The 163,799-nt window shown below is 40.2% G+C and carries 134 protein-coding genes, 1 rRNA gene and 1 pseudogene; 61 read left to right on the top strand and 75 right to left on the bottom strand.

From position 1 onward, the window contains the following. Positions 1 to 246, top strand: a pseudogene (locus JWQ54_RS14225) (hypothetical protein); the annotation flags it as partial. A 48-nt stretch (positions 247 to 294) separates the two neighbouring features. Here the strand turns inward: JWQ54_RS14225 and rodA are convergent. The 8 genes from rodA to JWQ54_RS14185 form a co-directional block, all read right to left on the bottom strand. Next, the gene (gene rodA / locus JWQ54_RS14220) at positions 295 to 1,560 is read right to left on the bottom strand and encodes a rod shape-determining protein RodA (RefSeq protein ID WP_299585782.1); all 1,266 of its coding nucleotides are present in this window, start codon (positions 1,558 to 1,560) and stop codon (positions 295 to 297) included. After that, positions 1,550 to 3,574 (bottom strand): penicillin-binding protein 2, encoded by a 2,025-nt coding sequence (gene mrdA / locus JWQ54_RS14215; protein WP_299585780.1) that lies wholly within the window; start codon positions 3,572 to 3,574, stop codon positions 1,550 to 1,552. The genes rodA and mrdA overlap by 11 nt, the downstream gene beginning before the upstream one ends. Continuing rightward, entirely contained in the window at positions 3,571 to 4,089 is a 519-nt protein-coding gene (locus tag JWQ54_RS14210; RefSeq protein ID WP_299585778.1) for a rod shape-determining protein MreD, read from the bottom strand. Before JWQ54_RS14210 ends, mrdA begins: the two co-directional genes overlap by 4 nt. After that, positions 4,082 to 4,915, bottom strand: a complete 834-nt coding sequence (gene mreC, locus JWQ54_RS14205) for a rod shape-determining protein MreC (RefSeq protein ID WP_299585776.1) — start codon at positions 4,913 to 4,915, stop codon at positions 4,082 to 4,084. The genes JWQ54_RS14210 and mreC overlap by 8 nt, the downstream gene beginning before the upstream one ends. A gap of 91 nt (positions 4,916 to 5,006) precedes the next feature. After that, entirely contained in the window at positions 5,007 to 6,029 is a 1,023-nt protein-coding gene (locus JWQ54_RS14200) for a rod shape-determining protein (RefSeq protein WP_073405201.1), read from the bottom strand. Positions 6,030 to 6,201: 172 nt separating this feature from the next. Then, positions 6,202 to 7,728, bottom strand: coding sequence for a bifunctional phosphoribosylaminoimidazolecarboxamide formyltransferase/IMP cyclohydrolase (purH, locus tag JWQ54_RS14195; RefSeq protein WP_299585774.1), 1,527 nt, complete (start codon positions 7,726 to 7,728; stop codon positions 6,202 to 6,204). A gap of 332 nt (positions 7,729 to 8,060) precedes the next feature. Beyond that, positions 8,061 to 8,639, bottom strand: a complete 579-nt coding sequence (purN, locus tag JWQ54_RS14190) for a phosphoribosylglycinamide formyltransferase (protein ID WP_299585772.1) — start codon at positions 8,637 to 8,639, stop codon at positions 8,061 to 8,063. Positions 8,640 to 8,852: 213 nt separating this feature from the next. After that, entirely contained in the window at positions 8,853 to 9,347 is a 495-nt protein-coding gene (locus JWQ54_RS14185) for a hypothetical protein (protein WP_299585770.1), read from the bottom strand. A 161-nt stretch (positions 9,348 to 9,508) separates the two neighbouring features. Between JWQ54_RS14185 and yiaK the strand changes: the two genes are divergently transcribed. The 3 genes from yiaK (at position 9,509) to JWQ54_RS14170 (ending at position 12,298) form a co-directional block, all read left to right on the top strand. Next, the gene (yiaK, locus tag JWQ54_RS14180) at positions 9,509 to 10,498 is read left to right on the top strand and encodes a 3-dehydro-L-gulonate 2-dehydrogenase (protein ID WP_299585768.1); all 990 of its coding nucleotides are present in this window, start codon (positions 9,509 to 9,511) and stop codon (positions 10,496 to 10,498) included. Positions 10,499 to 10,664: 166 nt separating this feature from the next. Beyond that, entirely contained in the window at positions 10,665 to 11,786 is a 1,122-nt protein-coding gene (locus JWQ54_RS14175) for a zinc-dependent alcohol dehydrogenase family protein (protein WP_299585766.1), read from the top strand. A gap of 116 nt (positions 11,787 to 11,902) precedes the next feature. Beyond that, positions 11,903 to 12,298: a hypothetical protein gene (locus tag JWQ54_RS14170; protein WP_299585763.1), complete on the top strand. Its 396-nt coding sequence runs from the start codon at positions 11,903 to 11,905 to the stop codon at positions 12,296 to 12,298. Positions 12,299 to 12,342: 44 nt separating this feature from the next. Here the strand turns inward: JWQ54_RS14170 and JWQ54_RS14165 are convergent, their stop codons facing one another. The 3 genes from JWQ54_RS14165 to JWQ54_RS14155 form a co-directional block, all read right to left on the bottom strand. Then, a complete protein-coding gene (locus JWQ54_RS14165) occupies positions 12,343 to 13,077 on the bottom strand; it encodes an RluA family pseudouridine synthase (protein ID WP_299585788.1) in 735 nt (244 codons plus the stop codon). Positions 13,078 to 13,285: 208 nt separating this feature from the next. Further along, a complete protein-coding gene (panB, locus tag JWQ54_RS14160; protein WP_299585761.1) occupies positions 13,286 to 14,101 on the bottom strand; it encodes a 3-methyl-2-oxobutanoate hydroxymethyltransferase in 816 nt (271 codons plus the stop codon). A gap of 133 nt (positions 14,102 to 14,234) precedes the next feature. Continuing rightward, positions 14,235 to 14,909, bottom strand: coding sequence for an ATP-binding cassette domain-containing protein (locus tag JWQ54_RS14155; RefSeq protein ID WP_299585759.1), 675 nt, complete (start codon positions 14,907 to 14,909; stop codon positions 14,235 to 14,237). 589 nt (positions 14,910 to 15,498) lie between these two features. Between JWQ54_RS14155 and carA the strand changes: the two genes are divergently transcribed. Beyond that, positions 15,499 to 16,599 carry a glutamine-hydrolyzing carbamoyl-phosphate synthase small subunit gene (gene carA, locus JWQ54_RS14150; protein WP_299585757.1) on the top strand — a complete coding sequence of 367 codons (1,101 nt, stop codon included), beginning with the start codon at positions 15,499 to 15,501 and terminating at the stop codon, positions 16,597 to 16,599. A gap of 107 nt (positions 16,600 to 16,706) precedes the next feature. Here carA and JWQ54_RS14145 read toward each other — a convergent pair whose 3' ends face one another. After that, positions 16,707 to 17,147: a hypothetical protein gene (locus JWQ54_RS14145; protein WP_299585755.1), complete on the bottom strand. Its 441-nt coding sequence runs from the start codon at positions 17,145 to 17,147 to the stop codon at positions 16,707 to 16,709. Between the two features lie 732 nt (positions 17,148 to 17,879). On the opposite strand from JWQ54_RS14145, the gene JWQ54_RS14140 reads away from it, so the two are divergent. Both JWQ54_RS14140 and JWQ54_RS14135 read left to right on the top strand, forming a co-directional pair. After that, positions 17,880 to 18,644: an ABC transporter ATP-binding protein gene (locus tag JWQ54_RS14140; protein ID WP_299585753.1), complete on the top strand. Its 765-nt coding sequence runs from the start codon at positions 17,880 to 17,882 to the stop codon at positions 18,642 to 18,644. A gap of 100 nt (positions 18,645 to 18,744) precedes the next feature. Further along, positions 18,745 to 19,836, top strand: a complete 1,092-nt coding sequence (locus JWQ54_RS14135) for an ABC transporter permease (protein WP_299585751.1) — start codon at positions 18,745 to 18,747, stop codon at positions 19,834 to 19,836. A 167-nt stretch (positions 19,837 to 20,003) separates the two neighbouring features. Here JWQ54_RS14135 and JWQ54_RS14130 read toward each other — a convergent pair whose 3' ends face one another. Next, positions 20,004 to 22,244, bottom strand: coding sequence for a sodium-translocating pyrophosphatase (locus tag JWQ54_RS14130; RefSeq protein WP_299585749.1), 2,241 nt, complete (start codon positions 22,242 to 22,244; stop codon positions 20,004 to 20,006). Positions 22,245 to 22,391: 147 nt separating this feature from the next. On the opposite strand from JWQ54_RS14130, the gene JWQ54_RS14125 reads away from it, so the two are divergent. The 4 genes from JWQ54_RS14125 (at position 22,392) to JWQ54_RS14110 (ending at position 26,496) form a co-directional block, all read left to right on the top strand. After that, positions 22,392 to 23,840 (top strand): APC family permease, encoded by a 1,449-nt coding sequence (locus tag JWQ54_RS14125; protein ID WP_299585748.1) that lies wholly within the window; start codon positions 22,392 to 22,394, stop codon positions 23,838 to 23,840. Further along, positions 23,812 to 25,224 carry a D-alanyl-D-alanine carboxypeptidase/D-alanyl-D-alanine-endopeptidase gene (dacB, locus tag JWQ54_RS14120; RefSeq protein ID WP_299585746.1) on the top strand — a complete coding sequence of 471 codons (1,413 nt, stop codon included), beginning with the start codon at positions 23,812 to 23,814 and terminating at the stop codon, positions 25,222 to 25,224. The genes JWQ54_RS14125 and dacB overlap by 29 nt, the downstream gene beginning before the upstream one ends. A gap of 370 nt (positions 25,225 to 25,594) precedes the next feature. Then, positions 25,595 to 25,825: a hypothetical protein gene (locus JWQ54_RS14115; RefSeq protein ID WP_299585744.1), complete on the top strand. Its 231-nt coding sequence runs from the start codon at positions 25,595 to 25,597 to the stop codon at positions 25,823 to 25,825. A gap of 98 nt (positions 25,826 to 25,923) precedes the next feature. Continuing rightward, a complete protein-coding gene (locus JWQ54_RS14110; RefSeq protein WP_299585741.1) occupies positions 25,924 to 26,496 on the top strand; it encodes an NUDIX hydrolase in 573 nt (190 codons plus the stop codon). 155 nt (positions 26,497 to 26,651) lie between these two features. Here JWQ54_RS14110 and JWQ54_RS14105 read toward each other — a convergent pair whose 3' ends face one another. From JWQ54_RS14105 to JWQ54_RS14095, 3 genes are all read right to left on the bottom strand, one after another. After that, positions 26,652 to 27,353 carry a hypothetical protein gene (locus JWQ54_RS14105; RefSeq protein ID WP_299585739.1) on the bottom strand — a complete coding sequence of 234 codons (702 nt, stop codon included), beginning with the start codon at positions 27,351 to 27,353 and terminating at the stop codon, positions 26,652 to 26,654. A 72-nt stretch (positions 27,354 to 27,425) separates the two neighbouring features. Further along, positions 27,426 to 29,387 carry a gliding motility-associated C-terminal domain-containing protein gene (locus JWQ54_RS14100; protein ID WP_299585737.1) on the bottom strand — a complete coding sequence of 654 codons (1,962 nt, stop codon included), beginning with the start codon at positions 29,385 to 29,387 and terminating at the stop codon, positions 27,426 to 27,428. 324 nt (positions 29,388 to 29,711) lie between these two features. Next, complete coding sequence (locus JWQ54_RS14095) at positions 29,712 to 31,550, bottom strand: UbiD family decarboxylase (protein WP_299585735.1); 1,839 nt, start codon at positions 31,548 to 31,550, stop codon at positions 29,712 to 29,714. Positions 31,551 to 31,705: 155 nt separating this feature from the next. Between JWQ54_RS14095 and JWQ54_RS14090 the strand changes: the two genes are divergently transcribed. The 4 genes from JWQ54_RS14090 to JWQ54_RS14080 all read left to right on the top strand — a co-directional run bounded on the left by JWQ54_RS14090 (position 31,706) and on the right by JWQ54_RS14080 (position 33,767). Next, positions 31,706 to 32,017: a nucleotidyltransferase domain-containing protein gene (locus JWQ54_RS14090; protein ID WP_299585733.1), complete on the top strand. Its 312-nt coding sequence runs from the start codon at positions 31,706 to 31,708 to the stop codon at positions 32,015 to 32,017. 65 nt (positions 32,018 to 32,082) lie between these two features. Beyond that, on the top strand, positions 32,083 to 32,355 hold the full coding sequence (locus JWQ54_RS29175; protein WP_367187099.1) for a DUF86 domain-containing protein: 273 nt from the start codon (positions 32,083 to 32,085) through the stop codon (positions 32,353 to 32,355). A 110-nt stretch (positions 32,356 to 32,465) separates the two neighbouring features. Then, positions 32,466 to 33,302, top strand: coding sequence for a sulfite exporter TauE/SafE family protein (locus JWQ54_RS14085; RefSeq protein ID WP_299585731.1), 837 nt, complete (start codon positions 32,466 to 32,468; stop codon positions 33,300 to 33,302). An 84-nt stretch (positions 33,303 to 33,386) separates the two neighbouring features. Beyond that, entirely contained in the window at positions 33,387 to 33,767 is a 381-nt protein-coding gene (locus JWQ54_RS14080) for a DUF1634 domain-containing protein (RefSeq protein ID WP_299585729.1), read from the top strand. 18 nt (positions 33,768 to 33,785) lie between these two features. On the opposite strand, the gene JWQ54_RS14075 is transcribed toward JWQ54_RS14080, so the two are convergent. Then, positions 33,786 to 36,233, bottom strand: a complete 2,448-nt coding sequence (locus tag JWQ54_RS14075) for a TonB-dependent receptor (RefSeq protein WP_299585727.1) — start codon at positions 36,231 to 36,233, stop codon at positions 33,786 to 33,788. A gap of 353 nt (positions 36,234 to 36,586) precedes the next feature. Between JWQ54_RS14075 and JWQ54_RS14070 the strand changes: the two genes are divergently transcribed. Continuing rightward, on the top strand, positions 36,587 to 37,384 hold the full coding sequence (locus tag JWQ54_RS14070) for a HipA family kinase (RefSeq protein WP_299585725.1): 798 nt from the start codon (positions 36,587 to 36,589) through the stop codon (positions 37,382 to 37,384). Continuing rightward, entirely contained in the window at positions 37,362 to 37,745 is a 384-nt protein-coding gene (locus JWQ54_RS14065) for a DUF3037 domain-containing protein (protein WP_299585723.1), read from the top strand. The genes JWQ54_RS14070 and JWQ54_RS14065 overlap by 23 nt, the downstream gene beginning before the upstream one ends. A 72-nt stretch (positions 37,746 to 37,817) precedes the next feature. Here the strand turns inward: JWQ54_RS14065 and JWQ54_RS14060 are convergent, their stop codons facing one another. After that, positions 37,818 to 38,990, bottom strand: a complete 1,173-nt coding sequence (locus JWQ54_RS14060; protein WP_299585721.1) for a GAF domain-containing sensor histidine kinase — start codon at positions 38,988 to 38,990, stop codon at positions 37,818 to 37,820. A gap of 115 nt (positions 38,991 to 39,105) precedes the next feature. Continuing rightward, a complete protein-coding gene (locus tag JWQ54_RS14055; protein WP_299585719.1) occupies positions 39,106 to 39,483 on the bottom strand; it encodes a hypothetical protein in 378 nt (125 codons plus the stop codon). A 321-nt stretch (positions 39,484 to 39,804) separates the two neighbouring features. Between JWQ54_RS14055 and JWQ54_RS14050 the strand changes: the two genes are divergently transcribed. After that, the gene (locus tag JWQ54_RS14050) at positions 39,805 to 41,094 is read left to right on the top strand and encodes an alpha/beta hydrolase (protein WP_299585717.1); all 1,290 of its coding nucleotides are present in this window, start codon (positions 39,805 to 39,807) and stop codon (positions 41,092 to 41,094) included. Positions 41,095 to 41,132: 38 nt separating this feature from the next. On the opposite strand, the gene JWQ54_RS14045 is transcribed toward JWQ54_RS14050, so the two are convergent. Next, a complete protein-coding gene (locus tag JWQ54_RS14045) occupies positions 41,133 to 41,606 on the bottom strand; it encodes a DinB family protein (protein ID WP_299585715.1) in 474 nt (157 codons plus the stop codon). Positions 41,607 to 41,807: 201 nt separating this feature from the next. On the opposite strand from JWQ54_RS14045, the gene JWQ54_RS14040 reads away from it, so the two are divergent. The 3 genes from JWQ54_RS14040 to JWQ54_RS14030 all read left to right on the top strand — a co-directional run bounded on the left by JWQ54_RS14040 (position 41,808) and on the right by JWQ54_RS14030 (position 45,915). Continuing rightward, the gene (locus JWQ54_RS14040) at positions 41,808 to 43,571 is read left to right on the top strand and encodes a DUF885 domain-containing protein (RefSeq protein WP_299585713.1); all 1,764 of its coding nucleotides are present in this window, start codon (positions 41,808 to 41,810) and stop codon (positions 43,569 to 43,571) included. A gap of 827 nt (positions 43,572 to 44,398) precedes the next feature. After that, positions 44,399 to 45,319 carry a DUF6263 family protein gene (locus tag JWQ54_RS14035; protein ID WP_299585711.1) on the top strand — a complete coding sequence of 307 codons (921 nt, stop codon included), beginning with the start codon at positions 44,399 to 44,401 and terminating at the stop codon, positions 45,317 to 45,319. Between the two features lie 215 nt (positions 45,320 to 45,534). Beyond that, the gene (locus JWQ54_RS14030) at positions 45,535 to 45,915 is read left to right on the top strand and encodes a hypothetical protein (RefSeq protein WP_299585709.1); all 381 of its coding nucleotides are present in this window, start codon (positions 45,535 to 45,537) and stop codon (positions 45,913 to 45,915) included. A gap of 747 nt (positions 45,916 to 46,662) precedes the next feature. Here JWQ54_RS14030 and JWQ54_RS14025 read toward each other — a convergent pair. Further along, positions 46,663 to 46,968 (bottom strand): hypothetical protein, encoded by a 306-nt coding sequence (locus JWQ54_RS14025; RefSeq protein ID WP_299585707.1) that lies wholly within the window; start codon positions 46,966 to 46,968, stop codon positions 46,663 to 46,665. A 134-nt stretch (positions 46,969 to 47,102) separates the two neighbouring features. Here JWQ54_RS14025 and ligA point away from each other — a divergent pair, with 134 nt between their 5' ends. From ligA to dapA, 5 genes are all read left to right on the top strand, one after another. Then, the gene (ligA, locus tag JWQ54_RS14020) at positions 47,103 to 49,118 is read left to right on the top strand and encodes an NAD-dependent DNA ligase LigA (RefSeq protein WP_299585705.1); all 2,016 of its coding nucleotides are present in this window, start codon (positions 47,103 to 47,105) and stop codon (positions 49,116 to 49,118) included. A 422-nt stretch (positions 49,119 to 49,540) separates the two neighbouring features. Then, on the top strand, positions 49,541 to 51,994 hold the full coding sequence (locus JWQ54_RS14015) for a DUF5686 and carboxypeptidase regulatory-like domain-containing protein (RefSeq protein WP_299585703.1): 2,454 nt from the start codon (positions 49,541 to 49,543) through the stop codon (positions 51,992 to 51,994). Between the two features lie 167 nt (positions 51,995 to 52,161). Next, a complete protein-coding gene (locus JWQ54_RS14010; protein ID WP_299585701.1) occupies positions 52,162 to 52,527 on the top strand; it encodes a chromate transporter in 366 nt (121 codons plus the stop codon). A 2-nt stretch (positions 52,528 to 52,529) separates the two neighbouring features. Beyond that, positions 52,530 to 53,282 (top strand): chromate transporter, encoded by a 753-nt coding sequence (locus JWQ54_RS14005; RefSeq protein ID WP_299585699.1) that lies wholly within the window; start codon positions 52,530 to 52,532, stop codon positions 53,280 to 53,282. A 109-nt stretch (positions 53,283 to 53,391) separates the two neighbouring features. Further along, positions 53,392 to 54,273 (top strand): 4-hydroxy-tetrahydrodipicolinate synthase, encoded by an 882-nt coding sequence (gene dapA / locus JWQ54_RS14000; RefSeq protein WP_299585697.1) that lies wholly within the window; start codon positions 53,392 to 53,394, stop codon positions 54,271 to 54,273. A gap of 108 nt (positions 54,274 to 54,381) precedes the next feature. Here the strand turns inward: dapA and JWQ54_RS13995 are convergent, their stop codons facing one another. The 16 genes from JWQ54_RS13995 to mraZ form a co-directional block, all read right to left on the bottom strand. Further along, on the bottom strand, positions 54,382 to 54,558 hold the full coding sequence (locus JWQ54_RS13995; protein WP_299585696.1) for a histone H1: 177 nt from the start codon (positions 54,556 to 54,558) through the stop codon (positions 54,382 to 54,384). A 338-nt stretch (positions 54,559 to 54,896) separates the two neighbouring features. After that, positions 54,897 to 56,312: a glycoside hydrolase family 125 protein gene (locus JWQ54_RS13990; RefSeq protein ID WP_299585694.1), complete on the bottom strand. Its 1,416-nt coding sequence runs from the start codon at positions 56,310 to 56,312 to the stop codon at positions 54,897 to 54,899. 915 nt (positions 56,313 to 57,227) lie between these two features. Next, on the bottom strand, positions 57,228 to 58,472 hold the full coding sequence (locus JWQ54_RS13985; protein WP_299585692.1) for an aminotransferase class I/II-fold pyridoxal phosphate-dependent enzyme: 1,245 nt from the start codon (positions 58,470 to 58,472) through the stop codon (positions 57,228 to 57,230). A gap of 332 nt (positions 58,473 to 58,804) precedes the next feature. Continuing rightward, positions 58,805 to 60,415, bottom strand: coding sequence for a cell division protein FtsZ (ftsZ, locus tag JWQ54_RS13980; protein ID WP_299585690.1), 1,611 nt, complete (start codon positions 60,413 to 60,415; stop codon positions 58,805 to 58,807). Positions 60,416 to 60,541: 126 nt separating this feature from the next. Beyond that, positions 60,542 to 61,885 (bottom strand): cell division protein FtsA, encoded by a 1,344-nt coding sequence (ftsA, locus tag JWQ54_RS13975; protein WP_299585688.1) that lies wholly within the window; start codon positions 61,883 to 61,885, stop codon positions 60,542 to 60,544. A gap of 1 nt (position 61,886) precedes the next feature. Next, positions 61,887 to 62,747 carry a cell division protein FtsQ gene (locus JWQ54_RS13970; RefSeq protein ID WP_299585686.1) on the bottom strand — a complete coding sequence of 287 codons (861 nt, stop codon included), beginning with the start codon at positions 62,745 to 62,747 and terminating at the stop codon, positions 61,887 to 61,889. Beyond that, entirely contained in the window at positions 62,740 to 64,095 is a 1,356-nt protein-coding gene (gene murC / locus JWQ54_RS13965; protein WP_299585684.1) for a UDP-N-acetylmuramate--L-alanine ligase, read from the bottom strand. The genes JWQ54_RS13970 and murC overlap by 8 nt, the downstream gene beginning before the upstream one ends. Before the next feature lie 115 nt (positions 64,096 to 64,210). Continuing rightward, on the bottom strand, positions 64,211 to 65,320 hold the full coding sequence (gene murG, locus JWQ54_RS13960; protein WP_299585786.1) for an undecaprenyldiphospho-muramoylpentapeptide beta-N-acetylglucosaminyltransferase: 1,110 nt from the start codon (positions 65,318 to 65,320) through the stop codon (positions 64,211 to 64,213). Positions 65,321 to 65,487: 167 nt separating this feature from the next. After that, positions 65,488 to 66,633, bottom strand: coding sequence for an FtsW/RodA/SpoVE family cell cycle protein (locus JWQ54_RS13955; protein ID WP_299585682.1), 1,146 nt, complete (start codon positions 66,631 to 66,633; stop codon positions 65,488 to 65,490). A gap of 83 nt (positions 66,634 to 66,716) precedes the next feature. Next, positions 66,717 to 68,060 carry a UDP-N-acetylmuramoyl-L-alanine--D-glutamate ligase gene (gene murD / locus JWQ54_RS13950; protein WP_299585680.1) on the bottom strand — a complete coding sequence of 448 codons (1,344 nt, stop codon included), beginning with the start codon at positions 68,058 to 68,060 and terminating at the stop codon, positions 66,717 to 66,719. A 98-nt stretch (positions 68,061 to 68,158) separates the two neighbouring features. Continuing rightward, complete coding sequence (mraY, locus tag JWQ54_RS13945) at positions 68,159 to 69,400, bottom strand: phospho-N-acetylmuramoyl-pentapeptide-transferase (protein WP_299585678.1); 1,242 nt, start codon at positions 69,398 to 69,400, stop codon at positions 68,159 to 68,161. A gap of 86 nt (positions 69,401 to 69,486) precedes the next feature. After that, the gene (locus JWQ54_RS13940) at positions 69,487 to 70,947 is read right to left on the bottom strand and encodes a UDP-N-acetylmuramoyl-L-alanyl-D-glutamate--2,6-diaminopimelate ligase (protein WP_299585676.1); all 1,461 of its coding nucleotides are present in this window, start codon (positions 70,945 to 70,947) and stop codon (positions 69,487 to 69,489) included. After that, positions 70,944 to 73,058, bottom strand: a complete 2,115-nt coding sequence (locus tag JWQ54_RS13935; RefSeq protein ID WP_299585674.1) for a penicillin-binding protein — start codon at positions 73,056 to 73,058, stop codon at positions 70,944 to 70,946. Before JWQ54_RS13935 ends, JWQ54_RS13940 begins: the two co-directional genes overlap by 4 nt. Next, complete coding sequence (locus JWQ54_RS13930) at positions 73,048 to 73,461, bottom strand: FtsL-like putative cell division protein (protein ID WP_299585672.1); 414 nt, start codon at positions 73,459 to 73,461, stop codon at positions 73,048 to 73,050. Before JWQ54_RS13930 ends, JWQ54_RS13935 begins: the two co-directional genes overlap by 11 nt. Further along, positions 73,458 to 74,366, bottom strand: a complete 909-nt coding sequence (rsmH, locus tag JWQ54_RS13925; RefSeq protein ID WP_299585670.1) for a 16S rRNA (cytosine(1402)-N(4))-methyltransferase RsmH — start codon at positions 74,364 to 74,366, stop codon at positions 73,458 to 73,460. Before rsmH ends, JWQ54_RS13930 begins: the two co-directional genes overlap by 4 nt. Continuing rightward, entirely contained in the window at positions 74,363 to 74,827 is a 465-nt protein-coding gene (gene mraZ, locus JWQ54_RS13920; protein WP_299585668.1) for a division/cell wall cluster transcriptional repressor MraZ, read from the bottom strand. Before mraZ ends, rsmH begins: the two co-directional genes overlap by 4 nt. 200 nt (positions 74,828 to 75,027) lie before the next feature. Between mraZ and JWQ54_RS13915 the strand changes: the two genes are divergently transcribed. Continuing rightward, on the top strand, positions 75,028 to 75,315 hold the full coding sequence (locus JWQ54_RS13915) for a hypothetical protein (RefSeq protein WP_299585666.1): 288 nt from the start codon (positions 75,028 to 75,030) through the stop codon (positions 75,313 to 75,315). 12 nt (positions 75,316 to 75,327) lie between these two features. Further along, the gene (locus tag JWQ54_RS13910) at positions 75,328 to 76,044 is read left to right on the top strand and encodes a hypothetical protein (protein ID WP_299585664.1); all 717 of its coding nucleotides are present in this window, start codon (positions 75,328 to 75,330) and stop codon (positions 76,042 to 76,044) included. A gap of 110 nt (positions 76,045 to 76,154) precedes the next feature. Here the strand turns inward: JWQ54_RS13910 and JWQ54_RS13905 are convergent, their stop codons facing one another. Together JWQ54_RS13905 and JWQ54_RS13900 are read right to left on the bottom strand one after the other, a co-directional pair. Continuing rightward, entirely contained in the window at positions 76,155 to 76,913 is a 759-nt protein-coding gene (locus tag JWQ54_RS13905) for a DUF4846 domain-containing protein (RefSeq protein WP_299585662.1), read from the bottom strand. Between the two features lie 3 nt (positions 76,914 to 76,916). Then, the gene (locus JWQ54_RS13900) at positions 76,917 to 77,726 is read right to left on the bottom strand and encodes a M15 family metallopeptidase (RefSeq protein WP_299585660.1); all 810 of its coding nucleotides are present in this window, start codon (positions 77,724 to 77,726) and stop codon (positions 76,917 to 76,919) included. A gap of 156 nt (positions 77,727 to 77,882) precedes the next feature. Between JWQ54_RS13900 and JWQ54_RS13895 the strand changes: the two genes are divergently transcribed. After that, entirely contained in the window at positions 77,883 to 79,658 is a 1,776-nt protein-coding gene (locus tag JWQ54_RS13895; RefSeq protein WP_299585658.1) for a DUF885 domain-containing protein, read from the top strand. A gap of 51 nt (positions 79,659 to 79,709) precedes the next feature. On the opposite strand, the gene JWQ54_RS13890 is transcribed toward JWQ54_RS13895, so the two are convergent. From JWQ54_RS13890 to tcmP, 6 genes are all read right to left on the bottom strand, one after another. Continuing rightward, positions 79,710 to 79,886 carry a hypothetical protein gene (locus JWQ54_RS13890; RefSeq protein WP_299585656.1) on the bottom strand — a complete coding sequence of 59 codons (177 nt, stop codon included), beginning with the start codon at positions 79,884 to 79,886 and terminating at the stop codon, positions 79,710 to 79,712. Next, positions 79,876 to 80,454: a zeta toxin family protein gene (locus JWQ54_RS13885; RefSeq protein WP_299585654.1), complete on the bottom strand. Its 579-nt coding sequence runs from the start codon at positions 80,452 to 80,454 to the stop codon at positions 79,876 to 79,878. The genes JWQ54_RS13890 and JWQ54_RS13885 overlap by 11 nt, the downstream gene beginning before the upstream one ends. Before the next feature lie 100 nt (positions 80,455 to 80,554). Next, entirely contained in the window at positions 80,555 to 83,977 is a 3,423-nt protein-coding gene (locus tag JWQ54_RS13880; RefSeq protein ID WP_299585652.1) for a methylmalonyl-CoA mutase family protein, read from the bottom strand. Between the two features lie 162 nt (positions 83,978 to 84,139). Further along, positions 84,140 to 84,634, bottom strand: a complete 495-nt coding sequence (locus JWQ54_RS13875; protein ID WP_299585650.1) for a VOC family protein — start codon at positions 84,632 to 84,634, stop codon at positions 84,140 to 84,142. A 151-nt stretch (positions 84,635 to 84,785) separates the two neighbouring features. Beyond that, complete coding sequence (locus JWQ54_RS13870) at positions 84,786 to 85,547, bottom strand: DUF5131 family protein (RefSeq protein WP_299585648.1); 762 nt, start codon at positions 85,545 to 85,547, stop codon at positions 84,786 to 84,788. Continuing rightward, a complete protein-coding gene (gene tcmP, locus JWQ54_RS13865) occupies positions 85,547 to 86,395 on the bottom strand; it encodes a three-Cys-motif partner protein TcmP (protein ID WP_299585646.1) in 849 nt (282 codons plus the stop codon). Before tcmP ends, JWQ54_RS13870 begins: the two co-directional genes overlap by 1 nt. Positions 86,396 to 86,651: 256 nt before the next feature. Between tcmP and JWQ54_RS13860 the strand changes: the two genes are divergently transcribed. Beyond that, positions 86,652 to 87,605 (top strand): TIGR01212 family radical SAM protein, encoded by a 954-nt coding sequence (locus JWQ54_RS13860; protein WP_299585644.1) that lies wholly within the window; start codon positions 86,652 to 86,654, stop codon positions 87,603 to 87,605. A gap of 60 nt (positions 87,606 to 87,665) precedes the next feature. Here the strand turns inward: JWQ54_RS13860 and JWQ54_RS13855 are convergent, their stop codons facing one another. Continuing rightward, entirely contained in the window at positions 87,666 to 88,691 is a 1,026-nt protein-coding gene (locus JWQ54_RS13855) for a hypothetical protein (protein ID WP_299585642.1), read from the bottom strand. A 12-nt stretch (positions 88,692 to 88,703) separates the two neighbouring features. Next, positions 88,704 to 90,422 carry a glycosyltransferase family 39 protein gene (locus JWQ54_RS13850; protein ID WP_299585640.1) on the bottom strand — a complete coding sequence of 573 codons (1,719 nt, stop codon included), beginning with the start codon at positions 90,420 to 90,422 and terminating at the stop codon, positions 88,704 to 88,706. A gap of 116 nt (positions 90,423 to 90,538) precedes the next feature. Here JWQ54_RS13850 and JWQ54_RS13845 point away from each other — a divergent pair, with 116 nt between their 5' ends. Continuing rightward, complete coding sequence (locus JWQ54_RS13845; protein ID WP_299585638.1) at positions 90,539 to 90,994, top strand: DinB family protein; 456 nt, start codon at positions 90,539 to 90,541, stop codon at positions 90,992 to 90,994. A 133-nt stretch (positions 90,995 to 91,127) separates the two neighbouring features. Here JWQ54_RS13845 and odhB read toward each other — a convergent pair whose 3' ends face one another. The 4 genes from odhB to JWQ54_RS13825 form a co-directional block, all read right to left on the bottom strand. Continuing rightward, positions 91,128 to 92,720, bottom strand: a complete 1,593-nt coding sequence (odhB, locus tag JWQ54_RS13840; protein ID WP_299585636.1) for a 2-oxoglutarate dehydrogenase complex dihydrolipoyllysine-residue succinyltransferase — start codon at positions 92,718 to 92,720, stop codon at positions 91,128 to 91,130. Between the two features lie 181 nt (positions 92,721 to 92,901). Further along, positions 92,902 to 95,709, bottom strand: coding sequence for a 2-oxoglutarate dehydrogenase E1 component (locus JWQ54_RS13835; RefSeq protein WP_299585634.1), 2,808 nt, complete (start codon positions 95,707 to 95,709; stop codon positions 92,902 to 92,904). A 159-nt stretch (positions 95,710 to 95,868) separates the two neighbouring features. After that, positions 95,869 to 96,285 (bottom strand): hypothetical protein, encoded by a 417-nt coding sequence (locus JWQ54_RS13830; protein ID WP_299585632.1) that lies wholly within the window; start codon positions 96,283 to 96,285, stop codon positions 95,869 to 95,871. 249 nt (positions 96,286 to 96,534) lie between these two features. Then, positions 96,535 to 97,848 (bottom strand): DASH family cryptochrome, encoded by a 1,314-nt coding sequence (locus tag JWQ54_RS13825; protein WP_299585630.1) that lies wholly within the window; start codon positions 97,846 to 97,848, stop codon positions 96,535 to 96,537. A 259-nt stretch (positions 97,849 to 98,107) separates the two neighbouring features. Here JWQ54_RS13825 and JWQ54_RS13820 point away from each other — a divergent pair, with 259 nt between their 5' ends. From JWQ54_RS13820 to JWQ54_RS13780, 9 genes are all read left to right on the top strand, one after another. Further along, complete coding sequence (locus JWQ54_RS13820; RefSeq protein ID WP_299585628.1) at positions 98,108 to 98,770, top strand: TetR family transcriptional regulator C-terminal domain-containing protein; 663 nt, start codon at positions 98,108 to 98,110, stop codon at positions 98,768 to 98,770. Continuing rightward, the gene (locus tag JWQ54_RS13815) at positions 98,757 to 99,428 is read left to right on the top strand and encodes an HAD family phosphatase (RefSeq protein ID WP_299585626.1); all 672 of its coding nucleotides are present in this window, start codon (positions 98,757 to 98,759) and stop codon (positions 99,426 to 99,428) included. Before JWQ54_RS13820 ends, JWQ54_RS13815 begins: the two co-directional genes overlap by 14 nt. Before the next feature lie 4 nt (positions 99,429 to 99,432). Continuing rightward, the gene (locus JWQ54_RS13810; RefSeq protein WP_299585624.1) at positions 99,433 to 100,761 is read left to right on the top strand and encodes an AarF/UbiB family protein; all 1,329 of its coding nucleotides are present in this window, start codon (positions 99,433 to 99,435) and stop codon (positions 100,759 to 100,761) included. A 109-nt stretch (positions 100,762 to 100,870) separates the two neighbouring features. Then, positions 100,871 to 101,344, top strand: coding sequence for a hypothetical protein (locus tag JWQ54_RS13805; RefSeq protein ID WP_299585623.1), 474 nt, complete (start codon positions 100,871 to 100,873; stop codon positions 101,342 to 101,344). A gap of 74 nt (positions 101,345 to 101,418) precedes the next feature. Then, a complete protein-coding gene (locus JWQ54_RS13800; RefSeq protein WP_299585621.1) occupies positions 101,419 to 101,826 on the top strand; it encodes a DUF6855 family protein in 408 nt (135 codons plus the stop codon). A gap of 41 nt (positions 101,827 to 101,867) precedes the next feature. Further along, complete coding sequence (locus tag JWQ54_RS13795; RefSeq protein WP_299585619.1) at positions 101,868 to 102,434, top strand: hypothetical protein; 567 nt, start codon at positions 101,868 to 101,870, stop codon at positions 102,432 to 102,434. A 44-nt stretch (positions 102,435 to 102,478) separates the two neighbouring features. Then, a complete protein-coding gene (locus tag JWQ54_RS13790) occupies positions 102,479 to 102,790 on the top strand; it encodes a Dabb family protein (RefSeq protein WP_299585617.1) in 312 nt (103 codons plus the stop codon). Between the two features lie 111 nt (positions 102,791 to 102,901). Then, on the top strand, positions 102,902 to 103,807 hold the full coding sequence (locus tag JWQ54_RS13785) for a TIGR01777 family oxidoreductase (RefSeq protein ID WP_299585615.1): 906 nt from the start codon (positions 102,902 to 102,904) through the stop codon (positions 103,805 to 103,807). Continuing rightward, positions 103,800 to 105,113 (top strand): deoxyribodipyrimidine photo-lyase, encoded by a 1,314-nt coding sequence (locus JWQ54_RS13780; protein WP_299585614.1) that lies wholly within the window; start codon positions 103,800 to 103,802, stop codon positions 105,111 to 105,113. Before JWQ54_RS13785 ends, JWQ54_RS13780 begins: the two co-directional genes overlap by 8 nt. Position 105,114: 1 nt before the next feature. On the opposite strand, the gene JWQ54_RS13775 is transcribed toward JWQ54_RS13780, so the two are convergent. The 4 genes from JWQ54_RS13775 to ggt all read right to left on the bottom strand — a co-directional run bounded on the left by JWQ54_RS13775 (position 105,115) and on the right by ggt (position 109,171). Beyond that, positions 105,115 to 106,056 carry an FKBP-type peptidyl-prolyl cis-trans isomerase gene (locus JWQ54_RS13775; RefSeq protein WP_299585612.1) on the bottom strand — a complete coding sequence of 314 codons (942 nt, stop codon included), beginning with the start codon at positions 106,054 to 106,056 and terminating at the stop codon, positions 105,115 to 105,117. Positions 106,057 to 106,131: 75 nt separating this feature from the next. Continuing rightward, entirely contained in the window at positions 106,132 to 106,563 is a 432-nt protein-coding gene (locus JWQ54_RS13770) for an FKBP-type peptidyl-prolyl cis-trans isomerase (RefSeq protein ID WP_299585610.1), read from the bottom strand. Between the two features lie 351 nt (positions 106,564 to 106,914). Next, on the bottom strand, positions 106,915 to 107,364 hold the full coding sequence (locus JWQ54_RS13765) for a MarR family transcriptional regulator (RefSeq protein WP_299585608.1): 450 nt from the start codon (positions 107,362 to 107,364) through the stop codon (positions 106,915 to 106,917). Positions 107,365 to 107,461: 97 nt separating this feature from the next. Continuing rightward, positions 107,462 to 109,171 (bottom strand): gamma-glutamyltransferase, encoded by a 1,710-nt coding sequence (gene ggt, locus JWQ54_RS13760; RefSeq protein ID WP_299585606.1) that lies wholly within the window; start codon positions 109,169 to 109,171, stop codon positions 107,462 to 107,464. A 332-nt stretch (positions 109,172 to 109,503) separates the two neighbouring features. On the opposite strand from ggt, the gene JWQ54_RS13755 reads away from it, so the two are divergent. Further along, positions 109,504 to 109,998 carry a hypothetical protein gene (locus JWQ54_RS13755; RefSeq protein WP_299585604.1) on the top strand — a complete coding sequence of 165 codons (495 nt, stop codon included), beginning with the start codon at positions 109,504 to 109,506 and terminating at the stop codon, positions 109,996 to 109,998. Positions 109,999 to 110,073: 75 nt separating this feature from the next. Here JWQ54_RS13755 and JWQ54_RS13750 read toward each other — a convergent pair whose 3' ends face one another. Continuing rightward, positions 110,074 to 113,811 (bottom strand): S8 family serine peptidase, encoded by a 3,738-nt coding sequence (locus JWQ54_RS13750; protein WP_299585602.1) that lies wholly within the window; start codon positions 113,809 to 113,811, stop codon positions 110,074 to 110,076. A 455-nt stretch (positions 113,812 to 114,266) separates the two neighbouring features. Between JWQ54_RS13750 and JWQ54_RS13745 the strand changes: the two genes are divergently transcribed. Then, positions 114,267 to 117,431, top strand: a complete 3,165-nt coding sequence (locus tag JWQ54_RS13745; RefSeq protein ID WP_299585600.1) for a T9SS type A sorting domain-containing protein — start codon at positions 114,267 to 114,269, stop codon at positions 117,429 to 117,431. A gap of 421 nt (positions 117,432 to 117,852) precedes the next feature. Here JWQ54_RS13745 and JWQ54_RS13740 read toward each other — a convergent pair whose 3' ends face one another. Together JWQ54_RS13740 and JWQ54_RS13735 are read right to left on the bottom strand one after the other, a co-directional pair. Beyond that, a complete protein-coding gene (locus tag JWQ54_RS13740) occupies positions 117,853 to 119,259 on the bottom strand; it encodes a Gfo/Idh/MocA family oxidoreductase (RefSeq protein WP_299585598.1) in 1,407 nt (468 codons plus the stop codon). Positions 119,260 to 119,498: 239 nt separating this feature from the next. After that, positions 119,499 to 121,064, bottom strand: a complete 1,566-nt coding sequence (locus JWQ54_RS13735) for a carboxylesterase family protein (protein ID WP_299585596.1) — start codon at positions 121,062 to 121,064, stop codon at positions 119,499 to 119,501. Between the two features lie 235 nt (positions 121,065 to 121,299). On the opposite strand from JWQ54_RS13735, the gene JWQ54_RS13730 reads away from it, so the two are divergent. Both JWQ54_RS13730 and JWQ54_RS13725 read left to right on the top strand, forming a co-directional pair. Beyond that, positions 121,300 to 123,216 carry a family 20 glycosylhydrolase gene (locus JWQ54_RS13730; protein WP_299585594.1) on the top strand — a complete coding sequence of 639 codons (1,917 nt, stop codon included), beginning with the start codon at positions 121,300 to 121,302 and terminating at the stop codon, positions 123,214 to 123,216. A gap of 154 nt (positions 123,217 to 123,370) precedes the next feature. Then, complete coding sequence (locus JWQ54_RS13725) at positions 123,371 to 124,669, top strand: hypothetical protein (protein ID WP_299585592.1); 1,299 nt, start codon at positions 123,371 to 123,373, stop codon at positions 124,667 to 124,669. Between the two features lie 83 nt (positions 124,670 to 124,752). Here JWQ54_RS13725 and JWQ54_RS13720 read toward each other — a convergent pair whose 3' ends face one another. From JWQ54_RS13720 to JWQ54_RS13710, 3 genes are all read right to left on the bottom strand, one after another. After that, the gene (locus JWQ54_RS13720) at positions 124,753 to 125,511 is read right to left on the bottom strand and encodes a hypothetical protein (protein ID WP_299585590.1); all 759 of its coding nucleotides are present in this window, start codon (positions 125,509 to 125,511) and stop codon (positions 124,753 to 124,755) included. Between the two features lie 50 nt (positions 125,512 to 125,561). Beyond that, entirely contained in the window at positions 125,562 to 126,056 is a 495-nt protein-coding gene (locus tag JWQ54_RS13715; RefSeq protein WP_299585588.1) for a CHAP domain-containing protein, read from the bottom strand. A 70-nt stretch (positions 126,057 to 126,126) separates the two neighbouring features. Further along, on the bottom strand, positions 126,127 to 126,336 hold the full coding sequence (locus JWQ54_RS13710; RefSeq protein WP_299585586.1) for a hypothetical protein: 210 nt from the start codon (positions 126,334 to 126,336) through the stop codon (positions 126,127 to 126,129). Between the two features lie 211 nt (positions 126,337 to 126,547). Between JWQ54_RS13710 and JWQ54_RS13705 the strand changes: the two genes are divergently transcribed. The 8 genes from JWQ54_RS13705 to JWQ54_RS13670 all read left to right on the top strand — a co-directional run bounded on the left by JWQ54_RS13705 (position 126,548) and on the right by JWQ54_RS13670 (position 135,691). Next, positions 126,548 to 127,519, top strand: a complete 972-nt coding sequence (locus tag JWQ54_RS13705) for a hypothetical protein (protein ID WP_299585584.1) — start codon at positions 126,548 to 126,550, stop codon at positions 127,517 to 127,519. 771 nt (positions 127,520 to 128,290) lie between these two features. Then, complete coding sequence (locus tag JWQ54_RS13700; protein ID WP_299585582.1) at positions 128,291 to 128,968, top strand: ATP-binding protein; 678 nt, start codon at positions 128,291 to 128,293, stop codon at positions 128,966 to 128,968. A 2-nt stretch (positions 128,969 to 128,970) separates the two neighbouring features. After that, complete coding sequence (locus JWQ54_RS13695) at positions 128,971 to 129,609, top strand: response regulator transcription factor (protein WP_299585580.1); 639 nt, start codon at positions 128,971 to 128,973, stop codon at positions 129,607 to 129,609. A gap of 222 nt (positions 129,610 to 129,831) precedes the next feature. Beyond that, positions 129,832 to 131,052, top strand: a complete 1,221-nt coding sequence (locus JWQ54_RS13690) for an acyltransferase (protein ID WP_299585578.1) — start codon at positions 129,832 to 129,834, stop codon at positions 131,050 to 131,052. Positions 131,053 to 131,081: 29 nt separating this feature from the next. Next, positions 131,082 to 131,924, top strand: a complete 843-nt coding sequence (locus tag JWQ54_RS13685; RefSeq protein ID WP_299585576.1) for a hypothetical protein — start codon at positions 131,082 to 131,084, stop codon at positions 131,922 to 131,924. Positions 131,925 to 131,926: 2 nt separating this feature from the next. Then, a complete protein-coding gene (locus tag JWQ54_RS13680; RefSeq protein ID WP_299585574.1) occupies positions 131,927 to 133,261 on the top strand; it encodes an acetylxylan esterase in 1,335 nt (444 codons plus the stop codon). Positions 133,262 to 133,504: 243 nt separating this feature from the next. Then, positions 133,505 to 134,818: an acetylxylan esterase gene (locus JWQ54_RS13675; protein WP_299585572.1), complete on the top strand. Its 1,314-nt coding sequence runs from the start codon at positions 133,505 to 133,507 to the stop codon at positions 134,816 to 134,818. Positions 134,819 to 134,833: 15 nt separating this feature from the next. Beyond that, complete coding sequence (locus tag JWQ54_RS13670; protein WP_299585570.1) at positions 134,834 to 135,691, top strand: hypothetical protein; 858 nt, start codon at positions 134,834 to 134,836, stop codon at positions 135,689 to 135,691. Between the two features lie 88 nt (positions 135,692 to 135,779). Here JWQ54_RS13670 and JWQ54_RS13665 read toward each other — a convergent pair whose 3' ends face one another. The 5 genes from JWQ54_RS13665 to JWQ54_RS13645 all read right to left on the bottom strand — a co-directional run bounded on the left by JWQ54_RS13665 (position 135,780) and on the right by JWQ54_RS13645 (position 138,495). Next, positions 135,780 to 136,088 carry an SRPBCC family protein gene (locus tag JWQ54_RS13665; RefSeq protein WP_299585568.1) on the bottom strand — a complete coding sequence of 103 codons (309 nt, stop codon included), beginning with the start codon at positions 136,086 to 136,088 and terminating at the stop codon, positions 135,780 to 135,782. Further along, complete coding sequence (locus JWQ54_RS13660) at positions 136,085 to 136,249, bottom strand: hypothetical protein (RefSeq protein ID WP_299585566.1); 165 nt, start codon at positions 136,247 to 136,249, stop codon at positions 136,085 to 136,087. The genes JWQ54_RS13665 and JWQ54_RS13660 overlap by 4 nt, the downstream gene beginning before the upstream one ends. Before the next feature lie 183 nt (positions 136,250 to 136,432). Beyond that, positions 136,433 to 136,900, bottom strand: coding sequence for a GNAT family N-acetyltransferase (locus tag JWQ54_RS13655; RefSeq protein ID WP_299585564.1), 468 nt, complete (start codon positions 136,898 to 136,900; stop codon positions 136,433 to 136,435). A gap of 114 nt (positions 136,901 to 137,014) precedes the next feature. Next, positions 137,015 to 137,854 (bottom strand): sulfurtransferase, encoded by an 840-nt coding sequence (locus tag JWQ54_RS13650; RefSeq protein WP_299585562.1) that lies wholly within the window; start codon positions 137,852 to 137,854, stop codon positions 137,015 to 137,017. Between the two features lie 167 nt (positions 137,855 to 138,021). Then, positions 138,022 to 138,495: a ribonuclease H-like YkuK family protein gene (locus tag JWQ54_RS13645; RefSeq protein WP_299585560.1), complete on the bottom strand. Its 474-nt coding sequence runs from the start codon at positions 138,493 to 138,495 to the stop codon at positions 138,022 to 138,024. A 309-nt stretch (positions 138,496 to 138,804) separates the two neighbouring features. Here JWQ54_RS13645 and JWQ54_RS13640 point away from each other — a divergent pair, with 309 nt between their 5' ends. Further along, a complete protein-coding gene (locus tag JWQ54_RS13640) occupies positions 138,805 to 140,853 on the top strand; it encodes a M13 family metallopeptidase (protein ID WP_299585558.1) in 2,049 nt (682 codons plus the stop codon). 150 nt (positions 140,854 to 141,003) lie between these two features. Continuing rightward, a complete protein-coding gene (locus JWQ54_RS13635; protein WP_299585556.1) occupies positions 141,004 to 142,980 on the top strand; it encodes a glycoside hydrolase family 97 protein in 1,977 nt (658 codons plus the stop codon). Positions 142,981 to 143,155: 175 nt separating this feature from the next. On the opposite strand, the gene JWQ54_RS13630 is transcribed toward JWQ54_RS13635, so the two are convergent. The 3 genes from JWQ54_RS13630 to ettA all read right to left on the bottom strand — a co-directional run bounded on the left by JWQ54_RS13630 (position 143,156) and on the right by ettA (position 146,337). Beyond that, entirely contained in the window at positions 143,156 to 143,869 is a 714-nt protein-coding gene (locus tag JWQ54_RS13630) for a hypothetical protein (protein WP_299585554.1), read from the bottom strand. A gap of 136 nt (positions 143,870 to 144,005) precedes the next feature. After that, positions 144,006 to 144,377, bottom strand: a complete 372-nt coding sequence (locus JWQ54_RS13625) for a hypothetical protein (protein ID WP_299585552.1) — start codon at positions 144,375 to 144,377, stop codon at positions 144,006 to 144,008. Positions 144,378 to 144,654: 277 nt separating this feature from the next. Beyond that, the gene (gene ettA / locus JWQ54_RS13620; RefSeq protein ID WP_299585550.1) at positions 144,655 to 146,337 is read right to left on the bottom strand and encodes an energy-dependent translational throttle protein EttA; all 1,683 of its coding nucleotides are present in this window, start codon (positions 146,335 to 146,337) and stop codon (positions 144,655 to 144,657) included. Positions 146,338 to 147,310: 973 nt separating this feature from the next. On the opposite strand from ettA, the gene JWQ54_RS13615 reads away from it, so the two are divergent. Continuing rightward, the gene (locus JWQ54_RS13615; protein ID WP_299585548.1) at positions 147,311 to 149,851 is read left to right on the top strand and encodes an ATP-dependent Clp protease ATP-binding subunit; all 2,541 of its coding nucleotides are present in this window, start codon (positions 147,311 to 147,313) and stop codon (positions 149,849 to 149,851) included. A gap of 337 nt (positions 149,852 to 150,188) precedes the next feature. Here JWQ54_RS13615 and JWQ54_RS13610 read toward each other — a convergent pair whose 3' ends face one another. After that, on the bottom strand, positions 150,189 to 151,211 hold the full coding sequence (locus JWQ54_RS13610) for an aldo/keto reductase (protein ID WP_299585546.1): 1,023 nt from the start codon (positions 151,209 to 151,211) through the stop codon (positions 150,189 to 150,191). A gap of 94 nt (positions 151,212 to 151,305) precedes the next feature. On the opposite strand from JWQ54_RS13610, the gene JWQ54_RS13605 reads away from it, so the two are divergent. Both JWQ54_RS13605 and JWQ54_RS13600 read left to right on the top strand, forming a co-directional pair. Then, positions 151,306 to 151,683: a hypothetical protein gene (locus JWQ54_RS13605; protein ID WP_299585544.1), complete on the top strand. Its 378-nt coding sequence runs from the start codon at positions 151,306 to 151,308 to the stop codon at positions 151,681 to 151,683. Positions 151,684 to 151,718: 35 nt separating this feature from the next. Then, positions 151,719 to 153,329, top strand: a complete 1,611-nt coding sequence (locus tag JWQ54_RS13600; protein WP_299585542.1) for a mechanosensitive ion channel family protein — start codon at positions 151,719 to 151,721, stop codon at positions 153,327 to 153,329. Between the two features lie 55 nt (positions 153,330 to 153,384). Here JWQ54_RS13600 and JWQ54_RS13595 read toward each other — a convergent pair whose 3' ends face one another. From JWQ54_RS13595 to JWQ54_RS13585, 3 genes are all read right to left on the bottom strand, one after another. Further along, entirely contained in the window at positions 153,385 to 154,365 is a 981-nt protein-coding gene (locus tag JWQ54_RS13595; protein WP_299585540.1) for an acyl-ACP desaturase, read from the bottom strand. Positions 154,366 to 154,414: 49 nt separating this feature from the next. Next, the gene (locus JWQ54_RS13590) at positions 154,415 to 154,597 is read right to left on the bottom strand and encodes a hypothetical protein (protein WP_299585538.1); all 183 of its coding nucleotides are present in this window, start codon (positions 154,595 to 154,597) and stop codon (positions 154,415 to 154,417) included. A gap of 229 nt (positions 154,598 to 154,826) precedes the next feature. Then, a complete protein-coding gene (locus JWQ54_RS13585) occupies positions 154,827 to 155,177 on the bottom strand; it encodes a cellulase family glycosylhydrolase (protein WP_299585784.1) in 351 nt (116 codons plus the stop codon). 480 nt (positions 155,178 to 155,657) lie between these two features. On the opposite strand from JWQ54_RS13585, the gene JWQ54_RS13580 reads away from it, so the two are divergent. From JWQ54_RS13580 to JWQ54_RS13565, 4 genes are all read left to right on the top strand, one after another. After that, positions 155,658 to 157,004, top strand: coding sequence for an ATP-binding protein (locus JWQ54_RS13580; protein WP_299585536.1), 1,347 nt, complete (start codon positions 155,658 to 155,660; stop codon positions 157,002 to 157,004). A 13-nt stretch (positions 157,005 to 157,017) separates the two neighbouring features. After that, positions 157,018 to 159,099 carry a cellulose biosynthesis cyclic di-GMP-binding regulatory protein BcsB gene (locus tag JWQ54_RS13575; protein ID WP_299585534.1) on the top strand — a complete coding sequence of 694 codons (2,082 nt, stop codon included), beginning with the start codon at positions 157,018 to 157,020 and terminating at the stop codon, positions 159,097 to 159,099. Between the two features lie 96 nt (positions 159,100 to 159,195). Then, the gene (locus tag JWQ54_RS13570; protein ID WP_299585532.1) at positions 159,196 to 161,034 is read left to right on the top strand and encodes a glycosyltransferase; all 1,839 of its coding nucleotides are present in this window, start codon (positions 159,196 to 159,198) and stop codon (positions 161,032 to 161,034) included. Next, positions 161,031 to 162,587, top strand: coding sequence for a hypothetical protein (locus tag JWQ54_RS13565; RefSeq protein ID WP_299585530.1), 1,557 nt, complete (start codon positions 161,031 to 161,033; stop codon positions 162,585 to 162,587). The genes JWQ54_RS13570 and JWQ54_RS13565 overlap by 4 nt, the downstream gene beginning before the upstream one ends. 155 nt (positions 162,588 to 162,742) lie before the next feature. Here JWQ54_RS13565 and JWQ54_RS13560 read toward each other — a convergent pair whose 3' ends face one another. Both JWQ54_RS13560 and rrf read right to left on the bottom strand, forming a co-directional pair. Then, positions 162,743 to 163,111 (bottom strand): transmembrane 220 family protein, encoded by a 369-nt coding sequence (locus tag JWQ54_RS13560; protein WP_299585529.1) that lies wholly within the window; start codon positions 163,109 to 163,111, stop codon positions 162,743 to 162,745. Positions 163,112 to 163,679: 568 nt separating this feature from the next. Beyond that, positions 163,680 to 163,791: ribosomal RNA gene (gene rrf, locus JWQ54_RS13555) — 5S ribosomal RNA — on the bottom strand. Positions 163,792 to 163,799 lie beyond the last annotated feature (8 nt).

The raw sequence follows: 163,799 nt of genomic DNA, 5'->3' as shown, positions 1-163,799 counted from the left end.
AAAACCATGTACGATAGCAGTATGAAATATAAATGGGACAATAAAAATGTATTGGACTATGCAATAAAAGAAGGCTTTGAACAGGGTCTTGAAAAAGGTCTTGAAAAAGGCATTGAAAAAGGCATTGAAAAAGGCAAACTTGAAGAAGCAAGAGAAATTGCCCGCGAACTTAAAAAAGAAGGGTTGGCAATTGAATTTATTGCAAAAACAACTAAGCTACCTGTTGAAGAAATAGAAAAGCTTTAACTTTTTTTACCACCTTCTGAAATTTTCGGCAGCAAACTGCAAACCTATTTAAACAATTCCCATCCTGTTTGAATCTAATTTAAGGAGGACAAACAACAGTATAGTAAAGCTTAATAGTGATGATCCGCCATAGCTGATAAATGGCAAAGGGATACCAATTACGGGCACCAGACCAATAGTCATGCCGATGTTTATCATTACATGGAAAAATATAACTGAAGCTACGCCATAACCGTAGATCCGTGAAAATGGCGATCGCTGTCGTTCGGCTATCAGTATAAGTCTCAGCACCAGGAATAAATACAGACCAATTACGGTTAATGAGCCGGCAAAGCCCCACTCCTCGCCTACCGTACAGAAAATAAAATCGGTACTTTGCTCTGGCACAAATGAATATTTGGTTTGTGTGCCCTTTAAATAGCCCTTACCCCACAATTTACCTGAACCAATAGCAATTTTAGATTGATTAAGGTTGTAGCCTTTCCCCCGTAAATCACTCTTTATTCCTAATATAATATCTATTCTTACCTTCTGATGCGGCTTTAGCACATTGTTGTAAATGAACTTTACACTAAAAACAAATACAATACAAATAGCCAGGCCAGCCAGCATGGTGTATACAACCCGCCTATTTCGGCGGAATAATAATATTACCAAGGTTACAAGTAACACTATAATAGTAATTACCCATAGTGGATTGTACAAAATAGCAGTAACAAACAGGGCTATAAACAATGCGCCTATAATTAAAAAGTACGGCGAAAGCCCTTCGCGGTATAAAACAAAAACAAGGGATAAAAAAACCAGCGTCGAACCCATATCAGGCTGCAGCATGATCAGGAACATAGGGATCCCAATAATAACCAATGCTATACCAAATGATTTGAACTCGGTAACCCTTATGTTAGGTCCGCTTAAATACCTGGCTAAAATTAAACAAGTAGTAAACTTCGCAAACTCCGAAGGCTGCAATCTGAATCCGCCGCCCAGCGAGATCCAGGCCTGGTTGCCGCCTACATTGCGGCCATGCACCAAAACAAGCAGCAGCAGTAGTAATGTTATAACATAAAAAGCGGGCGCAAGGGCCGTAAGAAACCGGCCCTCGAGCAGTAATATAATAATACCGACAACCAGCGATATTATTATAAACATAAACTGTTTACCGTAGTTGGTCTCAAAATCAATTATACTGGGATGCCTTTCATCAAACACAGCGGCATGAATGTTAAACAAGCCAATAGTGCATAACGCCAGGTAGATGAATACAGTTATCCAATCAACATTAAAAAAGAAGCTGCGCTGGTTATTTATCATCTTTCTTTGCTGGCTGTATGGCTAAAAACCTTGTTGACGAATCTTTTTTATTTTGACGGGATGCGCCTTTCAATCCCTTCATCTTCCTGTTTAATGAATCCTGCTTTTTTAATGAATCCTGCTTTTGTTTTTTAAGCAGATCTGCGGGTGAAACCTTCTTCCTGAAACGACTAAAATACAAAGCTGAATCAGGTAAGCGGTTGGCATTTGCATAATATTCAACAGTTATTCCCGATTCACGCGCCGAAATACTCCCTTTCAAATATTTTTCAACTATAAAACTGGCTATCGGGGCTGCCCAGTGGGCACCTTCACCTGAATTCTCAACCACCACTGCAATAGCAATTTTAGGGTTTTCCCTCGGTGCAAAAGCAACGAACACGGAATGCGCCTCGCCACCAGGGTTTTGCGCGGTTCCCGTTTTTCCGCACATGATGATGCCGGGAATTTTCGATCGTATCCCGGTACCCCGTTCAACCACCGCCTGCATCCCGTTTATAACCGGTTCAAAATACCCCGAATCTATCCCCACATAATTTCTTACGGTATATTCTTTCTTTATAACATTTTGCGCTCCAATAGCCTTTACTAAATGTGGCTTGTAGTAATAGCCATGATTAGCAATGGTGCACTCCAGGTTAGCCATTTGCAAAGGCGTAGCCAATAGCTCTCCCTGCCCAATGGCAAGCGAAATAATAGTACTTGCACGCCAGCCACCTTTCCGGTAGGTATTATCATAATATAATGGCGTAGGTACGTTGCCCCTGCTCTCGCCCGGAACGTCGAGGTCAAGCCTGCTTCCCAGGCCAAATTTCTTCACATTATTACGCCAGTCGGCATAGCTTGCTTCTGTTTGTTTGATGCCGTTATGATCGATGATCTTTTGAAAAACCATTGAAAAATACCCATTACATGATTCGGCCACGGCGCTGGTCATATTTACTAAACCGTGCGCTTCGCCGTTATTACACTTTATCCTTCTGTTGCCTGCCTGGTAATAACCCGGGCAATAATAAGTAGTTTGAGGCGTGATGATCCCCTCCTCTAAAGCAATAAGTGCGCTTAATGGCTTAAAAGACGAACCTGGCGGATACTTGGCCTGTACCGGCCGTATAAAAAACGGGTTGTAAACATCGGCATACATTTTTGCAGCATTATTACCTCGTTCACGCCCTACCATAAGGTTAGGATCGTAAGTGGGGCTGCTTACATAAGCCAGTATTTCACCCGTTGAGGGCTCAATAGCCACAATGCTGCCTACTTTATCTTGCATCAGCCTTTCGCCGAGCTTTTGTATGGTGATATCTAATGATGAGGTTAACCGCTGCCCGGCTACAGCTGCAGTATCAAACATGCCGTTGGCATACCTCCCTTTTGGCCTTCCGCGTGAGTCAACCATTTGATTTTCGACACCACGCTGTCCGCGCAGCACACTCTCATACGATTTTTCAACCCCTGTAATGCCAATAAAATCACCGGGATGATAGTATCCGTTAGATCGCTTAATATCATTATCCTGTACCTCTCCAATGTAACCCAAAAACTGGGCGGCTGCAGAATCGGGATAAATACGCAAATATCTTGGCGTTGAGTAAAAACCAAAAAACTCCGATAATCTTTCTGACACAGAAGCATATTTTGTTGCAGTCAACTGTTTTTCAAAAACAGATGCCAGGTTAGGCGAATATTTCCAGGCCTTGATCCATCTTTTATTAAATTCATCCCTGTCAATACCTAATATCCTGCAAAATTCAACGGTATCAAACGGCTTAACCTGGCGCGGTGTTACCATTATATCATAAAACGGTTCATTTTGTACAAGTACTTTTCCGTTGCGGTCAAGAATAGGGCCGCGAGCCGGGTATTTTATGACCTGCCTTAAAACGTTTTTGCTCGCGTAAATAGCATACTTATTGTCAATTATCTGGATATAGAACAGCCGGGCAAGCAGTATAAAAATTATTGTAATAAAAATTCCGGCTATAACGTACCGCCGCTCAAAAAAACTGTTCATTTACGCTCTTTTCTCTTAAAAAATAACAACCCTGAAATTAACATTAAAAACACTGTAAATAACGAACTCAATAAAACCCTGCTTATTGTAAGTTCTAATTGCGACAGGCTGAAAACTTCAAGGTTGATAAGAAAAAAATGATGAACAAGGGTAAGGATAACAGCATAGGTAAAAAACCATCTGAACCCCATAATGCTTAGCGTAGGCTCTGGCTCGTTATCAAATCCATCTTTTTGAACCGTGATGCTTATAAACAAAATACGTACAAAGGCCAATAAAACGCATGCAGCTGCATGCAGGCCGGGTGTATCATAAAAAGCATCAATTGTTATACCCAATATAAATGCCAGTGCGAACAATAAAATATTAGGCACTTCAAACGGCAGTAATAATATGAACAGGATATATAAATACGGTGTGGAGAGCCCATATAAGTTTATATTCTTCAGCAGAAAAACCTGTATAAAAACTAATACTATAAACCTTATAAGGTTAACTATAATTGTTTTACTCATCCTTTTTTTGCTGAGCCTCCAATCCCTCTTGTTCTTTGGCAAATTTGTTATCCACTATATCAACATATTGCAGTTTGCTAAAATCAACAGCAAGGGTAACTTCCATATTAAGGGCATAACCACCTGATTTTGTGTGCAGGTTGCTGATCTTACCGATTGGGATTCCCTCCGGAAAAAGCGAGTAGCCCGAGGTTACAACAGCTTCTCCTATTTTTGGCTGTGCATTGTTTGACACATCTTTAAGCACCCCTTTATGCGGGTTAAATTCATCGCCCCACTCAATGTAGCCTATTTCTTTATTGTTAGCAAGCATTGCGCTAAACTGTGAATCCTTGTGCAATAATGACTGAATAACCGAAAAATGGTCAGACACAATGATAACTTTACCAACTAGACCCAAATTGCAGATAACCCCCATGCCTTTTGCAATACCCTGCTTGCTGCCCTTATTAATAGTGAGGTAATTACTGCTTCTGTTAATTGAGTTATTAATTACCCTTGCAACAATATATTCATACTGCTGTTTGTATACGGTATCATTTACTTTATGCTTGCTTACCGTATCAACATAAAACGATGATTTAAGCTGGTTGCGTAAACGGGCATTTTCATGGGCCAGGCTGTCATTATAATCTTTTAAAGCAAGATATCCCTTAAACTCGCTCAATTTGGCAAATAGGTTACCTGTAACCGTATTTGACGAATTAATAAAGGTAGCCTTTTGAAAAGAGTTGTATTTTATGTAGATAAGCAGTGCCGAAACCTCAAAAATGATGAACAAAAAGAATGCGTTATACTTAGTGATAAATATCAGGAGGTTACGCATGGGTTAGTGAGATTTGAGATATGAGATATGAGATGTGAGATAGAAAACTTCATATTGTCTCATATCTCATATCTCACTTCTCATATCTGGATTACTGCATTAAAAATTTAAAATTACCAATATTTTTCAGGGCTGTGCCTGTTCCGCGTACTACTGCGCGCAATGGATCTTCGGCAACATGGACCGGCAATTTGGTTTTTGCGGCTATACGTTTATCAAGGCCACGCAGTAAAGCGCCGCCACCGGTTAAATAAATGCCGGTTTGATAAATATCTGCCGAAAGCTCCGGCGGGGTGATCTCTAACGCCTTCAGGATAGCTTCCTCAATTTTCGAAATGGATTTGTCAAGGCAATGCGCAATTTCAGAATAGGAAACCATTATTTGTTTTGGTACCCCTGTCATCAGGTCGCGGCCCTGTACTGCAAAATCCGTTGGTGGATCGGCCAGTTCCGGTAATGCAGCACCAACCTCTATTTTAATCTTCTCCGCGGTTCTGTCGCCTATCATAATGTTATGCTGACGACGGATATATTGTACAATATCTGAGTCAAAGTTATCACCGGCAACCCGGATAGACTGATCACAAACGATACCTGACAAGGCAATAACCGCAATCTCGGTTGTACCACCGCCAATATCAATGATCATATTGCCCATCGGCTCTTCCACGTCAATACCAATACCTACCGCAGCAGCCATTGGCTCATGGATCAGGTAAACTTCTTTCGCTCCTGCAATTTCGGCCGAGTCACGCACGGCACGTTTTTCAACTTCGGTAATACCTGATGGAATACAAATAACCATCCGTAATGATGGAAAGAACCAGCCTTTACCCTGGTTTATCATTTTTATCATCCCGCGGATCATGTGCTCAGCAGCGTTAAAATCGGCAATTACTCCGTCTTTAAGTGGTCTGACAGTACGAATATTATCATGTGTTTTGCCTTCCATCTGCATGGCCTGGCGGCCAATGGCAATTACTTTATTGGTTGTACGGTCAAAAGCTACAATTGATGGTTCATCAACAACAACTTTATCATTATGTATTATGAGGGTATTTGCGGTACCTAAATCAATAGCGATTTCTTGTGTAAAAAAATTAAATAGACCCATTTAGTGTTATTTCAAAAATAAGCGTCAAAATTAAATATTTAATAGCACGAATTTCACGAATGTAAGCTAATTAAAACGAATTAACCTATGCCTTTTCAGTTAGTTAACTAATATTATACAATTCGTGTAATTCGTATTTTATTCGTGTAATTAGTGTTACTTGGTTTTATTATTAATGTTTAAAATGGCGTATGCCGGTAGTAACCATCGAAATGTTTTTCAGATCACACATTTCAATAGAAAGCTTGTCGTTTATTGAACCTCCGGGTTGTAAAACAGCCAAAATTCCGGCTTCAGCTGCTAATTCAACGCAATCAGGAAAAGGAAAAAAAGCATCAGATGCCATAACCGCCCCTCTCAGATCAAACCCAAAGCTTTCGGCTTTAATAACTGCCTGCCTCAGTGAATCAACCCTTGAAGTTTGCCCTACACCACTTGCCATTAGCTGACCGTTTTTTGCAAACACAATAGTGTTTGATTTGGTGTGTTTTACTACTTTATTGGCAAAAAACAGGTCACGCTTTTCGTGTTCTGTAGGTTGTCTTTTTGTAACAGTTGTCATTTGTTCCGGTCCCTCAATCACCGCGTCTTTATCTTGTTCAATTACACCGTTCAGTAATGTTTTAAACAATTTAGCAGGTAATTCAACCACCTGGCGGATGAGTATAATACGGTTCTTTTTCCCTTTTAGTATTTCTACGGCCTCATCAGTATAAGCGGGAGCTATTAATACCTCGTAAAAGATCTTGCTGATCTCGGCAGCTGTTTCTGCATCAATTTCATCATTGGCAATTATAACACCACCAAATGCGGAAACCGGGTCGCAGGCCAGGGCATCTATCCAGGCTTCCTTTATAAAACTGCGAGAAGCAATACCGCATGCATTGGTATGTTTTAAAATAGCTACTGTAGGCTCGGTAAACTCATCAATTAAAGCAACTGCTGCATCAACATCAACAAGGTTGTTGTATGACAGCTCTTTCCCATGCAGTTTGGTGAACATCCTGTCCAGATCGCCATAAAAAACACCTTTTTGGTGTGGGTTCTCGCCATAGCGCAATACCTGGCTGGTTTGTATGCTTTCTTTAAATACCGGAAGCGGGTCTTCCTGGTTAAAATATTTAAAAATGGCGGTATCGTAGTTTGATGAAATATTAAATGCTTTATGGGCAAATGACCGGCGCTGGTCAAGAGTGGTTGTTCCGCCCTGCGTTTTTAACAGATCTTCAAGTACAGGGTAGTCTGCTTTTGATGCAACTATCACCACATCCTTAAAGTTTTTAGCGGCTGCGCGGATCAAAGAGATCCCGCCAATATCAATTTTTTCAATGATCTCATCTTCTTCAGCATTTGACCTCACGGTTTCTTCAAAAGGGTAAAGATCAACTATCACCAAATCAATCTCAGGTATTTCAAATTGTGCCAGTTGCTGCTCATCACCTTCAAAATTTCTACGCGCTAAAATCCCGCCAAACACTTTGGGGTGCAGCGTTTTAACACGGCCGCCTAATATTGACGGGTATGAGGTAAGCTCCTCAACAGGTATTACATTAACACCTAAATTACGGATAAAAGTTTCCGTTCCACCGGTAGAATATATATTAACGCCAAGGCGGTTTAACTCATTAATTATTGGCTCTAAATTATCTTTGTAGTAAACAGAAATTAAAGCATTCTTTATTTGCACTGACTCGCTCATTTACAGGAAGTTTTTTGAGCCGCAAAGGTAGGAATTAGAGATTAGAGATTTGGGATTGGAGGTTAGTTTTTTTAAACTTTTTTATCATTAGGTTTTTATACCCAAAAAATCTGCTAAGCTTTGAAAACTTCGTAAGTTTAAGGACGTTTATCAACCGATATTATGACTGAAAAAATAAATAACTATGAAGATCTCGATGCAAATGCAATGGCGAAGGCGTCAGAAGAAAAGCTACAGATGAAGAATTAATAGATTTTCTAAATATTTACATATAAAATAAAATAGCATTGGCTGTTACTTCCTGACTAATCTCCAGCCTCTAATCACTACCCTCAACTCTTCATTTTCTTTAACAAACTCTCAATTACTCTTGGGAAGTGCTGATGCTCCAATTGCTGGCCTTTAAATTTCACAACCTCCAGGTTATCGTCAGGCTCAATTTTAAATTTAGACTGATGGATGATCTCACCCTCATCAAACTGATCGCTTACAAAATGTATGGTTATGCCTGATTCTTCATCTTTGGCAGCAAGTACAGCTTTATGCACATGATCGCCATACATACCTTTACCGCCATACTTGGGGAGCAATGCAGGATGCAGGTTTATTATTTTATTGGGGAATGCATTTAATAATGATGCAGGTACAAGCCATAAAAATCCGGCAAGCACAATCAAATCAACCTGCAGGTTTTTTAATAACCTGATAACATCATCAGTATCATAAAATTCATGCCGGGTAAAAATGTGCGAGGGAATCTCAAAATTGTCAGATCGCTGTAATACGTAAGCCTGCGGGTTGTTGGTTAACACTAATACAACTTCGGCTTCGGCATTGCGTTTAAAATGCTCCATAATTTTTTGAGCATTTGATCCTGAACCTGAAGCAAAAATGGCAATTCTTTTTTTCATTAAAATCGTGTGCTTTTTAATGGTAATGAAGCTATTTGTACAATTTACTTCCTCACCGGTATTGGCGAAAGCAATATTTTTATTACAAATTCAACTTTACAACAGCCCAAATATAACGTTTTAACCACAATAATTGTTCGCTTGAATAGGAATTAAGCCCTTTTTAAATTTTCAAGCATTTGCGTTGCTTAACAGGAAAGTTGTGAGATAAGTTTAGTTGGTTCCTGACAGCTTTTGGCGTATAAATCCATACTTAACAATTTTCCTTGGCTGTGTTAAGGAGTAATTTGGTGCTATATCCCCCGTGTTAAGCACCATGGAATACTGCCCCAGGTTTATTATCTGGGAATTTATAAATGGCTTTGTAGTTATGGTGGCAGTACTATCACAAACCATATTGGCAATTAAAAAAAGCTTATTGGGCGTAAGGGACCATTTACCGGATGCAAGTGGCTGCGTTACGCAGTTAAAATTTGCATAGGTACAGGTAAAGTCCGTTTTAAAAGTAAAAAACTGTGAACAGGTATCATTTATAGTAGTATCTGATATTTGGGTATTACCGGTATATTGAGTTATTTCTATAGATGCCAGTTGCCAGGTACCACCAGTAAAAAGTGTTTCAATAGGGTTCTGACCCGTTTTTTTACAAGAATTAACGATCAGCCCTGTAATTAAAATCAATAAAAGCAACAAGTATCTTTTTTTCATCAGGAATATATCCGCAAAAATAAAAATTCCGGCTGTATAAATAGCACAGGAATAATTATAACTGCTTTCAATCGCACATTATTGTTTGGAAGTCCGAAAGATGCTTTTAAAGGGATAAAGGTTAGCATTCTGAAATTCTTTTTTCCTTTTAACTTTGTGACATGCGCATTCCATTTAATAAACTCCGGGCCGAATTTAAACGTGTATTGCTTTCAATAAATTTTACAGAAGAAAAGGCTGAGCTATGCGCAACCATTTTTGCGGAGAACAGCCGTGACGGTGTTTATACGCATGGCTTAAACCGCTTTCCTGTTTTTGTTGAATATGTAAAGGAAGGGTTGGTGAAACCTGATGCTGAGCCCACAAAAGACGGTGCATTTGGATCGTTAGAACAATGGAACGGTAATTTAGGGGCCGGGATATTAAATGCCGGTTTTTGCATGGGCAGGGCTATTGAACTTGCAAAGAAGAACGGGATTGGCTGTGTGTCCCTTAAAAACACAAATCATTGGATGCGTGCCGGCGCTTATGGCTGGCAGGCTGCCGAAGCCGGGCTGTTAGGGATTTGCTTTACCAATACCATTGCCAACCTGCCACCCTGGGGCGGAATAGACCCGCGTTTAGGCAACAATCCGCTGGTTATTGCCATCCCCCGAAAGGGCGGACATGTGGTGCTGGATATGGCTGTCTCTCAATATTCCGTTGGTAAGTTAAATCAATATAAAAACAATAATGAGGCGCTGCCATTACCCGGCGGTTATGATGATGAAGGAAACTTAAGCACCAATGCTGCGGAAATACTGGAATCAAAAAGGTTATTGCCGGTAGGTTTCTGGAAAGGTTCCGGCCTTTCATTAGTGCTCGATCTGCTGGCGACCGTACTTAGCCAAGGCAACTCAACAGCGAAGATCACCCAAAGTGAAAAAGAATTTAGCATATCGCAGGTATTTATCTGCATTAAGCCTGAAAATAACACCTACACTGAGCAAGCTATTGAAGAGATCATCAGCTATACCAAAACCAGCAGGCCCGAATACGAAGGCGGCTCCATTTCCTATCCCGGCGAAAACACTTTAAGAACAAGAGAAAAAAGTTTGAAGGAGGGCGTTTTGGTGGATGAGAAGATTTGGGAGAAGGTTCTGGAGCTGTAAGATCGCCTGAACCCGGATTTATTGAATTTGGAAGTTAATTTAAGCAAGGCAGCTACCAAAACCACTTTAATATACTTGATCACGTACAATAGTGACGACCATCATTAATTAATGCCCGTTATTAGTGTAAATTTGTCTTATCATCACATATCTTAAAAATAAAATTATGGAAACATTAATTCAAAAAGGGGATGTGAATAAAACTGAACCTAAAGTAAATTCAATATCGGATGATTCAGGAAAAACCATGAAGGCGTTGGTTTATCATGGACCAGGGAAAAAAGCATGGGAAGATAAACCTGTACCTGTAATAGAAAAAACCACAGACGCCATAGTTAAAATTCTGAAAACAACCATATGCGGAACTGACCTCCACATAATGAAGGGTGATGTTCCGGAAGTTACAGATGGCAGGATAATAGGCCATGAAGGCGTTGGAATAATTGACGAGGTTGGAAATTCGGTAAGTAGTTTCAAAAAAGGTGACCATGTATTGATCTCGTGCATAACATCATGTGGTAAATGTGAATATTGTAAAAAAGGCATGTATTCACATTGTGAGGATGGCGGATGGATCTTAGGTCACCTTATTGACGGTACCCAGGCAGAATACGTAAGGATCCCGCATGCAGATAACAGTCTTTACCCGATTCCGGCAGGTGCTGATGAAGAAGCTTTGGTTATGCTGAGCGATATTTTACCTACAGGTTTTGAATGCGGCGTATTAAACGGACAGGTAAAACCCGGCGATACAATAGCTATTGTAGGTTCGGGGCCAATAGGCATAGCTGCGTTATTGACTGCCCAGTTTTATACGCCTGCTGAAATTATTATGATTGACCAGGATGACAACCGCCTTAGTGTTGCTAAAACTTTCGGGGCAACCCAAACAATTAACAGTGCGAATGAAGATGCAGTTAAAAAGATCATGAGCCTTACAGGTGGAAAAGGGGTTGATGTGGCTATTGAAGCCGTTGGCATACCTGAAACTTTTGAATTATGCCAGGAAATAATAGCGCCCGGCGGCCGGATTGCAAATATTGGTGTACATGGTAAAAGTGCAACCCTTCACCTGGAGACTTTGTGGTCGAAAAATATAACCATTACTACCAGGCTGGTTGATACCGTTACTACACCAATGCTTTTAAAAACTGTTCAGTCAAAAAAACTACAGCCTAATCAACTAATCACTCACCATTTCAGGTTAAACCAGGTTATGGAGGCATACGATACATTTGGCAACGCTGCAAAAGAAAAAGCTTTGAAGGTTATATTGACAAATGAATAAGTTTCTGAGTCAGATAGATTTGTCAACTTTTAAAAAGTTGACAAATCTAAATTATTGGTAAAGTGCTAAATAACTGGCATTACCTTTATTATATTCGAAGAACCCAATATCTTCAAATGTATATCCGTTTTATTACTCAATTTATTAACGATGATAATGAATATGAAACGGGTGTTTTCCATGCACTTCGACACATATGCGAGCATTCATTAACAAGCAAGGAGGATGTTAATGAACTAAAAGCGTTAAACGGGTGGTTCAATGCCAATTTAGATAAACCAACCAAATTTTCTAACGCAACAAATAAAAACCCCGCTTCAATATCCCTCTCGTGGTTTAAGGATACAGCAAAAGAGCATTTGCTTAAAACAAATGATATTATCAAAATATTGGAAAGATATGATTTGATTATAGAAAGGTTAACTTCTAAAAGCCCTGGATATATTGTTTATGAAGACGATCACCAGGTATCAGCTATACCTTTTAAAAGTGACAGAACTAAAGTTTTATAATCCTATCAATCTTGACTTTTGACTCCGGACTAATGGCTCAAGACTCAATCACTACCTCCCATCATCATTCCTTCAAACCGCTCCCAAAAACCATCTTGGGGTACAGGGGCAATAATACATATAGGTTCTTTTTTTATGGGGTGGATAAATTCCAGCTTGCGGGCATGCAGGCTGATGCTTTTACGCAGGCTGCCACGTGGATAGCCGTATTTATTATCACCAACAATGGGGCAACCGAGGGTTGAAAGCTGCACCCTGATCTGGTGCGGACGGCCGGTTATCGGGTCTACTTCAATTAAATAATAACCGTTAAGCTCGCCTACTAATTTATAGCTTAGTTCTGCCCGCTGACTGCCTATTACTTCGCGGTCATGTGCTTTGGTAACATTTTTCTGTGGATTTTTAACCAGCCAGTGTATCAGCGTACCGGCTTCGGGTTGTGGCCTGTTACGTACAACCGCATAATAGGTTTTATGCATTTCGCGGCCTTTAAACATGGCGTTTACCCGCTCCAAAGCCTTGCTGGTTTTGGCAAACAGGATAACGCCGCTTACAGGCCTGTCAAGCCGGTGTACCACACCCAGGAAAGCGCCATTTGGTTTATTATATTTAGTGGCGATGTATTTCTTCACCTTATCATCCAGCGATTCATCACCCGTATCATCCACTTGCACAATATCGCCCGCGCGCTTATTAACCGCAATCAAATGATTATCCTCATAAAGGATATCACTGTCAGTAATTTCGTGGTTGATATATTTTATATTGACTTTGGACATATTTGTTTGTTTGTAGTCGATGGACCATGGTCGATGGTCGATGGTCCATGGTCGATAGTCCATGGTCCATGGTCCATAGTAATAATTTCTTACCATAGTCTATGGACTATCGACTATAGACTTTCTCTCTTACCATGGTCTATGGACTATCGACTATGGACTTTCTCTCCTACCATGGTCTATGGACTATCGACCATGGACTCCATAACTAATACTCCTCCTTTTCGTTCGGGAAGCTTTTAGTTTTTATATCGCTAACATAATTTTGGATAGCATTGTTCATCACTTCATGCAGATCGGCATACTTACGTAAAAATCGGGGCGAAAAGCCTTTGTTTATCCCGAGCATATCATGGATCACCAGTACCTGTCCGTCACAACTTTGACCGGCGCCTATGCCAACGGTAGGGATACTTAAACTCTCGCTCACCTGTTTGGCCAATAAAGCGGGAATCTTTTCGAGCACTATTCCAAAGCAGCCCAGTTCCTGCAGCTTTATGGCATCTTCCCTTAGCTTTTGTGCCTCAGCTTCCTCTTTAGCCCTTACTGTATAAGTACCGAATTTATAAATAGACTGCGGTGTTAAACCCAAATGCCCCATAACCGGGATGCCGGCTGTAAGGATGCGGCTTACTGATTCAGCTATTTCAACTCCTCCTTCAATTTTTACGCCATGTGCGCCTGATTCCTTCATAATGCGGATGGCAGAATTAAGCGCCTCCTTTGAGTTGCCCTGGTATGAACCAAAAGGCAGATCGACAATAACCAGGGCTCTTTTTGCAGCCCGTACTACCGATGATGCATGATAGATCATCTGATCAAGAGTTATTGGCAACGTAGTTTCATGCCCGGCCATTACGTTTGATGCTGAATCGCCCACCAGTATAATATCCACCCCGGCTTCATCAACAATAGCAGCCATTGAATAATCATAGGCAGTAAGCATGGCAATCTTCTCGCCATGGTTTTTCATTTCCTGCAAAATATGCGTGGTAATTCTTTTAACCTCTTTATGTATTGACATGGATAATGTTTTAGTGGGTACAAATGTAAAAATTGAAAAACACTAATTGCACGAATTAATTCGAATTACACGAATTGAGGGTAATTTCGGATTTCAGATGTTCGATTTCGGAATTATTTTTTGGCGTTAAATATTAGTACACGATAGATTGATCAGAAAGATATTCGAGTGCCCTTAATTCCTCAACATTGGAAATAGAAATGATTTGTCCATTTTTGATCAGATTAATTTTATCAGCAACTTCTAAAACATCCAAGTAATAATGATCAGTAATTATAAAGCCTTTATATAATTTGTACTCAATTAATTTTTCTTTGATCAAATCTCTATACAAGGGCTCAACCATTGAAAAGGGTTCATCAAGTAAAATAAAATGATGGTCGAGGTTTAATAATAGAATGAATTGTAAGTAGCGTTGCTGTCCCGGCGATAAAGTCCTGACTTCTTTATTTAGCATCCCATTAATTCCCTGGGCGTAAAATACTTTATCCTGATTTCCGGCATTTGTGATGTAAACAGAAATTAAATTTCTAACCTTTAATCCTTTTGGCAGCATAACTTCCTGCGGATGATATCCAACTGTAGTTAAATCACCATTCTTCGCCCAGGGCTGATTGTTTAAATAGGCCTCAATATGATCAGGCTTTAATGTGCCGAAAAGTATTTTAAAGAGAGTAGATTTGCCTGAGCCATTTCTGCCCAGGATGCCAATTACTTCCCCGGTTTTACACTCAAATGCGCATTCTGAAAGTATATTTTTTTTACCGAAACTATGCGTAACGGATTTTACCTGTAGCTTATGCTCCATATTAATAAAATAAATGATGAAGCTGCGAGATTGATGATGAAAGTTTTTAATTGTAAATATCTAATGGACAAGCCCGCATTTATATAAAAGCAATATTCTATACTTTGAAAGTATTTATAAGCCATAAAAGATATAAGTACCCCAAATGTTCCAAAAAGTATAATGGCTTCTGTTATATCAGCCCACAAGTTCGTAGTTAAAGATCTTACAATGGCAAAAAAAATACAGAAGAGGAGGTTGTATTTTGTAACACTGAAATAATAATTAAAAAATAACCTGGCCATTTGGTAACACTGAAGTTATAGAACAACAAACAAACATGTTTATTATCGTTTGGTAAACATAATGATAACTTCTTTAACCTATATCCAAAAAATCCGAAATCGAACGTCCGAACGGCGCGCTCTCTTGAACACCTTAAAAAACAAAACGCATCCAAAAAAATCCGAAATCGAAATTCCGAATTCCGAAATAAAACCTTACCTTTGCGGCGTGAATCAGGAAGTAACTCACTTCAATATTTCGGGCTGTTTTCACGGAGCGCTGCACCAGGCAAACCGGCTTTTTAACCATTCAATTTTTTTGATCAATGACTTATTTCACCAAATTACCTGCGGTATTATTACTGGCTGACGGAACTGTTTTTTATGGTAAAGCTGCCGGAAAAATGGGAACAACCACCGGCGAGATCTGCTTTAATACAGGGATGACCGGCTACCAGGAAATTTTTACCGACCCTTCTTACTTCGGGCAAATAATGGTTACTACCAATGCTCACATTGGCAATTATGGCATAGCTGATAATGAAGTTGAATCGGGACAGATCCAGATTGCGGGCCTTGTTTGTAAAAATTACAACATTGCTTACAGCCGCAAGCAGGCCAATGAATCAATCCAGGATTATTTCCAGGAGCAAAACATTGTTGGGATCTCTGATATTGACACCCGCCAGCTGGTTAGGCATATCCGCGATAAAGGTGCAATGAACGCCATTATCTCATCAGAGGTGCTGGATCTTGAAGAACTGAAAGCAAAACTTGCCGAAGTACCTTCAATGGACGGACTTGAATTGTCATCAAAAGTATCAACTACTGAAACCTATACCTTCGGCGATGAAAATGCGGCTTACCGTGTTGCAGTACTTGATCTGGGTGTAAAGAAAAACATCCTTCGCAATTTTGACGACAGGGATGTATACGCAAAAGTATTCCCGGCAAAAACCACGTTTGAGGAAATGGAGAAGGATTTTGATCCTACAGGTTACTTTATCTCTAACGGTCCCGGCGATCCGTCTGCCATGCCTTATGCTGTTGACACGGTAAAAAAAGTACTGGCCTCTGATAAACCAATGTTCGGGATTTGCCTTGGTCACCAGCTGCTTGCATTGGCGAATGACATCCCAACCATAAAAATGTTTAACGGTCACCGCGGCTTAAATCACCCGGTAAAAAATATAATTATTAACCATTGTGAGGTTACTTCACAAAACCATGGCTTTGGCGTGGTGCCTGAAGCCGTAAGGGCGTCAGACAAGGTGGAGATCACCCACGTAAACCTTAACGATCAATCAATCGAGGGCATTCGCGTAAAAGGTAAAAAAGCATTCTCGGTACAATATCACCCTGAATCATCTCCCGGCCCGCATGACAGCAGGTATTTGTTTGATGATTTTATTGAGCTGATGAAATAAAAGGAGATAATTTCGTAGAGACGCGACGCATCGCGTCTCCCGCCTGCTAATTATACGTCAGAAATTTGAAATGCAAAGTTTAAGACGCGAAGCATGCGTCTCTACGATCATTTTTTCAAATAATACTCCGGCACCTTTAACGCAGGCTTTTCCACATCCCAAATAATGCTCGATACTTTCCAGCCGGCTTTGGTTTTTATCAGCTGGAAACTGTTTACCCCTCGTTCCATAGCTGTATCACGCTTGTTTAAATAAGTTACATAAGTGCTGATGCGATGTGCAACCCGGCCAAATTGTTCGGTACGGCCAAAAATCTCCTCTTCATAAAACAAATGGATATGGTTGCCTTCAATAAAGTTTTTGTATAAGGGGTCAATAAAATGCTTAATATCTACTACCTGAGCGGTATCCGTGCGGAAATTTATCAATTGTGCCTCCGGGATAAAGTAGTTTTGAATTTCATTATACCTTGGCTTCTCCCCTTCTTTAAAACTGATGGCTGCATAGGCATCATGTACGGCTTTGGTAATAGCGCTATCATCCGGCACGGTATAAGCTTTGTTAGTTGTTGAATCATCACCAATTGCTTTTTTGGCAGATGTGTGGCAGGATGATAAAACTATCGCGCAAGCAAAAAGAGTTAAAAGGGTTTTCGTGACGGGCTTATTTTAAGGTAATTACAGGTTGAAAAATATCGTTTCCTAAAGATATAAATATTCTACCGACAGTTTTAATCCTCACCCAAATTTGCCCCATATTCATCGACTGGCGGCAACAATTCACCGACATTTTACCGCACTTCGCCTAATATCCCTATGCAAAAACGTGTTCTGTTTGCAATTTTGAACCATAAATCAATCCTTGTTATGAAAACGTTACTCGTAATACAACTTATCCACCTGGCAGTAAAAGCTGCCGAACATTTAGCATCCATTCTGCATTCTATCGGTCATTTGATCAGTTAATAGTTTTTAAGTGCCTTAAATAAGGATAGGAAGCAGATAAGTTTTATTCATCAACTCCCTCTAAATGGCACAACCCTCATGAACACCTTACACAAATAACACTGTAAATAAACCACACCCGGTTGGGAAGACTTAAAAAGCGCGAAGCTGAAGTTTTCCCTGCCGGGGAGTATTATTCACATTTTAATTTTAATATGTTCATGAAGGCTTCGCCATTTAAGCAGGCTTTACCAGGGTCTAAATGCTACGGTAATATTTCTGCCATTTACTTAAAAACTCATTGATATTTCATTAAATCCGTTGCATTTTTACACCATGGCAGAAAAACCTATTATAACCGTAAAAAACCTGGTAAAAAACTACGGCGATTTTAACGCTGTAAAGGGTATAAGTTTTGAAGTTTATGAGGGTGAGATCTTTGGTTTGCTGGGTCCTAACGGCGCCGGCAAGACTACTACGCTCGAAATAATTGAAACACTGCGTGATAAAACATCCGGTGAGATCAATGTTGATGGTTTTAACATTGAAACCGATGCTGATGATATTAAACAGCTAATAGGTGTTCAGCTGCAATCTGCGGGTTATTACCCAAACTTAAACCTTTCAGAGCTGATCAGGCTTTTCTGCGGCTTATACGGTATTGATAAAACGCCCATGGAAATGCTTGAAAAAGTAGCATTGACTGATAAGGCTAAAGCAAAATATAAAGACTTGTCGGGCGGGCAAAAACAGCGTTTTTCAATAGCCACAACGCTTATTAATAATCCGAGGATAATATTTTTGGACGAACCCACCACCGGCCTCGATCCGCAGGCACGCCGTAATTTGTGGGACCTGATCCGCGAGATCCGCAATAGCGGCACCACCGTTGTTATTACCACCCACTACATGGACGAAGCCGAAGAGCTGTGCGACCGGGTTGCCTTTATTGATGGCGGTCACATCATTGGTATTGACACGCCAAACCATTTTATTGACGAACTTGTAGCATCAGGCTTTGAGCGTAAAAAACAAGTTAAGCTGGCCAACCTTGAAGATGTTTTTATAAACATGACCGGCAAGGAATGGCGGGAGGGGTAGGTGGCCCCCCAGCCCCCTAAAAGGGAAGCAAAAGTTTGCAGTTGCCAGTGGGCAGTTTGCAGTAAAACACTAATGACTAATTACCAATGACTATTGACTAATGAAAAAATACAGCAACTTTAATGCAACCATGGCTATTGCCAAAGCCAGTTTCCGCTCAATCATCCGCAGTCCTTCGGCGGTGGTGTTTAGTTTGGCTTTCCCGCTAATATTTATTATTGTGTTTGCCAATATTGGCGGCGGCGGTGTTACTATTGATGTGGGGGTTGCTAAAACTACTGATACGCTTAGTCCGGTTTACCAGGCTTTAAAAAGAGCCAGAGTGGTGCATTTAATAACTGACCAAAGTGCCGATGATATGACCAAAAGTCTGTCAAAAGGAAATATTGATGCTATAATAGACGTGCAGAAAAATAATGCTATGCCACCATATACGCTTCATGTACAATACACCGAGGCATCACAGCAAAAGGGCGGAATCTTAAGGTCATTGTTGCAAAGCATTTTCTTCCAGATAAACAGCAGGGGCAACACCATTCCTCAGCCAATTGCCGAAATAAAAGAAACCACCGTTAAGGGCCGCGAATACAAATACATTGATTTTATATTACCCGGCATGCTGGGTTTTTCGTTATTAAGCAGCGGCGTTTTTGGTACTGCGTTTGTATTTTTAAGCTTGAGGTTAACACTGGTTATTAAACGTTTTTTTGCAACACCTGTAAAAAAATACAGCATTGTTTTGGGCGAGGCCCTTGCACGTTTGGTATTCTCGTTACTGGGTGCCTTGTTTATAATATTGGTTGGGCATTACATGTTTGGCTTTACCCTGGTACATGGCATTGTAACCGTATTAAATATGCTGGTACTTGCAGCTTTAGGCCTTATTATATTTATGGGCTTCGGTTTCACCATATCGGGCATCGCCAAAAATGAAAGTACGGTGCCACCGCTTTCAAATATTATTACCCTGCCCCAATTCTTACTATCAGGAACGTTCTTTGCCACCACAGCCTTCCCAACCTGGCTGCAATCAATAAGCAAGATACTGCCGCTCACTTATTTAAATGATGCCATGCGCAAAGTGGCTTTTGAAGGTGCCGGCCTAAACGAGGTAACCCACCAGTTATTAATATTGGGGGTCTGGTTTATTATTATTTACGCGGTAGCTGTTAAAACCTTTAAATGGGAGTAGATTTTTGATGTGCAGATGTCGGATTTTCGATTTCGGAATTTGAATCATTAATTTCATTTAAAGATTAAGGGATTGTGATTGGCATCCTTAATCTTTTGATCCTATAAATCTTAGTTCAAAAAAAAGGGACGCCTCGCAGCATCCCTTTTTTTATTATCCTTTTTCAATTATGCTTTTTTATCCACTTTAATAACATGTGTTACTATTGAATGCCGCTGCAATTCCTTTTGAATGCGCTCACTGTGGCTTACCTGCTTGTGCAGGTGAGGTGCTATTACCAGTGACACGATAGACATCAGCTTGATCAAAATATTCATTGACGGGCCTGAAGTATCCTTAAACGGGTCCCCTACGGTATCGCCTGTTACAGAGGCCTTGTGTGGTTCTGATTTTTTGTAATGCATTTCACCGTTGATCATACAACCTTTTTCGAATGATTTTTTAGCATTGTCCCATGCACCACCTGCGTTGCTCTGGAAAATTCCCATCAGCACGCCTGATACGGTAACACCTGCCAGCAATCCGCCTAAAACCTCCGGACCGAATGCAAAACCGATAATTATTGGAGTGATCAAAGCGATAAGGCCCGGTGCAACCATCTCGCGGATGGATGCTTTGGTTGAGATAGCCACACATTTTTCGTACTCAGGCTTAGCCTTGTACTCCATAATGCCCGGGATCTCGCGAAACTGGCGCCTTACTTCTTCTACCATCGCCATAGCCGCCCGGCCTACTGCCGAGATACACAATGCCGAGAAGATAAAAGGGATCATACCACCTACAAATAAGCCGGCCAATACATCTGCCTTATAAATATCAATGTGCTCAATACCTGCAACACCAACAAATGCCGCAAACAAAGCCAGCGAGGTTAACGCTGCTGATGCTATTGCGAAACCTTTGCCGGTAGCTGCTGTAGTATTACCTACGGCATCAAGGTTATCCGTACGGTGACGTACTTCTTCGGGCAAGCGGCTCATTTCGGCAATCCCGCCTGCGTTATCGGCAATTGGACCAAATGCATCGATAGCCAGCTGCATAGCTGTTGTTGCCATCATACCTGCTGCTGCAATTGCTACGCCATATAAACCCGCAAAATGATAAGAGCCATAAATTCCTGATGCTAAAACCAAAATTGGCAATACGGTTGATTCCATACCAATAGCCAAACCGCCGATAATATTGGTTGCATGCCCTGTTGATGACTGGCGGATAATGCTCAATACCGGGCGTTTACCCATTGCAGTATAATATTCTGTAATTATCGACATTAAAGTACCTACTATCAGGCCAACTACTATCGACATAAAAACACCATTTTTAGTAAACACCAATGCTCCGGCTTTTATACCTCCGGCTGCGTCCTCATCACGTACCATGTGGAAAGCATCATTTGGCAGCATCCACTGCACTACAAAATAAGTGGCAATAGCTGTTAATATAATAGATGTCCAGTTACCAATGTTCAGGGCTTTTTGCACACTATCAGTTTCATTTTTAATTTTCACCATAGCTGCACCAACAATAGAGAAGATCAAACCTAAACCGGCTATCACCATTGGTAACAATATAGGCGCAATGCCTCCAAAAGCATCATGCGATACAATTTCGCGGCCCAATACCATGGTTGCAAGCATAGTCGCTACGTACGATCCGAACAAATCCGCACCCATACCGGCAACGTCACCTACGTTATCGCCTACGTTATCGGCAATAGTTGCAGGGTTGCGCACATCATCCTCAGGAATGCCTGCTTCAACTTTACCTACAAGGTCAGCGCCAACATCAGCAGCTTTGGTATAGATCCCGCCGCCTACACGCGCGAATAAGGCGATAGACTCGGCACCCAATGAGAACCCGGCTAAAACGTCAAGGGCTTTGGCCATATGCTCGCCATTAACAGTTGCGCCCAGCACGTTTTTAACATAAACGGTATAAAATACGATGAATAAGGATCCTAAACCTATAATTGCAAGTCCGGCTACACCTAAACCCATAACGGTACCGCCTGTAAAAGAAACTTTTAATGCTTTGGCAAGGCTTGTACGTGCAGCTTGTGTAGTACGAACGTTTGCTTTAGTGGCAATGCGCATCCCCAAAAAGCCCGCAAATGCCGAAAGAAATGCACCGCATACAAATGATATGGCAATAACCGGGCTTGAAGTTACTACAGTTGTACCTGACCATGCCAATAGCAAACCAGCCACTACCACAAAGTAGCTTAGCACCTTCCACTCTGCACGCAAAAATGCCATTGCGCCGTCGGCAATATAACCGGCTAAAGTTACCATATCGCCATCTCCGGCATCTTGTTTGGTAACCCATGAGGCTTTTATTGCCATGGCGATAATCCCGATGAGCCCTAAGACAGGAATTAAATAAATTAAGTAATTGTTCAATAGATCCATATTTTAAATTTTGTTATAAGTATTCTGGTTTTATAATTCAGCCCGCAAATATAATTGGTTGCGCAAAATAGCAAATTAATTTCTTTACAATAGCGTGAGAATTATAAACTTTTTTGAATAGTTTAGAACTTTCAACTTAAACTATTGATGACAACAAAATCAAAACAACCAAAACTAAAACATGAACTGGGTTTGCTTGACGGCACCATGCTGGTAGCAGGCTCAATGATAGGTTCAGGGATCTTTATAGTAAGCGCCGATATTACCCGCAACGTAGGCTCAGCAGGCTGGCTTATAGCCGTTTGGCTGATAACAGGCTTTATGACGCTTACCGCCGCAGTAAGTTACGGCGAGCTAAGCGCCATGTTTCCCAAAGCAGGCGGCCAATATGTTTATTTAAAAGAAGCTTATAACAAGCTTATTGCATTTTTATACGGCTGGAGCTTTTTTGCGGTGATCCAAACCGGCACTATTGCTGCGGTGGGTGTTGCTTTCTCAAAATTTACGGCTTATTTAATACCGGCAGTAAGTGAGGATAATATATTATTTGGCACGATGATAGGCAGCTGGCACTTTACCATAAGCGCCGCGCAGTGCGTTTCAATAGTGGTTATATTGCTGCTTACCTATATTAATACTAAGGGCGTTAAAAGCGGTAAACTTATTCAAAATACATTTACCATTACCAAGCTGCTCAGTTTATTTGGGTTGATCATATTTGGTTTTGTTGCTTTTAAGGGCGACGTATGGCACGCCAACTGGAGCAATGCCTGGGATATGCATAAGCTAAATGCCGACGGCAGCATTGGTACCTTAACCATTGCAGCGGCCCTTGGTGCCATTGCAGCATCAATGGTGGGTTCGATATTCAGCAGCGACAGTTGGAATAACGTAACTTTTATTGCCGGCGAAATGAGCAACCCAAAACGCAACATTGGTTTAAGCTTGTTTTTAGGTACGCTGATAGTTACCATTATTTATGTATCGGCAAACGTGATGTATACGGGCGTATTATCGCTGCATGATATTGCAACTGCTGATAAGGACCGCGTTGCCGTGGCGGCATCGCACGTGATATTCGGGAATGCAGGTACTATAGTTATTGCGGTGATGATCATGATCTCCACCTTTGGCTGTAACAATGGATTGATTATGGCCGGTGCCAGAGTTTATTATACCATGGCTAAAGATGGTTTGTTTTTTAAGAAAACCGGAACGCTGAACAAATTTGCCGTACCTGAGTTTGGTTTATGGATCCAGGCAATTGTGGCTTCAATACTTTGTATGAGCGGTAAATATGGCGATCTGTTGGATATGATCTCATTTGTGGTGGTTATATTTTATGTGCTCACCATTTTGGGGATCTATAAACTAAGGATTACCCGCCCGGATGCTGAAAGGCCTTATAAGGCATTCGGATACCCTATTTTACCGGCCATTTATATTATTATGGGTATTGCTTTTTGTATTTTACTGATCATATACAAACCAAACTTTACCTGGCCGGGTTTAATTATTGTATTATTGGGTATACCTATTTATTATATCGCGCAAAGGAACTCAACAAATGAGGATACAGAAGAGCTGGCTGATTAGTTTTCTTTTTGTTGCCGGGCACACTGTTGCCCAACCACTGGATCAAAAGCTGCAATCGGCATTTAACAGGTTGCAGGCTGATAGCCAGTGCAGGTATGCTTCGGTATCGCTAACCGTATTGGATGCTAAAACGGGTGAAAAGGTTTTTACCGCCAACCCTAATATGGGCATGGCTGCGGCATCAACCTTAAAAACTATAACCACTATTACCGCCTTCAATTTATTGGGCAAGGATTTTCAATACCAAACCCAATTTGGCTATAACGGCACTATTGGAGCCGATGGCACATTGAATGGCGACATCATTATTAAAGGCGCAGGCGACCCAACCTTAGGCAGCTGGCGCTATGAAAATACGCACGAGGGGCATGTCCTTAGCTTAATGGTTGATGCTTTGCAAAAGGCAGGCATTAAAAAAATTAACGGAAGGGTTATTGGCGATGATTCTATTTTCGGCTCACAGTCTGTCCCCGAGGGATGGATCTGGATGGATGTAGGCAACTATTATGGCGCAGGCACATCCGGACTTTGCTGGCGCGAAAACCAGTTTGATATAAAACTAAGAACCGGCAGGGTTGACAGTGCAATTGGCATATTGCGCGAAGTTCCGGAAATGCCATATCTCAATTTTAAAAGTGAGCTGGTTAATGCAACACCAGGTACCGGCGATAACGCATATGCCTTTTTACCTGTTGGCGGCAAGTTGATGTATCTGCGCGGCACCTATGCCCAGGATCAAACAAAAAAAAGTATTTCTGCTGCCCTGCCTGATCCGGCTTATGACGCTGCCTTCCGTTTGATGGATACTTTGAAGCGTTTGGGGATTATGGTAAGTAATGAAGCTGAATCTACCAATTCTTTAACTGCTAAAGGGTTATTGACACCGCAGATAGGTACTAATTTAACTACCCTCCTGTCGCCGCGCTTAAGCCAGATCATTTACTGGCTCAATCATAAAAGCATTAACCTGTATGCTGAGCAATTGCTGAAAACCATTGCCTGGAAAGCCGGAAAACAGCCATCAACCATGAATGGCGTTGAGGTTGAGCAAGCCTTTTGGAAAGCTCGTGGCATCGACCCAAACTCTTTAAACATTGTTGACGGCAGCGGCCTGTCACCCGGCGACAGGGTAACAACTTTAACCTTAGCCACTATCCTGCAATCAGCAAAAAAAGAAACCTGGTTCCCTGATTTTTACGACAGTTTGCCAACTTATAATGATATGCGGATGAAAAGCGGCAGTATTCTTAACGTGCTTACCTATGCAGGATATCATACTTACAAAGGCCGCGAGCTTTGTTTCTCTATTATGGTAAATAACTATAGCGGATCAGGCAAAGGGATAAAGGAGAAGATGTTTAGGGTACTGGACGAGATGAAGTAAGCCCCTGGCCCTCTAAAGGCTGCAGTTTACCCGCATCTGTCTTAGCTGTACATATTCCCCTTGACCTATAGGGTCTACCTCTTTGTAGCTAATCGAAAGAAAGGTTTTTTTGGCCCATGGGGCCTACCCTATATCGCCATTGCCGACGTGAGGGTGAATGCCTGTTATACACATGGCGGATGGGTAGCTTCTACGAAGCACAAATTCTATTCGTTATTTTTCTACAAAGAGGAGACCCCATAGGTCATTGTCTTTCCCGGGCTTTAAAACTTGTGGGTACACGATAGCCCTAAAGGAAATGATTAGAATACCTTTTTAAAAATCAATTTCGAATTTGACTATCCTTAAATTTTTAGTAATATTTGATATTATGAACTTACAGGCCGCAAAACTTGAGGTAATAGGAATGATACTTGATACTGATGATGAAGATATTATCAGTGAGGTAAAATCTTTATTGAATCTTCGTAAGGTGACTAAAAAGGAAGCCAATCCAGAAGAATTTTATGAAGGGTTTAAAGCGGGTATTCGTGAAGTAAAATTATCGTTAAATAGGAATACCGAATTAAAGGACGCTAAAACCTGGCTAACTGAAATCTAACTATAATCATAATCGTTACCTTTCATTTAAGAGTGTCATTCTTTTAATTTCCTAAAACATATCCCTTCCAAAAAAGTATTTATAAAAAAGGAAGAACTATGTCAAACATCCAGATCTTAAAAAAGGAAACTTTATCTGATAAAAAATACCCTCTTAAGTATATCAGCTTTGAAAAGCCTGGTGAGGACGGCGTGTTTCATAACGTGGAGAAAGAGGTATACTTCAGACCGGATGCTGTTGCCGTGCTGCTGGTTGATGATGAGCGTAAAAAGATCTTGCTTGGCAAACAGTTCCGTTTGCCTGCATTTTTAAATGGAAGCGAAAGCGGCTACCTGGTTGAAGTTTGCGCGGGAATTATTGATGAGGTAGAAAACCCGGAAGATACTGCCCACCGTGAGGTTGGTGAAGAACTGGGTTATAAAATTCACGATTTGGAACGGGTTGCCGGAGCTTACTCATCATCAGGCGGCTTAACAGAATTTGTATATTACTTTATTGCCAGGTACGATGAGAAAAGCAAAACAGGTGAGGGCGGCGGATTAAAAGAAGAAGGCGAAAGTATTGAACCTGTTGAAATGAGCTTTGATGAAGCAAAGGAAAAGTTAAAGCAAGGCGAGTTCAGGGATGCGAAGACGATTATTTTACTGCAATATTTTTTTATGAATTTGTAATAAAACATGACAAGAGGGATGTCATGCTGAGGCACAAGCCTGCCCTGAGTTTATCGAAGGGAAGCACGCGGGCAAAGGCCTAAGCACCATGCTTAGCAAGCGGACAAGCCTCTGCGCTCATCCTTCCCTTCGAATCCGGGCAGGATGCGTACTTTTTAAATTCCCGATTTTATACTGTTAAACGGCACTCCCAAGCCATCCGCTGCATATTGGGTAAGTACGCTGTCCTTCAATATCATATAATCACCATGCTGGGTAACCAGCCATTTTTCAATATTGCCCTCTTTAGCTTTTACAGGAATTGTGGCCGATACTACTTTTGAGGCCGAATCAAGCTCGATGACGTATACTTCCTTCTTCTCATCAAGCGGATCATCAAAAGGAATAATAACCGTATGGTTATAGTCATCAATAAAACGACCCATTACATTTTTATTGGCAATCTCTTTAGGCTGTAATGATAACAAATGCTTAGCCTGGGTTTCATTTAAGCCAAATATTTTTAAGCGGATCACATTGCCTTCATCATCTTTCAAAGTATCATATGAAGCTACCTGGTTTTTATTTACAAATTTAGCAGCCGCATAATAGCTGTTTTCACCGGCACTGGTTTCGGTATTGCCGGGTAGCAGGAAGCTAATCTTCAAGTTTTGGATCTGTGTGCTGTCTTTTTTCAGCTTACCGGCTATCAGCAATAGTTGTGCAGTTGTCATCCGGTTAGCGATGTGCACATTTACGGTTGTAGCGGTATCTGTTTTAAAAACTTTGGAAACGGTAAAATGAGGTATGTCCTGCGGTTTTTTGCAGGCGAAAAAACTTAATAATAAACAACCGATAATTATTCTCTTTATAGACATGCTCTTAAAATTGCTTGAGGGGCAAAAATATAAACAATTTTATTGAGTGGGGTCACTTTTTATAAACAGGCTTTACTTTATGAGGGTTACATAGCCACTTTGGGCGACATCTTTCCCATCAATCGTGATATAGCTTGCTACCCAGTAAAATACGCCGAATGGCACCGGCTTTCCGTTAAAGGTTCCATCCCAGCCGTTGAAAATGCTTTGTGATTTGAAAATAAGTGCGCCCCATCGGTTGTATATCAACAACTGAAACTTAAGGGGATCGGCGTCCTGGTTTGATCTGAAAATATCGTTTACGCCATCGCCGTTAGGAGTAAATGCATTGGGGAAAACAATGGGCTTGCATGGGTCTAGCGCCACATCTACATTAATTATATCAATTACGCAGCCCTGCTGGTTAAGTACGCTGAAAGAGTTTGCGCCGGGTGGCAAAGTTTTGATAGCCTGATCAATTGGATACACCTGCGATCCGTATCTTATCGACGTTGCGCCTTTGGTATCGCCGTTTATCTTAAATTTTATTTCGCCGAACAGGGTGCAATCGGCATTTTTTACGGCATAGGTTATGTTGGGTATGTCGAGAGTATAGTCGGGTACAGTTACCGGGCGTACAACCCTGTCACCTCCCGATGATATGATTACGAGATTATACGCGCCTGGTGGAACAAGATCGAATATCCCGGTGGCATTGCTTGTATTATTAAGCGTGTAAATATAGTTATCAGGGTGCGCCTGAGTAGTTATCGTCACTTTGGCCTTGCCGAACACGTCGCATTCACGCGCAACCTGTACATCGTTTACTGTTATTGGCGGGCAAATATCCTGTTGCAAAGCGTAGTCTTTTTCGTTGACGATGCAATCTTGGGCGTTTAGAATAATAAAATGGTAGGTGCCCGCGGCTAAGCCGCTAAAGGCGTGATCGAAGGAAAACGAATTACCATTATATTTTATGGTGTAAGTTGAATTATTAACGCCCGCATCCAGCTTAATTTCGCCCAATATATCACATATCGGATTTTTAAGCGAGGGCGTAATAAGGGGAGCAGTGAGCGTGAAGTCGGGTACAGTGAAGGAGGTGTGTTTGGGAAATTCTTCTCCGTCGGATGTGATGGTTAACGGGTGAACGCCTGGTGCGAGGTTATCGAAGATGCCCGTTAAATTAGTTTGCCCGTTATCAAGCGTAAATGTGTATTTGCTGGTGTGCTGCTTAGTTATAATTTCTACCCGGGCCTTGTTAAAAACGTCGCATTCTTGTGTAATGCGGGTATCGGTTATCTCGATCGATGGAACCTCTCCCGCTTCGGTTACGCTTCCTGCATCATAGACATTATATGGTAAGGAGCCTGCGTTTCCTTTTACTATTTTATTTTGCATGTCCAGCTCAATCAGATTGGTACTGTTACCTGATAAACTCAATGCAAAAAGGACATCGTTACCATTCACAGCAACATTGGTAAGGCCATAAATGTACTGGGCTGTGTAGGGAATATAAAGTGTGCTTTTGGAGGGGTCCTTTAACTTAACCTGTACAATCCCGCGGTCTGAAGCCATATATAATTCATTCTGAAAAAAGGCCAGATCACCGGTGGCAGAATACGACATCGACCCTAAAAATACCGGGGCCGGAGACGGGCTGTTAGGATCAATCATATATAGCTGATTATATATTGCATAATATATAACACCCTGCTTATCAACAGTCATAGAATTTGCGTACACACCCGTTGATATTAATTGGCAATTGGTAACTGAAACCGGACTCCCGGTTAAATTACCTGAAAACAGGTTCCCATTTGCATCAGAGAAATAAATTTTATTGGTGAATATGGCAATCGAGAAATAGCTATAACATCCCGGGACTGTTACAGACACCAGGCCGTTAGCGGTAAGGGTTACCAGCTGCAACTGACCGGAACTGGTAGCAGCATAAAACTGTTGGGAATAAGTTTTTGTATGAAGAAAAAGAAACAGGATAAAAAGGAGTAGCTTTCCCCCTGATTTACTGTGTTTAAATATTTGCGTGAACACTATATCGGGTGATAAGATTTAACGTGTTAAATTAAGGCAATATTTTTGACAAGTTGGTTAAACCGCCATATTAAATTATCCGGTGTAGCGCCGTTACAATATCCTATCCATGGTTTTCTCCTATTGTATTTTAGTTATCAACGGGGTCTTGATAGCAATCAATTTCAGAGTGATAAGATGACCATTGAACCAGGGTTGCTTTTTTCAGATCCTATAAAAACTGAATGTGCCAACTCCGGGAGCGACAATTGGTACGACCGGTGAAATGCAAAAGTATGTAATTGCGAGACAGGAAATGTAATCGCGCTCTTACATTTCCGGCACTCAAATTACTCCATACAAAACTCCGCCCTTCTCCCCCATCTTATCAACCAGTTTTTCAACTTCCGGATCTTTTTCCAGTACAGGCGCATGGTGTGGTTTTATGCGGGCATCTATTATCAGCGGGCCATTGCAGCCCCAATGTTTATGTTCGGTAAAGCTCTTAATCCCATAAATATCATGCGATGGGTTGCTGCGGGTAAACGTTACCCAAACAAAATTATTGATGTTTTGGGCAGTAAATTCAGCATCGTCGCAAAATACCATCAGGGGTAAACTATCCAATTCTGCATCCTGCAAATGTTCATCCAAAATTTCCAGCATTAAAGGCATATCACTGCTTCTGATGTTTTTTGGTACTTCAACAGCCAGGATGCCGGGCATCACCATTCTATATTTTTCAAACGGACGGGGCAAAGTAAAGCTTGCAGGCAACTCATTCCAAAGTTCTCTTTTTATCTCCCCTGCTGCTGCTACTGCCACTTTACTGCCCGAGTTTAACCCGCTACCGCTGTAATCAAGCGTATCAATGGTGGTGTTGGTATAAAAATGTAAGTCGCGGGTTAGGTCGATTCTTTGCAGGATGTGTTTTAAAAAACCGCCAATATCATTTACATTTAATTTAGGATCATCTTCCTGCGCAGCTATAAATAAATATTTGGCGAGGCTTAACTGACCTTTCCCTAATATATGATTGGCTATGGTTAAGATCTCCTGTGGCCTTCTTTCATTGCTGTAAGGTGTATAACGCTCGCTGCCTATGGCAAACAATAAAGGGTGCACACCCGCTGCATCAACAGCATTTACGGCATGTAAACCTGGAATCTCCTTCGGGATAGCTGAGCCGGTGATCTCGTGGATCAAAGCGCCAAAGCTGGTATCCTCCTGTGGTGGCCTGCCAACTACCGTGAACGACCAGATAGGATCTTTACGGTGATAAACGTTATGAACCTTTAAAAGCGGGAAAGGGTGCTCTAAGCTGTAATAACCCAAATGATCTCCAAATGGGCCTTCGGGTTTATTGTCATGCGGCATAACCGTACCCGTTATCACAAAATCAGCGTCAGCCGAAATACAGAAACCTTCCGCGTCATAAAAATAACGGAAACGGCGGTTGCCTAATGCTCCGGCAAATGTCATCTCGGATAATCCTTCGGGCAATGGCATTACCGCAGCAACAGGGTGCGACGGGGGGCCACCTACAAATATACTCACCTTTAAAGGCTGTCCTTTTACGTTTGCTTTGGTTTGATGAACGCCGATGCCACGATGAAGCTGATAATGCAGCCCAATCTCGTCATTTATTATGTAATCATTCCCTCCCATCTGGATGCGGTACATCCCCAGGTTAGCATTCATAATGCCTGGTTTATCGGCATCTTCTGTATAAACCTGCGGCATGGTTACAAACGCACCGCCGTCCTTTGGCCAGTTCACAATCTGCGGCAGGTCACTGATATGGCATTTTGCAAAGTTGATGGGCGCATTACGGCCCGTTTTCATGGGCAGGGCGGATAATGCGGTAAGCCCCACATTGGCATATTTAAACGGATGTTTTATTGCTTTTAAAGGATCGGATTTTAAATCGACCAGTATTTTGATCTTATCAAGGGTGTCCCTGAAAATAAACCTCGATCTGTCCAGCGTCCCGAAAAGGTTGGATACTGCCGGGAACTTGCTGCCCTTCACATTTTCGAACAGAATAGCCGGGCCCTCATGTTCAAATACGCGCAAGTGAATTGCGGCCATTTGCAGGTAAGGATCAACTTCTTCCTTTATCCGGATCAATCGGCCATGCTTTTCAAGATCGGCAACACAGGCTTGTAAACTTGAGTAACTCATATTTGCTGGGCAAATGTACAAAATGCAGGGTTGCTTTATACCAATATTTTGTTTAGATGGAGCGATTCAAATAGTTTATTGGATGGCTGCTGTGGTTTTGCTATACTTAACTAAAACTTTCAGTCAGTTTAATTTATTATATTTAACTTTATATTATGGTTATTAATGAGATAAACTTTGAATCAAAAGAATTTATTGATTTGTGCAGGGTGCATAAGGTTAAAGAACTGTATGCTTTCGGTTCGGTTTTAACCAATAATTTTACAGATAAAAGCGACATTGATCTTATAGTTGAAATTGATGAACCTAATCCAATATTTAAAGGCAAATTGATACTTAGTTTATATAATAAGTTTGAAACGCTATTCAACAAAAAGGTTGATTTACTTACATTTAATTCAATCAGGAACCCGATTCTTGAAGAGTACATTGGCACCAGGAAAAAGTTAATATATCCTTTACAGTAACCAACAATGGATAGAAAAATAAAACTATTCACTGATATAATTAATAGCATTTATCTTATTGATGAATTTTAGGTCCAATTAATCTATTTGAAGAATATACAGTTGACCTAAAAATCAAAAGTGCCATTGAAAGGCAACTGGGAATAGTTGGAGAAGCAATTAAAAAGATTAAAGAAACAGACCCAAAAGAATTACTCAAATATCAAAAAGATATTATTGGTTTTAGAAATATCTTAATACATAATTATGACACCATCGATGATGCTGTTGTATGGTCAGTTATTAAGGATGATTTAATTACTTTAAAAGTAGAAGTTTTAGAAAAGTTAGAATCATAATAAACTTACATCGCCCCAAAAATTTCCCAACTAAATCTATAGACAAACATTAAAGTAAGTGCTTAAAAAAAGTTATTATTACTTTAGCGGCGCCCTATTTTGTTTGTAGCATGTCGGTAATATTTTTTACGCTTATTATACTTATTGGTTCGTACTTTGCGGGTTTATTGGGTTCATTAACCGGTTTGGGCGGGGGTGTTGTAATTATCCCGCTGCTTACTTTATTGCTTAATGTTGATATCCATTATGCCATTGGTGCATCGCTGGTATCGGTTATAGCAACTTCCTCCGGCTCGGCTGCGGCTTATGTAAAAGAAGGGATCACCAACATGCGGCTTGGCATGTTTTTAGAGATAGCAACCACTGCCGGGGCCATGTGTGGCGCCATGCTCGCCATTTATATCCCAACACATTATATAGCCATTTTATTTGGAGTGATATTAACCGCATCGGCATTGCTATCCTTAAGAAAAAAAGCAGAACATGTAACTTCTGAAAGAAGCTATCTTGCCGAAAAATTAAAGCTTAACAGCAGCTACCCTACTGCCGGTGGCACAGTTGAATACAGCGTGCGCAAGGTAGGCGGCGGTTTTGTTATGATGATTTTTGCCGGCACTATTTCTGGGCTGCTGGGCATTGGCTCGGGCGCGTTAAAAGTAATAGCGATGGATACCATTATGCGGATCCCTTTTAAGGTATCAACCACTACCAGCAACTTTATGATAGGTGTTACCGCATCGGCAAGTGCAGTGGTTTATTTGCAGCGCGGTTATATAAGTCCGGGCTTGGTTATGCCGGTTGTCATCGGGGTATTATTTGGCGCCTTTACAGGGTCGAAGATCCTGGTTCATACCCAATCGTCCGGGTGGTTAAGATGGGTTTTTGCCATTGTAGTATCCTTTTTAGCCGGGCAGATGATCTATAACGGAATAACGGGGAAAATTTAATTTAGTCCATGGACCATGGTCTATAGTCCATGGGTGTAAGAAAAAACCATGGTCCATGGACTATAGACCATTGACTAAACAAACATGAGCAAATTTAAAGATACAGACATACAATCACTTATCGGGCGGGTGCTGCGGGGCGGCATGATCGTATCGATCAGTATTGTTTTTTTCGGCGGAATTATTTTTATGTACAGGCATGGACATTCCATTCCTGATTATAAGAAGTTCGTCAGAATTCCTTCTTTTCTTCAAAGCCCGGGCAGCCTGGTAAATGCAGCATTTAACTTTAAGGGACAGGCAATTATTCAATTGGGCATTATACTATTAATTGCTACACCTATTTTAAGGGTAATATTTTCAACTATAGGCTTTGTGCTTGAAAAGGACTATTTGTACGTTGGCATCAGCTTGCTGGTACTGCTTATAATTTTTACAAGCATGATGAGCGGTCATGCAGGATAATTTCACAAAATACAGGTCTTAATTTCCACCACCTGTGCCTATTCGCTTTATCTCCTCTTCGTTACCGGTACGATGGGTTTCCGTTGCTTTTACCGAGGTTTTTCCAAAACGATAGCTAAAGGTAAGCCTTGCTACCCGGCTCTCTACTTTATCAGTTATAGTAAAATTAAGGTTCTGATAATTAATGCTGCCTCTATCCTGAAGTGTATTAAATATATCACTAACATTTAATCTTAAACTCCCCCGTTTATTAAACATTTGTTTGCCAATGCCAGCATCTACCCGGTATCGGGCCATATTTTGATTAATGCCATAAAAATTAGGCGATTCATATTCACCTGAAAGTACAGCTGTTATGGTTTCACTTATTTTAAAGCTTTGAATGCTGTTAAAAATTATGTCCTGCGTACCTTTATTAAGGTTGCCGTGTTGAGGGTAAGCAATATACCGCTGATAGGATGCATCAACACGAAAGTAAGCATTCCACCAAGCGGTAAATACCACAGGGGCCGAAAACTTAATTCCATAATTATAAATTGTTCCCAAATTCGTTTGCGTTTTTACGCTTACTTTTGTACTATCGTTTTGCACATAAAATCCAAAATCGTAAGCATTGCTTATTATAGATGTGTACAGGCTGGTTGTAATAGTTTTCTTATAAGTATGTGATAGCTCAATTGAGTTAGAATATTCAGGGCTTAAATTTGGATTGCCTGCCCTGTAATCATACGGATCAACATAATATAAAAATGGATTAATTTCCTCATAAGCAGGCCTTGTAATACCACGGTTATAGCTTAATGAAAAATCGTTTTTATCATTCTTTTTGTAAATTAATAAAGCTTGTGGAAACAGACTGAAATAACTCCGGTCTATCCTGGCATTCATAGTTACTGAATTGCCATTGGCACTGGTTTGCTCGCCGCGTAAACCCATGGTAAGGTAAACCTTGTTAAATTTATTTTGATAATTAACGTAAGCCGCATTTATATTTTCGGTGTAATAGAAATGATTGCTCAAGTCGGGGTTTGGCACATATTCCCCGTTTACTTCGGGCCCAAAAACCAAATCATTATTGCTGGATGCATGGCTGAATTTAGCCCCCGCCTCCAAAGTAGAATTTTTTGAAAGGGGTGTACTAAAATCAAGCTTTGAAAGCCAGATCTTAATTTTTGATGGTGATAAGTTTTCCAATAATTGCGGATTACGATAAGCGTTAAAATCCGCATCGTAAAAACTATTAGTGATATACTCCCCCGAGTTACGGCTAAATGCTGTGTAGTTTAAATCAGCAGATAATGTGCTGCCTGCTTTATCAAGTTTCCCGTTATAGTTTAAATTATAGTTTATTTTGCTGATATGCCGTCCAAGTTTTGATTCGGCTGTGATTATTGAATCCAATACACCCTGGTTACTGATCTTTAAAGTATTATCTTTTGTAAAATCATCCTGCCTTGAAAAACCATTTATTATAAATCCTATGGTTTGATTAGGGGTTATAAAATAGTCGGTCCCTAAGTTAAAAGCATTGTTTTCGGTTTTTTGAATACCCTTATAGTCAACATGATAATTGCTTATAACATTATTGAAATCAACTATTCTGCTTGTTATAAAGTTGTGGAAGGTTTTATCGGCAGTAAAGTTATAATTTCCGAATATGTTAAGCTTGTCCATACGGTCGTTAAAGGTTATGCCTATATTGCTTTTGTAGTATTTTCCATAACCCACCGTAGCAGAAACCGCACCATTAGCGCCAATATTGTTTCCTTTTCTTAATACGATATTTATGATGCCACCGCTGGATGCATCATATTTGGCCGACCCGCTGGTTACAAGTTCAATTTTTTCTATTACGTTTGATTGAATGCTGCGCAGGTAAGCTACCAGATCCTCGCCTGTTAAGTTTGTTGTTTTGCCGTCAATAGTAATTAAGGCGCTTTGTCGCCCAATAATACTTATGTTGTTACTGTTATCAACACGTACCCCCGGCGATTGTCTCAATATTTCAAAGGCCGAGTTACCCTCTGCTGTTAAACTATTGGGGATATTTAGTGTAATTTTGCCCGGCCTTACTTCAATTTCGGGCCTGGTACTTGTTATGGTAACTTCCTTTAGCTGGTTTGCTGATGGCTTTAATATAATTTCTGCTACTTTAAGCGTTTGATCCTGCTCAAGATGGTAAGGGCCGGCATATATTTTATTGTATCCAATGGATGTTGCCAACAGCAGGTAATTATCAGGAAAAACTTCATCAAAGCTATATTTCCCGTTTTTGCCGATAATGGTTGAGCTTATTATGGATGAATCGCGTGCTTTTAATAAAATGATGGTTGCTGATTCGGCCGAAGTATGGCTTTCTGTTACTACTTTACCCTGTATAGATGAAAGAATTACCTGCGCATGCACATCATTAAAAAAAAGAACAGCAAAGAACGCTGATAATAAGCACCCGGGAATAACCTTCATTAATAGATATTGTAGAGATTTACTATAAATTTACCTTTAAATTAAATTCGCTACAACATAGTAACAAAAATTAACTTGATTAAAAAGTGTATTTTAACGAAACGTGGGTTATAAAAGTTGCCAAAACCATATATTAAAAATTTGCTTTAAGCCAATTATTCACCCCAAATTAACCAAAAACTCAAATAAACTGGTTATTTAGTTACACCATTTTTAACGGATACTGCTATTGCTCAATACTTTAATTTTGAAAGCGTTATTTATTGATCCATAATACTTTACACAATTTGATTACTTTCTTTATTCCTGTAAATTTACAGCGGCCATCAGCATATTAATGAAAACACCTGTTTATGAACTACAATAAACCCCAGCTGCGTACTGTTAATGTGCAGCGTTACGTGACGCCATTGCGCGAAGGCGGTTCGCTGCCTGCCATTGCCGAGGCTGATGACGGATTTTTATATGTGCTTAAGTTCAGGGGTGCCGGGCAGGGCGCGAAAGCGCTGATTGCCGAACTGATAGGCGGCGAAATTGCCCGTGCCTGCGGATTAAAAGTACCCGAAATAGTTTTTGCCAATCTTGATGAAGCCTTTGGCCGTACCGAGCCTGATGAAGAAATACAGGATCTGTTAAAGGCCAGCGTTGGCCTTAACCTGGCATTGCATTATCTTTCGGGAGCTATTACCTTCGATCCTGCGACTACCATTGTTAATGCTCAACTGGCTTCGCAAATAGTTTGGCTTGATTGCCTGCTTACCAATGTTGACCGCACCCCGCGCAACACCAATATGCTGATGTGGCATAAAGAGCTTTGGCTTATTGACCATGGAGCGGCTTTGTATTTTCACCATTCGTGGCACAATTGGGAGGAAGCAGCAAAGAAGCCATTTTTACAGGTAGCAGACCATGTATTATTACCACAGGCCACGCAGCTGGATGAAGCGGATGTTGAATTTAGGGCTATATTGACGGAAGACCGCATCAGATCAATTGTAGACCTTATTCCCGATGAATGGCTTACGGGAGAGTCATCATTTGAAACACCGGAACAATACCGTGAAGCATATACCCAATTTTTAATGATAAGAATAGCACATTCAGAAATTTTTGTAAAAGAAGCACAAAATGCAGCAGAAGCACTTATTTGAATATGCCGTTATCCGCGTAGTACCCAGGGTAGAGCGCGAGGAGTTTTTGAATATAGGCGTGATATTGTATTGCGCCAAACAAAAGTTTCTCCAAACAAAATACCAGCTGGACGAAGCACGCCTGCAGGCCTTTTATACCGGTTTGGATGTTGCGGAGCTAAAGGAACACCTGTGCTCGTTTGAGCGTATTTGCCAGGGTGATAAAGAAGCCGGGCCAATTGGCAAACTGGATATTGCCTCGCGCTTTCGCTGGCTTACCGCCACCCGCAGCACGGTGCTGCAAACCTCAAAAGTTCATCCCGGGATGACTGAAGATGCATTACTAACGCTCAGCAGGTTGTTTGACCAGTTGGTGTTGTGAGGGAAGTTATCTAAAAGTATTATTCAGGTTATGGTGACAACACCAACAGCGGGAGAGCGAATATAATAACTATTAATTAGCAGGCATCCGCAAAGTAAAACAGGTGTTCTCGTCTGTAGAAACCACATCGATAATGCCTCCATGCGCCCGGGCTATTTCTGAGGCAATATATAAACCCAGCCCCAAACCCTGCTGACCTGGCTTAACTTCACCGCGGGAGAATGGATGAAAAAGTCGCGCCATGGCAGCATCCGGTATTTTTTCACCGGCGTTCATAATGGATAATGTAAATCCGCCATTAGCGCTTGTTGCTTCAACCATTATTTCCCCGTCTTTTTTACCATGCGTAAGTGCATTACCTAAAAGGTTTGAGAAAAGCTGTGCCAGTCTTTTGCCATCACAACAAACAGATTGGATAAGGTTAAATCTTGTTTCAATAATTATCCCGGGCCATAGTAATTGCAATTCAGTTACCACCTGATTAAGGATCTTTTCAACCGGTTCATCCGGCTTACAATTCAGCACAATACCCTCACCAAGGCGACCGCGGGCAAAGTCAAGAATATTTTCGATCAGCCCCTTCATCCTGTATGACGAATCCTGTACAATATGAGCAAGGCGGGTGGTTCGTTCATCCATCGGCATCCGTAAAAGCAATTGTGCTACGTTTAGCACTGCTCCAACCGGGGTTAACAGATCATGGCCCAATATGGCAATAAACTGCTCGCGCAGTTCTGCTGTTTTACGTTCTTGCAAAAGTTTGGTTTCGGCAAAGTTTACTTGTTCAATTGCGTTTAAATGAAACGAGATCAGATCGGCAAATAAATTAAACATGCCAACAGTCTCAATCGTGTTTAATTTATTTGGTTTAGGATCAATTGCGCAAAGTGTGCCGAAAAAAACGCCGTCTTTACGGTATATTGGGACAGAGATATAGCTTTGAAAGCCATACAAAGCGGGTGTATGATGATTATAAAAGGTTTCATCCTTATCAACATGATCAATAATAACCGCATTTCCGTTTTGCCTTATCTCATGGCAAATAGTTGTTTCCAACTTTAATTCCCCGCCCGGTTCAAGTCCGAATGCTATTTCATCGCGCACACTGCAGGCTACCCATTTTTCTTCGGTAACCCTGGCAATGGCCGCAAAACCCATGCCTGTGGTACGGCAAATAACTTCCAGTAATTTTGGTACTATCGGGATGCTGCTTATATCTTCAACATCTTGCTGAATACTTGACAAACTCTTATTAATTTAATTTTTTACCTAATACAATAATACGCTTATTTAAGCTCTAAATTTGCATTTAATGTGCTAAATAAATCAAACTTTCAACCGTAGTTGAAATCCGCATAGCCTATTTTTTCCCTTCCTCATTCTCAGCTTCCAAACGTACTTTCTTTAAATCAACGCGTGCCAGGGCGAACAGGCTCATATAAACATTGGCTACAAATACCAGTGCGAAACCAGCAATGAGGTAGCCGCGCCAGTCGGTAAATAATAGTTTATAGTTGGTGATGAAAAGCATGATGATGGTTACATAATGGCTAAAACAATACTCGCAGGTAAACAGGTAAAAGAATTTTCGCCCGGCAAGGGTTTTAGCGTTGTTACAGCGGTTTAGGCAATACTCCCGTGGCTCCCTGAAAACTTCCTCGTGGGTTACTGTCCATGCTATACAGGCTATTGGGATAGCCAATAAAAACAGCCAGGCAACCTGCGTACTTAATTCCATATTTGTAGAATGCAAAATGGCCGGAAATGTTTGAGTTAATTGCGGAATGCGGAGCGCTGATTGCGGAATGGTTTGATGCCGGAATCCGGATGTTTTTCAATCTGGAAATGCGAAATTTAATTGCGGATACCCGTTTAAGGCCTTTTTTTTACGCGACCAAAACTCGTTTCTTCATAGAAAGTAATTAGCTTGGCATTCCACTACCAAAATTGCAACTATAGCATTATTAACCTTCACATGGTAATTTGATTGAAATAAGCAAAAGCTGCGTGATTTTTACTAATTTCGGGATTGCAAATTTCCCTTTCTGACCATACTTAAATGAAGAAAATTATATTTTTTGTTGCTGCCCTAATATTAACGGTAAAAGCTATGGCACAGGCAGAGCCTGCCAACTACGCTGCCACTTTAACCAAATTTACACAGTATTATAATCATGATCAGCCGGATAGCATTTTCAGCATGTTTAGCTCCGAAATGAAAACGGCTTTACCGATAGATAATTTTAAACCAACAACGGTTCAGTTAAAATCGCAATACGGCAACCTTATAAAAACCGATTTTGTAAGGATCAGCCAATCGCTTGCAGTATACAAGGCTACATTTCAAAACAATACTTTTTTACTGAACATTGCTTTAAACGCACAAAATAAATTAACCGGCCTGCTATTAAGCCCATATACTGAAGATAAAACCTCACGAGATATAACATTTGATCCCTCATTGGATGAAACGCCTATATTATTAAAAACCTTAACGGGCACCATATCGGGCTCATTGGTTATTCCTAAAAATCCGTCGGGGAAAATTCCGGTCGTTTTAATTATAGCTGATGCCGGCCCTACAGACAGAAATGGCAATAATGAAAAAACAGGTATATCAGCCAATACTTATAAAATACTGGCCAATGACCTGGGTAAAAACGGGATAGCTTCCGTTCGCTATGATAAACGCCTTGTTGGTGAAAGTATGACAAAAGGCAAAGAGTCAGAATTGCGGGTTGAGGATTATAGTGATGATGCCATGGGCCTTGCCAATATGTTAAATGATGATCCCCGGTTTTCAAAAGTTATATTCTTTGGGCATGGAGAAGGCGCATTGGTTGCAGCATTAGCGGTAAATGATTCGCCGGTTAAAGGCTTTATAAGTGCCGAATGGAATGCAGAAAAAGCTGATAAAGTACTTACCGATCAATTAAAGTCAAAGCCGTTGTTTCAACAGGATGAATTTAAAGCATTTATGGACAGCCTGAAAAAGGGTAAAACCACTCCGAACATTGACCCGGCCTTATATTATATTGCCAGGCCAAGCATTCAGAATCTCATAATGTCGTTATGCAGGTATGAGCCCTTAAAAGGTATAAAAAGAATAAAAGTACCTGTATTAATTATCCAGGGCACTACAGATAAAATTGTTGCTGCTGAGAGCGGGCAAAAGTTAAAAAAAGCAAAATCAGATGCCATACTCCTTGAAATAAAAAACATGAACCATATTCTAAAAGATGCCCCTGCTGATGATGAGCAAAATGTGGCAACCTACAGTAAACCGGAGCTCCCCTTAAAGCCCGAACTTATACCCGGGATTGTGGAATTTATAAATAAGGTGCGGTAGATATAAAAAACCTCTCCTTTGGGGAGGGTGGGGTGAGGCTATTTCCAATCACCCAAAATCCTTCTTACAGCAACTATCTCGCCTATATGGTATGAATTATGATCGGCTATTTGTAAGGCTTCGCTTAATATAGTTTGTCCAACACCATGTTCCAAAGGCTGATAGATGTTGCTGTGCTCCAACAGCTCAATAAATTCGTCTAAATCACTTTCTATTTGCTCTATTGAACCGTTCCAGGCATCATCACCAGCAGGCTCACTTTCTTTTGGCCAGTATTCGTCGGGCCAATTTGGCGATTTGTGGTCGGCGTCTTTACTAAACTGCAGCATGTCCCATTGTGCTATGCGGATATGATCAACCAGTTGCCAAATGCTATAAGGCATATTATCGGGCTTTACACCCCGCAGCCTGGGGTTTAGCCCCTTTATGGCATCTTGAAATGAGGCGTGTGCATTGCCGCCAAGCAGTAATTTGGTTAGTTCGCTTACTAATGTTTTATGCTGATTATCCATTTTGCTAAAATTTATAACTTAACAAATATTATCAAAATTGGTTGAGAAAAATTCAACGGTTATAGTTTGCAGCCCTTTACAGCCTTATTTGTAAAAGTTATATAGATGTAATTAGATTCTTTTAATTTATTTCGGCTAAATGTTTTAAGTTTATCAACTTAATATTAAACAGATCCCCCGGTGATAAAAAAACTATTATTTATGGCCTGTCTTATTTACTCGGTCCTTATCGGATGTAAAAAAGACGCCTCATCCGCAGGCCCCTTGCAAGGCAAGGACGACACTGCATTTGCTGTTTATGAAAACTCTTTTTTGGAAGGTTTATGGAAACTAAACCCCGACTGGGCAACCTCGGTTGGCTACCATAAATATGATAGCTTACTGCTTGTGCCTGATGATAAAAGCAGGGATAAGATGATGACCTATGCCAAGGTACAGATAGATTCATTAAGCAGGTTTGATGTTAATACACTATCAGATGCTAACCGGATGGATTATCACATGATGCAAAACCAGATGGAATTAATAGAATGGAACCTGCAGCAATTAAAAGCATATCAGTGGGATCCGTCGCAGTACAATGTTATCAGCACATTTGCTTACATCCTTAATGAGCATTATGCACCGCTTAATAAACGGCTGCGCAGCTTTTATCAAAGAATGACCAACATCCCGCTTTATTATAAAGCGGCAGAAAAAGAGATAAAAAATCCTGTTGCCGAACTTACCAGCCTGGCTGCCGATCAGCACCTTGGCGGAGTTGGCGTATTTGAAAAAGACTTTGCCGATTCATTAAAAAAATCAACTATACCGCAGGCCGAGCAAAAACAAATGTTAGACCGTGCCCGCATTTCTGCCGATGCCATAAAAGCTTATGCCGCATGGCTGAAAGCTTTAAAGAACGACAAGCCGCGTGGCTTTAAACTGGGTAAAGATCTTTATGAATCAAAATTTAAGTACGAGATCCAGTCGGAATACAACGCGCAGCAGATCTTTAATGCCGCAGTTGAACGCAAAAAATACCTGCACCGCGAGATGACAAAGATCAGCAAAAAGCTATGGCCCAAATATTTTGGCACTAAACCTTTGCCTGCCGATTCTTTGAATATGATTGCACAGGTAATAGATACGCTATCTTCAAAGCATGCTGAACAGGGTGAATTCCAGTCGGCAATTGAAAAACAGATCCCTAAGCTTACGGCTTTTGTAAAATCAAAAGACCTCGTAACGCTCGATCCTTCAAGGCCGTTGGTGGTACGAAAAGAACCGGGTTATATGGCAGGTGTAGCAGGTGCATCCATGAGTTCGCCCGGACCGTACGACAAAGAGGGCAATTCCTATTTCAATGTAGGCAGCCTGGCTAATTGGCCTGCAGATAAGGCCGAAAGCTATTTACGCGAGTATAACAATTATACGTTACAGATCCTATGTATCCACGAGGCTATACCTGGTCACTATGTGCAATTGATATATGCCAATAAATCGCCGAGTATTATTAAATCGGTATTTGGCAATGGCGCCATGGTTGAAGGCTGGGCCGTTTATAGCGAAGAAATGATGCTGGATAATGGTTTTGGCGGCGATGAGCCCGAGATGAGGCTGATGTGGTATAAATGGCATCTGCGCTCGGTTTGTAACACCATTTTAGATTATAGTGTTCACTCACAAAATATGACACGGCAGGATGCCTTAAAACTGCTCACGCACGAAGCTTTTCAGCAACAGGCAGAAGCCGAGGGGAAATGGAAAAGGGTAAGTGTAAGCAGCGTACAGCTGGATAGCTACTTTACAGGTTATAAAGAAATAATGGACCTGAGGGAAGCCTACAAAAAGAAAATGGGTGAAAAATATAAATTAAAAGAATTTAACGAGAAGTTTTTAAGCTACGGCAATGCCCCGGTAAAATATATAAAGGAATCCATGCTGGCTAAAGGACCAGTTATTGGTAGTATAAGTGGAAAATAGTTTACTATTGAGCAGTATAAAGTGAACAGCTTTTGCTTATTAAATTATACACCCCAGCTACTGGTACAAAAATTGCATCTTATAAATGCTATATTGCGATAATTAAAAGCTGATTTGCATATTTAATTTTCAATAAATAATAAATTAATTTATAATTACATTACACCACATACAGTTAGTGAATATTTTTTTTCTCAAAAAAGCTCACAATATTATAAATGGCACGATTTTATTTTAAGTCAACCGCGTAATAATTACCCTGTTTTGGGGAATTTATTGCGCACATTTCCCATTATTCTCACTCGCCGCTTTTCTCAAAAAAAATAAACATTCCAATCAACTTGCAGGGAGGCACTTTTATACAGAAAGGTATGATTTTTGCGTTTATATTATAATAAATTATTATACATTTTCCATTCACTCTCAAATTGGCATTATCATGAGCACACTTGCAATTATAGGGATAGCTATACAGGCAGTTCCAGTGTTTTTTATCGTAAGAACTGGCATCAACATGATAAAAAATAAAACCCTGTATTAATAGGGTCATATATTTTTTTTGTGGCAAAATACCATAGTTATAAACTCCTGCCGAAATAGCAGGAGTTTTTTTATTTTTTTGAAACCTTAATTTATTACTCCCCGTATAAGAACCCGAGTGAAAATTAATGATAATACTTATTTCAGAATAGCCGGGGTTGAGAGCCTGGCTATTCTTATTTTATTCAAAGCTGTCCTGGTATAATGCGCCCTCTCCCTTGTTTATAATCGTCATTTGGTAAGGCTAAACTCATAGTTTGTTATCTTAGCGCAACCAAATCAAAATAATGAAACATCTTCTATATATGCCGCTGCTATTTATTGCTGTAAACTATTGCCATGCGCAAAAGTTTAAACCTGCATTAAATTTAACAAAGGGCAACACTTATTACCTTACTACAAATGCCAATTCAGCCATTGTACAAACGGTAAGTGGCCAGCAAAACAAGGTTAACCTGGCCTTCAATTTCAGGATGGCGTTTAAAGTGATCAGCATAGCTGATACTGTATACAACATGGAAGTGAGCTACCAGGCGCTTAGCATGAAAATGGAAATAGCAGGCAATAACATCGACCTGGATTCAAAAAAGAACGATCCACAGGACGTGCCCTCCTCAATTATTGCTGCCATGATGAACAAGCCTTTTAACCTTGAAATGACCAAAACCGGTAAAATAAAATCGGTACAAAATATTGATAAAATGGTATCGGCAGCAATGGAAAGCTTTCCGCAGATTGATGCAGCTAAAAAAGAACAGGTTAAAGCACAGTTTATGCAATCATTCGGGCCAAATGCCTTCAAAGGCAGCATAGAAATGGGGACTGCCATTTTTCCTGATGTACCGGTTGCCAAAGAAGATAAATGGACGGTTAAAACGCAGCTTGAAAGTCCGGCAAAAGCTGCTGTTACTATAAATTACCAATTAGCCGATATAATTGAGGGAACCTACCTTATTCATGGCGAAGGCACAATAATTACAGATAAAAACGCCGGACCGGTGCAGATAAATGGCTTGCCCGTAAAATATAATCTTAATGGCTCATTAATATCTGATATAAGAGTTGATAAAACTACCGGATGGATCAACGAGGTAAAAATGAAACAGGTAATGATGGGTGATATGCAGATCCTTGATAACCCACAGGTTCCTGGTGGAATGACGATACCGATGACGTTTAATACGGACGTGAATACTACGGGGAAGTAAGCAGGCCCCGCAAAGTAGCCTACAAGACAAACAACCTGTAGACTGATCCGCCACTTAAAGTACAACCAAATTTTGTACTTTTAAAACTTAACCTTAACTAAAAGCTTTTCTATCAATTACTTATCAGTTGAGTGCTTAGCATACGGGCCACAAGCCGGAAACGATTGCGGCAGCGGGGAAACAACAACCTATTAAACATATTTATTTTTCGCTAAATGAAAAGAAAACTGATATTAGTAAGTAAGATAACGGTTGTTACATTTGTAATATGTTGTGCTTATAATAATTTCTTTACCAAGGGAATGCTGACAGGAATATATATTAATCAAAACTATCATTATACCCCCAATCGGGTTGAAATTCCGTATGCTCCAGACACCTTAACGCTTTTAAAAAACAATCAATTTTTTAGTAATTATTGGGGTATAGGGTCATATGAAATATTTTATACGCTCGGTGGAACAGAAATCGAATTGACTTACAATTATAGATATGGAAAAGCTGGCTATCGAACTTCTATTAAAAGAATAAATTTTGGAATGCCCAAAATAATTTTAGATATTGATCGGGATCATTACTACGAAAAATTAGAATAATATGTTACTGGTGTACGCTTAACGTGGATCTTGCGCAACGACTGCTTTAATGAACAAATAACCCCGCTCTCGCATACGTCCCCGGCTTGTGGCCCGCAGGACAGGTAGCCAACAAGCAAAGTAGCCTACAGGACAAATAATCTGTAGGCTAATCCACCACTTAAAATACAACCAAATTTTGTACTTTTAAAAACTTAACCTTAACTAAAAGCTTTTCTATCGATTACTTATCAGTTGGGTACTTAGCATATGGGCCACAAGCCGGGGACCTTGCGCAGCGAGAGAATTCATGTGAAAAATTAAAGAATGAAAAAGGAAATTATAAATTTCAGTTATAAGCTAATTTTTGCGGTTTGCGCGTTGTATTTAACATTCCCGCTATTAAATAAACATGTTTATCATATTTCATTTTTTTATATATTTATGGGATATTCGTTAGTTGCTGCACTTTTACGAGCTTTTGTTTCTGAAGAAAAGGAAAATTTGATAATTTTAATAACCTGTATATTATTAATTGTAATTATACTAGTACTCAGATTTATTTACCTATAGGTAATTTTATTATAATGCTTAGTTAGAATTTTAAACAATTTTTACACTGCCGGGATAAAGACTTTATCTCCCGCTGCCACAAGGTACTGTCATATAAACAAGCTAAGCTACACGAGCCTTTCCAGTATATAAACTAAAAATAGCCTAAGCTTTATAGGCAAAGGCTATTTTCACTCCCCTTTAGGGCCTGGGGCCCTACCTCCAATAGCCATTAACCCAAACATATCCCCTGTGGCTATGTCTCCAACGACCTTCTACCCAAACGGCACGGGGACGTGGCGGCTGAGCCCAATAACCCTGACGGTATACATAAGTTCTGCCGGATGGAGCCCATTCTTCTGAAACCCAAACATGGCGCGGTGTAGGACGCGCTGGGCGAACCACAACGGCTGTCCGCGGACGACCCAAACGTGCCCTTACAATAACTTGTGCACTACTGCTTGCCACCGCAAACAATGATATAGCTGATGCCAGCATTAATACCCTTCCGTACTTTTTCATAGTAAAATTTATTTTGTTTTTTTATTAAGACGATGCAGAACTGCGAGGGTTTAAAAAAACATTAAAAATTCAATTCTTCCATTTTCAAATCAACACGTCGCCAAATTTTCAAATTAAAACTTATCTTCGCTTATATGTCACCGGCCGAAGCAAAAACCCGAATTGAATCCCTTTCGTCTGAATTAAAACAGCACAATTACAATTATTATGTGCTGGCAATGCCTACTATTGCCGATTTTGATTTCGATAAAAAACTGGAAGAACTGAACGCGCTCGAAAAGCAGTTTCCCGAATTTGCCGACCCTGATTCGCCCACCCAAAAGGTAGGCGGCGATATCACCAAAGATTTTGTTACCGTTAGGCACAGGTGGCCAATGCTGTCATTAGGCAATACTTATAATGAGCAGGAACTGATTGATTTTGACCAGCGCATCCGTAAAGCTATCGGCGATAATTTTGAGTACGTGTGCGAGTTAAAGTTTGATGGTTTATCCATGAGCCTTACATACGAAAATGGCAACCTGGTACGTGCAGTTACCCGTGGCGATGGCATCCAGGGAGATGATGTTACCACCAACGTACGCACCATTAACACCATCCCTAAACGATTAAAAGGCGGTAATTACCCGGATCAGTTTGAGATCCGCGGCGAGGTGTTTATGCACCTGAAAGCTTTTGAGCGGTTAAATAATGAACGGTTGGAAAATGGCGAGATGACTTATGCTAACCCCCGTAACTTTGCGTCGGGAACCATAAAAATGCAGGATTCAGCCGAAGTGGCACGCCGTCCGCTGGATTGTTTCCTATATTTTCTTTACACCGAAAAGCTTTTGTTTAGAACCCATTGGGAAAGCTTGCAGGCTGTAAAAAGCTGGGGGTTTCATACCAATGAGCACAGTAAATTATGCGGCACTATTGATGAGGTTTTTAACTTTATTAACTACTGGGATAAAAAGCGCTTTGATTTAAGTTATGATATTGATGGCATAGTAATAAAGGTGAACAGTTATGCCCAGCAGCATGAGCTTGGCTTTACGGCGAAATCGCCACGCTGGGCTATTGCCTATAAATACAAGGCCGAGCAGGTGCAAACCGAGTTGCTGAGTGTTAGCTACCAGGTTGGCCGCACCGGGGCGGTTACTCCTGTTGCCAATTTAAAACCGGTACAACTTGCCGGCACTACCGTTAAACGGGCAACGCTGCATAATGCCGATGAAATTGAAAAACGCCTGAAGCTACATGAGCATGATTGGGTATTTGTAGAAAAAGGCGGCGAGATCATCCCAAAGATCATCAGCGTAAACCTTGACAAACGCGATCCCTCAGCAAAAGCCATACATTATATTACCCATTGCCCGGTTTGCGGCACGCTATTGATCCGCAAGGAAGGCGAAGCAGCGTCCTATTGTCCTAATGATGAGGGCTGCCATCCGCAGATAGTTGGCAAAATGCAGCACTTTATAAGCCGCAAAGCCATGAATATTGATGGCCTTGGCGACGAAACCATTGAAACGCTGTACCAAAATAAGTTTATAAGCCATATAAGTGATATTTATGGACTTAATACACATAGCGGGGAGTTAAAGAAGATGGGCCGCTTTGGCGAAAAATCCATCAATAACATGCTGGACGGTATCGAAAAATCAAAAGAGATGCCTTTTGAGAAAGTGCTGTTTGGACTCGGCATCCGGTATGTTGGCGAAACAGTAGCTAAAAAGCTGGCGGTCCATTTTAAAAATATTGACAACCTTATGGCTGCCACTTTTGATGAGCTGATAGCCGCAGAAGAAATCGGCGAACGTATTGCGCTAAGTATTATTGAATACTTTAGCAATCAAAGTTATAAAGACGAGATTCAAAAACTAAAAGATTACGGCCTGCAGTTTGTAACTGAGGAGAAAGAGTTAAACCTTGCCAGTGAAAAGCTTAGCGGTCAAAGTTTTATTATATCGGGTGTTTTTGAAAAATTCTCGCGGGATGAGCTGAAGGATATTATTGAGCAGAATGGCGGTAAAATATTAAGCAGCATTTCGGCCAAATTGAACTACCTGGTGGCCGGCGATAATATGGGCCACGCTAAATTAGAGAAAGCCCAAAAATTAAATATTCCTATTATAAGCGATGCAGATTTGCTTGAAATGATAAGTTAAGCATAACTTTAATTCATGTTAATTTAACTTTTGGTTAGTGTTTTGACATAAACAGATATTTATGCATCTATTGTGTCAATTTAACGCAAAAAATTTCCATATTAATATATAAACTTCTATATTAGCGGCTTCATATGGCGGGCTTCCTGCCTGCCTATTGTGATAAGGTTTAGGTTAAAGCCTCCAAGCAGCGAGTGTGAGGAGGCTTTTATTTTTCCGTATATTATTATATCCTTTAATATATCTTATTCCCATTTTCCATCCTGGTTTATTCTTTACACTAATTAAACACCGCATAATTTTTTATGCCTTTAAGTGTAACACCTGTAGCTTTTCATCATCAAAGCGTCTTTAACAATAATTAACTAAAACGCCCATTTAGGTTCAATAAAATTATTTGAACTTAGCGTAAAACCATCTAAATGAAATTCATTCTACCTTTCACCCTTTGTATAATCATCAGTCTAAGTGTATTTTCACAACAGGTTACCATAAGCGGCAAGATCACTGACGAGCACAATAAAGCTATTCCGTTTGCCAGCATCTACATAAAAAATACAACCAAAGGCACATCAGCAAATAGCGAAGGCGAATACGGCCTGCAATTAAAACCCGGCACTTATGATGTGCAATACAAAGCGGTTGGCTACCAGCAGCAAAACCGTAAAATTGAGCTGAACAAAAACCAATCGATTAATATTGTTTTACAAACCGAAACCTACCAGATTGGCGATGTGGTTGTTAAAGCAGGCAGCGAAGACCCTGCTTATGCAATAATCCGCAAGGCGATAAAGAAACGCAAAAGCCACCTAAACGAAGTTGATGCTTACACCTGTGAGGTTTATATAAAAGGTTTGCAAAAGCTATTGGCAGCCCCTAAAAAGTTCCTGGGCTTTGATGTGCAGAAGGCTACCCGCGAGATGGGCCTCGACTCCAACCGCAGGGGTATTGTTTACCTTTCGGAATCTGAATCTAAATACAGTTTTATGAAGCCCGATAAGGTGCACGAGGAACTCATCTCGTCAAAAGTATCGGGCAGTAACCAGGCATTTAGTTATAACCGCGCGTCTGATATCCAGGTTAATTTTTACCAGAACATACAAAACTGGGGCGGCTTAAGCCTGCGCCCGCTGGTATCACCCATTGCAGATAATGCCATGTTTTATTACAACTATAAATACATAGGCGTTACAACAGAAAACGGTGAAACTGTTGATAAGATAAAGGTTATCCCTAAACGCAGCTACGATGCCTGTTTCCAGGGGTATATTTATATCCTGGAGGATAGTTGGCGCATTTATGGACTTGACCTTTTTATCACCAAAAAACAAAATATAAACTTTGTTGATACACTAAAGGTAAGCGAGCAGTTTTTCCCGGTCAACCCGCAGGCATGGATGCCATCATCGGTTAAATTTGAGTTTACTGGCGGTTTACTGAGCTTTAAGATTGGGGGATATTTTATTTCGGTTTATAAAGATTATGACCTTAATCCCAGCCTAAATAAAAAACAGTTTAACGAAGTAATGCGGGTTACCAAAGGGAGTAATAAAAAAGATTCAGCCTATTGGGCAAATGAAAGACCTGTTCCGCTAACCGAAGAAGAAAAAACAGATTATACAAAAAAGGCAGTGCTGGCTAAAAAGCGTGAATCAAAACAATATCTCGACTCGCTTGATAAGGAAAATAATAAATTCAGCCTACCCGACCTCGCATACAAAAATTACCGTCACGCTAACCGTTATGATCATGAATATTATAACCTTGATGCTATCTTACCATCTATCAGGTTTAATACCGTACAGGGCTTTAATATCAACTATGGAGCGTCATTCAGCAAGCAGATTGACAGTACAACCAATAAATATTTAGTTATTGGCGCAAAAGCGGGTTACGGATTTTCTGACCATAAATTAACCGGCAATGTGTACGCCGGGGTACCTGCAGGCTCTTATAACCTGGGCTTTAATGCAGGCTCTGAAATAGTCGACCTTAATAATTACACCCCTATTTCACCATTAATTAACTCGGTTTACAGTTTGTTTGAGCGGCAGAACTACGAAAAGCTTTATCAAAAGCAATATGTATCAGTATCTGCAAGCAAACGCATTACCGGTGGATGGATGGCAAGCGGCTATGCTGAATGGGCCGACAGGAAATCGCTCAATAACACATCAAACTACAGCTTTTTTAACCCGGGCAATAGGGAATACACTTCAAACAATCCATTTACACCAGCCTTCGGTAGTCCGCTTTTTACTGATAATCAATCATTCAAGGTGTCGGTGCGTACAACTTATGATTTTAGCGACAAGTATGAAACTTACCCTACCGGGAGAAGGTATCTGCCGTCAAAATATCCAACAATCGGCTTAACCTATACCAAAGGAATTAAAAGCCTCTTTGGTTCTGATGTTGATTACGATTTGCTTACTGCCGATATCTCCAAATCAAATATTAATGCCGGTGTATTTGGCCAAACATCTTTTTTTATTGGTGCAGGTAAATTTTTAAATAACAACAGTGTTTTTTACCCTGACTACAAGCAATTTGCCGGCAACCAGGTATTGTTTACCGGTACCGGCATCAATCGTTTTTTACTGCTTAACTATTACACCTACAGCACCTATACTAAATATATCGAAGGCCATTTGGAACAAAATTTCTCCGGCTTTTTCCTTAATAAGATCCCGTTGATAAGGAAGTTGAAACTCCAGGAAATTGTAGACGTCAACTACCTGTCGACCCCTACCCTGAAAAATTATACAGAGCTAGGCGTTGGCGTGCAGTATCTTGGCTTCAGACTTATGTATGGTAAATCGTTTAACAGTGGCAGCAATACAAATTCAGCTATCAGGATCGGGGTGAGCTTTTGATTGGTTCAGTTGATGGTTCATAGTTTACAGCCGGAATACTGCCAACTAACCCGTGGTTTGTATCCTCACAGACCATCTATCTGGAGGCAATGCTGCTTTGAAAACTATCTTTTTAAATATTAAAGTATTTAATGATAACTAAACCTTAACTTTTGATATTTGTCGGGATGAAAGAAACCAGGCTTAGGGAAATTGCACTATTGTTTCTGAAATTAGGTACTACAGCCTTTGGAGGTCCGGCTGCGCATATCGCAATGATGCACCAGGAAGTAGTTATCAAAAAGAAATGGCTAACAGATCAGCATTTTCTTGACCTGATTGGCGCTACAAACCTTATACCGGGCCCAAACAGCACCGAAATGGCTATCCATGTAGGCCATGAACGCGGAGGGTGGAGAGGGCTTATAATTGCAGGGTTTTGTTTTATTATGTCGGCTGTATTAATAACCGGCACTTTAGCATGGCTGTATAAAAGCTATGGGCAAGTACCGCAAATTCAGCCTTTTTTTATGGTATTAAACCCGCAATTATAGCTGTGATCCTGGCGGCAATATACCCGCTTGCCAAAAAATCCATTCAAACTGTTGAACTGGGCATTATTGGGATTATCGCCTTAATATTAAGCTGGCTGGGCTATTCAGAGATCTTCGTATTATTCGGGGCAGGTTTTGCAGCAATGGGGCTGGCTGCCATAAGGCTGAAACGAATAAACACTGCTGTCACTTTTATGCCACTTTTTATACCCGGAAACAGCGGTTTTTTTAGCCAGGTGAATATGAGCTTGTTTTTATCATTTTTAAAGATTGGCGCTATTCTGTATGGCAGCGGTTATGTTCTGTTTGCCTTTCTTGATTCAGAGTTGGTTGCAAAGGGCATTATAACCCGCCAGCAGTTAATTGATGCCATTGCTGTGGGTCAGTTTACTCCCGGACCTGTTTTCTCAGCTGTTACTTTTATCGGCTTCCAAATCAACGGGATCAGCGGGGCCATTATATCAACAATAGGAATCATTCTTCCGTCATTTGTGTTTGTGGCTTTACTAAACCCATTGGTTCGTAAAATGAGGGGCTCAAAATTATTTGCTGCATTTTTAAATGCCGTTAATGTAGCATCAATAGCACTGATCCTGCTTGTTTGTTATCAACTGGGAAAAGATGGTATTAATAACTGGCGAACAATATTGATAGCCGTTTCCAGCATTTTTATTCTCTTAAAATTCAGAAAGATCAATAGCGCTTTTATTGTGCTGGGCGGATCATTAGCGGGCTATCTTTTACTGTTAGTTTAATTATTTCGCTAAAAGCAGATTTCGCTTTACCCTCTGTCTGTAAAAAAACCATGAACGATGAATCATCAACTATGAACATTTATTATCTTAGCACCCTTTAATAAATAATATGAATAAATTTCACGGAACTGGGGTTGCAATAATTACTCCTTTTCAGGCAGACGGACAGGTTGATTACGAGGCTTTAGGAAAGCTCATCAACTATTTAATTGATGGAGGGTTGGAATACATAGTTTCATTGGGAACAACCGGTGAAAGCGCAACCCTGAGCAATGATGAGCGAAAGAAGGTTTGGGAATTTACTTCAAAGGCTGTTAATGGCCGTATTAACCTGGTTGCAGGCATTGGCGGTAACAATACACACGAAGTTGTTGAGCAAATAAAAAGTTTTGATATCGCAGGGTACGATGCCATATTATCGGCAAGCCCGCATTACAATAAACCAACCCAGGAAGGTATCTATCAGCATTATAAAGCAATCGCCGAAGCTTCGAAATTGCCAATTATATTATATAATGTGCCCAGTCGTACAGGCAGCAATATAAGCGCTGAAACAACTATAAAATTGGCGAACGACTTTAAAAATATCATAGCCATTAAAGAAGCGTCGGGTAATTTTGACCAGCTTAACCAGATAGCGCGCGATAAACCGGAAGGTTTCCTGCTGATCTCAGGCGATGATCCTATTAGTTTGCCAATGATAGCGTTAGGTGGTGTGGGTGTCATATCTGTTGTTGGAAATGCTTTACCAAGGCAAATGTCTGACATGATCAGAACCTGCCTTGCCGGCGATTTTAAATCGGCACAAAAAACGCATTCGCAGTTAATTGATTTTACGCGTTTAATGTTTGTTGAAGGCAGCCCTGCCGGAGTAAAAACTGCACTTAAACATTTGGGCGTCTGCGGCGATACTGTACGTTTACCATTGGTACAGGTTAGCAGCGGCACAGCAGAAAAAATTATAGCAGAAACAAAGAAAATAACCGGATAAAATTCCTTCAGGTCATTGCAATGACCTGAAAATATAACCAACTAAAAAACCCGTTACGAACGTATCGTAACGGGTTTTTAATAAAGTAAAGAATATTTTTTCTTTTACTTAGGCTTGGTTTTTTGCCTCTTGCACTTCAAGGCGAATTGCTTGTGCTAAATTTTTGAGGTCTTGCATACCTTTTCTTACACGGGTACCAGCTGCGCTGTTGCCCTTGTTGTAAAATTTGTCAGCATCTGCTTCCAAAGACGCCACTAGTTCTTTTACTTCATTAAATTTTTTCATTTCAGTTACTCCTTTTTTTTAATATTGAGGTTTATTGTTTTATGAAGCTAATCTAAAATGTTTTTTCTTAATTAAAAATTTTTAAGAAAGAAAAATAATGCCTTTAAAGTGGTTTTTTTCAACATTTTCACATCAAATCACTTATTTTTTTTATAAAATACAATAAAACATATATTTAATAAGTTCAATATACAAATTATATAAGTGCGTAATTTTACAGTATTTTAATACAAAGTTCACAATTATTGAAAACAAGAAAATGTTATGGCAATTTCTTATTCAATATTTCAATTTTATCCACACTGAAATATTAGCATTAAAACACAAATTTTTATTTTTTACAAAATATCAGGGTAATATTTATGCACTTTAATTATTAATTCGCCGAATAAAGTATTTGCCCAGGCAAACCATTTCCGGGTGAAATCTGCTGCATTATCCTTATTGAATGATTCGTGCATAAAACCGGTGCCTGCATGAGTATTTTTAAGCCATTTTATGCATTTTGCAATCTCAGCTTTATCAGTTGAGGTTAGCGCGCGCATAATAATGCTCATTGGCCAGATATAATTTAAGCCAACATGCGGTCCGCCAATGCCCTCGGCTGCTGTCCCTTTAAAAAAGTAAGGATTAGCTGTGCTCAATACCATCCTGCGTGTATTCTGGTACAGCGGGTCGTGTTCAGATATTGCATTAAGATACGGCAGTGCCAGCAGGCTTGGCACATTACTATCATCCATAAATAGCTGATTGCCGTAACCATCAACCTCATAAGCCAGTACTTTACCATATACCGGGTGCTGTGCAGTAGCATACTTTTGCAATGCGTGGGCTACCTCAGCCGCTAATGCTTTGCAAGTTGCGGCAGTAGCTTTATCATTACCTATATGCTCATACATTTCGCCCATCTGGTATAAGCTTACCACAGCAAAATAATTGGATGACACCAGGAACGGATAAATCGTAGCATCATCACTCGGGCGGAATACGGAACAGATCAAACCAACAGGCTTAACAGGATTACCGTAACCGCTCAATGGTGCGGTATCAGTTGACACTTCGGTCTTCCTTTGGAAATGATATGGGCCCTTGCCATTTTTGCGTTGCTGCTCTTTAAAGGTTGCTACAATCGCTTTGCCCGCTTTTTGCCAGTTCACGTCAAAAAAACTGGTATCACCGCTTATTTTCCAGTAGTTATAGGCCAGCCGTACCGGGTAACAAAGAGAGTCTACTTCCCATTTACGCTCATGAAGCTCAGGTTTCATGTCGGTGCGATCAGTATCCCATTCGCTGCCGGTAGGGCCTGCGTTAAAAGCGTTGGCATAAGGATCAATTAAAATACAGCTGGCCTGGCGGTTAAGCACACCTTTGATCAGGTTCTTTAGTTCCGGGTCATTTTTTATCAGCGGCAAATACGGCCATACTTGTGCAGATGAATCGCGCATCCACATAGCGTTTATATCGCCGGTGATCACAAAAGTATCAGGCCGTCCATTCTTTTCAGAATAGTTTACCGTAGTGTCTAAAGTATTGGGATAGCAATTTTCAAACAGCCATGCCAGCTCAGGATCTTTAATAGCAGCCTTTACACTTTTAATAGTAGCCTCAACTGCCTTGCTGGTAAACTTTCGGTCACTTAGTTTGGGGCGTTTGCTTTCAAAAGCTGCGTTTGCAAACCAGGCGGGTTTAAGCCCAAGGCCAATACCTGCAGTAGTTACGCCATTTATTTTGATAAAGTTTCTTCGGGATAGCATAGTGTTTTCAATTGGTAAGCGGTAAAAATAAAAAAGCTGTACGGAATACGAAAGGCTAATTAATATTTAAATTTCTGTGATACGGGGCCTCTTTCAGGCAATCTTGCCGCAGGGAAACTACCTCCGTAAAGCTTCATCCATCGCAGGGGCCTCTCCGAGAGACCTTCAATGCTATTAAGTTAAGGGAAAACACAAATGTGATTCTCCGCAAAAGCCTGGTAGCCCCCTCTAAATCTCCCCCGGTTGGGGAGACTTTAGCTTCGCACTTTTTTAAGTCCGCCCTGCCGGGGAGGATTTAGGTAGGGCATTTGGACATTGTTATGTGGTTAGTTATAGCCAACGTTCTCCTTAACTTAATAGCATTGGAGAGACCTTGCGAGGACAGGAAGGTTTTTATTTAATTGTAATAACTACTGTTATTCAAGCCTGCAGCTATGTAGTTAGTATTATTTAGCTTTCTTTATAACAGATTTTGTTTTGCTAATAAACCAGCTAAGAAAAATCAATATGATGTTTAATAAAATGCTTAACCAAACAAATAAGCTGTAAAAATAGGTTTCATATACAAAAAAACCATCGCTAAAAAAATCAATTGTTATTAGTGTACATAAAATAAATAATTCTATCATGCAAATAAACAAAAGCCTTACTCTAATATTTACCTTTTTATAAAATATCAGCAGATAAGGCGCGATCAAGCTTGAGATAAGTAAAACTAAAATAAGGCCGTCTTTCATACTGCAGTGTTATCGAAACAAATCCAATAATAGCCACAAGTTCAATATTGTTGGTGACAAAACCTAAAAATGCAGAAAAACAAAAAAAGCCTTCCAGATTACCGAAAGGCTAATGAATATTCTTTTTTATAGTCTCCCTACCGGGGGAGATTTAGCGCGGGCTTACATGATGAAGCACTTACGCCACCACTAATTTATTCTCTTTATAAAATCCGGCCTTTAACTTCTCAGCCATTTCGCTGTAAGCATCCAGCGTGCGCTGAACATCTTCCAAACTATGTGCTGCCGTTGGGATCAGCCTTAACAGGATCAATCCCTTAGGGATCACCGGGTATATTACGATTGAGCAGAAGATCCCGTAATTCTCGCGCAGATCGCGGGTTAGAGCGGTTGCTTCGTACAGGTCGCCTTCCAATATTACAGGGGTAACCATGGTATTGGTAACACCCAGGTTAAAGCCGCGTTCTTTTAATCCTTTTTGAAGCGTGTTTGCAATTTCCCAAAGTTTTTCGCGCAGCTGTGGCTGTGATTTCAACAGTTCAAAGCGCTTTTTCAATCCTATTACCATTGGCATTGGCAATGCCTTGGCATAGATCTGCGACCGCATATTATAACGCAGGTAGTCAACAATCTCTTTATTAGCAGCTACAAATGCTCCTATGCCAGCCATTGACTTGGCAAATGTGCCGAAGTAAACATCAACGCCATCAACACAATCCTGTTCTTCATGCGTACCGGCACCTGTTTTTCCCATGGTACCAAAACCATGCGCATCGTCAACAAGCAAACGGAAATCGTATTTATTTTTAAGGGCGATGATCTCTTTCAGCTTACCCTGCGCACCCGACATTCCAAAAACGCCCTCGGTTATCAGCAGGATCCCGCCGCCGGTTTGTTCAGCAAGCTTTGTAGCACGCTCCAGCTGCTTTTCGCAGCTTTCTAAATCATTATGCTGGTAAACGTAACGTTTGCCCATGTGCAGCCTTAAACCATCAATAATACAAGCATGTGATTCGGCATCATAAACTATAACATCATTACGGTCAACCAATGAATCAATTATTGATACCATTCCCTGGTAGCCATAATTTAGTAAAAAAGCATCTTCTTTACCCACAAAAGAGGCAAGATCTGCTTCCAGCTCTTCATGGTGGATAGAATTGCCCGACATCATGCGCGCACCCATTGGGTAAGCCATACCATAATCGGCAGCTGCCTTTGCATCAGCTTCCCTAACTTCAGGGTGATTTGCCAACCCCAGGTAATTGTTCAGGCTCCAAACCAAATGTTCTTTTCCGTTGAACTGCATGTGAGGACCTATTTCGCCTTCCAGCTTAGGATAGGAAAAATAACCATGCGACCATTTTTGGTGCTGCCCAAGTGGGCCGCCCATGCTTTTTGATATTTTGTTAAATATATCCAAACTGCTAAGTTTTATTGCGTTTTAAAGATACAAATATAGCCCTTAAAACGTGCAGAAACAATCATTATTACTTTTTATAATAGGCTATAAGTTGGTGATTAGAGATTGGTTAGAGCGACTAGAAGCCCGTTTGACCGGAGATTAGTTGCTGGCAGTCTGAAAATAACGGAAATTAGGGAACGAGATGCAGATGGTCAATTTCCAAATAGACAAGCAAAAGCCCCGCAAATTTGCAGGGCCTTCTATATAAATACAATTAGGAATTTGTCTTTCTTTTATTGACTTTCGGGCTAAAAACCAATCTCTGGTCTCTAACCTCTAATCAACTACCCTCAATCCACATTATCATGCAGAAAAGAGTTGTTATTTCTTATCCCGGTATTTCCTTCGTCATCAGGCAATAAAGAGAACCGGGAAACATGGCTCTCGTCAGACGCAGGGGTTTGCTGAAGGGCAATTTCCTTGCGTTTGTAAGCCGGAATGCTTTCCATTTCCTGGATATTTCCGCTGCGTAATTTCATGCTCAGATCTTTAAGCCTCATTATCCGCTCGCGCGATTTACGCAGTTGCTCTTCTATTGACTCATTTGTTTTATTGTCATCTGCACCGCTAACAACTTCGGGCTCTTTTTCAGGCTCAGGTAGCTTTTCTTCCTTAGGCTGGGTTTGCATAAAGTTTGTTGCCGGCTCAGCAATCTTAAATGTCATTTCAGGCACATCAGATGTTTCTGCTTCTGCCACCGGCGCTTCTTCTGCTGTCAAATCATACTTTACAACTGCAGGCTCTTCGTTGCGGGCAGCAAACAGATCAAACAAGCCTGTTTGTTTTGTTTGCTTTGACTCGTCCTTCATTTTCATGTACGGTTCGGTAACCGCATCAGGCTTAACAGCTGTAATAAATTCATTTACCGGCTTAGCTTTAGGCTCAACCTCCGGCACAAGCATCGAAACGATTTTTTTGCTGCTTTGCTCTTTTTCGCGCTCATCCTTGGTTTGGAAACCTGTGGCAATTATGGTTACAGATAATTTATCCCCTAAATTTTCATCAACACAATTACCCCATATAAGGTCGGCAGCTAAACCTGCTTCTTCTTGTATGTAATCGGTAATAACACTTACTTCATCCATGGTAACTTCCTTGCTGCCCGAGCTTATGTTCAGCAGTATGTATCTGGCGCCTTCAATTTCATTATCTTTTAATAATGGTGATGACAAAGCACCTTCAACTGCTTTTAAAGCACGGTTTTCGCCTTCGGCAGATGAACTGCCCATTATTGATACGCCGCTGTCTTTCATTACAGTGCGCACGTCTTTAAAGTCAACGTTTATGTAACCGGGCAGTGTTATAATTTCGGCAATGCCCTTTGCGGCAGTGGTTAAAATATTATCGGCCTGTGCAAATGCCGAACCTAAAGTAAGGTTCCCGAAGATCTGGCGGAGCCTGTCATTACTGATCACTAAAAATGAATCGACATGCTTTTTCAGCTCTTCCATGCCAGCATCAGCTTGCAGCTTGCGGCGCTTTCCTTCAAATGCAAACGGTGTAGTTATAATACCTACAGTTAGAATATCCAGCTCGCGGGCGGCCTTGGCTATAATAGGGCTTGCACCAGTACCGGTACCACCACCCATACCTGCTGTTATAAACAGCATTTTGGTATTGGAGCCCAGCATTTGTTTTATATCATCAATATTTTCAATAGCCGAATTTTTACCAACTTCGGGTATTGAACCTGCGCCCATGCCTTCAGTAAGGCTTGCACCTAATTGTACCTTATTGGGAATTGGGCTTAGCTCCAATGCCTGTGCATCAGTATTGCAAATAATAAAGTCAACACCGGTAATCCCTTGTCTGTACATGTGGTTTACCGCATTACCCCCGCCGCCGCCAACACCAATTACTTTAATGATGGACGACTTTTCTTTTAACATCTCAAAATGCATAATCCTAAGTTTCAGTTATATGTGATTGACGAATAAACAGATTTATCTATTGTAATATTATGACTTTTTCCACAACACTTATCCACAATTGTCAATATGTGGAAAGATCGGGTCAATGTGGAAAGATTATTTCAAAAAGTCCTCATCATTAATATCGTCCTTAATAAAACGCTTCCCGCTTTCTAATAATTTGCCTAATAAACCAAACTTCCTGTCTTCAGTATATCTTGGTTTTTCAACTTTTATGTCCTCGGCAGCAGGTGCATAGTCATTGTATTCCATCTTCTGGATGCCTTTTATCAGCAAGCCAATACCGGTTGCAAAAGTTGGGCTTTGCAGCTCCTCGTAAACATTTTTAGGCAATTGCTCGTTTTTTGCCAAATGTTCATTGGGGTAACCTACGCGGCAATCCAAACCGGTAACAAATTCAACCAGTTGCGCCAGGTGTTTTAACTGTGCCCCACCACCGGTAATAACAATACCTGCTATCAGTTTTTTCTCGTAACCGGATGATTTTATTTCATAATATACGTGCTCTACGATCTCTTCCATACGAGCCTGGATCACAAAAGCCAGGTTTTTTACCGAGATCTCTTTTGGCTCGCGGCCGCGTAAACCGGGAACGCAAACAATCTCGTTTTCCTTGTTTTCGTCAGCCAATGCCGAACCAAAACGTACCTTTAATTGCTCAGCTATATTGCGCATTACAGAACAACCCTCGCGGATATCTTCAGTTACGCTATTACCTCCAAACGGTATAACTGCGGTGTGGCGTATAATTCCTTCGTGAAAAATGGCCACATCAGTTGTACCGCCGCCTATATCTACCAATACTACTCCGGCTTCTTTTTCCTCATCGCTCAATACAGATTCTGATGATGCCAAAGGCTCAAGCGTAAGCTCTTCACTTTGTAAGCCGGCCTTGTTTACACATTTAACAATGTTTTTTATAGCAGTAACCTGGCCGGATATAATGTGAAAATTAGCCTCAAGCCTTACCCCTGCCATACCAATCGGATCTTTTATGCCCGGCTCATTATCAACGGTAAACTCCTGCGGCAAAACATGGATGATCTCCTCGCCCGGAGGCATCACCAGGTTATACATGTCCTCAACCAGCTTATCAATATCCTTACGGGAGATCTCGTTTGACATATCACGGCGGGTTATTAAGCCCCTGTGCTGTAAACTTTTAATATGCTGGCCCGCAATGCCTACATTTACCACTTTTATCTCCACGTTTGATTGCGTACCTGCAACATCAACGGCAATGGTTATTCCCTGTACCGTTTTATCAATATTTGAAACCATGCCGCGTGTTACCCCGGCAGATTCAGCTTTGCCAATACCCAATACTTCTATTTTGCCATTTTTGCTCCTGCGCCCAACAATGGCACAGATCTTGGTAGTTCCTATGTCCAATCCCACTACTATTGGTGAACTTTTTTCCTGAGTTGAAGTTTTGTCCATATTAATTCGTATTTATTGTTGTATCCCTAATCAATTTTGATGTATCACTCAAAGCCCCCTTTGCTTTTAATGAATCTGTTTTTATATTTTCGTTCCTAACGCCAACTACCTGGTTAGCATATTTCACATTTATCACCTTGTAGGCATCCCAGCCAACCTGTGGTAATGCCTTTTTGTAAAAAACAAGCAGGTTATGAAACTTATTCTCCAACGAGTCGGCATTGCCTAACAAGATCCGGTTGTTGCCTACACGTGGGATCAGTTCAATTTCATGCGCTTTATTTACATAGATCTGCGCTATCTGCGCATCCCAAAGCGAATCTTTTCTTATATAATCAGCAGTTTTAAACAACTCTGCAGCAATCGCAGTGTGCAAACTATCTACCTGGTTGGCGAAAAGCTCGTCTATATATCCATTGGCAACTAACACCCTTGCTGTAAAATTTGCCGATAAAGGAATCTTTAATCCATGCTGATCTACATAAAAATCCTGGTCAAAGCGATTCATCAACCTTAAAATGGGCTGCCGCTGGCTTATCTCAACATTAATAACCCCATCCATATCTGTATAAACCTTTGCAAATTCAATAAACGGGTTGGCCTTTAACTTTTTTTCAAGCCCGTTAATATTGATACTTTCCATCCGGCGGCCAATTAACGCACGGCTATTTACCTGCAAAATTTTGTCTACTTCTTCCCTGTCAATAAAATACTGGTTGCCCGGTATGTATATTTTAACGTCTTTACATACAACCTCACCCTTTTTGCTTTCAATAAAACCCATTAATACTATTAAGCCCCCGAAACTTATTATCCAGGCAAGGCTTATCAGCAATGGCTTCCAGATCCGTTTCTTAAACATCCGCTAAAATTTGTTTTAAGGGTTGAACCAATGTATCAATATCGCCTGCGCCAACTGTTAACAGCAGCTCCGGCTTTTCTTCTTTTATAACATTCAAAACTTCCTGCTTGCTAATGCGGCGCTTGTTCTTCAATTTCATCCGCTCCAGTATCATATCTGCATTTACACCTTCTATCGGCAACTCACGCGCCGGGTAAATATCCAGTATGATCAGCTCGTCCGACAAATCAAGTGCTTCGGCAAAGCCGTCAGCAAAATCACGCGTACGCGTAAATAAATGCGGCTGAAAAATTGTTGTCAGCTTTTTGCCCGGATACAATTTTTTAACCGACCTGATAGCTGCTTTTAATTCTTCGGGATGATGCGCATAATCGTCAATATATATTTGATGATCGTTTTTTACGATATATTCAAAACGGCGTTTAACCCCTTTAAATGAACCTAATGCACTTTTTATAGCTTCTGGTGATACCTCGAGTATCAGGCTTGCTTCAATTGCAGCAACCGCATTTTCAATATTGTGGGTACCTGCAATACCCATCCTGATATTGGTTATGCTGGTGTTGGCATTTTTAAAATCGAAATAAAAATCACCGTTCTCTATTTTTATGTTTGACGCCGTTGCGTCGGCTTCTGCATCAACGGCATAAGTAAAACCAGTATCCAGATCCAATCCTTTTTTATGGATCAGCGTGCCACCCGGTTTTATCTGAGATGCAAACAATTTGAACGATTCCGTTAAATGTGCATGATCCCCATATATATCCAGGTGATCGGCATCCATCGATGTTACAATGGCAACATCAGGGTGCAGCGTAAGGAACGAACGATCATACTCATCAGCCTCAACTACTACAATATTATTTTTGCCGTAAAGCACATTGCTGTGATAATTTGTTGAAAGCCCGCCCAGGAAAGCTGAGCAATCTTTACCGGAATCTTTCAAAATATGGGCAACCATTGTTGACGTGGTAGTTTTACCGTGCGTACCCGCAACAGCAACCGTAAACATCCCCTGGCTAATAATACCCAACACCTGCGACCGCTTATACAACCCAAAGCCATTATCACGGAAAAAGTTCAAAATGGCAGAATCTTTAGGAATTGCCGGTGTATAAATTATCAGCGTACCCTCATCCGGTGTTTGAAAGCTATATGGGATCCAATCGATACGGTCATCAAAAATAACCCGGATGCCTTCATTGTGAAGGTCATTGGTTAAATCGGTAGCGGTTTTATCATAGCCGCAAACAACGCAACCCAAATGCTGAAAATACCGGGCCAATCCGCTCATGCCGATGCCGCCGATCCCCACCAAATAAACCCGTTTTATGCTGCTTAATTCCATTTTTTTATTTTGATTTCACCGATTACTTTTTGATTTCACCGATTTATTTGTTTGATGTTTTCTTTGATTTCACAGATTCCCTTTTTACTATGAACTATGAACCATCAACTATGAACTACTTTATCATTTTTATCACTTCTTTAGCAATTATCTCATCAGCATCAGGCATCGCCATTTTGCCAATATTATCACTCATTTTTCGTTGTAACTCTTTATCATTTAAAAGTTCAATGGCTTTATCAACCAGCTTAGCCTCCGCGTCTCTATCGGCAATAAAAACTGCCGCATGCTCCTGTACCAGTGCCAATGCATTTTTTGTTTGATGATCCTCCGCTACATTTGGCGAAGGCACCAGGATCACCGGTTTTTTCACCACATACAGTTCAGCAATTGTGCCTGCGCCGGCCCTTGATATAATTATATCGGCAGCGGCGTAAGCCAGGTCCATCCTGTTTAAAAATTCAAGGATGCGCACATTTGGGTGATAATCCTCACCAAGTTTTTCAATAATCCCTTTATAATAAAACTTCCCTGTTTGCCATATTACCTGCACATCTGCAGCTATTAACTTATCGAGCCCGGCCAGTATGCTGGTATTTAAAGTACGCGCACCAAGGCTTCCTCCAATTATCAATATTGTTTTTTTAAACGCCGATAGTTTATAAAGCTCAATCGCCTGCATTTGCTTGCCGGCAATGTTAACCGACTCCTTACGGATCGGGTTGCCTGTTTTAATAAGGCGGTCATAAGGAAAGAATTTATCCATGCCATCAAAAGCAACACAGATCTTTTTTGCCTTTTTTCCCAGCCACTTATTAGTAATGCCTGCGTACGAGTTTTGCTCCTGTATTAAATACGGAATGCCTTTTAATGAAGCAGCGTATAATAATGGCCCGGAAGCATAACCACCCACGCCTACTACCGCATCGGGTTTAAAATCCTTAATAATTTGAAGTGATCTCCTTACGCTCAGCATTAACTTTACCGGGAACATTATATTCTTCCATATTGATTTTCGCTGAATGCCCTGGATCCCTAAACCAATTATTTTATAACCCGCGGCCGGCACCTTTTCCATCTCCATCCGCCCTTTAGCGCCAACAAACAAAATTTCGGTTGCCGGATCAAGACTTTTCAAAGCATTGGCAATAGCAATAGCCGGGAAAATATGTCCCCCGGTACCGCCCCCACTAATGATAATGCGCGGCCCCCCAGCCCCCGCCAGCTGGCGGGGGAGTTTTTGATTGGGTTGGTTTTTATTCCTTGATTCCACCGATTTATTTTGATTTCACCGATTAATTATCGCCTTTCTAACTTCTCTTTATTTTTTTATTCGCACATCCGCACATTTGCATATCCGCACATTATTCCCCCTTTAGGGGTTAGGGGACTCTACGCCATGCTTATTTCGCCTACTATAACTTTTTTAGGTTCGTCAATATCCCTGCTAACTGATAATATAATACCAAATGCCAGGCTGGTAAATAATATGGATGTACCACCCATACTTACAAATGGCAGCGGGATTCCCGTCACCGGACCCAATCCAACTGCAACCGCCATATTAGCAAATGCCTGTATTGTTAAACTAAAGCTAAGTCCTGCAGCCAGCAGCGTACCAAATGCTTTCGGCGCCCGGGTTGCAATTTTTATACACCTGAATAACAGGAACAGGTAAATGCCTATCAGCACAATACCACCAACCAAACCGTATTCTTCAACTATAATAGCATATATTTCGTCAGAGTATGCTTCGGGTAAGCTGTTTATCTCATCGCTGTTACCTACACCTTTGCCAAACAAGCCGCCTGTAGCTATTGCAATTTTTGCATGATTGGATTGCTGCGCCTTATCCGGGTCAGCCTTTTCAGGGTGCATATAGGTTTCTATACGGGTAATATACATGTGGCGGCGCGGCCCTAAAAATAATATGCCGGATAACACTACGGCGCCACCCATACATACCACTGCAATTTGCTTAACACTTATACGCCCCATTATCAGCAACAAAATGCTAACTCCAAACAGCATCAAAGCTGTGGAAAGGTTGGCCCATGCTATAAGTGCAAAAACCACACAAACTGCCCCCATTATTGGGATAAATGACTGTTTTACGTCCTTAATATTTTCCTGTTTAATTGATAATGTGCGAGCCAGGTAGGTTATCAATGCAAGCTTGGCCAAATCTGAAGTTTGAAAACTAAGGCCGGTACCCGGAATGGGAATCCAGCGGCTGGCCTCGTTTATGTGATGCCCAAAAATTAGCGTGTACAGTAACAATGGAATGGTTATTATCATCAGCAATTTTGAGATGCCACGATAATACCGGTAATCAATTTTATGCGACAGGTACATTAAAGCTATGCCACCAACTATCATGGCCAGGTGTTTTATCAGTATAGACTCCGTGCCCACTCCCCTTTTGTAAGCAAGCGACCCTATAGCGCTGTAAACAGCCAGCAATGAAATAACCGACAACAATATGACGATAAGCCAGATCCAGCGGTCTCCTTTTGTATTACTGAGTATTTTATGCATATTATTTTTTTGATTTCACCGATTAATTTTGATTACACCGATTTTTCGACCATGGTCCATGGACTATAGGCCATGGTCTTTTTTTACAGTTCCTTCACCGCCTGTTTAAATTGCCTGCCCCTGTCTTCGTAATTTTTAAAGAGGTCAAAGCTTGCACATGCGGGTGACAGCAATACCGTATCTCCTTTTGTTGCAAGGTGATAGGATACTGTTGCGGCTTCCTGGGCCGAATAAGTATTTACTATAATTTCTACCACGTCTTCAAAAGCATCATGAATGCGCCTGTTATCCTTACCAAGGCAAACTATTGCTTTTACTTTTTGCCTAACCAGGTCCTTAAGCATACCGTAATCATTGCCTTTATCAACTCCGCCAAGTATCAGTACTACATCGCTGGTCATACTTTCAAGGGCGTACCAGGTTGAGTTAACGTTGGTAGCTTTTGAATCATTGATAAAGCTGATGCCGGATATTACAGCAACCGACTCCAGCCTGTGCTCAATGCTTTTGAAGTTACCCATGCTCTCCCTCATTGAAGGGTTCCGCAGTTCGAGTACTTTTGCTACTATACCTGATGCCATAGAGTTATAAATGTTGTGTTTACCCTGTAAAGCTAATTCGTGAATTGACATCTGAAAATGTTGTTGGTGAATGTTAATGACAATATTGTCTTGTTCGAGATATGCTCCCTGTTCAATTTTTTTTTCGATAGAAAACGGCAACTGCTGCGCTGCAAAGCTTCGCCCGACCATTCCTTTAATGGTTTCCGGATCATCTGCACAGTAAATGAAATAATCACCGGCTGTTTGATTTTGAGAGATGCGAAACTTTGACGCTGCATAGTTTTCCAGTTTGTAATCGTACCGGTCTAAATGATCGGGTGTTATATTTAATAATACCGCTATATCAACCTTAAAACTGAACATATCGTCAAGCATAAAGCTGCTAATCTCAAGTACATACAAGTCAAACTTTTCGGTAGCTACCTGGTAAGCAAAACTTTTACCTATATTACCGGCTAACCCAACATTTAATCCTGCATTTTTCAGGATATGATACGTTAGGCTGGATGTAGTGGTTTTTCCGTTAGACCCTGTAATGCCTATAATTTTCGCATTGGTATACCTGCCTGCAAATTCTATTTCTGATATAATCGGGATCGCTTTTTCCTTTATCTTTTTAATGATCGGCGCCTTGTCTGGAATCCCTGGACTTTTAATTACCTCAACCGCCTTCAGGATCTCAGCTTCTGTATGCTGGTTTTCTTCAAAGCGAATGTTCCAGCCTTGCAGCTGCTCTTTATAGTTATCAGTAATCCCTCCAAAATCAGACACAAAAACTTCGTAGCCTTGCTGCTGAGCCAGGTATGCCGCACCCACCCCGCTTTCGCCTGCACCTAGAACTACTATTTTCTTATTTGATTCCATTAACTCTTTTCGTCTATAGACCATGGTCTATATAGTCCATGGTCTCTTTTATTTTCTTCTTAACTAATCTCTAATCTCTAATCTCCAACCTCTAGTCACTACCTCAGCTTCAACGTTATTATAGTAACTATTGCCAGCAGGATGCCGATGATCCAAAACCGGGTTACGATCTTAGCTTCATGAAACCCCCTTTTCTGGTAATGGTGATGCAGGGGCGACATTAAAAACACCCTCCTCCCTTCGCCGAACCTTATCCTTGTAAATTTAAACCAGGATACCTGGATAATTACCGACAGGTTCTCGATCACAAAAACCCCGCATAGTAATGGCACCAGTAGCTCCTTACGGATCATGATAGCAAATACTGCTATTATTCCACCAATTGCCAGGCTGCCTGTATCACCCATAAATACCTGAGCCGGGTATGAGTTGTACCACAGGAAGCCTACACATGCGCCCACAAAGGCACCCGCAAAAATTACCAGCTCGCTCGAATTGGGAATATACATTATATTCAGGTATTCGGCTATAATTGTGTTACTTGATACATAAGCCAGTATGGCCAGCGTGATGCCGATAATGGCGGAAGTACCTGTTGCAAGGCCGTCAATTCCATCAGTAATATTGGCTCCGTTTGATATGAATGTGATAATTATAATTACCGAGAACATAAATATCAGCAGTGAGTAATGGTCAGAGTCGGCGCCAATAAACTTTAACACCTTGCCATAATCAAACTCGTTGTTTTTATAGAATGGCAGGGTTGTTTTGGTCGACCGGATATCCTGCGTATAAACAGGTTTGTTGCCGCGCATATGAAAATCAACAGGGGCATCAATTTTAACCGGCGGCTTCACTTCCTGCCGGATTACAATATCCGGATTTGAATACATTGTAAACCCGATGAACAAGGCTAAACCAACCTGGCCTATTATCTTAAACTTACCGGCTAAACCTTCTTTATTCTTTTTAAATACTTTTATATAGTCGTCCAAAAAGCCTATCGCGCCCAACCAAACAGTTGTAACCAGCATCATGACGATGTAGATGTTGCCCAGCTTGGCAAATAAAAGTGTAGGTACCAATATGCCTAATATGATGATAAGCCCACCCATTGTTGGGGTACCGGCCTTTTGCATCTGCCCTTCAAGGCCCAGGTTCCTTACAGTTTCGCCCACCTGCTTAAACCGTAAATAATCAATCAGCCTGCGACCAAATACCGTGGTTACCACCAAAGATGTAATTACAGCCATTGCCGTACGGAACGTGATGTATTGAAACACCCCCGAGCCGGGTATTGTGTAATTTTTATTAAGCCAGGTGAATAAGTAGTAAAGCATTCCTTAGTTTGATTTCACTGATTTTATAATTGATTTCACTGATTTTTTTTCCATGGACCATGGTCGATGGTCCATGAACTTTTTTTTTAATTCATTTCTTTAAAAATCGCACCCAGCTCTTCCATATCGTCAAAGTGATTCTTCACCCCATGTATTTCCTGGTACTTTTCATGGCCTTTGCCTGCAACTACAACGATATCACCAGGCTTAGCCAGCATGCAGGCTGTTTTTATGGCTTCGCGCCTGTCTACAATGCTTAACGTATATCTTTTAAAGGCCGGATCAACGCCTTCTTCCATGTCCTTTATTATCTGCGCCGGATCTTCAGAGCGCGGGTTATCTGATGTTAATATCACCCTGTCGCTCCATTCGCAGGCAACTTTCGCCATAATCGGGCGTTTGGCTTTATCCCTGTCGCCGCCACAGCCAATCACTGTTATCACTTTCTCACTATTCTTGCGGATATCATGAACCGTGCTTAATATGTTTTGAATAGCATCAGGCGAGTGTGCATAATCAACAATACCTATCACCTTGTTTGGAGCTACTATATAATCAAAGCGGCCTTTTGCACCCGTTAATTTGCTCAGGCTGGTTAATATTTTAGTTTTATCCTGCTCAAGCAGCATAGCCGCAGCATAAACAGCTAATAAATTATATGCATTAAAAGTGCCCACCATTTTAAACCAAACCTCTTCATTGTCAATCTGCAAAAGCAAGCCTTCAAACTGATTTTCAAGGATGCGGGCTTTATAGTCTGCCATACTTTTTAGTCCATAGGTCTTTTTATGGGCATTGGTATTTTGCAGCATTACGTTGCCGTTCTTATCGTCAATATTGGTTAATGCAAATGCATTGGACGGCAGTTCATCAAAAAACGTTTTTTTTGCTTTAAGATATTTCTCAAATGTTTTATGATAATCTAAATGGTCATGTGTTAGGTTTGAGAATATTGCGCCTGTAAATTTCAGCGCACCTATGCGGTGCTGGGCAATAGCATGTGAGCTTACCTCCATAAAACAGTAGTCGCAACCCTGCTCAACCATATCGTTCAATAACCTGTTTAGCTCAACAGGATCAGGGGTTGTATGTGTTGCCTGGATAACCTCGCCATTTATCTGGTTTTCAACGGTCGATAACAAGCCACATTTATACCCCAGATCACGGAACAATTTATAAAGCAATGTTGCTATAGTAGTTTTGCCATTGGTACCGGTTACTCCAACCAGTTTCAATTTTGATGATGGATTCTCATAAAAATTAGCTGATACTATTCCCAACGCAATAGCCGAGTCGGCCACCATTAAAAAATCAACCTCGCCTGTAACGCGGGAAGGTAATTCTTCACATATAACAGCTACGGCGCCTTCTTTAATGGCCTGCAATATATAATCATGCCCATCAACTATGGTACCCTTTACAGCCACAAACATACATCCGGGAATAACTTTCCTCGAATCAAACACGATGGCCGTTATCTCAATATCAGCACTACCCTGTAGCTCAGTGAATGCAAGCCCTTCTATTATGTCGCTCAAATATCTCATTGCAATTCAATTATTATTTTTGATCCCTTTGGTATCATGCTCCCTGCATTTACCGATTGATTAGCCACCATGCCACTACCGCGAGCTACAACCTTGTAGCCTGCATTTCCCAGCGCATATAAGGCATCGCTCAACCCCATTCCTTTTACCTGTGGTACTACACCACTTTTATAGGTTGCATCCTCAAAAGCAATACCATTACTGGTATCAACGCCGTTACCGGCAGCATTATTGGTTGCATACAGCGGTTTAACACCTAATTTGGTATATATCTGCTTTAACGCTTTTACATTCCCTTTTTTTATCTGCGGCAAATTTGTGTTACCTACATAATGCATTGGTACGGCCTGGTTCATATTCTGGTCGCCGGCATATACCCTGTCTGCAATTTTCTTAAAAACCGGACCGGCAACCTTCGCAGCCAGGTATGATCCTTTAGTTGGATGGTTAATAACCACTATCATGGAATACTTAGGATTATTAGCCGGAAAATATCCGCAAAACGAAGCCTGGTAAGTTTTTTTAACACCATAACCTGCTGCCCCGTTTGCAATTTGTGCCGTTCCGGTTTTACCGGCCACCGAATACAATGAATTTTTGAATAATGTTTTACCGTTACCTTCGGTAATTACACCCTCCAGCAGGCTTTTCATTTTCCCAAGCGTTGCATCAGAGCACACCTTTTCATTAATTACCCTTGCCTGGAACTGCTCTACAGTGTTTCCCAGCCTGCGAATCTCTTTTACCAATAGTGGTGCAATCATTTTGCCATTGTTAGCTACCGCATTATAAAGCGCAAGCATTTGCAACGGCGTGATCTTCATTTCATAACCATAAGCCATTTCGGGCAGGGTATAATATCTATTCCAGCTGCGGCTTTTTGGGTTTTTAACCACCGGGATCCCTTCGCCGGGAATCTGCAGGTCAAGTGGTTCGTTTAAATGATAGCTGTATAGCTTATCGGTAAACTCTTTAGGATTATTGTTGTAGGCATTATAAACAAATTTGGCAGCTGCAACATTTGACGATTCTTCAAATGCCTTTTTAGCTGTTATTATAAAATTGTAATCCTCCACGTCGCTAATGGTTGGCCCCTTAGGTATTTTATATCTGCCACCCTCGGCGTTTATAATTGAGTTAGTATCAATCTTATGCTGATCAAAAAGCGTCATATATGTGGCCAGCTTAAAGGTTGAACCCGGATCCGCCGCATTGCTTATGGCATAATTTAACTTTTCCTCGTATTTACCTTCTTTGTTTCGGGTAAAATTTGCAATGGCCCTTATCTCACCTGTGGCAACTTCCATCAGCACTACGCAACCGTGGTCTGCTTCTGTGGCCTCCAGCTGCGCTTTTAATACATCCTGCGCAACATCCTGGAAATTAACATCAATGGTCGAAATAATGTCGGCACCCTCTTTAGGCTCTATCTCGTCTTCTCCATTATTAACAGGCATCCATGTGCCACCGGCCATTCGCTGCATTAATCGTTTGCCGCTTTCGCCATTAATGTAGCTGGAATAAGCACCTTCAAGTCCGACTGCATTTTTTACATTATCATTTTTGTAACCAATAGTACGTGCAGCCAGCGACCGGAAAGGCAATACGCGCCTGTTTTGTTCAATAACTATCAGTCCGCCTTTATATTTACCCATCCTAAAAATAGGAAACTTGCGGATTAGCGTTAACTCCCTGTGTGTTACCTTCCTCCTGATGAGCTGATAGCGCGAGCCTTCTTTACGGGCATTGCGCAGCATGCGTGAATATTCCTTTTCAGATTTATCGCCATATAGCTGCGAAAACTTGATAGCTAATGAGTCTACGTTCTCATTAAAAGCTTTATCATCCACAATACCGGGCGCAAGCATATCCATATGCAATTCATACTCGGGTACTGACGTAGCCAGCAGGCTCATATCAACCGCAAAAATATTTCCGCGAGCGGCTTCAACCGTTTGATAGCGGGTTGAAAGCGTGGTGGCCATAGCTTTCCACTTCTTCCCCTGTACAAACTGCACACGAAACAACTGTATCACTACAGCTGCAGCAAAAAGGAGGATCAACCCGAAAGCCAGGTAAACCCTCATTAGTATATTGGTTCTAATGCTCATTTTTCACCTCCGCATCTGTAATTTTTTGTGGTGGCTGCAGCGATTCTTTTATACCAAGTGTATCCACGCGTTTAGCAACCTCGGTAAGAGTACTTTTAAAAGCAAGGTCGGCCTTGGTAGTTTTATAGTCCCAGCTAAGTTCTTTTACTTCTTTGCTTATTTTATTAATATCACGGATACTTCTTTCGGCCATGTGCATATTGGCAATATATATCATCCCTAAAAAAGCAACAAACAATACAAATGGCAGCGCTTTTGTGGCCGATTCAGCATTCCAAAAGCCTTTGGTAAAAAATTGAGTAATAAAATTATCCGGAAACTCATTATCATGCTTCTCCTCAACAATAAGCTTCTGTTGCTCAGCTTCCTCCTCCTCAATTTGTGTACGCAGCCTGTTTGTCATTTCTTTACCGCTATTCTTAGCTTAGCGCTCCGTGCCCTGTTATTGTTTTTTATTTCATCTTCTGATGCTGTGATTGCTCCGCGGCTTACCGCATCAAATGGCTTATTATCGTTACCATAAAAATCCTTCTCCACCTCGCCGCTAAACTTGCCTTTGGCTATGAAGTTTTTTACCAGCCTGTCTTCAAGCGAATGATATGACATAACCACCAGCCGCCCGCCCGAAACCAGCACTGATGCCGTCTGGATCAAAAAATCTTTTAATGCTTCCAGCTCCTGGTTTACCTCAATGCGTAAAGCCTGGAAAACCTGCGCCAGGTATTTATTTTCTTTCCCCCTTGGGATGCGGTTTATAATGGCATTTTTTAAATCCGCAACCGTTACAATCGGTGCATTTAACCGGGCAGTTACTATGGTATTAGCCAGCGACTTTGCATTTTGAATTTCTCCATAAATCCCGAAAATACGGTGCAGCTCAGCCTCCGAATAAGTATTTACCACCTCTTTAGCACTTAATGCCGATTGCCGGTTCATCCGCATATCCAGCTCGGCATCAAAGCGGATTGAAAAACCTCGCTCAGCCTGGTCAAACTGGTACGATGAAACCCCCAGATCAGCCAATATGCCATCAACCGGCATAGAATCATGCAAACGGCAAAAGTTTTTGAGGTAACGAAAATTCTGATCGATGAAAATAAAACGTTCATCATCAATTATGTTTTGCTTTGCATCAGCATCCTGGTCAAACGCAAGCAGCTTTCCGTCTTTATTTAAATGCTTTAAGATCTCGCGCGAGTGGCCGCCACCGCCAAAAGTTACGTCAACATAAGTTCCGGACGGGTTAATGTTAAGCCCTTCAATACACTCATTAAGCATCACTGGGGTATGGTAATCGTAATTGCTCATACAACACCCTCCTTTCTTTTATCACCCATCACTTCCTCAGCCAATAATGCAAAATTATCCGGTTCGTTATCTATCATTTTATTGTACGCCGCTTTATCCCACATCTCAATTTTTGTTAACTGGCAAGTTAGTACAACATCGCTTCCAATCCCTGCATAATCCAATAACCCTTGCGGCAAATTGACCCTGCCTGCTGCATCAACATTCAATTCTGTTGCGCCGCGGGTAAAATATCTTATAAATTCTATGTTTTTCTTTTCGTATTGATTAAGTTTGTTCAGTTCATCAAGTTTTTTGTCCCATTCTTGTTTAGTGTAAATCACAAGATATTTTTCAAAGCCGCGATTGATCACAAGGCACTCAGTGTCAGCTTCTGGAAGCTTTTTCTTGAGGCCCGCAGGGATCATCATTCGCCCTTTGTTATCTAATTTACACTCAAACTCGCCGGTTAAATAGGACATATTGAAACTGTGGCATTAATTGTAATGTAAAATTAGATTTCTTTTACCACTTCTTACCACTTTACCCCACTAAAGTTATTAACACTTGTGTAATATGTATGTGGATTATTTTTTAAATCGATATTCCTTTTCTTTTGTCTTAAAAAGCCTAGGTGTTTTACTTCTTTCTACTTAGTTTTGAGTTAGTTATATTATTTATAATGAATGTTATAAAACTTGATAATGAGCACTCATTTGCCATCGAAAACCTTGATAAACAGGTGCGTTTAGTAGTTTATAACAAGGGCGTGGAAAATGTTTGCCGCAAGTCCACATTAAAAAGCATCGCGTGGTTTATTCAATCTGGTGAGGATCATTTGTTTAAGGGACGTTTGCAGTTAAAAAAAATGGCTGAGGGCATTGGTGTGGTGGTAAAAAACAGTTTGGTGGGGGAAATAAATAAGAAAGACTTTATAAATTGCCTGGAAGAAGCTAAAAGCGGCATTTAAAAAACATAACAAATGAAAATAACAGCGGCTATTTTTTGTATAATTTTGATTACCAACACTTTTACATCAAATAAAAATAATAAAATAGTACAGTTTGACATTGGTAAAATTTTAAACGCCAGGCCGGTAACTACCTTAACCAATAACAAGTTAATAACCTGGACCAAAGGCATCGATGGGAACGGATTGGGCGACGGCTATTTAACGCTATCTGCAGCTTTATTTAATGGCGATAAACAACCTCATGCTCTGCCTGATGATCCCCTATTCCCCGCTAACAATTCACATCCTGAAATTCAGCTGCATTATTCAAATACCGATAGCCTGCGCAATCAAACCTGCAATATCAGCGGCGAGGGCGGTGTCGAATTTGCTGTGCCATCATTAAAATATAAAGCAGTATACCTGGCTTTGACGAGTTCCGAAGGCCCGTCATATTTGAAAGTGGAGTTTTTATATGCTGATAATAGCGTTGTTTCGGAAGATCTTACATTGCCTGATTATTATGATGACCTGCCGGCAGATGATCGTAAACCAGAGCTATGTTATCTTGCCCATGATCTTGCTAAATGGGGCAATAAAAATAACATGACCGAAAAAGATCATCACAATATCGACCTGCTGACGGTCAATCCAGATTCAACAAAAAAACTTAAAAGCATAAACATTCAAAAGAAAAAACCGGGTTACCTTGTATTTTGGGCAGCAGCAGGCGAAACAACAAATTAGTGTTAAGTCAAAAGTCTTAAGTCGCAAGTCTTAAGTCAAATTTTTTCTTTTTCTGACTTAGAACTCAAGACCTGAGACTTTCGACTCGAGACTAAACTTCGATTCTCCTCCTAATCAAACCTTCTCAAATAATTCTTAGCTATCAGCTCGCCATATAATATGTCGCTACGCTTATCCATGCTAAACCACGGCGAATGGTATTGTAGCACCTGTATATTTTGAGCTGGCATAAAGCTTTGGGCAAGTAAAAACTGCTTTTGATGTTTATCGTTCTCCACCACACCCATCACAATAAAACAATGTCCTGGTGAGCCGCCATGAATAAACACATCTCCTGCTTTTAGCTCATCAACGTTAGTTACCGGGTGAAGTTCTTTTTCCAATGAAAGTGTGCCAGCGTACGAAAATACAAGGGCCATATAGCGCATAAAGGCTGGGTAGCTGTGATCCTTTTTCGCCTTTAATACCCATCTGTCATTACTATAGCGGTATCCGTTTGCATAATGCACATAATCGCACTTAAAGCCGCTCACAAAATTAAAGCTGATGGCTCTATAATTTTTTTGCTGATAAAGGTATTCGCCGCGCAGGCGCATCACAGCGTCGGCACATTGCTGCAAGTCATGGTTGCCCACACTCAGACCCACAACAGCAGCGGTGTAAACATCTGTACGGGCAATGTCGCCCCTATAGGTCTTGGTTTGTGTACCCACAGGTTTAAGCGGCAGGCTTTGCAGATAAGCGGCAAAACTGCCAGGCTTTGCACTAATGTGATGGTAGCCTTCCGGGATCTTAAACCGGGTTAATACATTATCCGGCACGGCAAAACCATTAACAAACACCAGTATAAATAATAAAATATTTTTCATCTCTCAATCTATTAATTCAGGCCTGTATTCAAAGTGCATAGTATCAAAGTGGTACCACTTGCCTCCCCAAATAAATCCATGCTTTTCAAATATATCAACTATGGTTTGGGGGATCCTGTTTTTGTATTGTATAGCCGCATTTTCATTGGTGCATTTACAGACCCATTGCCAATAATCAGAACAAGCGATGTTTATATCAATCGTCATCCCAAAGCTGTGCATACTGTGCCTGTTGGTGCCATTAATGTTACGCCAGGTAAATGTGCCGCCTATATTTGTGAGATATTTTTTTAACTCAGGATGCTCATCAAGCTCATTTGAGATCTGTGCTAGTTTTTTGTCGATTCCATTGATCCTGGTCACCGTAATTTTCTGGCCGACCAATTTGGGGCACCAGGTTATTTCCGTTAAGTTTTTTCTCACCTCCTTTTCTGTAGCGCCATACATTTTCAGAAAGAAAGGCCCATTCCTAACCCTCCCTGGATCAAAGTTTGCTGCCGGCGGAGATTTTAATGCGCCCGTTACATATTTTTGAGCGAACAGATCTTTAAGATCGGGGTTTTCTAATAGTAATTTTGGTGATTTGTTTTTTATCCCGTCATCCCATAGAAATTTACTGCCATCCTTAAAAATTATGTGGTTGTTTGAGAAAGCAACGACAAAATTTTTATAAGAGCTGATAAGTTTTTGGACTGATTGAGGAATAGTGTCCATTGAATTATTTGGTCTCAATTCAGCGAAATTGCTTTTGATGCCTTCATGATTTAAGCTGTAACTCAACCAGCCTAATAAAACAATAATCGTTATCCTCATTAAGGAATGAATGTACAATTTTTCTTTAGATCATAAATGAATTATTCGAAGCATGGCGCTATTCAACATCATCATTGAAAAATTCACTTATTTTATTGAAATTTTTCGTTTCATAGCCCTGCTAATGATATTTTTATAGTTCTATAAATTTAAAACATGATCACCCTAAAAAACAAAACGATATATGCATTGGCGATAGGCGCATTTGCTTTACAGCCTTTCGCCCTTAAAGCACAATCTGACAGTAACGCCTGGATAACTAAATCAAACACCTACACCAAGATCCTTATTGATCTTGATGAAAAATATTCACCCGAGTTTGGCTCATCGCAAGGCCTGGCTTTTTATGATACATTGATATCGGTGCCAACGCTGGCCAATGATTTAGCCCAGCGAAAAGAGAGGGAACAAGCCGTTGCACAACTAAAAGCGGCTAAACTGCAGGAAACTGATCTAAAAATAAAACAAGACCTTGATATCCTGATCAATCAATCAGAGCTGGGTTTCAGGAACCAGGATTTTAATTTAAGCAAGGAGGTTTCATACCTCAACCCTACTTCATCAGTTTTCCAGGGACTACAAATTTTGCTTGATGACCAAACCCCGGCCGAACGCCGTGCTGCCGCAGTTATCCGCCTGAATAAATATGCCGGATTGCAAAAAGGGTATGAGCCGATCAGCGCTATTTATAAAAGCCGTACAATTCAGCAATTAAGCAAACCGAGGATGATCTATCCTTCAAAACAAGCCATGGAGGTTGAGCTTTCGCGCAATGCCAGCATGGTTAGTGGTATTGAGGAGCTATTTAAAAAGTATAACGTTACCGGCTACGAAAAGGCCTATGCTACAATAAAAAAACAGCTGGAAGATTACGATGCCTGGGCAAAAGCCAGTGTACTGCCAAAAACGCGTACCGATTTCCGCTTGCCGGCCGAAGAATATAAACTGGCATTAGAAGGTTATGGCATTGACGTCCCCCCTGCCGAACTTGCCAAAATAGCCCACGCTGCTTTTACAGATATCCAAAACCAGATGAAACCGCTGGCTGAGCAGATCGCTAAAAAATACAACCTGCCATCAGCCGATTACCGGGAAGTAATAAAATACCTGAAGAAGAACCAGATCATCGGCGACTCAATCATGCCGCTCTACAAAAGACATTTGGCCGATATTGAAGGTATTATCAGGGAACAGCATTTGGTGACCCTGCCAAACCGCCCTGCAATTATCAGGCTGGCAAGCGAAGCTGAAACAGCTCAATCGCCTGCACCGCACATGGTGCCGCCGCCATTTTTAAATAATACCGGTCAGCGTGGCGTTTTTGTATTACCATTGAATATGCCGCCAGCTCCTGGCGAAAAGGTTGACAAATATGACGATTTCACCTTTGATGCTGCCTCATGGACCATCATCGCCCACGAAGCGCGCCCTGGTCATGAGTTACAATTCGACAAAATGGTGGAAGAAGGTGTGTCACAGGCCCGCGCCCTATATGCCTTTAACTCAACCAATGTGGAAGGCTGGGGCTTGTATTCCGAATACATAACCCGTCCGTTTATGCCGGCTGAAGGTCAGCTGGTTTCATTAGATTATCGTTTACTCCGTGCCGCCCGTGCTTTTTTAGACCCTGAGCTGCAAGCCGGCACCATAACCCAGGAGAAAGCACTAAACCTATTGATGACAGATGTGGTACAATCACATGCCTTTGCCAAACAGGAAGTTGAGCGCTACAGCCTTAACGCTCCCGGCCAGGCCAACAGCTATTTTTATGGCTTCACCAAAATGATAGCTTTAAGAAAAGACACAGAAAAAGCACTTGGCGATAAGTTCAATGCACAGCAATTTCATGATTTCATATTGTCACAGGGCATTTTACCACCAGCATTAATAAGAGAAGCCGTGATGGGTGATTTTGTGGGGAAGGAAAAGTAATTTAGAAGCAAGAAGTCAGGAATCAAGAGAAAAAGAGAAGCTTTCGGAAATTTATTTTTCTGAAAGCTTTTTTAATAACTCCTTAGCGGGAACGTGTTGAATGTTGCCGTCTTTATCTGTTATTACAAGACTTTGATTTTTTTCGGCGCTGGATACAAGCAGCTTCAAATAAGCTTTATTTGCCCCCTCAATAATTTTATTTTGCAATTCAATATTTTCAGGTTTCATCGCTTTGCTTTTTAATTACATCCCAAATATCACTATTAAAAATCATTTGCGACTGATTAAATTCACCTGAAATAACTAGTTCGGGGCTTCCTGCCTCATTATTGAAGACTGCCCAATAGTCGCATATAGCTATGTAAAGATGTCGTAAATTATAAATCCCCTTGAAATATCTTCTATCTACAATCTCATCAGGAATATGGTGTCCACCCTTGCTTACTCTTGTGGCTACCCGTTGCTTTGCTTCTTGCGGAGATCTCAACCAAAAAAACACCATTGTTATTTTGTACCCGATAGTTCGGGCATTTTTAATTAAGGATACATAACTTTTAGTAGCTAAAGTAGTTTCTATCGCAAAATCGTCTCCGTTCTTTAGCAAGGCATCAATCCTGCTTAGCATAATTCTGCCAGCTTGGATTGCAACATTGTCCGGGTTAAAAGGAGACAACCCTGCTGCTATGCTGTCAGCATTAACAAACTCTTTACAGTTCAGCATTTCGGGCAGTATGGTATAACTTGCCGTTGTTTTCCCGGCACCATTGCATCCAGCTATTATATATAAGTTCGGCATTAATGGGCGATTTGATAGAATTTCAGAAGCAAGATATAAGAAAAAAGTCTAATTCTTCTTTCTTGAATCTTGACTCTTCCTGTCTTGACCCTTTCACAACCTACATATTCCTTCTGTACTGCCCCCCCACCTCATAAAGCGCATGCGAGATCTGCCCTAACGAGCAATACTTGCAGGCTTCCATCAGGCTTTCAAAGATGTTTTCGCCGGCTATGGCTTTATGCTGCAGGTCTTTTAATAATTGCGGGATTATTGCTTCATTCCGATGCTGAAACTCATGCAGTGCTTCAATCTGGTATTGTTTTTCTTCTTCTGTAGCGCGGATAACTTCAGAAGGGACAATAGTAGGCGACCCTTTTTTATTAAGGAAAGTATTTACTCCTACAATAGGATATTCACCGGTATGTTTAAGGGTTTCGTAATAAAGCGATTCTTCCTGGATCTTGCTGCGCTGGTACATAGTCTCCATGGCACCAAGCACACCACCACGTTCATTTATCGCTTTAAATTCGGCTAATACTGCTTCTTCAACGAGGTCGGTCAGTTCTTCAATAATAAAAGCGCCCTGGATAGGATTTTCATTTTTGGCGAGGCCAAGCTCGCGGTTAATGATCAGCTGGATAGCCATTGCCCTGCGTACAGATTCTTCTGTCGGGGTGGTTATGGCCTCATCATAGGCATTGGTATGTAGCGAGTTGCAGTTATCATAAATAGCATACAAAGCCTGCAGCGTTGTGCGGATATCGTTAAAATCAATCTCCTGCGCATGTAATGATCTGCCACTGGTTTGGATATGATATTTCAACTTTTGCGAGCGGTCGTTACCCTTGTATTTATTTTTAATGGCCTTTGCCCAAATGCGGCGCGCAACCCTGCCGATCACTGAATATTCCGGATCAATCCCGTTACTGAAAAAGAACGACAGGTTCGGTGCAAAATCATCAATATGCATTCCGCGGCTCAGGTAATATTCAACATAAGTAAACCCGTTTGATAAGGTGAATGCCAGCTGAGTAACAGGGTTGGCCCCAGCCTCGGCAATATGATAACCAGAGATAGAAACTGAATAAAAGTTCCTTACTTTTTCATCAATAAAATACTGCTGAATATCTCCCATCATCCGCAGCGCAAACTCGGTAGAGAAGATACAGGTATTTTGAGCCTGGTCTTCCTTTAAGATATCTGCCTGCACTGTACCACGAACGGTAGCAATGGCATATGCTTTTATTTTTGCGTAAACATCTGGCGGTAAAATTTGATCGCCGGTAAGGCCGAGAATAGATAAGCCCAAGCCATTGTTTCCTTTTGGTAAACCGCCCACATATTCCGGTCTTGCCAATCCTTTATCATCATAAACTTCTTTATACCTAGCCTCAACCAAATGCTGCAATTTATGCTCTTTTATATATTTTTCGCATTGCTGATCTATAGCCGCGTTCATAAAGAAACCAAGCAACATAGGCGCCGGACCGTTTATGGTCATGGATACGGATGTTGATGGACTGCACAGATCAAAACCCGAATACAGTTTTTTTGCATCATCAAGTGTGGCAATGCTCACGCCTGAGTTACCTATTTTCCCATAAATATCCGGGCGGATATGCGGGTCTTCACCATAAAGGGTAACCGAATCAAAAGCTGTTGATAACCGGTGCGCCGGCTGACCAAGCGATACGTAATGAAATCTCTTGTTGGTCCTCTCCGGACCGCCCTCTCCGGCAAACATCCTTGTTGGGTCTTCTCCTTCCCTTTTTAAAGGAAATACACCGGCAGCATACGGGAATTCTCCCGGCACATTTTCAGTAAGCAGCCAGCGTAAAATGTCGCCCCAAGCCTCATATTTAGGTAATGAAATCTTTGGGATCTGCAATTGCGAAAGCGAGGTATAATAAAGCGGCTGTTTGATCTCTTTATTCCTAACCTTATAAATAAAGTTCTCGGCTTTATATTTTGCTACTGTTTCCGGCCATTCCCTTAACAGTCGTTTACAATCAGCATGCAATTGTTCTTCCAGGTGGGTTTTAATATCCTGTAGAGACGCAATACTTTGCGTCTCTGATTGATTTTCTGATTCGGTTTTTTTATCCGGAGACGCAAAGTATTGCGTCTCTGCGTTTAATAATTTTATTACCCCATCCAACTGAAAAAGTTGCTGCGCAATTTTACACTGTTCGTTCACCCATTCTTTATAGGCATTACTGCTTTCAGCAATTTCGGCAAGGTAACGGTTCCTGTCAGGGGGAATTATATAGATCTTTTCTGATGCACTTTCATGTTCAACACTGGTATGTGTCCCGATAAGGTCAACTCCTGTTTTAGCTTTGATAGCTTTCATCAATGCGATAAACAGGGTATTCATCCCCGGATCATTAAATTGTGATGCCATGGTGCCATAAACCGGAATCTCATCATCCTTAGCGTGGAACAGCATGTGGTTACGCTTATATTGCTTGCGCACATCGCGGATAGCGTCCAGTGCACCACGCTTGTCGAATTTGTTTAAAGCAACAAGGTCGGCAAAATCAAGCATGTCAATTTTTTCCAGTTGGGTGGCTGCGCCAAATTCCGGGGTCATTACATAAAGCGATAAATCGCAATAGTCCGTTATCATCGTATCCGATTGACCGATTCCCGATGTTTCAACTATTATCAGATCATACCCTGCTGCTTTGCAAATGTCAATGCTCTCCTGCACATGTTTTGATAATGCAAGATTAGCCTGCCGGGTAGCCAGTGAGCGCATATAGATGCGCGAATTATTAATGGCATTCATCCGGATCCTGTCGCCAAGCAAGGCACCGCCCGTTTTGCGTTTGGATGGATCAACCGAAATAATGGCCATTGTTTTATCGGTTTCCATCAAAAAACGGCGCACTATTTCATCAACTAATGATGATTTACCTGAGCCACCAGTACCCGTAATGCCCAAAACCGGTGTAGAGCTGGTACTTATAATTTTATGAATCTCACTTAAAAAGGCATCCGCCTCTTTCGGGTAATTCTCAACAATGCTTATCGCAGTAGCAATTGATTTTATATCTTTTTCGGGCAGATGCTTAAGCTCGCCGTTCAGTTTTATTTTATTCTGGAAATCCGTTTTCTCCAGCATATCATTGATCATGCCCTGCAGGCCCATGGTGCGGCCATCATCGGGTGAGTAGATCTTTGTTATGCCGTAAGCCTGCAGTTCGGCAATCTCTTGTGGTAAAAACACACCGCCGCCACCGCCAAAGATCTTGATATGGCCGGCGCCGCGCTCTTTCAGCAGATCGAACATGTATTTAAAATATTCCACATGCCCGCCCTGGTAGCTGGTTAGGGCAATGCCCTGTACATCCTCTTGTATAGCACAATTAACCACCTCATCAACCGAGCGGTTATGCCCCAAATGGATTACCTCCGCACCTGATGATTGCAAAATGCGGCGCATAATATTAATGGTGGCATCATGCCCGTCGAATAATGAGGCAGCGGTTACAAAACGGATCTTGTACCTGGATTTGTAGGGAGCAATGCTTTCCATGCAGGCTATAATTAGTAAAATGCAAAATTAATATAAATAAAGCATCAAAAAACTATGCGTGCATAATATTTTAGACCCGGCTTTTTAAGCCCTCAGTCTAAAGTCCTATGTCAAAAGCAGAATGGTTGCAGCTGACTTTGGACTCAAGACTTTAGACTTGAACTACCCGTTGTAGGCCTTCTCCAAATCAGCAACAATCATCTTGCTCATTTTCATCATAGCTTCCATCACCCGTTTAGATTTTGCCGGGTCAGAATCGTACATTAAGCGCTCAATTGCATTGGGCACTATCTGCCACGATACGCCGAATTTATCTTTAAGCCAGCCGCATTGACTTTTTTGGCCGCCTTTTGAAAGTTCTTCCCAATAGTAGTCAACCTCGTCCTGCGTTTCGCATTTTACATAAAACGAAATAGACTCATTAAAAGTGAATGCAGGACCGCCATCAAGTATCATAAACTCAACGCCGTTAAGGAAAAAATTAGCGACCGTAATCTTGCGGTTGCTTCCGGGGGCTTCTGCGTCAAGATGATTTACGCTGCCAATCCGGCTGTCTTTAAAAACAGAGGTATAAAAATTTAAGCCTTCTTCAACGTTACCATTAAACCATAAAAATGGGGTAATGCGCTGTGCGGATGTTTCCATTGTAGTTGCCATAATTTTGTTTTTGGTTTATATAAAGGTAGCATGTTGGTGCTATTAGCCACAATGGGAAATGAAGCCAATTAAAGGGGGGTATTACGACAGATGAGGCATTAATATCGCGTAGGGCCATTATCGGGTTTAAAGTTATTGTGGTGCAATAAAATCAAGCTGCCCTATTTGGCATCTGTCTATAGATTTTACCATCAAGTTCACAACCACCCTTTGCATGTTGGGGATGTTCAGTTAAAATAGTTGGATCTTCGGGGTTTATGTTGAATTTTGGCTTTCCCCACTGTTTAAAAAAGAATGCAACCTTATTGTAGACACACTCTGATTTTATAAAATCAATCCATTCCTTTTTAATAGGTCTAGCTTTGTGACCTGATTCTCCGCCAACTATAACCCAATCAATTTTATTTAAATTTAAAGTTTTGACAGGCTCTATTAAAGGTTCAATTGACAAGAATTTAGTTTTTGCTTTAGTCTGAGAAAGTTCATTGATTCGATAAGTGTATTCTTCACTTTCAACAGATACTCCCATCCAAATATTATTTGTCCAATTTAACTCGTCAGACAATTTCAATAATCTATCTGATCGTTTAGTTAAAACCTGATATATGTGTTGAGGAGTATTATTCATCACTGAAAATACTGCTTTAATAAACTCAACGGGAACATCTGGATGAAAAAGATCGCTCATTGAATTAACAAATACGACTTTCGATTTTTTCCAAGTATAGGGAATATTTAAAGCGTCAGCATGAATTCGAATTTTAAATCCATCTTTATACTTATCAACCCCCATCGCCTTTAATCTTTTTGACATAACCTCTGCATAGCAAAACTTACATCCAGGACTAATTTTTGTGCAACCGGTAACCGGATTCCAGGTTAATTCTGTCCATTCTATATTTGATTGTGCCATTATATTTTGTATTTTGGTTTGATAATATCATTTGCCAGCTTTAATGCTGTTTTATTATTAGTCGCCATCATGAAGTGATACATAATAGAGTTTGTACTATTACGCATTATAAATGATTCGGATACAAATTGGAACACAGTTTTTAATCTTTCAGTATATAATCCGCCTATTTTTTCAATCGTATCCAACTCTTTATTTGTTTTTGTTTCGCTTCCAAATAAAGTGTGTATTGTTTTTTGTGAATAAAAGCGATCTAGAATTACCTCCCTTGACAGACCTAAAAATACTTCTAATTTCACAAGCCAAGCTTCTGGGATTTTTTGATCGTTCTTTAATAATCTATTTACTCCCAAACCGGTAGGAACCAAAATCCATAAATCTATTCCTAAATCTTTTAAAGCCTCAATTGATTTCCAATTAACTGACATTCCAAAAGGATCAATAAACGCAAGAGCTCTAAAAGCCTTATTTTTCGAAAGATAAGTAGCCATATGAATTAGCTTCTTATTGCAATCTTCATTCACAACATGTGCATTCTTTTTCTTATTAGGATAATTCTCTTTAATAGAAGCTTCCAAAGAATCTTTATTCTTTTTATCCTTCTCGACAAAATAATATGTATCGAAAGGTTTTGGCTCGTCGATATCTAAAATTCTTAGAGCCATCCCTTTTATTTCTTTATCATTTGCGCCAATACTTCCTGATCCGGCAAAACCATCAAAATATAACGTTTTTACCCAATCTTGTTTGTTCATAATAATCAAATATGCTTTTGCATAGTTAACTACTATTTCCATTTTGGCTTCGGTCCAAGAACCGCCAAATTGATTTACCTTAACTTCTTTCAAATCAAAAATACTAAAAATATTAGCAGAAACAACTTAGGAACCTATTAATCTTGCTAATGGTGATAAATTCAGGTTATTTATATTTATTATCAAATATCATGAAATATAATAAGATGATATCTTACAGATATAAACATATTAACATAATAGACATTCTCACCCCGCCATCAAAAATCCGTATCTTTGCCTCAAATCAATGAATCACCCTCAAAATCGGTGAAATCATTCTTTATCGGTGCAATCATTTATATAATCGGTGGAATCAACATTAACAACAGTTTGGGAAAAGGGATATAACAATTACGGCCCCTGGCTTAAGGAGAAGTACAAGGGACACCGGGTGTTTAAGGTGATTGTTGACGGTGGTTTTACCTGCCCCAACCGCGATGGCTCAAAAGGTTACGGCGGCTGCACCTATTGTAATGTTGATTCATTTACTCCTTCCGTATCCCGTAATGCCCCTACTGTGCGTGAGCAGGTAATCCAGGGGATGGAGCGCGCCCGCAAAGGCAATAAGGCCGATAAATTTATTATTTATTTCCAGCCCAATACCAATACTTACGCCCCGGCACATTATTTAAAAATGATGTATGATGAGGCGCTGAGCTATGGTACCGAAGATATTGTAGGCCTTTCAGTAGGTACCCGTCCGGATTGTATTGATGCTGAAAAAATAGCCCTGCTGGAAAGCTATACCGATCGTTTTGATGTAGACCTGGAAATGGGGATGGAATCTATTTATAATGATACCCTTGCGCAGATCAATCGCGGCTGCAACCATGAAGAACTGATTAAAGCGTTAAAGCTGGTAGAGAATAGCAAGCTTGACGTTTGCGTGCATACCATATTCGGTTTCCCGTGGGAAACACACGAAATGATGCTGCGCTATGCCGATGAGATCAACCGTTTCCCGCAGATAAAATTTGTAAAATTCCATCACCTGCATATTGTTGAAGGTTCGGTAATGGGCGTAAAATATAAACGGGAACCGTTTAAGGTTTTCAGCATTGATGAGTATGCCGATTTCCTTTGCGAGTTACTGCCCCTCGTTCGCCCGGATATTGTGATCCAGCGCCTCTTTGGCCTTAGCGACCGTGAGTTACTGATAGCACCAAACTGGGGACTAAAAAAATCGGAGATCCAATACTATATTGATCAAAGGATCCTGTCAAGAGGCATTGTGCAGGGCTCGGCATTAAACACGATTTAAGGATTTACAGGATTGATTACTCAATTAATCCTGTAAATCTTCAAAAATCATTAAATCGTGTCAATCTTTAAACCTCGCCAACACCTTTCGCCCCAAATCATAGGTTATCCTGAATGCTTCCTGGTTGCTGGTAAAGCCTGGCGTACGGTGAATGCTAAAAATAAATTGCCCCTTAATATGGTCAAAAAGGAAAGGTGTAAACATCAAATCCAGCCGGTTATAAAATTTCTTCTCATAAAAGGCATCGCCATAAGTAATTTCTGAGCCCTGGCCTGCATAAAATTCATCAAAAGCTGCAAACCGGTGATAGCTTAAATAAGCGCTGGCAACAAATCCTTTTGGCGTTTTCGCCCCGCCAAGGCCGCGCTTCCGCTGGAATGATGCCATCGCCCCGGCTTCAAATGACAGTGAATCAAATGTAGTTTGCTTACGGCTAAAATCAAGACCTAACCTAACCTGGGCCCCACCATCATCGCCTATATGATCGTTAGGTAAAAGCACTTCTGCTCCGGCATCATGCATCATCAGCACATAGTGCGAGATATAAAACGGACCAAATAACGATGGTTTCCACTTTCCCTCAAACCCAAATAAAAATTGCTCCCGATCTGTTAGCGTTTGGCGGCTTACCCAATCAATCCAGCCTGTTTCGGTAAAATGCTCATTATGGTAACGGGCCAGCAAACCTTCAACATTTGGGCGGTAATATCGCAGGGTATCATTCAATAAAGCGCGTGGATAGTTGCTGATCAACCCTTCGCGTGGAAACTCACCGGCATCAAACAACCATTTAGAGCTTTCGTACTTGTAATAAGCAATTGGGTTTACCTTTAAAAAGTAAGGCTTAGCACCAAATTCATGAATCCCATCAACCCCAACAATAAAATGGTTTAAACTATCCAGGTTCAGTCCCAGGTCAAGCGCTATGCGTGTTCCCGAGTAGGTGCGTGACCGCGCTACAAAATCTTTGTATTCGCGGTTATCCATAAAACCAAGCCCGTTAAAGTGTATGTCGAGGCTTTGCGCCAGGGCAGCGGTGCTTGTTATTAATGAAATCAGGATGATGAAGTAAAACTTTTTTATCATTGACAGGTGATGTTATTTAACGGTTACTTTTATTACCCGGCTGTTTTTGCTGCCGATAAAAGGTTCGGTACGCAAAGAAAAAACCAGGCTGAAATTTCCTTTCTTCAGCGGCGAAGTTACGGGAAAAGTATAATGAGTACTTTCACCCGGCTGTAAACTTATTTTTTTATAAGTATCCCTTGCCTCTCCGACATCAGTTAAAACGTTTCCTTTAAAAAAACAGTATTCCAGTTTAACGGGGTGCAGGTATCCCGTGTCGCTAAAACTTATAGTATGTGGGTATGGGTTAGTTATTACAAGGTTAAAAGTTGTTGTTGCACCAGGATTAGTAGTTATTTTAAGGGAATCCGTTTCAATAATCACTTTCTGATAGGTTCTTACATCATCAACCCAATTGCCATACCATTTACCGGCTTCAATTTTTATCGAATCAGTAGTGAGTCCTTTTATTGGCGCCCCCGACAAATAATATACACGCTTATGCTGAATGCTATCCTCCATCGGCCAAATATCAAACTGGGTAAGGCGATAAAAACGATCATCGTAAGCAAAGCATTTAAGGCTGTTGGTGTAATAATTATATTTTGATGGGTTTTGAAAGCCTTCGCTCATCACCACGTAATTATTTCCTGCTTTTTGTTTTACAATATGCGCCCACTCCTTAAAACCATAATAGCTTTTTAAATGCCCGTAAGTTTTGGCAAAGCCGAAACCGCTGATAATAATTACCCTCACAATTAATATGATACTTACATTAACCACAGCCAAAGGCAATAACCATTTGGGCCAGCCTCCCTGTTGCTTAAAATGGATAAGAACCAGCATAACCAATGGCGCAAAGAGGATGAATGTCCATTGGGGCTGTACCTCGCCTTTTGCACTGCTGATAAAAAAGAAAAGCAAGGTTCCTAAACAATTAACCAGCAGACAGCGGATAAAAGCATCTTTTATTTTGATGGTATAGGCTTTATAAAACAAAAACCACCCAATAAGCGGACCAGCCATTAACAGTTGACCGGGCAAATATGAAAAGGTATTTAAAAAGCTGTATTTATCGGCGGAACGTTCGTACAAATGGTAGTTTATTGATGGATAACCATGATTTGCCTGCCATATAATATGTGGCACATACAAAGCCACCGCAATTAAAACTATCCCCCAAAACGATCCGCGCTTTAACAATTTTAAATTAGCCAGCAATGTAAAGCCAACAACCAGGATGCCATTATACTTACTATATAGCAGGCAGGCAACCGTTATACCCAAAAGTACAGCCAGCCCCCATTTATCTTTCTGAAGATACTGCTGGTAAAGGAAATAGAATAATACTGTAAAAAAGAAAAGCGGTGCATCAGGCGTGGTGGTGAACCCATAAATATGGAAGATAAATATCCCTGAAATAACGAGTATAAAAGCCAGGGCATCAACCGCATATTGTTTTAAGGTAATCCATAACAGGTAGATGGATGCCGAACTGGTTAGTACGGTGAGCAGCCGCAAACCAAGCTCATTATGCATAATACTGTCGCCAATACGGATAAACATTGCCACCATAGGCGGATGATCAAAATATCCCCAATCCAAATAGCGGGAATACATCCAATAATAAGCCTCATCTGCCTGCAGTTCTAAAGTACACGCTTGTATAATATTCAATATAGTCCAGCACGCCAGGAAATACCAGATGAGTTTGTTAGATTGGAAAGGCTTATTTTGAATAGTACCAGGCATGCTTATATCACATCATATTGACGCTGTAAAGGTATAATAAAACCTTTTAAGGCAAAAAGCCATGAAGTCGGCGCAAATGAAAATATTTTCTCAAATTAGCCGCACATAAACATATCATGAGCAAAGCAATTGAAACTACAAAAACCCTTAGGGCCAGTACCCTTAAATTAGTTGAAGGACTGAGTGTTGAACAATTAAACAAAATACCTGCCGGCTTCAATAATAACATTATCTGGAACTTAGGGCATATGGTTGCTGCACAGCAGGGCCTATGCTATGCACGATTGGGCGTTGAAACCAGGATTGAAGATAGCTTTTTTGAAAGATACAAACCAGGAACAAAACCCGAAGCGCATGTTACTGAAGTCGAAATTGAAGAAATAAAAGCTCTATTAGTTTCTACTATCGATCAATTAGAGAGCGATTATAACAAAGATGTATTTAAAGAATATCCGGCATTTACCACACGGTACGGTGTTGAATTAGCCTGCGTTGAAGATGCAATTAACTTTTTGCCTTTTCATGATGGTTTGCATATGGGTTATATGATGGCATTGAAGAGGGCAATATAAAACACGATTAAAGGATTTAAAGATTACCAAGATTTCTTGTATATAGGATCATGTAATCCTTTAATCAAGTAATTACGGTTCACAACAAAAAACCCGGCCTAAACCGGGTTTTCAATATTTTAAATCGATTTGCTTACACTCCCAGCAACAATCTTGCAGGATCTTCCAGTAATTGTTTTACCCTTACCAGGAAGCTTACCGATTCGCGGCCGTCAATAATGCGGTGATCATATGATAGCGCAAGGTACATCATCGGTCGGATAACCACTTGTCCGTTTACGGCAACTGGGCGCTCGATAATATTGTGCATTCCCAATATGGCTGATTGCGGCGAGTTCAATATCGGAGTCGACATCATAGAGCCGAATACACCGCCATTAGTGATGGTGAATGTACCGCCGGTCATTTCCTCAAGGGTCAGCTTATTTTCACGGGCTTTAGCAGCCAGTGCAGCTACTGCCTTTTCAATTTCAGCAAGGCTCATGCTTTCTGCATTGCGGATAACCGGAACAACCAGGCCTTTAGGGGCGGATACGGCGATAGAAATATCAGAAAAATTGCTATAAACCACTTCTTCGCCTTCAATCCGGGCACCTACTGCAGGCCAATCCTTCAAAGCTTCGCAAACGGCTTTGGTGAAGAATGACATAAAGCCTAAGCCTACGCCATGTTTTTCCTTAAATTTATCTTTGTATTTACTGCGGATCTCCATAATTGGCGACATATCAACCTCGTTAAAAGTTGTCAGCATCGCAGTTTCATTTTTAACTGCTACCAGTCTTTTGGCAACCGTTTTACGCAATGACGACATTTTTTCACGGCGATCTGATCTTGCACCAGTAGCAGCAACAAGCGGTTTAGGGCTTGTGATCTCAGCCTTAGCAGCAGGAACTATTAGTTGCTGGGCCTCTTTGCTAACCTGTGGATTTTCTGAAACTTTCTCGGCTAACAAAGCATCTTCTTTAGTGATCCTGCCTGCTATACCGGTACCGCTTACTGAACCTTTATCCACGCCTTTTTCGGCAAGGATCTTTGCAGCAGCAGGCGATGGTGTGCCTGACGCATAGGTTGTTGCTTTACCATTGGTCGCCGCAACAAATTCAGCAGCAGGCGCTTCTGCCGGTTTTGCAGCTGGGGTCGGTGCGCCTGCACCTTCAATGGTACAAACAACTGCGCCTATTGGCAATACATCTCCTTCTTTGGCTATGGTTTTTAATACACCGGCTTTTTCGGCAGTTAATTCAAATGTAGCTTTATCTGATTCCAATTCGGCGATGGCTTCGTCCATTGCAACTGCATCACCATCTTTCTTTATCCATCTGGACAATGTTACTTCAGTTATAGATTCACCGACAGTTGGTACCTTAATCTGTAACGCCGATTCAGTGGCAGTAGTAATGGCAGGTTGTGCTGTGGGCTGAGCAGGTGGAGCTACCGCGGCTTTTTTGCTGTTAATTTCAACTGCCGCTTGTTTACTTTCTTCAACAACGCCGCCTTCTTCAATAGTGGCAACAACAGCGCCAATAGGTAAAGTATCCCCCTCTTTAGCTACTGTTTTTAAAATACCGGCTTTTTCAGCAGTAAGCTCAAAAGTGGCTTTGTCTGATTCTAATTCGGCAATTATCTCGTCCATCTTTACAGCGTCGCCATCTTTTTTAAGCCAGCTTGATAAAGTTACTTCGGTAATTGATTCGCCAACCGGCGGAACTTTGATAGTTAAACTCATTTTTTCAATTTGAAAATTTGTTGATTTGAAAATTTGAAAATGCTGTCTGATGATTGTTTATCTTTAAATCAGCGCATCTTCAAATTTTCAAATTAATATTTTATTGACTTTGAAAATTCGAATACGTCGCTTGAAAATTGCTCACCTTCAAATCAGCACATCTTCAAATTTTCAAATTAAATCAATCCGCTCCAACATTAGCCATTTTTTCGGCAGTTTCCTTTACAACAGTTTTTACCTGTTTTCCGGCAGGTGCTTCAAAAGCTTTTGAAACTATATGCAATTGCTGCGCTGCATGTTGTTTGGCAAAGCCGGTAGCTGTACTGCTGCCCTCATGCCTTGAAATTACATTCAGATTTATTACTTTATCGTTATGAAACTTGCGGCAAATGTATGGCCATGCCCCCATGTTCTCCGGCTCTTCCTGCACCCAGATAAATTCAGTGGCCTTATTATATTTACCCTTTATTTTTAATATCTGGATCACCGGTGTAGGGTATAATTGCTCAACACGAACAATGGCAACGTCTTTGCGTTTATCGGCTTGTTGCTTTTCAAGCAGGTCGTAATAAATTTTACCGGTGCAAAGCAGCACGCGTTTTACTTTTTTAACATCCGCATAAGTATCATCAATCAATTCGTGGAATTTACCACTGGTAAACTCTTCCAGTTTTGATACGCATTTAGGACTGCGTAATAAGCTTTTCGGCGTAAATATGATCAGCGGCTTGCGGAAGTCCCTCAGCATCTGCCTTCTCAGGATATGGAAAAAGTTGGCAGGCGTTGTACAATTAGCTACCTGGATATTGCTATCGGCACAAAGCTCCAGGAAACGTTCAACACGTGCTGATGAATGCTCAGGGCCCTGGCCTTCATAACCATGCGGCAGCAACATCACCAAACCATTTCCGCGCTGCCATTTTGTTTCCGCACTGGCTATGTATTGGTCAACAATAATTTGTGCGCCATTGAAAAAGTCGCCAAATTGTGCTTCCCATATCGTCAATGCATTTGGATTGGCTAAAGCGTAGCCATATTCAAAGCCTAAAACTCCATATTCAGACAATAAAGAATTATAAATACTAAGCTTTGCTTCAGCATTTATTGTTTCTAACGGTATAAACTCTTCCTCTGAATCAACAAGGGTTAATACCGCATGCCGGTGTGAGAAAGTTCCCCTTTTTATATCCTCGCCGCTTAATCTGACCGGGTGGCCGTCTTTTAATAAAGTTCCGTAAGCCAGTAATTCGCCCATCGCCCAGTCAAAAACATGGGTACTGTTTACCATTTTGCTGCGTTCTTCAAAAAGTTTTTCAATTTTTTTGAAAAACTCTTTTCCTTTTGGCAAATCTGTTATTTTTTGTCCTATTTCCAGTAATTCCTTCTCAGGAACCGACGTTTCAATTGGTGTAAAAAACTCCCTGGTTGTAGCTAAATGCATCCCCTGCCATGCGCCTTCAAACATGTGAACTGTTTCGGTAAACTTATCCTGGGCTTTTGATTCATCCAGCTTTGTTTGCAGTTCGGCACGGAATTTCTTTTCCATTTCCGCAGCCAGGTTAGCATCAATGCTTCCTTCGGCCTGCAGCTTTCCTTTGTATATTTCAAGCGGGTTTGGATGCGCTTCAATAGCTTTGTACAGTAATGGCTGTGTAAATTTTGGTTCATCAGCTTCATTATGGCCGTATCTGCGGTAGCATAATATGTCAATAAACACATCTTCGTGAAACACCTGGCGGTATTCCATAGCAAGGTTTACAACATAAGCCAATGCTTCAACATCATCGCCATTAACATGGAAAACCGGTGATAATACAGTTTTTGCCACATCGGTACAATAAGTACTTGAGCGGGCATCTTTAAAATTGGTGGTAAAGCCAATCTGGTTGTTTATCACTATATGGATAGTTCCGCCTGTACGGTAGCCATCCAGTTTTTCCATTTGTAAAACCTCGTAAACAATGCCCTGGCCTGCTACTGAAGCATCACCATGAATTAATATAGGCGCTATTTTTGTATCATCGCCATTATATTTAAAGTCGATTTTTGAGCGGGTCAAGCCTTCAACCACCGGATCAACCGCTTCCAGGTGCGATGGGTTTGGACAAAGGCTTAAATGCACCTTTTTGCCACCTTTTGTAACCACATCTGTTGAGTAACCCAGGTGATATTTTACGTCACCGCCAAATGGGGTGTCCTCATCAAAGTTTTTACCTTCAAATTCCGAGAAAACCTCTTTGTAGGGTTTTTCCATAATATTGGTAAGCACGTTCAGCCTTCCGCGATGCGCCATACCTATGATGAATTCCTGGATGCCAAGCTCTGATCCATTCTGGATCACCATGTCTAATGCAGGGATCAATGATTCGGCTCCTTCAAGCGAAAAGCGTTTTTGCCCCAGGAATTTTGTGCCTAAAAAGTTTTCGAAAACAACCGCTTCATTCAGCTTATCAAGCATTAGTTTTTTCTCGTCAACAGTAAATGAAGGCGTATTGCGCTTGCTCTCCATCCGCGACTCAAACCATTTTATCTTTATCGGGTTACGAATGTACCTGTATTCGGCACCTATCGACTGGCAATAGGTATCTTCAAGCAACTGGCGGATATCGCGCAATGTTGCAGCGCCCAAACCAACTTCAACACCCGAAGTAAAAACTGTATCCAGGTCGGCATCGCTTAATCCAAAGGTTTCTAATTCCTTGCCGGGAAAGTACTTGCGCCTTTCACGTACAGGGTTAGTCTTTGTAAATAAATGGCCGCGTGTGCGGTAACCATCTATCATGTTAAGCACATTAATTTCTTTTAAGAAATGTTCTGGTGTTTCGGCATTTACAGCAGCGGCAGGCGCTTGTGTATCCTTACCAAAATCAAATCCTTCAAAGAATTTTTGCCATCCAAAATCAACGGATTCCGGGTCTTGTTTGTATGCTTCGTAAAGGGAATTAATGTATGCAGCGTTCCCGCTGTTTATATAATTGAGGCGATCCATGAGAAACCAATCTTTAAAACGGTACAAAAGTAAGCATATCGGTTTATATACTTTATAATTTATTTATAAAACTTAACCAACCTTTAATATTATGCTATGGTTGACGAAAACCAGGACCAGATTACATTAAAATATAAAAGATTAAAGGTGTATACACCACTATCTCCCCACCTTATAGGTTATATTTATGTGTGATGGGGTTATCGGGTCGCCATCACGTTTATCAACAGACATTGAAGAAAGCGGGACTTTAATCCCTCTATAGTATATGTCACAACTTAGTGTACCTCCGTATGACGAACTAACTTCAATAAATGCTGTCTGCCCTTCTGTTGCCATAGTTACATACTCGTAAGGCTTAGTCAGATAATTATTGGAAAATTGAGTTGGGTTTGTCAAATCAGAATTGACAAATCCTATACTAAAACTATAACTAATGTTTGAACTGGCATCAACTCTTAAAATATTATTAGCAGCATCAGCTTTGGGTTTACCATCAGGGGTTTGATTGCTTTCTTTCTTACAACTTACAAAAAGCATGATCAACACATAAAAAGGCAGTAAATATTTTTTCATAATAAGTTGATAATTGGTTACACAATTTAAACATTATCAACTAAAATATTCAAATCCAAATGAGTAAAATTTATGAATTACAGTAACTTATAAAAATTTAGTGCAATAGCCTATGTAAAAAATCGCGCAGATAGCCGATCCCTTCAAAAAGAATGGCAAGCACACCAATAATAACAGTAAATTGTTCGAAGGGGTTCATAATAACTATATGACGTTAAGTTACCACAATTATTACACCTGAAACCCAACTTATTCTATTGCATAAGCCTGGTAATCATCGCCTTTTAGCGCAGGCAGCCAGGTATCTACATAATCATTCTTAATGGTTTGTTCAATTACCTGCAGGGCCGCAATGGTATAACGGCTTTCATGGGCATCATTAACTCCCGCTATAAATGCCCAGTTGCCCCAGTTGCTTGCAGGCGAATAATCAATCAATTTTTCTTCAAAGTAAGCCGCCCCCCTCTTCCAGTCAACCTTAAGCTCATGTACCAAAAATCCGGCAACAATTTGCCTGTTGTAATTGCTGATATAACCTGTGGCATTCAATTCGTGCATAATAGCATCAACAAGCGGCACACCTGTTTCGCCATGTTCCCACCTTTCAAAAAGCGCATTGCCGGTAATAACATCTTCAGCAACATCTTCATAATGATCTTTTATCGCAATAAATTTTTGGCCATGTTTTTTAAACATAAACCTGAAATAATCACGCCATAACAGATCAAGCAGCATACCCGGGTAATGCGTATTATTTAATTGCTGTTGTTTTATAATTTCCCAATAAGCCTGCCGTAACGAAATGCAACCCAAAGCTATCCAGGGTGACAGCTTTGATAAATTAATGGCGTTATTTTTTTTGCCGGTGATTGTTTGGCTGTTGTTTAAAAAAAACTTCGCCAGCTGATTCAAAGCTTCATCTTCACCACCTGTAAAATGGCAGGTTGCACGCGGGTCGTCAACCGGCTCATTCAAACCAAGCATTTGCAGAGTAGGGATCTCCCCGGCATCTGTAATTTCAGGGGTTGTAATACTTTCCGGCGTGGCTACACATTGACGTACGTTGCTATCGCGCTCTACCTTCTTTTTAAAAACAGCAAAGCTATCCGGGATGTCTTTTATTGGAAAAGGCAAATCCTCTTTATGATATAAGGTATGGCCTATAAAATGTTTTAAGTTCAGTTTAATTTTCCATAAAGCAGCCTCAACCTGTTCAGAAATTTCGGTTTCCTCGTGGGCAACCTCCCGGTGGTGATATACTTCGTTTACCTGGTATGCTTCGGCAAGTTGGGGCAATATTTCGGCGGGACTGCCAATGCGGATAATTAACTCCCCCCCAATGCCCTGCAAATTTTTACGCAGGTTGGCCACAGATTCTAACAGAAACCTTGCCCTTATATTACCGGTTTTAGGATTTCCCGAAAGATTTTGCTTAAAATAGAAAGGGTCAAAACAATATACTGGCAACACTTTATCAGCTTTACGCACCGCTTCTAATAATATTTCATTATCATGTACCCGTAAATCATTTCTAAACCACACCAATATCGTTTTTTCACTCATCTTTAAACAGGGGATTGACTTAATTGCAGTATACAAATTTGCAATTTATTTATCAGTTACAAATAATTGTAGCTAATATTTGACATCTTCTCAACATTTAAATGTCTTTTACTGCTGTTTAAAGGTTTACAGCTATTAAATATATATTATATGTGGTAATTATTTGTAATATCCTAAAAGGATAACCGTTTATTTATATATATGTATGACATTTACTTACAAGGAATGTTATAAATTTATAAACTAAATCCCATCTACTATGGCTACTATCGAAAGCATTCAGAAAGCATATATGGATTTTGTATTAACTGAGGGCCAGCAACCCAAATCAGTTTATATTTTCGCGAAGAAAAACAAAATGTCCGAAGAAGAATTTTACCGCTTCTTTGGCTCCTTTAACGCTATTGAGCAAAACATATGGACCGGCTTTGCCTTAAAAACCATTGCTGAAATAAAAACACAGGAAGTCTGGAGCCAATATTCAGCCCGCGAAAAGGCTTTATCTTTTTTCTACAGCTTTTTCGAGCTGTTAAAAAGCAGCCGCAGCTTTGTGGTTTACAGCATTAGGAAACAACCAAAATCTTTTTTAACTCCACAGACCTTTACGGGGATAAAAGATGTTTTTGAGAATTTTTGTAATGACCTGATAGTTGAGGGTCTGGAATCGAATGAATTATCTGAACGCAAATTTTTTAGCAACCGTTACAAAGATGCCCTTTGGGTACAGCTTGTTTTTGTATTAAATTTTTGGATAAATGATAATTCAACAGGGTTTGAAAAAACTGATGAAGCCATTGAAAGAGGCATCAATGTTACTTTTGATCTTTTCCAGCGCTCACCAATAGATAACCTGTTTGAGTATGGCAAGTTTTTAGCCAAAAACGGCGGCCTTAAAGAAAAAATGGGATTTGGCAGCAACTAATACATTTGCCGCCATATTTGACATGGACGGCACATTAATAGACAATACCCCTTATCATTTTAAATCGTGGGTGGCATTATTTAAAAAATACGGAAAGGGTGAATTAAGCAAGCAAACCTATTATACGGAAATAAGCGGTGTCCCAATTATGGATACCCTGAAACGTCTGTTTCCGGATCGTGATGAAGTTGATTTAAAAGGACTACTTAAGGAAAAAGAGGAATTTTACCGGAAAGAGTATGCTCCCTATTTAGTGCCCATAAACGGGCTGGAAAACTTTTTAACGGAGCTGAAAAATGACGGTATAAAAATGGCCATGGCGACCTCGGCAACGGTTGAGGATATTGATTTCATATTAAACAAGGTCCCTATTCGTAATGATTTTGATGAGATCATAAATTCATCAATGGTAAGTAAGCCAAAACCAGACCCTCAGATATTTTTAAAAGCAGCAGAAAGATTAAACATGGCACCGTCAAATTGTGTTGTTTTTGAAGATTCATTAGCCGGAATTAAGGCAGCAAACAGTGCAGGCATGAAAGTTGTCGCAATAACCACGGCGCATACGGCAGATGATCTGCATCCTGTTGACCTGGTTATCAACGATTACTCGGAACTGACCGTGCAGAAACTTGCCGCGCTATTTAAGGAACATTAATAAGATGAGTGATAACACACCAAAAGAACAAAACAGCATACCAACAAGTAAAGTACAACGCTCGGCAAAGTTTGTAAAAACCGGGATTAAAATTGGTGGCAACTATATAAAGCATTATTCAAAAAAACTGTTCAATCCCGAAATGGACAAGTCGGAGCTGAACGAGGACAATGCGTCAGATATTTATGAATCATTAAGCGAACTAAAAGGGAGTGCCCTTAAAGTTGCACAGATGCTGAGCATGGATAAAAACCTGCTTCCGCAAGCATATACCGATAAGTTTTCGCAGTCGCAATATAACGCTCCTCCCCTTTCCGGGCCGTTGATCGTACAGACATTTAAAAAATATTTCGGTAAAACGCCCGATAAAATTTACGACAAGTTTAACGTCCGTTCATCAAATGCTGCATCAATAGGCCAGGTTCACCGGGCTGAACTGGATGGCAAAAAACTGGCGGTAAAGATCCAGTACCCGGGTGTGGGCGATTCTATCTCATCTGACCTTAAGCTGGTAAAGCCTTTTGCCTTCCGCATGCTTGGCATGAGCGAAAAGGAGCTTGATATTTATATGCGCGAGGTTGAAGAACGACTGCTGGAAGAAACCGATTATGAGCTTGAGGTGCGCCGTTCTATTGAGTTCTCTATCGCATGCGCTGATCTTGACAACGTAGTTTTTCCCAAATATTACCCCGAACTATCCAGCAAACGCATCATCACTATGGACTGGCTGGAAGGCAAGCACCTGCGCGAGTTTTTGCAAACAAATCCATCGCAGCAATTACGCAATACAATTGGGCAGGCCCTTTGGGATTTTTATAATTTTCAGCAGCACGAGCTCCGCGCCGTACATGCCGATCCGCATCCGGGGAATTTTATGATAACCAGTGAAAACAAATTGGGTGTTATTGATTTTGGCTGTATAAAAGAAATGCCTGAAGATTTTTACTATCCATTTTTCTCCCTTACCTCAACCGGGTTGATGGATAACAAAGAAGAAACCATAAAAGCTTTCCGCCAGCTGGAAATGATCCACACTAAGGATACTCCGGCTCAAATTGAGTTTTATTACAGCATGTACCGCCAAATGATAGGCCTGTTTGCCAAACCTTATATAACAGATCATTTCGATTTTGGCCAAACTGCATTTTTTGAAGAGTTATATGGCTTTGGCGAAAAAGTATCAAAAATGCCCGAGTTTAAACAGGCCCGCGGTGTAAAGCACTTTATTTATGTAAACCGCACCAATTTTGGCCTGTATAATATATTGCATGAACTAAAAGCTGAGGTAAAGACAGATACATTTAAACCTCATGTGGTGGAACAGTTTGCTTAAACCAGTTTGCAGTTTTCAGTGGGCAGTTGGCAGTAAAATAGATTTGTTAACTTTTTAAAAGTTGACAGATCTAATCCTATATTTAGCGTTCAATCACCTAATTGCGATAATGGATTCCCTATCTTTAAACCTCTGCTCCAAAATAAGCTTGTTACTCTTAATATGTTTATTTCTCTCAAATTGTAATTCAAATAAAAAAGCATCTGAAACTGCAGGCAAGAGCACATTAGTCAGCAAGAAAAAAGTTAATTATTACGATTCATTAACAGAGAATTTCGACTCTTTTTTCAAAAAATTTCAATCAGATTCAGTTTTTCAACTTACGCGGGTTAAATTTCCATTTAAAATAACAAATGAATCAGAAGAAGGTGATTCAACTTGGTTTGTAAGAAAAAGTAATTGGAAATATACCAGCTATGGAATCGGAAAAGCGGCAGATGAGATAATCAAAAAGAAAAAAATAAAGGAAGGACTGATTAACATTGAACTTACTATTGAAGATACCGGGGTTCTTGTTAATCACTATTTTATAAATAAGGACGGAAAATGGTGGTTAGCTTATATGGTAGATGATTCGGATTAATTAATTCAGATAAGAAAATTGTTAATGTAAATTATCCTGTAAACTCTATATTTATCAAACCAAATCGCCACAATATGAAAGATAAAATAGGAACAAAAACAAACCCAATGCTGCTGAAAACGCCGCCGCTATCATCAGAATATACCATGCATGTTGATGAAAAGGATGGCAAAGAAGTTTTGGTGTGTACCGTTGGTAAAACTATACTGCACTATGATATCCGTTGCCTCAATGATTTGCATACCATGCTGAAACAATACGGCGATTGGATGGAACTTGGCAGTGCCGATGAACAGAAACCCGTAAAAGATAGAACCGTTGAAGCCTGGGGCCGCTCGGAAAGCAACCCGGTTGGCGGCTGGTACGGGTTAAAGAAGGGCCTGCGCGGCCGCTTTGGTATGTATATTCCGCCGCTGATGGAAAAACTTGGGCTGGCTGAGGTAACACATGAAGCAAAAGGAAACAAAATGCGGGCGATATAAGCTCGGTTGAAATATTTATATACTATAGTACCCACCAAAAAATGAGAGGAAAAGGTATCCTTCTTACTTTGATCATTCTTGCATCATGCAAAACAAAACCTGCTAAACAGGCAGTCCATAGTAAACCTGGAAGAGTGTTACAGGCAAGTTATTCTCATAACAAAACAATAATCCCCATTAAACAACAGGATACCTCTGATGACAACATTGCCGATGAAACTGCTGTTTATTATGTGGTAGTAACTGATACCGGCACCAACTATTACCATCTAAAGGAAAAGATGGAAAATATTCACCAGGCTTTAAATATTTCTATTGATACCATGGGAAGGTATTATAATAAAGCGAAAGATCTTATTGCATTGCCCGACAATGATAGTGATGAAATTTACGCCGGCGATTACTATCCCAGAAGATATCCAACCAATTTCCTCAGCCTGGAATATATGGCACTTTATAACAGGGGCTCATCAATTAAAACGATTGCCTTAATAGCCGGAATTTATGAAAATAAAAACAGCGCCGATAGTGCATTGAAAATTTTAAAGCCCGTGCGAAGTAATGCATTTGCTATAAAGTCATCAATTTACATGCGGTGTATACATTAACAACATAATTTTGTATGATTGTAAAAATCATATAAATTACTACAATGCTTCTAAAAAACACCTTCGTTCACCACGTACATTTCTGGCTAAATGACAAAGCAGATGAACAGCAATTGATTGATGGCTTAAACACACTTATTCCTATTCCGCATATCCGTGAGATCCATATTGGTGTACCAGCCGAAACATTTCGTTCAGTGGTTGACCGCTCCTATGATGTATCCCTGCTGCTTTTATTTGATAGCCCTGAAGCGCAGGAAGCCTACCAGGTAGATCCAACCCATGTATTATTTGCCGAAAACTATGCAAAACCCCTTTGCAGTAAAGTTGTTGTGTCAAATAGTATTAATGTGTAGCTGGCTAGTTGTCTATAGACCATGGACGATAGTCGATAGCTATTATTTACAGGGTAATTTAACAGTTTTCACCATGGTCTATGGACCATCGACTATGGACTCCAATCAACTATGAACTCAAAACACATCCTCCTCACCGGCGGCACCGGGCTCATTGGTAAAGCCCTTACCTCACAATTGCTGAAAAAGGGCTACCAGGTAAGTCATTTAAGCCGTAAGCCGGGTAATGATCCACAAGTAAAAACTTTTTTGTGGGATGTTAATAAGGGCGAAATAGACGAGCATTGTATTGATGGCGTAGACCTGATTGTTCATTTAGCAGGCGCAGGTATTGCTGACAAACGCTGGACGGACGAACGAAAGAGAGAAATTATTGATAGCCGTACAAAATCCATCGGACTGGTTTATCAATTACTTCACACAAAAAAGGATGAGGTTAATTCCATAGTATCGGCCTCGGCAATTGGATATTACAGTGATCGTGGTGATGAACTGCTGACAGAAGATAGTGCTCCGAATAATGATTTCATGAGTAAATGCTGCGTTGAGTGGGAAGCCGCCGTTGACGAAGGCAAAAAACTAAATTTGCGGACAGTTAAATTCCGAACCGGGGTGGTGCTTAATAACGGTGGCGCATTAAGGCAAATGGCGCTGCCTGTAAAGCTTTATGTTGGCTCACCATTGGGTAGCGGGAAACAATGGATTCCATGGATTCACTGGCAGGATGTTGTTAATATGTACATGCTTGCCATTGAAAATGAAAGTTTCACGGGCGTTTATAACATGGTATCCCCTAACCCGGTAACCAATAAACAGCTAATCAAGGCAATTGCCAAACAGCTGCATAGGCCCTTGTGGGCGCCTAAGGTACCTGCATTTTTATTAAAGCTTTTACTGGGCGAAATGAGCACTATAGTATTAGGCAGCACAAAAGTATCGGCACAAAAAATTGAAAATGCAGGATTTAGCTTTAAATATCCTGATATCACATCAGCGTTAAAAGAAATTTATGGATAAGCATTCGGAGGTTTTGGCATTTTGGTTCAGGCGGGATCTTCGTTTGGATGACAATGCCGGACTTTATCATGCTTTAAAAAGTGGCAGCCCTGTATTGCCAGTCTTTATTTTTGATAAAGAAATATTGGATAAACTGGAAGATAAGGACGATGCCCGGGTAACCTTTATTTACCAAACTGCTGAAGCACTGAACAAAGAGCTACAACAACATGGCAGCAGCTTACTAATAGTATATGATAAGCCCGAACACGCATGGAATAAGCTAATAAAGGAGCATAACATAACTGCTGTTTATACCAACCATGATTATGAACCTAATGCTAAAGTACGTGATGAAGCTATAGCTGCTTATCTAAAAAAGCACGAGATCCCTTTTAATACCTATAAGGACCAGGTAATTTTTGAGCGCGATGAAGTAATTAAGGATGATGGAAAGCCCTACACGGTTTACACCCCTTACATGCGCAAATGGTATCAAAAATTAACCCCTTTACATTTAAAAGCCTACCCCAATAAAAAATATTTCAAAAACTTTTGTCAAACCAAAGCTTTCAACATTCCATCATTAAACCAAATGGGCTTTGAAAAAAGCAACAGAAAATTCCCTACTATCCATTATAAAAAACTGATCCTTGATTATGCTGAAAAAAGAGATTTCCCTGCCATTAAAGGCACAACGCATATTGGCCTGCATTTAAGGTTTGGCACAGTAAGCATCCGCGAACTCATCCGCACAGCAAATGCCTTTAAAGAAAAAACATGGTTGAATGAGTTGGTATGGCGCGAGTTTTATATGATGATATTACATCATTTTCCAAAAACTGCCGACCATGCTTTCCGTCCGGAATATGATCGTATTAAATGGGTAAATGACGAAAAGCAATTTGAAGCATGGTGCAATGGACAAACCGGTTTTCCGCTTGTTGACGCCGGCATGCGCGAGCTGAATACAACAGGCTATATGCATAACCGGGTGCGTATGGTAACAGCAAGCTTTTTAAGTAAAGATCTTTTGATTGATTGGCGCTGGGGCGAGCGCTATTTTGCCCGTAAACTACTTGATTATGAAATGGCCAGCAACGTTGGCGGCTGGCAATGGTCGGCTGGCTCTGGTACCGATGCTGCGCCTTACTTCCGGATCTTTAATCCTGATTCACAGCTTAAAAAGTTCGATCCCGAACTTGAATATATAAAAAAATGGGTTCCGGAATATGCCGACTTCAGCAAATATCCAAAACCCATTATTGATCACACTTTTGCCCGGGACCGCTGCTTAAAGGCTTTTAAAGAAGCCTTGTCTAAATAATTTATGGTGTTACAGTTACAATTACAAATGTAAACCGGAGCACACTGTTGGTAGGGATAGTACCTGATGTAGTATTGGCATAACCTAAGGTAGAAGGAATTATTATAGAAATTTTTGTCCCGACAACAACGTTGTTTTGTAACGCTTCCTGCACGCCCGGAACCAATGATGAAACAATTAAAGGCGCAGAAATATTATCTCCATTATTAGCGCCGTCAAAAACAGTTCCGTTAAGTAATGACCCTGTATAAGTTGCCGTAAATGAACCGGCAGCAGTAATTGGGCTTGCACCGGTGCCCGGCGTTAATATTTTATAGTAATAAAAATTGCCCGGGTACAATACACTTTCTTTTTTGATATAGGTTGAAACGTCATAATTATTGTGGATCACCTGCTCATCATATGTTTTATAATTGTCAATTACGTGTACATAGTAATCAAGGCACTGGTTACCTGCTATTTTTGTATTTGCATTTTGCGAGCTGCCAGAACCATACCCGCTAACGCCATAGGCCAGGTGGGACGGTATAAGTAAACGTGCACTTGCACCTTTATACTTAACCAGGTTTTTTATAGAAAGCTGCAACCCATAAGGCAATGCATCAGATGTTAAATGACCAAGGTAATCTTCCATATGGTTTTGGATAGTATCTGAAGATACATATTTACCATCCATAGAACGTAAAGTAAACACAAAAGATACTTGATCAGGATAATCCAAAGGACCAAGGGCTGTATTACCTGGCAGTATTATTTTGTAATGTATACCGGTAGTATCGCCGCCTGATGTATCTTTTTTCAACCCGGTTATTCCATTCGCACTAATATAATTCTGGATCTGACTTTCATCATACTGCTTAATATTCTGTTCAATTTTGCCTTTGCGGCATGATACTAAACCTATAGCAGAAATTAAAAGAAGGGTAAAAATTTTGTTTCTCATTTGTTACTGTTGTTTTTGCTGCTAAGTACAGCTCTCATTACACATTATATTTAGTGCGCTGATCCTTTTTTTATGTTAGTTGGTTATATTATAAACTTTTATATTAAAAATAAGTATTGCGTTTGCCGGCAATCCTAATGTTGGCTGCGCAAAAGGCCCATAAGCATAGTGCGATGGTAAATACAGTGTTATTGTACCACCTTTTTTAACTTTGGGAATCCCAAACTGCCATCCTTTTATGGTTGCCCCCAATATATACGTTGGGTGAAATTGATCAGTTGATACAAATTCTTTGCCCGTAGTTAACAACGATGCTTTATAGCCTACTGTGATCAGCGTCGAGCTTGTATACAGGTCGATTCCTGATCCAAGGGTATCAATTACATAATAGATCCCTGTTGAAACATTTGCCGAGTCTATCACTTGTGCAGTAATGTTGTTGCTTTTCAAATAAGCAGTTATTATTTTCTCATCAATTGCCTGCTGCGCGCTAATTTGCGCCGGCACATTGTTTGTTTTTTTACACCCGGCAAAACAAGCACATAAAAGCAAAAAAAATAACAGTATCCTGTTCATCCTATCATTCATTCAGTTTATTTGCCCTTATCCTCACAGGCATACACGCAAACTGGCACCTATGTTTCAATCGGCAAATTTATTCTTTTATAATTCAAAAACGGCAGCTTAACACTTTTTAACAATTAATTAGTACAAGGCTGTAAAAACCTATACGGTTTGAGTTGGGGTTTCGCTACTAATAACGGTGTTTTTGTTAGAAACGTGTGGGTTATGCGGTTAAATAAGTTGATTATGTTGGATTGGGTTAATTGATCTTTTTTTTCATTTTGTTAAAATAAACTATTCCTCCGGTTTAAAATTTAGCGTAAGCTGATTTACTTTCTTAAGCATCTTTACCAAATATTCTCTATCGCTTTCACTAATATTATCATTAAGATAATTGTTAAATTTTTTCCCTATTACACGGGCCTGGTGGCGCTTCTCCTTGCCCAGCTCGGTCAAATAAATTTTAACCGAACGTTTGTCTCCCTTGTTTGATTCGCGGTATATCAAGCCTGATTTCTCCAGCTGGCGTAGCATCCGCGAAAGGCTGGTTGATTTTAGGCCCAGCAAAGCTGCTGCATGCGAAACTGTGGTTCCTTCCTTTTCATCAATATTAATAAGCAAATAACCTATTGATTGCGTTATGCCAAATTCAGTAACCAGCTGGTTGTACCGGTTAGCTACAGTTTGCCAAACTATCTTCAAAAAATAATCAATAGTTTCCTGGTGTTTTATGTTTTGGTTCATATTCTGGTCAATGGTCGATAGACCATGGTTTGTTTTTACTTAATACAGGGATATAAATTAACTTTTCTACCATGGTCCATCGACTATGGTCCATCACCTACCACCCCATCTTACTGTCATCCCCTCTCGGGTCGGCGCCGCCCTGGTAATAACCGTCTTTTGTTACTAAAATTGCATCAACCCTGCCACTTGCTCCCCCACTAATTATTTTATAGCCTTTTTGCTGTAATTTCTCAATTGTGATATCATCAAAGGCACCTTTTTCAATATTCACCTGGTCTGGCAGCCATTGATGATGAAAACGTTTTGAGCTAACTGCCTGCTGCATGTCCTGGTCAAACTCTATCACATTTAAAATAGTTTGAAATACCGAAGTAATAATGGTTGATCCGCCCGGTGTGCCAACAACCATAAACAGTTTTCCATCTTTTTCAATAATAGTAGGCGTCATTGACGATAGCATCCGTTTACCCGGCTGTATGCTGTTTGCCTTTCCACCAATAAGTCCGAACATATTTGGCACTCCCGGCTTCGAACTAAAGTCATCCATCTCATTATTTAACAAAAATCCCGCACCTGCGACAAAGATCTTCGAGCCGAATGATCCGTTCAGCGTTGTAGTTATCGCTACAGAATTACCTTCACGGTCAATAATAGAATAGTGGGTAGTTTGGTCGCTTTCATAACCCGCGAATGAACCTGGCTGGATGGTACTGCTTGGGGTAGCGGCATCCCAGCTAAAGTTCTTCATGCGATCTTCAATGTAGGCCGGCTTTAGCAAGCTATCTACAGGAACTTTATAAAAATCAGGATCACCCAAATATTTTGAACGGTCGGCATATACCCTGCGCTCTGCTTCAACTATCAGCTGAACGGTTGAATCCTGGTTATAGCCCCACCGGTGCAATGGGTAATTTTCAACCGAATTCAGTAATTGCAATAAGGCGATCCCCCCGCTTGATGGCGGTGGCATAGTAATAATTTTATAGCCTTTATACTTGCCGGTAATAGCTTTGCGCCAAACGGAATGATATTTTTTAAGATCTTTTTTTGTTATGATACCCTGGCCGCTCTTCATTTCCTCAACCAGTTCATCTGCAACCTTACCTTTATAAAAGCCTTTTCTTCCCTTATCACGGATCAGCTCGAGCGTTTTTGCAAGGTCCTCCTGTACCAGCAGGTCGCCTTCCTTCCAAACACTATCTTTCAATAAATAGGTTTTACCCGGGTTTAATTTTTTAAACTGGCCACTGCCCCAGTTAAGATCCCCGGCAAGGCGCTTTGATATTTTAAATCCGGTATGTGCCATGTCAATTGCCGGCTGTACAAGTTCTTCCCATTTTAGTTTTCCATATTTTCGATATGCTTTAACCATGCCATCAACAGACCCGGGTATACCGGATGCCTGGTGGGTTAAAATACTCATATCAGGTATTACGTTTCCGGCGCTGTCAAGGTACATGTTTGCGCTGGCCGCTGCAGGCGCCTTCTCCCGAAAATCAAGTGTATTAGTTTTCCCCTTTGCCGACCGGTAGACCATAAAACCACCTCCACCAATATTCCCTGCCTCAGGATGGGTTACCGCCAGTGCAAATTGCACCGCAACAGCCGCATCAACCGCATTACCTCCTTTTTTTAGGATCTCCAGGCCAACTTTCGAAGCATCGGGTGTAGCACAAACTACCATTCCGTTATGATATAAACTATCCGGGCTTTTTACCGGTTGATCCTGTGCAAACGTGTTCTGTAAAAAAACAATTGAAAACAAGAGTAAGGTTGTTTGTTTTAAGTTGAGTTGGTAGTGCATAGTATCCGCGGAAATTAATCGGACTAATTTATCATATTTAGATTTAAAAAATGAAGATCCAGGTTTATTTAGGATGATAATATGATTTGGCTTTACCTTCCACATATTGAAGCTATCCACTCAAAATATATTATTTATATAATTGAGGTAAATATATCTCAATTATTTTTACTTGAAAACCAACCGGTTGTTAACTTAGGGCAACCACCGCTTTAGCAAAACACCAATAAAACATTAATTCTGCCGTTTATTAGCTTTTACATATATGAAAATATTATTCAGGTATGAATTTGAATAAATAACTTCATTAACCTTGACAAATAATTTATCGAATGAAAAAATTACTTATCTGCTCATTTATTTTAGCTTCATTTTTACTGATCTGCAAACGTTCAAACGCACAGGATTACAAAACCGCCGTTGGTTTAAAGTTCGGCGGCTATGAAAATGGTATTTCCGCTAAATATTTTACCACTAATGATGTAGCCCTTGAAGGGCTGTTAGGCTTCAGGTCGCACGGTGTGGTTATCACTGGTTTATACGAGGTACACCAGGTAGCTTTTGGGGTGAAGGAACTTAAATTTTATTATGGTGCCGGGGCACATATTGGCGCTATTGGCAGCGGCCTTTACCGCAGATTTAACGGTGATGATGAATACTATAATAACAGCCATATACTGCTGGGTGTTGATGGTGTTTTAGGGTTAGAGTATGTGATACCGCAATCGCCAATTGCAGTCAGCCTTGATCTTAACCCACGTGCTGAGCTGGCTACTGGGCCATTTTTTGATATTGCACCAGGATTAGGTATAAAGTATACTTTTTAAGCTAAAAGCAGAAAGCTTAAAGTCCAAAGCTTTTTAATAGCCTTCTGCTTTAAGCTTTTAGCTTTCTGCCTTCCCCTACCTTAAAATAATTACCTTCGTATTATAGGCCTTTTGCCCTATCCTGATCTTTAAAATATAGCTTCCGGGTGGCAGGTTTGTTACATCAGCTATGGTACTAAAATTTCCCGCTGCAATTGTCTGCTGGCTTTTATATGCTATTTGTCCAGCGACGTTTATAAGAGAAATGGTTAGGTCATCACTGTTTTTAGCAGCGAAAATAATGTTTAACTGGCTGCTTGCCGGCACCGGAAATAACACCAAACCTATGTCAGTATTATTGCCTGCGTTATTGGCTGTTATTATATAGACATAATTGTCAGATAGTGCTATGCATCCATCATCTAACAGAAGCCCAACCTTGTAATTGCCGCTTTGTGCCGGGTTATAAGTTGCATTGGTTGCCCCAACAATTGCTTTCCCATTTAAATACCACTGGTTATTTGCTGCAATACTTGAGCTTAAAATTGTTCCGCTTTGAGTTATTACAGGTTTAGAAACCATTACAGCCTGTCTTACTGTTGAAGGACATCCGGCGCTTTTTACTTTAATATCATACAAATAATAATAGTAACCTTTATAGGCTGCCGTATCAGTATCTGAGGTGGCATTGTTTCCGGTAATACTAAATATATTTCCTATCTTAAATGGATAACCTGTTACACCCGCGTTATTACGGTATATGGTTGCTGTGTTATCATATGCTACATTAATGGTATAATCTCCCGCCGCTGGCAGCAATAAGTTAAGGTTATAAATAGCTCCCTGGTCATTAGCATCATCAGGCTGTGCCCCGGGAAGCGGACTAGTGCGGGTGGCTAGGGCATTAATAGTACTGCTTGATACGGTACGGCCACTCGCATCTGCAACGTTAAATGTTATCTTTCCAGAGTTACCTATATATAAGCGGGCACTTTCAATAATTACCGGAATTTTCGTGGTTACACTAACATAAGGCGAAAATTGGTTATAGCCGCCACCTGTAAATGCATTTTTTGTTGCAGGGCCAACGCTTCCTGTAAAATCATTAAGGCCTGCATAATAGGTGTTGTTTACCGGTTCCTGTGATATTAATGCAGGTGAGCCATACGCAACAGGTATAGCATCGTTAATGTTTTGATACCATAACAACTCTCCGTCTCCCGAGCCGGATCCCTGGTACTGTTTGCTATCCTCGCAATAATAGGCTGTAAGATCTGTTGCTACAGGCGGCGGACTGATAGTTACTGTTTCTGATACCTGGTTGTTGGCACTAACAGGGTCATTGGCCAGGCTGCTAGCAGCAACAATTTTATACGTTGATCCGGCAATTGCATCAAATGAGCTATTCAGGATAAAATCTTCCTGCTCCAAAGGTTGCAGCGTTCCGGTATAGGTTTGGGTTAAAGTAGTGATCGAATTATCGGGAGCAGTGATAGTAACTATAACGGGAATATTGCTTATGGCCAGTCTGCCAAAGTTTTTAAGCCTTACTGTAATTTGTGTAGCTGCTGAGCACGAGCCAGCCGAATCAGGATTAACAATTGAAATTATTCCGGCATCGTTACTTGTTTGCAAAAATTGCACCCTGTAATCCTGTGTTTCACCTTTTGCATAAGTACCACATGGTTTTATTGCCGATGTATCATTTGTTTCGGTGAGTACTACACGCATTATGCTAAAATTATCAGGCACCACTGTTGCGGGTATGCTTATGTTTGTTGTATAAGTACCCGTTGCATTAATAATGCCCGATGTTGCTATGAGTTCATTCGCATCAAAAATACCATTGCCGTTCCAATCTATATAAACTTTGGCTGCTTTGTTAAAATTTGCGCCGCAGGTACCCAAGGTAATACTTAACGAATATGTTTTTCCAAGCTCCAGCTGAGCGGTCAGATCGGTATGGTCCGAATAACCGGTACAGCCTGCGGGCGCAGTATAATTAAGGTTTGCCAATGTTACATTATTAACACGTGAATCAGCATTTGACAATGGCTTTGATACGCAATAAGTATTCCCTCCTACTCCTGTTACTATAAGTGAAAAATCTTGTGCACCTGCCTGCAGCGTACCTTTGTTTGATACTGTAATAGTGTACATTTTGCCTGCAACAGCTCCCGGGATATAGATCTGTTCAATATTATCTAAAATATTATCGCCCGTTTTTGCCGCAATGGATGGATTCAACGGATCTAATACCCATGGTTTAAAAGTTGTTGTACTATCACTTATCCTGATATCAAGGTCGTTTACCAGTTTTGGCGTGCGGCTGTTAACCGTTCCATCCAGGGTAAGAGTTCCCGCCGGGTCTGTCCATGATATGGTTGCTGCCAAAGATCCACTGCCCGATGCAATTACATTATAAGTTTGTTTTTGCCCTTGCTGCAATGTGCTTTCCTTTATCAGGCTTTTGCTATCATCATCTGTTATGGCTTGTGCTGCCTTGCGCATATCAAGCAAACCCCATCCATAAATATAGTCGGGGCCCGCATTGCCTGCATCAAAGGCGGTATGGCAGGCTAGCCCTTTGAGTGTGGCAGCACGCATAAATTTACCGCTGTTTTTTTGTGTATAGTACTCCTGCAATAAATATAATGAACCGGTTATATTAGGTGCAGCCATTGAAGTTCCGGATAGCGTGAGATAGGAAGTTTTACTGCCGCTGCCTGTTGATAATACGTCCAGGCCATCACCCACTATATCAGGTTTAATACGACCGTCGTCGGTTGGCCCGTAACTGCTAAAATATGCAATGGTTATATCCTTACTGCTGGCAGCGCCGTTTGGCAAAGGGTTTACAGCTCCTACTGTTAATACATTTTTGGCATTACCTGTTGTTGCAATAATATCGTAACCATTATTGCTGCTTATGCCAGCTGGCCTCGGCCCCTTATTAACCAAAGTTTGATTGGATTTGCTTTGGTATCCATAATAATCTTCGCCGACAGCCGGCCCGGTGTCTGAACGGCTATTACCCGCCGATTCCACTATTAAATAATAAGGTGCATTATAAGCTATTTTATCCCAGTCTTGCGTTCTGCTGCCATAAAAGCCAAAACTGTAATCAACACTGTCACCCGGTAAACCATACCATTCCCAATGGTTTTCAAGGTCATTAAAATACCATCCCGCAGCATCACCATATGAGTGGTTTGAAAGCAATAGTCCTGGCGCTGCCGCACTCATTTCTGCTACATCATTATCAAAATCATACGATTGTAAAGTAGCGGCATTGAACGCCATACCTTTAGCCGGGGCATAAACCCCCTTGGCTATCATGGTACCCGATACATGGGTGGCATGGTCAATTACCCCGCTTGAGTCATACAGCGTAATAACTTTACCAGCAAATTCCTGGTGTGCTTTGAAAACTGATCCGCCGTCCCAAATAGCTAATTTATTGTTAATTGCAATACTTGATCCTGACAGATTTAAACCTGCCGAACCACCAGGCTGCACAGTGTTGGTTCCGGTAGTTGCAGCGGCTGCAGTATTATTATCAGTTTTAAGATAAATAGGAAAGCCCAAACTATTTACACCCTGCAAAGAAATTAGTCCGCCTTTTTTTGTCTTCCTCCTTACTACCCATCCATTTTTTTTAGCGAGTAATAATGCATTATTATGGTTGATAACAAATGTATTATTTGATTGGGCAGAAAGATCAGTCAGCTCCTTTTTTTTGGTTTCATTAACGGGAATTTGCTGACCAAAGGTGATATCGGTAAAGCACAGCAATAAAAAAAGGAGGGCAACTGCTGCGTATAGTTTATTCATGTATTTTTTGTGGTACCGGTTTAAACACTAAATATACAGGTAAAACAAATTGCTGTATTTAAGGCGCAATATAAAATTTGTTTTTCACTTAAATCTCGTAGTTTTTTATTGGTTGACATGGCTTATCAACCAATTGACTTTAATCCTTGTGAATGATTTCGATTCAAATGCCAATACCATTGTAATTCAATCCCAATAAACAGCATTTTAATGCTTCTACACCTCTTTTTATAAAACATACAATAAATAAGAATATTTGTAACTAACTGATTATTATTACGTATAAGTGGTTTCGCCAGTTAATTATTATTAAACCTTAAACCCCTAAAGTTTTCCTAATAATCAATGTTAACAAGCAAATAAACAACTTAGTTATATTGATAATTAGCTATTAATGTGAATATTATATTGATTACCTAAATATTATTTTAATCACCTTATTAATTTATAAGCTGTTGAAAACAAAATTACTTTTCTGCTTTATATTCATAGTTCTGATATTCAGCAAAGTTTCAAGGGCAACCACCTATACGTGGGTAGGCGGAACAAGTGGTAATTGGAATACAAATTCAAATTGGTCGCCAGGCACAGGGTATCCGGGAAGTACCGGAACAACAGATGTTGCGTATATAAATACAAGCAATGCAACAATTACTTATAACGGCACACATACAATATTTTCATTTGCAACAACCAACTATGGGGTTAGCGGTTTAAACATTCAATTTACAGGTACCACACCTCAGCTTACAGTAACCAACGGCATAAGCATGGCACAGCCATCCGGTGCTTCAGTAGTACTTACACTTAGCGGAATGGGTACAGCATCTGTTGCCGGTACATGCAGCTTTATGTACCAGGGGGCAATGTCGGTAACATCAGGCGTAACAGTAAATTTCAATTCAACCGCCATTGTAGACTTTACCACAAACCAGGGCACTTTAACAAATGCAGGAACATTAAATTTCTTATCAGGCTCTCAATTAAAATTAGGTGATTATTCATCATTAGCTAACAGCGGAACCGTTAGTGGAACAAGTGCCACATTTACATTATCAGGCAGCAGCACACCGGCATGTCTTATTAATAATACAGGTACGTTTAAGGCAACCTCCTGTACTTTTACATTAGGCGGGTCAAACGCATCCGTTTACAACACCGGAGCAGCATCATCCTTTACGTCAAAAACCTGTACATTTAATATTAATAATAGCGGCACGCTGTTTAACCGCATAAACAATACTGGCACATTCAGGGACCATGGCTCCACATTTGCCTTCCAGGGAGGCGCAACATATATTCAAAATGCGGGCACTCCCGGCAACATGTGGTTAAGTGGCACAACCATAACTGCAAACAGTAACGGCGAAGGGGTTACTAACTCCGCAACCTTTAAAGCAGATTCCGGCACAACAATTTCACTTAACTTATTTCAGTCTTTTATTACTAATTCAGGAACTTTTTATGCGGGCACATCAGGCTCGTCATGCATTATTACTTTATCGGGCCAAAGCACGGCTGTTACTAATACCGGAACATTTTATTTAGGTTCAACCTCTATAATATATCCAACAGGAACTACTGTAGCCGTAACCAATACATCAGGTACCTTTACTCTTCAATCTGATGCTTTGGGTTCTGCAGCAATTGCAGCTATAAGCTCAACCTCATCTGCAACCGGCACATTTAACGTCGAAAGATATTTCCAGGGAGGCAACACATACGATAACCTAAAAAAGCGCTGGGTCGAGCGTAATTACCGTATTATTTCTTCGGCTGTTAACACAGGCACCCAGGTCAGCGGCAATTACATTTATGGTTTAAATTATATAGTAGGCGCTACTGCCGGGCAAACGACAGGAGCCTCCAGCAGCACCAATGCTTTTATTACCGGTGCGGCAGGCGGAAATACCAGTGCAGGTAATCCTTCAACCTATTTATACCGCGAGAACAGGGCTCCAAGCAACACTTCCTTTACCAGTGGCAACTTCATTGGCATTACTAATATCAACTTGCCAACAGCAATTGGCACGTCTGATCAAGGTATTTATAATATACCTATAGGTAACGGAATATTATTCTTCTTTAGGGGTGCCGCCACAAATTGGTCAACAAGAACAGGCTATCCATTTATTGCACCCGAAAATGTAACATTAACTGCAACTGGTAAATTAAACCAGGGATCAGTGACTGTAAAAAATTGGTATACCCCAACCTCTTCATATTTAGGATATACTTCTACAGCAGACAATACTGCCATACGTGGATTTAATATGGTAGGCAACCCATATGCATGCACAATTGATTGGGATAAAGTTAATGCCGGCGGTATTGTCGCAACAAATATTGACCCAAACATATATGTATTAAACCCGGTAAGTAACCAATATGATGCTTTCTCTTATAGTTCTCATACCGGTACCTTTAGTGGTAAAATAGTAAGCGGGCAAGGATTTTTTGTAAAAAGTACAACCGCTACCGCTTCATTAATATTTAATGAAACAGCCAAGTCTCCCACCTCTCAATTAACAAACGGCAATTTATATATGGGCGAGCCTGTAAAACAGGAAATTGCTAAATTGCTTAGGCTAAAAATGTTTGCAGACTCCGCAAATTACGATGATATTATAATAGCATTTAAATCAGGCGCATCTGCAAAATATAGTGGATATGAAGATGCCCGGGATCTTGGGGGCATGGGAGCCCTTGAAGGCTTATCGAGTTTTTCATCTGATAATATCCCATTAGCTATAAACCTTTTAGCGTTGCCAAAGCTGGCGCCTGTGATAATTAGATTAAAAGTACAGGCTGCCGTATCAAGACAATTTACGTTACAACGAACTCTAATTGACTCTCTTCCGCCAATATACGAGGTATGGCTGATGGATAAATACAAAAAAGATTCTTTAGATCTCCGCAATAATAATTCTTATATCTTCAATGTTGATCTTGCCGATACATCAAGTATTGGAAGCGACCGTTTTTCTATAGTTATCAGGCAAAATAAATCGTTAGATATACATTTATTAAATTTCACGGCCGTAAAAGCTTCTGAAGGAGCACAAATTGCCTGGAAAACTGAAAACGAAGAAAATTACACCAACTTTACTGTTGAAAGAAGCACCGACAATGGTGTAACATTTGATGTATTGGGAGGCTTTTTATCAAGCACCCAGGCTATTTATACTTTTATGGATAAAAACCCTGCAAAAACTGTGGATATCTACCGTTTAAAGGTTGAGGATCTTAATGGCACCATAAGCTACTCTCAAAACATTTCACTAATATATGGGGCTGCCAACAATACGGTAGCCGCTAATACTATAAACGTTTACCCTAACCCCGCCCTCAATACAATAAATTTAGCCATAAAAAATAATACGCAGGCAACTCTTTTATCAGGCTTGCAAAGCATAGGTAAAACACCTTCATTAGTTTCAAATCAATCATATGCTATTAAAATAGTTAATGTTTTAGGTGCTATTGTAAAATCAGCTACCTCATCACAACCTAACTGGCAGGATGATGTTGCTACACTTTTACCCGGCACTTACATTATACAGGTACTAAATAACACCGATAAAAGCCTGGTTGGGAAAACTACTTTTGTGAAGATGTAATTTTGTTCGGAGTAAAAGGTGAAATGCAAGAGATGAAGGCTTTTTAATGTAAATGAAAACTTTTGTCTTTCACCCAGGCTAATTACCCAAATTTTACTCAAAGCGGGAAGTTTAAAATAGCATATTGTGGAATTTTTTTCTTTTGGCTTTTGAAGCGCCGCTTACCCATTTATCTCCAAACAATATTTTAACAACTATTATTTTATTTACTGTTATTTAAAAGAAAAATTAGTAACCATTAGTATTCCATCCATTTTATTCCACAATTTATTGTCATTAATTCCCACTTAGCATTGTTATTGCTAATGTTATGGCGATTTGATAAATTATTGATTTTTTTGATTCTTAAACCGGTAAGCTGTTAATTACCAGAATATACTTCGGCGAAAGCGTTATCGGTTCAGTTATAAAAACCATCACATCACTTACCTTTCTCCTTAACCACCTTCATATTCTCCGCATCCCAATGGATAACTTTGTTTTGGAAATAGCTTGCATTACAGGATAACGCCGGAGCCGCCGCACGGAAACCAAATACTGCATCTTCTACAACCGGCTTTCCATTTCGGATAGCGTCCATAAAATTTGCAAAATGATCATTTGAAGAATTATATCCCTGGGGCGAATGATAGGTTACCCCGGGGATGCTGGGTGCCTGCTGATCTATAGCTGAATATTTTTTATTATAATCGTCCAGCAAAGTTTTTTGCATGGCTTCGGGGAAAGTAAATAACGAATCCCAGCCCCCTATGCCCGGGGCGGCAGGCATTTTACTTTTATGGATCGTAAAACCGTGATCATCGTCAAGATCGATCACCCCTTCAGAACCAATGATCTTGGTGGATGACCGTTCCCCTTCTCCACTTATAAAATTCACACGAAGATTTGCCTGGAAAGCGGGGTGTTCTTTGGTTGCCGGGTACTCAATAACAGCTGTCATCACATCGGGTACATTTCTTCCATCTTTCCAATAGTATGTACCGCCAATAGCATATATTTTATCCGGACCTTTGGAATTAGTAATAAAGTGAATTCCTGTTAACAGGTGCACAAAAAGATCTCCCGCTACACCTGTACCATATTCGCGGTAATTACGCCATCTGAAAAATCTGTTGCTTTCATAAGGGCGTTTTATTTTTTCCTGAGCCTGGAATCTCTTCCAGTCAACGGTTTGCAGCCCGCCATCAAGCGGAATAGTATATTGCCAGGCGCCAAGCGCATTTTGCCGGTTAAATGATGCTTCTATCGAATTTATCTGCCCTATTGCACCTGCCTGGTATAATTCCTTTGCTTTTTGAAAAGCTATACTGCTTACACGCTGGCTCCCAACCTGGAAAACCGCCTTGGTTTCCTTTTGGGTTTTTATTTCATTAAGACCCTCACTCAAATAATGCACCATCGGCTTTTCGCTATAAACGGCCTTGCCCTTACGCATAGCATCAATAGCTATGGTACTGTGCCAATTGTCGCTGGTTGCTATAATTACGGCATCAACATCTTTTCGGTCAAGAATTTCATGGTAATCATTTGTTGTAAATATATTGGCGCCATATACTTCTTTGGCACGCAGCAATCTGCCCTGGTACAAATCGCACACCCCAACCAACTCAACACCAGGGCAGGTAAGTGCGGCCTGCGTATCGTTAAACCCCATTATTCCCATCCCTATTGTAGCAATTCTTATCTTATCATTTGAACTGTATCGTTTATCGGCCTGTAAAATCCTTCTTTCATGATCTTCAATGGCTGCAAAACTTGAAAGTGAAGCAGAGGTAAGCATAATAGTGCTACCCAGTTGTTTAATAAATTTCCTGCGATCAGATGACATATTTTTTTAGGTTAAGGGTAATAATTGGTTAATTGGTTTTCCGGCTTTGAAAGGCAAAACAGGTTAATAATTGATAATGCAATATAGGTGTTTTGTTGATTGAGTTTATTTAGTTAACTAGCAGAACCGTTGATTTTAATGATTAATCGATTTCGTTGATTCTAAATTGGGGCACCCCTGCAATAACCTAATCAACTTAATCCAACCTAATCAACTCAATCAACTCAATCAACTACGCCTCACTTCTCAACATGCTTCAACATAAACTCCAGTTCGTCCTTATCGGGCAGCTGTTTTTCCAGGGCAATATTATCAAACGCAATAACCCTAGCTGCAGATTTATTATATTTTGGCCAGGCCGGCAGGTTTTTACCATTGGGATTTCCGTTGGTAATAAAATTAACCCAATAGGCCGAGATCTCTTTGGCCAAAATCTTGTCAGCCAGTTTCCATGGCCGGTTAAGAAATTTTAAATTATCCATAGCATACGCCACCTCTCCCGTATGAAAGGCACCGTATTTCTCAAATTCGGGAGTAGCCGGCAGCTTATGCTGAAAATAATAAACATAAACCGGGGCTTTTGTTTGACTCTGAATATCCGCCCATTTATAGCCCGATATAGCAAAAATCAGATCCCTGCTTAATTTAGTTTGTGAATGCACTGCTTCTTCGTCAGTATTAGCCGGGTAATATTTTAAAAAATCTGCGGCATCCTTACCATATTTTTCCTTTGCTTCCTGTTGAAAAGCATCCTTCTTTTTAAAGCCAAAAACAAAACCTTCATCTGCATTCCAGCCAGTTAGCAAGGGCACACTATTTTCTTTTCCTTCAGCAAAAATTTGCGAAACAGGTTCAGGCAAAACATAGCCGTCTACGACGGGCGAATAGCGTGCCGGGGCTTTCATCAAATCGGCTGCAGGAATTTTTCGTAACTCATCAATTGAATTGACATGCAATGCTGCTTCAAGTCTAACGCCTTGCTCTTCAGCATCGTGAAGCGTAAGGGATTTTATCATCGGGTTTGATATCAGCAATGAACCACTTTCGGCAATGGCCTTATTAAACAAACCTTTAGCAGCAGGAGAGGCCATCAAGCAATTAACGCTCATAGATCCTGCCGATTGCCCCGCGATGGTTACGTTACCAGGATCGCCGCCAAATTTTTCGATATTTTTTTTAACCCAATTTAATGCCGCTATCTGATCCAGCAATGCATAGTTACCCGAAGCTTTATAAGGCGATTCTTTTGTCAGATCAGGATGGGCAAGGAAACCAAAAACACCCACCCTGTAATTAACCGATACAAATATTATCCCTTTTTTCGCCATAGCCTCACCGTCATAAATTGGCACCGCGGTACCACCGGAAGTAAAGCCGCCGCCATAGATCCATACAAAAACCGGCTTTTTATTATTCTGATTGTTTTTTGCCCAAATATTAAGGTAAAGGCAATCTTCGCTTATGGGCTGTTCAGGTATTAAAAACTCCTTAGTATAAACGCCAAATGGAACAGGCTTTGATTGCATGGGGCTTGGGCCAAAAGCATCGCATTTTTTTATACCTGCCCAATGCTCAACAGGTTGTGGCGCTTTCCAGCGTAATCCGCCAATGGGCGGCGCAGCAAATGGGATCCCTTTAAATGATACCACATCGCTGGTTGTGCTTTTAACACCGGATATCCTGCCGCCATCAACATTGATAACAGCAGCCAACCCAGTGTTCCCCTTTTTTAAATTGAATGAATAAAATAAAATGGAAACGCCCGCTAAGACGGCGAAAATGGCCAAAGTGTATAGTTTTTTCATGAAAATGGTTTATAATGTGTCTTGCAGACGCAATATAGGCAATTAGTTGATTAGGTTGATTGAGTGAATAGTTGATTAAATTAATTTTTCACCACCACGTTATTATCCAACTTAGTCAACCCAATCTAACTCAATCAACCTAATCAACTAATTTAATCAACTAATTCTTTTTAATATTATTTAAAAAGTATAATTTGCAGGCAGATATCCCTATCCAATAAACCCTTTATCAAACATGAAAAAACTATCCTTAGTATTATGCTGCTCTTTGTTTTCTTTTTTATCGTTTAGCCAAACTACCAAAAGCACACTGGCTATAATTCCCGAACCGGTAAAAACAATTACAAAGCAGGGCAAATTTATTTTACCTAAAAATGTAACCATCCAGGCAGCTTTAACCAAAGAAATGACGCCTGTAACTGATTATTTAAGAAAGAAGCTAACCGGTGCAACCGGCGCACTAGTTACTGTAAAAAGTAAATTCGCAGCACCCGCCACAATTAAGCTGCTGCTTAGTACTAAGGCCGATACCGCTTTAGGTAAGGAAGGTTACCATATGTGGGTTGGTAAAAAAGGTGTGGTTATAAGGGCCAATGAGCCTGCCGGGTTATTTTATGGGGTACAAACCCTCATGCAGTTATTTCCAAAAGAAATTGAAAGCGCCGAAGTGCATCATATAAAATGGACTGCACCATGTGTTGAAATTACCGATTACCCAAGATTTGCCTGGAGAGGATTGATGTTTGATGTATCAAGGCATTTTTTTACTAAAGAAGAGGTTAAGCAATACATTGACCAGATGGTGCGCTATAAATTCAACCTGTTGCACATGCACCTGACTGATGATGAAGGCTGGCGTATTGAAATTAAAAGTTTACCACGCGTAACCACTGTAGGCGCCTATAATGTTAAAAAAGTTGGCGAGTTTGGAAATTTCTCGGCCCCAACACCTGATGAGCCACGTACCTATGGCGGCTTTTACACCCAGGATGACATTAAAGAACTGGTACAATATGGTAAAGATCGTTTTCTGAATATTTTACCCGAGGTGGATGTACCGGGACACAGCCTTGCTGCAGTAGTTGCCTATCCTGAACTGTCATGCACCCCTGGCGCTGATAAATACCAGGTACGGTCGGGCGAGCATATGATGGATTTTGGTGCGGGTGGTATTAAAGCTTTGGTTGATAATACGCTTAACCCTGCAAGTGAAAAAACTTATGATTTTTTAGATAAAGTTATGACTGAAGTTGCACAACTTTTTCCTTTTGGCTATATCCACCTGGGGGGCGATGAGTGCGCTAAAAATTTCTGGGAGCAAAGCGCTGATGTTAAAGCACTGATGCAAAAAGAAGGTTTAAAGAATATGGAAGAAGTGCAAAGCTATTTTGAGAAACGTTTGGAAACGATAGTAGAATCAAAAGGCAAAAAATTTATGGGATGGGATGAGATTATTGAAGGCGGCCTTGGCCCTAAAGCTGCTGTAATGAGCTGGCGTGGTATAAAAGGCGGCATTACAGCGTCAAAGCTTGGGCATGAGGTTGTAATGAGCCCTACCACTTTTGCTTACCTTGATTATATGCAAAGTGACCGTGTTATGGAACCCCATGTATATGCTACCCTCCGTTTAAATAAATCATACGAATTTGACCCCGTACCTGATAGCGCCGATGCAAAATTAATATTGGGCGGACAAGCTAATTTATGGACCGAGCAAGTGTTTAACTTCAGGCAGGTTGAGTACATGACCTGGCCGCGCGGCTTTGCTATATCAGAATCTGTATGGTCGCCAAGAGAAAAGAAAAACTGGAACAGCTTTTATCCGAAAGTTGAAAAACATTTTGCCCGCTTTAACGAAGCCGAGGTAAAATATGCACCAGGCGTTTACGACCCTGACTTTAAGCCAACAATGAGCGCTGATAATAAAATGAACGTTGAGTTGATTAACGAAATTCCTGATCTTGATATTTATTACAGCTTTGACAATTCATATCCCGACAGGTTTTATCCTAAGTACACCGTGCCCATTGAAGTACCAAAAGATGCGACACAATTAAGGGTTATTACCTATCGCGGTAAAGAGCCGGTGGGCCGTATGATTACCATGCCAATAGCCGAGCTTAAACGCCGGATAGGTAGAAACGGGCAGTAGTTATTTAGTCTTAAGTTGTCAGTCTTGAGTCAGAAGTTCGGTTCTGATTCAAGACTAAAGACAGCCTTTAATCAGGTCTTGAGTTATAAGTTAAAAGTTTTCCCGACTTTTGAACTTACTACTCAAGGCTTTTTACTTTATAATAAATACATCTATGAAAAAAAGAGTAATTGTTATAGCATTATTGGCTATTTTGTGTTTCATTTATTCTTTTAAATCAAAACCCGCCCCTTTTCGTCCACAGGTACTGCTTACCCATGTAAAGAAATTTGTATTCAAATCTTTTGTTGACTGCAATATGTCGGAAGTTTGGGTTGGTGATAAATTCATGATCTTTCCGGGCAAATATGGTGAGGATCCTTTATGGGGACCATCGCGCAACCTTAAATATGCTACTGGAAGTACTATTGATGAAGCTTTCAGCACAAAAGAAAAAAACTTTACCGAACCTCGCTTACCGCCTAATGTGCCACCCGGAAAGCCAGGATTACACGGAGCAGTCTGGTTTGAATCGGTATACCAGGATGTAAAGGACCAGTCGGGCAAAACGCTGTACGCCCTTTATCATAATGAAAATTATCCTGAAACACTCCCATATGATGCCGGTACAGGTAAAGGCTACAAAAACATTAAATGGCCGCAGGGCTTAAAAGGGCCTTCATCACCGTCGGCGGTTTGCCGCATAGGCGTCATGAAATCAACAGATGGCGGCCAAAGCTGGGATAACCGTGGGATCTTTATTGAAGATGAGCAGCCAAGGCTTATACTGCGGCCTAACAATACCGCAGCTAATTTTGCAGGCGGCACTGGTGACCCTTCAGCCGTAGCTAACGGTAAATATCTTTACCTATTTTATGGTGAATATGGCTATCCCGGCGTATACAATGAGAACACCTACAAACCCAAAGATGAATGGAAAGGCCAGTGCATCAGTATTGCCAGAATAGCAATAGCCGACTTGGACAACCCTGCAGCAAAGGCTAAAAGATGGGATGGAAAGGGATTTACCGTTCCTTATAATGGCGTTGGAAAACCTGTCACGGCTATTCAAATCCCCGTGGCAAAGGGGGGCGGTCCTGCATCATCACCGACCGGCAAATATTATTGGGGGCCATCAGTAAGCTGGAACACCTACCTAAATGCCTGGGTAATGCTTATGGCAAAAGCCGAAGGCCCATCCTGGAAAGGCAGCAGCATCTACGTTTCCTTCAACAAAAATCCTGACCTCGGCACCGGCAATAACTCCCAGCAATGGACCAAGCCAGTATTACTGCTTGATAAACCGGGACATACATTATGGTATCCGTCATTGCAGCCTTTAAACGAAGAAGCTAACTCAAAAAACAAATATTCATCTGTTAAAATGGGTCAGAAAGCAAGGTTGTTTTTTAAGGATAATGACGGGGATAAGAATGATTATATTTCCGAGTATTTGGTGGAGTTTAGGAGGTGAATAAAGGCAATTCAATTGGAGGTTAACCTCAAAGAACTGCCTTCTCCCTAACATCAACTACACAAAATATTTGGCAACCCTTATTATTTAGCCGGTGGCGTTTGCGGGGGCTTTTTATTAGCCAAAGAGAAAATTAATTTGAAAGACCACCCACTTAGGGTTTTATTATAAAAAAGGTTTGTATCCTTACTATCCAGCGCATTATAATTTGTTCCATCTCCTTTTGGAATAGGCTTATTTTCATAAGAATTAACTATATAATCACGCAACTGGCTAATTCTGCTTACATCGTAAAATGCTGCTACCTGGAGGTTCTCAGTAACAAAATATCCGATCCCTATACCGCCATTTATATTTTTGTTAAAGGATACATCAGGAGCAACATTCACCAGATCCAACGCCAAGTTAATTGATAAGTGTTCCCAAAAGCTAACGCCGGCCAGACCTTGGGCGCTTTTATCAAGGTTATTTGATTTTACAAAGTCAGGATTATTCGAATCTATTAAAAAATCATTTTGTCTATCAAGGTCATATTTCTGTTGAATAAGTGAATTATAATCTGCGGTTTTTGATTGCTTTACAAATGTATTGGCATTCTGATCAACAGCTATTTTACCCAGTTTAACCATGATAACAGATGATATTACAAAGGCCTGTTTACTTAGGGGCTGTAGTTTTAAATTATGATCTTTGTCCGTTGTGAGTGAATAATCATATGTTTTGTCACGGGTATGGCTGTATCCAGCTCCGAAGCCAAAAGTTACGCCGTTTAGATCTGCTGTCTGTCCGAAAACCAGGCTGATAGAACTTAGCAGTAATAAAGTAAATAGTAGTTTTTTCATGATAACAATGTTTAGTTTGCCTACTCTAAATCCGTTTTCGGCGATGCCGGTTATATTATAGGTGGTGGTGGGTTATTAATAACTTTAGGGGATATAAAAGCCTTAACATATTTCTTGTTCCGGTTTCTTAGCATTACCGCTCCACCATCGCTATCACTACCTACCGAGGTGTTTCCTTCATAACTTTGAAAACTTTTGTCTTTCTCGATCCATTTGTAAAATATGCCGGTATGGCCGCAATGGCCATCTTCATTCCAATCATAGAGTACTATATCTCCCATTTGCGGGTCATTGGTTAACTGGCCTGATTTTTTCCAATAATTATAGCCTGCCTGGCAGCTGGCATATCCTTTGGGCATATCAATTTCTTCAAGCTGGCATTTTGCTTCAGCATAAACCCAGCTAACAAATATGGCGCACCATTTTTCTCCGTTAAGGCCAGCCCACAAACCATATTTTGTTTTGTTTGAGCCCGCAGGGCTTTCTTTTGTTCCGACTTCCGAAGCCGCAACATTAATATTGTTTGACGAGGCATAGTTTATCAATGAGTTTATAAGTTTATTCTATTTAAAAACTAGCTCCGCATGCTTTTTTACTCCCATGCGGAGATAATTATTATCCGCAGATATTTTTCATTATTGCATCACCGGCTGCGATGATTGCATTAATAGAAAGCTTTACGAATGGGTTTTTGATAAAAGTTACGAGGATTTCAAGTCCCTCCTTTACAGTCGGCCATATTTCACAAAGCTTGCTATGATCTTCTGTTGCTGTCGGGGTAAGGCTGATGTCGTTCACGTTGGCTGAAATTTCTTGTGTGTTCATGATTTTAAGATTTTAAATAAGTTTTTAATACCTCAAATCTCAGCAGGAAAATAAAATGGCAATACCGTAAAAAGGCCTTTTTTAACCGGGTGATTTTACGGTATTAAAAAGGGTTAAAACGCGCTGGTAATGTGATGGTTAGTGTGGAATTTTGGATTGTTAAATAACAAATTAATTCATTAAATTTATTGCAACTTAAATCTTAAACGAAATGAAAAAAGCCTATTTTCTTTTGATCAGCATTCTGTTTTCACTGGCATTAAATGCCCAAACCACAACTGTCTCACTTACACTAAATGGCATTGATGCATCTGTGGCAAAAACCATGATTACACATTTTCAAAATACCCGAACAAAGGATCAAAAACCACTGCCCACCACTATCTGGTTTAGCAAAGACGAAGTAAAAAAAATGGCTGGATTATTGAATTCTGAATTCGATCCGAAAGCTAAAATTAACTATACCGATGGAGTTAGAATATATTTTATCAGAGATACGTTGGATGATAACATTAAGCCAACCTACAAAGTTGCAATAGTTTCGACAAAGTTTGCGGGGACATTCAAAAGCCATGACACCACTTATAATTGGCACATGGACTATTATACTCATGCTGCAAATGATCCTTTATTTTTTAATGTGAACCTTAAAACACTTGAAGGAGAATTACAACATAATGAAAATCAAAACAACGCACGTTTATATGAACCCTATATACCACCAGGGGTTGGCATTCCTGACGAAGAAAAAGATTGCGATTTTAGCATATACCATTTTCGTAACAGAAAAGCTGCAACCACGTTGGTTGGGAACTTTGGGAAACACGTAATAAATACGTATGGTGTTTGGTTTGATATCGTTTTTATTAATTATTTGGCCATAACACTTCAAAATAACCCATTGCATAGCGGCATTAGAATTTATTTCGCGACCCATTCAGCGGACGACACAAATAATGCGTTTGCCGATCGTGATACTTTTGTTATTACAACAACTGATTCAACTACCAATAAGGACTACTTTTATTGTGATGACACGCGAACTACAATTCGTAAATTAAAAACCGCGAAAAAACACACATTAAAAAATACTGGAAGGAGAAATTTCAAAAATATTTCCAACGATTATAAGCTTTCGCCGAGCCAGGACAAAGGCGAACTGTGCCCAACCAATTGCAATTGAATAAATCTTGACTATACCGTTAATAAAGTTTTTTACAGCAAATACTATCATTGAATTGATTTGCTTTTTAACCGCACTGCTTTGTTTAAGAAGAGATAAAAGCTTTGCGTGGCGCGGAATTATGATTTATCTTTTCATTACCTGTTTAACAGAACTATTTGCTATTTATTTAAAAAAACAGTTGCATCGTAATAACCAGTGGCCTTATAACATTTCTATAATTTTTGAGGCGACTTTTATAAGTCTGTTGTTCCTTCGCCTGTTTAATAAATATTTTAATAGCAAGCCTGTAATTTTAGGCGGGCTTGCTTTCCTCTTAGTTATTTATTGTTTTGAGGTAAAAGAACATCACTTTGTTTTATTTAAAGATACTACACATGATTTATTAAATAGTACTACCAACGATTCAATGTCAGTTCTTTTTTCGTTATACTCGCTATGTTATTTCTACTTACTGTTAAAAGATAAAGATTATATAAACTTTGAATTTTCGGCCAATTTTTGGTGGGTTGTGGGGGTGTTTTTTTATTATTTCGGCTCTACAACGATTAATTTGCTACGCGATAGGCTGACACCTGACTATTATGGTTTTATTAATACTGTTTTAGTTGTTTTAGTTTGGATTACATATGGCTGCTGGAGTTATTCATTTATTTGTAGAAGATGGGCAACGAAGACATTAAACAGTTAGTAATAACATCGACCCTAATTTTTTTGATGGCACCCGCTTTCGTGCTGGCTTATATTTTTGTTCACAATCGACGCAAAAAAATGCATATCAAAGAAAAGGCCCTGATGCAGCTCACCTTCGATGCGGAAATAACCAAAACCCAGCTCGAAGTACAAGAACAAACCATGCAAACCATCGGCGCTGATCTCCATGATAATATTGGGCAGCTGTTAAGCCTTACCTCATTAACGCTTAATTCTATTGAGTTGAAAAATGCGCCAAAAGCCAGGCAAAAAATTGATGCGGCTATTGATCTTACGGTTCGCTCAATTAAAGAAATGCGCTTGTTGGGAAAATTGCTACAGGGTGATCAATTGGTTGTTACGGGCTTATCAGACGCAATCGGACACGAAATAACCTGGATTGAGAAATCCGGACATTATAAGGTTAGCTACACTAACGATGGAGAAATGCCTGCTGTTAATAGTCCGGATAAAGATTTGATCCTTTTTCGTATCCTGCAGGAAATTTTGAATAATATTATTAAACATGCAAAGGCTACTGAGATAAATATAAAACTTGATTACCAGGAAGCAGTGCTACAGTTACAGGTTAGTGATAACGGGATAGGCTTTAATTCAAGCAATTTTCCATCGGAACAAAGCGGCATGGGGCTGCAGAATATTCAAAAAAGAGCCGGGATAATTGGTGGGGAAGTAACTATTATATCAAACCCGGATGAAGGTGCTACTATAACTGTTTTTATACCATATCCTTAATTATGCAAACAGAGAAAATATTAATAGCCATTGTTGATGACCATACCCTGTTCAGGGATGGCGTAGCATCACTTATGGGTGAATTTGAAGAATTACAGGTGGTTTTTGAAGCCGAAAATGGCGAACAAATGCAACATAAGCTGGCAAAGCATCCTTTGCCACAGGTAATTTTGATGGATATAAATATGCCGGTAATGGACGGCTACCTTGCCACAAAATGGGTTAAAGAAAAGTACCCGCAGATTAAAGTTTTAGCACTCAGCATGTTTGAGGATGATAAGGCAGTTATCCGGATGATAAAAAGCGGGGCGGGCGGGTATGTTTTAAAAGAATCGAAACCAAGGGAGCTTTTGGAAGCGATTAAAGCAATAAACGATAAAGGCGTTTTTATTAACGAGATGGTTTCGGGCAAACTGATTCGCACCGTTGCTGACAATGGAGCGCCTGATTTTTCAAGAAAAGAGTTTGAATTTTTACGCTTGTGCTGCTCTGAATCAACCTATAAAGAAATTGCCGACCAGATGTTTGTAAGCCCCCGAACGGTTGATAATTATCGGGAATCCCTTTTTCTTAAACTAAACCTTAAAACACGCACCGGCCTTGTTTTGTATGCTATTCAAAATGAAATATTCAAATTTTGACTAATGTTTGGTAGGGACGCCCCGACAACTCGGGGCGTCTCCCAAATGCAAATAAAAGCTAAATGCCGTCTTACCATATAATTAAGAGCCGCCCCGACAACTCGGGGCGCCTCTACATAAAATTTACCATCAAATTAAACTTTTCCACACCCTTAGATTAACTTTTTGCGTATACCGCTCAAAATAGGTCTATCTTAGAAAATTCAACAACATTTAAACGGTTTGTCACAAAAGTCTGTACAAAATTATATACCAGCCTTAACAGGGGTACGCGCAATGGCAGCCTACCTGGTTTTCATTTCCCACTTTGCTTACGTTTTTGATGGTAGTTTTCCCCATATTATTCAACGTTTCCTGGGCGAGTTCCACATTGGGGTAAGTATCTTTTTCGTATTGTCGGGTTTTTTGATCACGTTTCGTTATTACCACAGCTTCCATTTAACTACCGACTGGTTTAAGCAATATTTAAAAAACAGGGTGGCACGCATCTACCCCATGTATTTTTTGCTAACCGTAGCAGCCTTTGTTTACTATTTTATTACCAGGGACCAAAGCATAACAAAAGGCTCATCAAACCCGGTTGGATTAATGATAATGAACATCACCTTTGTACGCGGTTTTTTTTACCAGTACTGGGATACGGGCATAGCGCAGGGATGGTCATTAACTGTTGAGGAATGTTTTTATTTTTCAGCGCCAATCATCTTTTTTATCGCTAAAAAATATAATAAATTTTATATCCAGCCGGTAATTATTACCCTATTTGCCATAGTAATGGTATTTGTGTTTCGCGACGTAAATTGGCATGGCTTTTTTGGCAACTTTACTTTTGTAATGCTTTTCACCTTTTTCGGCAGGTGCTTTGAATTTTTTGTAGGGGTACAATTGGCCCGGTACATCTTAAAAAAGCGCTTTAAACGCACCAATAAAATCAGCTTTACGTACGGTGGCTTCGTGCTGATATTTGTATGTGTATTTGTAATGGCGCTGCAACCTATTGTAAAACCATGGGCAGCTGGTTTGGAAACTCCCATAGGTATTATTACCAATAATTATTTTTTATGTGTGATGGTGGCTTTTTTCTTTTACGGCATCATTACGGAGGAAACTGCCTTTAAAAGGCTGCTTGCTACTCCATTTGTTGAACTGCTTGGCAAAAGCTCTTATATCTTTTATCTTATTCATTTGGGGTGGATGTATAACCTTATTCATGATAACATCAATCATTTGAATGACTATATTTTTACACTATATGACAAATGGGGGAAGGACTGGCATTCGCCCTTTGAATACGATAGTTTAAACCTTCTGTTCATCTTTATCGTATTAAACGCCGTTTCTGTATGTTTATTTAAACTAATTGAAGAACCGCTAAATCATTACATCCGCAGATCAAACTTTTTAATAAAGTATAAATCACGCCCTAAAGGGATTGTAGATTAAGGATGTATTCATAAACGGATTAATACCTAATGAAAAAAACTGTTACGATAAACCTTTTCATCTGCTTGTTTTTTGTTTTAATGGCTCCATTAAAAACATTTGCAGGCTTCCCTATTGGCAAATATCGTAATGTGGTTGTACCTACATTCTCATACTACCATCAAAAGGACAGGTTTGATGATAAAGACCACATAATTAAAGGTGCACCCGGTACCGGTTTTACCTCCTACTCGTCAAACTTGTATATAGGTTACGGCATATCGCGCCGGCTTGATTTTATTGCCACCATACCCTATTTATACCAGCAAAATGTAGTTGTTCCAGGCAATACTTTAATTGATGCAGGCCTGGGTGATATGACAATCGGCCTCAGCTATAACCTGGCAAACTTTAATTACGTACGGTTTCTTTCTATCGGTGTATCGGGGATTGTGCCTTTATACAAAAGCAATAACGGAATCTCGCCACTTGGCCTGGGAAGCTATGGTACTGAAATTAAGCTGATGTATTGCGGTAATCTGCCAAAAGAAGTTTCCTCAAAAGGATATTTTAATGCTGAATTTGGTTACCGCAAGTATTATAACACACAGGGGCCTGATCAGATAAGTTTTACCGGCACAGTAGGTTACCCAATTACAAAGCATAACCAGTTAAGCCTTGATATATTACTTTTCAGGTCGTTTAGCTCCAATAAAGCTTTTAACAATAATATTTTTGCGGCACGCGACTATTCTTTTTTTAAGCCGCAGCTAAACTTTGGGCATACATTTACACGGAGGTTTTCCATGTTTGTGGGTGGTTTTTATGTACCATTTGGGGTGAATACGGGTGTTGGTTATGGCGGTTCGGTTTTAGCGGTTATAAAATTATAATTATGAAAAGGATCGGCTATTTAATTATTGTATCATTCATCTTAATCGCATTTTCATTAAAAGCGACAGCGCAAATGCAGGAAGAGGAAACTGAAGAAACAGGCGACGTCGTATTGAAAGCTGTTCCTAAAAATAAAAATGCACTTTTTAAAAGCACCGAAGAAATACGATATAAATTGCAAGTGTATAATAACACAAATGAATTCAAAAATGGGAAGATCTCATATCTAATCACGACAGATGAAGGCAAAAGGATAGCTGTTGACTCCGTTCATTTAAGTATTAAGGGCAACGCCAGTAAAGAATTACAGATAACGATCCCGAAAAAGAGCACAGGATTTTACCATATAAATTTCATAGTTACGCTGCCTGATTATGACGATACCGTTAAAAGAGTGTTTGGCGTAAACCCAGGGCAGATCCGCTCGCAGTTGCATAAACCGGAAGATTTTGATGCCTTTTGGAAACAAAGCCGGGAACAATTAGCAAAGGTGGTTCCAAATTACAGGGTGCTTGAGCGTAGAGACCTGTCGACCGATGAAAAGAAAGTTTACGCGGTTGAAATGCACTCATATGGCAACATGGTGATCCGAGGCTGGCTGGTTATTCCGCGCGACGGGAAGAAATTCCCGGTACATTACCGGGTGCCGGGCTATGTGGTTACCTTAAAGCCCAATATGGATAACGACGACTTTATTGCGTTCGATCTGAATGTACGCGGTAACGGCAATAGTAAGGACGTGATAAATGTTGGTACAGATACTTACTCTGTTATAAATATTGACAATAAGGATAAATACATATACCGGGGTGTTTACATGGATTGCCTCCGCGGACTCGATTTTTTATGTTCACATGCTAACCTGGGTATTGATACCAGTAAAATTTTTGTTGAAGGCGGAAGCCAGGGTGGATCGCTGGCATTAATAACGGCAGCACTTGACAAAAGAGTAAAATTGTTGACCATGCAGGTACCGCTGTATGCTGATATTCATGATAACTATTCAATATCGGAATCGTATGAGAGCCAGGTTTTTCCATTTAAGGTATTCAGGAAATATCAAAGTCAGCATGCAGGTTTTTCGTGGGATAAATTTTTCAGTACATGGGATTATTACGATCCTCAAAATTTTGCGCCAATGGTAAAATGCCCGGTGCTGATGGGGATTGGCTTGTTGGATCGGTTTTGTCCGCCGCGCTGCAGCATGGCGCTGTACAACCATATCGGCAGCACTAATAAGGAATTTGTGTGTGTCCCAAACTCCACACATGAGGTAAATTTTAATTATTTTATGTTTCAAAACCTATGGCTTCGTGAAAAATTCAGGATACCATAGACCGGGATAACTGTTGAATTGTTTACCCACTTATTTAATTAGGAAAAGAACAATTAACAGCCGGAAGGGATGTTTTCAATTTAAAAAGCCGTATAATAAGTATATTGGCTACGGATAATAGGGATGGGGAATTTCGGCACGGTAATAGCCGTACGAGGCAGATAAAAAAGTTAAAATCAGGCTATACTGATTATAAACAATAGGATGGGGCTTAAAGCGCTCCCGCTAAATTTATGAGTTAATATGATGGTAAAGTTTACAAATAAATTTCTTGCGATAGCTTGCTTCCTGGTCACTTTGGCGGGAGTTAAACAGGCATTTGCACAGAGCGAAGCAAACGACGGCACTGTAAATACCGTTGTTACCACTAATAGTAAAGACGGCATTTTTAATTCGACCGCGTCATATACTTTTGAAGCTAAAAATGCCTATAACACTACCCAGGAAGGCCGGATAAAATATATAGTAACCACCGAGTCCGGAAAAAAAATGAAATCAGATTCTGTACGTGTAAAAATTGGCAGAAACAGTTCGGCAAGCTATAATTTTAATATAGCTGGTTTAAAATCCGGCTTTTATAAAATAAACTTCATGATCAATACAAATGATTATGATGATACAACCCGCAAAGCATTTGGCATAAGGCCGGACGAGATCCGTTCGCAATATGGCAAACCTGCCGATTTTGAAGCATTTTGGAATAATGCAAAGGCTGAGCTTGGCAAGGTGAAACCTGAATATAAGGTTACCGAAATGCCCGACTCAAGCAAAGATAACCGCAGGGTGTTTTTAGTTGAGATGAAATCCATAGGTGGCTTAACCATCCGCGGATGGCTAACCGAGCCTATAACGAAAAACAAGAACAAGAAATTTGCGGTGATGCTGGCCTTGCCGGGTTACCAGGTTGATTTAAAGCCCCTGTATGGCCTCGATCCTGATATTGCCCTACTATCATTAAACATCCGCGGCCAGGGAAACAGCCGTGACGTTATTAACGTACGAAAAGAAACATACATTACACTGGGAATTGAAGACAAAAACAAATATGTTTTACGGGGTGCTATTATGGATTGTGTGCGTGCCGTTGATTTTATTTTTACCCGGCCTGAGTTAAGGCATGACAATATTATTGCTGTGGGGGGTAGCTTAGGCGGTTTTCTTGCCGTTGCAACTTCTGGCGTTGATAAACGTATAAGTTTCTGTTCAGCTGCGAATCCTATACTTGGTGATATACGCAATTTGGTTGATGAGGTTGACTGGCCCTTTATTGACATTAAAAAATATGTTAATACCAGGCCGGGATTAACCTTTGATAAGGTGTTAAATAATATGGACTATTTTGATGCCAAAAATTTTGCATCGGGTATAAAATGCCGCACATTAGTTGGCATGGGCATGGTTGACAATATTGCACCTCCAAATACAGTACAAACAATTTACAATATTATCCCGTCAGATAAACACCTGATCATATTCAGGGATTTGGCGCACGAGATCGGTAAAAAGTATGTGATATACGAAGGACGCTGGATGCGGGATACTTTTGCATTGTTTTAACATTAACCATTAACCATGAGCCTTTTGAAGACTATTACAAGACTTTTATTTTCAACACTAATACTTTTTACAACCACTTATAATATAACCTATGCCGATGGCGGTTTTCCTACCAGGCCCGGCCGCTTATTAATAGCACCGTCCGCGAGCTACTTTTTTGCTAATTCACAATGGGATGCAAGTGGTATAAAACAAAAATTTGCCGATAATGGCAAGTTTCAGTCATTTGGTGGTACTTTATATGCTGAATACGGTATTAGCAGGCGTTTTGCGGCGGTGGCGTCAGTTCCGTTTGTGTATAACAAATACACTACTTCGCTGCCGTCAAACACTACAAGCTCTGGCCTTACTGACCTGGAAACCGGTTTAAGGTATTACCTTGCCAATATTGATTTTATTTATTATTTCTCTATCCAGGGTACTGCTATTACCCCCCTATATTCAAATAATGCCAGTTTAGGCTATGGGGAAGAAGGCGCCGAGTTAAAGCTTGCCTTTTCGGGTACAGGCCATTTGGGCAGCTTAGCTACTTATTTTAATGCCGCCGACGGGGTGCGCCAATATTTTGGCACCAATGGTCCTATTCAAAACCGGTATAATGGCACTTTTGGTGTATCGCTTGATAGTGATTACGAAAACCAAGTAGCGGTTACGGTAAGCGGTATCTATTCGCAAAGTAATGATAAAGGCTTTTCGCCAATTCCCGAAACCAATAAAGATTATTCATTCTTACAGGCGTCAATAGGTTATGGCCATTCATTTACCCGAGAAACCTCACTGTTTTTAAGCGGCGGCCGGTTTCTTACAGGTCGTAATACAGGTGTAGGTACCTCAGTATCCCTTGCATTTATTTACAGGCTGGATTACAGGTAGGAAGTTGAATGGTTGATTGAGTTGAATAGGTTGATTAAGTTATAGGCTTACTAACCTATTCAACTCAATCTAACTTAATCCAACCTAATCAACTAATTTCTCCAAACATCTCCCTTATCGCCTTCTCCCTGTATTCAAAGATCTGTTTAAGTTGTTTGCCTACTAAAACGGTATTGGCTAACCGGCCTATGAAGCCTAAGGGTATTGCGTAATATAAAATATCGTTCATTAGCACTCCGCCTTTTATAGCTTTAAAATGATGCTGATGATGCCATAAAGCATAAGGGCCAAAACGTTGTTCATCAACAAAATATTCACCTTCCTTTACATGGGTTATCTCGGTCATCCAGTCCATTTTTATACCCAATAAAGGCGAGATCTTATAGGTAATGATCATACCCGGATATATTTTGTTTCGGGTGTTTGATCTGAAGTCACCACAAAGCTTATTTCCTTAGGGGTAATTTTAGCCAGGTTTAATGGTGATGAGAAGAAATCCCAGGCTTCATCTAAACTTATCGGGATGGCCAGTTCTGTTTTTACCAGGTATGTTTTCACTTTGCGAGTTAAGAATTTACGGGAAGAATAGTTTTATAAAAATTGAGAGTCGGATTATTTTGATTCAAGATAAAAATATGCAATGCTGTTTATAACTAAACAGTTTTATACTTTGTTTCCATCCGCCAGATTAATTATTATCACTTTCTTAATTCTTGCATCTTGATTCTTGCGTCCTGATTCTTATTCCCCTAACCCCATCCGCATTTCTAACATATGCCCTTTAAAGCCGGCTTTTTCATATGCTTTAATTGCAGGCAGGTTATCATTGTAAACGTCCAGCCTGAATTCGGTTATGTTTTGCAGGATGGACCATTGCTTAAGCGCTTCAATAACTTTATTATTCACACCTTTTCCCCGGTGCGCCGGCTTTACATACATAAAGCCTAAATAGGCGTGCCTTGAATGTTTTAAGTAGATTTTTGAATCTTCGACACGTGCGTAACCTGATCCTATCACTTCTCCGTTCAGCTCAGCTACAATAACTTCCACATTTGAAGCAGCAATCATTTTCGCCAGATCATAATAATGAACCTCGCCTTCTTTAATGGTCGGGTCAAACGGGCGTTCTGCTTCAATAATTCCCTGCTCAAAACTCAATAATATCCCGAGGTCACTTAACTGCGCCTTCCTGGTAGTAATTTGTTCCATATTTAATTAGTGAAGGAGTGATTTATTGAATTAGTGAAGGAGTGAATTAGCGAATTAGTAATTTATACTAAGCAAACCTTACATCACTCACTAAATAACTAATTCAGCAATTCACTAATTATTATTCCCCGTTGCCATTGGCAAATCTCTTCTTGACCATTCGCTCCACGAGCCTACATATAATCTAGGTTCAGTAATGCCGGCATAAGCCATCCCCAAAAGTGTATGACACGCTGTAACACCTGATCCGCAATGCACAATTACTTCATCATGCGCTACATCACCTATAGCATCAAGATACATACTTCTTAATATTTCGGCGGGCATATATTTGCCATCAGCATCTAAATTTAATATATAAGGCAGATTTACCGAGCCCGGGATATGGCCTGCAATAAGGTCTATTGGTTCTGTTTGGCCAAGGTATCGTGGTGTTTCACGCACATCAATCACTAAGCGCCTCTCATCCTGAGCAGCAGCTCCGGTTTCTTCAATATCTACTGTACCGGCATAATCACCATGTGTATGGTAAAGTTTTACGGGTGTTGGCGTATAAGCATCAGTGCTTAATACTACGCCCGCTTTAACAGCTGCCTGCACTCCCCCATTTAATACCTGTACCTGCTCATGGCCCAATGATCTCAGCATCCACCATAACCTGGCAGCACTAAAGGCACCCGACTTGTCATCATAAATAATTACACGGCTATCAGAGGTAATGCCCCAGCTTCCTAATAAGGCTGAAAAACTTTTAACCGCCGGCAAAGGATGCCTTCCACCTATAGCGGCATCAGTAACTTTAGCTGCCAGGTGTTGGTCAAGATCGGAATAAATGGCATTTTTTAAGTGCCCGGCCAGGTAACGCTGATAGGAATCCTGCCCTCCGCGGGCATCGATAAGAATGGTATTAGCGCCGGCAAAAGCCGGATCGTTGATTTCAATTAGTGGTGACATAGCTTGATATTTAGTTAGTAGAATTTGAAGCAAGAATCAGGAAGTCAAGAATCAAGAAGAAAACCGGCTTATTTCACCTTCTTATCTTGATTCTTGACCTCTTGATTCCTGACTCTTCTTCCATATAAATATCAAATATAGATACACCGCAGTTGTTTTCAGCAATTTTACTGAACCATTTTATTTGCACAGTATGAACTGGCAAATGCTTCGGGCTTAGCCTTAAAAACAAAACCCATACTTAAAATGTAACCCATAGCCTCGTGCAAGGCCTGGTTCGATTTAAACATCGGGTTGGTGTTAATGTCGGCATGTACTTCAAGGTCAACATCATACAGGTCCAGCAAGTCGCAAAGCTTGTAGGCAATATCAATTGATTTCTGCACTTCGGAAAGCATTCTTTCTTTGATGCTCATTTTTTGTGAGGTACGCTCCTGGTGGATAAACATGAATCCGCCGCGCTGCTCACGTAAAAAAACAATTACAGTTGCAAAATCAGTTACTGTGCCTTTTACCTGCGAATCGGTACCAATACATACTTTTAGCTTGTTGCCAAGGTCGGCTTCCCTTTCAATGGCCTTTTCTACTTCTTCTAAAATGGGCGAATTAATGATCTCGCCGCTAAATTTTCTCCAGGTCATAAATTTATTTTTAGGGTTAAATTTTAGCTGACCTTTTTACGGTCTATAAAAATAAGCGATAACGTTCCATATAAACGTCAATACAATGTGATTTATTTGTTAACATTTAGCTGAATATTAACAGGTTGGGGGTGGATGTGCGGATGAAGGATGTGCAGATGTGCGGATGAGGGAAATTTGATGAGGTGTTTTTTGAAAATTTGAAGATGGAGAAAAGCCTGTAGCATATCACCAAATTAAAATCGGTGAAATCGTCTACAATCGGGGTAATCACAAAAAAACATATCTTTATCATATAAAACCTAAATTATGAAATTAGTAAAATACCTTTTGTTTGCTGTGCCTGTGTTTATTGCGGCGGGATGTAAACAATCCCAAAAAGATCAATCGGCTGACTTGCCTAAACGCACCGTATTTTTCGACAAAACAGGAATGGATACTACGGTAAAGCCCGGAGAAAACTTCTTTTTATACGCCAATGGCAAATGGATAAAAGACACTAAGATCCCCGGGAATGAAAGCAGCTGGGGATTGGGCAATATACTTTACAACGACAATCAAAAGCACCTGCACAGCATACTCGACGATGTGTCTGTTGACGATAACCCGGCAGGCAGCAAGGAGCAAAAAGTAGCCGACCTGTATAAAAGCGGGATGGACACCGCCACCATTGAAAAGCTGGATTATGAACCCGTTAAGCCATTGCTGGCAAAAATTGATGCTATAACAGATTATAAGGGCCTTTTAAAATTGGCTGCCGATGGTTACAAGAATGGCGATGGCTTTTTATTTGGATTTTATGTTTCTCCGGATGACAGGATCAGTAATAAAAACGCCGCTCATTTTGACCAGACAGGCATAACCCTGCCCGAGAAAGGTTACTATACAAAAACCGATTCGGCATCAAAGAAGATCAGGGATGAATATGTTAAATATATAACCAAACTGTTTACATTAACTGGTTCGGATGCAAAAGTTGCCGCAAACAAAGCCGACGGGATCTTAAAGCTGGAAACAGCAATAGCTAATTCGCATTTAAGCCCGGTTGAGCTGCGCGACCCTGTAAAAAACTATAATAAGCTTGCGGTTGCCGATTTTCAAAAGCAGGTACCTGATATTGACCTGGCTGACGCTTTTGAACGCATGGATTTAAAAACCGATACCGTTTTGGTTGGACAGCCCCGCTATTACAAGGCTTTGGATAGCTTGTTAAAAACCGTGCCTGTTACTGTATGGAAAGATAAAGCGGCTTTCGGCGTTTTGGATGGTGCGGCATCGTCACTAAGTAAAAAATTCGTGGACGCCCATTTCCAGTTCTATGGAAAAACATTAAATGGACAGAAAATACAAAAGGAGCGCTGGAAAACAATTGTTGACCGCGTTGATGGCGGATTAGGCGAACTGCTGGGTCAGCTTTATGTTGAAAAATATTTTACTCCCGAAGCAAAAAAACGGATGCTCGACTTAGTAAATAATCTGCAAAAAGTATATCATGAACGCATTGAAAAATTGGATTGGATGGGATCCGAAACTAAAAAACGTGCGATTGAAAAGCTGGACATCTTCACCAAAAAAATAGGATACCCTGATAAGTGGAAGAATTATGACGACGTTGACATTAACAAAGATGCCTTTTATAATAACCTGCAGGCTATAGCTAAGCACGATTATAAAGAGATGATAAAAAAGGTTAATAAATCGGTTGACAGATCTGAATGGACCATGACGCCGCCTACAGTAAATGCCTATTATAACCCAACTTTTAACGAGATAGTTTTCCCTGCTGGCATATTGCAATATCCTTTTTTTGATGAAGATGCTGATGACGCCATTAATTATGGAGCAATTGGTTTGGTGATTGGTCACGAAATGACCCATGGCTTTGATGATCAGGGTCGGCAGTATGATAAAGATGGCAACCTGAAAGATTGGTGGACCGCTGATGACGCTTCAAGATTTAAAAGTAAGGTGCAAGTAATGATCAATCAGTATGATCAGTTCACCGTTTTAAACGGAGTACATGTAAACGGCAGCTTAACCCAGGGAGAAAATCTTGCTGATATCGGCGGTTTGGCTATCGCTTACCAGGCATTTAAAAATACGGCACAAGGAAAGGGTAACACTAAAATAGATGGCTTTACACCCGATCAGCGTTTTTTCCTTTCATGTGCACAAGTATGGCGTTCAAAAAGAAGTGATGAGATAACACGAATGTTAATTAACGTTGACCCGCACTCACCACCAATGTATCGTGTTATCGGCCCTGTGTCAAACATGCCCGAATTTTATAAAGCCTTTAATATAAAACCCGGCGATAAAATGTACCGTGAAGAAAAGGATAGAGTGAAGGTTTGGTAATTGTAATCAATAGATAATGTAAATGCCATCCGGTTTTGGGTGGCATTTTTTGTTTTGGGCAGCCTTAATTCAAATCCGAGGTGCTCATTTTTCTATAACATTAACTACATTTATTAACTATTCCACTTTATAAGGTTATCATTAAATTATATGAAAAAGTATTTGCCAGCTGTAATTCTTTTATGTTTCGCTTTCAATGCAACATGTGCAGATACATTGTCTGTTTGTTCTCCTTCTGGAAAAATATGTGTAAAAATTTGGATGAAAAAAAATCTGAATTACTGCATCTATGTAAATGGTGTAATAGTGTTGAGACCCTCGGAGGCCGACATGTTATTAAGTAACAATCAAAGTTTCTCATTTAATAACAGTATTAAATCGCATGTATCAAAATCGGTCACTGCTGAAATTATTTCTCCTGTACCAGAAAAAAGAAAAAAGATTAAAGATGATTATAATTTAATATCGATAGCATTCAGAAAACCTTATAAGGTAGAATTCCGCGTATATGATGATGGTGTTGCTTACCGGTTTTCTACATCATTTAAAGATTCTATTACGGTACAAAATGAAGTTGCATCATTTCATTTTTTAGAATCTTCAGCGGCCTATTTTCCCGCAATACATAAAAGGGATGATGCCGATATTTTTCATACAAGCTTTGAAGAATTATATCCGTTAAGGAAACTTCATTCAATTGAAAATACAGAGGTTGGTTATACGCCTGTACTGGTAGCGCCGCCAGCTAATCCAAAAATTGCCATTATGGAATCAGACCTGGAAGATTACCCGGGAATGTTTTTAAGCGGAACCGGATCAGCCGTTTTAAAAGCAGTATTTGCACCATATCCCCTCGAAGAAAAAATGACCGGTGGCGAATACCCGCAATCGTTAGTTACAAAAAGAGCAGACTACATAGCAAAAACAAAAGGTACAAGAACCTTTCCATGGCGTGTATTAATGCTTGCTGATGAAGACAGGCAATTACCTTCCAATGATATTGTTTACCGGCTCGCCTCCCCTTCCAGAATTGGTGATGCCTCCTGGGTACGGCCAGGCAAGGGAACAGATGAATGGACCATTAACGTTAACCTTTTCAATGTGTCTTTCAGGTCGGGCGTTAATACTGCGTCTTATAAATATTATATTGATTTTGCAAAAAGGTTTGGATTCGACAGGATAATGATGGATGCAGGCTGGAGTGATAACCTGGACTTTTTTAAAATTAATCCTGCTATTAAAATGGATACGATAGTTGCGTACGCAAAAGAAAAGGGGATTAAAATAAGCATGTGGACATTGGCCCATACTTTAGACAGGCAGCTTGAGAGCGCCTTAAACCAGTTTAATAAATGGGGCGTTGATTTTATCATGACAGATTTTATGGATAGAGATGATCAAAAGATGGTTAATTTTTATTACCGGATTGCGAAGGCCTGTGCAGAGCATCATATTATGATCATGTACCACGGCGCTTATCCACCAAAAGGGTTTAACCGAACGTTTCCAAATAATGTTACAAGAGAAGGCGTGCTTGGCTCTGAAAATAATATTGGAAGTGATAAAGCATCACCTAACCATGATGTAACGCTGCCATTTACGCGAATGCTGGCAGGATCATTTGATTACGAGCCGGGTATCTTAAATAATGCTACCAAAAAAGGATTCAGGCCAATTGAAGGCATGGTGATGAGTCAGGGCACACGTTGCCATCAGCTTGCAATGTTTGTTGTATATGATAACCCGATGGAAATATTTTCCGGCAATCCGTCGCAGGCATGGCTGGAACCTAAATTTATGGAGCTGCTGGGCAGCATCCCAACTACGTGGGACCAAACAAATGTATTAGACGGAAAGGTGGGAGAATATATAGTTACAGCAAGGCAAAAAGGCAATAACTGGTTTATTGCTGGTATGAGTAACTGGACGCCAAGGGATGTAGCTGTTAAATTTGATTTTCTTGATGCCTCCGGTAGCTATAAAGCCACAATTTGCAAAGATGGCGTAAATGCTGACCGCTATGCTGCCGATTATATTTTAAATGATATCAGCATAAAAAAAGATGATATAATTAAAATACACCTTGCACCCGGCGGAGGTTTTTTAATAAAACTGGTAAAAGAATAACCTTTTGTTGTTAAACTTTATCTTATTTATTAACCATTAAACATATAGCAGTAGTCCCGGCGGGATCATTTTTCACGTCGAAAGTCTTTAGAAAACTACATACATTATATATTTATCAAAGGATAATCCGGATAAAAGGACATTCCTCATGTGGTCCGTACGTTAAAATTTCAATTTAGTCTGGTAATTTTGCAGCATCCTTATTATATCTTTTCACTGCATCAAAATAATCCTTTTTATCAAAATATTTCATTGCCTTTTCGTCATTGCCGATAAATGCTTTTAATGCATCTGGCTCAAACTTTCCCATAACGCTTGTACCATATTGTACGGCAGCGATTGTGGAAGGATCGAAGAGATACGAGTTGCCAAATTCACTCACAAACGAATATAAATTGATTTTGCCTTTTATGGCGTGGAACAGCCAGCAGCTATCGGTAGCCATGCCATCAAACCATACCTGCTTAGCTGAATCGTCGGGATTGGATGGCGTTACATCACGCGAAATGCTGATAGTTTGGGTGGAATATATTTTTACTTTCCGATGTGCAGTGTCGGATCTTGGGTAACGCTTATCAACAAGCAGCAGGTAACTTTTTTTCTGCAAAGTATCAAAATAAATGTATGAAGTTATCGTTTGTTGGGGGCCATCTTTCATAACCACCTTATAGGTGTACTCGTTTTCAGCCCCGGGTATTTTACTCGAATTACTTGCTCTTGAGCGCATTGACATGTTCATGCGCATCATCATGTTCATTTGCTGGTTTATAAACTGGTTATTCATTTGGGTCCTTACCTGTTGCATACCAGGGAATTGTGCCAACGAAGCTTCTGAGAAAAATACCAGGGCAATACCAAGTAAAATTAGCGTAAGGTTTTTTTGTAGCATAAGGGGGTTTATTTGACCGAATATATAAATAAAACAAATATGGAATTATTATTACGTTCCTAAAATCTTTCTTCATTGTTTTTGCTACCGATATTGGCTCTCCCATAGGATCAGAAACTGGTTATAAAAACCCCTGCTACTCACCCCTAAAATTAAAAACATAAGCAAACTTTAACCCGGCTACCGGGGTAATTCCATTACTTGTCGATTCTATATTTATTACCGTGGTATACAATGATGCCTCAATAGTGTTGTGCCTGTCGAGAATTAAATTAATGCCACCGGCCGCCGTGCCGCCAATGCCTAATGCAGCTATGTCTTCATTTCCACCGCCTGCGTAAAGTATGGGGCCGGCTTTTGCGAAAACGTATTTGTTAAAGCAATATTTACCCATTGCGCCCAGGTAAAACAAGTCGATATTTAATGCTCTTCTGTTATTAAAACTAGCGGGATCATAATACATCCTGTTCTTAGAATTCAGCCTGTCGCATCCAAAATTTGGAACCATAGCCCATTTATCACTTAGGGTTATATTACCAAGCACCTGGAAACCGCTGCCCAGTTGTACTCATTGGAAAAAGGCTTGTTAGGGCCATAGGCAAAGCCAATCCCGCTGCGGGCCTGGCTATGGGATTTTACACTCAAAAATATTAGGGAGATAATCAGAAGTGTGCTTAGGTTATGTTTGTACTTCATTATCAATTTAACCGCACGAAGAAATTTTAGTTCTAAATGTAGGATTAGATTTGACAACTTTTAAAAAGTTGTCAAATCTTAAATGGAGGTTATACCGTCAGCTTCTTATACTTAATCCTTTTCGGCGCCACATCACCCAAACGTTTCCTGCGGTTCTCTTCGTAATCCGAATAATTCCCTTCAAAAAAGTAAACCTGCGAATTGCCTTCAAAAGCAAGGATGTGTGTACAGATCCTGTCTAAAAACCAGCGGTCGTGACTGATCACTACGGCGCAGCCACCAAAGTTTTCCAGGGCTTCTTCCAGTGCACGCAAAGTATTTACGTCAATGTCATTGGTAGGCTCATCCAGCAATAAAACATTTGAGCCCTTTTTCAGGGTGATAGAAAGATGTACCCGGTTCCGCTCACCTCCCGACAAAACGCCTACTTTCTTTTGCTGATCGGCTCCGTTAAAGTTAAAACGGGATACATAAGCCCGTGAGTTGATCGGCCTGTTACCTACCAATATGGTTTCCTGTCCGTTAGTAATATTCTCCCACACAGATTTATTGGGGTCGAGATCATCATGAAGCTGATCTACATAACCTAAAGCTACTGTTTCACCAACGCGGAAAGTACCGGCATCTGGTTTATCCTGCCCGGTTATCAGGCGGAACAGCGTGGTTTTGCCCGCGCCATTGGGGCCAATTATCCCCACTATACCAGCAGGCGGCAGCGAGAAACTAAGGTTATCAAATAATAATTTATCACCATATGATTTACTTACCCCATTAGCCTCAATCACCACATTACCTAAACGCGGGCCCGGCGGAATAAACAGCTCCAGTTTTTCTTCCCTGTCCTTTGTCTCTTCGGATGCTAATTTATCATAGTTTGATAAACGCGCTTTTGATTTGGTATGACGGCCCTTCGGTCCCATCCGCACCCATTCCAGTTCCCGCTCCAGGGCCTTCTGGCGTTTGCTTTCCGTTTTATCCTCCTGCGCCAGGCGTTTAGCCTTTTGCTCAAGCCACGAAGAGTAATTTCCTTTCCATGGAATGCCCTCTCCCCTGTCCAGCTCCAGGATCCACCCCGCAACGTTATCCAAAAAGTAACGATCGTGGGTCACGGCTATAACTGTACCTTTATATTGTTTTAAATGCTGTTCCAGCCAATCAATTGATTCTGCATCCAGGTGATTGGTTGGCTCATCAAGCAATAAAACATCCGGCTCCTGCAATAATAAGCGGCATAATGCCACGCGGCGGCGCTCGCCACCCGATAGCACTGAAATTTTAGTATCTGGGTCCGGACAACGCAGTGCATCCATTGCGCGTTCCAGCTTAACATCAAGTTCCCAGGCATTCACTGCATCAATTTTATCCTGCAGCTCGCCCTGGCGCGCCATCAGCTTATCCATCTTATCGGCATCGCCGTAGTACTCTTCAAGGCCAAATTTTTCGTTGATCTCTTCGTATTCCTTTAATAAAGCTGTGGTTTCAGCTACGCCTTCTTCTACAACTTCCTTCACCGTTTTTTCCGGATCAAGCACCGGCTCCTGACTCAGGTAACCTACGGTATATCCGGGCGAAAAAACCACTTCGCCAATGTTTGTTTTATCTATCCCGGCTATAATTTTCAATAACGACGACTTACCGGATCCATTTAAACCGATAACGCCTATTTTGGCGCCATAAAAAAACGATAGATAAATGTTTTTTAAAACTGTTTTTTGCGGGGGATAGACCTTACTAACCCCTGCCATTGAAAAAATTATTTTTTCGTCTGCCATGCCTTAATTAGTGAATTGGTGAATGGGTGATTTAGTGATTAGTTAATCACGGTAATCAGGTGGCTAAATTAGTAAAACTTGATTAAGTTGAATAGGTTATTTATTGTTGATTAAGTTGACTGCTACCGTGTAAACCAAATATGGAAGCTTGACTTTGGGCAAACAGCCTGGTCAATAATCCAGCCGGCAAAGCGTTCCATTTTTTCGCGGAACGGCGTGGAACGCTGTGAAACATGCTGATTATCAAATATTTGACTTTATTGAAAAATGTAAGTAATTGATAATCAATAGATATAAAATTTACATTTTTGAATGTTGCGATGTAATTAATTTATAATCAGCGTGTTCCTATTTTTTTCCGTTGTTGTCAATAGCTGCTGTGAAGGTTTCTGCCTTTGTTTGCTGTTGTCACCATGGGTGTCCGGAAGATTTTTTATTCCCCTCGTGAGAGGGGTGCGCCGGATTGTGCAGTGGCAGGGATGTGTTCGCTGCCATGCAGTAACGTAAAAGCTTGGCGCAGAGGACACACCCCTTCACCCGATAAGACCTTTCTAACCTAATCAATCCAATTTAATCAACCCAATCCAACTTAATCAACTATTCACCACTCACCTCCCACCATTCTCCACTCTCCATTCACTCCCATGCCTTAATGTCATATATTTACTTTATTTTACTGCCACTGTCACCTTATTGAGGTGACAAGCGTATACATAATTAAACTATTTTATAATAATTATATCAAAAACATATAAATCGACGTTTTTTTTATAAAAATCTATTGTGGTTATGTGTTTTATTTATAAAATTGCTAAACAAAATTTGAGTTTTATATAAGGATTATCATAGCAATGTCTGCTTTAGGTATAACTTAAAAACTTGGCAATAATATTGTTGATATGTGTAAAACAACACGTTCTGATTGTTGAAACAATTTAATACATTAGGACGTTCATAAATCGGAAGGATATATATGGAAGCTAAATTTTCGCCACGGGTTAAAGACGTTATACAATATAGCAGAGAGGAGGCCTTGCGCCTGGGGCATGATTATATTGGAACTGAGCACCTTTTGCTGGGATTGATAAGGGATGGGGATGGTGTTGCAATTAAATTATTGAAGGAATTAACCGTCGACACAGCTAAATTACGACGCTCTGTTGAGGATGCAGTAAAAGGAACAATAGGAACAAACGTACATATTGGCAGTATTCCGCTAACTAAACAGGCAGAAAAAGTATTAAAGATCACTTACCTGGAAGCTAAAATTTTTAAAAGCGATGTAATAGGAACCGAGCATTTATTGCTTTCTATACTTCGCGATGAGGACAATATCGCATCACAAATTTTAATGCAGTTTAATGTGAATTACGAAATTTTTAAAAGCGAGGTAGAGTCGCATAAAAACGATGTAACCGACGAGATGCCCGGGTCACCGACCGGGGGAGATGACGATTTTAAAGAAGAAGAGTCATTCAGTCAGCCAAAAAAAGTATCAGACATTAAATCAAAAACGCCGGTACTTGACAACTTTGGCCGCGATTTAACCAAAGCTGCTGAAGACGGCAAGTTAGATCCGATTGTAGGCCGCGAAAAAGAAATTGAAAGGGTGTCACAGATCCTTTCGCGCCGTAAAAAGAATAACCCTATTTTAATAGGTGAACCAGGTGTCGGTAAATCAGCCATTGCCGAAGGTTTGGCATTGCGCATTGTTCAGCGTAAAGTATCACGTGTTCTGTTTAACAAACGCGTAGTTACTTTAGATCTGGCTTCGCTTGTTGCCGGTACAAAATACCGCGGCCAGTTTGAAGAGCGCATGAAAGCGGTAATGAATGAGCTTGAAAAATCACCTGATGTTATTTTATTTATCGACGAAATCCATACTATAGTTGGCGCAGGCGGCGCTTCAGGCTCGCTTGATGCATCAAATATGTTTAAACCAGCTTTGGCACGCGGAGAGATCCAGTGCATTGGGGCAACAACTTTAGATGAATACCGCCAGTATATTGAAAAAGATGGCGCTTTGGATCGTCGTTTCCAAAAGGTAATGGTTGAGCCGGCTACACCTGATGAAACCATTGAGATCCTGAACAGGATAAAAGAAAAATACGAAGAACATCATGGCGTTACTTACACACCGGAAGCTATTAACGCTTGTGTGAATTTAACTACAAGATACATCACTGATCGTTTTTTACCGGATAAAGCTATCGATGCTTTGGACGAATCAGGCTCGAGAGTTCACTTAACCAATATTCATGTGCCACAAAACATTTTGGATATTGAGCAAAAGATAGAGCTTATTAAAGTAGAGAAAAACAAGGTTGTACGCAGCCAGAAATATGAAGAAGCAGCCAAGCTCCGCGATACTGAAAAACATCTGCTTGAAGAATTAGAGCAGGCAAAAGCTATCTGGGAAGCTGAAACAAAATCAAAACGTTATACCGTTACCGAAGATAATGTTGCCGAAGTAGTATCTATGATGACCGGCATCCCGGTTCAGCGTGTTGGCCAGGCTGACAGCCAGAAGCTGTTGCATATGGCAGATACTGTTGCCAGTAAAATTATTGGCCAGGAAGAAGCCATTAAAAAATTAACCCGCGCCATACAACGTACACGTGCCGGGCTTAAAGACCCTAAAAAACCAATAGGTTCATTCATATTCCTGGGGCCTACTGGTGTTGGTAAAACTGAGCTTGCAAAAGAGCTTGCACGTTTTATGTTTGATACCGAGGATGCGCTGATCCAGATTGATATGAGCGAGTACATGGAAAAATTCGCAGTATCACGTTTAGTGGGAGCGCCTCCGGGCTATGTAGGCTATGAAGAAGGCGGACAGCTTACCGAAAAGGTACGCCGCAAGCCTTATGCAGTAGTATTGCTTGATGAAATTGAAAAAGCACACCCTGATGTATTTAATATCCTGTTACAGGTGCTTGATGAAGGCCAGTTAACCGACTCATTAGGTCGTAAGGTTGATTTCAGGAATACCATTATCATCATGACATCTAACATTGGCGCACGCCAGTTGAAAGATTTCGGACAAGGTGTTGGTTTTACCACCAGTGCAAAAGCCATCCAGGCCGATTCACATTCAAGAGGAGTAATTGAAAATGCACTTAAACGTGCTTTTGCTCCTGAGTTTTTGAACCGTATTGATGATGTAATTGTGTTTAACTCACTTGGTAAAGACGAGATCTTTAAGATCATTGATATTGAGTTAGGCTTCCTGTTCAACAGGGTTAATATTTTGGGCTACAAAATTGAGCTTACCTTAGGTGCTAAAGAATTTATTGCCGACAAAGGTTACGACTCTCAATTTGGTGCGCGTCCATTAAAACGTGCCATTCAGAAATACCTGGAAGACCCAATTGCCGAAGAGATCCTTAAAGGCGAACTTGCCGAAGGCGATACTATGGAAGTGGATTATGATAAAGAATCTGGTGAAATTAAAATAGTTGCCCGCAAAGCTGAAGGCGAAAACAAAAAGCCTGAAGAAGAAGAGCAGAAATAATTTAGCTGTTAAATATTATTTAACCCCGTTATGCAAAGCATAGCGGGGTTTTTTGTTTCCTGCGGAATTTACGTAATTCAATCTCCGGAGTTTTGAAATAATTATTTCTCAATAATTAACTATTGAGCATCAAAAAAACACCAATAGTTAACAATTGCGGATTATACGCAAAAGCTTTGCGGGAAACACCTGAAAAAATTGGGTTAAAACACGGTGTTGCGTGTGACTGTTTTAATACTAATTTTATGGCGCCCCTAAACCTTATTACCTGATGTAAAAAACCCTTGTTTAAAGGCCTTAAAGCTCTAAAACAAGGGTTTTATTGCAAGCTAACTTATTAATTCCGCTTTTCCACCTTATCGTAAAAACCGCCAAAAGTATTAGTCTTAACAGCCTCTTCCCTGAAAAAATCGCCGGGAAAACCTAATTGAACAGCACTTATCTCATCCAGCTTCTGAAGTTGCCCGTTGGTTAATTCAACATTAACTGTTTTAAGATTATCCTCCAGTTGACTTATTTTAGTTGCGCCCACAATAGGTATGGAAGAAAAGCCTTGCTGTGTGGTCCACTTTAAAGCAACGTTACCTGCAGAGATCCCCAGCTCATCCGCAATAGCAACTACAGCCTTTGTAATACCGGCGCTCCGATCATTAAGGCGTACGCTTTCGGGCTTTATGCGGCCCTGTTCGCCACGAAGGTATTTACCTGTTAGAACGCCTCCGCCTAGTGGCGCCCACGGGGTAACGGTGATTCCGAAATGTTTGGCCATTGGGATCAGCTCACGCTCTGGCGTACGGGCAAGCAGGCTGTATTCAACCTGCAATGCTACAAACTGACTCCAACCCATCAGCTCGGCAAGGGTATTCCCCTTGGCAACAACCCATGCAGGAGTATCGCTTATGGCAGCATAATTTATCTTACCCTGTTTAATCAAATCATCCATTGCACGCAATACCTCATCAATTGGGGTAATATCATCCCATATATGCAGGTATAGCACATCAATAAAATCAGTTTTTAAACGCTTAAGGCTTTCCTCAACACTGCGCATCATATTTTTGCGGTTATTTCCAGACGCATTAGGGTTGGTCATATTATCCTTTAAAGCATATTTGGTGGCTAATACAAAATAATCGCGGTCGTGGTTGCCGATATATTCGCCTATTATCTTTTCACTGGTTCCAAGCTTATAAACATTGGCGGTATCTAAGAAATTGCCACCGGCATTGGCAAAAGTATCCATAATGGCAAAACTGGTTTCCTTATCGGCACCCCATCCGCCCTCGGTACCAAAACCCATAGTGCCCAGGCACAATTCCGAAACCTTAAGGCCTGAACGGCCCAACAATTTATATTTCATGTAGTTGATGTTTGATAGGTAAATATCCGGTATTTGAGCGAAAAGCAGAAAGCTTAAAGTAAAAAGCCGGAAAATTATAAGCTGATATTACAATATGGAAACAATATTAGCCAGTGCTTGTAATTATTTAAGTAATCAGTATGCTATGAAAATTTTAGATCTCCATAAAACCATTACAACAGATCAACTGCTAATGTTGCTGCAGCAAAAGTTAAACCCGCTGTTTCATCAGCAAAAACAAAGTGATATCAGCTTTACTATTGAAAATAATGCCGGGGCAGTTGAAATTTCGCAGCCTGAAATTTATGAAGGCTTCTTGTTCCGCATTGAAATAGTAAGTACAACAGTTCATATAACCCGATCGGGGCATTATATTGATGATGTAAATTCACTCACCCTCGAAACAATATTGAATAGCCTTTTTGAAGAATTGGCAAAGGATGGCAAAGTAACGCTGGTTTTAGAAGGATAATAATTTTTAGTAGTTTTAAGCATAAAATTTCGCCTATGCTACGCCAGCCTTATCTTATTTTATTTTTATTATTTTCTGTATTTATTGCAAAAGCGCAAAAACCGGCCCCTGACCTGGGCGAGCCGGTAATTGTTAACCAGGATACACTATTTAAATTTTACGCTGGCCAGGGCTTGTTCGAAGCTAAAGAGCGGGCCCAGATTGTGAGCAAGCGAATCAGCGATATTATTTCACGGCTTGATTTTAATCCCGATTCGTTAGTATTAAAAAACGATTCTGTTTTATCTGTCATCAGCTATAAATCGCAATTGATAATGGCGGTAAATAATGCGGATGCTAAATTTTCAGAGTTGGACAGGCCGCAGCTTGCCGCAAATTATCTTAATATTCTAAAAAAACGGATGGGTAGCGTATTTAAAAATAATAGCGCTAAAGACATTATCATTAACATACTGGAAGCTATCGCAGTTGTATTTGTGTTGCTATTTCTGATATGGCTGGTAAACCGCGCATTCAGGTGGTTAAATGCAAAACTGCTGAAAGCCTGGGAAAGCAGGATAGCCAAATTAGGTGAGCAGGGTGCGCCGGTAGGTTATGCCAGCCGGGTGCTGCCATTCATTACAAATTCAATACGTGTTTTACGCTTATTGGTTATTATATTACTGGTGTACCTGGCGCTGCCCGTAGCTTTTTTAATTTTTCCGTGGACAAAACCCATTGCTACAGAGCTGCTTAGTTATGTAGTAAATCCGGTTAAGGGCATCCTGCTTGGCATTTTACACTATATTCCCAATTTATTAACTATATCGATTATTTTTTTGTTGACCCGTTATATTGTTAGGCTGATAAAATTTATTGCCAGCGAAATTGCAAATGGGGCCATTACCATAAAAAACTTTTATCCTGAATGGGCCATACCTACCTACAATATTATACGGGTTTTGCTTTATGCCTTTATGTTTGTGGTGATCTTCCCCTATTTACCCGGCTCAGATTCAAAGATTTTCCAGGGAGTAACGGTTTTTTTAGGGGTGCTTTTTTCCTTTGGTTCTTCTTCGGCCATATCAAACATGGTTGCAGGATTGGTTCTTACTTATATGCGTCCCTTTAAAATAGGCGACAGGGTAAAAGTGGGTGATGTAACAGGTGATGTGATTGAGAAAAACTTACTGATAACCCGGATCCGTACCATTAAAAACGAAGATATAACAGTTCCAAATTCTACCATATTAGGTGGTGCAGTGGTTAATTACACCACATCATCAAAAAATTTGGGGCTGATATTACACACCAGTATAACCATCGGGTATGATGCACCATGGCATATTATCCATGGTTTGATGATAGATGCTGCTTTGGCTACCGAAGGCATACTGGCAGAGCCTAAGCCATTTATTTTACAAACCGATCTGAATGATTTTAATGTTACCTACCAGGTGAATGCCTATACTTCACTATCGCATAAAATGGCGGTTATATATTCAAACCTTCATCAAAATATCCAGGATAAGTTTAACGAAGCCGGGGTGGAGATCATGTCACCGCACTACACAGCATTACGCGATGGAAATACCATACAGATCCCAGATGAATACAAACCGAAAGATTATATAAAACCTGGTTTTAAAATTGAAAAAGAGGAATAAATATATATTAGTGCAGATCTAGAAAAGCAGTCTATCTTTCTCTTTAACCTAAAAACTACCCGTTTATCCAGCTAAACTTATATTCAAGCCCGGGATTTTTCATCCGATCGGCAACCCGTAATAAACGAGCAGGCAAGTTCATGATATAATCCCGTGCTTTCTCGCCGGTTTCATTCAGGTCAACCATGCTTTCAATATGCCAGTCTTCAATCAGTTCCTTTAAAATGTCGACATAATCAACCGCGGTATAAATACCAAGGCGTTGTGCCGCATCTGTAAAGTGGCCAAAGGTTTGGCCGATTTTCAAACCAACCTCCCGCAAAAAGTGAGCAGGCATAACAATCTTTTTCCGCATCATATCCTCAAAAGCAAGCATGGCCTCATTAGGATCAACCTCAAATATCTTTTCAATAAAATATTTGTAGGCTTTAGCATGGCGGGCTTCATCACTGGCTATTACGCCGCACATTTTTGACAGTAAGGTATCACCATCCTTTTTTGCCTGCGAGGCAACACGGCGGTGTGAAACGTTAGTAGCTAGTTCCTGGAAAGAGGTATATATAAAGTTACGGTAAGGATCGTGCCCGGTACCGATATCAAACCCATCAGAAATTAAATATTGGGTTGAAACCTCCATCATCCGCATATTTACACGGCCTGAAAGGTACAGGTATTTATTCAGCAAATCGCCGTGGCGGTTTTCTTCGCCGGTCCAGTGCCTGGTCCATTGCATCCAGCCACCTTCTTCATTGCGCGATATACCTTCAACCATAGTTAGCCATGATTCATAAGTTGGTAAAGCCTCTTCGGTAATGGTATCGCCAATTAATACCGCTATCAAATCATACGATAAACCCTGGGCGCTTTCCTGCAATTCTTTAATTTCACTGAAAAAAGTATCACGTGACGAATCAGGCAAAAAATCAGATGGCTGCCAGATTGTGTCAATGGGCTTCAAATATTCATCCTTCTTTTCAAGCATGAATCTTTCGATGTGCATCATCACTTCACGTCGCTTTTCTTCAAAAAATCTCATAATAGCTTATTATAGTGCAAAGTTAATATTTATAACCATAATAAATCTATCAATTTTGTCCGGTATAAGCAATAGCATCTTTCATGCAATCGGGAAGGTCTTTAAGTGAAGGTTGTCCGCTAAAAATAGAAAAATTACTATTATAGTCCCACATCATTCCGGGTATATTCAGGGACTTTAACGCCTGGGGAACAGTTTTTATATACCGGCGCCTGTTATTAAATATCTCCATATTTATTGTAAACACTATACTCGCCGCAAAGTATGGGTACATAATATTTGTTCGACCAGTTTTTTACGATCTGAATTTATGTCTAACAGATTGTTCGTTGCCATCTGCTTTATATTTATTAAAATTCTTCTCACCATCGGTATTTTTTGCCTTTGAATTGAGTTCAGGAAATTTTTCCGCATTGTATGGAAATGGCACCCCAGTTGTCGATTCCTGATCGCCATCCACTCTACATCCTGGTGTGTAAACAAAAAGGCTCATAAAAATGGAAAGTATACACAACATTTTCATCGGCAAGCCGTACAAATCGGCTCAGTTCATAGATGCTCTTATAATTTGAAGCACCTATAATAAGCGTTCGTTCTTTATCAACTTTTCTTATCGCGGTAACAATATTGTAAACGGCATCCTTCCATATTTGGGGATCCATGTGCGGGGGCTCGTTATAAAGCTCAAAAAACAGCATATCATGATTAACATGAGCATATGTTTTTGTGAGTGTTGTCCACAAGTTAATGAGCTTTAGCGTTTTGGTATTATAGTTAGTATTATTAAAATTACCGTTTGGGCAATCTATTATTACTTTAAACCCGTATAAGCTGCTCTATTTAATTACCAAAATTATCAATGTGGGTAAATAATTGCTCACCCGGAATGTGCTCAGATTCGAAATACGAAAAAGCCACAGGAAGCCTGACGCTTTTAAAGCCAAGTTGTTTAAAAGTTTAAAATCAGAGCTTTTCAATGGAATCTTAGCTAAAATATCTTTGTTCCAGGTTTGTTCATACCACGAGATAGTAATTCCGTTATCTAAGCTTTTGGCGCGTTTAAAGGCGATTAACCGGGAAATTGGGGTGGTTGGATTGCTTTTTGCTATATGAGCCGGCGCAGACATAATTAACATAAGTATAAATATGTTTTTTATAAAGCTGATATGGTTGTGTATAATATGTTTATATGTGCAAAACATGTTTACTAACGTTTTAAATATTTTGATTTACTTTATACGAATTAAATTTATAGATAACAAGAATCTTATCATAATTCAAGAAAACCAAGAATGTTTGTTCAATTAACAAAAGAAGAACTTTTAAAAGAAATCTCAAAGAAGGCCTGGTATCAGACAAACAATATCATTTGGATGATATTATTTATATATCCTCTGTTCAGCATTGTTGATTTTATCTTTGCAAATACTATATGGCTCCAGTTCTTCATCGTTCGTATTATTACCGACCTTGTTATATTGGCCTTATATAGTTTGTTTCAACGTAAGAATTATAATTACAGATTATTATTACATCTATCATTATTATTAATCTCTGTTACTTCGGCTTTATTATGCAATTTAGTTGATATTCAACAGCTAAACGTTTACTATTTATTATATGGTGCCATTTTCCTGTTCTTTAATATACAGATATTTTGGGAGCCGGTAAACTCAGTTATACAGGCATTGATTGCGCTGGTACTGCTTGGTATATTCTTTAACCTGTTTAGTAATTATACTTTAGACCTGGTTATAAATAACGGCGGGCAATTCTTCTTCCTCATTGCCTTAATTTCATGCTTTGTTCCCGGTGCACGTTATAAGATAATAGATCGTGATGTTCGTTCACAATTGCTGATCGGGAAGTCAAACGAACAGCTAAAGGAGCAGAATCGCGACATCGCTGAAAAAAACAACATTATTGATGCACAATACGAAGAGTTGCGTAAGCTGGATAATCAAAAAAATAACTTTATAAATATTGCAGGCCATGATCTTAAAAACCTAACCGGTTCTATTATCATGAGTAACAATATGCTTAAGGACGAAGAATACCGGTTAAGTGCCGACCAGGTTGAACTTATCGGGTATATTTCAGAATCGTCGGAAAAAATGCAATACCTGTTAAATAAGTTAATGGATGTGAAAGAGATTGAGTCGCCTGAAATGAAGTTTAAACTTGAAGTATTTGATATTAATTCAGAAGTTATACACATATTTAAAGGATTAACGGAAACAGCGCAGATGAAGAACGTTCATTTGGTTGACAACATCCAGAAAACGCCAATAAATGTTAACCTCGACCGCGTTTTTGTTGGCCAGGTATTTCAAAACTTATTATCAAATTCTATAAAATTTTCACAAACAAATAATAACATTCGGGTTGTAACCAGCTTACAACGCCAGAAATTTGTTTTTGAAATAATAGACGAAGGTATTCCAATTGGCCAGGATGAGCTGGCTACGATGTTTAACAAATTAAATGCGTTAAGTGAAGCATCAGAACATACTGAAAGCCGCCTTGGATTAGGGCTCTCTATAGCAAAACTTATGACCCTGGAAATGGGTGGTGAATTATCGTATCGCAGCGATGATAACGGAAATTATTTTAAAGTTGAATTTTACGTAATAAATTAATATTGACAAACCAATGAACAAATTTTTTACCTTATTAGCCCTTGTATTTCTTTTAAGTAAGGCATCATTGGCCCAGAATGTTGTGTCCTTCAAATCATTGGGACATAATGACGATGCCATTTATGGAATGAGCGGCGCAAGTTCTTTTTACGTTAAGATTTCTCCTTTGGTGGAAATGAACGGAAGCAAACTGGTATTATATTTTGAGCCTTCCCAGGCTTTATTAAAAGATCATTCTTTTATAAATATAATAATCAATAACCGCCCCGTTTATAGTGCGCGTCTCGCAAAAGATTCTATACAAAAAATTTCACTTAACTTAAGCCGGGAAGATATTTCGACTGATAAATTCCTGAAGATCCAGATTAAAACGCTGCTAACCATTAGCGACGACATTTGCAAGGATCTGGACAACCCCGCCATGTGGCTCAAGGTAAAAGATTATTCTTATCTGTCGTTGGTTAGAAACACCAAAACTGGTTTAAATGATGTGAACATAAGTAATTGCTTTGAGTCAAAAAGAGCAATTGTTTATCCTGCCGATCCAAGCCTGCACGATTTAAAGGCAGTAGCATGGGCATATGCCAGGCTTAAAAAAACAACAAATAAAAAAATAAGTGTTTTAGAAGCAGGCCAGGTGCCTGATAGCATAAAGAACTATATACAAGTAGGTAATTTATCAATATTGCCTGAAGATAAACGCTCTTTGATAAAGGTATCACCTCAAGCTAACGAGGGCATTTTTTACCTGGCTAAATCAATGTCAACCGCAACTGACACTATAACCCAAATGGTTAGCGAAAAAGGTGTTATGGTTGCTCATAAATCTGTTTCAACAGAGTCTGTACCTTCTGAAATATTGTTTGTGAGCGGTGGCGATGATGCTGGCTATGAAAAAGCTATCACTGCTTTAGGTAACATCAACATATTAAATTCAACCTTTGGCGATTATCTTTTAATTGACCAGGCTCAAAATTCATACTTTAAAAATACAGATGAAAATCGTTCAAAATTATCATTGAAACAAATTGGCGGAACAAGCGATTTTCTTTCTGGTATAGGTTCATTAAAAAGTGCGTTTACTTTTAAAAACAGCGATTTTAACTTTACACCAAAAGAAGTTGAGATCAGGTTTATTGGCAACTACAGTGGCCTGAGTCCGGGCGACAGAGGTTATTTTAACATTTACCTTAACGGATTACTGATAAGCAGCGAAAAGCTTGATGCATCAGGTAAATTGAATACTTCGGTAACCATTAACCGTTACCAGCACCATAAATATAATACGCTGGAGTCTGAATTCAGATTTTTTCCAACCAATGGTTTGTGTAAAAATAGCTTTATCAATTTTTTTGGAGAAGTTGATGTTGACAAATCATATCTTGAATCAAAAAACCCGTTCATCTCAAGCGATCTGAGTTTTTATCAATACCCGGAAGCATTTAACACCGGTACTACACGTATAGTTGTATCAAAAGATTATGCTAAATATGCAGCTGGTGCAATTGGTGAAATTATTTACGAATTAAATAATAACATCAACGCAAATAATTTCCCTGAATTTTCATACTCAAACGAAATCCCTGCCGGCGATCTGAAAAAATATAATATCATAGCCTTGTTAAGCAAGGATGACAAACTTCTGGATCAGTTCCCTGACGCACCTATTAAGTTTGAACAAAACTTCAGATTATATAGAACGGACGACCATAAGGTAGTTTATTCATTATCTGATACGACATCAAATGGTTTGGCTCAGATATTCTACGGCCGGAGCAACAATGCCACCCTGGTACTTACAGCAACCGGTTCGCATATAGCTGAAGCATTTTTAGCTGCCTCCAGATCAATCACCGAACAGCTATCAACGCTATCAAGTAATGTTTGCGTAACTGATGTTAACTCAAACAAATACTTGTTCAACATCAATAAATCAAGCGAGAACCTTGAATATATTGATACAACGAGTGCTATCACCAAGTTCTGGGTAAACTACAACCTATACATATTGCTTGGTATATTAGTATTAATTCTGCTATCGTTCCTATTTGTTCGTTCACGAGTTCAAAGATCACAGGAATTATATAACGACTAATTTTTGATAGCCACACCAATTGAGTAACCTTAGCCTGTAATAACAGATAAGGTTACTTAATAAAACTGTTTTAACACTTTACAGAAACTAAATAATATGTCAATTCCTGAACTTTTGGTTAATGATGGTTTTATATCTCAGCAAGATCGGGAAAAGATTAATGATTTATCTGCACAAACAGGTCATTCATTCATTAAAATAGCGCTCAACTATGGTTATATATCCCGTAAAAACTACGACCGTTCATTAACAAATGCAGGTTATGTATTTCAGCCAATAAGGGAGCTTTCTTTTGATGCGGAAGTATTAAGTAAAATAGAACTGAAGTTTGCCGATCAGCATGCAGCACTTCCCTTACGTATTGAAAATGGCAGGGTTGTAACTGTAATGGCCGATCCATCAAACCAGCTGTTTATTGATTTCATCAGGTTTACTTATGATTGCGAACCCGAAATAATCCTGGCGTCTGACCTGGACATTACCTGGTTAAGCCATAAATTAACCGGCGATAAATATGTAAAATCAGCTGTATTTGAGCTTTTAAACCGCGACCCAAACAGTTCGGCTTTTATTACATTTTCATCAGGGCAATTGGCTTTCCTTTTTATATTGCTTGGCCTTGTAACTACTGGACTTGTTGTTAGTTTTAAAAATACGTCCATCATTATTAACGTCCTTATTAGCTCATTCTTCCTGGTAGCCATATTGTTTAAGCTGTTTTTGGCGCTTATGGGTTCACGATTTGAATTACACCAGGCTGTAACACGTGAAGATCTGCGCGAAATAATTGACGATGAGTTGCCGATATACACCATTCTGTTACCTGTATATAAAGAAGATAAGCTGATAAAAAAGCTGATCTGGAACTTACAGGCGCTTGATTACCCCCGTGAAAAACTTGATATCAAATTATTGATTGAAGAGGATGATGATAAAACACTAAACGCAGTCCGGAACCTTGATTTCCCGGCCATATTTGAGGTTGTTGTGGTTCCGTTCCATATGCCTAAAACAAAACCAAAGGCATGTAACTACGGGCTCCACTTTGCACGCGGTAAATATTTAACTATTTATGATGCCGAGGACATTCCTGATACCGATCAGCTAAAAAAGGTTGTATCGATGTTTGGTAAGCTGCCATCAAATTATATTTGTATCCAAAGCGCCTTAAATTACTTTAATCGCAATGAAAATTTCCTGACAAGGATGTTCACGCTTGAGTATTCTTATTGGTTTGATTATATGTTGCCCGGATTGGATACACTGGATATTCCTATTCCTTTGGGTGGTACAAGCAATCACTTTAAACTGGATAGTTTGATTGAATTAGGTGCATGGGATCCGTTTAACGTTACCGAGGATGCCGATTTAGGGTTACGAGCTTATGCAAAGGGCTATAAAATAGCGGTAGTAAATTCAACTACCTACGAAGAAGCAAACAATGAGCCTATTAACTGGATCCGCCAGCGTTCAAGGTGGATAAAAGGTTATATGCAAACCTACCTTGTACATATGCGCAACCCGGTTGCGTTATGGAGAAAATTAGGCTGGAAAGGTTTTTTAGGGTTTAATTTCTTTATCGGCGCAACCCCCCTCACCTTCCTTGTATATCCATTTCTGCTTGCCATATTTATAAGCTACCTGGTATTTGACCTTTCAACCATCAGAACATTATTTCCGGACTGGATTTTATTCATGTCGATATTTAACCTGATGGTGGGTAATATATTAATGATCTACATTAACATGATGGCCGTATTTAAGAGGCGCTTTTATGAGCTTATCCTTTTTTCAATTGCAAACCCGGTTTACTGGTTAATGCACTCCATTGCCGCCTTTAAAGGTCTATATCAATTAATTGTTAAGCCTTTTTATTGGGAAAAAACTGAACATGGACTTAGTAAAGTTAACAGTCCAACAAACATTGTTAAATGAAAAAACAATCCAAATATCTGTTACTTATCACCATATTACTGGCGATCTATTACCTGGTATTAGGTATTTACTTAAACAGGTTAGGTTATTTTAGCCAGGAAGCAATGTTTTACATTGAGAAAACCAAGATCGTGCTTGACGGTGCGGGTAACAGGCTAAAGGTAATGGGTTTAACAGCCCCTATGTTACCATTCTATGCCTCATTTATATTTTCAGCAATAAGTGCTACACTTGCCCCTGTAATAGCATCAGCTTTGTGCACCGCTATATTATTCTTTATGATTGGCAGTGCACTGCTAAAAAGAGCCAAGGATGATTTTTACCTGTTTATAATATTAATTGTTTTTATATTCCATCCGGGTATCTTATACGCGGCGTGCTCCGGTAAATCAATAGCACTAGTGCTGGTTTTCTTTTTCATGTTCTTTTTTAACCTGTTTAAATTTTACCGGTCAAATACCACATTCCACGTTTCTATTGCCAGTATCAGCCTTGTATTGCTTATATTTTGTGATTACAAGTTCATTTGGCTCACTTTATTCTTCATCCCGCTTGTATTATCGATAACAATAAAAAGTTTAAACCTGGGCGAGCAGGAATCCATTTTCAGGCTATTTATCAGCTTTAATAATCCATCGCTGCGCCGTAAGCTTATCAATAAAACTTTTGCACTTTACATCATCCTGTTTGTTTTACCGCTTGCATGCATTATTTGTTATAAACTGCTTAACTTAACACATGCCCAGGATTTAAATTACTTTAACGAAAGCCCCTATGCAACCTGGACGGTGCTGGCAGACAAGTTAAGCTTTGACCAGCTGTCAACCAGTACGGTTTACCAGATTCCTGAAACGTCCATATTAATATCTGCAAGGATCTTGCTTTTTTGCCCGCTTATGTTGGTTGCTGTTTACTTATTTAAAAACAGTACCTATCAAATTTTAACACTCTTAACACCTTTCGCATTTGTTGAATTTTTACATATAAAATACGAGAAGGTATTTTTGATGAATGAGTATTACCTGATGTTTTTGGTTCTCGCTTTATTGTGTATTTCGTATAAGGCACAAACTATTAAAAATCAAACTGTTTTAAAAGCGGTTGTTGGCATTTTAGTGCTCGCGCAACTTTACACCGGCTATATTTTCTTAAAAAACTCATCAATTACCGAGGAGCAAAACTTTATCACGGTTTTATTTAATCACGCCGCCGATACGCACCAGGATGAAAACCGCGAGCTGGCAAATTATATAAATAATTTACCCGACAATACTCATATTTTGGTTGATGATGCTATTGCATTTCCTATCGTTGCCCTTTCAAATAATATCCACAAGTTAACTTTACCTTACCAGGGTGCATTTTTAAGTGCTATTGAAGCACCTGATAAATATGACGATTACATATTGCTTGCGACCGAAAAAAATGAGGTAACAGGCTTTACACAGTTAAATAATAAATATGTTCCGATTATAAAAAAGGCTAACAGCGCATTAAAACTCAGAAGAGTTTATGAAACAAATGACTGGATCTTGTACAAGGTTTTTGAATAAATTTGATTGGGTGAGTTGACTGTGTGAGTTTGAGTTGATTAAGTTAGATAATCAATAGTTATAAATTATTATTAAGCCCCGTTGTTATCATAGCATCTGGAATTTGATTTTTATAACATTCCCGCGCTCCCCATCCCGGGCTTTGGACCAAAAAACTATCTACTGGCAAAATAATCAATGGCCAAAGCCCCGGTTATGATAAGTAAACCAAAAAATTCCCGCGATTTTTCGATATAAGGCTTTTCAGCCTGCATAGTCTCTACAAGGCTTGGCTTCTTGTATTTCACTACCCAATCGCGTACACCGTCTTTAGCAAAAAACAGGATTACCGCGTATACCAGGTAAAAAGCAATGGCTATAAGGTAAATAGCAGGATAATACAATCCGTAGGCAACCAGGCCGCAACAAATTGCTGCTACCATATAAATGGTTACCCACAAAGGAGCATCGATATCATTGAGGTTTACATAAGCAAACGCCAGGAAGGCGATACAGAAAATGATGTTTAATATGATTAGTAGCATGGGTTAATGTTATCGGATGCCAAATTAGATTAAAAATCAGGAAATAAAAAATGGGATTATCTATATAGATATTTCCGGTCAACCCTACTTTATTTAAACTTTTATTGCCTTATGGCTTTATATCAAACCTTAATTTATTGTTAATATGACCGAAGGAACGCCTCATTCTACATCCAGGATGGCATCTGCAAATAGAATTTCATTTTGGATCTTTTTTGGAGCATGCATACTGCTTTATATTTATAATAAATTCAGTACATCATTTATAATAAACTCAGTACATCGGATGATGGTGTTGGAAGGTCTTACGAATTAAACAATTTTTTTATATTTAGAGCTGCTTTTACAGGACTGTTTTTAAACTTAATAGCTGCTGCAATCAAAAAAACGAATGCTAATCGAATCCTTAATATAATATGTTATGTATTTGAAATTGCAGCCATTGTTTTATTAGGATTGATGATTGTTTTGAGGTAACGAATAGCGAATTCCCATCCTTCCCGGCTCAGAAAAAGGCACAAAACGCAAAAACCCTTAGTTCATCTTGAACTAAGGGTTTTACGATAAGATTTGGCACCGACCTACTCTCCCACATTTTACTGCAGTACCATCGGCTCTGGCGGGCTTAACTTCTCTGTTCGGAATGGGAAGAGGTGGACACCGCCGATATAGGCACCTGAATTTCTTT

Source organism: Mucilaginibacter sp., from assembly GCF_028288225.1.
In the GTDB taxonomy this organism is placed as follows: domain Bacteria; phylum Bacteroidota; class Bacteroidia; order Sphingobacteriales; family Sphingobacteriaceae; genus Mucilaginibacter.
The sequence above is the reverse complement of the archived record's forward strand: the minus strand, read 5'-3'. Positions and strand labels throughout refer to the sequence as shown.

What these genes read in the sequence shown, in the direction of transcription:
- JWQ54_RS13790 (WP_299585617.1), top strand. Translation starts at nt 102,479, where the DNA reads ATGCTTCTAAAAAACACCTTCGTTCACCACGTACATTTCTGGCTAAAT.
- JWQ54_RS13990 (WP_299585694.1), bottom strand. Translation starts at nt 56,312, where the DNA reads ATGCTATCCCGAAGAAACTTTATCAAAATAAATGGCGTAACTACTGCA.
- JWQ54_RS13895 (WP_299585658.1), top strand. Translation starts at nt 77,883, where the DNA reads ATGATCACCCTAAAAAACAAAACGATATATGCATTGGCGATAGGCGCA.
- JWQ54_RS13670 (WP_299585570.1), top strand. Translation starts at nt 134,834, where the DNA reads ATGAGCCTTTTGAAGACTATTACAAGACTTTTATTTTCAACACTAATA.
- JWQ54_RS13560 (WP_299585529.1), bottom strand. Translation starts at nt 163,111, where the DNA reads ATGCTACTAATCATATTAAACATCATTTTCTGTATCGCCTTCCTGGCG.
- JWQ54_RS13830 (WP_299585632.1), bottom strand. Translation starts at nt 96,285, where the DNA reads ATGAAAAAATATTTACTGCCTTTTTATGTGTTGATCATGCTTTTTGTA.
- JWQ54_RS13855 (WP_299585642.1), bottom strand. Translation starts at nt 88,691, where the DNA reads ATGATAAAAAAGTTTTACTTCATCATCCTGATTTCATTAATAACAAGC.
- JWQ54_RS14085 (WP_299585731.1), top strand. Translation starts at nt 32,466, where the DNA reads ATGTCGGTAATATTTTTTACGCTTATTATACTTATTGGTTCGTACTTT.
- JWQ54_RS14040 (WP_299585713.1), top strand. Translation starts at nt 41,808, where the DNA reads ATGGCCTGTCTTATTTACTCGGTCCTTATCGGATGTAAAAAAGACGCC.
- JWQ54_RS14015 (WP_299585703.1), top strand. Translation starts at nt 49,541, where the DNA reads ATGAAATTCATTCTACCTTTCACCCTTTGTATAATCATCAGTCTAAGT.
- JWQ54_RS13735 (WP_299585596.1), bottom strand. Translation starts at nt 121,064, where the DNA reads ATGAAAAAACTATACACTTTGGCCATTTTCGCCGTCTTAGCGGGCGTT.
- JWQ54_RS14010 (WP_299585701.1), top strand. Translation starts at nt 52,162, where the DNA reads ATGAAAGAAACCAGGCTTAGGGAAATTGCACTATTGTTTCTGAAATTA.
- JWQ54_RS13940 (WP_299585676.1), bottom strand. Translation starts at nt 70,947, where the DNA reads ATGAGATATTTGAGCGACATAATAGAAGGGCTTGCATTCACTGAGCTA.
- JWQ54_RS13655 (WP_299585564.1), bottom strand. Translation starts at nt 136,900, where the DNA reads ATGGAACAAATTACTACCAGGAAGGCGCAGTTAAGTGACCTCGGGATA.
- JWQ54_RS14140 (WP_299585753.1), top strand. Translation starts at nt 17,880, where the DNA reads ATGGCAGAAAAACCTATTATAACCGTAAAAAACCTGGTAAAAAACTAC.
- JWQ54_RS14175 (WP_299585766.1), top strand. Translation starts at nt 10,665, where the DNA reads ATGGAAACATTAATTCAAAAAGGGGATGTGAATAAAACTGAACCTAAA.
- JWQ54_RS14050 (WP_299585717.1), top strand. Translation starts at nt 39,805, where the DNA reads ATGAAGAAAATTATATTTTTTGTTGCTGCCCTAATATTAACGGTAAAA.
- JWQ54_RS14170 (WP_299585763.1), top strand. Translation starts at nt 11,903, where the DNA reads ATGTATATCCGTTTTATTACTCAATTTATTAACGATGATAATGAATAT.
- JWQ54_RS13730 (WP_299585594.1), top strand. Translation starts at nt 121,300, where the DNA reads ATGAAAAAACTATCCTTAGTATTATGCTGCTCTTTGTTTTCTTTTTTA.
- JWQ54_RS14025 (WP_299585707.1), bottom strand. Translation starts at nt 46,968, where the DNA reads ATGAAAAAGTACGGAAGGGTATTAATGCTGGCATCAGCTATATCATTG.
- JWQ54_RS13880 (WP_299585652.1), bottom strand. Translation starts at nt 83,977, where the DNA reads ATGGAAAGCATTGCTCCCTACAAATCCAGGTACAAGATCCGTTTTGTA.
- JWQ54_RS14070 (WP_299585725.1), top strand. Translation starts at nt 36,587, where the DNA reads ATGAACTACAATAAACCCCAGCTGCGTACTGTTAATGTGCAGCGTTAC.
- murC (WP_299585684.1), bottom strand. Translation starts at nt 64,095, where the DNA reads ATGGAATTAAGCAGCATAAAACGGGTTTATTTGGTGGGGATCGGCGGC.
- JWQ54_RS13605 (WP_299585544.1), top strand. Translation starts at nt 151,306, where the DNA reads ATGGAAACAATATTAGCCAGTGCTTGTAATTATTTAAGTAATCAGTAT.
- JWQ54_RS13590 (WP_299585538.1), bottom strand. Translation starts at nt 154,597, where the DNA reads ATGGAGATATTTAATAACAGGCGCCGGTATATAAAAACTGTTCCCCAG.
- JWQ54_RS14065 (WP_299585723.1), top strand. Translation starts at nt 37,362, where the DNA reads ATGCAGCAGAAGCACTTATTTGAATATGCCGTTATCCGCGTAGTACCC.
- rodA (WP_299585782.1), bottom strand. Translation starts at nt 1,560, where the DNA reads ATGATAAATAACCAGCGCAGCTTCTTTTTTAATGTTGATTGGATAACT.
- JWQ54_RS13570 (WP_299585532.1), top strand. Translation starts at nt 159,196, where the DNA reads ATGTCAATTCCTGAACTTTTGGTTAATGATGGTTTTATATCTCAGCAA.
- JWQ54_RS13750 (WP_299585602.1), bottom strand. Translation starts at nt 113,811, where the DNA reads ATGAATAAACTATACGCAGCAGTTGCCCTCCTTTTTTTATTGCTGTGC.
- yiaK (WP_299585768.1), top strand. Translation starts at nt 9,509, where the DNA reads ATGCGCATTCCATTTAATAAACTCCGGGCCGAATTTAAACGTGTATTG.
- JWQ54_RS14090 (WP_299585733.1), top strand. Translation starts at nt 31,706, where the DNA reads ATGGTTATTAATGAGATAAACTTTGAATCAAAAGAATTTATTGATTTG.
- JWQ54_RS13900 (WP_299585660.1), bottom strand. Translation starts at nt 77,726, where the DNA reads ATGAGGATAACGATTATTGTTTTATTAGGCTGGTTGAGTTACAGCTTA.
- JWQ54_RS13740 (WP_299585598.1), bottom strand. Translation starts at nt 119,259, where the DNA reads ATGTCATCTGATCGCAGGAAATTTATTAAACAACTGGGTAGCACTATT.
- JWQ54_RS13905 (WP_299585662.1), bottom strand. Translation starts at nt 76,913, where the DNA reads ATGAAAAATATTTTATTATTTATACTGGTGTTTGTTAATGGTTTTGCC.
- JWQ54_RS14110 (WP_299585741.1), top strand. Translation starts at nt 25,924, where the DNA reads ATGTCAAACATCCAGATCTTAAAAAAGGAAACTTTATCTGATAAAAAA.
- purH (WP_299585774.1), bottom strand. Translation starts at nt 7,728, where the DNA reads ATGAGCGAGTCAGTGCAAATAAAGAATGCTTTAATTTCTGTTTACTAC.
- JWQ54_RS13800 (WP_299585621.1), top strand. Translation starts at nt 101,419, where the DNA reads ATGAAAGATAAAATAGGAACAAAAACAAACCCAATGCTGCTGAAAACG.
- JWQ54_RS13775 (WP_299585612.1), bottom strand. Translation starts at nt 106,056, where the DNA reads ATGAGAAACAAAATTTTTACCCTTCTTTTAATTTCTGCTATAGGTTTA.
- JWQ54_RS13810 (WP_299585624.1), top strand. Translation starts at nt 99,433, where the DNA reads ATGAGTGATAACACACCAAAAGAACAAAACAGCATACCAACAAGTAAA.
- JWQ54_RS13640 (WP_299585558.1), top strand. Translation starts at nt 138,805, where the DNA reads ATGAAATTAGTAAAATACCTTTTGTTTGCTGTGCCTGTGTTTATTGCG.
- JWQ54_RS13875 (WP_299585650.1), bottom strand. Translation starts at nt 84,634, where the DNA reads ATGGCAACTACAATGGAAACATCCGCACAGCGCATTACCCCATTTTTA.
- JWQ54_RS13635 (WP_299585556.1), top strand. Translation starts at nt 141,004, where the DNA reads ATGAAAAAGTATTTGCCAGCTGTAATTCTTTTATGTTTCGCTTTCAAT.
- JWQ54_RS13935 (WP_299585674.1), bottom strand. Translation starts at nt 73,058, where the DNA reads ATGAGCATTAGAACCAATATACTAATGAGGGTTTACCTGGCTTTCGGG.
- JWQ54_RS13930 (WP_299585672.1), bottom strand. Translation starts at nt 73,461, where the DNA reads ATGACAAACAGGCTGCGTACACAAATTGAGGAGGAGGAAGCTGAGCAA.
- JWQ54_RS13755 (WP_299585604.1), top strand. Translation starts at nt 109,504, where the DNA reads ATGAAAAAATTACTTATCTGCTCATTTATTTTAGCTTCATTTTTACTG.
- mrdA (WP_299585780.1), bottom strand. Translation starts at nt 3,574, where the DNA reads ATGAACAGTTTTTTTGAGCGGCGGTACGTTATAGCCGGAATTTTTATT.
- JWQ54_RS13650 (WP_299585562.1), bottom strand. Translation starts at nt 137,854, where the DNA reads ATGTCACCACTAATTGAAATCAACGATCCGGCTTTTGCCGGCGCTAAT.
- JWQ54_RS13825 (WP_299585630.1), bottom strand. Translation starts at nt 97,848, where the DNA reads ATGAGTGAAAAAACGATATTGGTGTGGTTTAGAAATGATTTACGGGTA.
- JWQ54_RS13765 (WP_299585608.1), bottom strand. Translation starts at nt 107,364, where the DNA reads ATGAACCAAAACATAAAACACCAGGAAACTATTGATTATTTTTTGAAG.
- JWQ54_RS13565 (WP_299585530.1), top strand. Translation starts at nt 161,031, where the DNA reads ATGAAAAAACAATCCAAATATCTGTTACTTATCACCATATTACTGGCG.
- murD (WP_299585680.1), bottom strand. Translation starts at nt 68,060, where the DNA reads ATGGAATCAAATAAGAAAATAGTAGTTCTAGGTGCAGGCGAAAGCGGG.
- JWQ54_RS13910 (WP_299585664.1), top strand. Translation starts at nt 75,328, where the DNA reads ATGAAAATAACAGCGGCTATTTTTTGTATAATTTTGATTACCAACACT.
- JWQ54_RS13595 (WP_299585540.1), bottom strand. Translation starts at nt 154,365, where the DNA reads ATGAGATTTTTTGAAGAAAAGCGACGTGAAGTGATGATGCACATCGAA.
- JWQ54_RS13885 (WP_299585654.1), bottom strand. Translation starts at nt 80,454, where the DNA reads ATGCCGAACTTATATATAATAGCTGGATGCAATGGTGCCGGGAAAACA.
- JWQ54_RS13665 (WP_299585568.1), bottom strand. Translation starts at nt 136,088, where the DNA reads ATGATCATTACCTATAAGATCTCGCCTTTATTGGGTATAAAAATGGAC.
- JWQ54_RS13630 (WP_299585554.1), bottom strand. Translation starts at nt 143,869, where the DNA reads ATGCTACAAAAAAACCTTACGCTAATTTTACTTGGTATTGCCCTGGTA.
- ftsA (WP_299585688.1), bottom strand. Translation starts at nt 61,885, where the DNA reads ATGGACAAAACTTCAACTCAGGAAAAAAGTTCACCAATAGTAGTGGGA.
- JWQ54_RS13820 (WP_299585628.1), top strand. Translation starts at nt 98,108, where the DNA reads ATGGCTACTATCGAAAGCATTCAGAAAGCATATATGGATTTTGTATTA.
- JWQ54_RS14155 (WP_299585759.1), bottom strand. Translation starts at nt 14,909, where the DNA reads ATGGAGCATAAGCTACAGGTAAAATCCGTTACGCATAGTTTCGGTAAA.
- JWQ54_RS13575 (WP_299585534.1), top strand. Translation starts at nt 157,018, where the DNA reads ATGAACAAATTTTTTACCTTATTAGCCCTTGTATTTCTTTTAAGTAAG.
- JWQ54_RS13685 (WP_299585576.1), top strand. Translation starts at nt 131,082, where the DNA reads ATGAAAAAAACTGTTACGATAAACCTTTTCATCTGCTTGTTTTTTGTT.
- JWQ54_RS14210 (WP_299585778.1), bottom strand. Translation starts at nt 4,089, where the DNA reads ATGAGTAAAACAATTATAGTTAACCTTATAAGGTTTATAGTATTAGTT.
- JWQ54_RS13955 (WP_299585682.1), bottom strand. Translation starts at nt 66,633, where the DNA reads ATGCATAAAATACTCAGTAATACAAAAGGAGACCGCTGGATCTGGCTT.
- mraZ (WP_299585668.1), bottom strand. Translation starts at nt 74,827, where the DNA reads ATGTCCTATTTAACCGGCGAGTTTGAGTGTAAATTAGATAACAAAGGG.
- JWQ54_RS13645 (WP_299585560.1), bottom strand. Translation starts at nt 138,495, where the DNA reads ATGACCTGGAGAAAATTTAGCGGCGAGATCATTAATTCGCCCATTTTA.
- dapA (WP_299585697.1), top strand. Translation starts at nt 53,392, where the DNA reads ATGAATAAATTTCACGGAACTGGGGTTGCAATAATTACTCCTTTTCAG.
- JWQ54_RS14185 (WP_299585770.1), bottom strand. Translation starts at nt 9,347, where the DNA reads ATGAAAAAAAGATACTTGTTGCTTTTATTGATTTTAATTACAGGGCTG.
- panB (WP_299585761.1), bottom strand. Translation starts at nt 14,101, where the DNA reads ATGTCAATACATAAAGAGGTTAAAAGAATTACCACGCATATTTTGCAG.
- JWQ54_RS14115 (WP_299585744.1), top strand. Translation starts at nt 25,595, where the DNA reads ATGAACTTACAGGCCGCAAAACTTGAGGTAATAGGAATGATACTTGAT.
- JWQ54_RS14080 (WP_299585729.1), top strand. Translation starts at nt 33,387, where the DNA reads ATGAGCAAATTTAAAGATACAGACATACAATCACTTATCGGGCGGGTG.
- odhB (WP_299585636.1), bottom strand. Translation starts at nt 92,720, where the DNA reads ATGAGTTTAACTATCAAAGTTCCGCCGGTTGGCGAATCAATTACCGAA.
- ggt (WP_299585606.1), bottom strand. Translation starts at nt 109,171, where the DNA reads ATGCACTACCAACTCAACTTAAAACAAACAACCTTACTCTTGTTTTCA.
- JWQ54_RS13700 (WP_299585582.1), top strand. Translation starts at nt 128,291, where the DNA reads ATGCATATCAAAGAAAAGGCCCTGATGCAGCTCACCTTCGATGCGGAA.
- JWQ54_RS14035 (WP_299585711.1), top strand. Translation starts at nt 44,399, where the DNA reads ATGAAACATCTTCTATATATGCCGCTGCTATTTATTGCTGTAAACTAT.
- JWQ54_RS13795 (WP_299585619.1), top strand. Translation starts at nt 101,868, where the DNA reads ATGAGAGGAAAAGGTATCCTTCTTACTTTGATCATTCTTGCATCATGC.
- JWQ54_RS13580 (WP_299585536.1), top strand. Translation starts at nt 155,658, where the DNA reads ATGTTTGTTCAATTAACAAAAGAAGAACTTTTAAAAGAAATCTCAAAG.
- JWQ54_RS14075 (WP_299585727.1), bottom strand. Translation starts at nt 36,233, where the DNA reads ATGAAGGTTATTCCCGGGTGCTTATTATCAGCGTTCTTTGCTGTTCTT.
- JWQ54_RS13835 (WP_299585634.1), bottom strand. Translation starts at nt 95,709, where the DNA reads ATGGATCGCCTCAATTATATAAACAGCGGGAACGCTGCATACATTAAT.
- JWQ54_RS13600 (WP_299585542.1), top strand. Translation starts at nt 151,719, where the DNA reads ATGCTACGCCAGCCTTATCTTATTTTATTTTTATTATTTTCTGTATTT.
- JWQ54_RS13680 (WP_299585574.1), top strand. Translation starts at nt 131,927, where the DNA reads ATGAAAAGGATCGGCTATTTAATTATTGTATCATTCATCTTAATCGCA.
- JWQ54_RS13780 (WP_299585614.1), top strand. Translation starts at nt 103,800, where the DNA reads ATGGATAAGCATTCGGAGGTTTTGGCATTTTGGTTCAGGCGGGATCTT.
- JWQ54_RS14135 (WP_299585751.1), top strand. Translation starts at nt 18,745, where the DNA reads ATGAAAAAATACAGCAACTTTAATGCAACCATGGCTATTGCCAAAGCC.
- JWQ54_RS13625 (WP_299585552.1), bottom strand. Translation starts at nt 144,377, where the DNA reads ATGGTTCCAAATTTTGGATGCGACAGGCTGAATTCTAAGAACAGGATG.
- JWQ54_RS13720 (WP_299585590.1), bottom strand. Translation starts at nt 125,511, where the DNA reads ATGAAAAAACTACTATTTACTTTATTACTGCTAAGTTCTATCAGCCTG.
- mraY (WP_299585678.1), bottom strand. Translation starts at nt 69,400, where the DNA reads ATGCTTTACTACTTATTCACCTGGCTTAATAAAAATTACACAATACCC.
- JWQ54_RS13610 (WP_299585546.1), bottom strand. Translation starts at nt 151,211, where the DNA reads ATGAAATATAAATTGTTGGGCCGTTCAGGCCTTAAGGTTTCGGAATTG.
- JWQ54_RS14095 (WP_299585735.1), bottom strand. Translation starts at nt 31,550, where the DNA reads ATGAGTTACTCAAGTTTACAAGCCTGTGTTGCCGATCTTGAAAAGCAT.
- rsmH (WP_299585670.1), bottom strand. Translation starts at nt 74,366, where the DNA reads ATGAGCAATTACGATTACCATACCCCAGTGATGCTTAATGAGTGTATT.
- ftsZ (WP_299585690.1), bottom strand. Translation starts at nt 60,415, where the DNA reads ATGCATTTTGAGATGTTAAAAGAAAAGTCGTCCATCATTAAAGTAATT.
- purN (WP_299585772.1), bottom strand. Translation starts at nt 8,639, where the DNA reads ATGAAAAAAAGAATTGCCATTTTTGCTTCAGGTTCAGGATCAAATGCT.
- JWQ54_RS13695 (WP_299585580.1), top strand. Translation starts at nt 128,971, where the DNA reads ATGCAAACAGAGAAAATATTAATAGCCATTGTTGATGACCATACCCTG.
- mreC (WP_299585776.1), bottom strand. Translation starts at nt 4,915, where the DNA reads ATGCGTAACCTCCTGATATTTATCACTAAGTATAACGCATTCTTTTTG.
- JWQ54_RS13845 (WP_299585638.1), top strand. Translation starts at nt 90,539, where the DNA reads ATGAGCAAAGCAATTGAAACTACAAAAACCCTTAGGGCCAGTACCCTT.
- ettA (WP_299585550.1), bottom strand. Translation starts at nt 146,337, where the DNA reads ATGGCAGACGAAAAAATAATTTTTTCAATGGCAGGGGTTAGTAAGGTC.
- JWQ54_RS13870 (WP_299585648.1), bottom strand. Translation starts at nt 85,547, where the DNA reads ATGGCACAATCAAATATAGAATGGACAGAATTAACCTGGAATCCGGTT.
- dacB (WP_299585746.1), top strand. Translation starts at nt 23,812, where the DNA reads ATGAGGATACAGAAGAGCTGGCTGATTAGTTTTCTTTTTGTTGCCGGG.
- JWQ54_RS13710 (WP_299585586.1), bottom strand. Translation starts at nt 126,336, where the DNA reads ATGAACACACAAGAAATTTCAGCCAACGTGAACGACATCAGCCTTACC.
- JWQ54_RS13915 (WP_299585666.1), top strand. Translation starts at nt 75,028, where the DNA reads ATGAATGTTATAAAACTTGATAATGAGCACTCATTTGCCATCGAAAAC.
- carA (WP_299585757.1), top strand. Translation starts at nt 15,499, where the DNA reads ATGACTTATTTCACCAAATTACCTGCGGTATTATTACTGGCTGACGGA.
- JWQ54_RS14165 (WP_299585788.1), bottom strand. Translation starts at nt 13,077, where the DNA reads ATGTCCAAAGTCAATATAAAATATATCAACCACGAAATTACTGACAGT.
- JWQ54_RS13615 (WP_299585548.1), top strand. Translation starts at nt 147,311, where the DNA reads ATGGAAGCTAAATTTTCGCCACGGGTTAAAGACGTTATACAATATAGC.
- JWQ54_RS13970 (WP_299585686.1), bottom strand. Translation starts at nt 62,747, where the DNA reads ATGTTTAAGAAACGGATCTGGAAGCCATTGCTGATAAGCCTTGCCTGG.
- JWQ54_RS13785 (WP_299585615.1), top strand. Translation starts at nt 102,902, where the DNA reads ATGAACTCAAAACACATCCTCCTCACCGGCGGCACCGGGCTCATTGGT.
- JWQ54_RS13675 (WP_299585572.1), top strand. Translation starts at nt 133,505, where the DNA reads ATGATGGTAAAGTTTACAAATAAATTTCTTGCGATAGCTTGCTTCCTG.
- JWQ54_RS14125 (WP_299585748.1), top strand. Translation starts at nt 22,392, where the DNA reads ATGACAACAAAATCAAAACAACCAAAACTAAAACATGAACTGGGTTTG.
- JWQ54_RS13725 (WP_299585592.1), top strand. Translation starts at nt 123,371, where the DNA reads ATGAAAAAAAGAGTAATTGTTATAGCATTATTGGCTATTTTGTGTTTC.
- JWQ54_RS14105 (WP_299585739.1), bottom strand. Translation starts at nt 27,353, where the DNA reads ATGTCTATAAAGAGAATAATTATCGGTTGTTTATTATTAAGTTTTTTC.
- JWQ54_RS14030 (WP_299585709.1), top strand. Translation starts at nt 45,535, where the DNA reads ATGAAAAGAAAACTGATATTAGTAAGTAAGATAACGGTTGTTACATTT.
- JWQ54_RS14200 (WP_073405201.1), bottom strand. Translation starts at nt 6,029, where the DNA reads ATGGGTCTATTTAATTTTTTTACACAAGAAATCGCTATTGATTTAGGT.
- JWQ54_RS13805 (WP_299585623.1), top strand. Translation starts at nt 100,871, where the DNA reads ATGGATTCCCTATCTTTAAACCTCTGCTCCAAAATAAGCTTGTTACTC.
- JWQ54_RS13705 (WP_299585584.1), top strand. Translation starts at nt 126,548, where the DNA reads ATGAAAAAAGCCTATTTTCTTTTGATCAGCATTCTGTTTTCACTGGCA.
- JWQ54_RS14045 (WP_299585715.1), bottom strand. Translation starts at nt 41,606, where the DNA reads ATGGATAATCAGCATAAAACATTAGTAAGCGAACTAACCAAATTACTG.
- JWQ54_RS13850 (WP_299585640.1), bottom strand. Translation starts at nt 90,422, where the DNA reads ATGCCTGGTACTATTCAAAATAAGCCTTTCCAATCTAACAAACTCATC.
- JWQ54_RS13995 (WP_299585696.1), bottom strand. Translation starts at nt 54,558, where the DNA reads ATGAAAAAATTTAATGAAGTAAAAGAACTAGTGGCGTCTTTGGAAGCA.
- JWQ54_RS14055 (WP_299585719.1), bottom strand. Translation starts at nt 39,483, where the DNA reads ATGGAATTAAGTACGCAGGTTGCCTGGCTGTTTTTATTGGCTATCCCA.
- JWQ54_RS14130 (WP_299585749.1), bottom strand. Translation starts at nt 22,244, where the DNA reads ATGGATCTATTGAACAATTACTTAATTTATTTAATTCCTGTCTTAGGG.
- ligA (WP_299585705.1), top strand. Translation starts at nt 47,103, where the DNA reads ATGTCACCGGCCGAAGCAAAAACCCGAATTGAATCCCTTTCGTCTGAA.
- JWQ54_RS13890 (WP_299585656.1), bottom strand. Translation starts at nt 79,886, where the DNA reads ATGAAACCTGAAAATATTGAATTGCAAAATAAAATTATTGAGGGGGCA.